The following is a 230,686-nucleotide window of genomic DNA, read 5'->3' as shown; positions in this document are numbered from 1 at the left end:
GTTAAGAATGAAGATACTTATCATTGGTGATATAGTTGGAAGACCAGGTAGAGACATATTAAAAGAGCATTTGCAAGAATTAATATCAGAATATAATATTGACATAGTTTTAGCTAATGGAGAAAATGCTGCTGGAGGTAATGGATTGACTCGCAAAGTTGCTGATGAACTTTTCGAAATAGGAATTTCTGCATTAACAATGGGAAATCACGTGTGGGATCAAAAAGAAATATTAAAATTTATTGATGAAGAAGCGCGAATTATAAGACCTGCTAATTATTTGGAGGGAACACCTGGTAGGGGTTCTGTAATACTTAGCTTTAAAAACACAAAAATCGGTATTATAAATTTACAGGGGACAACTTTTATGCCTTGTAATAGAAATCCTTTTTTTATAGCTTTAGAAGAGGTGGAAAAACTAAAAAAAGAGGCTAATATAATTCTTGTAGATTTTCACGCAGAAGCTACTTCTGAAAAAATAGCAATGGGATATTTTCTAGATGGAAAAGTAAGTTGTGTGTTTGGCACTCATACTCACGTACAAACGGCAGATGAAAAAATATTACAAAATGGTACAGCTTATATAACTGATGTGGGTATGACAGGTCCTAGTGATTCTATATTGGGAATAGATAAAGAATTAATAATTAAAAGATTTACATCTTCTGTACCTGTACGCTTTGAAGTTGCAAAAAAAGGTCCTGCCCAAATAAATGCCATTGTAATTTCTGTTAATGAAATAACAGGAAAATGCTATAGCATAGAACGCATTAATAAAATTTATGCATAAAAAGGAGGATTTTTAAAACAAATGTAGAATATTAACAAGGAGAAAATCATTTGTCTTTAAGGGGGAAAAACAATGGAAGTGTTAAAAGTTTCAGCAAAATCTAATCCAAATGCTGTAGCAGGAGCGTTGGCAGGGGTGTTAAGGGAGCGTGGAGGTGCAGAAGTACAAGCGATAGGTGCAGGTGCAATAAATCAAGCTGTAAAAGCCATTGCAATTGCAAGAGGGTTTGTAGCTCCCAGCGGAATTGACTTAATTTGCATTCCTGCTTTTACAGACATTGAAATAGACGGTGAAGAAAGGACAGCAATAAAGTTAATTGTAGAGCCAAGATAAAAAATAACCTGCATTTTGCAGGTTATTTTAAATTACAAAGGTAAAATTTAGCGGAAAGGTTGGGATATAATGTTTGCAGACCTTCACATGCATTCAAAAGCTTCCGATGGAACTAATTCACCATATGAAGTAGTTCGATTGGCAAAAGAACATGGACTTAGTTGTATTTCTTTGACAGATCACGATACAGTTGATGGGCTAGAAGAAGCCATGGGAGCTTCTGCTAAATATGAGATTGAAGTTATTCCTGGAATTGAGTTTAATTGCTATTATCAAAATCAAGAAGTTCATATTTTGGGTTATTTTATAAATTACAAAGATAAAAATTTTTTTGAAAAGTTGGAAGAAATGAAAAAGTTGAGAAATGATAGAGCCAAAGCGATTTTAAAAAAATTAAATGAATTAGGGATTAATATTTCTATAGAAGACGTATTGGAATTCACAAGTGAAAAATTCATAGGAAGACCTCATATAGCAAGAGCCATGGCGAAAAAGAATTATGTAGAAAGTGTAAAAGAAGCTTTTGAAAAATACATAGGGGTAGGTGCTCCTGCTTATGTAGAAAGATACAGAATCACTCCTTTTGAAGCAATAAACCTTATTTTAGAAAATGGAGGTATTCCTGTTCTAGCTCATCCCGGGTTACTTCAAGATGACAGTATTATTGAGGAATTAGCTCTAAAAGGTTTAATCGGAATAGAAATTTACCATTCAAAACATACTATTGAAGATGTAAAAAAGTATTTAAATAAAGCTAAAAAATACAAGTTAATCATAACTGGAGGCTCAGATTTTCACGGTATAGAAGTAGATGGCAGAGACCTTTTAGGAACCATAAAGTTAGACTATGAATATGTAAAAATATTGAAAAGTAAAGCTAAAAATTTTGTAGAAATATCAAAATAATTAAGTTAAAATAATATTGTGATTCATATAACAAAACCCTCTGGAGGTGTAAAAATTGGATTTATCCCAAAATGCCTTACAAATTACCCCTTCTATGACATTAGAAATAACTGCAAAGGCAAAACAGCTAAAAGCTCAAGGCGTAGACGTTATAGACTTCGGAGTAGGAGAGCCAGATTTTGATACACCCGATTACATAAAAGAAGCTGCAATTGACGCTATAAAAAAAGGCTACACCAAATACACTCCTTCTTCAGGCATTTCCGAATTAAAAAAAGCAGTATGCGACAAGCTTTTAAAAGATAACGGCCTTAAATACCAACCAGAACAGATTGTCATATCAAATGGTGCAAAACACTCTATATATAATGCTCTTTGTGCAATTTTAAATCCTGGTGACGAAGTTATAATTCCTGTACCTTATTGGTTAAGCTATCCTGAGATGGTGAGATTGGCTTATGGAAAACCTGTCTTTGTAAAAACAAAAGCAGAAAATGACTTTAAAATTACAGCCGATGAATTAAAAAATGCTGTTACCTCTAAGACAAAAGCTTTAATTTTAAATACCCCCAACAATCCAACTGGCTCAGTGTATACTAAAGAAGAGTTAGAAGAACTTGTAAAAATTATTGAAGAAACAAATATTTTTGTCATTTCAGATGAAATATACGAAAAATTAATTTACGAAGGCAGTCACATCAGTATCGCCTCTTTAAATGAAAAAATTAAAGAAATGACAATTTTGGTAAACGGTATGTCTAAAGCTTATGCCATGACGGGATGGAGAATTGGATATACTGCTTCTTCTTTAGAAATTGCAAAGGTTATGTCAAACATTCAAAGTCACACCACTTCAAATCCCAATTCAATTGCTCAATATGCCAGTGTAGCCGCTTTATCAGGAGATGAAACTGTTATTAAAAGAATGGCAGAAGAATTCAATAAAAGAAGAATTTATATGGTTGAAAGGATAAATAAAATAAAAGGATTGAAATCAAATAAACCTCAAGGTGCTTTCTATGTAATGGTAAATATAGACGAATACATTGGAAAAGAAATAAAAGGAAAAATTATTAGAGGTTCCATAGATTTTGCAAATGCTTTAATTGAAGGAGCAAATGTAGCAGTTGTTCCTGCTTTGCCCTTCGGAATGGACAATTACATTAGGATTTCTTATGCTACTTCCATTGAAAATATTGAAAAAGGCTTAAATAGAATCGAAGAATTTTTAAATAAAGCATAATGAGGAGGTAAATATGCGAGATACTTATCAGAATCCGTTAATAACAAGATACGCTAGCAAAGAAATGGCCCAAATCTTCTCTGACGACGAAAAATTTAAAACTTGGCGAAAATTATGGGTAGCTTTGGCAAAAAGCCAAAAAGAATTAGGGCTCAATATTACAGATGAGCAGATTAAAGAAATGGAAGAAAATATAGACAACATAAACTATGAAGATGCGGAAAAATTCGAAAGAGAATTTCGACATGATGTTATGGCTCACATACATGCCTATGGTCTTTTGTGCCCCAAAGCAAAACCTATAATCCATTTAGGAGCTACCTCTGCTTTTGTAGATGACAATACAGACATTATTTTGATGGATAAGGCTTTTAAGCTAATTGAAAAGAAGCTTCTTAAAGTAATAAAAGTTCTATCCGAATTTGCTTTAACATATAAAGATTTACCTACTTTAGGTTATACTCACTTTCAACCAGCTCAACTTACTACGGTTGGTAAAAGAGCATGCCTTTGGATACAAGATTTAATTCTCGATTTACAAGATTTAAGATATAGAAGAGAAAACATAATGTTAAGAGGAGTAAAAGGCACCACTGGTACACAAGCAAGTTTTATGGAACTTTTTGGTGGTGATGAAGAAAAAGTAAAAGAGCTAGACAGATTAGTAGTAGAAAAAATGGGATATAAAAAGTCCTTCCCCGTGACAGGGCAAACTTATACGAGAAAATATGACTTTATGCTCTTGTCTGTATTGAGCGGTATTGCTCAAAGTGCTCACAAATTCAGCAATGACCTAAGGCTTTTACAACATTTGAGAGAAATTGAAGAGCCTTTTGAAGAAAAACAAATAGGTTCCTCTGCGATGGCTTATAAAAGAAATCCTATGAGAAGCGAGAGAATGGCAGCTTTAAGTAGGTATGTTATTGTCACACTTTTAAATGCATCTATTACTTCTTCAGCTCAATGGTTTGAAAGAACTTTAGATGATTCAGCTAACAGACGAATTGTAATACCCGAAATGTTCCTTGCCACAGATGCTATATTAAATCTTTATATAAACATTGTGTCTGGTTTAAAAGTAAACAAAAAAGTAATTGAAAAAAATGTGATGAAGGAATTGCCTTTTATGGCTACAGAAAAGATTTTAATGGAAGCTGTACTTAAAGGTGGGGACAGACAAGAGTTACATGAAGCTATAAGAGTATACTCCTTAAAAGCGGCAGAAGAAGTTAAAAATGGAGAAGAAAATAGGTTGCTTGATTATATACAAAATGACCAAAGATTTAAACTTTCCCAAGAAGAAATTAAAGAATTAGTTGACCCTATAAAATTTACCGGAAGAGCTGTAAGCCAGACTGAAGAATACATTAAGGAAATTGTAAACCCTATTTTAGCAGATTTTAAAGAAGATGTAGAAGCAAAAGTAGAAGTGTAAAATTTGTTCACTTTCCACATCCCAATATCATAGAATAACAATAAAAATGGTATTGGGATGTGGTGGTAGATGGGAATATGGCCAGTTTTCTTTGAAGGATATAAAATAGAAAAAAAGTCAGAAGATAAACCTAAAGAAGTCACAACAACTGTAGATGATAAAAAATTACAAGAAGAAGCTTTAAAAGAGCTAAATTCTTTGATAGGCCTTAATAAAGTGAAAGAAATTATACAAGAAATTTACGCTTTCTCGCAACTGCAAATAAAGCGTAAAAAGGAAGGATTAGCCACTGAACCTATAGTATTACATATGATATTTAAAGGTAATCCAGGAACAGGCAAAACTACTGTAGCAAGGATATTAGGAAAACTTTTAAAAAGTATAGGAGTTTTAGAAAAAGGCCATGTAGTTGAAGTAGAGAGAGCTGATCTAGTAGGAGAATACATAGGACATACTGCTCACAGGGTCCGTGAAAATGTAAAAAAAGCTTTGGGAGGAATTTTGTTTGTAGATGAAGCTTATTCTTTGGCAAGGGGTGGAGAAAAAGACTTTGGCAAAGAAGCTATTGATACTCTTGTCAAAGAAATGGAAGACAATAGGAATAAATTTATACTTATATTAGCAGGTTACAAACACGAAATGGAATATTTTTTAAATACCAATCCCGGACTTTGCTCCAGGTTTCCAATCCAGATAGATTTTCCTGATTATACTATAGATGAACTTCTTCAGATTGCGGAAGTCATGGTAAAAAACAGGCAATATAAGCTTACAGAAAGTGCAAAGAAAAAATTAATGAAAATATTGATTCGTGACGACAATTCAAGAGAAATAGGAAACGCGCGCCTTGTAAGGAATATCATAGAAAGAGCAATTAGAAAACAGGCTGTAAGAGTTTTAAACAAAATAAATATAACTAAAGAAGATTTAATAACAATAGACAGTATAGACATTAGAGAGGACTGAGAAAATGGACACAAAAAAATTTTTGCAGAACAATTTCCATATAAACTCAAAAATAATAGAAGTTATAGAAAAAGCAGAAAAAGATTGTTATCCTGCATTTAGAAAGATTGATAAGACTGTAGAGTACAATCAGTATAAGGTCATATATCATTTCCAAAAGAACAAATTAAGCGATATCCATTTTAATGGCACAACTGGCTATGGATATGGTGACATTGGGCGAGAGACAATCGAAAAAATATATGCAGGAATATTTGCCACAGAAGACGCTTTAGTAAGGCCTCAAATCGTATCTGGAACTCATGCTATAGCATTATGCCTATTTGGCAATTTAAAACCAAATGAAGAGCTAATTTCGGCTTGTGGGAGGCCTTATGATACGTTAAAAGAAGTAATAGGGATAAAAGGGGAGGGGAGGGGAAGTTTAAAAGAATACGGAGTTATATATAAAGAAATTCCCCTCCTTAATGATGGAAAAATAGATATAGAAAGTGTAAAAAAAGCAATAACCTCAAAAACTAAAATGGTGATGATTCAACGATCAAAAGGATATGACTATAGAAAGTCTTTGAAGATAGAAGATATAGAAAAGGCAATTAGTGAAATTAAAAAAGTAAAAGAAGATGTAATCATATTTGTAGATAATTGCTATGGAGAATTTACTGAGATAAAAGAACCAACAGAAGTAGGAGCCGACATTATAGCAGGTTCTCTTATAAAAAACATAGGTGGGGGAATTGCCCCTACAGGTGGATACGTAGTAGGAAAAAAGAAATTAGTTGAAAACTCTTCTTATAGGCTATATGCCCCTGGAATAGGAAAAGAGGTAGGTCCTTCTTTAGATTTAAATAGATTGATTTTACAAGGGTTATTTTTTGCACCTCAAGTGGTAGGACAAGCTTTAAAAGGAGCTGTCCTTTTAGCGAAAATTATGTCAGACTTAGGCTATGAAGTTACTCCAAAATATGACGAAGAAAGAACTGACATAGTTCAAGCTATCAAATTTAAAACTACTAAAGAGTTGATATCTTTCATCCAGGGAATACAAATGGGGTCCCCAGTAGACTCTCATGTAATTCCTGAGCCGTGGGACATGCCAGGATATCAGGATAAAGTCATAATGGCAGCAGGAGGATTTATACAAGGATCTTCTATAGAGTTAAGTGCAGATGCACCTATAAGAGAACCTTATATCGCATACGTGCAAGGTGGTCTTACTTATCCTCAAGTAAAATTGGCAATAGCTATTGCTTTAAATAATATTTACAAAGAAGAATAAGCTACAAAATAAAATTCAAGAGGAAAGATTTTCCTCTTGAATTTTATTTTCAATCTTCCTTTTGTGATAAAGGGTTTTTATTTACAGCTTCTTTTAATTGCGAATCATCTACATGGGTATAAATTTGCGTCGTAGACACGTTAGAATGCCCTAGGAGCTTTTGTAAAGTCCTTATATCTACATTACCATATCTGTACATCAAAGTCGCGGCTGTATGGCGCAATTTATGGGCAGAATATTTTTTTCCTTCTAAATTAGCATTTTTTAAATGTTTTTTTACGGTATATTGTACAGTTTTAACACTTATGCGTTTAAGCCTTTTACTCAAAAACAAAGCCTTTTTATCTTTGACTCCTTCTTTAGGTCTTACTTCTAAATATGTATTTATTGCATCAATACACGCATCATTTAAATAAACTGTTCTTTGTTTATTTCCTTTTCCTATAACAGTTAGTTTATCATCTTTTATGTCGTCTAGATTTATATTCACCAGTTCAGAAACTCTGAGCCCACAGTTTAAAAACAAAGTGATAATTGCATAATCTCTTTCTTTAAAAGGCCCATCTATAGAATTTAAAAGCTTCTTGCTTTCATCAAGGGTGAGGTAAATAGGCTGTCTTACAGAAAGTTTTGGCGATTCTAACTCTTGAGTAGGATTTTTGCTTAGCACTTTAGCTTTTTTGTAAAGATAATTATAAAAAGACCTTAAACTTGCTACTTTTCGAGCACGAGCAGGGGGAGTATTAGACCTTTCGTTAGCTACAAAGTTAAGGTAGGCGTATAAGTCGTTTAAATCAACAGATTCTATCAAATCAACATCTACATCAGAAATATCTATTTCATCAAATTCTACATTAGGACTAACTTTTCCGCGTCTTTGCTTTAAAAAGCGCAAAAACAAAACCAAATCATAAGCATAAGCTTTTACAGTATTATAAGAACGGGCTTTTACAGTTGAGAAGTAGTTTAAAAATTCTTCAAGAAGAGGGGGATATTTAATAGAACCATTATTGAAAGTATTATTAGAAATTTTGTTAGTCATTCTCAAAACTCCTTTCTACAATTCTAATTATACGAAATAGTTATTTCGTATAATTACTTGTATATATAATACCATAAATATAATACTTAAATCAAACTATTTAGATACTTCGTTTAAAATTATTAAAAAGCTCAAGGAACCTTTTAGTAAGGTTCCTTGAGCTTAAAAACTCTTATAACTTTTTAGTGTTTCTTTTTATTTGCTCTGTAGCCAGTCTATCACATAAATTGTTGTATTCACTATCTGCATGACCTTTTACTTTAATCCAATTGATTTGATGTCTTTTTGAAACCTCTAAAAGCTCTTTCCATAACTCTTGATTTTCTACTGGAGTTTTATCTGATTTTAGCCAATTGTTTTTCTGCCACTTTTCAAGCCAGCCTTCTTTAAAGGCATTTATTACATAACTACTGTCACTATATAAATTAACTTTACAAGGCCTTTTTAAGGCTTTCAAAGCTTCTATTACTGCTTTTAATTCCATTCTATTGTTTGTAGTATTTTCTTCAAATCCTGATATTTCTTTTCTTGTTCCTTTATACAGTAAAACTGCTGCCCAGCCACCTGGACCAGGATTACCACTACAAGCTCCATCTGTGTATATTTCAACAACATCGATATTATTTGACATTTCTACTTCAATCCTTTTGTTTTTTGATATGCTGCAGCCACTGCTTCAATTACCGCACTTCTCATTGCATTTTTTTCCAAAATCCTTATACCTTCAATAGTTGTACCACCTGGAGATGTTACCATGTCTTTTAATTGACCAGGATGAAAACCTGTTTTTAATACCATGTTACCTGCACCAGATACAGCCTTTGAAGCTAATTTATACGCAACATCTCTTGGTAATCCCAATAGTACACCACCATCTGCTAATGCTTCAATAAACATGTACACAAATGCTGGACTACAACTAGAGACAGCCATTGCAGCATCAATCAACTTTTCTTCTACTTCTACAGTTTCCCCACAGGTTTTAAAAATCTTCTCCACAATCTCTTTATCTTCTCGCTGTATCTCTTGTGAATAACTTATAGCAGTAATACCTTCTCCTATTAAAGCAGGAGTATTAGGTATTGTTCTTATTATTTTTCCTGTTTTTAAAATATCTTTGACATGACTTATAGTTATACCCGGAGCTATAGTAATTATTATTTTTTTATCAGTTACTTTTACTTTTATTTCTTCTAATACAGCATCGTAAATATTAGGTTTTACTGCTAAAATGATAATATCTGACTTTTCAGTTAAGTCAATATTGTCTTTTGCAACAATAACACCAAATTCTTTTTCTAATCCCGCTGTTTTTTCTTTCACTGGATCATAAAGAATTAAATCTTCAGCGTCTATAAAATCTGCCTTTAATATGCCCTTTATAAGAGCAAGTCCCATATTGCCGACTCCTATAAAACCAATCTTCATCTTGAAAAACTCCCCTACTTTGTTATTTCAAAAAAACAGTATTAGTTACCCTAATACTGTTTTTTTGTTTTACTCTTCTTTCTTCTCATCCTTATCAGAACCAGAGAAGATTACAGGCTTTTGGGGTGTAATTGTCGAAATTGCATGCTTATAGATAAGAAGTTGTTGTTTATTCTCTGACTCCAACACCACTGTAAAATTATCAAATCCTTTCACTAAACCCTTTAATTGGAATCCGTTGATTAAGTAAATAGTTACTGGTACATGCTCTTTTCTCACTTGATTTAAAAAGATATCCTGTAAATTAATAGCTGCTTTTGAACTTGCCATCTTTATCCCCCTTCTTTAATATGTATCATTAGTTATATTCTATCAAAAATTTAATTTTCCTGCTAAATATTTAATAATATTTTTCTTGAGTTCTTCATAATTTTCATAGTCATCTACAAAAAACCATTTGATAAAGTCATAACCCTTAAACCATGTGATCTGTCTTTTTGCATACCTCCTTGTCCCTTTTTTAATCTTTTCAACAGCTTCTTCTAAAGAAATCTCTCCTTTTAAATACTCGACAATTTCTTTATATCCTAAAGCCTGCATAGCAGTACTGTCTTTATTATACCCGATTTTTAGCAAGTTTACCACTTCTTCAACCAAATTATTTTTTATCATTTCATCTACTCTTTGATTAATTCTATCGTATAAAATTTGTCTGTCTCTGAAATTAAGCCCTATCATTATAGGCTGATACTCTAGATTTAAACGCATACCACTCATTTTTTGATAGTAAGAAATAGGTTTGCCTGTAAATTCATAAACTTCTAAAGCTCTGATGATTCTTCTAATATCATTTGAATGTATTTTTTTTGCTGCCTCTGGGTCCACACTTTTTAACTTCTCATAAAGATATTGACTGCCATAAGTATTTGCTAATTCTTTCATTTTCTCTCTAAATTCTTTGCTTCCTTCAAAATCAGAAAAGTGCATGATGTAAATTATTGAATTGATATATAAACCAGTTCCCCCTACAATTATAGGAAGTTTCCCTCTTTTGTAAATATCCTTTATAATCTCTTTCGCTCTTTTTTCATATTCTGCTACACTAAACTCTTGATTTGGATCTACAATATCTATCAAATAATGAGGGATGCCTTGCATTTCTTCCTTTGTAATTTTTGCTGTACCAACATTCATGTACTTATAAACTTGCATAGAGTCAGCAGAAATGATTTCTCCATTAAATTCTTTTGCCACGTCTACTGCTAATTTAGACTTGCCAGAGGCTGTGGGCCCAACAATAAGCACAATTTGTATAGCCATCCCATCACCCTTATATTACATAATTCTTTTAAACATCTTTTCTAACTGAGTTTTTGTTATAGCGATTACAACAGGTCTTCCGTGAGGACAAGTATAAGGATTTTCTGTAATTTTTAAGTCATCAAAAAGTTTATGAATTTCTTTTTCAGATAAATTATCCATAGCTTTTACTGCAGCTTTACAAGCCATCATTATAATATTTTCTTCTTTTAAGGATATTTTATTGATAAGTTCCTTATCTTTAAGTTTTTCCACTATATCTATAAATAACTGCCTTGCTTCTGGATGTCCTAAAATTACAGGCACTTCTCTTAATATTATAGAATTGTTCCCAAATTCTTCAAATGCATAACCTAATTTATTTAAAAGCTCTTTTTCTTGATTAACAAGTTCTAAATCTCCTGGTTGTAACTCTACTACAATAGGAAATGTTACTTGCCTTGTTTGAATTTTTTCATATTGGGAAGTAAATTTTTCATATAAAATCCTTTCATGGGCAGCATGTTGGTCAATTATATAGAATACATCTTCCTTTTCTACGATTATATAAGTAGAAAATAATGTGCCCACTATTCTTATATCACTTATTTTTTTAGCAAGGTCATTTTTATTTACTTCTTTTTCATGTTCATATTCCTCATAAATTGCCAAATGGTTATCTAAACTACTATTTTTACTATTTTCTTTTAATACATTATCTTTTAAAAAAACATTCTTACCTTTAAATTCATTGTCAAGTTTCTTTTTTCCCTCTTCTAATTCTTTATCAGAAGAAGTCAAGTATAATTTTGTCTGCTCAGCTAAAATAGTTGGAGTTTCAATTTCAAAGATATTTTTCTTTTCTTCAATTTTTACTTCTGGTATCAAGTTGTATTTATGAAGGCTATCCTTTATAGTTTTATAAACAGCTTCAAAAATTCTTCTTTCATCTGAAAATTTTATCTCTAATTTTGAAGGATGTATATTCACATCAATCTGCCTTGGGTCTATTCCCATGTACAAAAAAACAGCAGGATATCGGTTTACAGGTATATAAGTCTTAAAAGCTTCATCGATAGCAGCTGTAAGGGTCTTATTTTTTACGTATCTTCCATTTACATAGAAAAATTGCATATTCCTATTTGAATAATTTAAAGAATTTTTACCTGCTAAAATCTTTAATTTCAAATCTTCACTTTCAAAAGAAGCTGACATAAGAGAAGAGTAGACTTCATTTCCAAAAAGCCTTAATATTACATCTTCTATATTTCCATTACCTGATGTTATAAACTGCAATTTCCTGTCTTTTACATATTTAAAAGAAACTTCAGGATGGGAAAGGCACAATTTAGTTACAACATCGGTTATGTACATAGCTTCTGTTGAAGGACGTTTCAAAAACTTCCTTCGTGCCGGCGTATTAAAAAACACATCTCTTACTTCAATACTACATCCTTTTGCACAACCACAAGTAGTTTTTTCTATTACCTTCCCACCTTCCACAACAACTTTAGTACCAAATAAAGCTCCTTCTTCTTTAGTCTGTAAAGTTACATGGGAAACTGCCGCAATACTAGCTAAGGCCTCTCCTCTAAAACCTAATGTCCCTATACTATAAAGGTCATTGTCAGATTTTATCTTGCTGGTGGCGTGCCTTTCAAAAGCTAAAATAGCGTCTATTTCATTCATCCCACAACCGTCGTCAGATACCTTTATATAAGGAATGCCACCTTCTAAAATTTCCACTGTAATATTTTTGCTTTCAGCGTCAATAGAATTTTCAATTAATTCTTTCACTATAGAAGCAGGTCTTTCAACAACTTCTCCTGCAGAAATTTTATTTATTGTCTTTTCATCTAAAAGATGAATTTTATTCATAATACTCCGCTCCTCAAGGAGATAGCCTTCTCCTTTAATTCATATAAATAATTTAGGGCTTGAATAGGAGTCATATTGTCCACATCGCAATTGGCTATATCATCAATTAGCGAATCCTTTGCCGTAGAAAAAATATCTATTTGAGTAAAGGCAAGTTGCTGTGATGCATTTTCTAATTCGGACTTTATGACCTTATCACTTTCCAAACCGTTCAATATCTCTTTTGCTCTTTCAACAATGCTATAAGGTAGTCCTGCTAGTTTTGAAACTTGTATTCCATAGCTTTTATCAGCGCCACCAGGTACTATTTTCCGTAAAAATATTATGTCATCTTCTCTCTCTTCTACTGAAACATTATAATTCTTTACTCCCTTCATCTTGCCTTCAAGTTTTGTCAATTCATGATAGTGAGTAGCGAACAAAGTTTTAGCCTTTATCTTTTCATGAATATATTCAATAACTGCATGAGCTATACTCATACCATCATAAGTGCTTGTACCTCTCCCTACCTCATCTAGTATTATCAAACTTTTACTAGTGGCAGATTTTAATATATTTGCCACTTCAGACATTTCCACCATAAAGGTACTCTGTCCTGCAAAGATATCGTCAGATGCTCCTACTCTTGTAAAGATCTTATCTACAATTCCAATTTTAGCGTAAGAAGCAGGGACAAAAGAGCCTATCTGCGCCATCAGTACAATTAAAGCAACCTGTCTCATGTAAGTAGATTTACCAGCCATATTAGGTCCCGTTATTATCATGATAGGATTTTCAGGACCAATATCTATATCATTTGCTACATAAGATTCATCAGAAATAGTCTCTATTACTGGATGTCTTCCTTCCTTGATGACTATTCTGTCACTATAATCTACTATCGGTTTTATATATCTATTTGTTTCCGCAACTTCTGCAAAGGAAATGAGTACATCTATTGTGGCTATATATTTTGCTGTGGTTTGTATTCTTACAATTTGTAGTTCTACTTTTTCTCTTATTTCGTTAAAAAGCTGATATTCAAGCTCAATTAATTTTTCTTCTGCTCCTAATATAGTCTCTTCTATTTCTTTAAGCTCAGGTGTCACATATCTTTCTGCATTTGCCAAAGTTTGTTTTCGTATGAATCTTTCAGGAACCTGTGGTATATTAGATCTTGTAACTTCAATATAATAGCCAAAAACTTTGTTGTAACCTATTCTCAAGTTCTTAATGCCTGTTTTTTCTCTTTCTTCAGCCTCAAGATTTGCAATCCAATTTTTCCCTTCTGTTGAAGCCTTTCTTAGCTTATCGACTGTTTCATTGTATCCATCTTTTATGATGTTTCCTTCTTTTAATTGAGTTGAGGGGTCGTCTTTTATTGACTTATCTATTAATTCGTATATATCTTGTAAAGTATCAAATTTCTCGCATATCTCTTTCAAAAGCCTTGAATTGAACTTTTCTAATATTTTTTTGATGTAAGGCAAATTTTGCAGAGATAGCTTTATGGAAATAAAATCTTTTGGATTAATACTCTGGTAAACAATTTTGCTGGCCAATCTTTCTAAATCGTATATTTTGTTTAAAAGTTGTTTTAAATCTTGACGATTTTTATAATCATTAAAAAGTTCTTCTACTGCTTGCAACCGAGTATCAATATGCTCTTTGTTAAGCAAAGGCTCTTCTAGCCATTTTTTCAAAAGCCTTCCTCCCATAGGAGTTACAGTTTTATCTAAAACTCCTAATAAAGAGCCTTTTTTTGACTTGTTTCTATTAGACTCTAATATTTCTAAATTTTTTATTGCATTGCTGTCTAATCCCATATAGGAGTTATCTTCATATATAAGCAATTTGTTTATATGCTTTAAAGCAGTCTTTTGTAATTCTTGTAAATAGCTAAAAAGAGCCGCTAACGAATTAGCCATATAAGGCTTATCTTTTATACCTAATTCTTCGGATTTTTTATTAAATTGAGTTTCTATTAATTTAATTTTTTCTTCATAGTCAAGCTGCTTTTCATAGATATTTATAGCACAGTTATTATTCTTGAAAATTTTCATGTATTTATTATTTTTTAAAAAATCTTCATTAGCGATTATTTCTGAAGGGGCATACTTTGTTATTTCATCATAAATTTTTTTAATGTCTTTACAATTTTTAAGCTCTGTAGCGTATAATTCTCCCGTTGTTACATCAACAGCACAAATTCCATAATTGTCCCTTTCTTTAAAAACAGACACAAGGTAGTTATTTGTTTTTTCATCCATTGATTCAGGATTTATTATTGTCCCCGGAGTATATATTCTTACTACATCTCTTTTTACTAATCCTTTTGCTTTTGCAGGGTCTTCTAATTGCTCACAAATAGCAACTTTATATCCTTTTTTTATCAACTTGTCTATATAAAAGTCTGCTGCATGATAAGGAACACCAGCCATTGGGGCTCTTTCTTCCGTTCCTGCGTCTCTCCCTGTCAAAGCTATTTCAAGCTCTTTAGCAGCAATTTCCGCATCTTCGTAAAACATCTCATAAAAATCTCCTAGGCGGAAAAAGAGTATTGCATCTTTATATTTTTCTTTTATTTTAAGGTATTGTTCCATCATTGGAGTGACGGCCATTTTTTTGCACCTCCGACTCCTCTTTATTATATCATAAAAATTAGCGCCCATATAGGCGCAGTTTTATCTTATAACTTCTACTAATTCTCCCTGCATTGTCCAAGCCTTTGTTTCAGTTATTTTAACATTAGCAAGTTTGCCGATAAGGCTTTCATCTCCCACAAAGTGGACTACTTTATTGGTTCGAGTTCGAGAGGTCAATTTATTACTGTCTCTTTTACTAATTCCTTCTATCAATACTTCCACAATTTTTCCTCTCAATTCAGCACTTTTTTCTAAGCTGATTTTGTTTTGCAACTCTATAAGTCTTTCTAAACGCTCATGTTTTACAGCATCATCTACTTGGTCTGGCATATTTGCCGCAACAGTGCCCGCTCTTTTAGAGTAAATAAAAGTATAAGCGGCATCAAATCGCACTCTTTCTACTAAATCCAACGTCTCTAAAAAATCCTCTTCTGTTTCACCTGGAAAACCTACAATTATATCTGTTGTTATCGAAATTTCTGGAATGTTACTTCTTACTTTGTCAATAATTTCTAAATAGTGTTCTTTGGTGTATTTTCTATTCATCTTTTTTAAAATCTTGTTACTACCAGCTTGTACAGGTAAATGCAAATGTTCACAAACTTTATCTAGATCTCTCATGGCATATATTAATTCATCGGAAATATCTTTAGGATGAGAAGTCATAAACCTTATTCTCTCAATTCCTTCAATATCATTTAGCCTATAAAGTAGTTTTGCAAATGTTATATCTTCATCAAGGTCTTTTCCGTAAGAATTTACATTTTGTCCCAATAAAGTGATTTCCTTATACCCTTTTTGGGCTAATTCTTTTACTTCTGCTATTATATCTTCTGGCTTTCTGCTTTTTTCTCTGCCTCTTGTATATGGCACTATGCAATAGGTGCAAAAATTATTGCAACCATAAATAATATTAACCCATGCCTTTAAATTGCTGTCCCTTTTGACAGGTAACTCTTCAATTACATTTTTTGTATCTTCTATAATATCTATAACTATATCTTGAGAGTTCAAAGCCTCCCATAAAAGCTGTGGAAATTTATATATATTATGAGTGCCAAAAACAATGTCTATATAGGAATATTTTTCTTTAATAGCTTCTACTACATTTTTTTCTTGCATCATACAACCAGATACACCAATAATTAAATTAGGATTTCTAGCCTTCAATTCTTTCATTTGTGATACTCTTCCCAATACTCTTATTTCAGCATGTTCTCTTACAGCACAAGTGTTAAAAAGTAAAACATCAGCTTGTTCCAGATTTTCAGTATATTTATATCCCATCTCTTCTAACATACCTGCCAGTTTTTCTGAATCATGGACATTCATTTGGCAACCGTAAGTTTCAATGTGATAATAAAGGTTTTTACCCTTATTTTCTTCTGCAATTTCTTTCATTATTTTTTCTTGTTTTTTTAATTCTTCTTCAGTCACATAAACATTGGTAGGCATTATTATTACCACCTCTTTTATCCCTGTGGAATAATTTTTTTATAGAAAAAAGTTTTAATTGGTTCAAAATTGTATCTATATGGCAATATTATTTGCTCTGTGCTACCCACAAAAAATATACCACTATCATTTAAAGACTCATAAAATTTTTTATATATTTGATCTTTAGCTGTATCATTAAAATATATTAACACATTTCTACAAATTAATAAATCTATATTTTTAGGATATTCATCTTTTAGCAAGTCATGTTTTTCAAATTGTACACTTTTTCTAATATCTTCACTTATCTGATAACTTTTATCATCAATTTTTCTAAAGAATTTTTTTAAATATTCTTGAGGTACTTTTTTAACAGTCTCAACCGAATATATACCTTTTTTAGCTTTTTCTAATACTCTTCCATCTATGTCTGTAGCAATAATTGTCACATCTTTTAAATCTATAAACTTCGTTAAAAGCATGGCTACAGAATAAGGTTCTTCCCCAGTAGAACAAGCTGCACTCCACACTCTAAAACCTTTTTTTATAATGTTAGGTAAAAGGTCTTTCTCTAAGATTTCCCACTGTGAAGGGTTCCTAAAAAATTCTGTTACATTAATAGTAATATAATTTAGAAACTCTTCATATAATGTTTTATTGACAGTAAGTTCATTAAAATATTCCTCATAAGAGCTAAATTTGTGACTAGTGATTAAAGATTCTAATCTTCTTTTCATTTGCTTTTCTTTGTATGAAGACAAATCTATTCCAGTTAATTTATGTATTTTTTCAACAAAGTCCTCATAACCTACCATAAATATGTTCACCCCTAATTATAGAAAAAAGTGGCTTTAAAAGCCACAAAGGAATCAAAACCTTCATACTATCTATGGAATTTAATCAGTAGTTAACCACCTTCACTGGTTTTTCAAATACTCCACGTTTCACCTCTGTTGCAGTCATGTTTTGTGCTCTTAACATTTTCGCTATATAGTTACAGGCATCCCACGGATTGACATCATCACCACAAGTAAATACGTCAACCGCGGCATAACCCAGTTCTGGCCAAGTATGGATAGTTATATGAGATTCTGATATGACCACTACTCCGCTTACGCCCTGGGGATTAAATTTATGGAAAGCTACTTCCCGTATCTCTGCGCCTGTCACTATTGCAGACTGAACCATTATGTCTTCGATTAATTCCAAGTTGTCTAAAATATTGCTATCGCACCCATAAATTTCTGCCAAAATATGGCGACCCAAAGCATTCATTTTGTATCGTGCCTCCTTTACTAAAATAATGTATACATTCAATGATTTTAATTTTATCAGATTTTTTTCTTTTGTCAAGGTTTTTTACATGACAGTTTAAAAATTTTTATTAAATATTTCTCCCAAGGTGATTCTAAGCTCTTGATGCTCTATTTCTACAATATCTTCTTCCAGAGGCACTTCTTTAAGATTTATTTTTTTGTCTTGTTGATTTATGTTCAATATTTCTACTCCTATAATATCATTCATTTTATATGTTTTGATACTATTTGCTAAATTATTTTTATGAACCAATCCTTCTATTCCTGCTTCTAGCTGCACAAATACCCCAAAAGGCGTAATGTTAGTGATAGTTCCCTTTAGCAAGTCTCCTTCGTGATATTTTGTTTCTGCATTCTCCCACGGATCTGGCAATACTTTTCTCAGGCTCAAAGTAATTTTTTCATTTTTTTCATCCACATTTAATATATAAACCGAGACTTTATCTCCAATTTCCAATACTTCTCGCGGATTTTTAATTCTTTCCCAGCTAATTTCACTTAGAGGGATAAAACCATCAAAACCTCCTATGTCTACAAAAGCTCCCTTATCTATTATGTTTTTTACTTTTCCTTCTACTATATCTCCTTCTTTCAAATTTGATAAAAGCGCTTTTTTAGCCTTTTCTCTTTCTAGTTTCAGTACTTCTTTTTGCGATCCAACAATCTTCTTGCCGGGAATATACTCAATTATTCGAAACCGCAAAGTTTTACCTAAATATTCATTTAATTTGTCGACATAATGTAATTCCAGTTGAGAAGCAGGAATAAAAACCTTAGCTCCTAATGAGTAGGCAATCACTCCGCCTTTTACAACCTCAATAACTTCTCCTTCAATTATCTCTTTATTTTTATAGGCTTTTTCAATTTTTCCTCTGCTCAGCTTATCATCAGCCATAACTTTAGAGGCTAATACATTTCCTTCATCATTTTCCACACTTATTATATATAAATCTAATTCATCCTCAACATTGAAGGTCTTTTTTACATCAAAATTAGGATTTAAAGAAAGTTCATTTTTAGGCACAAAAGCATCTGATTTATAATCAATATTTGCAATAATCCCCTCATCAGAAACTTTTATCACTTTTCCCTTGACAATGTCTCCAGGTCGCAACGTCTTAAAAGTATAACCTTCTAAAAAATCACTCATTCCCATCTTCCCCTTTTAAGAATCTAATTTTCTCTATCACATCTTCTATCACATAATCGGGGGTTGAAGCTCCTGCTGTTACTCCTATAATCTCATGGTCTTTTACCATCTCAAGAGTCAATTCCTCTGCGTCTTCTATATGAAAAGTGTTTTTACAATTTTTTTCACATATCTTTTTTAGTTTTTGAGTATTAGAGCTATGTTTCCCCCCAATTACAAACATTACATCTACCTTTTTTGAAAGCTCATCAGCAGCATCTTGTCTTTTTTGTGTGGCATCACATATAGTATTAAAAAAAATAAGGTCTTTAGCTTTTAGCTTTATTACTTCTAAAATATCTTTCCAATGCTTTTCAATGAGAGTCGTTTGAGCAACTGCACATGCTTTTTCTAATTGAGGTAATTCATAAGCTTCTTCAATTGAATTTACCACATAAGCAGTGTCATCACACCATCCGTTTACTCCTATTACTTCTGGATGATTTCTATCTCCTACAATGATAATAGAGTAGCCCTTGTGGTAGTACTCATAAACTGTATTTTGTACCTTTTTTACAAATGGGCAGGTAACATCTATAACTTCAATTCCTTTTTTAGCGAGAAAATCGTATAATTTTTTAGACACCCCATGACTTCGGATAATTAATTTATCGCCCTCAGTCAATTTATCCAACTCTTCTTCTTCAATAACATTAACCCCTTTTTTCGATAAGTCCGATATAACTTGTGGATTATGAATAATTTCACCTAAAGTATATATTTTCTTTCCATCACCTTTTTCAATTTCCTGATATGCAGTTTCAATAGCTCTTTTTACTCCAAAGCAAAAACCTGCATACTCAGCAATCAATATTTTCATTCTTTACCTCCTACAGCAATTTTGCAATTTCTTGCATTATTTCCTCTCCAATAGCAGAAAGTCTCTCAGAGGAAAGTTTAGAATTAGCATATTTTTCAAAAGTTATTGGTTTACCGATATTTATAATAATCTTAGAAAAAAGGCGATATTTCCCTTTAATTCCTATAGGTACTACAGGAGCATTCCCTTTAATTGCTAATAAGGCAACCCCTGGTTCAGCCTTTTGAAGTTTTCCGGTTTTACTTCTTGTACCTTCAGGGAAAATTCCAATTGCTCTTCCTTTTTTTAAGTAAGTTAAAGCAGTTTTAATAGCTGATAAATCAGCAGTACCTCTTTTAACGGGAAAAGCTCCTAAGCCTGTCCCTAAGAGAAACTTTAAAAAAGGATTTTTAAAAAGCTCTTCTTTTGCCATAAAGTATATTCGCCTGTTTAAAAGTGCTCCTATGACAGGAGGATCTAGAAGACTTATATGGTTAGGGCATATGATTACTGGGCCTTTTTTAGGAATATTTTCAAGTCCTCTTACTTCTATTCTAAATATCACTTTTATAATTACTAATACTATAACTTTAGCAATATAATAAAACATACTTAAATTTCCCCTTTTAATCCTTCCTTTATGATATTATACAGTTTTTCTAAAACTTCCTCTTCTGAAAGATATGTAGTATCAATGACAATAGAATCTTCAGCAATTTTTAGAGGAGATGTATCTCTCTGTGAATCTATAGTGTCACGATTTTCTATTTCTTTTAACACCTCATAATAACTCACATTTACATTTTTAGTTTTAAACTCGCTATATCGCCGTTTTGCCCTTTCTTCTAAAGAAGCGGTCAAAAAAAATTTAAACTGTGCATCAGGCAGCACAACCGTACCTATATCTCTTCCATCCATTACTACATTTTTGCCTTCAGCAATTTTCCTTTGTTTTTGCACTAAAATTTCTCTCACTTTAGGTATTTTAGATACCAAAGATACTTTTTCAGAAACCTCTGGTTTTCTTATTTCTTCAGAAATATCTTTTCCATCTAAAAAAATTTTTTCTCCTTCTAAGATGATATCAGCACTTTGCACAATATCAGCTATTTTGTTTTCTTCAGTAAGATTTATCCCCTGTTGTATGGCCTTATATGTAATGGCTCTATACATAGCACCTGTATCGATATAGGTATAATTTAAAAGCTTAGCTAATTTTTTTGCAACAGTGCTCTTGCCAGCTCCCGCCGGCCCATCTATTGCTATTTTTACAGTCAATACCATCACCTCAAACTAAGTCTGGACGCAGTTTTTTTGCTTCTTTCAAATAAACGTGTTTAACTTCTTTATCTTCACTTAAATTTGTAAAAACTGCAACTCTTATGCAATGGCTGAGACTGCCTTTTACCTCCATTTCTTGTAGGCACATCATAGGTATTGAGGTCATACCCATATTCCTAACTGCTTCGGCAGGGTAAACCGCATCTAAATCACAAGTTGCACTAAAAAAAATAGAAATTATGTTTTCCTCTTCTAATTCATTTGCTTTAATAATTTCTTCAATGAGAATAGTAGTATCCTTTAAAATATCTTCTTTTGTATTTTTGGAAGTTATAGCACCTCTTATGACTTTTATAGGGCATTCTCCTCTCCTATCATCTTTTGTCTTTTTTTATATTATAGCATAATTACCCTTTACAAATAAATCATTTCAGCCTAATCATACATATTTTTTGTATATTCTTATCTACTTTAACTACAGTGGTATTTTGCGGTTCAATTACATTCTCACTAACTGCTACCACCTTAAAATGAAGAGATTCCTTTTCTCTTGTGCCGTCTATTTCAAGAATTTGATTTGGCCTTACTGAAATAGTAATAGACTTGGCAAAAAAATTTGCAACTGGCTCTCCGTCTAGCAATACAAAGGAATTTAATGCTTTATCCTTTTCTACAACCTCAATTGTCACTTTGCCTTCTTGCGAAAGATTAGAATTTAAATTAATCCCCTCTAATCTTTGTGTAGAACTTAAAAAAACTTTTATATCGTCATTTGTCATCAAAAGTTGAGTTATAGCTATACTTAAAAGCCCTAACATTATCAATATTACAAGAATACTTTCACTGTCAATATATCTGTATTTTTTCCTTTTGACTCTTTTTCCCATATTTATCCTCCTTTTCTTATTATATCTTATGCAAAATAAATAAAAAAATGCGGTTTCCCGCATTTCACATTCACGCATTGATTCCTGCCACATATCCCGTAGAAAAGGCGATTTGTAAGTTAAAACCTCCAGTAAATCCATCCACATCTATAATCTCACCTGCAAAAAATAAGCCTTTTATTATTTTAGACTCCATTGTAGAGGGATTTATTTCTTTTATACTTACTCCACCACCTGTAACAATAGCTTCTCTTATAGGCCTTAGGTCTTTTACCTTAAAAGTAAGATTTTTTAAGCTATTGACCAATATCTTTCTTTCATTTTTGGTTATTTCCCTAACTTTTTTATCAGGATCTATATTCGCTTTTTTTATAACATATAGGATTAATGAATGAGGCAATAAATCTTCCAAGGCATTTTTCAGATTTTTATTTTGGTACTTATTAAAATCTCTTAATACTCTCTCCTCCAGCTTTTCAATATTAAGTCCAGGCTTTAAGTCAATTTTTATTACCACTCCTCCCTTACCTAAGTAGTCATGTAAAAACCTGCTTAAGGTGAGTATTGCAGGGCCTGACAACCCAAAATGGGTAAAAAGCGTTTCTCCAAACTCTTCTCTTATTAATTTCTCTCCAAAAAAAGCAGAAACTTTGACATTTTTAAGAGTAAGTCCCATCAATTCTCTTACATTTTCATATGTAACGATTGGCACTAATGAAGGAAAGGGCTTTATAATTGTGTGCCCCAATTTCTTAGCAATTTCATACCCATCACCAGTAGAGCCAGTCGTAGGATATGACATTCCTCCTGTTGCTAATATTACACTATCGCAGTTTAAAACACTCTCATCAACACTTATGCCCTTTACGTGTTTATTTTCCACTATCACATCACTTACTCTGCAGTTATAATTTATCTTTACTCCATATTTTTTAAGCATATTCACAAAAAAATCTCTCACTTCTATTGATTTATCTGAAACCGGAAAAACCCTTAAACCTCTTTCTATTTTAGTTTTAAGCCCATTTTTATTTAAAAACTCTATTAAATCCTTATTAGAAAACTTGCTAAAAGCGCTATATAAAAATTTACTATTTCCTGGAATATTCTCGAAAAATTCTTCTTTGTCAGCAAAATTAGTAATATTACACCTTCCATTACCTGTAACTAATAATTTTTTACCTAAAATGTTATTCCTCTCAAATATACTTACTTCTTTTCCCATCATAGCTGCTGATAAAGCTGCCATCATTCCTGCTGGGCCGCCGCCTACTACAAATACTTTTTTCATATTATTTTTTCATCTCTCCTTAAATGACAAGTATCGTTAAATAGCACCAGAACAGTTTTACCATCTTCCTTAACATCTACTATATTAAGAGAAGTATTATCAAGTCTAAATCTAGGATAAAAACTTAAGTCAATTCCTAAAAGCCCCAAAATCAGTGCTTTTATAGAAGTCCCATGAGAAACAATCAATATATTTTTACCATCATTTTCTTTAACTATTTCCAATGTCTTTTTTAACATTCTCTTTTGAACTTCTTCTAAAGTTTCTCCTTTTTCTATATTAGCTTTAACAGGATTTGTTTTCCATAGTGTATATATTTCTTTATACAATTCATTAATTTCTTCTGATGTAAGCCCTTCCCATATGCCAAAAGACATTTCTCTCAACTCAGGAATTTTCTGAACTTTTAATCCAAATTCTTTTGCAATTATTTGTGCAGTTATATAAGCTCTTTTTAAATCACTTGAATATATGCAATCTATTTTCTCATTTTTTAATCGACTTGCCAGTAGTTCAGCCTGTTTTAAACCTGTAGGTGTCAAATCAATATCTTGTACCCCTTGCATTTTATTGTGTAAATTCCACTCTGATTGTCCGTGGCGTGCTATATACAGTCGTGTAGTCATACAATTCCTCCTTAAATTTTATGCGAAATTAAGGTAAAAGATTTGATCTGCGTAAGAAAGCTTTGACACCTCCCACTTTCTCTCTCTCATTGCAATTTTCTTAAAAGGCAAGCCTAACTCATTTATAAATTTTTCAAATTTTTCATCCAGCCAAGGAGGTGTCCAAGTGCCCGACCTACAAATGTGTATAAGCCCTATCAAATTCTCTTTTGGTAATTCTTTTAGCGATTTATAATACTCTATGTTGTAAAGATTGTTAAAGTCCTCAAAATCTGAAGGCTTTTCAAAAGTGTAAGGGCTATATACAATTTTGGCTCTTTTTACTATATTTTCTTTTAAAAGCTTACCTAGCCAATTAGCGCAATTTAATTCAAAATCCACTGAAGGTAGTCCCCCATATCCTAAATCAGAATGGGCATCAAAAGAAACTACTTCATAACATCCAAAATTTTTTGCTAAATAATAAGCAACTTTGTGGGATTCAGAGACAAAAATTTTAATATTTTTATCAAACTCAAACTGTGTCTTTATTTTATCCCAGAAGCCTTTTATGACTTTACCTACTTTTATAGTCTTTTCCAAATCTTCTCCTTCTAATTTCCCTTTTATATATCTTTTATACCACAGTTGAATTAAATTTTTATCATTTTCTATATAAGAGAAAAACCACTCTTTTTTAGAAGGTATAAAATAATCCCAATCTACAGTTAGAAGACTCCTTACCATAAAGAAGCCTCCTCTGATAAGCTTTTTATAATATTTTACCATATAAAAAAAAGACCTTCAATTGAAGGCCTTTATAACCAACCTCTAATTTTCATAGCTTCATAGACTCGTTTAATCGATATCATGTAAGCTGCTGTCCTCATATCAACTTTGTACTGTTGTGCTAATTCATATATAGCGTTAAAAGCATTTACCATCATAATTTCCTGTCTTTCTTCTACTTCTTTTTCTGTCCAATAATAATTCATGAGATTTTGTACCCATTCAAAATATGAGACTATTACTCCTCCTGAATTAGCTAAAATATCTGGAACGACAAACACGCCTTTTTCTGCTAAAATTTTATCTGCTTCAGGGGTGGTAGGACCATTTGCTCCCTCGCAAATTATTTTCGCCTTTACATCTGGCGCATTTGCAGAAGTTATCTGGTTTTCTAAAGCTGCTAAAGCTAAAATATCTACATCCATTGTTAAAAGCTCTTCATTTGTTATATTGGTTGTTCCCTCAAAATTGCAAACTGTTCCTGTCTTATTTACATGCTCTACTAATTTTTCGACATCAATTCCATCTTTATTGTATATACCTCCATACACATCACTTACTGCCACAATTTTAGCTCCTAATCTATGAAGATTTAAAGCTGTGTAACTTCCAACATTTCCAAAGCCTTGTACAGCTGATGTACAATTTTTGAAATCCATCTGTAAACGTTTTACAGCTTCTCGAGCCATTAACGCAACTCCATACCCTGTTGCAGCAGTTCTTCCTTTGGATCCACCATATATCAAAGGTTTTCCTGTAATGACAGCAGGACTATTGTAACCTATAATTTTGTTGTACTCATCTACCATCCAAACCATAATTTGACTATTTGTATTTACATCTGGTGCAGGTATATCTTTATTAGGACCTATTATGCTCATTATTGCTCTTATATAGCCCCTGCTTAACCTTTGTAGCTCATCGTTAGATAATTCTTTTGGATTTACCACTACTCCTCCTTTTGCTCCCCCGTAAGGAAGCCCTACTACCCCACATTTAAATGTCATCCACATGGATAAGGCTTTTACTTCATCTAATGTAACGTCAGGATGAAATCTTATTCCACCTTTTGTGGGCCCTAATACGTCATTGTGTTGGGACCTATAACCTTTAAAGACTTTTACTGTACCATCATCCATCTGCACAGGAATGGAAACTTCTAATACTCGCATAGGTTCCTTTAAAAGTTCGTAAACAGATTCTTCTAACCCCAGCAAATCACAAGCATTTTTAATCTGTTTTTGCGCAATAATCAAAGGATTTAATGACTCTTTTGACATTTTATTATCCTCCTAATTTTAAAATTTTGAAGCAAATAAATCGATTTCTAAATTATATATTCTACAAATTTTTTAATAATCCTTCAAAAATTTTATTATTAATTTGGCTTTGAGAAATATACTCCATATTCATCCCAAATACTTTCCAATTTTTCAAAGGTATCGGCTATCTTTTCCTTTTCTTTAAGGCCCACAGCTACAACAAGAGCATTGACAAGACTTAAAGGTGCCACTAATGAATCCACAAAAGAAGCCATGTTGCTTTTCGCAATTAATATCTCATCAGCAACAGAGGTAAGGGGAGAAATCAAACTATCTGTTATTGTAACGATTTTTGCATTCTGAGATTTTGCATATTTCAGCACATCTAATGTTCTTTTTGAATATCTCGGAAAACCAATTCCTATCACTAAATCATTTTCACTAACTCTGAGAATTTGCTCGAAAACATCTGATACGCCGGCTTTAACGACTGATACATTTTCCCGTATTAAATTTAAATAAAATCCCAAATATTCTGCAATGACAATAGAACTTCTGGAACCTATTATATAAATTTTTGTAGCATTGATGATATCTGAAACAACTCTTTTAAAGTCATCCTTATTTATTTCATTTATGGTCTCTTTTATGTTTTCTATGTCGGCTTTTAGTACATTATTCAATATAGCAATTTCATCTGTCTCTTCTGTCATTTCTAACCTTTGGACTGTTGTAAGTTTATTTTTTATAAGCTCTTGCAGTGCATTTTGAAGTTCTGGATATCCATTATAGCCTAAAGTATTAGCAAATCTTACAACAGTTGATTCACTTATATTTATGCTGGCTCCCAATTTTGCAGCTGTCATAAAAGCTGCCTTATCATAATGATTTATAATGTACTCTGCTATTATCTTTTGGCTTTTGCTTAATTTTGTATAATTATCTTGTATCCTTTTTATCAAATCATCTGTTTTTGCCATATTTCACTACCCCTCATTTTTACAAGATTATACCCTTCTAATAGAGCTCTTTTGTTAATCTCTTCTGTGGCTGGAGGTACTCTATTTAAAACAGCTCTTTCTAAAGATTCCTTTGTTACCACATTAGTTAACTCTGCTATTACACCTAAAGATATTATATTCGCTACAAAAGCTCTTCCAATTACCTCTTGCGCAGTTTTTATTATAGGAAGTCGGACAACTTTTTGTGTATCTTCATTATTAGGAATTATTGATTCGTCTATTATAATTATTCCATTTTCTTTCATGTCATTTTTATAGCATAAATAGGCAGAAGGTGCAAGAGTAAGTAATATGTCTGGCTTTAACACCTTAGGATACGTTATATATTCATTACTTATTATTACTTCTGCTTTGCTGGACCCTCCTCTTGCCTCAGGACCATAGGACTGACTTTGAACACTATTTTTACCATCCAATATTGCAGCTTCCGCCAAAATTATTCCTGCAAGGATTAAACCTTGCCCACCTGAACCACTTAATCTAATTTCTATTGAACTCATTTGTAATTCACCTTCAAATTATTTAACATTTTTTGATATTCTTCTGCAAATTCAGGCTCATCAATATTTAAAAGCTCCCCAATAATAAATTTGTTATGAAGTTCTTCAGCGTCTATTTTACTAGCTTGTTTTATATCTACCGCATGGTCTTTTAACCACTTTAGCATATCTGCAGGTGTTCCTTTTTTATTTTTTCTTCCATAGTAAGTAGGACATATACTCAAAGCTTCAATGAAGGAAAAACCCTTATGGGAAATTCCTCTTTCAATTAGTTTTGTCAATTGCTGAACATGGTAAGCAGTACCCCTAGCTACGTAAGTCGCACCTGCTCCAATAGCCAATTTGCAAATATCAAAATACCTATCAATATTTCCGTAAGGTGCAGTAGTAGCTCTGTCAAACCGCGGAGTCGTTGGAGAATATTGTCCTCCTGTCATTCCGTAAATATGGTTGTTGTACATCACTACAGTTAAGTCTATATTTCTTCTGCAAGCATGAATAAAGTGATTACCTCCAATAGCCGCATTATCTCCATCTCCAGTAATAACTATTACTGTAAGCTCAGGATTAGCAAATTTAATACCTGTTGCAAAAGCAATAGCTCTCCCATGGGTAGTGTGCAAAGTATTAAAATCTAAATATCCTGATGCCCTTGAAGAACAACCAATTCCAGATACAATACATACCTTATCTTGGTCAAGTCCTAAGTTGTCAATTGCTCTTACAATAGCTGACGTTACTGTTCCATTGCTACAACCTGGACACCAAATATTTGGTAATGTTTCCTTCCTAAAATACCTTTCTACTAACTCAGAAGCCATTTTAAAAACTCTCCTTTATCTTCTCTACAATATCAAAAGGAGTAAAAAACTCTCCATTGAATTTGTTAATTTTCCCTACATAGGTATTCCCTTTGATAATTCTATCTACTTCATAGTAAAGTTGCCCTGTATTCATTTCAACTACAAACACTTTCTTAAATCTAGGATATATTTCCCTCAATTTTTCATCAGGGAAAGGCCATATGGTTATAGGTCTAAAAAGTCCAACTTTTATTCCTTCTTTTTTTAGTTCTTCAATTGCCGATTCACAAGCTCTAGCAGAAGAACCAAAGGAGATAAGAAGTATATCTCCACCTTCAGTATCTTTTTCTTCAAACATCAGTATGTCTTTTTTATTGTTTTCAATTTTTCCCATCAATCTTTTTATCAATTTTTCTGTTACTTTAGGGTCATTTGTAGGTAATCCTTTTTCATTGTGGGCAAGTCCTGTTACATGAAATCTAAAACCTTTACCAAAGGGTGCTAAAGGTGCAACTCCATTTTCTATATACTGGTAAGGTAAGTAGTTCTCTTTGTCTTCAGGCATGGGTCGTTCAAAAATTTCTACATCTTTATATTCATCCAAATTAACTGCTTCTCTTAGATGACTTATAACTTCATCCATAAGTAAAATTACAGGTGTCCTGTATTTTTCAGAAAGATTAAAAGCTTGAATAGTAATATAGTAAGCTTCCTTTACAGAAGATGGTGATAAAACGATTATAGGATGGTCTCCATGAGTTCCCCATCTGGATTGCATTACATCTCCTTGTGCAGGGGAAGTAGGCATTCCTGTGCTCGGACCCATTCGTTGAACATCTACTATAACACATGGAATTTCTGCCATAGCAGCGAAGCCTATGTTTTCTTGTTTTAAAGAAAACCCAGGACCCGATGTAGCAGTCATTGCTTTTAATCCAGCAAGGGATGCACCTATTACTGCCGCCATACTGGCAATCTCATCTTCCATTTGAATGAATTTGCCTCCCACAAAGGGAAGTTTTTCTGCACAAAGCTCAGCAATCTCTGTAGAAGGAGTTATGGGGTATCCTGCGTAAAATTTTAGTCCAGCATCTATAGCTCCTGCCACTACCGCTTCATTTCCTTGCATCAATACCGTAGGCATTATTCTTTCACCTCTAAATATATGGCAAAATCAGGACACCGGAGCTCGCAAAGGCCGCATTTAGTGCATTTATCCGCATCTATTAGTCTAACTTTACCATTTTTTAGTTCCAATATTTTAACAGGACAAAATTCTACACAAATGCCGCAGCCTTTGCACCATTCTTCTATTATCACGAGTTCTTTATTTTTTACCAATTTATCACCCTCATTAAATTTTGTTTGCAATATATAATATTCTATACAAAAATAAAAAATCCTCCATAAAATGAATAATAAATTTCATGAATATTTTTGATACAATTCTTGCATCACATAGAATATTAGAAATATTTATTCTATTTTTATATCCCAGGAGTTTAAAATATTTATCATATTATACTCTGTTAAATCAAAATGAATTGGAGTAATAGAAATATAACCTTCTTTCACAGAAACAATGTCTGTCCTTTCATCCTTTTCTATTTCCGAAATTTTCCCTGCCATCCAATAGTACTCTTTCCCTCTTGGGTCATAATTTTTTTGAAAAGTCTCAATATAGATTCTCTTGCCGAGTATTGTAGCTTTTACGCCCTTTATTCCCTTCTTAAAATCGGGTATATTTACATTCAATAATGTGTTTTTAGGTAATCCTTTTTCTAAAACTTTTTCTATTAAATTCTCCAAAAATTTATATATACGCCTATCTTCAATATCAGCGGTTTCTGCAAGAGAAACTGCAATAGCAGGAATGCCGTAAATTGCAGCTTCTATAGCCGCAGAAACAGTACCAGAATAAAGTATATCTGTCCCTAAATTTAAACCTTCATTAATCCCAGAAATTATAATATCGGGTTTTTCTTTTAGCACCACTTCAATTCCTAATTTGACACAATCGGAGGGCGTACCATTTACCGCATATATTTTCAAACTATCCTCTTCCTTCACTTTTTTAAGCCTTAAAGGTTTATGTAAAGTTATAGCATGGCTTATAGCACTTCTTTCTTTTTCAGGAGCTACTACCGTTACCTTATACTTATCTTTGAGATATTCTGCTAATTTTAGCATCCCTAATCCTTGTACTCCATCGTCATTAGTAAGAATTATTTTCATTTTCTACCTCCTCTAATTAATAACCGTATAATTACTTTGATTTTATTACAAAATTTATATATAGGCAAGGAGTGATACAGTGATACAAATAGACGACGCGGGAAGTGGAAGTTTAGTAGGTGGAACGTGTATTGGGGCTATGAGAGTAGAAACCGGAGAATTTTTCTGTGATATAATTCCCATAGAATATTATAACGAAGATAACTTTAAAAATAAATTGTATTTACAAAAAGCCTGTGAAATCGGGAAAAAACTTTTAGAAAAGCTTAAAGTAAGCAAAACTGAAAAAATACAAATTTGTAGAGGTTACATGTTTGATTCATTGAGAAAGTGGTTAGAACAAGAAGAATATAATTGGGAAAGTACACAAATATCGAGTCCTCTTCAGGAGATAATAGAAAATTCTTTTGAAAATTACGCTTTATCCTTAGGATTGCCAGAAAAGTTTTTGAGGTACACAAAATATCCTTTTCATTTTCACCGATTACTAAGATGGGTATATGCTGATTATGAAAACAGAATCAAATTATGCAAAACTGGGTGGAATAGCTGGAAAAAATACGGAAAATTAGAGGTGGAAATAAGCTACACTTATTTGCAAGAAAACAAAAATTACCTATGCTTAAAATGTGGGAAAAATATTCAACCAGGGATTGTAAAAGTTATAAAATATACAAGCAATTATCCTAATATTATATATCTTCACATTAATTGTTAAGGCACCTTAAAAGGTGCCTTCAGACTGTAGACAAACTTTCGTAAAGGAGATATTTTGTATAAGGAGTGACTTGTGACAAAGCGGCAACAAAACTTAGCAAGACCGAGGGTGTAGGCAGGGGCCGAAGCCATGTATGGCGGAGGCGGGCACCTTAAGGCAAGGAGGCCGATTGTGCCCGGTACCCTGCCGGAGCGCGAAGGTCGAGCTTTAGTTTTGTCGCTTTGGAACATCGGAGCGACGATGCAAAATATCTCCTTTGAATATTTTCAAACTTTGTCAACAAACTGTAATTGTTAAGGCACCTTAAAAGGTACCTTAACAATTAAATATTTAGGCAGAAGGTATACATATTTGTTGTCCTGGGTATATCAAATTAGGATCTGGTATTTGTGGATTTGCTCTTATTAATGCATCAAGACTTACGCCAAACATATTAGCTATTGACCACATACTGTCTCCCGGTTTTACTGTGTATATTGTTTTACAGGTCTCTGGAGCCGTTGGTGGACAATAGAAAGGTATGCAAATTTGTTGCCCTGGATATATCAAATTAGGATCCGATATCTGAGGATTAGCTCTTATTAAGCAGTCAAGACTTATTCCAAACATATTCGCTATTGACCACATACTGTCTCCCGGTTTTACTGTGTATATTGTTTTGCAGGTTTCTGGAGATACTGGTGGACAATAGAAAGGTATGCAAATTTGTTGCCCTGGATATATCAAATTAGGATCCGATATCTGAGGATTAGCTCTTATTAAGCAGTCAAGACTTATTCCAAACATATTCGCTATAGACCACATAGTATCTCCTGGCTGCACTGTATAAAAAGTCTTACAATGTCCCGGATGAGGATGATGTGGATAATAGGGATGATGGTAAGGATACTTAGGATAGTTTGGATTGTAATAGGATCCATCTATTGTCATCTTATTTCCCTCCTTTTAAACTTAAACTTTCTACTACATGTTATGAAGGATAAGAATATATGTTACAGGAGGGATTTTTAAATATAAAAAACAGGGAAGACTATTTCCCTGTCAGACTGGATATGTCATATATTCCATATTAAGAAGAGTTGCATCTATTTGATATTTTTTTGCTCTTCTGTATTCAAAAAATTTCTTTGCTACTTGTGGGAAAAGAGCATAAGATAAAACATCTTCTTCTTGTTCATAATACTCTTTAATCTCTTCTTTAATCGCTTCAAATTGCGGTTTTAAAAGATCTGCTGGTCTAACGTCTATTGCCTCTTCATCTCCTATTATTTTCTTCTTTATTTCTTCTGAAATTGGTGCTGGTGGTCTACCATACAGTCCTTTCACATAATCTTTTACTTCTTTTGGTACCATTTTATACCTTTCTCCAGTTATTACATTCAAGACGGCTTGAGTCCCTACCATCTGACTCATAGGAGTAACAAGAGGTGGGTATCCTAATTCTTCTCTGACTTTAGGAATTTCTTTTAAAACCTCCGGGTACTTATCTAAAGCATTTTGTTGTTTCAATTGGGAAATCAAATTTGATAGCATTCCTCCTGGAACTTGATAAATTAATACATCTGTATCTACTCCCATAACCATAGATAAATCTATTTCTTTATTGTGATTTTGTTTTACTTCTTTAAAGTATGAAGCAATCTCTGATAATAACTCCATATCCAAACCAGTATCGTATTGAGTGCCTTTTAAAGCTGCCACCATTGTTTCCGTAGCAGGTTGAGAAGTTCCTAATGCCAAAGGTGAAATAGCAGTGTCTATTATATCTACTCCTGCTTCTATTGCTTTTAAATAGGTCATAGAAGCCATTCCACTCGTATAATGGCTGTGCAACTGTATAGGAATATTTACTGTATCTTTAAGGCTTTTTACTAACTCATAAGCAATATAAGGAGTTAATATTCCTGACATATCCTTTATGCATATAGAATCTACTCCTAATTCTGTCAGCTCTTTTGCTACTTTAATATAATGGTCAATGTTGTGAACAGGACTTATAGTATAAACAAGGGTACCTTGAGCGTGAGCTCCTGCTTTTTTAGTAGCTTTTATAGCAACTTCAAGATTTCGCACATCATTTAAAGCATCAAAAATTCTTATTATATCTATTCCATTGTAAACAGCCTTCTCAATAAATCTTTCTACTATATCATCAGGATAATGCCTATATCCTAATAGATTTTGTCCTCTCAAAAGCATTTGAAGAGGCGTATTTTTTATTCTTTTCTTTAATCTTCTTAATCTTTCCCAAGGGTCTTCGTCAAGAAATCTCATACAAGCATCAAAGGTAGCTCCTCCCCACGCTTCAATAGAATAATATCCTACTGCATCCAATTTTTCTGCAATTGGGAGCATTTCTTCCGTCGACATTCGAGTAGCCAAGAGTGACTGATGAGCATCTCTTAATACAGTTTCTGTAATTTTAATTTTATTGCTCATATTAATACCTCCTCATAATATATTATACTATTTTTTCAAAAGAAACAAAATAAAAAAAGAGCCAAAAGGCTCAAAATTTTAGAAGAAGGAAAGGATAGATTCCCTTATAAGTTTAGCTGCTAAAATAGAGGTTATACCAGCTATATCGTGAGAAGGCGAGACTTCCACCAAATCCATCCCAACTACATTTAAATCTTTTAAAATATGAATAGCCTCTAATGCCTCTTTTGTAGTTATTCCCCCTGGTTCTGGTGTACCAGTGCCTGGTGCAAAAGCAGGGTCTACAACATCTATATCCCAGCTAATATAAATTGGATAATCTTTTATATCATCAATTACACCTTTCAAAGGCTCAACTACTTCGTACAAAAACATATGGGTATTTTTTTCTGCAAACTCAAATTCTTCTTTTTCACCTGACCTTATCCCAAAATTATACATTTTAATACCATTAGCAATATCCCATACTTTTCTCATCACTGTAGCGTGAGAATATGCCTCACCAAAAAATTCTTCTCTTAAATCAGTATGGGCATCAAAATGAAGGATTACAAGGTTATCCCCATATTTTTTTAAGTACTCTTTTAAAATTCCATAAGTCACTAAATGTTCTCCACCCAAGAACAATCCTTTTTTTCTACTTTTCAAAATGTCTTCTGTAGCTTTTGAGATTAAATCTAAACTCTTTTCCACATTCCCATAAGGAAGTACTAAATCTCCTAAATCATAAAATTTCTTATCTTCCAGCCTCCTATCTAAATACACACTATAACATTCTAAACCGTAAGAGGCTTGCCTTATGGCAGCAGGTCCAAAGCGGCTTCCTGCTTTGAAACTCACTGTGTAATCCATAGGCAAACCTACTATAACTACCTTTGCCTTTTCATAATCTTCAGTAGCCCCTAAAAACTTTCCCGGATCAACAAAGTATTTTCCTTCTATCATATTACACCTCATCAAAAATATCCTTCACAAATTTGGGCAATACAAAGGCCGCTTTGTGAATTTCAGGTGTATAGTATTTAGTATCTATTCTTGGAATAGAATTTATGTCCACTTCTTCAGGGTCATATTTTTTTGAACCCATGGTAAAAGTCCACAAACTTCCTGGATAAGTCGGTATTGTTGCTATATATGCTTTTGTAATAGGATATATTTCTTTGAACATTTTGCTGAGTTTGTTTATCAATTTTCCATAAATAAAAGGTGATTCTGTCTGAGCCACAATAATACCGTCTTCTTTCAAGCATTCATATACGGCTTTATAAAAATCAGAAGTAAAAAGCCCTACAGCTGGCCCAAGTGGGTCAGTAGAATCCACTATTACCACATCAAATTCATTTTTGTGTTCATTAACATATTTAATTCCATCTCCAATCATTATTTCTACTCTTGGGTCATCTAATGCCTGACTTATTGTAGGAAGATATTTTTTAGAATTTCTCACTACTGCCTCGTCAATTTCTGCCAAAACTACTCTTTCTACAGAAGGGTGCTTTAAAACCTCTCTTACTGAGCCTCCATCTCCCCCTCCAACAACTAATACGCTTTTTGGATTTTTATGAGTAAAAAGAGGTACATGTACTAACATCTCATGATATATAAATTCATCTTTTTCAGTGGTTTGAAGTATGCCATCTAAAGTTAATACTTTTCCAAATTGATATGTATCGAGTATTGCTAAGTGCTGATAAGGAGTTTTTTCTACCACCAATGTTTCCTTAACTTTCAAAGAAAATCTCAAATTTTCATCCTGATTTTCTGTAAACCATAATTCCATTGAAAACACCTCCAAGATTTTTAATAATATATTAAAAAAAATATCTCACTCTCTAAAAAACTCTTTTAATTTAACTATCTGAAAATCGCCTTTTTCTTTAAAACCTAATTTACAAAAAAAATCTCTATAAAAAGGTATATTGACACAAGCATTTTCTAACCCCATATCTAGTGCATGATTAAGTACTACTCTTACCATTAAATTTTCAAACCCTTTATCCCTGTGGGAAGGCAAAATTGCCAGATTAGTTATTATGGCATTATTATTTTCTACTTTCATAGAAATAAAACCAAAAGGTCTGTCTTCTCTTGCAATCATGAAAATTTCTTCTAAAAAATCTAAAGTTTTATTTAAATTACACTTATTAGCAATTCTTTTGATAGTTTCAAAATCCTCCGCTTTGGCAAACTTAACTGAAAACATACTTCACCTCAAACTTTTTAAATAATCTATTTCTTTTTGTATCAAATACCTCCACTCTCCTGGTTTTAACCCTTCTAAAGATAACTCACCAATTTTAGATCTTGTAAGAGAAATAACAGGATGTCCAATAGCCTCACACATTCTTCTAACTTGTCTATTTTTCCCTTCATGAATTTTTATTTCTACAACACTTGTCCCATTTTTAACTGCTAAAATCTCTATTTCTGCTTTGGAAGTCAAATAATCTCCTATCAAAAGTCCATTTCTAAACCTTTCCAACTCTTCTTGTGTTGGAATCCCTTTGATTTTTGCAATATACGTCTTCATAATTTCATGTCGAGGATGCATTAAGATATTGGCTATCTCCCCATCGTTTGTGAGTAATAAAAGCCCTGATGTATCATAATCTAAGCGGCCAACAGGATATATTCTCTCCTTAACTTTAACTAAGTCCATCACTGTAGACCTGCCAAACTGGTCTTTTACAGAAGTAATATATCCTGTTGGCTTATTTAACATAATATAAACTTTTTTCTCTTCTCTTCTCACAATTTTATCATCAAATTCAATTATGTCAACATCAGGATTAATTTTTACTCCCAACTCTTTTACTACTTTTCCATTTACTTTTACACGGCCTTGTAAAATATACTCTTCGCACTTTCTTCGTGAGGCTATTCCACATTCTGCTAAGTATTTTTGCAACCTTTCCATTTGTGTTCACCCATTTTTTGTTTATACAAGTTTTTCGTCATAAATTTTTAATAAATTATTTCTCATGACCCTTTCTTTTATCAAGTTGGTATCAGTAATATAAAGACCTAATTGTTTCATCCTTTCAAAATATTCTGCCCCTGCAAAAGTATACCTCTTTTTCAAACCTTCTTTCGTCTTTATGCTTTCATTTGCATATGCTATCAAATCACCAGAAGCTAAATTCCTTGGTAACTCCAAAAGAGGCATGCCAAGAGCTAATCTTACACTGTTATGTCCAGCAAGACATCCTGTCACCATTGCCTCAGTATGCCCAGTAAACAAGCCAGACTTTTCCCCTGCACATAATAAATTCTCTAAACCTATAACTTTCATTGTATTATCTCGCGGTGCCATTGACAAATATCTTACAGAATTAGCTTTTCCTCCAGAATAGGGGTCATCATAACGTGCTCTTTCTAAGCCAGGAATTTTTCTAAGTTTTTCTAATGGATAAAAAGGAGTCATGAGTTTTACATAACCAGTATCTAATAGTATAACATTTTCTGCGTATTCTGGCAATGCATATTGTTGACACACTTTCAAATTCAATTTTTCCATGTTAATATCTTCTTTAGGCACAGGCAATACTACTACTCCATCTCTTTCCAACTTTTCTCTTATCTCTTTGCTTAAAGATTCTTTATTTAATTTACATGAACCACTAAAGGCACCATAAACTTCATCTGCCCTCATTCCTAAAAGGTCTTCTACACCTGCTCTATAACTTATGCTAATTCGAGGGCCAAAAGAAGGGCACCTTAAAATACACATAGCACATCCGTTTCCATATCTTAGGCAGTTACCCATTGGTCCCGTTGAACCAGTAGTCTCTATAAAAACATCTCCATACTCTATAGTATCATCTGCTAAAACTATTCCTTTTATTCTTTTGCTGTTTTCCATTACCACATCTGTAGCCCTCGCCATCAATTTAATAGTAACACCTTTTTCAAGTAACATCTCTCTAATCATTGGTTCTACCATTGTCACATCATACAGATTTGCATGAGCATGACCAGGGAAGTTTACATTTACATGTCTTGCTGCCGTGTCTGTTATTTCAATAAGTTCATTTCCTCCTAAATATATAAGTTCTTCTGCAGCAGTATATCTGCCGTTATTTCTCATTATACCTCCTACAAGTCCGCATCCCAAAAGCATATCAGTCTTTTCTAAAAGCACTACTTCTGCTCCTGCTTTTCGAGCTGTTAAAGCAGCTGCACAACCGGCCCAACCTCCACCTATTACAACAACCTTAACCATGTAACATCTTCCTTTCTAAAGCTTTTCTAATATCCACTTGAACCTTACAGGTTCTTATTTTTTGGTCTCCTATCTGAACTTCACAACTACCGCAAATTCCTTCACCACAACATATAGTATTATTGTTCGAAACTGCCAAATAAGCTTCTTGATTATATAAGTCCAAATAATTTAAAATATTCACATGCTGTTCATCAGAACCTCCACTGTAGACAACCGTTATTTCTTTGTCTTTAATTAACTCTTTTAAAATTCTTTGTCCTTCCTCACTTAAAAGGTCTGTTTCAATTGTCGTTATATTAAACTCTTTCAAATAGTCATTTATAAAATTCACTCCTACTTTTCCCTTGTCTACAATAGTTATAACTTTGTTTTTGTTGTTTAGTAGTTTTAAAATAACAATTACCCCCGGAGCTTGTGCAATTCCTCTCAAAACAACTAAAGCCTTAGAATTGTGAGTTCCTTTAATATACCTATGGCCTAAAAGTCCATTCCAATAAGGCCCTCTTAAATAGACCTCTTCTCCTTCCTCAGCTTTTTGAATTAATTTTGTCTTTGGACCGCTTACTTGTATAGCTATCTTGATTATTCCCTCAAGCTCATCTGCATACATTACTGACATTGGAGTATCAAAAAAAGGTGGACTTGAAACTCCTCTTAAAAAAACAAAAGAACCTGGTTCATTCAAGTCTCGTGCCATCTTATTTGGTACTTTAAGAGTCAAAATTATAATTTCTTCATTAATTTCTTCCATTTTTAACACCTTAGAAAAAATCGTGCTGCGGGTAGCTTTAGTTTTGTATCCTGCCCAAACAAATTCCTGGAAAATACAAACCCCTCGCCAATTACAATCGCAAAAATTTTTTCCTTGAAGTTGTGAACATACTATACACTCATTTAATTCAGCCAAATAACAAGGGCAATAATCGGTACCTGCATCAATGCATTCTAATCTATTTGCCAATTTATCTCACCTCCGGTTTTACACTAATAAAATATTCTTCAAACTTAAAAACTATTACAAAACAAATAACCCTCTTGAGTCATATTCAAGAGGGATTTAGTACCTTTAACCAATTTTTTATTATCTTTTGAAAATTGTAACCAAAATCTTCTTGTTCTATCTTCTTTAAGGCTACACAATTTACATCACAAACTTTTTCTTCTCCTATTTTTACTGTCACATAGCCTATTTTTTCACCCTTTTCAACAGGAGCTTTGACACTTTCGGGGAAATGAAATTCTAAATTCACATTCTGCTTCTCCTCTTCTAATGCTGGAATAACACATTCTTTCTCACTTACAACTGATACAGTATTTTCTTTTCCACCTTCTACTTTTACCTTCTTAATTAACTTCCCTTTTTCTAAAACTTTATAGAGTTTGTAGTTTGAAAAAGCATAGTCTAATATTTTCATGGAATCTTCCCACATAGGAGGACTATTTAAAACAACTGCAATAAATCTCCTTCCCTCTCTTGTAGCAGAAGATACAAGACACCTACCTGCTTTATTAGTAAATCCAGTTTTTACCCCATCAGCTCCTTCGTATATCCATAAGAGCTTATTTTTGTTCCTCAAATATCTATCCCATTCTTTCCCTTCCCAAGGAATTGTCTTTTCTTTTGTTGATACAATCTCTGCAAACTTAGGATATCTAAAAGCATATCTTGTTATTAAAGCTAAATCATAAGCAGTAGTATAATGGTCATCAATACCAATATCTAAACCAGAAGGTGTTACAAAATGGGTGTTATATGCCCCTATTTCTTTTGCTTTTTGGTTCATAATTTCGACAAAACTTTCTACACTACCAGCTATATGTTCCGCAATAGCTGTGGCAGCATCGTTCCCTGAGTTTAGCATGAGTCCATAAAGCAAGCTTTCCATATCAATTTTTTCTCCTGGCGAAAGCCAAATAGACGACCCCCCAACACTTGCAGCCCTTCTACTGACAGTTACAATATCATTTAAATTACCTTTCTCTAATGCCACCAATAAAGTCATTATTTTTGTAGTACTTGCCATTGGCAGCTTTTCATGAGAATTTTTTTCATATAACACTCTCCCTGTCTCTTGGTCCATTACAATTGCTGCTTTAGCAGAAATAGAAGGATAGCTCTCAGCATACACTTTTACAGAAGACATAAAATACAACAGAATAAATATATAAAGCACAAATTTTTTCATTTTATGCCTCCTTTATATACAAAAAAGTGGGATTCCCCACTTTTTAAATATCAGCATTGTTATTCATTGTTGGATTTTGTACCTTTTTTGTCGACTTACCTTTATTGAACAAGTTTTGTATTTCTTCTATCAATTTAGGCGTCAAATCTATTATTCTCTCTAGCATAGCACTTTGAGTAACTGGCAAGAGTCTGATTTGCCCTTGTCCAACCACCATAAAGGCAACAGGTTGTACAGAAACCCCTGCACCACTGCCACCTGCAAAGGGCATACTTTGAGATGAATCTTGTTCTGTACCTTTTTTATCATTTTTTGGCAAGTTAATTTCACCGCCTCCAGCAGCAAAGCCAAATGTCACACGAGAGATAGGGATTATTATAGTTCCATCAGGAGTTTCTACAGCATCTCCTACTATTGTATTAACATCTATCATGTCTTTTAAGCTTTCCATGGTCGTTTTCATCAATGCATCGATTGGGTGGTCACTCATTTATTTTCACCTCCCCTTTAAATTACCCAAAAACTTTATTCCATTAATAATAATATTACCACAGCTTATTTTAAATATGCAAATTAAATTTCCTTCTAACTTATTTTGACCATAGTAAGGTGTGATATAAACCTCCGGTGCATTAGTAAAAGTAGCATTATTATATATCAGCATAAGAGCTGTATATATTATTCCCCATAAAGAGCCGTTCAAGATAGCGGTCCAAGCTGCATCTTCTAAACCAATTTTTAAATTTAAATAAAATTTATAAACAATAGTATCTTTTAACACATCTTTTAAAAATTCTACAATCCTAAAAAAATCTTTATATCCTACATCTAAAGTCGAAAATTTTTTCTCTTTTTTAGTTCTCTCTAATTTTTTTGTTCCTGTACTTTTAAGTATCTGAATGCCAAAAATTTTAAAATACAATTCCTCTTTTTCAGGCTCTTTCTGTAATTTAAAGGTTAAAAAATTTACAATAAATATATTAGCTGCTATTTCCAGGGAAATATTTTTCTCCTCTTTATTCGCTTTTATTTTAATTTTAAGAGGCAAAAAATACAGTAAAATTAAAAAAATAAGGGTTATAAAAACAACAAACAAATATTTCATCCTTTCACACCTCATATTACGCTGTTTATAAACCTTTTTAGTAAAGATTTAGGTCTTTATTATAGTTTTGGTAAAAAGATTGATACTTATTAAAAACTGCCTATATTGTATTTTTATCCATATAAAGGAAATATAGTATCTTGATATATGATAACCTCTTTTTGAAAAAATAGCAAGTACAATTGTAGAAAACTTCTATGTAAAATTATAGCAGGTTAACTCTTTATAAAAGAGCACCTGCTTTTTTACCTCTTTTAAGGTGTAATTTCGATTTGCGGTAATTCTTTTAAAGATTTAATTCCAAAATACTTTAAAAAGTCTTCTGTAGTAGTGTACAGTATTGGCCTACCAGCAGATAAAGCTCTTCCGCTTTCTTTGATCAAATTATACTCCAGTAAAGTATTCATAGCTTTATCGCTTTTTACACCCCTTATTCTTTCAATTTCTGCCCTTGTAATAGGTTGATTATAAGCTATTATAGCCAAAACCTCTAATGCTGCTTGAGAAAGTCCTTGTTTTATTTCTAATCCCAAAGCTTGTCTAACTATTTCTCCATAATTATCATTTGTACACATTTGAACTTTATCTTCAAAAAATATAATATCTAAACCACGATTTTCCATGTTGTAATATTCTTTTAATTTGTTTACAACATCTACTATTTCCTCTTTAGAAAGTCCTACTACTTCTGATAAGGTTTTTAATTTTACTGGTCCCCCTGCTGCGAACAATATAGCTTCTATTTTTCCTTCATAACTCATTTTTTTCTCCTCTCCTAAAGGATTTAATAAGTATATCCCCATAAGTAGTCTTTTGTTCCGCTATAATTCTATTTAATCTCACTAACTCTAAAACAGCGATAAAAGAAACAATTATTTCTCCTTTTGCTCGACTTTTCTTAATAAGTTCACTAAACCAAAGGAAAGGCTTTTTTACTAATTTCACTAATAACTCTTTAATCTTATTCTCTACAGTATATTCATCTTTTTTTATTTCTATTTCATCTTCTCTGGCATTATTTTTTGAAATAACCTTAAGATACGCTTTATATATATCTTCACTAGAGTAGTTTAAAGCAATTTTTTTATCTATATATTTTACTTCGGGTTCTTCTCTAAAAAAACGAGAACCAATTTTGCACATTTCTTTAAAAGTCTGGGCAATAATTTTATATTTCTTGTACTCAATCAATTTAGTTACCAATTCTTCTCTTGGGTCTACTTCTTCTATTTCCAATTGTTGTCCCTCAAACTGCTGCTTAGGAAGTAACATTTTAGATTTAATTTCTAATAAAGTAGCTGCCATTACAATAAATTCTGATGCTACATTTAAATCCATTTCCTGCAAAGTTTTAATATATTCCATATATTGATCTAAAATAACTGAAATCGGAATATCCATCAAATCAATTTCATTTTTTTCTATAAGGTGAAAAAGTAAATCAAAAGGTCCTTCAAACATTTCTAATTTTACGTTGTACATCTTCACACCCCAAAAGGCTTTAAAATAAGAGTTATAAAAGAGTCCAAAGCATTCATAATAGGCCACATGATTTGTCCTATAACCCCAGTGAAAACAAGAATGATCAAAATAACCTGTCCATACATTTCATATTGGGAAATTATATAAGCTTCTCTTGTGGGTAACAAACTCCACAGTACTTTTGATCCATCCAAAGGCGGTACCGGTATTATATTGAAAACAGCAAAAACTAGATTGTAAATGTACAATAGATATAAAATTGGATACAGTATAGGAACATCTTTAAATACCGCCATCAATATTCGAGAAACGATAGCCAACAAGACGTTGGAAAGAGGGCCTGCTAAGGATACAAGCAATACACCTTTTTTCCTATCTCTAAAATATAAAGGATTAATAGGAACAGGTTTCGCCCACCCAAACCTTAAAAGCCAAAGCATTAAAAGACCAAGGGGGTCAATATGAGCCAATGGATTTAATGTAAGCCTACCACTTTGCCTTGGAGTAGGGTCTCCCAACTTATCTGCCACATAACCATGACTAAATTCGTGGAAACTCATCGCAATAAGAAGCGCAGGTATTCTATACAAAAAATCTATCAAATTTATTCTCCTTTCTGTAATTTTTTTATCAGTTTTTTTAAAAATGCAATTTCTTCATCTTTTGTAGCAATAATTCCATTCATTTTTGCTTCAAACACTTTGTCCATTAATTCTCCATATAAAGGACTTGGAGGAAGCCCTAAATTTTCTATGTCTTTTCCTGTTACAGTCAATTTTCCCTTTATAATTTTTTCGGCTTTTTCTCCTTCCATTACTTCAATAGCTTTTAAAACTTCTTCTTTTGTTTCTTCTATAGTTTCTCTTGTCTTTCTGATATTTTTATTTTGACAATTGAGTTGCTCTCTTAAAAAAACCAGGTCTTTTAAAGCCTTAAGATAAATTTTATTTATTCGTAACCGCTTTTCAATTTCATTAATATCTTTTTCTTTTAAGTAGTAAAAAAGCACTAAAAATTTGTATAATTCAACTTCTAAATTTACATCTACTGTATCGAGATTTTGAGTATTAAGTGTAATTCCATCAAAAATAACTTTATCAATACCGTAAGAAATAAGTTTTTCAACCATTTCTTTGACTTTACTTTCTTTCAAAATTAAAAAGATCTCATTTCTTATTCTATCAGCAGACAAAAGTCTAATATTTTCTATTGATTCCTTCATCAAATTGTGTGTCTTTTCTTCAATCTCAAAAGAATATCTGACAGAATACCTGATGGCTCTAAATATTCGCGTAGGGTCATCAATAAAACTTTTGGGATGAAGAACTCTAATTAAACCCTTTTTTAAGTCCTCTAATCCATTAAAATAATCCAAAATCTTACCTTCTATTACATCATAAGCCAAAGTGTTAATAGTAAAATCTCTTCTTGCCATATCATCGTATATATTTGAAAATTCGATTGTTGGCAGTGCAGCAGGACGTTCATAATACTCTTTCCGAGCAGATATAACATCAATAAAAATACCGTCATAGCTTAAGGTAGCAGTCCTAAAAGCTTCATACACTACAATATCACCTTTTAAATAAGAAAGCAATGTATAGGCAAACTTAATACCGTCTCCTTCCACTACTACATCGATATCAAGGTTTTTAACCCCTAATAAAAAGTCTCTTACAACTCCACCTACAATATAAGATTTAACTTTTGTTTTTAAAGAAATTTCTTTCAGCAGTTTAATTAAATCTATTCCATTAACCTCTATACGCAAAAAATCACCCTTTTACCAACAAAATAATTCCTTGCTTTATATTATACCATAGGATAATATAAAAAAATAAATATAGGTTAAAGTTCATTAACCTATACTTATTTCTTAGTCCTTGGATTAAAGATTAAAGAAAAAATGTATCCAAAAAATATTGCTGCAGAAATTCCTCCAGCAGTAGCTGTCAATCCTCCTGTAAAAATTCCAATTAATCCATCTTTATCAACAGCTTTTATTACACCTTGGGCAAGAGAATTTCCAAAGCCTAAAAGAGGTATTGTAGCTCCTGCACCACCTATATCTATCAATTTTTTATAAACTCCAAGACCCCCAAGTATTGCTCCTAATGTCACATAAGTTACTAATATTCTTGCAGGAGTCAATTTAGTCTTATCAATCAAAATTTGTGCAATAGCACAAATCAAACCTCCCATTAAAAACGCTTTTATATAATCCATATTGACCTCCTTATAATGTCGTCGATATTGTAATAGCATGTGCAATTCCAGGAATAGATTCCCCTTGCTGGCTACTGGTAGGAGATAAAAGAGCTCCCGTCGCCATAAATAAAACTTTTTTATAAACTCCATTTCGGATTTGAGATAAAAGCCATCCATTCAAAACCACTGCAGAACAAGCCGCACCGCTGCCACCAGAGTGAACGTCTTGTGATTCATCAAAAATTTCTATTCCACAATCTTTATATTTACTCTCTATATCATAGCCCTCTTTATATAATAACTCTAAAAGTATGTCTCTCCCTACTCTTCCCATGTCTCCCGTCATAATAAGGTCATAGTCTTCTATTGTAAAACCTGCATCTTTAAAATGAGTGATAATTGTATCTGCTGCAGCAGGTGCCATTGCCGCTCCCATGTTATTGGCATCCTTCATCCCCAAATCTACAACTTTGCCAGTAGTAGCATGGGTAATATAAGGGCCTTCTCCTGTGGAGGCTAAAATTGTAGCTCCTGCACCTGTCACCGTCCACTGTGAAGTAAAAGGCCTTTGAATGCCTTGTTCTAAAGGATATCTAAACTGTCTTTCTGCAGTAGAAAAATGGCTGGAAGTTGCCGCTATTATATAGTCAGCATAGCCTCCATCAATAAGCATAGCCCCTAAAATCAATCCCTCTGTCATAGTAGAACAAGCACCATACAATCCGAAATGTGGCACATTCAGTTGTCGCGCAGCAAAATTTGCACTTATAATTTGATTTAGCAAATCACCACCTAATAGGTAATCAATGTCTGAAATCTTGAGATTGGCCTTTTTTAATGCTAAATTTACAGCATCTTGAAACATTTTTGACTCTGCTTTTTCCCAACTTTTTTCTCCATATGTATCGTCTACTAAAATCATATCAAAATAATCTCTTAAAGGTCCTTCTCCTTCTTTAGGTCCTACAATAGTGCCTCCAGCTATTATAGAAGGAGGATTTTTAAACTTAACTGTTTGTGCGCCTAATTTTTTTTCTGCCATATCTAACTTCCCCTTTTACTTCAAAAAATAATATATTAAGCCTATAATAATTGAAGTACTGACACCATATACAATAACAGGTCCTGCAATTGTAAACATCTTTGCTGCCGCTCCAAAAACAAAACCTTCCCTTTTAAACTCCATTGCCGGTGACACAATAGAATTTGCAAAACCTGTTATTGGCACTATAGAACCTGCCCCTGCAAACTTCCCTATATCGTCATAAACTCCAATTCCAGTTAAAAAAGCTCCAAGAAATACCATAGTAATTGATACAAGAGTATTGGCATCTTGCATAGAATAACCTCTTGATAGGTAAAAATTTAAAAAGAACTGCCCTATGTCGCTTATCAATCCTCCTACTACAAAAGCCATTACTACGTTTTTAAGCAAAGCAGGTTTAGGCTCATATTTCTGTGCTATATTTTTATATTCTTGCTCTTTTTTTACATCTCTTTCCATTAATTTCACCCTTTCGTATGAGAAGAGCACCATAGACGGTGCTCATTTATTTTCAATCTAATTCTTTATCTGCTCTATAAGCTATTTGTATATTAGCTTTATATTCTACTATTTTGCCATTTTTTACATTAGCTGTTTGGTTAACAACTTCAATTCCTGATATATTGTCAATAGACTTAGCTGCTTCTTCTACAGCTTTGTGTATTGCATCTTCCCAGCTCACTGTTGAATCTCCTACTACATTTAAAACTTTAACAACTGCCATACTTTTCCCTCCTCCCTTATATACCAAATCAGCACTGTCAGGTATTTTTTTATTGGTTTTGTGCATATAAAAATAGCTAACAACAAAAATTAGCAATATTGCCACGATTATAATTAACATCTTTTTCATTTTTATTTCACCAGCCATTATTAGTATGTGAAAATAAGCAAAATTAATTCAAAAAAAGTGTAGTATTTACGTTAAAATACTACACTTCTTCCAATTCTTTTCTTAGTTTTTGTAAAACTTTTTTCTCAAGTCTTGATACTTGCACTTGTGAAATTCCTAAAATGTTTGCCACTTCCATTTGGGTCATATCCTTGAAATATCTCAAAAATATTATCTGTTTTTCTCTTGGTTTAAGTTTATTTATAACCATCTGTAAAGCTAATTTATCGTCTATATCAACTTCTTTTTCATCTTCACTCACAATTTCAATTAAAAGTCTGTCATCTTCGTCATGAGTTATATTGTCATATAATGACTCAGCAGTAGCAGCCGATTCAAAAGCCATAGCAATTTCTTCAGGACTTACATTTAATCTTTCAGCAATTTCATTAATAGTTGGTTCTCTATTTAATTCATTGCTTAAAATCTCTTTAACATAAAAAGCTTTTGTAGAAAGCTCCTTTAGAGAACGACTCACTTTTATTAATCCATCATCTCTTATAAATCTCTTAATTTCTCCCATTATTATAGGTACTGCATAGGTTGACAATTTTACATTGTAAGACTCATCAAATTTTTGAATCGCCTTTACAAAACCTATACAACCTATTTGATATAAATCCTCCAATTCATACCCTCTATTAGAAAACTTTTTAACAATACTCCAAATAAGGCCACTATTTCCTAAAATTAATTTTTCCAAGCTTTCTTTATCATTTTTTTGTGCCGCTCTTATCAATTCCAAATTCTCATCACTTTTTTCAAAATTCCCTTCTTTCATAAGGTCACCTCATTTATCAGACCTTATATACTTTATCATTCGGACAAGAGTTCCCTTACCTGGAGTTGATTCAACTTCCAATTCATCCATAAAGGTCTGCATGACAGTAAAACCCATTCCTGCTCGCTCTTCTTCTAAGCGAGTAGTAAAAAGAGGTTGCATAGCCTTTTCAATATCGTCAATCCCTTTTCCCTCATCTATAACTTCAATTGTTATTTTGTTACCTGAAATAAAAGCTTTAATGGTAATGATGCCGATTTTATTCTCATATCCGTGAATTATGCAGTTAGTAACTGCTTCTGAAACAGCAGTTTTTATATCTGCGATTTCTTCAATTGTCGGATCTAGTTGAGCAGCAAAAGCTGCAACAACAGTCCTTGCAAAAGACTCATTTTGCGACTTACTTAAAAATTTTAACTCCATCATGTTTGTGTATTCCATGATAATCCCCCTTCTATATTTCGTTTAAGGCTTCTTCAATGTCATTATAACATTTAATTATACGCAACAATCCAGAAACTTCAATAATTTTATGTAATTGTTTATTGGCATTTACTATAGCTACCTTGCCATTATTCTCTTTAATTTTTTTATATCTTCCTATTATAACGCCAATTCCTGAACTATCCATAAAATTTACATTTTTAAAATCAAAAATTAAATTTTTACACAACTTTTTTTCATACTCTTCATCAATAACACTTTTTATACTCTCCGCCACATGATGATCTAACTCACCTTCAATTTTGGCTATCAAAGCATCCCCTTTTTTTGCAAATTTTACTCTCACACTATCAACCTCCCCCTATTATATTCGATATAAATTTTAAAAATCCTCCTTTTTTGTGATATTTTTCTAAAAAATATCGAGTAGGAGCTGAATAATTATTTTATTCAGCGTCCTTGTCATTTCTCAAATTAATTTAGCCCAAAACCGATAAAATTTTTCAGATTAAATAATCTTGTGATAAAATTAATGCTAAAGGAATTTAAAAAAATTTTTTCAGATTCCTTTAGCATTAATTTTAATTGGAGAGGTTACTTATGCAAATAATTTTCCATGTTGATAACATTGAAGAATATTTACATAAAGGTAAAGATTACAATTTTCCTGACCCACCAGATAGATGTCCTTATCCCGATTGCAAGTGTAGAATAAAACTAAAAAAGCACGGGTTTTATTACCGTTACTATTTAGATGGACCTAACTGTATAAAAATAGCCATAAGAAGATATATATGTCCTGTGTGTAAAAGAACTCTTTCCTACCTTCCTGATTTCTGTCTTCCCCATTTTCAGTATTCTTTCAATATGATTGTAAAGTCTTTAAAAGAGACACTTACAAGAGAAAAAACTCTCAGTTCTTTCATAAGTGGGTTAATGTAAATGATAAAATAAGAATGTACGAAAAGTGGAAAATAAAAATGTACAAATTTGTATATAAATTTGGTATCCTTCTGTTTGTAGGAGGGATACAAAAATGAAAAATCTATTAGGTCAAATTAGTATATTTAAGGCTATGGAAATAAAACCTAATTTTTCAGAATTAGCAAGAGAATATGGAGTAGATAGAAGAACTGTTAAAAGGTATTATGAGGGATATGAAGGCAAGCCAAAAACAAGAAATAAACAAAGTAAATTAGATAAATACTATGATGAAATAAAAGCAAAGCTTGAAATAAAGGGGGTTACGGTAAAGGGAGTATATGAATACTTTGTTTCTAAAAATTATGATATTGGGACATATTCTAATTTCAACAAATATGTAAAGAGAAAGGGACTGAAACCTACTAAAAAAGCAAGTGGTCATCCAAGATTTGATGGGAAAACAGGCCCAGGTAGATTGGAAGGAAGACATAAAATTAGTTTCGAGATATGGAGAAGAATTTGTTGTTAATGTATTTAACTATAAACTTGGATATTCAAGATATTGCTACTTTGAATATAGGAAAGCAAAAACTCAACAAGATGTAATTGAATGCTTGATAAACGCATTTAAAGCTACAGGAGGTGTTCCGGAGGAAATACTTTTTGACAATATGAAAACAGTAGTTGATATAACAAACGAGGGGAGGAAGATAAATAATAAAATAAAAGCATTTGCAAATGATTTTGGCTTTAAGATACGCTTATGTAAACCAAGACACTCATATACAAAAGGAAAGGTGGAATCATCTAACAAATTTATTGACTGGTTACTGCCATACAATGGTGAATTTGAAAATGAAGAAGATTTAATAAAGATAATTGATGAAATAAACAAAAAAGTTAATCAATCTATAAATCAGTCAACAGGGATACAACCTATAATATTATTCCAAAAAGAAAAGGAGTATCTATCTCCGCTACCAAGTAATGATATCATAGAAAGTTATATGAACTTCGAACAAAAAGCAACTGTCCATAAAGATTCTACGATATATTACAAAGGTAGTAGATACTCAGTCCCTCCAAAATATATAAATAAAACTGTAACTCTTAAAACAGTAGAAAATGAGTTACATGTATATTTTAACACAGATTTGATATCTGTCCATATATTAAGTGATAAAAAGATAAATTATCATGAATCTCATTATAGAGAATTAATGGAAAATCTTATCAAAAATAGAGAGGATATTGAACAAATATGCACAAATAATCTTAACGAATTGGATAAATTATTGCATAGGTAGGTGAGGGTGTAAGTAACTATACTAAGCTATTAAACAATTTAGAAGAGCTTGGATTAAATAACATAAAAAATAATATAGATATGTACTTAAAACTGATTAAATCAGGAGAAAAAAGTGTTATAGATGCTCTATATGAACTAAGCAATTTAGAAATAAAATCAAAACAAGAAAAAGCAATACTTGCATGTGTTAAAGTAGCAAACTTCCCTTTTTTAAAAGAACTTGATGATTTTGATTTTGAATTTCAACCAAGCATAAACAAACAAGAAATTCTTGATTTAAAAAGCTTAAGATTTGTAGAAAATAACGAAAATATATTGTTTGTAGGAACTCCCGGGGTAGGCAAGACACATCTTGCCACCTCCATAGGGATAGAATGTGCTAAGCACAGATATTCTACCTATTTCATTCATTTTCAAGAATTAATGTCTCAATTAAAAAAGGCATTAGCAGAAAACCGTTTAGAGATCCGATTAAAACATTTTTCAAAGTATAAAGTGTTAATAATAGACGAAGTAGGGTATTTACCAATAGACACAGATGCTTCAAATATATTTTTTCAGCTAATATCTAAAAGGTATGAAAAGCATAGTACTATTATTACAACTAATATGCCCTTTTCTAATTGGGCAGAAGTATTTGGATCAGCAACATTAGCCAATGCAATATTGGATAGATTACTTCATCATTCGCATGTTATATCAATAAAAGGGCCTTCATATAGATTAAAGTCAAAAGTTGAATATTTTAACAGTTCTTCGAATGCATCTTAGTACATTTTTTGTACAAAATTATATTCCACTTTTTGTACAAAAATATATTGACTTTTACAGTTAAAAAGAAACTTCCCTACCATACTATTTTCAAGACAGCATATATATTTTTACACCAAAAGGATAATGAATAATTTAAGTTTTATCATATACGGATTAAGGCAAATAAACCCTTACATAAAGTTATCTGAGACTGACTCACAAAGAGAGAGGGCCAGAGAGATTTTGGACATTAAAGCTTGTACCACTCTTCTCCCAACGGTTTTATGCTCATTGCCAAAAATCATTTCTGGCCTCTCTCACATAATTTTAGCATTAAACCCGAAAGATTTAAATAAAAATTTTGATTTTTTCTTAGCAACATAACTTTTTCCTTTAATGTCCCCCAGGTATGAGCTAAAATTACGATTAAGAAATCAAAAAAGTGAAGGGGGAACATATAAATGCTTGATGAAAAAGCGAGAGAAGCTATAGCATTAAAGAGATTTTCACTGATAAGTCCGGTGCTAAACGGACAGGTAAAAAATCAGAAAGAATATTTTGATGCTCTTTCCGATAAACCTATTGAGATGCCTTATCTTGGAATGAGAAGATATACTCCCAAGACACTTAGAGGGTGGCTATATCAGTATTTAAGAGGCGGTATAGAAGCGTTAAAGCCGGGTTATCGAAGCGACAGAGGCAAATACAGAAAGATAGACTTTGAACTTTCAGAGAAAATAAAGCAAAAGAAGCTTGAACATCCTGAAATGCCAAACAAACTTCTTTATGAGACATTGATAGGAGAGGGAATAATATCACCGGATAAAGTATCCCTTTCGACATTCTATAGGTTTTTGAAAAACATTCCTGTAAAATCTTTAGATAAAGAAAAAGAGGGTAAAACAAAGAGGTTTTCCCATGAATACATCAATGAACTGTGGCAAACTGATGTCATGTATGGGCCATATATTAAAGAAGGTAAAACAAAAAGGCAAACGTACCTTATTGCATATATAGATGATGCTTCCAGGCTGTGTACCTATGCTCGCTTTTACTATACCCAGAATTTTTTAGCTTTAAGAGACTCATTTAAAGAAGCAGTGCTAAGAAGGGGAATACCCAAAATGCTCTACACTGATAATGGAAAGATATATAGAAGCAGTCAATTTGAATATATATGTGCCTCACTAGGTACATCTCTTATTCATGCTGAGCCCTTTTCACCTCATTCAAAAGGGAAAGTAGAAAGATTCTTTCATACGGTGAGAATGAGATTTTTAAGCACAATAGATCCTACATCCATAAAGAGTATAGATGAGCTTAATATGATGTTTTTTAAATGGTTGGAGGAGGATTACAACCGAAAAGAACACAGCAGTATTGGCATGAGTCCTTTAGATTTTTTCATGTCTCAAATATCAAGGGTAAATATGTGTGGTGACATAGATATGTTGAATGAATGTTTTCTCATAAGAGTAAATCGTAAAGTAAACAAAGATGCTACACTTAAAGTGGAAAATATACTTTATGAAACAGAAGAAAAGTTTAAAGGTATGCGCTTAGAAGTCAGATATGATCCGCAGTGGCTTAAGGATAATACACCCCTTTTACTTTTTCATGAAGGCAAAAAAGTAGGGGAAGCGTATAAGGTAAATTTTCATGATAATGCTAAAATTCCTGTAGAATATATCGAAGACAGAAAGGTTGTAAGCGAAAATGAAGATACTGTGGATTTTGCGGCAAAACCTAATTCCCCAGTAATATCCTTTAATGATATCATTGATTAAAAAAAGAGGTGTTTACAATGTTTACCCAATATTTTGGAATGAAATTTAATCCATTTTCTAAAGAGATAAGTGTAAACGACCTTTACATAAGTGAAGACATTGCTGAATTAAATGCCAGGCTAAAATATTTACAAGAAACAAGGGGTATAGGACTTGTCGTTGGGGAGGCCGGTTCAGGCAAATCTACCGCATTAAGAAGATATGCTGAAAGCCTCAATCGTTGTTAGTGGTAAAATAAAATTACCCGAAAAAGGGAAAGATTTTTCCCCAGTAAGATTGAGAAAATACCCTCTGTAGTTTAAAATAAAAATAAAACTACAGAGGAGGAAATTGCAATGTTGGGGGTAGATATGCATACAACAATTAAAACACTTTTTAAAAGAGGTTATAACAAAACACAAATTGCCCAGATATTAAAAATTGACAGAAAAACTGTAAGAAACATTCTTAAAAAAATTGATGAAGGGGGAACTATAGAAAGAAAACCAACAGCCTCAATATTAGATCCGTATAAAGAATATATAAATATTCAGGCATCAAAAGACTTAAGTGCCATGCGTATATTCCAAGATATGCAAAGAGACTTTGGATATACAGGAAGTTATGACACAGTAAAAAAATATATAAGCAAAATTAAAAAACCAACCCAAACACCATACATGGTACTAAATACTCTTCCAGGAGAAGAAGCACAAGTTGACTTTGGATATATTGGTACCATTAAAGTTAACGGGAAGCATAAAAAAGCATGGGTTTTTGTAATGACACTAAGCTATTCAAGGTATATGTATTGTGATGTCGTATTTAACCAAGCAGTAAAAACATTTATTGACTGCCATAAAAATGCATTCAGATATTTTGGAGGTGTTCCCCAAACAGTAAAAATAGACAACTTAAAAGCAGCAATATTAGAAGCAGACTTTTACGAGCCCACTGTCCAAAAAAATTATGCAGCCTTTGCAGCACACTATGGATTCTGGCCACAGCCATGTAGGGTTAGAACGCCAACAGATAAAGGCAAGGTAGAATCAAATGTCGATTATGTAAAGGATAATTGTTTCAAAAGCAGAGACTTTGAAAATATCGACGAAGCTGTTAACTTTTCGAGGTTATGGCTTGATACCATTGCTAATGTAAGAATACATGGTACAACCAAAAAAGTTCCATTGGAAGTTTTCAAGTCAATTGAAAAAGAAAAACTATTGCCCCTTCCAACAGAGGATTTTATCTTATCAAACTCTGTTAAATGTATAGTTAACACAAACTGCCACATATCCTATAATGGTAATTATTATTCAGTACCATATGCTTACATAGGGCAAGAAGTTGATGCTATAATCGCAAACGGACTAATCAAAATATACTTTAAAGAAAAAGAAATAGCCCTTCATCCAGTATGCACAGAGGATAAAGGGAGATACATAACAAATAATGAACATTATCCTTACAGTAAGAATATATCAAGCAAAGACATTTTGTCAAGGCAAAAAGAAGAAATGAAAGAAATAGGTATACATGCCAATGTGTTCTTTGAAAACTTCATACAGCAGGGCAATCTTAAAAAGTATGACTATAGGGCTATTTCAGGCATATTATCATTAAGAAAGCATTATAGTGACGAAGTAATAAACAATGCATGTTTAAGAGCCATTTCATATAATGCCTACAGCTATAAAATTATAAAGAAAATATGTGAAAAAGGAATAATAGACCTTCCAATAGACACAAATACGAGTTATATAAATCAAGACAAGACCTATGTTTCAAGGGAACTTTATGAATACAACAAACTCATAAATTTAGGAGAATTAAAAAATGAATGATTTATTAACTTCCCGGTTAAAGGATTTAAAGCTATCAGGTATTATTAAAACACTCGAGTCAAGAAATGAAGAAGCACTTAAAAACAGTTTATCATACATGGAATTCTTTGAGATGTTAATCAATGATGAAGTATTAAATAGACAGAATAACAGTAATATCAAAAGAGTTAACAAAGCAAGATTTCCACAGCATAAAACACTTGAAGAATATAATTTTAACTATCAACCATCCATAAATAAAAGATTTATATATAACCTGGCGACCTGTGAATTTGTCCGCAAGAAAGAGAATGTGGCCTTTATAGGCCCGCCGGGAACAGGTAAAAGCCATTTATCAATAGCACTTGGTTTAAAGGCAATATCACAAGGATATAAAGTACTCTTTACCACAGTAAATGAAATGCTAGAAGAATTATATATGTCAAGAGCAGATAACTCCTTTGGGCAGAAATTAAGATATTATACGAGTCCAGACCTTCTCATATTAGACGAATTAGGACTTAAGAAACTTAATCAAAATAGTGTAGATGACTTTTATGAAATAATATCAAAAAGATATGAAAAAGGCTCTGTAATAATAACATCAAATAAAGTTTTCGAAGAATGGGCTAGAATCTTTTACGATCCAGTATTAGCAACTGCTATACTAGATAGATTTGTTCATCACTGTCACTTTGTTGTAATTAAAGGCGAAAGTTACAGAATGAAACAGAGAGAAGGAGTTATTAAATCTATGTCAGAAGAAAACTCTAAAAAAGAATAAACTAAAGTAATGAAGATAATAGCTGATTAATTTTTTACCTTAGGTGGGGAAAAATCTTTCCCATAAGTGGGGAATTTTTATTGACAATAACACAATCGTTCTACATTTAAACCATGTTACTTTGCCCTTTCTACACTCACAGTGAGAGAATTCTATCAAGCATTGGCTATGATTTTAGGCGAAACACCTTCATACAAAAAAGTAACGCTCTTTCACCAGATACAAAGAGCGATAACAGAACTTTATTACAGCCAGAAGATAACTCCTGTCATAATATTAGATGAAATACAACTGGTTTCTAACGATGTTCTTGAAGATTTGAGAATAATATTTAACTTTAATATGGATTCTCAAAACCCGTATATATTGATACTTTCAGGACAACCACACATAAGAAACAAACTAGCCTTGAATGTAAACAGTGCACTAAGGCAAAGAATTTCTATAAAGTATGTAATGCAAGGGCTAAAAAAAGAAGAAATTCAAGATTATATAAAAACAAGAATGAAAATAGCTGGAGTGATGGATGACATATTTACACCATCAGCATATGAGGCAATATATTCTCTAACAAAAGGGCTCCCAAGGATAATAAATAACCTGGTAACAGCTTCTTTACTCTATGCGTATTCTAAAAGGCTAAGAGAAATAGATGAAGAAGTAATATACCAGGCACAAAATGAAATCAGTTTATGAGAGTAGTAGCTTTCGCTACTCTCATTTTTTATTATACCTCAATTAATTCAAATTGCCAATAACAGATATTAACATATTTTGGCGGTTATGCTCTTAAAAAGTGAAAAAAATTTTTAATCAGGCTGTAATAATTTGAGAAAAAATACTTTTATACACTTAAAAAATGCCATTATAATTTGAAAATCTTTGGAGATTTAATTTGAGAATTGACACGTCCTCTCACACCACCGTACGTACCGTTCGGTATACGGCGGTTCATTAGGAATTGTGTACAATTAGATATCTTTGGGATAAACTCTTATAACCTATGCTCTCAAAGTATTTATTTGTAAGAGTCTTATTTAGGATTGGGCTATTGGATATTCTCCAGTAGCCTTTCCTTGTATTGGCGTATTCCCAGGCTTTTTGTTCTTCTACTCCTAGTTTTACTAAGTTATCATGCTTCGTTTTTATCTTCTTCCATTGTTTCCATATACATGCCCTCAGTCTTCGCCTTATCCATTCGTCAAGGGTTTTCATTATGCTTTTCGCGTCTGCTAATCCAAAATAGTTGACCCATCCTGTTGTTATTTGATTTAGTCTTTTTATTCTGTTTTCCATGCTTATTCCCTTGTTCCGATTGGTTATTTCTCTTACTTTTCCCTTAAACCTTTTGATGGATTTTTCATGGATTCTTATTCTTACTTCGTTTTCTTTTGTATAGAATGAAAATCCAAGAAATTTTCTTCTCCATGGTCTATCTACAGCACTTTTTGCTTCGTTGACTTTTAGTTTTAATTTGCTTTCTATGAATTTCTTTATGCTCTTCATTACTCTGTTTCCTGCAGACCTGCTTTTTACATATATGTTGCAGTCATCTGCATATCGGCAGAATTTATGCCCTCGTTTCTCAAGTTCTTTGTCTAGTTCGTCCAACATTATGTTTGCTAATAGGGGACTTAATGGCCCTCCTTGGGGTGTCCCTTCTTCTGTTGATACTTTGATTCCGTTTATCATTACTCCTGATTCTAGGTATCTTCGTATTAACTTTAGTACTCTTTTGTCCCCTATCCGCTTTTCTAGTTTGGACATTATTATGTCGTGGTTTACTCTGTCAAAGAATTTTTCTAAGTCCATATCTACAACCCATGTGTATCCTTCATTTATGTATGCTTCTGCGGCTTTTATTGCGTCTTTTGCACTGCGTCCTGGTCTGAATCCATAACTGCTATCAGAAAATGTATGGTTGTAGACTTTATTTAGTATTTGGGCTATTGCTTGTTGTATTAGTCTGTCTAGTACTGTAGGTATTCCTAGTAGTCTTACTCCTCCATCTGGTTTGGGAATTTCTACTCTTCGCACTGGTTGTGGTTTGTATTTCCCTTCCAGCAGTTGTTGTTTTATGGTTGACCAGTTTTCTTTGAGATACGGTAGAAGTTCATCTACTTCCATCCCATCGACTCCATGGCTTCCTTTATTTGCAACAACGCGCTTGTATGCTGCTTCCATGTTTCCTCGTTCTACTATCATTTCAAGCATCTTGCTGGTATATCTTTGTACTTCGTTTCTTCCATCTTCCGACGCCGATGATATACGTTGTCTTTTGAAATTCCATTTCTCTATTCAACGGATAGCCTCTTTGTTGAGTTGTCTGCAGTCTTCGCATATCTTTCGAGTCCATAAGATTTTCAAAACCTCCTAACGTTCGGTCCTTCCTTATCTATTCATGACTAGATAAGTACTATGACCTCTGCTGACTTCTCAAGGTTCAGCCATACATCACTGCATGGGTTGTCACTTCAGATTTTACTTCCACGACTTATCCTTGAGACCTCCCCGGGTAAGAACGATAACTTTCATCTCATATATCTGCCAGATTTACTGTATGGGATTCGGGTAGTGTTGGACTTCGTTTTGTTACGCAAACTCATCCATCCCAATTCAGCCTCTTATCTGGTTCTTGTTCATCAGACCGAGATTTTGCCTTAAGCTTCCTTCAGATTCCACCTCACGATGGACACCCTTGCTCTTGGCTAGTGGTTCCCACTACCAAGCCCACAGCGGACTTTCACCGCCTAGTTATCGCCCATGCCGGGCGCACATAAAAAAGCACTAAACGACTGTTTAGTGCTTAAAGTAAATTACTGATATTTTAGCCAACCAATAAAAACTTTATTGAGATTTTCAAAAAAGTTCGCTTTTTCTACTGTTTCCTGAGGATATATGTTAAATGTCTTTATAATCTTGCCATCCTGTGTTATTTTTACAGTGCCTATTGGGACCTCTTTGGCCAGAGGAGCTAATACAGCATTCTTTAGCTCCACCTCTGTTTTTATATTTTTACCTTCTCCTTTTTTAATCAGTATATACTCATCATCGCGGCACACAACACTAACAGCCTGCTTTTTCCCTTTAAAAACTTTGACATTGCCAAAGCTTTGCCCTTTTGAAGCTACTTTTACACTTTCATAATTAGCAAATCCATAATCTAATAATTTAGCCGCTTCACTAAACCTCGTCTCAGAATCAGGAGCTCCGAACACCACCGCTACTAGTCTTGTATCTCCCCTTTTAGCTGTTGCTGCCATACAATAAAGTGCTTCCGAAGTAGATCCTGTTTTAATACCATCTGCTCCTTTATATCGCCATAGTAATTTATTAGTATTTATGAGACTAAATTTCCCATTTCTTAAAGAATCTAATTTATTGGTTAAATATTTAAATATGCTCTCGTGCTTTACTAATTCCCTTGAAATCATTGCAATATCATATACGCTTGTCAAGTGCCCTTTCTCAGGTAGTCCAGTTGCATTTTTAAAAGTAGTATTTTTTGCTCCCAATTCCTTAGCCCTTTTATTCATCATTTCAACAAAATTTTCTTCTGTACCTGCAATATACTCAGCTAAAGCAACGGAAGCATCATTTGCCGAATTCATCGCTATAGCCTTCATTAAATCATCTACTGTCATTTCCTCTCCTACTTCTAAATATATTTGTGTACCTCCCATATCAAAGGCATGTTTACTTGTGACAACTTTATCTGTTATTTTAATTTTACCAGAATCTATTGCTTCAATCGCCAGTAAAAGAGTCATTACTTTGGTAACACTGGCAGGCGGCAAGGGCTTATAGCTATCTTTTTCATAAAGAATTTGTCCAGTATTAGCCTCTATCAAAATAGCAGATTTTGACTTTAAATTTAAAATATCAGCATATACTGTGCCATTTAAGACAAAAGAAATAGCTAGTATCACACTCACTAATAATGTTAAAAGTCTTTTAAACATAAAATCACCCTCCTCATCACTATTTATTTTGCGCTGGAGGGTAAATATTATACTTTTTATATTTTTAAGCACGAGGGTGAAATTTATTATAAACTTCTTTTATTTTTGACTTTGAAATTAAAGAAAGTAAATTTGCGTTTAAATCCGTTTGATAACCTAACATTTCTTGAACAGCTCGAATATCTGCACCATTTTGAAGCATATGCTGTGCAAAAGATTGTCTTAGCGTATTTGGAGTAACAGGAAAACCAGGATTAATTTTATCAGTGTATTCTCTTATTATTTTCCAACAGCCTTGTCTTGTGAGTTTTTCCCCTCGCAAATTTAAAAAAAGAGTATTTTCTCCATTTTTTGTTTTTCTTCCTTTTTCAATATAATTTTTTAAGGCCTCAATTGCATGAGAACCTATTGGAATAACTCTCTCTTTATTAGAGCGAATAACTACATAGCCATAAGAGAGATTCACATCTTCTAATTTTAAAGAAATAACTTCGGAGACTTTAAGTCCTGTAGCATACATAAGTTCAATAAGAGCTTTATCTCTAATTCCTTTTTCATCATCCCCAAAATCTAGTGAAAGTAACATATCTACCTGTTCAACTGTTAAAGTAGCAGGCGGTTTTTTTTCTACTTTCGGGGTATTAATCATGTATGTTGGGTCTTCTTCTATTTTCTTTTTCATAAATAGATAATGATAAAAGGCTTTAAGAGAAGAAAGATTTCGCGAAACAGTTGCTTGTGATTTTCCTTTTTTCTTTAAGTAATAAAGATAATTTAATATTGTCGATTTTTTGACATTATAATATTCAAATTCGATTTCTTCAAGATAATTTAAAAATTGGTTTATATCTCTGTTATAAGATTCAAGAGTGTTTTTTGACAGTTTTTTGTTCTTTTTTAAAAAATCCAAAAACTCCCCAACCACATTATTTAACATATTCTTTACCCCTACAATTCTTGAATTTTTATAATAAATCCATTTAATTATAAATATTCAACATAAATCGTCATTTTCCTTCTTTTATGGTGAAAAAATCGGCAAAAGTAATATGTAAGGTGAAAGATAAGATTCTATCAAGCAGCCTATTAATATAACTAAAAACCCTGCATATACCATAAAAGTATAAGAAACAAATTGCGATATTAATTCTTCAAAATGAAATTTGCGATTTTTCAAAAGATATAAAGAAAAATTAATAGCTGTTACAGATATAAACAAGATTCCTGATAAAATAAAAACATTTTGAGGTAAAATTCCCATCAATACGAGTAATATACCTTTTATTTCAAATTCTTTTATCAAAACTCCAATAGAAAATCCTAAAATAAATCCTCTTATCCCCGCAAGCAAAAATATAAAAGGAATCCCTATAATTGTAGCTCCTAAAATCCATAAAACAAAAACAGTAACAAAATTATTTAGAAGGGATTGTTTAAAAATTTGGGCAGAATTCAAGTCTACAGATTTTGCAATTTGATAAAATTTTGAAATATATCCTATTATTTGTTCCATCTGTATGTCAGTGAGGTTATTTACAGTAAAAGATCCTGCTGCTATTCCTATCATTAAACACATTACAGCTAACACATACAATAAAAAATTATTTTTAATATGCAAATAAAGATTTCCTTTTAAAAACTTCAAGAATATTGCCCCCTATTTTTTATAAAGCTAATTTAAATTTATGATTCAAAAGGGGACAATATTCCTTTTAAGTGATAGTAACTTTGCCATATATTCCTCCTCCTCCCGCTGAAATATCCAATTCCCCTTCTCTTCCTCTCAAAATATTTAATGCCTTTGAAGTTCCTATCACTTTCTCTAATTCTTCATAAGGTGCATGATGCAAAGCATACAATTCACTTCCAAAGTAATTCACTAATTTTTCGATAGTCTTACCTCCAATATCAGGAATAAATTCTAAAGGAATTTGATAGATATATAAAGGTCTAAAAGGAGGATGTTTTGTATCATAATCTTTAATTTGCTCTATTCTATCCTTTACACCTAAAACTATATTTGAACTTCCACATTTTAAGCATTTTTTTACAGGAGGTTCTTCCTGCGCAATATAACCACAATCCAAGCAAAAAGTTCTGTGGTATTTCCCTAATTTAGGATTTAGGCCATAATTTCTTACAATTTCTCTTCCTTTTTCTCTTTTTATAGCCAACAAAATCTCTTCAAAATTTGCATCTTTTATATCAAAAACATTAAACTCTCTGCCTATTTTTTCTAAAGAATGGGCATCTGAATTGGAAAGAAAAGTTTTATTTTGCAACTCCTCAATCTGATCAGCCATATCAGAGTCTGCACTAAGGCCCAATTCCACTCCATAAATATATTGATAAAAATCTTTAAAGACATATTTAAGCCTATCAGTAGAACTGCCATAGTAACTTTTAAAGGGAGTAAAAACATGGGCGGGAATCACAATCCCGCTGTATTTTTCTGCGATTTCAACAGCCTGTACACTTGTAAGATTTACTCGCTGAGAACTTAGATTTATATTTTTAATGTATTTAGAAATTTCTTGAGAAAACAACGAAATACTCTCAATATCTCTAAAATAACATGTTAAATGAGGAGAACCCTTTTCCTCTTTGCCAATTTCTATTTCACTGCCTAAAATCAAAGTAACTTTATTTTTATACCTAAACCCTCCTTCTTCAAGGGAGAATAATATTCCTTCTTGTATATATTCTTTTAGCTCCTCCAAAATAAGCGGAGAAGCACCATCTACAATGCCAACTATATCAATTCCCTTTAATATACTTTTTTCTAATATATTTAAAACAGTTAAATTTTTTGAGGCCGCAATTTTTACAGGAGCTCCTTTTATACTCCTTGCAACATGAACATGCAAATCTCCGTAAAATCTCATAAACTACTCCTCATTTTTAAATAATATAAAATTCCAATTATCGTTTTAGAATCTTTTATTTGATTTTGTAAAATCATTTCCCACAATTCCTCTGGAGCATATTCATATACTTCTAAAAATTCGTCCTCATCAGGTTGAGCAGTGTATTTTTTTAAATCTTTTGCAAAATACAAATACATTTTTTCATTAGAAAAACCGGGAGTGGTATAAAAAGTAATCAAATGCTTTATAAAACCTGCTTCATAACCTGTCTCTTCTAATAACTCTCTTTTAGCACAAATCAAAGGGTCTTCACCCTTTTCTAATTTTCCTGCCGGTATTTCTAATAAAGACTCCTCTGCAGGTTTTCTATATTGTTTGACTAATAAAATCTTTCCTTTTTCATTAACTGCTACTATGGATACGCCGCCAAGATGCTCAACTATTTCTCGCGTAGTAACTTTTCCATTAGGCAGTTTTACCTCATCTACTCTTAAATTTATTATTTTCCCTTCAAAAACCTTGTTGGTGTTAACTGTAACTTCTTTTTGTTCCAAAATTCATCTTCCTTTCTATGTATAATTTTAACAATAAATACATACTATAGAAATGAGGTGAGAAAAATGATTATAGTGGGAAACACTCTTTATTATGCTGGAAAATTTTCCACACTATTATTTTTATTAAAGGAACTAAATAAAAAATACAAAACTTTAGGAGAAGTAATCAAATCAGTTTCGCACTAATTTAGACGACACATAAAGGGCTGCAGCTCCACAAGCATTAAAAAAGTCTGGCTCACTCTCATAATTTCTTCCCATTGTTGACAAGTTAAGCCCAGATTCTTCTATGTATTTTCTTATAATTTCAGCTTCAATAAATTCTATTTTATATCGCGAAAATACAGGATTTGAATTTATCTGCTCCTTTATTATTTTTTCTTTTTCTTCTTCCATTGTAGGAAAAGTCAAAACACAGGAACTGTTACACAGCTCTAAAACAGTTATAGTATGGTGACTAATCCCTTGATGTCTCTGCCTTTTATCATTAAACCCAATTCTTGGGATAAGTACAGGCTTACCTCCTAATTTATTTGTAGCATCTATTATATGGGCTTGTTCTACCCCTGAAAACCCATATTTGGTGCCTGTGCCTACTATTCCCGGTCCCATCGTTACTATAACAACATCTGCTTTTAACACTTCCTTTGCACCTATCAAAGCAGTATAAATATTTACACACTCATAATCTCCTCCAAAAGCATGTCCAATTGTAACTGTTTTATCTATTATTCCCCTCTTTTTAAGCTCAAAAACTGTATTGCTGAAACTAATAGGCAGACATCCTCCATCTGTCATCACATACGTAATTTTAAGGTTAGGATTTGTACTTTTTAGCACTAAGGCTACAGGTGCTACCATACTGTGAAGTTCTCCAACTATTACAGGTAAATCTTCTAAACTTTCGAACTCTTCAAAAGCAGTATGATAAGGACTGTTTTGCTCCTCCATCGTCAATACATTTATTTGAAAAGGCGTATATCTTAATTTCATAATATGCCCATTTCCTATAGCATCGTATTTAGGGTATTTGAGATTTACAACTACAAAGTCATAGCCCCCTGTTCCAAGATTTAAAAGGCGAGCAGTTCGGTTTACATAAACTTTATTTCCCACTTCTATTTTCCCAGTTACATCGTCATAATTTAAAGCTAATACTTTTTCTCCCTCTGACTCAACCTCTACAACAGTTATACCCTCTCTTTGTGACACAATTTTACTTACCTTAGCTAAATAAACACTAATCACCTTATCTTTCTCCTTTTCTTCCTAACATATCGAGGTAATTTAAGACTTTATTTTTTTCGATTAAAGCAGTTAAAGAATATTTTTCTGTAAAAATATGTAATAAAATTAGCAACGCTAATATTATCAACCTGCCATATAAATCAAAAATAAGAATACTGCTTATTCCCAAAGACATTCCTAAAACATTTGATCCAGTATCCCCCATCATCACATTTGATTTTAAATCCTCTGGCAAATACACTAAAAGAATCAGAGTAAGCAATATCAAGAAATAGGGATAAGCCTTTCCAATTATTAAAAAAATCAAAGAAATAGCTAAAAAAATTTTTCCACATCTTCCAGGTCGCAAGTCTAGAAGGTTTAAAAAATTTGTAAAAAGTGCGATTATCAAGGTATTTATTATCAATTCCTCTATATTATTTTTCCCAACATTAAAACTTATAAAAAAAGCAATTAAAACTCCTGATAAAGCCTTTAAACTGCCTGTAGTAGGCTTTCCTTTTAAAAGCATAGTTATATGACCCTTTAGCCCTCTTACACTTCTGTCTCCTAATACATCATCTATAAAACCGACAAAAGAAATCAGTGATAAGCTCAATAAAATTACCTCTTGATATTCTATTTTAACTCCAAATAAATTGAGAAGTACAATTGACACAAATAAAGCAGGAACAAATACAATACCACCACAAACAGGTATCATAACTTTTTTATAGTTTTCCTTCAAACACAAAGGCTTGTTAATAATGCTATAAAAAAGCTTTTTTGTTATAACTGTCATTATTAAAGGAATTAATATTTTAGCCCCAAACACTATCTCACCTGCTATTCCTTGCTATTTTTTGAAGACAACTTATACACTAATACTTTTAGTATATCCCAAAACTGCTTACCTCTGTGCAGGAAGCCTTTCAAGTTTCTCCCTGTAACAGAGTGCGTCATATTCACTTCTACTTCCTTTATTTTATACCCTTTCTTTAATATATCTATTGTCATACCAACTTCTATCCCAAAACCTTTATAAAAAGTTTTTAAACTCTCTAAAACCTCTTTTTTAAAAGCCCTTTGACCTGACAAGACAGATTCAATTTCATATCCTGTAAAGTATTTTACTCCTTTTCTGGCTAAAGTTTTAACAAAGCCAAATCCAGCTTTTATATTTGTCTTTGGAAATTTGGCAATTGTAACATCTGCTTCTCCCTCAAGAACAGGCAATATAAGTTTTTTGACTTCTCGTGACGAAAGACCTACATCTGCATCTAAAAAAACTATCACGTCATTTTTTGCATATTTTAAACCTTCTTTTAAAGCTGTTCCTTTGCCAACATTTCTCTTCATATTGACTATTTTAGCCCCTGCTTTTCTTGCCTTTTCAGCAGTACTATCAGTTGAGCCATCATTTATTACGATGACTTCATCAATTTCTTCAACATCTTTTAATCCTTTTATGGTATCAATTATTCTTTCTTCTTCATTGTAAGCAGGTATCAATACACTAACTTTTTTATTCATCTGTCTACCCTCACTTTTTAGAATTAGCAGCGGAATTATGAGTAGAATTGTCAGCCTTTATAAAAGAATCTGGCATTAAACTCATTGCACTTGGCTTAACTCCATAATTGCCTTCTTTGCCCTCCATTACCATTATAAGTGACGTCTGCCCTATTATATCCTCCACATTATCTATTGTGGAAATATGCTGTTTTTTATAAGCATCAATATAGGAATATTTAGCATCACTTTGTTCAACGCCTACAATAGGAACATTAAGTAGTTTCACTTGTTTTATTATAGGAATATCTATAGAAACTACATTATAGTCCTTATTATTACTTCCTCCAGCTATAATTACAAAATCTGTATTACCTGGAATCCCTGTAAAATCTATATAACCATTTGTCTTTAAATAATTAATAAGGTCCACATCCTGACCAGTTACAATTGCATTCGCTAATTTCGAAGCTACGAATTCGTTCAGATGCTTTTCGTCTATTGTAACTCCATATTTATTAGAAAGGAAATTTACTAAATTTTCCACTTCCAACTCATTGCCAGTATTAAAGCTGTCTTTTATAACAGTAATTGACTCAATAGTAGCTCCTGCCTTTAAAAGAGCATTTCTCATGCCAGAATATATAAACTCATTTGTAGTTTCAATAATCGCTACCTTAACTCCACTTAACTTATCAGCTACTAACTCAGGAAAAATAATTTGATGATATTGATTATAATACCCTATCTGTTTATTTAACTCTTGAACAGTGTTTTTTAAATTATTATTTTCTGTTTGTAAATCCTTAAATTTTTGTTCTAACTCGTTTATAATTGCGGTTTGTTGCTCTGAAAAAACTTTTTGACCATCTAACATAAAACCTATAAAAATACCAATTCCTAAAGCAATAAAAATAGAAGCAATTGTTAAAACATAGTATTTAATATTTATATTCATAAAAATCCTCCTCAAAATCCGATTAAAAGGCGAATTCTAAGTTGCAATAGCTTTAATAACTGTTGCATAGGTGGAGAAAAATACGCTATTACTCCAAGAGGAATCAAAGCTGCCAGTATAATGCTAAATATATAAGAAATTTTGAAAGTTTCCCTGTACAGTTTATTTACTCCTTTAGCATCGATTAATTTTTCTCCTACTTTTAATCGCACTAAAAAAGTGCTGGACATTCCTTTTCTTCCTTTTTCCAGAAAATCAATCATGCTGGAATGGGTCCCTACCGCAACAATTAAGTCAGCACCTTTTTCAAAAGCCAAAAGCATAGCTATATCTTCACTTGTACCTGGGGCCTTAAAAATTTCTGCTTTAAGACCTAATGCTGTTACTCTTTCCAAGCCAGGTGCTCTTCCGTCGGGATAAGCATGAACTACGATTTCTCGAGCCTTTTTTAAAGCTTCATCACTTACACTGTCCATATCTCCAATGACTATGTCAGGAATAAGCCCAAACTCTAAAAGAGCATCTGCCCCTCCATCTACCCCTATTAAAATAGGTTTTACATCGTTGATATACTGTTTTATTGTAAATAAATCTTCTTTGTAATCCTTTCCTCTAACGACTACAAGAGCATGTCTATTTTTAAAGCGCGTTTTAATATTGGGTAATTCAACTCCCCCTAGAATAAAATATTTTTCTTTTTTTGCATATTCCAATGTATTTTCAATAAATTTATCTAATTCAATACCTATGTTTTCGCGGCTTTCCTGCAATTTATAGTTTATAACGTCTTTTGTAAGAAGTTTCCCTCTTTTTATAAACACACCGTCTTTATATATTTCATTATCTATTATAGTTATTTTGTCATTTTCTTTCAATAAATCAAAAATGTCTTTTCCTACATCGTCAATAATTGGAATTCCCGCCTCACACAAGATAGAAGGTCCTATGTTAGGATATCTGCCACTTATAGATTTATCAGCATTTATGACTGCCAAAACTTTTTTTTCAACTAAAGATTCTGCAGCCACTTCATCTATATCTCTATGATCAATGATAGCTATTTCTCCAGGATTTAATCTTTTCACTAAATTTTTAGTTCTTTTATCCATTTTAATTGTCCCTGTTATTTGCATACAAGCTTCCTCCATAAAGTAACATTCCATTGTTTATTATTATAGCATAAAAAATTTTTACATGAAATAAAAAGTCATTTTACTCAGTTATATAAAAATCCTTCCACTTGTTGAACTTTCAACAAATGGAAGGATTTATTACTTTGTTTTATGTTTATCATATTTTAAATGGGAGGTTAAAAAAGAGAAAGCAGGTATCTGCCCCTTTTACCCTGCTTTCATCCCCAACCTCAATTTATCAGCAATAAGCGCAATGAATTCAGAATTTGTCGGTTTACCTTTTTCGTCATTTATAGTATATCCAAAAAGTTCATTTAAAACCTCTGTTTTACCCCTGCTCCACGCAACTTCTATTGCATGCCTTATAGCTCTTTCTACTCTGCTAGGAGTAGTATTGTACTTTTCAGCAATTTTAGGATATAACATTTTAGTTACAGAATTTAAATATTCCATATTGCTAATAACAAGAGAAATAGCATCTCTTAGATACATATAGCCTTTTATATGAGCTGGTACTCCTACCTCATGAATAATTTCTGTAATCATTGCTTCAAGGTCATAATTTTTCTTCGCTTTTACCACAGGAAAAACCGTCTTTGATACTACATTTAATTCTGGTTCCATAAGCTCAGAAATCCTTTTTGACAACATAGCTAAATCAAAAGGTTTTAAAATATAATAATCTGCTCCTAATGCAATAGCCCGTTGAGTTATTTTTTCTTGGCCTACTGCAGATAAAACTAAAATTTTGGGCTTTTTTAATTGTTCCTCATTTATCTTTTCCAAAACACCAATGCCATCTAAATAGGGCATTATAATATCTAAAATTAACAAATCTGGCGATTGATTTTTAATGAGTTCAATCGCTTGGTTGCCATCATTGGCAACACCTACCACTTCAATATTTTCTTGAGTAGATAAATACTCAGCTAAAATAGTTGCAAACTCTTTGTTATCATCTGCTATTCCTACTCTAATCTTCTTAACCAATTATTTAACCTCCCATTGCTAATATTAGTATATAATATTTATTCTACATAATATTTGAATTTCCTTCTTTTTCCCAAAAAATTTTAATTATTTGTAAAGACTTGCTTATTATTAAGTAGACTATTCATTTCATCGATCATCCATTCTGCATAAACAGCATATCCTTTTGTAGGGTCATTAACAAAAACGTGAGTAACTGCTCCTACCAGTTTCCCATCTTGTATAATAGGGCTCCCGCTCATACCCTGTATTATACCTCCAGTCTTTTTTAATAAATTCTTGTCAACTATTTTAATTATCATGCTTTTAGAGCTAGGAGTTTCTTGATACACTTTTTTGATAATATCAATATCAAATTGCTGTATGCCTGTATTATCAATGGTAGCCAATATTTTAGCTGGCCCTTCTTTTATTTGGCTTTGATACGCTATAGGAATCTCTCCATACAAATCGTTCTTAAAATCTTTATACATATTTCCGTAAATCCCAAATTCAGTATTTTTTAATATATTACCTATTGTATCAACTTCTTCTAAAAAAATCCCTTTTAATTCCCCGGGTTTACTTCTTCTTCCCTGGTCAATAGAAGTAATTCGAGAATTCATAATTTCTCCATTTTCTATTGATAACATATGACCAGTGTCTATATCAGTTATAGCATGACCTAAAGCTCCATATATCTTGGTAGCAGGATAATAAAAGGTTAAAGTACCTATACCAGCAGTGTGATCTCTCACCCACAGACCTATTCTGTATTGTTTATCCTCTTTCGACTTTATAGGATAAATGGTAGTATAAAAAATATGATTTTTTCTGTTTATTTTTAATTTTAAAGCTTTGCCACGTAATTCATTTGCAATGTTAGTAATATCTTCTGCTTGTTTTATTTCCCTGCCGTTGACTTCTAATATTATATCTCCTATCTGTATTTTACCTTGCTTATAAGGACTATAAATTTTGCCGTCCTCTCCCATTATATCTGAGTAACCTACTACTAATACTCCCTTTGTATTTAACTTAACTCCTATCGCTTGACCGCCGGGTACTACTTTTATGGTCGGAACAATGTCAACACTAATATGCTTTAAAGGAAATATTCCAAATAGCTTAAAATCCAAGTTTACTGTACCGGTGTTTACTGCTTCAATAGTAATAGGTTTTTTCAAATTTAAAACATTTTTATCTTCTGTATCATTAATTTTTAAAAAACCTTTTTTATCAGCTTGAAAACTTACTTTTATTGGTATATTAAAGTTATAATTAACTTTTTCCCCTTGAAAAAATTTAAAACTTGAGGGGGTTTTTGCTATATCCTGTATAGGAGTAAAATAATTTGCAAATACTAAAAAAAAGCTTAAGGATATAAAAAGTAATAATTTTATTGTATTTTTTGTCATTTTCTCACTTCCTTTTTTGCGGCTTATTTAATCTAAAATTAACTTAACCTTTTTTAAAGTTTTATATACTGTCAATATATTATCCGATAGTAAAAGGAAGTGAGATTAAACTAAAATATTAAATTTTGCTTTTAAATTGAGATGCAATATCTAATAATTCTTTTGAATGTTCTAAAATAGTCTGAGTAACACGCGATCCTCCCATAATACGAGCTAATTCATTTATTTTGCCTTGATAGTCAAGTTTTTCCACATTTATATAAGTTCTCTCATTTTTTGTGATTTTGGAAATTCGATAATGTGTATCTGCCATAGAGGCAATTTGAGGTAGGTGAGTAACACAAATCAATTGAAGTTTTTTAGAAAGATATGCCATTTTTTCAGCTACTAATTGGGCAGTTTTCCCACTTATTCCTGTATCAACTTCGTCGAAAATCAAAGTGGAAATTCCATCTGCGGAAGCGAGAATAGTTTTTAACGCCAGCATAATTCTCGAAAGCTCACCACCAGAAGCAATTTTAGATAAAGGTTTCAAAGGCTCTCCTCTATTTGTAGAAATTAAAAATTCAATTTTATCAAATCCTGTTTCAGTAGGTTCTTCCATTTTTTCTATATTCACTTTAAAATAAGCATTTGGCATATTAAGTTCACCCAAAATTTGATTTATATTTTTTTCTATATTGTCTGCTATTTGCTTCCTTTTGAGATGTAATGCTTCACCAACTTCTAAAATTTTTTCCCATAACTTTTGCTGCTTAAGCTTCAATTCTCGTTGCTTTTCTTCAAAATTTAATATATCCTCTAATTCCCTTTTTTTATTTTCTTTAAATTCTAAAACATGCTGTATTGTAGGTCCATATTTTCTTTTCAAGGAATTTATTTGATCTAATCGTATTTCTATTTCCTCTAAACTTTGCTGGTTAAAATCTAAACTATTCAAGTAATCCCGTATCTGTAAGGCACAATCCTCCAATTCATAGAGAATATTCTCCAGCTTATCTTTTAAACTTTTTAGCTTTTCATCTATAGAAAGAGCAGTTTCTAAATTTTTAATTGCAACATGTAAATTATCTAAAACAGAAAAGCTCCCACTACCTTCGTACAAAATTTTGTAACTAGAATTCATAGCAGTAAATAATTTTTCGAAATTCATCAGCAAATTTCTTTTTTCCAGTAACTGACTCTCTTCTTCTACACTTAAATTCGCCTTTTCAATCTCTTCAATTTGATACTTCAAAAGGTCAATTGTTTCATTTTTTTCTTTTTCATCTTTAAAAAAAGCTGAAATCTCTTTTTGTATATTATTATATTCTTCTAACAGCTCCTTAAATCTTTTTTTTAAAGTTTTAAACTCTTGGTCTCCAAAATTATCTAAAATAGAAAGATGTTTAGTATTTTCTAAAAGGAACTGATGCTCATGTTGGCCTAAAATATCTACCAAGAAAGCACCTATTTTACTCAAAAAAGAAAGAGGCACTATTCTGCCATTTATCCTACAATAACTTCTTCCACTGTTTGTAATTTCTCTATTTATTATCAAAGTATCATCTTCTTCTAAACTCAAACCTACTTCTTCCAAAATTTCTACGATTTTATCCTTATTGGAATCCACAAAAAATATTCCCTCAACGATAGCTTTTTCTTCACCAGTACGTATTATATCTCTACTGGCTCGACTACCTAAAAGCAGCAAAACTGAATCAATAACTATAGATTTCCCTGCCCCTGTCTCTCCAGTTAATACATTGAATCCTTCTTTGAACTGTAATTCTACCTTGTCAATGAGTGCAACGTTTTGGATGCTAAGTGCTAAAAGCATAGCAAAACCCCCAAAAATCACTTAACTAACTTTTTGAACTTTTCTAATAATTCTTGAAGAGTTTCTTCATTTCTTACTAAAACAAAAATAGTATTATCTCCCGCTAATGTACCTACTATATTCTTCCAATTTAATGTGTCGATGGCCTCTGCTGCTGCAGGAGCTGTGCCTGATAACGTTTTTATGACTATGATATTTCCGGCATAATCAACGCTTACTATAGACTCAGACAATAAAGTCATTAGTCTATCTGTAATATGGCTGTCTACTTTCCCCATCGGAGCGTATTTATATCTTTTCCCATCCTCTGTTAAAACTTTTATCAGTCTCAATTCTTTTATATCTCTTGACACAGTCGCTTGAGTCACATCAATACCTTGTTTTTGAAGTTCAGCTGCTAACTCTTCCTGTGTTTCAATTTCTTTTTCAGAGATTATTTCAAGAATTTTTGCGTGTCGAGCTATTTTCATCATATTAATTTTCACCTCTTTTACTTTTTATCTTTCTGTAAGTTTGTCCCTCAATAAGTCAAAAAAATTGGTATTTTTTACTTTTATAAGATTGGTATATTCATTGCTCTTTTTAATGTAAATTATATCTCTATAATCAAGTTTATATCCCTGTTGTCCGTCGGTTGTTATCATTAAATCTTGATTCTCTTCGCTTATTTCCAACCTGATGACATCCTCTGGTGAAACTATTATAGATCTTGAATATAAAGTATGTGGACAGATAGGTGTTATTATTATAACTTCTACTGTAGGATATACAATAGGCCCCCCTGCTGAAAGTGAATAAGCAGTTGAACCAGTAGGAGTTGCAATTATTACTCCATCTGCTAAATAAGTATCTACATAGTTATTATTGACATAGGCATTAATACGAGCCATTCTTGAAAAAGCTCCTCTTGTAATGACAATATCATTTAAAGCTCTAAAATTAATAATCTCCATATCATTTTTAACTACATTTGCCTCTAGCATCATCCTTTTTTCTACTGTATATTCTCCTTTATATATTTTATCTAAAGAAACAAACACCTCATTTACATCTACTTCCGTAAGAAATCCAAGATGACCTAAATTCACGGCAAAAATAGGCGTGTCAAAAGGCGCACAGAGCCTTGCAACATTTAAAATAGTACCATCTCCACCCAAGGCAATTATAAAATCGCATTTACTATATATATCTGTAGATTTTCTACCATATTCATCATAACCCATTTTAGACGCAACTATTTCGTTAAGATATGGTTCAGAATTATGCTCCAATAACCATTTTACTACAGATTTTGTCACTTCTAAGTCTTTATCTTTATTAATATTTGGAATTACACCGACTTTTTTCATTATAATATCACCACATTTATCATATTCTACAAAAAAACAAATTTTCCTGCTAAATGTTTTATTTATTCAAATTTTTAAAAGCCTCTTCTACAATTTTCGTAATATCAAAATTGTGTTGCTTTTCAATTACCTTTTTGCCGTAAATTAAATATTCTATATTGCCTTCTGCTCCTTTTATAGGAGAATATGTAATACCTATTATACTGTAGTTAAACTTTTGAAGCAAAATCACAATTTTTTCAATCACTTCCCTATGAACGGCAGGGTCTCTCACGACGCCTTTTTTACCTACTTTTTCTCTCCCTGCTTCAAATTGAGGTTTTATTAAAGCTATCAAATCTCCCTCTGATTTTAAAAATTTATCTGCAGAAGGTATAACAAGTTCAAGGGAGATAAAAGAAACGTCTATTGTGATCATGTCCACTATTTCAGGCAATATCTCTAAAAATCTTATATTAGTCTTTTCCATGTTTATGACACGAGGGTCATTTCTTAAATTCCAATCCAATTGCCCATATCCTACATCTACAGCATATACTTTCAAAGCACCGTGTTTTAAAAGGCAGTCAGTAAAACCTCCTGTGGAAGCTCCAATGTCTAAGGCAATCTTGCCAGTCACATTAATATTAAAAGTTTCTATTGCTTTTTGTAACTTTAGCCCACCTCTACTTACATAAGGTAAAGAATTAATTTTTACTTCAATTGAAGAATCTATGTTAACAAACTCCCCAGCTTTTTCAATTTTCTTGCCATCAACGTATACTTCTCCTGCCATAATAGAAGCTTTTGCCTTTTCTCTTGATGAAAAAAAACCTTTTTGAACAAGCAAAACATCCAATCTTTCTTTTTTTGAAGCCATATTTACCTCATTTCCTTATATTTTTGTAGTATAGTATTTGCGATAGACTCGGCATCTAAATTGTATTTTTTAAACAAGCTTTCTACATCTCCGTGTTCTATAAATTTATCAGGAAACCCCAAACGCAAAACTGGCTTATATATTCCATTAGAATTTAAAAGCTCTAGTATAGCGTTTCCAACACCACCAGCTATTACATTGTCTTCCACTGTAACAATAAATTTAACTTTGTTTGAGATATCCAAGATCAGCTCTTCATCTAAAGGTTTGACAAATCTCAAATTTACAATAAATGGTTGTAAATCAGAAGCTTTTAAAATCTCTTTCGCTTCTAACACCTTTCCTACCATTCTTCCTAATGCAAAAATTGCTATTTCTGTTCCCTCGGATACTAACTCTGCTTTTCCAAACTCTATACTGCATTCTCTTGTAATATCGAATTCTCCTGCTTTTTCCCTTGGATACCTTATAGCAACAGGGAAGTCAAGATTTCTTGATAATTTAACCATTTCAACTAATTCATTTGCATCTTTGGGAGACATAATCGCTATATTAGGAATTGGCCTTAAATAAGATAGGTCAAAAACTCCTTGATGGGTTTCTCCATCCTCTCCTACAATTCCCGCTCTATCAATTGCAAAAACAACAGGTAATTTTTGTATACATACATCGTGTATAAGCTGGTCATAAGCTCTTTGTAAAAAGGTAGAATACACTGCAAAATAAGGTTTATATCCTTGTACTGCCATTCCTGCGGCAAAGGTAGTAGCATGCTGCTCTGCTATTCCTACATCAAAAAATCTTTCAGGAATCAATTTTGCAAAATGAATAAGCCCTGTTCCCTCTGGCATGGCAGCGGTTATTGCAACAATTTTGTCATCTTTTAATGCCATTTCAGTAAGAGTCTTTCCAAATACATCAGAATAAGTCGCCTGCCCCTCATTTACAAACTTACCTGTTTGTATATCAAAAGGAGCTGCAGAATGAAACTTATCAGGAAATTTTTCTGCAAATTTATATCCTTTGCCTTTTTTTGTGATAACATGTACTAGAATAGGTCCTTTTGTTTTCTTCGCTCTTTCTAAAACCTCTATAAGGCTATCAACGTCATGTCCGTCAATAGGTCCTAAATATGTAAAGCCCATCTCTTCAAAAAACATTCCTGGCACTACTAACTGTTTTACAGAATCTTTTATCCTTTCAATGTATTTATGAAGGCTTTTCCCTATTGGGGGTACAATGTTGAGTAAATTGTCAAGCTCTTGTTTTAATTTATTATAGGTAGGGTCAGTTCTAAGTTTACTTAAATACAAAGATAAGCTACCTACGTTTTCCGAAATAGACATCTCATTGTGATTTAGCACGACAATCAAATCCGTTTTAGACCTTCCTGCATTATTTAACGCTTCAAGGGCCATGCCACCTGTCAAAGCTCCATCACCGATCACCGCTACAACAGAATATTTTTCACCCTTTAAATCTCTTGCTGTGGCGATACCCAATGCTGCAGATATAGAGGTGCTACTGTGACCTGCTCCAAATATATCATGCACACTTTCCGCTCTTTTAGTATAACCAGAAAGGCCATTGAATTTCCTTAAAGTATCAAACTGGTCTTTCCTGCCTGTAAGCATTTTATGCACATAGCATTGATGCCCTACATCCCAGATTATTTTGTCAACTGGCGAATTGAAAACATAGTGAAGTGCAACTGTAAGCTCAACGATTCCAAGATTTGAAGCTAAATGTCCACCTGTTTTAGACACCTTTTCTATTAAAAACTGGCGTATTTCTTCGCAAAGCAGTGGAAAGTCCTTTTTATCTAATTTTCTTAAATCATAAGGGCTATCAATTTGCTCAAGCATTTAAAACCCTCACTTTCTTTTTTTCCTTTTATTATTTTTATAATCTGGTAAAATCTTTATACCCATGTTTTTTTCTACCCAAGCAAGAATTACAGCAACTGTATAAACAATAGACTGACTTTTAGCTATACCTATATTTTTACCAATAGCTTTTCCTCCAATTGTAATGGCAGATAATAAACCTCCTAAAATCGCAGTATAAAGAGAACTTTCGGGCCCCTCAAAAGCTAATTTTACAATTATCGCCATCAGAGCAGCGCCAGAAACAATTCCAGAAATATCTCCTACTACGTCATTACAAAAATTAGCCACCATATTAGCATTTCTAAGAAGTTTTATGCCTTCCTTTGCTCCAAATACTTTTTTAGCTGCCATTGCATGAAAAGGTTCTTCTCTACCTGAAATTACTGCTATACCTATTATATCAAAAACCACACCAATTAACACTATAAAACCAAGAATACAAAAGGCTACAAGGAGATTGCTTTCTTTTAATGCAATATCAGAAAAAAAATTTAATATGGTGGCAAGAAAAAAGGTTATAATAGTTATATGTAAAATCCACTTATAATTCGTATTTATATTTTTATTTTTCATAATAAAAAAAAGACCTCCTAATATTATAGAGGCAAAGTGGTAGCATACTGGGTAAACTTTGCGGCTTAGGTCCAGTAGGATTTCCCAAGCGAGCACTGAACGTCGCCGTTCAGCGGTTCCCCTTTAAGCCCGCTTTTACCTTGTCACCAAAGGTAAGACTGGACTACCACTTAGTCCGCACCGTAATCCCCAATATGCCGCCCGACAAGACGCAGCCTAGGAGTTTTCCTCAACAGAGGAACCAACCCCTATCCTCTTTTGCAATTCGGGTTTCATCAGCAATAGCCAGTAATTCAAGAGCTCTTTGAATTATGGCTTACAACTGATATCCACCCGAATCACTCAAGGCAGGCTACACTGTCCGCAGCTTTATGGCCGCGAGACAGGTTCATCCTACCCCGTAGCCCGTAAAAGCCACGCAAGTAGGTCTCCGCGGAGGAAGGGTCAACGCCCACATGCCATTGTGGATCGCCCCCCCTCCTTAACTCCCAGCACCAGCCCCCAACTGGGCGTTGAAAGCCAGCACCAGGAACTTCATCGATGTGCCCTTGACGGATTTTTAGGCCCGTCTTCGGGATTAGCGCCTCTGACTAGGATACTGCACCACTTTGCCTTTCTTTTCAAGGTATTTTAATTATAACATAATAAAAATGACAATATCAAACCTCTACAAAGTCGTTAAAAGGTTGCTACATTCCCTTAAATATCAAAAAACTCATTCCTTTTGAAAAGTATTGTCAATACTCCTTTATTCTTCAGTTTACTCTCTCAATTAAATAATTAGACAATTCTTTAAGAAAGAGCGCTTTTTCTCCAAACCTATCTAAAATCTTTATAGCATTCTGTGTAAGCTCTACAACCATCTCATGAGATTTTTCTAATCCAAAGATATTGACAAAAGTAAACTTGCCTTTTTCTTTATCACTACCTACTTTTTTACCCAATTTTTCCTCTTCTCCTATTACATCCAATATATCATCTTTTATTTGAAAGGCAAAACCTATTAAGCGTGCATATTCCCTTAAGGCATGAATATCTTCTTCTGTAGCACCAGCAATGTAAGCTCCTGCACAAACAGAGGCTTCTATCAAAGCCGCTGTTTTGTGTTCATGAATGAATTTTAATTCTTCATAGGTAAGCTCCGTGTTTTGTGAAAGTATATCTACCACTTGCCCACCAATAATTCCTTTACATCCTGAGGCTGTCGCAATTTCATTAGTAGCTTTCAATATTCTTTCATAATCTTCCGGATGTTCTAAAGCATGTCTTACTAACACTTCATACCCTAAATTTAAAAGTCCATCACCAGCTAAAATTGCTATAGCTTCTCCATAAACTTTGTGATTTGTGAGCTTTCCTCTTCTTAAATCGTCATTATCCATAGCTGGAAGGTCATCATGAATCAGAGAATAAGTATGAATAAATTCAATCGCACAAGCTACAGGAAGAGCTTTTTTTATATCTCCTCCTAAAAGCTCACAAGAAGCAAGGCATAAAACTGGTCTTAACCTTTTCCCTCCCGCAAACACACTATATCTCATTGCCTCATAAATTATCTCTGGTTTTTCTTCTATATCAAGTATTCTATGTAGTTCTTTCTCAACAAGCTGTTGTTTTTCTCTTAACTTTTCTTTAAACATCCTTTTCCTCCTCTTTAAAATCAATTTCTTCATTTTCGTTGATGAGAAGGGTTATTTTTCCTTCAACCTCACTTAACCTTTTTTCTAATCTTTTAGAAATTTCAACACCTTCTTTAAATAAGTTAAAAGACTCTTCCAACATTAAATTTCCTTTTTCTAGTGTATTTACAATTTCTTCTAATCTCATCATTTCTTCTTCAAAAGTCAATTCCTCATTCATTCTCTTTCACCTCTTGTACAATCGCTTTAGCTTTGCCGTCTTTAAATAAGATTTTTATTTCATCATAAGGTTTTGTTTCTCTCACGGAGGAAACAACCTTTTCTTGTTTATCTAAAACAATTGTATAACCTCTTGTAAGCACTTTTAAAGGGCTCAAAGAATTCAACTTTTCTGCTAAAATTAAAAAATCATTTCTTTTATGTTGGTATATAGCAAGCATTTCATTGTATAAAGAGGCTGTTAAATTTTCAACTTTATGCCTCAAAATTTCACTTTTCTTAATGGGGCTATTAAGATACAAAGCCCTTTTAAGCCCCTCAAATTCTTTTTTCTTGCGATTTAACTCACCAGTCATCAATGTTAATAATTTCGTTTTTAATAAAAACAATTCCCTTTGGTAAACTTTTATGTCTGGTACTATAATTTCAGCAGCTGCAGAAGGAGTAGGGGCTCTCAAATCTGCCACAAAATCAGAAATAGTAAAGTCTGTCTCATGCCCTACTGCAGAAACAATTGGTATGCGAGATGCATAAATGCATCTTGCCACTTTTTCTTCATTGAAAGGCCAAATTTCTTCTAATGAACCTCCACCCCTTGCTAAAATAACTACATCAATGTCTTCTCTTTTGTTCAAAATTCGAAGAGCATTACATATTTCATCGGCGGCTGAGCTTCCTTGCACCAGAACAGGAACCACTAAAATGTCTACTGTTGGATTTCTCCTTCTCGAAATTGTTATTATATCTCGTATTACAGCCCCTGTTGGAGAAGTCACCACAGCAATTTTTTTAGGATGTTTAGGGATAGGTTTCTTTTTATCAGAATCAAAAAGTCCTTCTTTTTGCAGTTTCTCTTTAAGTTTATTAAAAGCAAAGTATAGAGCTCCAATTCCATCCGACTGTATACTTTGAGCGTACAGTTGATAAGTTCCATTTCTTTCATATACAGATATCCTACCTGTTACAATCACTGACATACCATCTTGCAAAGTAAAATTTAAAAGCTTTCCATATTCATTAAACATCACACATTTTAAAGAGGCTATTTCATCTTTCAAAGTGAAATATATTCCTGTGCTATGGTATTTTAAATTAGAAATTTCTCCTTTAACCCGCACATTTCTCAAAATTATATCATTATCCATCATTTTTTTGATATAGTCTGTAATTTCTCTGACTTCAAACGCCTTTAATTGCATACTTAAAGGCCTCCAGGGTGTTTTTGAGTATCATAGCTGTAGTAACTGGTCCCACTCCACCTGGTACTGGTGTTATATAAGAACATACCTCTTTTACGCTTTCAAAATTCGCATCTCCATATATATTATCTTGGTAAACGTTTATACCCGCATCTATAAGTATTGCTCCCTCCTTAACCATATCTTCATTGACCAAGTTCATCTTCCCAGCCGCTAACACTAAAATATCCGCTTGTCTAGTATAATAAGCCAAGTCTTTTGTCTTTGAATGGCACACAGTAACTGTACAATTTTTGTCTAATAAAAGCTTAGCTACAGGTTTACCTAAGATATTACTTCTTCCTATTACAACAGCATGTTTTCCCTCAAATTGAGTATTAATACCTTCCAGTATATGTAAAATTGCCTTGGGAGTACAAGGAACAAAAAGAGGTTTTCCAGCAAAAAGCCTTCCCATATTATAATTAGATATACAATCAACATCTTTATAAGGGTTTATAGTATCATAAACTAACTCGGCATTAAAGTTTTTAGGAAGAGGCATTTCTATCATTATGCCGTGGGTATTTTTATCTTCATTTAAAAACTTTAAGGTGTCAAAAAACTTCGACTCTTCACTTTCTGAAAAATAATAGATTTCAGCCTCAATCCCAACATTTTCGCAAGCTTTAACTTTAGAGTTTGCATAAACCTTTGAAGACTCATCATCTCCAGCCATCAATATCGCTAATCTGGGCTTGTAACCAAACTCCTTTATCTCTCTTTTTACCTCTTCTCTTATCTTTTTGGAAATCTCCTTACCATCAATTATCATTTGATTCTCCTTCCTCCAATCCTTTATCTCTTACAAACGCTCCCAACAAACCGTTTATAAACACATGAGAATCTTCAGTACTGTATTTTTTAGCTATTTCTACTGCTTCGTTTATAGAAATATTTACAGGAATATTCCCGTATTGCATCTCATAAATGCTGCACCTTAAAATAGCCAAATCTATTTTGGGCATGCGATTAAGAGCCCAATTTTGAGAGTATTTTTCTATTTCCTTATCAATTTCTTCTAAATGTTCAATAGCCCCTATTACGGTATTTTCTATATACTCTTTTTGTTCGCCTGGGTCGTTTTCCTTATAAAAATTCTCAAATATTTTGCTTATAGGTAACCTTGAAACGTCGTATTGATAAAGCATTTTTACAATCCATTCCCTGGCTTCAGTTCTGTTCATTGTCCCAACTCCTTGAATTTTACTTCTTACATATATTGTACCATAACTCTACTTAAACTAACCCTCTGTCTAGCAGAGGGTTAGTTTAAGTAGATATTTTAATTTTCCTCTTCTTTAACTTGCTGTTGTTTTTTATTTTCCTTATCCATATTTACCCCTTGAACGTGAATATTGACTTCAACAACTTTTAATCCTGTCATATTTTCCACAGCATTTTTAACATTTTCTTGTACATTCCAAGCTACTTCAGGAATTCTAACACCATAATCTACAATTAAGTACAAATCTATTGATACTTCTTTTTCTCCCACCTCTACTTTTACACCTTTGCCTAGATTCTTTCTTCCTAACATTTCAGAAAGTCCGTTTACGACTCCCCCACTCATTCCAGTTACTCCAGGTACTTCCGTTGCCGCCAAGCCTGCAATTACACTAACTACTTCTTCAGAGATTTTAATAGTTCCTAACTCTTGATTTTCATTTACATTTACATTTTCTTCCATAAATTTCACCCCCTTAAAAAGCAAAAATTTTTTAGAGAAAATAAATATTTGTCAAATAAATTATATCATAATTGTAGTTACAAAAACAATTAAGTTTTCTTATTCCAGCCTCGTCATAATTTTTATATTATCTAATGAGACTCCTGTCTGCCTAGAGACAATATCTACAATTTGTGCCACTTCTTCTTCTGACAGTTTATCTGCCTGTACAATTACATTTACTATTCCATTATCTATCATCACAACTGCATCTTGAAACCCCTTAGCTTTTATCAAATTTTCTATTATCATCTCTTGATTTGTTATTTCTGTAAGTTTTATTATTTGCCTTTGAGCTTCGTCTCTTGTCGCTTCACTGGTATTTTTATTTTCTACTATTTCCTTTAAAGCATCAATACTTCTACTTCTATTTATTTCTCTTTCTTCTCTATAAGTAGTAAATATTCCAGTGAAAAGTTTATCTTTTTCTGTACTAGTTTCCTTTGCAGAAGAAGTACTTGTTTGAATAACTTGCGAATTCTGACTGTACCCATTTTTAGCAGCTTCTTCTTTTTTATTGGTATACCCATAGTTTAAAACAAAAGCAATAGCAATTAGCAAGACAAGGGATATAATCGCTATAAGCTTTTTTCTCATATAGACCATAAAAACTCCTCCTCATTCTTATTTTGAAGATATTACCTTTACTTTATAGGCAGGAATCCCTAAAGCAGTTTGAACTGCCGAAGAAAGTTCGTATTTTAATCTTGGATCTTTTGCTCCATCAGCAACCACAATCACTCCCCTTATTTCTGGCATTATTCTTTTTAATACAATAGGAGTATTTTGCCCAGAGGTATCTTGAGAGGTTACTACTTTGTTGTTTGATTCTGTTTGAATGGTTTCTCTTATTCCTCCATTACTATCTTTTTCATTTGTAGTAGTACTGGATTCTACCACATCCATTGCTGCTACTACCTCTTCATCTGAATTTAGTGTTATAAGGACTTCAACATTTCCCACCCCTTCAATTTTTGACAATATATTTTTTAAATCTTTTTCTAATTTTTGAACATAATCTTCAGTATTACTTTCTTTTTGAGCCAAAACCAATTCTTTATTTTCGTTGTTATTTGAAGGGCGAGGTTTTGAAAGAGTACTCGCACCTATTAACAAAATTAAACCTATTAAAAAGATGACCGTCAAATTTTCAACCAACTTTTTATTATCTTTTAAAAGTTTATCTTTAAGTTTATTAAAATCCACTCAAGTACCTCCTTTCAATTTATTCCTCATTTATAGATATATTCTTTAGTGGTACATTATAGAATGCACTCATTGTTTTTTTAATCTCTTCATAGTTAAATTTTTTATCTTCTGTCGGTTTTGCTATTTTCCCTGAACTTTGAGAAACCTTTCTAGCGTTCCTAAAATATAAAGTTATTTCTTTAATTTTTCCAAACTCTTTGTCGTTTATGTTTTCTATAAAAGAAACATCTACTTCCACTCCCTCAATTTCATACAGATTTAAAAGCTTTTCTTTAATCTGTTCAATCAGCCTTTTCTTGTATTCTGCCACAATTAGATTATTCCTCTGTTTTTCCGCTTCTTTTGAGATTTGCTCAATATTTATGTTTTTTAAAAAATAATCATTTTTAAATATGTAGGCTTCTATATTTGCTCCTCCTTTTAAAAAATTTATCAAAGGATTTAAGATAGTAATCATGATTACAAACCCTATCGCAACTTTAGCATATTTTTTTAAACTAGAGGAAGGAACTAAAAGTTCTAAAACTATCGAAAGAATTGCAATATAAATTATCTGTGTTATCCAATCTTTTAAAAACTGCATTGTTTCACCTACCTCAGCATAGTAGTAATATTAGCAGTCCCTATAATAGCTGTTATTGTAAAAAACATCATCACAGTAACAGAAGCCAATACCCCAAAAACATAAGTTAAAGAAGTTGCCACCTCTGAAAGGCAATTTACTATCCTTTTGTCTGAGATTGGTTCAATCACTGCTGCTGCAAAGCGATAAATTATGATAAGGGAAAAAAGCTTTATTAAAGGTACTGCAGAAATCAGCACTATCGTTATAAGTCCATAAGTGCCTACTGCTCCTTTTATCAATAATGATGCCCCTATAACTGCATCGACGCTATCAGATAAAAGGCCTCCTACCACTGGCAAAAAAGCACCAACTGTATACTTCGCCGTTCTCGATATGACACCATCTGCCATTGAAGAAGATAAACCTTGTATAGTTATTACTCCTAAAAAAATACTTAATAAAATTGAAATAGAAGCTGTAGACAAAGTCTTAAAAAAATCCCCCATTTTATTCAAGCTAAACTTTTCAGAAATATTTCCTACAATTTTTACAGCTGTCATGAGCAAAATAACAGGCAATATAAAATCTCTCATTAGATGGGCTATAAACTCAACTGTCACAATGACAACAGGGTGAAAAAATGCAGCAGAGGTAAAAGCACCTACTGAGACGAGTAAAGTTATAAGTACAGGTAGCATTGATTGCATAAAATCAACCATGCTGTCAATTGCTTCTTTGCCAATTCCTAAAGCTTCTGTGAAGCTTTTAACCGCTATTACAATAAAAACTATATAAACCGCTAAAAAAGCAATCTCACTTATATTTTCATTTTCAAAGGAACCGTGTAAATTCATTAATATGCCGCCAATTACAGCCAAAATTAAAAGTTGTGTTAAAAGTCTTACAGAGGAATATAATTCTTTGAAAAACAATTTTAGCAAATTTTCAAGGAGTTCCTTTATATTAAAAGGTTGTTTCCCTGATATCACACCTTGAATATAAGTCTTTATATCAACGTAGGGAAATATATTGCCATTTTTTTGATTAGCTTCTTTTACAAAGCGGTCAATCTGATAAGTGTCAATACCTTTCAATTGGCTTTCTATATCTTGTTGTCCCGTATCCGCTCTAGCAGTTGTTAATAAAATCATAATTATTAAAATTACAAAAAGTACCTTTTTCAATCTTTTACACCTCACGGCATTATTGAAAGAATTGTTTCCATCAATGCAACAATTATAGGTATTGATAAAAAAATTATAATTATCTTTCCTGCTATCTCTATTTTAGAAGCCAAATTTTTCTCATTTGCGTCGAGACATAGCTGAACTCCAAATTCTGTTATGTAAGCTATACCAATAATTTTTAAAGTTGTCATAAAATAAATATTGTCAAGTCCACTTTTTCTAGCAAGAGTATTCAATACTTCTACAATTGCGCTGAGTTTTGGAAGAATCATCATAAAGATGATGACTCCGGCTACCAAACTTAAAATTATTGCCATTTCAGGATTTGTTTCTCTTAGAACTGTCAAAATAACCAAAACCACTATTCCTAAAATAACAATTTGAAATATTTCCATTCTATCACCTAATAAAGTTGAAATATTGTTTTTACTGCATTAAACAAATTGTTTATCATATTTATCACCATCATTAAAACCACTACTATTCCTGCCAGTGTCACCATCATTGCTTGTTCTTCTCGCCCTGAACGGATTAATACTTGATTTAATACTGTTACCAGAATGCCAATTGCCGCAATTTTAAAAATTATATCTATGTTCATTATAATCCTCCTCTATAAAAACAATATGATTACCGCCAATCCTGCCAAAACTCCAATATTTTTGTACAGCTTTTCGTTCTTTTTACTCTCTTCTTCTGCGTTATCAAGTTGCCTTTTTAAAAGCTCAATGGTTAAATCAAAATTTTTTCCTTGATTGTATACGTCAGAATTGCCAAGTCCATACCCAAAAGACCTCAAAATTTCTACCTCTTCTTTTTTAAGATAGTCATTGTCCCATTCATTTAAAGCTATCTCCCAAGCTTCTCCTGCAGTATAACCCTCATTTTGTGATAATATCATTCCTGTCTTAGAAAAAACAAATTTTACAGTTTTATCTGAAGAGCGAGAAATTGCCATGAGTATTTCTCCTAAAGGAGCTTTTGAATATGTGATTTCTATTTTAAAAAGATTTAATGAAGATATCATGCTTTTAAGTATCCAACGTCTCATTTTATATTTTAAAGCAAACAAATACCCCAAACTGCTGGTAGAAAAAATAACCAAAACTATTCCAAGTAATTTCATTTTTCAGTCCTTCCTCTCCTATAGGGCCCTTTAAACAAAGTATCAAAATTCTCATCTAATATTTTTTCTACTGTACCTGCCCCTAAACGATTGCTTAAAATTACATAACGTTCAAAATATCTTAAAGAAATAACGTCTTTTAAAACGGGTTTTTTTATAAGGTCTTCAATCTCATTTGCATGAACTGTAGTTATAATCTTAACACCAGTATTCAGCACTTCATGAACCGCTTCTATATCCTCTTTTTTACCTATCTCATCTGTCACTACTACTTCTGGAGACATAGACCTTATAAGCATTATCATGCCATAAGCCTTAGGACATCCATCTAACACATCAGTCCTAATTCCCACATCCATTTGAGGTATACCATTGTAACAGCCGGCAATTTCTGACCGCTCATCTACTATGCCTACTTTTTTACCTTTAAATCCTAAATAATCTATTCCATTACTTATCCATCTTGTAATGTCTCTTAAGAGAGTTGTTTTGCCACATTGAGGAGGTGAGATTATTAAAATGTTATATATGTCTTTAGAAGGAGTAGTTAAATATTTTAATATTTCCTCAGCCACTCCTATTATCTCTTTTGATATTCGATAATTGTATCCAGAAATATTCTTTAAAGTCTTTATATAACCATTTTCTAACACACATTTTCCAACTATACCTACTCTGTAACCACCTTTTAAAGTAATATATCCATTTCTTATTTCTTCTTCAAAAGCATAAAGAGAAGATTTAGATATTAATTGAAAAGCTTTTTCACAATCTTCAGAAGTAACAATATAGGCCAAAGAAGGTGAAAGAGAAATATTCCCTTCTTTTGACACAAACTTTTCTTCATTTTTTAAATAAACTGTGAGAGGTCTATTTACTCTAAGACGTATTTCTTCTACTTCTTGCAACAGGTCATCAGGAATTTTTATAATTACCTCTCTTACTGACGGAGGAAGAGCATAAAGTACTTCCTCAAAGTTTTTTCTTGTGTTCATATACCTGTCCCTCCCCTTGTAAAATTATATTTATAAGGCTAAATATTTATGAATAAAAAAATGCCCACTAACTTCTAGTTGGGCCATTTACTTTTTATGTATTTTTAATTATCATTAATAAGTTTTAAAAGTACCCGAAAATAAGCTTTTTGTGTTACTTTATTTAATTAGAATTTAACTTATCTTTTTTTATTAAAATACTTGCTACTAATGCAGTTAAAGGCACCGAAATAATAAGCCCACTACTTTCTGCTAAAGAACGAATAATTTCATTAGCTACTATATCCAAATTAATTATCTCATTTAGAGAACTTTGATACATTACAAATAAGAAAAACATGGCTATTGCACTTCCTGCATATGCCAGAATTAATGTGTTTACCATTGTGCCTATTATATCTCTTCCAATATTCATACCTGCTGAAAATAATTCCTTTACCGTTAAGTTTTTATTGACTTGACTAAGCTCATCTACTGCAGAAGCTATAGAAATACTTACATCCATAATTGCACCTAAAGCCCCCAAAACGATTCCTGGAAATAACAAATTTTTAAAGTCAATTTGCTGTGGTATATTCATCATCAATTCTGCTATCTCATCACTACTAAAACCAGTCAATCCCATCTTATTTTCTATAAAATAAGCTATAAAACCTGCTAATAATACTCCTCCAATTGTTCCTATAACAGCAGAAATACTTTTATTATTAATTCCTGCTATAGTAAACATAGAAAAAAGAATAATTATTGTGGAAAGAACTATAGTTACAAATATAGCATTATATCCAAGCAAAATAGCAGGTAAAAGAATTTTTATAACTACAAATATAGTAAAAATCAATGTTAGAATTGCCTTTACTCCTTTTGCTCTACCTACTAAAATTAGTAATACTAAGAAAAATACAGTTAAATATAAAATATAATTTTCACGAATATAATCTAGAATAAACACATCTATATGTCCGTTTTGCTCCCGTATATAAACAGAAACTTTATCCCCCTTCTTTAGGACTATATCATATGCGTAATTCCCTACCGTTTCGTTTTTTATTGTAAAGATTTTTCCTTTGTATTTACCACTTATTACTTTAAGAGTTACTATTTGATAAGTAGGAGAAACTCCTTCTAAAGGACCAGCCTTTAGTACAATTGCTGTATCTGTTTCTTGCATTGCATGAACAGTTATAGGAAAAAATAAAAATACCAATAAAATAAATAAAAAATTTTTGTACAAGAATCGATTTAAATAAGTCATTTAACGATACCTCACTATAAATCAGCTCTTAAGACCGCCTAACCAGTCTATCGGATTAACCGTTTTGCTCATGTTTTCCAACCTATCACACAAAAATTTATCATAAAGATATCACATAATTATCACAAATATATTACGAAAAAGTTAACAGAACATTAAAATTTTTATAAAAAGATATCAGACTGTTGATAAATTATTTTTTATAGCCCTTTTACAATTACTGCATACTCCATAAAAATTCAATTCTACATAATACACATCAAAGTCATATTTTTTATCTATCATTTTTATATACTTTACCAAATCTGGGCTGTAATATTCGTCTATACTACCACAATATTTGCAAATTAAATGAGCGTGAATCTTTTTTTGTTAAACATTTTAAGTTATAGCATTTTTTATTTCCTATGTCAATAACTATTTAGATACATCTTTCTCCACTTATCCCACAACATTTCATCTATTTCATCCACTAATACCGGATCAAACTGTGTACCTTTATTAGAAATAATTTCTTCTCTTATCTCTTGCCAATCCAGAGGGCTTCTATAAGGTCTCTTGGAAGCCATGGCATCTATACTGTCACATATAGCTATTATTCTTGCTCCCAAAGGTATAGTTAAACCTTTTAATCCATCAGGATATCCCTTCCCATCCCATCGTTCATGATGATAAAGAACTATTTTAGCAATTTCTCTAAGTCTACTGGATCTGCTAAGAATATTGTAACCTATTATAGGATGAGTTTTTATAATCTCAAATTCATGATTCAATAACTTACCTTTTTTATTTAATATTTGATCTGAAATGCCAATCTTACCTATGTCATGCAAGTGAGCAGCAATATGGACTTTTTCAAGTTCTTTACCTCTAAGTCCTATTTTTCCTGCTAAATCTTCTGTCATATTAGCAACTCTTGTAGAATGCCCTTTTGTATAGACATCTCTTGCTTCTAATGCTGCTATCAAACATTCAACAATATCATGATAAAATTTATTTGTTTTTCCAAACATCATTTTTCCTCCTTGGTTAAATTCTAAAAGAAGCAATCCCCTCACAAATTGGGATTGCTTCTTGAGAGTGTATACTCCATATTTTTTACAGGACAGTTGCTGCAAGAATTAGAACAATGTGTACATAACTTCAAGCTGAGTTGTTTTTTTAACTCTTTATATATTACAAAACCAGATAAAACACCAATTAAACTTAAAAAAGTTATTTCTAACATACAAATCCATCCTTTCAAAATCAATTAAGCCCTAAAAGTTTTCCTCCTTGATACACAATCACAGCCATAAGCCATCCCAACACAAGAGTGTATCCAACTGCGAAAAATGTCCATTTCCACGAATTTGTTTCTCTTTTAATAGCTCCAATTGTTGCCACACAAGGAATATAAATCAAGGTCATTACCATAAAGGCATACGCAGAAAGTGGAGTAAAATTTTGGCGGATCGCCTCTGTTAGTGTAGTACCTTCAGTTCCATATACAACTCCAAAAGTTCCAACAACTACTTCTTTTGCCAAAATACCGAATATAAGGGCTGCTGCCGCTTCCCACTTTCCAAAACCAGCTGGCTTTAAAATAGGGGCAATCAAAGACCCTATCTGGCCTATTAAGCTGTTTTCACTGGCATATTTTACTCCAATAGGTAAATTCGAAAGTACCCATATAAGTATTACAACACTCACAATTATCGTACCTGCTTTTTTAACAAACTCACTTCCTCTTTTCCACATGTGGATAAAAAGCCCTTTTAAAGTAGGAATTCTGTAAGGAGGCAACTCCATAACAAAAGGAGAAATTTTCCCTTTAAAAAGGTATTTTTTAAGCAATTTTGCTACTATTATTGCAAGAACAATTCCCAATAAATATATTGAAAAGACTACCAATCCTTGATTTGCAGTGAAAAACGCCCCGGCAAATAACACATAAACAGGAAGCCTAGCAGTACAGGACATTAATGGATTTATCAAAATAGTTGTAAGCCTATCTTCTTTGTTTTCTAATGTCCTTGTAGCCATTATAGCTGGCACATTACACCCAAAACCTATAATCATAGGAATAAAAGACTTTCCATGTAGACCAAGTGCATTCATTAACCTGTCCATCACATAAGCTGCACGAGCCATATATCCACTATCTTCTAAAATAGATATGGCAAAAAACAATAGAAATATTGGAGGTATAAATACAAGAACTGAACCTATACCGCCTATAAGCCCGTCAGTTATAAAAGAAGCAACCATCTCTGGTGTTCCAATATTTGCTAATACAGTATTTATAACTTTCCCCAACCACTCAAAAAATATCTCTATCCAACCTACTAAAGGATCTCCAATGGCAAAAGTAAACTGAAAAACTCCCCACATTACCAGTAGAAAAATGGGTATCCCTAAATATCGATTTGTAACAATTTTATCAATTTTATCGGAAATGGTGTACCTGTCTTCTACTGTATAGTGTTTTTTTACGCATTCTTTTATAATACCAGATACAAAACCGTATCTTTTGTCAGCTATAATAATTTCAGTGTCTTCTCCTAATACCTCATCTAAATACTTGCTGCTCTCTTCTAATTGAAACAAAATATCCTTATAATTTTCCACCTCTTTTATGATGTTTTCATCTTTCTCTAATAGTTTTACAGCCAGCCAGCGTGCCAAAAATCTTTTTGTTAAATTTCCTTCTTTCTCAATCAATTTTTTTAACTTATCAATTTCTTCTTCTATCTCTTTCCCATAGTCAATTTTATAAACTTCTTTTCCCTTGCTTTCATAAACTTTTAAAACAGTCTGTAAAAGCTCCTTTGTCCCTACATTCTTTGTCGCAACAGTAGGAATAACGGGTACTTTTAAAAGTTTTGATAGTTTCTCTACATCTATTTGGATGCCTCTAACTTTTGCCTCGTCATATATGTTTAATGCTATTATCACATTAGCATTCATTTCTAAAAGCTGCATCGTCAAATACAAATTCCTCTCTAAATTAGTAGCATCAACTACATTTACCACCACATCTGGCTTATCGTAAATGATAAAATTGCGAGCTACAACCTCATCTTCTGTATAAGCTCCTAAACTATAGGTACCAGGAAGGTCTACAACATTGATATCTACACCTTCAAATTTTAATTTCCCTTCCTTCTTCTCTACTGTAACCCCTGGCCAATTCCCTACATGTTGCCTTGAGCCAGTCAAATCGTTGAATAAAGTTGTCTTACCTGAATTAGGATTTCCAGCTAAAGCTATTACAATCTCCCTTCTTCCCTGCAATGTAGACACTTCTCCCATCCTTATCCTCCTTCTTTTTTATATTTCTTCCACCATAATTTTTTGAGCCATTCCAAAACCTAAAACCATTCTACTTTCACCTAATGCTATAATAAGAGGCCCTATGTCATTTTTTATTACTCGTATAGCAGCTCCTCTACTAAGCCCCAGTTCCGTAAGCCTTCTCCTGATGCCTTCTCCTCCAACAACATTTACAATAATAGCATTCTTTCCTACTGGAAGCATGGCTAATGGCACTATTACTCCTTTTTTCCCTATCAATCTACATCACCTCTACTTCTATCAAAGTTGCTTCACTCTTTCTAAGGCTTAAATGATATCCCAACACGTTAACTTCTATTGGGTCTCCTAAGGGTGCAACTCCTTCTACTCTTAATTCAGTTCCTAGAATGACTCCCATGTCTGTAAGCCTTCTCCTTAAATCTCCTTTAGCCACAATTTTAACAACTTTTGCTTTGGTACCTATTGGCAACTTATCTAATGTAGTCCTACTTTGAGTCTCCACTTTTCTGCCTCCTTTCGTATGATTTATTTGTTTTAATTAATAAATTACTTGAATCCATATCTTTCTAAAAAAACAATTATGTATTTTTGAAATAAATTAAAAATGAATTGCAAATGATATTGATAATATTTCTCATTATCTATATCAAAGTTTATCATACATTTTACTTTAAGTCAATATAAAAAGGCACTAAATCGTGCCTCAGTTTGTCAACAAACTTGTAGATAGAAGCATTCTTTTATCTATTCTCCCACCAGATCAATACTCTATACCCTCTTGAGCTTCAATCCCATTCTGATAGTGGTGTCTTACCTCTTTTACATCACTTATCATATCAGCCTTTTCTAAAATCCTGTCATGCGCATAACGGCCAGTTAAAACCAGTGTAACCCAAGAAGGTTTAATCTCTATTAAATTAAGTACATCTTCTTCTTTTACCAAGCCATAATCTACCGCAACATTTATTTCATCCAGTATCACCAAATCGTATTCTCCACTAGAAATAACTCTCTTTGCAAGCTCTAACCCTTCATTTGCAAGCTTTAAATCCTCCAGAAGAGGTTCATTTTTTTTCACAAAAGCATCTCTTCCCTTTTGTACAATCTCAAAATTTAGAAGATATTTTGCAGCTTTTATCTCCCCGTAATTTTGACTTCCTTTCATAAACTGAATCATATAAACTTTTTGTCCATGACCAATCGCCCTTAAAGCAAGCCCCAAAGCAGCCGTAGTCTTTCCTTTTCCATAACCAGTATATACCATAACAAGCCCTTTTCTATCCTTCACTTTTCTCCCCTTCTTTCCTTTTTACTCACCAGATAATTGTAAAGCTGTGTCAAAGCAACCTCTGCATAGCGCAAATATTTTCTGCTCCTTCCTTTTACAAAAGGCATTAGCCTAGAAGAAAGCCTTCTGCCATATCTCTTTTCGGTGTTCCACAGTAATCCTATTCCCAAACCGTAAGTAATAATTTTCCTAAGAGGTCTCCTGATCACACTCCTATAGCCTGGGCCAAATGTACCAAAAACAAAACCGGCTCTTCTTCTCTTCCCTTTCTCCTCCATTTTTCTTCCTCCTAAAGCGGTTGTACCTTCATTGTAACTCCTAATTTTCCCTTGTGTCAACAAAAAATACTTCCATCATCCGTGTCAAGATTTTGTAGGTAAAAAATTTTTATAACTGTAAAAGTCAATATATTTTTGTACAAAAAGTGGAATATAATTTTGTACAAAAAATGTACTAAGATGCATTCGAAGAACTGTTAAAATATTCAACTTTTGACTTTAATCTATATGAAGGCCCTTTTATTGATATAACATGCGAATGATGAAGTAATCTATCCAATATTGCATTGGCTAATGTTGCTGATCCAAATACTTCTGCCCAATTAGAAAAGGGCATATTAGTTGTAATAATAGTACTATGCTTTTCATACCTTTTAGATATTAGCTGAAAAAATATATTTGAAGCATCTGTGTCTATTGGTAAATACCCTACTTCGTCTATTATTAACACTTTATACTTTGAAAAATGTTTTAATCGGATCTCTAAACGGTTTTCTGCTAATGCCTTTTTTAATTGAGACATTAATTCTTGAAAATGAATAAAATATGTAGAATATCTGTGCTTAGCACATTCTATCCCTATGGCGGCGGCAAGATGTGTCTTGCCTACCCCGGGGGTTCCTACAAACAATATATTTTCGTTATTTTCTACAAATCTTAAACTTTTTAAATCAAGAATTTCTTGTTTGTTTATGCTTGGTTGAAATTCAAAATCAAAATCATCAAGTTCTTTTAAAAAAGGGAAGTTTGCTACTTTAACACATGCAAGTATTGCTTTTTCTTGTTTTGATTTTATTTCTAAATTGCTTAGTTCATATAGAGCATCTATAACACTTTTTTCTCCTGATTTAATCAGTTTTAAGTACATATCTATATTATTTTTTATGTTATTTAATCCAAGCTCTTCTAAATTGTTTAATAGCTTAGTATAGTTACTTACACCCTCACCTACCTATGCAATAATTTATCCAATTCGTTAAGATTATTTGTGCATATTTGTTCAATATCCTCTCTATTTTTGATAAGATTTTCCATTAATTCTCTATAATGAGATTCATGATAATTTATCTTTTTATCACTTAATATATGGACAGATATCAAATCTGTGTTAAAATATACATGTAACTCATTTTCTACTGTTTTAAGAGTTACAGTTTTATTTATATATTTTGGAGGGACTGAGTATCTACTACCTTTGTAATATATCGTAGAATCTTTATGGACAGTTGCTTTTTGTTCGAAGTTCATATAACTTTCTATGATATCATTACTTGGTAGCGGAGATAGATACTCCTTTTCTTTTTGGAATAATATTATAGGTTGTATCCCTGTTGACTGATTTATAGATTGATTAACTTTTTTGTTTATTTCATCAATTATCTTTATTAAATCTTCTTCATTTTCAAATTCACCATTGTATGGCAGTAACCAGTCAATAAATTTGTTAGATGATTCCACCTTTCCTTTTGTATATGAGTGTCTTGGTTTACATAAGCGTATCTTAAAGCCAAAATCATTTGCAAATGCTTTTATTTTATTATTTATCTTCCTCCCCTCGTTTGTTATATCAACTACTGTTTTCATATTGTCAAAAAGTATTTCCTCCGGAACACCTCCTGTAGCTTTAAATGCGTTTATCAAGCATTCAATTACATCTTGTTGAGTTTTTGCTTTCCTATATTCAAAGTAGCAATATCTTGAATATCCAAGTTTATAGTTAAATACATTAACAACAAATTCTTCTCCATATCTCGAAACTAATTTTATGTCTTCCTTCCAATCTACCTGGGCCTGTTTCCCCGCAGGAGTTTCAAATCGTGGATGACCACTTGCTTTTTTAGTAGGTTTCAACCCCTTTCTCTTTACATTATATAGACTTGTGCAAAATTCAAAACTCTTAATTTAAGTCATTCTACAGACATACTTTTTTCCTATCACTCTTGAATTTTTTATCTTTTATGTAGGATTTCCCCTCCCATTTGTCGAATTATTATATATACAGCATGAAAATATTTCTTAAGGAGGAGGAAATCCTACATGTACCAGCTTCAATTACTTTTAAATATACCTGAACTCTTTACTTCTCTGTCTAAAATTGATTTCTATTCTTCTATGTTTGAAAATCTTGACCTGTCTTCAATACCTGAATTCCCTTCCTCTAGTCCTGGCCGTAAGGGTTATTCTCATCATGCAATGTTTAGAGCTTTTATTGTCATGAAAGCTGAAAGATTCGGCACAATTTCTGACCTTTTAGATTATCTCCGCAATAATCTTATCATTGCTCATCTTTGTGGCTTTAACATCCTTAAACCTCTTCCTTCTTATTGGACTTTCCGCCGTTTTATTAATGACTTCTCTCATGATTATTTGACCTCTATCTTTCAAAATCAAGTCAATATCCTCAAAAATATGGGCATTATCTCCGGTGAGTTTATTTCCATGGACTCTACCCCTATTAAAGCTAACACTAAGTTAAATAACCCTAAGTCTTTTTCTAAAAATAAATTTTCTAAAGATAATCAGCCTAAGTCTGATAAGGATTGTAAATTAGGCGTTTATTCTGCTTCTAATGATTCTTCTAATAAACGCTATAAGTTTTATTGGGGCTATAAAAATCATATTATTGTTGATGCTATCTCTGGTTTACCCATCGCTGAAACTACTACTCCCGCTGATGTCCCCGATTTTGAAGTTGCTTTGTCTTTACTTGAAAAGACTAATAAGTGGTTTAACCTTAAGTATGTTAATTTTATTGCCGATAAGGGCTATGATGTTAAGAGAGTTTATAATTTTGTTAGAGATACTCTCCATGGTCATTGTTTTATTCCTCTTAACAAGCGTAATTCTAAAAATCCCCCTCTGACTGATGATGGTTATATGGTTTGTGAAGCGGGTATTAAAATGCTCAAAGACGGCAAGCAATATACGGCAAGCAATATTTTGATGGTTTTATTAAGCAAAAATTTGTTTGCAAGTTCTGTAATTCTAAGGATGATTCTGCCTGCCCTATAAATCATCCTAAATATTTTAATGGCAAAAAGCATAGAGGCTGTACTAAGTATGCTATTATATCTTCTGATTATAGGTCTTCTATTAATAGAGACTCCCTATATTTTAAGGCTGTCTATAGACTAAGAATAGAATCAGAAAGATATAATTCTCGATTTAAAGCTCTGGATTTTGAAAAAGCTTATGTTAGAAATATTAATTCTGTCAGCAACCTTAATACTTTTGGCCATATTACTTTGCTTACTGTTGCTATTGTAGCTATTAAACTGGGTAAATTTGATGAGTTTAAGTCCCTTGTTGGTCTGATGCAATCGGCTTAACTTTTGCTGAATTTGGTTCATGCCACTTTTTAACATTTGACTTCTACAGGATATTTATGCCCTTTTTTAGCTCCTCTTTTTGTCTTTTCTTTTCCTTTGCCACCTTCTTTATGTTCGATTGTCAGTCCTAATTACTATATATTGTATGTCATACATATTTTGGCTTTTGATTATGATTATTTTTATTAATTTTGCACATCCCTATTTACATATTTGTTGAAATTAGAATATGTTCCAATATCATAATTTTTAGAAACAAAGTATTCATATACTCCCTTTACCGTAACCCCCTTTATCTCAAGCTTTGCTTTTATTTCATCATAGTATTTATCTAATTTACTTTGTTTATTTCTTGTTTTTGGCTTGCCTTCATATCCTTCATAATACTTTTTAACAGTTCTCCTATCTATTCCATATTCTCTTGCTAATTCTGAAAAATTAGGTTTTATCTCCATAGCCTTAAATATACTAATTTGACCTAATAGATTTTTCATTTTTGGTATCCCTCCTACAAACAGAAGGATACCAAATTTATGTACAAATTTGTACATTTTCATTTTCCACTTTTCGTACATTCTTATTTTATCATTTACAGTAACCACTTCAAAATAAAGGGTTGTAGGCTTTTTAATTTTGTCTCAAAGTTGTAGTGAAAACTAGCTTTTTTCGTCTCTCCCAAAATATTTTTAATCTCTCCTAATATTCAGTTTTAAGTACATATCTATATTATCTTTTTATGTTATTTTTTAATTTTTTGTTTCTTACCTCCCATGTAGCTAAAACCATATTTTGCAAGGTTGGAATTACTTCATCTTCTTTTCGAGTTTTTAATCCACAGTCAGGGTTTATCCACAATCTACCAACTCCAATTTTTTCAATCATTATTAATATTAGTCTTTCCATTTCCTCTTTCGACACAATCCTTGGTGAATGAACATCAAAAACACCTGGTCCTACCTCAGCTTTTAAAGCGCTTTTCTTTATACTATCAAGTAAGGTAAAATCCGATTTTGCAGCTTCAAATGTGATGACATCCACATCCATCTTAGCAATTTCGTCTAATATGTCGTCAAAGTTGCTGTAGCACATATGAGTATGAATCTGTGTTTGTGGTTTTACTTTCGAACAGGTTAGCTTGAAAGCTCTTATTGCCCATGAAAGATATTCTTGATGATAGCAGCGTTTTAACGGTAACTTTTCAATTAGTGCTGGTTCGTCAATCTGAATAATTTTAATACCTGCTTTTTCAAGGTCCAACACCTCTTCCCTCATCGCCAGTGCTAATTGTAAAGCTACATTTTTTACTGAGATATCCTCTCTAACAAATGACCAATTGAGGATCGTAACAGGTCCCGTTAAAATTCCTTTTACAGGTTTCTTAGTGAGACTCTGGGCGTATTTTATATATTCAACTGTAATTGGCCTTTTTCTTTTGATGTCAGAAAATATAATTGGGGGCTTTACACACCTTGTACCATAGGATTGAACCCAGCCATTTTTTGTGATTATAAATCCTTCTAAGTTTTCACCAAAAAATTCAACCATATCGTTTCTTTCATACTCACCATGTACCAAAACATCTAATCCTATCTCTTCCTGAAGTTTTATAACTCTTTCAATTTTAGCCTTTAGGAAGGTATCATACTCTTCAAATGTTATCTCTTTATTTTTAAACTTGCTTCTTACTTGTCTTACATCTTTAGTTTGGGGGAAGGAGCCTATCGTGGTTGTAGGAAGGTTAGGAAGGTCAAATACTTCTTTTTGTACCTTAATTCTTTCTTCAAAGCTTGGTTTTCTCTCAAAATCATCATCTGTAAGGTTATTCACAACTGTGTTGATGTCTGAAAACTTCTTTGTACTCAATTCCTCAAAAAAGTGGATATTTTGAATATACAAACTATTTTTTGTGTACTCATGTTGATAAAATAAAGTATTTAGTTCAGAAAGTTCCATTAGTTTTTCTTCAGCAAATGCTAAATATTTCTTTTGGCTATCATCAAGCTGTGTTTCAAATTTTAGCGAATATGGAACAAACAATAGCGAACATGACGTCGAAATCACAATATTCTTTTTCTCAACAAAAGTAGATAAGGTATCTAAAATCTCAAGGCTTTCTTTGTAGTTGTTTTTAAATACGTTTCTCCCATTAACCACTCCCGCTATTATGAATTTATCTTTGGGATACCCAAATTTTTTAATAAGTCCTAAGTTGTATTTTCCATCAACAAAGTCAAGTCCGATCGCATCAAAATCAAGAGAAATTAATTTTTCATAGATGTCTCTAACATCCCCAAAGTAGGTTTGAAGGACAATTTTAAGATATCCTTTGTGACAAAGTAAGTTGCGATAAAAACTTAAGAAAAGTTCTATATCATTTTTTTGAAGGTCAGTAACAAGTATTGGCTCATCTATCTGTACAAATTCAACTCCTATACTTTCAAATGTTTCAATAATTTCAATATAAACAGTTAATAACTTCTCCCAAAAATTCTTGTCATAAATATCAACACCTGATTTTTTTGAAAGCATCAAAAATGTCAAAGGGCCAATTATAACAGGCTTTGTTTTTATCCCAATTGATAACGCTTCTGAAAATTCATTAAAAGGTTTTGTTGTAGAAAGCTTAAAAGAGGTTCTATCTGTAATTTCTGGTACAATATAATGATAGTTTGTAAAAAACCATTTTTTCATAGGCAAGGCTTTTAAGTCATATTTTTCATCCTGATACCCTTTTGCCAAAGCAAAGTAGGTATCAAGCTCATCTTTCCCGAGGTTTTTATACTCGTCAGGAATTGCATTTATAAGCATTGCATGATCTAAAAAAGTATCGTAAAACGAAAAATCATTTGAAGGAATTAAATCAATGCCATACTTTTTTTGGATTTTACAATGAGTTTCTTTTAAAACTCTTGAATTTTTAATAAGTTCATCTTTTAAAAGTTTCTTGTCAAGATATCCTTCAACCCACTTTTTAAGTTCTCTATTTTGTCCTATTCTTGGGAAACCAACAATAGAAATCATTTTAAGTTTTTAACCTCCTTGTTAAAATTTTTGATAATTATTATAAAAAATCTCTTCTTTTGTACATCATCATAAAATTCTTTTATTTTAATAATGTACATAAACAAAATGAGTCTTTACTACCAAGAAAAAACTTTGCATATCAAGGTAGTAAAGACTCATTTTTCTACTTAATACAGTTTTTTGCATAAGTATAGTTGTTAAAAAGGGTAACAAAGGATTTCAAAAAGACAACCTACAGGCCCCTCTTAGTCTTTACCACCTTAATTGCACTTCCCACCGAAGCCAATTAAGGCCTCTCAAGCAGGCAGGTCTCCTGGCTAGCAAGTCATCCTTGCCCATTACCTTCCCAGAAAGTGAGCCTTTTAAAAAGTCTTCATCTTTCCAGTGGCACAGAAACTGGGCTTGTCATTGCTCACAGTAGCGGGGGCTGCAGCGGATTTTCACCGCTTTCCCTATTAAGCTGCCATAGCAGCACCTGCTCAATAGTAAAGATAGTTTTTTAACATTGAATTTTTATACACAAAGGCTTTTTTACTTTTTATTTATGGATGTTTGCAAAATGTTTGCAAATTTGAATTAGAAGTTAAATAAAATGGTGTGTTGTTATAAACCCAAGTCCCATACCTATTAAACCACTAATTAGTGGGCATTTTTAAATTAATCTTCATCATCATCTACAATTTTCAAATTTTTTACTTTTAGGGTTTCATTGCAATGAGGACATACCAACTCCGCATCTTCATCTTCTAGAAGCTCTTCTTCCACACTCATCAACATATGGCAATGAGGACATTCTACTTCTACATACTCTTCATAATCCTCCTCTTCATCCTCATATTCCTCATCATCGTCATAATCATAATCATAGTCATGGTCGTCATCCTCATCCTCATAGTCCTCATCGCCATATATGTGGTTTTCAATTTCAGAAAGATCTTCATCTATTTCTCCCACATAATCATCTAATTCGGAATGGGAAGCTTCCAGCTCATTTATAGCATCTGCAAAATCCTCTAAAGTATCTAAAATTGCTAAAATTATTTTACCTTCTTTTGTGCTGTCATCTATCCCTAAGCCGTCTGCTAAACCTCTTAAGTAGGAAACCCTTTCATTTAAGTATTCCATATTCCACATACCTCCTTTACAAAATAGTATTTGACAAATTGCTGCGTTTATACCCTCTCTAAATATTCTCCAGTTCGAGTGTCAATTTTTATTTTGTCTCCAACGTTTATAAACAATGGGACTTGTATGACAGCACCAGTTTCTACAGTTGCCGGTTTGGAGCCACCCGTTGCAGTATCTCCTCTAAATCCAGGCTCCGTTTCTACAACTTCCAGCTCAACAAAAGTAGGGGGCTCAACAGAAAAGGCTTCGCCTTTATAGAACTTTACTGTAACAATCATATTTTCCTTTATGTATTTAATTGCATCCTCAACTTTATCATAATTTAAAGGAATTTGCTCATAAGTTTCTGTGTCCATAAAATAATAAAGTTCTCCATCATTGTACAAATACTGCATCTCTCTTCTTTCTATAACTGCTTCTTCAAACTTTTCTGTTGGGCTGAAAGTTTTCTCTATTACAGCTCCTGTCATAACATTTTTAAGTTTTGTCCTCACGAAAGCTGCACCTTTCCCTGGTTTAACATGCATAAAATCCACAACTGTAAAAACTTGTCCGTCAACCTCAATAGTTACTCCTTTTCTGAAATCACCAGCTGCTATCAAAAAAATCCCTCCATTGCTTTAGTTTAATTCAATTAAATATTTCGGTGATTTAGTTAAATTTATAACACCATCTTGTTTTAATAATACCATATCTTCGATTCTTACGCCACCAAAATCGGGAATATATATACCTGGTTCTACGGTAACAATTGCCCCTTCTTTTAAAATTTCTTCTTTTTTGGAGGATAAGCTAGGAGCTTCATGAACTTCAAGCCCTACTCCATGTCCTAAAGAGTGACTAAAATACTGTCCATAACCTTTTTCTTCAATAACAGACCTTGCTAACAAATCGGCCTCTTTTGACATAAGTCCTGCCTTTAAATTATTTATCGCTCTTTGCTGTGCTTCTAAAACTATGTTATATATCTCTTTTTGCTTCTCATTAGCTTTCCCTATCACTATTGTTCTTGTCATATCAGAACAATAGCCACCTACTTTACATCCAAAATCTATTGTGACAAAATCACCTTTTTCTATCACTTTTTCAGAAGCTTTTCCATGAGGAAGAGAAGACCTTTTTCCAGAAGCTACAATCGTATCAAAAGATAGGTCTTCGGCTCCTTGTTTCTTCATAAAGTACTCTAATTCTAAAGCTACTTCTTTTTCTGTCATTCCTACATTAATGAAATTTAACAGATGCTCAAAAGCCTTGTCAGTAATATTTTGTGCTTTTTTTATGTTTTCTATTTCTTCTTCATCTTTTACCACTCTCAAAGTCTCTACCAAATTAGCCTGTGGTATTAGCTCAATCTCTAAAAACTCTTTTAATTCCTTATACTGTCCATAAGAAATATTTTCTTCAAAAGCTAGTTTCTTTATCTCCAATGTTTTAATATATTCTTTTAAAACTTCTTTTATGCCAGTTTTGTGCTCGACAACTTCAAAATCTTTAACTTCTTTTTCTGCTTGCTCAGTATATCTTCCATCTGTAATAAAAATAGCTTTATCGTGGGTCACAAGAGCTACGCTGTCCTCTCCAGTAAAACCGGTAATATATGTAACATTGACAAATTTGTAAATAACAAACGCTTCTATGTCTTTTTCTTTCATCAATTCTCTCAAATTTTGTAACCTTTTATTCATGATTTTACCCCCCAATTGAATCCTCTAAAAGCTTAACTGCATTGAGGGCAAGGACATAACTATAAGGTCCAAACCCCGTTATCACACCTTTACACTTAGATGCAGTAACAGAGGTTTTTCTAAACTCCTCCCTTCCAAAAATATTTGAAATATGAACTTCTATTACTGGAACTGACACAGCTGCAATAGCATCCATAATAGCTAAACTGTAATGGGTGTAAGCTGCAGGATTTATAATTATAGCATCGAAATTGTTTTCTGCAGAATGAATAAAATTAATTATTTCTCCTTCACTATTAGATTGTTGAATCTTGACAGCTATATCTAATTTTGCAGCCTCTCTTTTTATCAGATTATTTATTTCTTCGTAATTTATATCTCCATATACCTCTTTTTCTCTTTTACCTGTCAGATTTACATTAGGGCCATGAATTATCAAAACTCTTTTCATAATCTCACCTCACTTTACTATAATACACCTTATTTCCTTATTTGTCCACTACCTAAAATTACATATTTATAGGTGGTAAGCTCCTCAAGTCCCATTGGCCCTCTTGCATGCATTTTTTGTGTACTTATTCCTATCTCTGCACCAAAACCAAATTCTCCACCATCTGTAAAGCGAGTAGAAGCATTTACATACACAGCAGCTGAATCTACAGATTTTAAAAACATCATGGCATTTTCATAATTTTCTGTAATAATGCTTTCAGAATGGCCACTCGAATACTTCGAAATATGGTCTAAGGCTTCTTCTATGTCATTTACAACTTTTACAGCCAGTATAAGGTCTAAATATTCCGTTTCCCAATCCTTATCTGTAGCCTCTTTAACTTGAGGACATATTTCTTTTGTAATCTGACACCCTCTTATTTCTACTCCAAAAGAGGTTAATTCTTCTACCATTAAAGGCAAAAATTCCCTTGCAATAGATTTGTGAACCAAAACTGTCTCTACTGCATTACATACCCCTGGTCTTTGAACTTTTGCATTCACAATGATGTCTTTTGCCATATTAAACTTGGCAGTCTCATCTACAAAAATATGGCAATTGCCTACTCCTGTCTCTATTACAGGCACTGTAGAATTTTCAATGACATTTTTTATAAGACTTGCTCCCCCTCGAGGAATAATGAGGTCAATTAGACCATTTAACTTCATCATACGGTTTACTTCTTCTCTATCAGTATTTTCTATAAGCTGTATTGCCCCTTCAGGAATCCCAACCTCATAAGCAGCCTTGGCAAGAATAGAAGAAATTGCTATGTTAGAATTGATTGCATCACTTCCTCCCCTTAAAATCACCGCATTTCCTGATTTCAAACAAAGACCTGCCGCATCAGCTGTTACATTCGGGCGAGATTCATAAATTATACCTATTACTCCTATTGGCACTCTCATTTTGCCAATTTGAAGTCCATTTGGCCTCTTCCACATCTTTTCTATACTTCCTACAGGGTCAGGAAGAGCAGAAATCTCTCTTAATCCTTTTGCCATAGCTTCGACTCTTTTTTCATCAAGTCTTAGTCTATCGATAAGAGAAGCTTTTATATTTCTTTTTTCAGCCTCTAAAACATCCTTTTTATTAGCTTCGAGTATTTTCCCAATATCTTTTATTAAAGAATCTGCCATGTGATTCAAAGCTAAATTTTTTGTATTTTCATCCAACACAGCCATTCTTCTGGCCGCAGCTTTTGCCTGTTTTGCCTTTACTTCAACTTCCATACTTCTCACCTCTTTCAAGTATTACGAGATTATCTCTATGAATCACTTCATCATAATACTTATAACCTAGTATTTTTTCTATATTATGAGTTTTACAACCTTTTATCTTTTCAACTTCTTCTGAAGAATAATTAATAAGTCCTCTGGCAATCTCTTTTTCTTGATGGTCAACTACTGCAACACAGTCTCCTACATCATAATCCCCTTCAGTTTTTACAACTCCACTTGGTAATAGGCTTTTCCCATGCTTTATAATAGCTTTCGCTGCTCCTTCATCAATAAAAAGTCTTCCGCTCACTTTCGCATTAAAAGCAATCCAAACTTTCCTGCTACTTATTGGCTTTTTCATAGGCAAAAATGTAGTGCCAATTTTTTCGCCATTTGCTATCCGATTTAATACATTGTCAATTTTCCCATTAGCTATAATCATCTTAACTCCTGAATTCCAACATATCTTTGCTGCCTGAATTTTTGTATACATTCCCCCAGTTCCTCTTTTTGTCCCCGCACTACCAGCAATTTTAAACAATTCATCCGAAAATTCTTCTACGACTTCTATAATTTTTACCTCTTTATAAATTCGAGGGTCTTTATTATAAAGCCCATCAATGTCAGTCAAAATTATCAAAAGGTCAGCCTCAACTAAACTAGCAAGCAGCGCCGCTAAAGTGTCATTGTCTCCAATTTTAATTTCATCAACAGCTACTGTATCATTTTCATTTATTATTGGCACAACACCCCATTTTAGTAGGTTTGACAAGGCATAACTGACATTTAAATATCTTTTTCTGTCGCTAAAATCTTCCTTAGTCAAAAGAACTTGCGCGGTAATTTTGCCATATTCATTAAAAAACTTTTCATAAATTTCAATTAAAAGCCCTTGTCCTATAGCTGCTAAGGATTGTTTTTCTGGGATAGTTTTAGGTTTTTCCTTTAAATTTAATTTCCCCATTCCTGCTCCAATTGCTCCAGAGGTCACCAATACTATTTCTTCGCCTCTGTTTGATAAATTAGCAATTTGCCTCACTAACTTTTCCATTATTTCTAAGTTTAATTTGCCATTTTCATATGTCAAAGTGCTTGTACCAACTTTTACCACAATTCTCATGCTTCCGACATCCTTTTTGCAATATTAAGATATATCTCTTTTAGTTTCAAAGCATCCTCTGCCATAGTTCCTCTCGATTCACATATGACAATAGGTTCCATCTTTCTTTCATAGAAAAGCTGGGCCAAAGGTTCAAATTCTGGTCCGTATTGAGTGTCTTGCAATGTCCAATGCCTTTTTTCTCCCTGATCTGTGTATTCAATTCTGCTAAAATGGACGTGTATCTTTTTCGCCTTTTCTTTCCCAAGATACTTTTCAATAATATCCAAAACCTCTGCATAATCTTCTATAGACTTAAACCTTCCATTATCTCTTGCATGTAAATGAGCAAAATCTATGGTTGGAATAATCCTTTCATCTGCATCGCAAAGTTCTATCACTTCTTCTAAAGTACCTAATTGATTTTTCTTTCCCATTGTCTCTGGACATATGGTTATATCAGTAAGCTCTTTATCTTCCATTTCTTTTAAAATTTCCTTTAAAAGTTTTTTTGCTCTATCTAAAGCCTCTTTTCTCCCCCCTTCTGTTGCAGAACCAGGATGAAAAGTTACCCTTTTAGCCCCCATCCATTTTCCTGCAATTAAACTATCTATTAAGTATCTCTTGGAATTTTCCATTTTGGTTTTATCCGTAGTAGCTAAGTTTATGTAATAAGGAGCATGAACAGTAATAGTTATGTTAAACTTTTCTGCTCTTTCTTTAAGCTCTTTAGCCATTTTTTCGCTAATTTTTACTCCTCTTGAAAAAGAATATTCATACGCATCAAGCCCCATGTTATGGAGCCATTCAGGCATCTCTAGAGAAGACTTATGCCCTTCTTTATAAAAACTGTCAGAATTCCCAGAAGGTCCAAATTTTATCGTCAATCCCCTCATCCTTTCTTAAGTCTAATATAAGCCTTTATGACTTCCTCTGCTACTTCATCTATTGTCATATCGGACACATCGATAATACCGTCGGCAAACCTATAAAAAGGCTCTCTTTCTCTTAGAAGCTGTCTTATTTTTTTTTCTGGATTATCCACCATAAGAAGAGGCCTGTCTTTATTCTTTTCTATATTCCTCAATATAATTTCTGGCCTGGCTACAAAGCAAATTACTACACCATTTTTTCTTAATTGTACAATATTTGAAGGGTTTAATACAACTCCCCCTCCTGTAGCTATGACAAAATTTTTTAATCGGGCTGCTTTTTTAACTGCTGCTTTTTCCAATCTCCTAAAATAGTCTTCTCCATATTTTTCAAAAATCTCTGAAACAGTCATATTTGCCATTTTTTCAATCATTTTATCCGTATCTATAAAACCGAAGGACATAGTGGTAGCTACTTTTTTGCCAACAGTAGTTTTTCCGGTAGCCATAAAACCCGTTAAAACGATGTTTTTCATGAATATTTCCTCCTTAAGGCAATGAAGGTATTTTCTCTTTCAAAACTTTTTCTATAGTATCATTTATTATTTTATTTACATCTATGTTCTGAAGATTTTGAGGAGATTGAGAAGCAGAAGACTGTTCTACATTATTCGATTGTTCATTTCTGGTATTATCATACAGAGATTTGAAAGGGTCATTTTTGCCTTTTGAAAAATCTGACTGTATTGAAGTACCACCACTGTCTTTCATTGAATAAATAAAGATCTGTAAAGTCAAAAGAAGGTTTTGCTGATTTTGGTCTTTTACAATAGAGAAACTTTGAATATTACAAAGTCTCTTAGAATTTTGTATTTCCTTTAGAAAAGCTATAATCTCATCGTAATTGCCTGAAACAGTAATATTTACGGGTATTGTCACAAAATCTTCTTTTTTCACATTACTAGTTTCTTTTTGACTTTGTCCTTGGTTTTCAAAATTTAAGCTTTTTGCCTTTACACCTGTATCATTGATCATTTGTTGTAAATTAAAAAGAAAAATTTCTATATCCCTTTCTTCTGGTAAAATGATGCTTAATTCCTTTAGTTGAGTTTGTTGTTTGTCTAAACCTTCTTTTAAACTTTTATTGTTTAAAGTAGTTACTTGTTCTAAAATTTGTCTTTTATTTTTTAATTCAATAGATAAATTTCGTATTTCTAAAATTTTAGGAGTTAAATAATATTGATAATAAAGTGCAAAAAATCCGAGTATGACAGCAAAGTAAATTAATGCCCTTTCTCTCCCTGTAAGCTTCATCTACGATACCACCTTGATTTTTACTTGTAAAATATATTTTAAAAGTCCTTTATCAGTCAAATCTATAGATTCTACTTTCACATCTTCTACATAACTTATACTTCTTAGGTTAAGCATAAAAGCTGCTATATCAGATTCTGAAAGTGCTTGTCCATTTATTTCTAAAATATTTTTTTCATACTTCAGAGAATCAATAGATACTTTTTCAGGTGTATTTAAGGCTAAATTTTGCAATATACCTACTGCATCTACTTTTTGCTTTTTCAATTTTTCTATTAAGCTTTTCTTCTTTTCTATATAAGCAGATAAATTTTTTACATTTTGCTGCAACTGCGAAATCTCTTTAAATTTACCTAATTCATTATCTGCATATTTTAAGTCTTGATACAATTTATTTATATATACCAGTGGAAAGGCTATTAAGGCAAAAATAACGGTAACTAAAACAAACACAAAAAAAAGGCGGGATATTTGCTTTTTCCTTCGCATTTTTTGTTCCTTTAGTTCAGCTGGTATGAGGTTTATATCCTTCAACCTATTCCCCCCTTAAAAGGCATCCATAAACAGGTAAAAAGTATAAATAATCTTCTGTTTCTGTCACAAAAGTAGGTATCCTAAAATAATCTTCCACGTATTCTCTCAAACCTAAAAGTTTAGAAGTACCACCTAACATGATAATTTTTTGTATATTTTTATGATATGTGGCATAATAAAAGTCAAATATTCTACTTAGCTGTTGAAACATTTCCGAAAAGGATAAAAGTATAGTATCTTCTATATCCTTATAGTTTTCTTCTCCAATAAATTTTTTTGACCTTTTATATTCTTCTGCTGCTTGAAAATCTATATTAAAGGCATTCGCAATTATTTGTGTAATTTTATTTCCACCAAACTCTATGCTCCTACTAAAAATGTAATTTCCGTTATTAATCACCGTCGCATTGGTAACAACTGCCCCTATATCTACAACTGATACTATTCCTTCAGCTAAATTCATCTTTTTACAAGCTTTATAAATTGAATTGCTATAAATATCAATGGCTTCTAATTTTAATTTTAACATCTCTGCTAATTTAACATATTTTTCTATTATATCCTTAGGAGAAGAGGCAATCAGTACTCTAATCGTTTTATTTTTCTCTGCAATATTAGGTAAATATCTATAATCTATCACATAATTTTCATAGTCAGGAATGTATTGCTCAATCTCATAGTATAAGGCCTTTTCGATTTCTTCTTCTTTCATTAGGGGCAATTCTAAATCCCTTATTATATTATTTGAGCTGGAAATAGTAAAACACACTTGTTTTTCTTTGATATTGTTCCTTTTCAAAGTCTCATTAATTACATCTGCCAATGAATTTATATCAATAATTTTACCATTAGTTATCACATTAGAAGGCGTATTTATAATTAACCTTTTACCAAAAAATTTATTCTTTTTTTCTCCAACTAATAATTTTATATTAAAATTCCCTATTTCAATTCCAAGCATTTTTTACCTCCTAATGGCGCTTATTGTTATTCACTTTAAGAGCAGCCATTGTTATAGCTTTTATTATGTCTACCTCAAATTGCCTGACTAACTCATTTGTCTTTACATATAGTTCTCCTTCTTCTGATACAACATATTTTGGAGGTAAATTGTTAAGTGCTAAAGCTTTTATGTCCATTCTACACCTGTCGCATTTACAAACGTCTAAATCTTTCAAAACCTTATCCATCATTTGGTCAACAGCGTCTTCCATGTAATTTTTAAGATGCATAAAAACCCTCTCCCATTATTTTATTTCCCACTTAGAAACAGTAAGTGGCTCGGACGATTCGAGATTAAGTATAAGCTCTGCATATCCCTCTTTTTTGATGTTTTTGTACTCCCCTGTTGTATTTATGTGTATAATATATGTAAGCCTATTGTAATTGCTATCTAAAGTCATACTTTGTATTGTGTATTTTTGACCAGTATCCCCTAAATACCCTGATTGAGGATATTTATAAAATACGTTTTCCTGAAGATAGTTCTGGACAAAGGAATAGATGCTTTGATATAAAAATTCTCTTGGTATTTTTTCATTGGTGTTGTTTATGATATTTTGTGCCCGCTGAGATAAATCACTAAGTAATTGGTCATTAAACTCATTTTTAGCAATATCCAAAGCTGCTTCTGCAGCGTATGAAGCAGAAATAGAATTTGCGTAGGCATGTGAAATTTTATAATTAGTAATAGTAACTTCTAAAATAGCAACCCCAAGGACTGTGAGAATTAAAATCACCATTAGAGTAAATATTAGGGCAGAACCTCTCTCATTGACCATTTATATCACTCTTTCTTAAAAAAACATCTGTAGAGAGGGAAAATCTGTTTGACCCATTATCATCACTTTGCCCAATTATTTGGATATTTATCATGTTCGTACTTTTTTTAGCCACATTAAAACCATAAATCTTGACAGCTAATTCATGCCCTGCATTGCCATTGGTATAAAGAGCGTGCTTTTTTCTGTCTAGCCTTATGACAAGGCCGTCTATGTTTATGCCATGTCCATTGTCAATTACAGTAACATGAGAAGGCCCCTTTTCTAAGGCAGTTACAATGTAATTTATGGCAAATCTGACATTTTGCTCAACATCAACGTTATTCTGTGTACTTATAAAAGACTTGTATCCTGAATAATATAAAGATGAATAAATCCCTATCACAACCCCTAATATAGCCAATGTCACGATTAGTTCAATGAGGGTAAAACCCGCCTCTTTTTTTACCACCATTTTAACCACCATGGAATGGTAAGTCTTGCACTTTCTGCTGCTTTTGTGGCAATAGCTTTTAAATTAGTCACTCCTGAATTGATTAAATTGATGACTGTACTCACCAGTTTAGGAACTTCTATAATAGACTCTAACCCAAAAGCAGGTATTACTACAAAAAGTATGAATAAAGCAGTCCATATAGCGATAACAATTATTGCTATTAAATTCAATGCATAATTAACTACTCTATCAAAGACGTTTCCTTTAGAACCACCTGAAAAAGGCATATAAACAGGCGTATAAGCTGTAATAGCCGTTTTAGGCGCCACTACATAAAGGGTATAAAAAGTAGTGCTTGAACCAGCTTTGCTGACTCTAATTTCATATTGAGAAAGTCCATTACCTGAATCTGTGACATGCTGCTCTACATAAGGCAAAAAGCCTTCTTCTTCAAAAATCTCTGTTACTTTTGACAGATCAGAATTATCCTTTACAATTCCAGCTTTTATGTTTTCTGCAATTGTCTGTGCAATTGTAGCTTCTTTTGTCTTTATCTTAGAGTTAGCAGAAGTTATAGCAGATTGACTAAAAATACCCAAAAGAGGTATTGCCACTATTGCAAATATAGCTATTGAGACAAGTACCTCTATTAAAGTCATGCCTTTATTATCCTTTAAAATCTTCATAAAATCACTCCTAATAATTCCCCTTTATCATAATACGCCCTGTAGCAGGAAGCACAGTTATATAAATTTCTTTTTTGTTATTTTTTAAAGTTATTGTACAACCTCCAGTAGAAGGAATCCCAATTTGATTAAATCTTATTTCCTTTTGTATATTTTTTTCTATTTTAATTCCTTCAGGCAGATTTTTTGACTTAATATTTTTATCGTCTTCATATCTATTTATATAATAACCAGTCTTATCGGGTTTGATTTCAAAATATAAATTTTCTCCTTCAAAAATACTTTTTTGCTGTATGTACCTTAAGTCATTTACAACCTCACGTGCAATCAGAGTAAGCCTTATATTTGACTTCGTCGTATCAAAAAAGTTAGTCGAAGGAATAACTATAAGAACTATAACTGTAAAAATTGCCAAAACCGTTACAAGCTCTATTAAAGTTAATCCTTTCTCTCTTTTCATAAGCTTAACCTCTTATGAATTTTATATAATAGTTAAGAATCTCATACCCATACAAAATTGAAATAAACCATGCAAAAGAAATATAAGGTGCAAAAGGAATATAATCTTTTCTTCCTTTAATTTTCAAAGCTACTAATATAACTCCTCCTAATGCTCCAATGATTACAGAAAGGAAAAGTACTAAAATTGTAAGCTTCCATCCTATAAAAAATCCAATTAAAGCCATCAATTTTATGTCCCCTCCTCCCATCTCTCCTCCTGAAATTAAAGAGATGAGAAGGAGAATTCCTCCACCTAAGACTAAACCCAACACATAATCCAAAAGTCCATAATTGTACATTAACAATCGAAAGATTATAGCACCTACAAATCCTGCAATAATCATTTTATTTGGCACTATTTTGTGTTCCATATCAATAAAACTTATTGAAATCAATATAGAACCTAAAAACATGTAAGAAAAAGCTTTAAAATCTAAACCAAATTTATAGTAAATTATCAAAAACACAATTCCAGTCAATGCTTCAACAACAGGATACCTTATTGAAATTTTTTCTCCGCAATACCTACATCTTCCTTTAAGTAAAATATAACTCAATATAGGCATTAAATCAATAGTTTTTAATTCATGTCCACATTTAGGGCAATGAGAAGGAGGATAAACTATTGACTCTTTTCTTGGCACTCTGTGTATGACCACATTTAAAAAACTTCCTATAATTGTGCCGAATAAAAATATGAGTATGTAAAGTAATATTTTCATAATGACCTCCTAAAAAAATAATAGGAAGGGCACAAAAGTGCCCAATTTTATTGTTGCGGATACAAAGTTTGGTTCTGTGAATTTTTTACCGTAACAGAACCATTTGTGTCAAAAGTGATTTGAAAATCTCCACCATATTGATCTTTTGGTACATTATTTATATAACCCCCATCTTTTAATTGTTGAGTAGTTACAGAAGTTGGTGGATTGCTCGAACTGTTCGATGTTTGATCAATGTAATATCTCTGTGCAGCTTCCGCTAAAATTGCTGCATTCGCTTTATCAGCTTGTATCTTTGATTTACTCAATACACCTGTTACATTTGGCACTGCAATAGCTGCAAGTACACCTAAAATTGCAATGACAACAATCAATTCAATTAATGTAAAACCTCTTTCATCTTTATTTAATGCCTTTACAAACCATTCCATTCCTTTTCACCCCCTTTCCTCATGTCATTGACCTATAAAATTGTACAATTGGAACAGTGGCATAATGATTGAAACAACTATAAAGCCCACTACTGTCCCCAGCATAACAATTATTAAAGGCTCTAATAGAGTAGTCATTTGTGACACAGCTGTATCCACTTCTCCGTCATAAAAATCCGCAGTTTTATTTAATATGCTGTCCAATGAACCTGAACTTTCACCAATACTTATCATCTGAATTACCATTGGCGGGAAAATGCCAATTCTTTTTAAAGGATCAGAAAGAGGTAAGCCTTTTTTTATATCCTCTTGCGCCACCCTTAATCCTTCTGCAACTACCGTATTTCCCACAACTTTTTCTACTACTTCCATTGCCTTCATAAGCGGTACACCAGCACTTATCAATGTTCCTAAAGTCCTTGTAAACCTGGAAGTTAAAATCTTTTTATTTAGAGGGCCAAAGATTGGCATGTTTAAAAGCATTCTGTCATAAATTCGCCTTCCTTCAGGTGTCTTTAAAAAACTCAAAATCGAATAAAAAATCAGGAAAATTCCTCCTATGTAAAAGTACCAATATTGAGATATAGAGCTGCTTATAGCAATTAATATTCGAGTAGGAAGAGGCAACTGGACTCCAGCATTTTTAAACATACCTACAAAAATAGGTAAAACATTTGTCAAAAGAAAAATAACAACTAATACAGCTACAACAGATACAATAAAAGGATAAGTCAAGGCAGATTTTACCTTCTGATTTAGGTTATTTTCTTTTTCATAGTGGTCTGCCATTTCATTCATAACTTTATCCAAAGTACCGCTTACTTCTCCTACTTCCACCATATTGTACAAAAGCATAGGAAAAACTTCTCCATGTTTTTTCATCGCATCAGATAAAGTCTTTCCCTTCTGAACTTCTTCATAAACTTCGCTTATAGCTTTTTTTAATCTTTTATTCTCCACTTGTTCCTTCATAGTAGCCAAAGAACTCACTATGGTAATACCTGCATTTATCAAGGTAGCAAATTGCCTGCAAAAAACAGCAATGTCTTTTATCTTAACCTTTTTAAAAGATTCAAAATCTAATATATCCTGTTTTACAATTTCTTCCTTGATATCAATTATATAATAATTTTTTTGCTTTAAAACGTCAATGCACTGAGACTTAGAATCAACCTCCAAAGTGCCTACAATAAGATTGCCTGCCATATCCCTCGCCTTGTAAGCATATAACGGCATATAACCACCTCTATATCATGCGTGAAAAATTTTCTTGGTCTACGCAATAGGTCAAGGCATCCTCTAGTGATATAATTCCTGCTTTTAGCAAATGCAAAATAGACATGTCCATTGTCATCATGCCAAACTTGCTGCCTGTTTGAACTGCCGACTGTATTTGGAAAGTTTTACCTTCTCTTATGAGATTTTTTATAGCAGGAGTGGCAATCATAACTTCTGTTGCAACTACTCTCCCGCTGTTATCTTTTTTGGGAATAAGTTGCTGCGAAATAATACCCTCTAAAACATTAGAAAGCTGTATTTTTATCTGCTGCTGTTGATGGGGAGGAAAAACATCAATAATCCTATCGATCGTCTTTACAGCTCCTATTGTGTGAAGAGTGGATAAAACAAGATGACCTGTCTCAGCAGCAGTTATGGCAATTTGAATAGTTTCTAAATCCCTCATCTCTCCAACTAATATAACATCTGGGTCTTCCCTTAAAGCAGCCCTTAAAGCAGAAGCGAAAGATGCCGCATCGTAACCAATTTCTCTTTGATTTACTATGCTTTTGTTGTGTTTATGTAAATATTCTATAGGATCTTCAAGGGTAAGAATATGGCATGTCCTTCTAGAATTTATCCAATCCACCATTGAAGCTAACGTAGTAGATTTACCACTACCTGTAGGTCCTGTCACCAGTATAAGCCCTCTTGTCTTTAAAGCTAAGTCTTTAAGTATTGGAGGAAGCCCCAATTCTTCTATGGAAGGAATCCGCAAAGCTACTGACCTTATTGCAAGACTATAACTTCCCCTCTGTTTATAGACATTTATTCTAAACCTTCCTAATCCTGTAACTGAATAAGACAAGTCAATGTCCCCATTTTGCTCTAATTTTCGCAATTGGTCACTTGTCAATAAATCTTTCACTATTTCTTCTGTCTGCCCAGGAGTGAAAGGTTCACCTTTTACTTTTTCTAAATAACCATTAATTCTAAGAACTGGAGGCACTCCCACCGTTATATGCAAATCAGAAGCTTTTTTTTCAACTACTAATTCTAAAAGTCCTTTTGTATCCATATGCATCAATCCTCGTACGTTAGTCGTAACATTTCATCAATTGTAGTTTTTCCTTCTAATGCAAGTTTTTTGGCACTTTCCCTCAAAGTTTTCATTCCATTTTTCACCGCTTGTTCTTTAATTACATCAGAAGAAGCTTTGGAGTTTATAAGCTCTCTGATATCAGAAGTGATAGTCATTATCTCATATATAGGAATTCTTCCTCTATATCCTGTTTTATTACAAACAGGGCATCCCTTCCCTCTGTATAAAGTAATGTCTTCCTTCTCCTCTAGTCCCAGTATTTTTTTCTCACTCTCTGAAGCTTTATAAGAAATTTTACAATTATCGCATATTTTTCTCGCTAGTCTTTGAGCAATAACGCCAACCACAGCAGAAGAAACAAGATAAGGTTCTATACCCATATCAATAAGCCTTGTCACTGCCCCTGCTGCATCATTTGTGTGCAGAGTAGAAAGAACCAAATGCCCCGTTATAGCAGAGCGGATAGCTATCTCTGCAGTTTCTGTATCCCTAATTTCTCCAATCATGACAACATCCGGATCTTGTCTTAAAATAGACCGAAGAGCAGTAGCAAAAGTAAGACCTGCTTTTTCATTAACTTGCACTTGATTTATTCCTTCTATGGAATATTCAACGGGATCTTCCACAGTTATTATATTGATATTAGGTTTGTTAAGCTCTTTTAACATGGCGTACAAAGTTGTGGTTTTTCCACTGCCTGTAGGACCAGTCAAAAGTACTATACCATGAGGTCTTTTTATCAGCTTATCAAAAAGTGCCACGTCTTTTTCATCAAAGCCCAACTGTTCTTTTGTCATCACGAAATTTTCTTTATCCAAAAGCCTTAAAACTAATTTTTCTCCAAAAACAGTAGGCAAAGAAGAAACCCTCACATCTATATTCTTTTCGTTTGAAACAAACTCAAACCTTCCGTCCTGTGGAAGTCTCCTCTCTGCAATATTCATGTTTGCCATTATTTTTACCCTTGTTACCACTGGAGCATGAGTGCTTTTTATAGTTCTCATAGCCTCTGTTAATTGTCCATCTATCCTAAATCGAATCCGCAAGTCCTTCTCTGTAGGTTCAATGTGAATATCTGAAGCTCTATTTTTTATTGCCTGTTCAATTATAGAATTTACAAAGCGTACAGCAGGCGCATTTTGCACTTCTTCCAGAATTTCATTTGGCAGCTCATTCGCAGGTTCACTTTGGAATTCCTTTTTAAAATCTTGGACTGCTTTCTCTGCCTGTTCTCTTCCGTAAATTCTATCTATAGCTTTTAGGATGCTACTTTCAGAAGCAATCAATGGTTTTACATTTTGCTTTGTTAAAATTTTTACATCGTCAATAGCAAAGATATTGAGAGGGTCTGCCATTGCTACCAATATACCATCTTCATCTTTTTTTATAGGAATAATAGTATATCTTTTAGCAACAGCTTCAGGAATTAATTTTGCCACCTCTGGGTCAATATAGTATTTTTGCAAATCTACATGTGGAATACCTAATTGAAATTCTAAAGCCTCTAGTATTTGGTTTTCTGTAACATACCCCAATTTAATAAGAACTTTTCCTAATTTTTCTCCTGTTTTATTCTGAATTTCTATTGCGTGTTTTAGTTGTTCTTCTGTTATAAGCCCTACCTCAACTAAAAGCTCCCCTAGCTTTTTCTTGGCCATAAAATATACCTCCAAAATAATAAAGCCGACATAAAGCCGGTTGCACCACTGTATCCGTGAGGCGTAAAGTGCCCACATATAGCCTCACTTCATCTACTCTTTATAAAATATTCTACAAATTATTCATAATTCCTTCTTTTAAATGCATGTATACTAAATTTTTGTCGAAAAATCCCCCTGTCCATAATTTAAAAGAATAATTAGCTTGATTTACCAACATAGAAAGTCCATTAGAATATTTTATTCCATTTTTTTTAGCATATTTTAAAAAAACAGTTTCAAAAGGATTATATATAACATCATAGACAAATTTAGCCTTTGAAACTACTTTTTCACTGACAGGTGAATCTTCAACCTTTGGATACATTCCTACGCTTGTAGTATTAACAAGCATGTCTATTTCTGGTATTTCTTCTACTTCATTTATACTGCAGTAATCACATGGAATCTTAAATTCCTTCTTAATGTACTCTGACAAATCTTTTGCTCTCTCAACACTTCTATTAGCAACTATTATCGAATCTATTCCATCTAAAGCAAGTGCGACACAAACAGCCTTAGAAGCTCCACCAGCTCCTAAAACAACTGCTTTTCTTCTTTCAATTTTTTCCCCTGCTTCTGTTAATGAATCTATGAAGCCATAAACATCTGTATTATATCCTTTTAATATTCCTCCTTCATTAACTACAGTATTGACTGCGCCAATTTTTAATGCTTCTTCTGAGACCACATCTAAGTAGTCAATTATTTTCTCCTTATGAGGGACAGTTACATTAACTCCTCTTATTCCTAAAGCTTTAACTCCTTTTACTGCTTCTTCAAGCTTTTCCGGCAAAACATTAAAAACAGTGTAGACACAATTTAAATTTAAAGAATTAAAAGCATAGTTATGTATTAAAGGTGATAAGCTATGTTCTACAGGATGGCCTATAAGACCATACAGTTTAGTATTTGCATTAATTTTCATATTCCTCAATCCTTTTAAGTACGTGTCTTTCTGCCCTTCTCATAAGCTTGGTCCACCCTAATTCCTCTTGAGATAAAGGTTTTACCAAAATAGTGTACAATCCTGCTCTTTTTCCACCAAAAATATCAGTAAATATTTGGTCCCCTATTAAAGCTGTTTCATTAGGCTTAGCATTTAAAATCTTTAAAGCCTTTTTAAAAGCTCCTTTTCTCGGCTTAATGGCCCAAGCTATTCCAGGTACACCAACTTTTTCTTTAAATTCATTCACTCTTCTTTTAGTGTTATTTGAAATAAGGCAAATTTTAAACCCTTCTTTTTTTACTTTTTCAAGCCATTCAATAGTCGTTTTATCGGGAAATTTTGATTTTTGAGGCACTAAAGTGTTGTCAATATCTAAGACAAGACTGGTAATTCCCTTTTCTTTTAAAAAGTTTAAATTGATATCATAGATATTTTCCACTATAATATCAGGAATTAACTTTTTATACATATGTTCACCTCATTTTGTTAAAATTATATAATAAAAAAAAATAAACTGTCAATACAAACAGTTTTACATGGAAAGCTCTTTAAAAAGCTTATTTAAAGCCTTCTTCTCAATCCTTGAAACATATGATCGAGATATGCCAAGCATCTTTGCTATTTCTCTTTGAGTTCTAACTTTCCCATTGTACAGACCATACCTCATTTCTATAATTAACCGTTCTCTATTTTTTAAAACGCTGTTCATTTTACTGTACAACTTTTTAATTTGCAGTTTTTTCTCTACTTGCTCTGATATTTCATCTTCTTCTGTGCCGAGAACATCCATTAAAGATATCTCATTGCCCTCTTTATCAACACCAATAGGATCCTGTAAAAAAATCTCTCCTTTCAACTTTTTTTCCGCTCGTATAGACATAAGTATTTCATTTTCTATACATCTAGCTGCATATGTGGCAAGATGAGTACCTTTTGAAGAATCAAAAGTAGAAATTGCTTTTATAAGCCCTATTGTCCCAATAGATATTAAATCATCTATATCTTTGCCTGTTCCACTATACTTTTTAACAACATGAGCTACTAGTCTCAAGTTTCTTTCTATCAAAATATTTCTAGCTTCCTCGTCTCCGTTTTTATAAGCCTCTAAATATTTCTTTTCATCTTCTGGAGTAAGTGGATTTGGGAAAGAGTTAGTATTCGTCAAGTAACCAAGATTTAAGATTTCTTTTACAACTGTAGCCAAAATTGCAAAAACAACTTCCCACATCACTGCCACCCCTTTTTTTAGCATTACACATCTATTATATGTGTTTTATTTAAAATGGTGCACGTACATCAATATTTCATTATTTTCTCCGCTATTTCTTTGAAAAGAGGGGCAGCTTTAGTTCCTCCAGTATCTCCATTTTTTACAAAAATCGAAATTGCATATTTAGGTTTATCAAAAGGAACAAAACCTGTAAACCAAGCATGATATATATTTAGCTCTTTACTGACTTCAGCAGAACCTGTTTTACCAGCACTACCATAGGTAGTCTCCGCCCTTTTTCCTGTCCCTTCTGGGTCAATAACCACTTCTCTCATCATTCCTTTTAAAATTATGGCTGTTTTTTCGCTTATCACCCTGTAAGACTTTTTCTGAGACAATTTTTCAATTTCTTTCCCTTCTTCATCAACTATTGCAGTCACTAAACGTGGAACATTCCTAACACCGTTATTAGCTATTGTCGCTGCGATATCAGCTGCTTGAAGAGGCGTCATCAGCACATCTCCTTGCCCTATTGACAAATTCCCAATACCTGCTCCATAAGTATCAGACAATTTAGGCAATCTCCCTATTTGCTCAGGTATTGGCAGACCATCATCACTTTCTATTCCAAATTTTCTCGCCATCTCCAAAATATTTTTGGCCCCTGTTATTTGCCCAATCTTTATAAAAGTAGTATTGCAGGAAACTGCAAAACCTTTTACCATGTTTATTACCCCATGACTTTCTCCTTTGTAATCGTGAAATACTATTCCATTTATATCATAACTACCACTGCAATAAAAAGTACCTTGTAAATCCACTTTATTATATTCTAACGCTGCAGCAGCTATTACAATTTTAAAAATAGAGCCAGGGGGATACATTGAGACAGCTTTGTTTATAAATTCTTCGTTAGAGCTATTTAAATAAGCTTGAATATTATTTTGGTCAAAATTAGGTCTACTTGCCATTGCAAGTATATCACCTGTTTTTATATCTAATACCACTGCTGCTCCATCTACCATATTCTTGTCAAGAACATTCTCTACTGCCTTTTGTATGTGATAATCAAGAGTAGTTTTTACCCCCAAAACTTCTTTTCCAGAAGTTTTTAACCTTACTCCTAACCCTTTTATATAATCAATATTATTCCCATCAGTAAACACTGCAATGCTATCTTCCCTTTTGCTATTTAAAATTCCATCAAAAGTATCTTCTAAACCCATCTTTTTCTCTCCTACATACCCTATTACATGTCTTGCTAAAGAATTCTGCGAATACCTTTGAGGCAAAGCTAACTTAAAAATGCCTATAGGTAATTTGGTGTCTAAATTAAATTTAACTTCATATTCCACATAATCTTTTGCACTTCGAAGGGACTTTAATACATCCTCATAGTCTACTGCAGCAATCTCACTTATAACCTTAGCGGCTTTTTCTTTGTCAGTTAACATTTTAGGTATAGCAAATATATATTCTTTGTATTCTCTATCTGTAAAAGGAATCATATTCCTGTCGTATATTTCTCCTCTTCTCTCTGAAATCTTAAAACTTCTAATTTTTTGTTCCACCGCTTTTTGAGAATAAAAATCTCCTTTGATTACCTGAATGTAAAAAAGCCTAAAAATCAATGTTAACATTAAAATTGACAAAACTATCCTCAAAAAAACAATCCTATAATTTCTATTTTCCATAAAACTTTGCTCCTTTCAGGAAAAAGTATTCCCAAAAGGAGCAAGTTTTAACCTAATTTTTAATTTCTCGACGCAGTATAAAAAATTCTTCTACAGGATACTTTATAGGAATTTTTACTATCATTTGAGGATGGGGAGCTACCTCAATCTCATTTCCTTCTTCATCCCACATTTTTTCAATTTGCTGCTCAAACTCTACTTTAGGCCCCACAATCTCAATTTTATCTCCCACAAACATCCTGTTTCTTTGCTCTACAACAGCAATTCCTGTATTTAGGTCATAATCTTTAACAATTCCTACAAAATCATGAGTCCGTATATACTTTGAAGACTCATAATTTTGAGCATCAGGACCTGGTTTGCCAAAATAAAACCCCGTGGTAAATCCTCTGTTACTTGCTTTAGAAACCTCTTCAAGAAGTTTTTTGTTAAAAACATAATCTTTTCCTTTTTCAAGGTAATCGTCAATCGCTTTTCTGTAAGCCCTTGTCACTACAGCAACATAGTAGGCACTTTTGTTTCTTCCCTCAATTTTAAAGCTTGTAACTCCAGCCTCAACAAGTTCCGGAATGTACTCTATCATGCATAGGTCTTTAGAATTCATAATATATGTGCCCCTTTCATCTTCAAAAATGGGCATATACTCTCCTGGCCTTTTTTCTTCTACAAGATAATATTTCCACCGGCAAGGTTGTGCACATTCTCCTTTATTAGAATCTCTTCCTGTAAGGTAATTGCTTAAAAGACACCTTCCTGAGTAAGAAATGCACATAGCTCCGTGGACAAATGCCTCTAATTCTAAAGTTTTTGGTGTCTTCTCTCTTATTCCTTTTATCTCCTTTAAAGATAGTTCCCTTGCCAGAATTATTCTTTTTGCCCCTAAATTATGCCAAAACAGAGCACTTTTATAATTCACATTATTTGCTTGCGTACTTATATGAACATCTACTTCAGGAGCTACTTCTTTTACAATAGAAAAAATCCCTGGATCAGAAAGAATAATAGCATCTATTCCAAGGTCAACGACTGATTTAATGTATTCAGGCAATCCTTTCAAATCCTCATTGTGGGGAAAAATATTTATAGTAATATATGCTTTTTTCCCACTTTTCCTCACATATTTTATTGCTTCTTTTATCTCTTCAAGGGTCAAACCAACAGAAGCTCTTAAACTATAATGTTTTCCTCCAAAGTATACCGCATCTGCTCCGTAATTTATAGCTATTTTTAACCTTTCCAAATCTCCAACTGGTGCCAAAAGCTCTAACATGATTATTCCTGGTTACCCAAACTGTACAAAAATGTACAGTTTAGATAGCTGGAGTATTTGTAGTCCGCCTTTCAGACTTTCCCAGCCCCAGCAGGCGGTATTTGGGAAAGCCATAGTCCCTGCCCCAAGAAGCAGGAACTCACGCCCTTACGGGTCTCTCCACTTGCCCTGGATTAATAATTCCCTCAGGGCAGAGAAGTCTCTTGGTACCTTCCCAGGAGAGAGTGAAGTTACCACCGCTACCTTGAGAACTCGCCAAAAATCATAGATACTAAAACTTGTTCCATCCAGAGGTTTTAGTACTCTTTCTGGCTCACTCTCAAAGCTTTGTAAAAATTTTATTGCTCTATTTATTTCCTTTATGTGCTTTTTCTTTATATGCTTGTTTCTGACTGTTTTCTTTACATGCTCTTTTAATTCTTCTAATTCATTTCCAGTTAATGTATTGAGAAACTTTATATAATTATCTGGTATCTTTTCTTGCAGTCCCAACCCTCTTCTTGCTATTACATAGGCTGCTGCTATGTCTTTTGTTATCATATACTGCGGTGAATATTTTAACATGCCTATTATTGAGGTGTAAGAAGGATTGACTTCTATTACTTCTATCTCTTCTCTTTTTGCTAGTGTTTTTATTTTTGAAAGAAGTGATTTATAGCTAAAGCTATGTCTTATTCTCCTTGATTTTCTCCCTGAAAAGTCTCCTCTTTTGCCTTTGTCTTTTATGTCTAATCTCTCAATTACTATTGCTTTTCCTTTTTCTTTTGCTATTTTTATTATCTCATGAGCATATTGCCATCTGAAATATTCTCTTTTGTCTTTATTTCCACTTGCAAGCTCTGGCATTGGTATATTCCCATAGCTTATTAGATTGCCTTTTTCATCTACTTCTGCCCATGATATGTTGTCTGGATATGCGTTTATATCTATTCCTATGACTCCTTTTTCTTTTGTTATTTTTATTTCTGGATATTCTTCTTCAATAGCAAAATAGGCGTATATATTGCCTTTTTTGAGTTTTAATTCTACAGAGTAGGGTATGTCTGCTTCGGTAATTTCCTGTAGAAGTTCTTCTCTTCTCTTATTCTTTTTATATCCTGCTTGTATTTTCGCATAGACATATTTTCTTTCTCCTACATTTATCCTTAAGAAAGTGCCATTTTCTTTTACTTCTATCCTTGTGTTGAGATTTCCTTTTTTGCTTTTATCTCCTCTTGAATAGAGATTTCCTTTTCTTCTTTCTTGCCACTTTGTTTTTAGCTTTTGATATTCTTTCCCATTTATATGGCGCTTTTGAAGTTTTTCAAACAAGTCTCTTCCTCCAAAGATGACTTTCTTTGGACTCTTATCTAATTCTCTAGCAGATTCTAGTGTGCTTCCTGCTTTCATTATTGCATCATCTACATATCTTGAGTTTAAGTTAAAAATCCCTTGAAGCTCTCTTTTTAGTGTGTTTCTATCATATCCTTCTAGAAACCTCTTATATGCAAATCTCATACAAGAAGACCATCTTCTCATTAAGTCTAATACTATTTGTTTGTCTTCTTGATTTAAAAAAATGAGTTTAGCCTGTATTACTATCATGTTTTTTGCCACCTCTTTGTCCGTAAATTCTTGCTGCAAATGAGGTGACTATTGCTATTAAGTCCTCTGCTAGCTCTTTATTTCATTTACTCCACTTGCTATCTCATGTATGACTTCATACCGCCATCCTTGGAAATTAGCGTATTCTTCAAGCCTTCTAATTTGATTCTTAAGATATTCTTCTTGTTTCTTTGTGGATACTCTTGCATACAAAACTACTTTAGGTTTTGGTTCTTTTTCCAGCATGCCTAATAATTTCTCTATATCTTCTTTTTTGTAGCTTCTTCTTCCTTTTGGTGTTCTAACTGGGGTTATTAATCCTTCTTTTTCCCAGTTTATTAACGTAATTCTGCTTATATCATACAGCTCTTTAACCTTTTTTATAGTTAATAACATTCATTATCACCTAATTAAAATTATGTCATTTTTTACTACTAACTTCAACTGTTTCGACCTCCTTAAAGCTTACCGCTAATCCGTCTCCTAAAGGCAAAATTACCGTGTACAAAGTTTTATCTTGATATAATATTTCTATAAATTCTCTCATTCTGTATACAATAGTTCTTCTCTTATGTTTTACATTTTTCTCATTTACAACATATCCCTTATACAAAATATTGTCCCACAAGATTATACCCTCTCTGTTTAAAAGTCTTTTCAGCTCTTTGTAAAATTCTATATATTGCCCTTTCGCCGCATCTACAAAAATCAAATCGTACATCTTGGTTAAATTTGGAAGAACTTGCTGTGCTTCTCCACAAATAAGCTCGATTCTATTTTCTACTTTTGCCTTTTTAAAATTTTCTTTAGCTATTTCAGCCAAACTTATATCCCTTTCAATAGTGACTACACTAACTTCAGAATAAGCTTTTGCCATTATTATAGTAGAATAGCCAATAGCAGTACCTATCTCTAATATATTGTTAGGCTTTTTTAGCTTCACAATAAAGCTTAAAAAATCAGCGACCTCTGGCTTTGCAATAGGGATATAATTTTCGTAGGCATATTTCTCCATCTCATCTAAAGGATATCCAAATTTATGAGATATCCATCTTATAAATTTTATATCATTTTGAGTTATTTTCATAGCTCAACCCTTTCATTTAGTATTATTATTTTCATTTACTTCAATTTCTTTCTGAGCTTTTAAATGGTCTTCATAAGTTATACTGAAAATATGAGACCCATCTTTCTTTGCAACATAATAGTAAAAGTCATGCTTAGCTGGAAAAAGAGCTGCTTTAATAGATTTAAGTCCAGGATTGCAAATGGGACCTATAGGAAGTCCATAGTGTTGGTAGGTATTGTAAGGGGAATCTACCTCCAAATCTTTGTAAAAAAGCTTATCCTTGTGTTCCCCTAATGCGTATTGTACAGTAGCATCTATTTGTAGTTTCATATGTTTTTTTAAACGGTTGTATATAACACCTGCAATTAAAGGTCTATCTTTATCTACCACAGCTTCTTTTTCTATCATAGAAGCTATTATCACAATTTGATCAGGTGTCATTCCTACATATTTCGCATTATCCTTTATAGTACTATTATAAACTTGCTGAAACCTTTTAAGCATAATATTTATTATTTCTTTTTCGCCAGCCTCTATAGGTATTTGATAAGTATCGGGAAAAAGGTACCCTTCTAATCTAGTCGGTCTATCTTTAGGTATGTCTTTTAAAAAATCATAGTTAAAAGTATCTTTTTGTGCAACTTCTAAAAATTTATCTTTATTTACTAATCCTAATTGCGATAACTTATCGGCTATATCTTTAACAGTATATCCTTCTGGAATCGTCACTTTTATTGTCTCCTCTTGTGCTTTACCTGCAAATATTTTCCTGATTATTTGATCAGTACTCATGTTAGGGCTTAAAAGGTATTTTCCTGCTTGTAATTTTCCATCAGCACCTAAAACTTTTGCTCTCCATATAAAAAACCACTCATTTTTAATTAAATTATTCTCTTTTAATACCTTGGCTATTTGTACGGTAGAATACCCTTTGGGAATATTTACAATCTTTTGAGGTGCATCACTTATAGTAGTTACTGGTTGAAAAAGACTTTGATAGTATACAAAAGCAGAAAAAAAGAAAAAAAGTATAGTTACTACTACCACAGCAAATCTGCTTTTTCTTTTGTATTCGACATTATTCATTACATTTCTCTCCCTTGGGTAGGTATATCTAAATTATATAATTAATTAAAAATAAAAACAAGTAAGCTTTCCGCTTACCTCAGACTGTAGACAAAGTATTATCGTTGTTGGCATTTTGCATCGTTTGCTCCGGTGATATCGCAGACTAAACTATCGCTCGTCCTCGGGCTCAAGCGGGGTTCCGGGCACATTCGTCATCCTTGACTTAATGCCCGCCTCCGCCCTCCTTGGCTTCGACCCCGCTTTCGCCTCTCAGCCTCGCTAAGTTTCCCGGCACTCAACTGAACGGGCTGGTCCTTTCTCTTATTCTCCTTTTTTAACATTTTCGGTTGAGTGCCGGGCTATCAAGTCGCTACACTTATGCAAAAATGCCAACATGTTATATAAAAGGTTTGCCTACAGTCTAAAGTAAACCTTCTGCTTACCTGTTTTTATAAAGAATACTTATCTTTTAATCTTTTATATACTGTAATCACTACATACCCAAATACACCTGTCACAATAGCTTCACTTAAAGCGATATATAAAGCTACAAGATAATAGGGCATTTTCGTGAAATAACTTACCCATATTGAAACAATAATGGCATTTAATATTATAGGAGGCAATATACTTTTGTAAAAGATATTAGTCTTTGATGTAAGGTACGCAGCAAGTAATGTCACTAAACTTCCACCTAAAATATCGAAAAGCCCAAAAGGGCTTCCTATATTGGCCAATAAGCATCCTATAAAAACCCCCCATATTGCTGCCGGCTCTACCATGGGTAATACAACTAAAGATTCAGATATTCTAAATTGAATAGGACCATAAGAAACACTCCCTAAAAGAATAGTAACAACAAAGTAAATGGCTGCAATGACTCCTGCTTTTACAATGTACTTAGTATCTATTCTTTTCATCTACTTCATCTCCATCGGTTCCATGATTATTTTTAGTATATCATCCATTATCTTGCCAAGAGTATACTCTAGAGACAAGTAAGAACTTATCTCAGGATTAAGATTTAATATCTCCCATAGCTTTTCTAACACTTCTTTTTCTTTAGGATCTATTTTTTCCCCTGCTAACTCTTTAGCTTGTATTTCTAATTGCTTTTTTCTAAAATCTTCTAACATTTTCTTATTTTGCTCATTTTCATTTATTTTTTGATATGCCTCTTTAAAAGCTTTGTATTGTGGCAACTGTCTTATAGCATTAGCCAGTTCATAAGCTTTATCGTAGACATTCATATTTAAGAGCCTCCTGGTTAAATTTCCATAATGATTGGCAATATCATAGGGTTTCTCTTAGTTTTTTCATATAAGAAGCTGCTTAAATTGTCTTTTATCATTGATTTTATAGTAGCCCATTCGCTAATTTCCTCTTTCTCACACTTTGATAACACATCTCTGACAATATTTTTGGATTCCTCCATTAAATCCTCCGATTCTCTCACATATACAAATCCTCTCGAAATTATGTCGGGACCCGCTATAATTCCTCCAGTCTCTTTAGAAATAGTAACCACTACTACTAACAAGCCATCTTGAGCCAAATGTTTTCTATCTCTTAAAACAATATTCCCCACATCCCCAACCCCCAAGCCATCTACTAAGACTTTGCCAGCTGTTACTGTCCCTGCAATTCTTCCGGAATTTTTTGTAAACTCTAACACTGTTCCATTATCTACCACAAAGATATTTTGGGGAGGCATTCCCAAAGTCTCTGCAAGCTTAGCATGCTGAACTAAATGTCTGTATTCCCCATGAACAGGAATAAAAAATTTAGGTTTTATTAATGTATGAAGTAACTTAATCTCTTCTTGACAGGCGTGACCCGATACGTGAATATCTGCCAATGCTTCATAAATTACATTGGCACCTTTTTTAAATAATTGGTTGATAACGCGAGAAATAAGTTTTTCATTTCCCGGAATAGCAGAAGCAGAAATTATCACTGTATCTCCCGGTACAATCTCTACCTTTTTATGCTCAGAAGAAGCCATCCTGGTAAGAGCTGACATAGGTTCTCCTTGACTGCCTGTCGTTATAATAACAACTTTATCATGGGGCAATTTATTGGCTTCATCAATATCAATCAAAAGGCCATCAGGAACAATTAAATAGCCTAATTCCATCGCTACATTAGCTACATTTAACATGCTTCTGCCTGAAATAGCAACCTTTCTTCCGTACTTGTGAGCAGAATCTATAATTTGTTGTACTCTGTGGATGTTAGAAGCAAAAGTTGCCACTATAATTCGCTGTTCTGCTTTCCTGAATAGATTGTCAAAAGTTTCTCCTACTGTCCTTTCTGACATGGTATAACCCGGTCTTTCAATATTAGTACTATCGCACAACATCACAAGTACCCCTTTTTCCCCTAACTGGGCAAAGCGGTGTAAGTCTGGTATTTCTCCCCCTATAGGAGTAAAGTCTATTTTGAAATCTCCCGAGTGGAAAACCGTCCCAACAGGAGTATGAATAGCTAAAGCCGCAGAATCTGCAATGCTATGAGAAGTTCTTACAAACTCCACTTTAAACTGACCAATTTCGATAATCTCTCTCGGCTTCACTGTTATCAATTTACTATCTTTTAAAATACCCTGTTCTTTTAACTTATATTCTACTAAACCTATAGTCAGACGAGTCCCATACACAGGAACATTAAGTTGTTTTAAGACATAGGGTAATGCCCCAATATGGTCTTCGTGACCATGAGTTAAAACAATTGCTCTCACTTTTTCCCGATTTTTCAATAAATAAGTAATGTCGGGAATGACAAGGTCTATTCCCAACATTTCATCATCTGGAAAAGCGAGACCGCAATCCACAACTATAATGTCATTTCCGAATTCAAAAACCGTCATGTTTTTGCCGATCTCATTTAACCCGCCCAACGGTATTATTTTGAGTTTTGCCTTGTGTGCCAAATACTTATCTCCTTTCATTAGATATTTTTAGCTTTAATTTTATTTTCCCCTAAAAACCCAAAAACACTTACCCGTACCTTACACCAGTTAATATAAATTATACTTTATTTGAAAAAATACTTCAACCCTGTTAATGTAAATTATTTCTCAAACAAAAGCTAATTTAATTATAATTCTTCCTACATTTGCTACAATAACCAAAGAATTTCACGTTGTGATCTATTATTTCAAAATCTTTAGTTTTTTCTATTGCCTCTTCTAAATTCTCCAAAAGGTCTCCTTCCATTTCTATAACTGCTCCACATTTCAAACAAATAAGATGATGATGCTGATGGTTTTCATTATGATATAGCTCGTATCTATTTCGACCATCGTCAAAATTTAATTTATAGACAATACCTAATTCCTCAAATAACTGAAGGGTCCTGTAAACTGTAGCAAGCCCTATTTCAGGATATTTTAACCTTACAAGGTCATATATTTCCTCAGATGAAAGATGTTTATTCCTATTTTCCATAATAACGTCCAATATCACACGCCTTTGAGTTGTCAACTTATATCCTTTATCTTTTAATTTTTCTTTAAATTTTTCAATTTCATTCATCTAAATCACCGCCAAATAATATCAACTACTATTAGTTTATGATATTCATTTTCAATTGTCAAACACTTTTTTGATTTTTTAGCAAATATCAAATTTTATATTAGAGAAAGATATTTCAATTGAGAATTTTATTTCCCTTTTACATAGAAATCAAATTTTGAGGATATATAAAATTAAGATATACCAAAGCGGTATATCTTAATTAAATTTCACTTTAATTTACTTTTCTTCATCAAAATCATCATCATAATACTCTTCATACTCTTCCATCAGCTCATTGTATGCTTCGACAGCATCATTGAACTCATCTTCGTCTTCAATCCCTACAAAAATATCATTGCCATTTTCATCTTGTTCCACTCTTAAGATGTAAGCATCTTCTCCATCACCATCGACAGGGACCACAACTGCATACCTGGTATCGTCAAGGTCAAATGATGCTACAAGTTCGAAATCTACTTCATGGCCGTGCTCGTCGATTAGCTGAATGATTTCTGGTTCCATACTATTTCACCTCAATTCTACTTCAAGATAATGTAATTGTATAACATACCAAAAAGACTGTCAAGTTTTTAATAAAAATTTATTTATTTTTTTGTGAATCTAAGTAGTTCTGAAGTATAAGAACTGCAGCCAGCTTATCAATTACTTCTTTTCTCTTTGCCTTACTTATATCAGCACTTTCTATTAAAACTCTCTCCGCTTCTACTGTAGTAAGCCTTTCATCCCATAATATTATTGGTATATTAATAGCTTCCTTCAAGCGTTCAACAAATCTCACAACTTTTTGTCCTTGTGGTCCCAAAGTCCCACTCATATTCTTAGGTAATCCTACAATTATCATTCCCACTTCATATTCATTTATTATTTGTTTTATTCTCTCAAAGTCTTTTTTGTTACTACTTCTTTTAATAGTAGTAAGTCCCTGTGCAATTGTGCCTGATAAGTCACTTATAGCGACTCCGATTGTTTTATCCCCAACATCTAAACTCATAATCCTCAAAAAAATCTCTCCATTCTAAAATTGCCTCACACAAAGTGAGGCAATTTCATTTTTCTTATTTTTGGGAAGACAAATACTCTCTCAAAAGTTCTTCTACTAATTCATCTCTTTCAATTTTTCTTATCAAATTTCTCGCATTTTTATGGCTGGTTATATAAGTAGGGTCCCCAGACAATATATAACCTACTATTTGATTAATTGGATTATAACCTTTTTCAGAAAGTGCTTCATACACTGCTATCAATATCTCTTTAACAGTTTTTCTATCAGTTGTAACGTGATACCTTTGAGTTTGTTCGTTTTTATCTACCATAATATATCACCTCTAGATACATTTAACTACCATCAACTTTATAATAACCTATATTTACTTGGCTAGTCAAGCTTTTCTCAATTTTTTAATTGTTCTTTTACAATCTCTATTACTTTGTTTAACGCTTCCTCCACCTTAAATGGATTTTTGCCTGTTCCTTGAGCCATGTCTGGTCTTCCACCGCCATTTCCTTCAGATACTTTGCACACTTCTTTAATAACAGCTCCTATATTTATTCCTTTTTGAACAACATCTTTAGTAGCCATACCGACAAATATAGCTTTTTCTGGGGCAGAAGATGCTAATACTATTACCGCAGTTTTTAATCTATCTTTTAAAATATCTCCCAATGCCTTCAAAGCCTCACTATCATAATCTTCAACCTTTGAAACTACTACTTTTATACCATCTAATGAAATAGCAGAATTGATTAAACTATTTGCCAAAATAGAAGCCATTTTTATTTTTAATTGTTCTATCTCTTTATCTTTTGCCTTTAAAACTTGCTGCAAACTCCCAATTTTTGAAATTATCTCTTTATCTTGGGCTTTTAATAAATCAGAAGCTTCTTTTAATATCTCTTCTTTTTCCTCTAAATATTTTATTGCGGCCAGTCCTGTTAAAGCTTCAATTCTTCTTAAACCTGCACCAACTGCAGTTTCAGATAGAATCTTAAAAATCCCTATTTCGTTAGTATTTTTAACATGAGTTCCACCGCAAAGTTCCATGCTGTAATCATCAATTTTTACAACCCTTACTTTATCCCCATACTTTTCTGTAAATAATGCAACAGCCCCTTCTTTTACTGCTTCATCATAAGTTTTTTCTTCAATATGCACATTTAAACTTTGGTATATCTTTTCATTAACCCTATTTTCTATTTGCTTCAACTCTTCTTTAGTCACCGCTTGATAATGTGAAAAATCAAACCTTAATCGATCATCAGCCACAAGAGAACCAGCCTGATGCACATGGTCTCCTAATATCTCCTTTAGGGCTTTATGAAGAAGATGAGTTGCAGTGTGGTTTCTTGCAGCATTCCTTCGACTTACCACATCAATTTGAGCTTTTACTTCATCTCCTACTGAAATTAAACCTCTTTCAATTGTTCCAATGTGTATAAACTTATCTCCTATTTTTTTACAGTCTTTTACTTTTATCAAAACATTTTCATTCTCTAGAGTTCCCTTGTCTCCTATCTGCCCACCACTTTCAGCATAGAAAGGAGTAACATCTAGTATGATACTCACACCATCTCCAGCTTCTGCTTCCTCAACAAGCTCTTCATCTTTTACAATAGCCAAAACTTTTGAATTGCTTTCATAGGTATCATATCCCACAAATTTTGTCTTAACATCTCCTAAAGTAGAATATATATCTTGTTCCCACAAACTATTATCTTCTTTTCTGCTACTCCTCGCTCTTATCCTTTGTTTCTCCAGCTCCTTTGTATATCCTTCTTCATCAACAGTAATGCCAGCTTCTTGCAAAATTTCTTTTGTTAAATCCAATGGGAACCCATAGGTATCATATAGTTTAAAAGCACTAGAACCTTCTAATACGGTTTTCCCTTGTACTTTTAGTTCGTTTATATAATCTTGTAAAATTGTAAGTCCTTGATCTATTGTCTCCTTAAATCTTTCTTCTTCCAGTTTGATTATTCGCTTTATATAGTCCTTTCTCTCAATTATTTCAGGATATGCCTCTCCATAATTTTCTATGACTGAATCTACCACTTTATACAAGAAGGTATCGTTTATCCCCAGCAATTTACCATGCCTCGCAGCCCTTCTTAAAAGCCTTCTCAAAACATAGCCTCTTCCTTCATTAGAAGGCAGAATTCCATCTGATATCATGAAAGTTATCCCTCTTATATGGTCAGTGATAACTCTCAAAGACACATCTTTTTCTGCATCTTTTCCATACTCTACTTCCGCAATCTTAGATACAAAATTAGTTATGCCCCTTATTACATCTACATCAAATATACTGTCGACTTCCTGCATTATTGTCGCTATTCTCTCAAGTCCCATGCCTGTGTCAATATTTGGATTAGGAAGCCTATGATAATTTCCTTGTTCATCCTTATTGAACTGAGTAAAAACTAAATTCCAAAATTCAATAAACCTATCGCAATCGCATCCAACTCCACAAGTAGGTTTCCCACAGCCTTTTTCTTCACCTCTATCAAAATAAATCTCTGAACAGGGGCCACAAGGTCCTGTACCAATCTCCCAGAAATTATCTTCTTTCCCCATCCTTACAATTCTTTCAGGAGGTAATCCAACTATTTTATTCCAAATCTCAAATGCTTCATCGTCTTCCTCATAAATTGATACCCATAACCTGTCAACTGGCAACTTCAAAATTTCCGTTACAAATTCCCAGGCCCACGGAATAGCTTCTTTTTTGAAATAATCACCAAAAGAAAAGTTACCCAACATTTCAAAAAAAGTGCCGTGACGTGCTGTTTTACCTACTCTTTCAATATCCGGAGTTCTTATACATCTTTGGCAAGTAGTTACTCGTTTGCTGGGGGGAGTTTCTTTTCCTGTAAAATAGGGTTTTAAAGGAGCCATCCCAGAATTAATTAATAATAAACTTTTATCATTTTTAGGAATTAGAGAAAAACTTGGTAGTCTGAGATGCCCTTTACTTTCAAAAAAGCTTAAAAATTTTTCTCTAATTTCGTTCATTCCGAGTTTTTCCATAAAAATCCTCCTTCTTGATACAATAAAAACCGTCCCAAATTTGGGGACGGGCTTTTACCCGCTCTTTTTTGAGTATATTATACAAGATTGAACATAGCAAGTCAATAACTGGTTTATTTCTCAATAAAAATTTCTGTTACAATAACTTTCCCTATTGCCACAACAGGAACAGATAATAAAAGTCCCCAGACGCCAAAAAGTTCTTCCCCTGCAATCAATGAAAAAATCACTGTAATTGGATGAAGTCCTACACTATCACTAATTATTTTAGGTGTTATAAAGACATTTTCTATTTGTTGCACTAAAAGACACACAAATAAAGCCCAAAAGCCTTTAGATAAAGAATCAAGGAGCCCTATTAAAACGGCAGGAACAATTGACAAGATAGGCCCTAGGTATGGAATTATATTTAATATTCCTGCCAATATTCCTATTAAAAAAGCATATTTAACTTTAATTAGAGAAAGGCCTATACTTGTAAAAATAGCAACAAAGATAGAAAGATATATTTGTGCTCTTATGTATTTACTCAAAATTTTGTCTATTTTTTTTAAAAGAGCGGAGAAACTACCATGATATTTGGCAGGAATTACTTTTTCAATTTCTTTTTTAAACAAATTTTTATCCTTTAAAAGATAAAAAGTAATAATCGGTATAATTATCACATCTATAATATCTTTTAATATTGCAACAGTAGATTTAAAAGCCATGTCGACACGGGAGGCAAAAAGATTATTTAGGACATTCAAATTTTTATCTAAAACTTTTTCAAATTGAGGTGGTAAATAAGAAAAATAGTTAAATTTTATTTGAAGCAAAATTTTTTGTAGTTCTTCAGTATAGAAAGGTATCATTTTTACAAAAATAACCATTTCATTTATCAACAAAGGGAGAATGTAAAAAGAAAAAAATAGTATTACCAAAGCAACAATTAAAAACACTAAAAGAATAGACAAAAAATTAGAAAAACCCTTTGAATTAAAAAATTTTACCATTGGATTTAATAAATAGGCTATTAAGGCGGAAACAAAAAAAGGGGAAAGTATATTTTTAATACTCACCCAATTCTTTATAAAAAAATATAATAAACCTATTGCACCAATGATTAAAAAAAGTAGATACACTTTTTTAACTTGCATTTTATCACCTGAAAAATCTATCTAACTTTTATTTTGTTCATTGTACGCCATATTTTTGTCATATTTTTTTCTATCATATCTTTATAACGTCTATACTTTTTCATATCTATTTTGGGAATTATATATGCAGCAGCTACTATTCCTGCCAAAAATCCTTTTATATATTTGTCTCTATTCATAAAAGCCCTCCTTTGAAATCTAAAAAAGTTTCTGCTTTTTATAGATTTCCCTCTTTAAAATAAAAAATGCACACTTTTTGTGTGCACTATCTCACCTTTTTCTCAATTATTCCTCCTCCTACTACTACATCTTTATCGTAAAAGACAGCTGATTGTCCTGGAGTTATAGCTCTTTGAGGTTTTAAAAATTTTACTAATACTTTACCTTCTTCATATGGCTTTATTATAGCCTCTTCTTCTTTAGCTGTATAGCGTATTTTTGCAGTTACCTTCATTTCCCTTTCAAGTTTTTTAATGGAAATAAAATTGTTATTTGAGGATATAAGCTCCTCTCCCCACACATCTTCTTGATGTCCAACAACAACCACATTGTTTTTCACATCTATATCCACGACGTATAAAGGTCTATCAGAAGATAAACCCAATCCTCTTCTCTGACCAATTGTATAGTGTATTATTCCCTTATGATACCCTAAAAATTTACCGTAAACATCTCTAAATTCTCCTGGCTTTATCTCATCTTTAACTTGCCTTTTTATAAATCCGCTGTAATCATTATCTGGGATAAAACAAATTTCTTGACTTTCTGGCTTTTTAGCAACAGGTAGCTTTAACTCCTCTGCCAAAGCTCTTATTTCTTCTTTTTTGTAATTTCCTAAAGGGAAAAGAGCATGTTCTAACTGCTTCTGTGTCAAACGATATAAGACATAGCTTTGATCCTTATAAGAATCTATACCTTTTTTTTAATAAATATCTTTTTGTTTTTTCATCATAGTCTTTTCTGACATAATGGCCTGTAGCAATGTAATAAGCTCCCAACTCAAATGCTTTCTCTAGAAGCTCTCCAAATTTTATTTGCTTATTACACAATACACAAGGATTAGGAGTCCTTCCTTTTAAATATTCATTGACAAAATAATTTACTATTTTATCGTAAAAGACTTCACTAAAATCAACTGTGTAATGAGGTATTAACAACATTTCTGCAACTTTTTTTGCATCTTGTATAGCTCTTAAAGAACAACAGTTCTTATTACTATCAAAAGCTTTGGCTTCATGGTCTACCCATACTTTCATTGTAAGGCCTATAACATCAAATCCTTCTTTTTTTAAAAGATATGCAGCTACAGAGCTATCTACTCCTCCACTCATTCCAATTACTACTCTATCGCTTATCTCCATATTATATATAAAATCCTCCCTTAAAAGTCCTAAAATTATTATTTCCCTAAATGTAATACATAAAAGAACTTTTTTGATTTAATCGCCTGTAATCATCCACCATATCCTGTAAAGTAATAGAGTCTATCACTTTATTTATACTGTCTCTTATTCTTTCCATCACCAACTTCGTCGGACAACCTCCTGCTCTGCTGCACTCAAAAGGAGTATCTTCCAAAACGCAATCTGCAGGAGCCAGTGATCCTTCCAATGTTCTTATCACATCTCCAACGGTTATCTTATCAGGAGGAGCTGCTAGCATATATCCTCCCTGTGCTCCTCTGACACTTTTCACAAGGTCAGCTTTTCTAAGGATTGCTATAAGTTGTTCTAGATAATGCTCAGAAAGTCCTTCATTTTCGGCAATTGTCTTTAAAGAAATGGGGCCTTCCCCGTAGTAAAGGGCTAATTCAAACATAGCTTGTATCCCATATCGTCCTTTTGTAGATAGTTTCACGATTATCCACCCCTGAATTCCTACTATTTTACCCGGATTTCAACAAAAAGAATACCACTTAAAAAAGTGGTTGTCAACACTTAATTTTCTATAATTCTTTTGCTTTATCTTGCAAAGAACCCGGCATTATTTGCATTAGTTCTATTCTATTTCCATCAGGGTCTTCTATCCAATATTGATAATTCCCATCTGCCCCCATCATAGGCTGCCCCTTTATTTCCAAGCCTCTCTTTTTTAGTTCTTCTAATGTAGCAAAAATATCATCTACATGTAGACACAAATGTTTAAACCCTATCCTTTCATCTTCATCTTTTCCCTTGTCTATCCCTCCTGGGAAAAGTTCAATAAATTGTCCTTCCACCACTTTTAAGTACACAAGCATTAATTCTCCATTTTCATGGTTAAGCCTAAAAGCTTCTTTTAGTCCCAATTTGCCACAGTAAAATTCTAAACTTTCATCAAGGTCTTTAACTTTGTAGGCTACATGTCCTAAACCTATTATCACACTAAAACCTCCCAAAAATATTATTCCTTTTTATTTTTATTATAACAGTTAAATTAATGTTTTTCATAATGCAAAAAGAGGCGCATTTTTTACGCCTCTTCAATGACTTTTTCTACATATTCAGATGTAGAACAGGATAAAATCCCTCCATATCTCAGCTTGAACTTTATTATATCTCCTACCTTATACGGAAATTGGGAATTTGTAACATTGACAATTAAATGGTCGCTGCTTGAACCTATTAATTCAATAGAGCTGTCTACAGGAATTAGGTCATTCATATTGACATCCTGTTTTCCTATAGCCAAAATTGCCCTTTTCATTATCCCTCTATCCACATATACTTGTCTTTCCCCAAAAGCATCCATTCCCAATATACCTCGTGGATAAGAAGGTTTTTCTTTTAATTCGACTATCTGTGCTTCTAAAGTAAATACATCGTCATAAGTATGGGGAATTCTGTCTCCAAAAGCCGTTTCCCTACCTAAGACAATAGCTTCTCCTATTCTAAGTTGCGTTATTCCTCTTGGTATAAGACCATTTTGAACTAAGTACAGACTGCTTGAGTTTCCTCCTGAGACTATATCTAAATTCAAGTTGAATTTTTTGTTGATAGAATTTTTTATTTCCACAAGCTCTTCTAGTATATCTGGCGTAGGGATAACTGAACCATAACAAGTTAAATTAGTACCTATTCCTCGAAATTTTATGCCTTCTAGTTTTACTATTTGTTCCACTATTGTAATAACATCCTCTTTCAATACACCCTCTCTCAAATCCCCCAAGTCTACCATTAAGATTATTTCATGAATTTTCCTTTGTTTTTTTGCCTCTTCTGATAGGTTCTTTATTGTGTCTATTTCTGAGTTTAGGCTTATATCTGAATATTTTATAACTTCTTCCACTTCACTTTTCATGGGAATTCGAAGAAACATTTTAGGTACCGGTATGTATTGCAATTTTTTCAAATTTTTAATTCGAGAATCTCCTAAGATTTCCACTCCACCTTTTACCATCGTATGTGCTACTTCTGGAATAGCACAAAAAACTTTTGTAACACCTACTACCTTTATATTTCTCTTTTCACACAAATTAACGATAGTTTGCGTATTTTCTCGAAGTTTTTCTAAGTTTATTCTCAACAAGGGATACACTTAATCTCACCCATTTCTAAATACATAAGCTACTTTTGATTAATTTCAAAGCTTCGTCAGGATATTTCTTAGACAAAACACCACAAGTCGCCATGATATAATCTCTGTCAATTAAAACTTTTGCCGATGAAGGAGGATAAAGCTCTTTTCCACTTCCATCATCATTATTTATATTTCCTAATAATTTTTCTCCTCCTTCAAGTCTTGAAAATATTCCACCGGTACCTATTATCCATTTAACATTTGTCAAATCTCTTCCTTCCGCATAAAAGGTTCTTCCTGTAGGTCCAAAATAACTGCTTAATTTACCTGCGTGACGTTTTACTGCCACTTCTAATGCCTTGTTTGCAAGATATAACACAAACTCTTTTTCTTCTTTTTTTTGTGGTATTGGCTTTATATTGTTTATTAGTTCATCTGCATTGCTGAATTTTTTATATATATCCTCTCCGCACAAATCAAATAAATTTCTTGAATTAACAAAAACCCCTAAATCACCCTCTACTGTGCGTTTAGCCAAAGGCTCTGGATTTACAGTTATTTTTTGTATTTCATCGCTTCCTTCAGTAACAGAATGAACATCTGTAGTAGCTCCACCTATATCGACTGCCATCAAATCACCTATGTCATTGTAAAGAAGTATAGCACATTCCATGACAGCACCTGGCGTTGGGATTATATTTCCTGTCACCAATTCTTTTACTTTACTCATACCTGGCGCTGTTACAATATGCTTTTCAAAAACTTTCTGAATCATTTTTCTTGTCGGTTCTACATTTAAATTGTCAATTGATGGATAAACATTGTCTACAATGTATACTTCCTGACCGGCTTCTTGAAAAATGTAGGAAATTTCCTCTCTATTTTCTATGTTGCCTGCATAAATTACTGGCACATTCAACTTTAATTCTGCCAATTTTTCTCCATTATAAAGAGCAGTTTCTCTATCTCCATAATCCACTCCACCTGCTAAAAGTATTATGTTTGGTTTTATTTGTTTTATTTTTTCTAAATCCGTTCTTCTCAGTTTTCCTGCTGTTATAAGTTTTATATTGGCTCCTGCTCCAAGTGCAGCCTCTTTAGCCGCCCTTACAGTCATGTCGTAGACTAAGCCATGTACAGTCATTTTGAGGCCACCAGCAGCACTGCTACAAGCAAGCATCTCACTATATACAAAATCTCCAATTTTATCTTTTAAATCCTCAATAGCCCCCTCAAGGCCAATATTCACATCCCCATCTAAGACTGTGGTAGGAGCCATCCCCTGACCTATAAAAACAGGATCACTGCCCAGAACAAAAGCATTTACAGTTGTCGTAGTACTTCCAATCTCAGCTACAAGTATGTCAATTGTTTTCTTCATTTTCCTTTTCCCTTCTTTTTTTAACCAAAAAACTTGCCACTTGATTTCCTTTTGTGCCTCTTCCAAATCCTGCATCAAAGCCAACACTTTTAGCAAGGTCGTTTGTAATTTGCGTACCTCCACCTACTAAAATTACTTTATCCCTTATTCCCTTTTCTACACAGAGGTCGTGAATTTTTTTCATATTTTTTATATGGACATCATCATGGGTTATTATAGTACTAACTAAAATAGCATCAGCATTTTCCTCTATAGCTGCATCAACTAACTTTTCTACAGGACAAGAAGTACCAAGGTAAGTAAATTTTATGCCATATTTTTCAATTCCGCCGTGTTTTATATCCAAAATCTCTCTTAAGCCCACAGAATGCTCATCATTTCCTACAGTTGCAGCAACCACCTTCATAGACTTTCTCTTAATATCTTCTTCTATTTCCTCATCTGAAAGTATTTCCTCTTGCGGCGGTATTTCTAATTCATTTTTGCCAATAGAAAATTGAATACGCCCTCTTACTTCCACGTACGTTCCCTCTGCAGGATGCATTGGAAGTTTACCTAAAACGACTACATCAGTAAGCCCTAACTCTTCTGCGTATTTAATAGCAGCATATTCAGCAGTCCTTTCATCTACAGGCAAAAATAGATTCATACTTATTATCCCGTCTCCTGCCCATTCAACTTCTGGTTTTATTTTATCTCCTTTTCTATACTCAACAGTTTCTTTCAATCTATTTTCTACATTGTCATTCTCATCTAATTCGTCTATATATTGGATTTTCTCATGCTTGCAAAGAGTACACCCATCTATTAAATCGCAAGGTTTATTAAGCCCTTCTGGCAAATTGTTATATCCAAAGTGAGAGCATACTGGTGCAATATAGTCTTTATCTCTTTTGTAAACAGTACCGGCGCCAATACCGCCATTTATAGTTCTTACAATGCCATCTCCATTTCTCTCTGGATAATAGCCTGAATCCACAAAGAAATCTTCTTCTACTGCCTTAAAGTATCCTCCAACTTCTAAAATTTCCTCCATAAAGAGAATAGCTCTCATTTTTAGTTCTCTGACTTTTTTCCCTAGCTCCCCATCAAAATTGAGTTTTACCATCTCTTTTAGACCGTCCATACCTATAAGGGCTTGTTTAGCAGTGTTTATCGCGTTGATATTGTTGTAATGCCATGGAACATTTCTTCCTTCATCAGGAGTAATAGTACTTTGTATATCGGCCGAAGTCAATCGAGATATTAAAAGGTTAAGCACATGTGTTACAGTTGCTTCTCTCATATCGTGTTCGATATACTTTGTGTTCATCTGGGCCCTCATTTTATAATCTTTAAAAAGCTGCCTCAAAGCTACTGCATACGGCAAATCCAAACGTATGGAAGGAGTTGGTGGAGCATTTGGTGGCACTGTAGATAAGGCTATGTTTTCTGGTTTCATTCCTACTTTTCTCGAATAAAGTGTATTTATAGCGTGCTGAACTAAAAGTTCAGGCATAACTTTCCATCCATATTTTGCTGTTGCATTGGCATTGTGAGCACCATCAATTTGAAGTATATTAGCATCTGCCATTATTTTTTTAGCAACTGCTGCATCTACAAAAGACCTTACCATGTTTATATTTCTATAAAGGACATTGTACTGAGGGTCTTGATGGGCACCATTTACCCCTTCTTCAGCGAACATAACAGCTACTTCAGGACCGGCTATCCCACTTACATAAGAGTGAAAGTTTATAGGCCTACCGACCTCATCTTCAATTAAATCCAATGCTTTTCTCGTCGCTCTTATTTGTTTTCTCGAAATAGGAACTCCTCCTACACCTTCAGGTGTTCCTTCAATGAGTCCATCAAAATGGCTTTGTCCTAACGTTCTAATAACCATTATGTGGTCTGCTCCATGCCATGCTGCCATTCTCATGCGCCTTATATCATCTTCAAACCTTCCTGAAGCTATTTCTGTGGTTATCACACAATCTGGCTGAGGGTCAATGTTTCCAAAGTGTTTTGCAGCAGGTAAAGGAATACTGTTTTTAAGTGGTTTTGAAACCTGATAATACTCAAAATCGCCAATTTTGTGTTCACCTACATCCTCTCTCCAGTGCCATCCTCTTCTCCTAGGCACATATTTGTCCAAATCCTTCAAAATTTCTTCAATATCTATTTTTTTATCCTTTTCAAGCTTCATTTTTATTAGCCTCCCTTGCTATATCATCAAGCACCTCCAGATACTCTCCATTAGCTATGGATTTTCCGGCAGTGAGGTAATCCTTTTTAACCCTTTCTGCAACTTTCAACACAATATTTCCTGCTCCTTTTGGCAAAAGCCCTCTTTCCTCAATTCTGTTTACAATCTCCTTTGCCTCAATACTAGAAAAACCCATTCGTAAAAGCACAGAACGCTCAATAGATGGAGATGTGTGATAATATGCCAACTCTATCAAAGGATCTACAATTTTTTCTGCCAATTTCCAGAAATATGCGTCTAATTCTTCATCTGTCATGTGCTTTAAGTGTTTGCTTCTTGTTTCAAAATCATCTTCTCGTCTCATACTAACCCTCCCTTCTGTAATTCTGAAATTACTTCTTTCACAAATTCTTCACTGGACTTAGTATCTTCTGCTAAAAACTTGATGTCCTCCTCTTTAGGCATTATTCCAAAATGTTGGACACAGTTTTTAATATAGGATTTTTTCAAATTTGAAAGATTGACTTCTCTTGCCTTTATCATAGAAGGATGTTCAGGCAAAATTATATTTTGTCCTGGTATCTCATCATCAGGATTTCCTACTAGAATTTTTATGCCGTTTTGCATAGCAAAAGTAAGCTGAGCCGTTGGATTTTTACCTGCCCCTGTATACTCTGTCTCCTGTACCACTATTATCTGGTCATTTTCCATTTGCTGTGCCAAACTGAAAGCTGCCGCTAAAGAGGTATTCCCCGCTGGTCCTCTTTCTAAACCTTCTAATTGAGCTAAAAGCTCTGTCATGTAAAAGACTTCCCCTTGCTTGACAAGGTAATACCCATCCATGTACCTTAAAGGCCTTGCAGCATTTCGAGGCACATCTGCTCTATCCGGCCAAGTCACAAAAGGAATTCCAAATCCTGTATGTCCCGTCGTAAAAGACTTTCTATTAAAATCTTTATCTGAGGCCATGTGAAGTCCTGTCAAATCAACACTTGCTCCGCACACCTTTGTATGAGTATCTCCTGCTTTTATAAGTCCTCTCGCAGTACCTGTCAAATTGCCTCCACCGGCATGGGTGGCCACAACAACATCGGGAAATTTGCCAGTCCTCTCTTTTACTTGCTGAGCTATTTCATATCCCAATGTTTCAATACCAGCAACTCCAAAAGGAGTGTACAAAGAAGCATTAAAATATCCCGTCTCTTCTAATAACATCAAGTTTACATAAAATAATTCCGGTCCAATAGTTAATTGTACCACTTCTGCACCAAATGTTTCACATTTTCTTCCTTTTTCCAATATCTCTGGCTGCCCTATGCCTCTGCTATCATACGCTTCTTGAACGACAATGCATTTTAAACCTTTCATGGCAGCTTGTGAAGCCACTGCTGCTCCGTAATTACCACTAGTAGCAGCTATGACTCCCTTATATCCCTTTTGTTTTGCGTGATATATAGAAACACTAGCCCGCCTTTCTTTAAAGCTTCCTGAAGGGTTACAAGCTTCATCTTTTATAAAAATTCTGGCAGCTTTTCCTGTTGGTGAAACTTTTCTCGCTAATTCTGTTAAATTTTTAAGCTCTATAAGTGGAGTATTCCCTACATTTGCTTCTCTTTGTATTTTAATAATCTCTTCTAATGTATAGCCTGTTTCCTTCATCATTCTTTCATAATCAAAAGCAATTCCACCTGATTCAAATCTCTCATAATCTATTCCTAAAGATTTTTTCATTATTTCGTTTTTCCTTGCCATTATTTCCTTATACCTACTCATTCTCTTCACCGCCATACAATATCTCTCTTGCTTTCATCCCTGCTTTTATAAGTTCAGAAATTGGATTACCAAAATCGTGAATATGCCGTGGATTTACTTCTACTAAAACTCCCTCTACCATTCTACCTGTAAAGGTTTTTATTTTAACTGTATCCCCAATCTCTCCATCCTCTAAAAGTAAACCTTTAACCCACATTGTCAAGGGAGTCTGTTTTGTATCTTGAGGTATATTTTCAGCTCTTTCCGCTGGTTCTAAAATTACCTGTTTAATTTTTACCCAATCGCCTTTTTGAGCCATTTTATCTCCTCCTAATCATATCCCTTGCATCACCCATAATAGCTCTAGGTACAGGCAAATCTAACATTGTAACAAGACCCGGCGCTGCGTTTATAACATGAGGTATCATATTGACACAAAGAGCAATAGTACCTAGGCCTCCAGGTATCTCAGGATTTATAGACAACTTTATATTTGGAGTTCCTTTAATCTCAATATAGTCTCCAGTCTCTACTCCTTCTTTGTCAGGTAATATCTGCTGCGGATGTTCCAATTCTATTTTTACCTCTCCATCTACCTTTCCATACCCTATTTGGCGACATCCAGCAACATAACCTGGCTCAACTCTTGCATAAGGGGTCTCTCTATAAGTTTTAGAAACTATAGGCTGTCTTGTCTGCTCAATACTTGAAAGTTTCCAGCCTAAAGCATCGCAAATCATTGAGATGGACTCCGGAAATCCTATGTGCCCTGTAACAGTACCATTTTTCACACCTTCTTCAAATTCCTCTGGAGTGAGGCCTACTCCTTGTTCTTCCATAACAGCTTTTCCAAAGGGAGATAAGTCATTAATTCTTGCTGCTTTAATGGAATCAACATTTACGCAAACTCCAGTCAGTGTAATAATTAAATAGTCTAATACAAATCCCGGATTTATTCCTGTACCTAAAACAGATACGCCATTTTCTCTTGCAAGTCTGTCAATTTTTTTGGCTAATTCCGGATGTTGGGCAGAAGGATATGACATCTCCTCAGCAGTTGTAATAACATTGATGCCATTTTTTACCGCCAATTTAATGAGTGGGAAAACCTTTTCTACATATGAGGATGTAGCAATAACCGCTATATCAGCACTTCCTTTTTTTATAACATCTTGAGGTTCAGAAGTTATGTAAACAGGTTTAGAATTTGTTCCTAAAATTTCATTTAAATCCTTTCCTATTTTATTTGGATCTGTATCAATTGCTCCAACTATTTCCATTCCTTTTTTAGAAAGTATCATGTTAGCAATGCCGCTTCCCATTGCACCAAGTCCCCATACTACCACTTTTATGTTTTCCATTATATCACCTCTAAAAATTTTCTCTACATCTATATTGTATACATTTACTTAAGTTAAATAAAAGCTTTTACATTCCTTAAAAAACGAAGAAAACCCAATTTAATATTGGGTTTTCTTCGTTTTACAAAAGTATGCCTTAATATGGTTCGATTTTCGTAATTTTTTGGAAAATTAAGCAATTATTTTTATATTTATTCAAAGATAAAGTCAAAATCCTGCATAATATGCAGGATTTTTAATTGCCCAGATGTTTTTCTAAAAATTTTACAAAGTCTGCTTTAGGTCTTGCTCCTATTATCTTATCTACCATTTTACCATTTTTGAAAAGTCCTATTGTAGGTATGCTCATTATCCTAAACTGCATTGCCAGTTCATTTTCTTCGTCTACGTTGACTTTTCCTACTTTAATCTTTCCTTTATACTCTTTTGCTAGTTCATCAATTATGGGAGCAACTAATCTACAAGGAGCGCACCATTCAGCCCAAAAATCTATCAATACTGGTACATCAGAATTTACAACTTCTTCTTCAAAATTATCATATGTAATTTCTACTTCAAGGGGCTCTTCTGACTTTGTAGTATCTTCATTTAGATACTTTTCAATGAATCTCACAAAATCTGCTTTAGGTCTTGCTCCTATAAGTTTACCTACCATTTTACCATTCTTGAAAAGCCCTATTGTGGGTATACTCATTATTCTAAATTTCATTGCTAATTCATTTTCTTCATCAACATTAATTTTACCTACTTTGATTTTTCCTTCATATTCTTTCGCTAATTCGTCAATTATTGGAGCCACCATTCTACAAGGCATACACCATTCAGCCCAAAAATCTATCAATACTGGTACGTCCGAATTTACAACTTCTTCTTCAAAATTTTCAAGTGTAATAACTAATTCTGCCATAAAACCACTCCTATACTTTTATTTCATTTTTATTTTTATACAAAGCAATTGCTTTATACATTTTATATTATAAAACAAATTGCTCACAAAACCTAACTTTTAAAGTCATTTCATAAATTTTATAAATGTTTCAACTAATTCCTCTATCATATCATCCTGCTTTTCAGTACAGATCGCTCCCTTTACACAGCTGGTAGTATAGCTTTTAAGAAGAATTTTACCAACGCTATTTATCGCAGACCTAACAGCAGCTACTTGTACCAGTACATCTACACAATGGGCGTCATTTTCAATCATTTTTTGTATGCCTTTTACTTGTCCTTCAATTTTTCTTAATCTTCTCAATAAATCTTCTTTGCTTTCTTGGTACATACTATACCTCCCAACCCCATCGGGGTATCCAAAGAATAGTATAAAAGTTTTTCAGAGATATGTCAATAGCCTTTTGTTATTTTTTTAATAAATCCTTAACTACCTCTGCAGCAAGTATGAGGCCGACAGCAGAAGGCACAAAAGAAATACTGCCAGGTACTGGTTTCGACATTTTTCTCTTTTCATTTTCATAAAAATTTTTTATAGGCTCTTCTTTAGAATACACCACTTTTAAAGATTTAATACCTCTTTTCTTAAGTTCTCTTCTTATTACTTTTGCTAAAGGACATACACTTGTTTGATAAATATCTGCCACTTCAAATTTTGTAGGATCTAATTTATTTCCTGCTCCCATACTGCTAATTATAGGTATACCCAATAAAGTGCATTTCACTATTAAATCCACTTTTGAAGATACTCTGTCAATTGCATCAATTACATAATCGTATTCTTTTGATAATAGTTTATCACTATTGTCGCTGGAGTAAAATTCTTTGAAAGTAAAAACCTGGGCTTGTGGATTTATCTCTAATATCCTGTCTTTCATTACATCAACTTTAGGTTTACCTATCGTACGAGTGGTAGCATGTATTTGCCTGTTTACATTTGTAACACATACATCGTCTCCATCTATTAAAACCAATTTTCCAATTCCTGCTCTTACTAAAGCTTCAACAGCAAAAGAGCCTACTCCTCCTATTCCAAAAACAGCAACGGTACTGTTTTTAAGTTTTAAAAGTCCTTCTTTTCCTATTAAAAGCTCTGTGCGTGAAAAAATGTCCACACTTTTCCCTCCATAAAAAAACCCCCATAGTGCCGTGCTTCCCGGTAGTTCTTGAACCCGTCCTCACAACGTGGGTGCCCTCTTGGCAGCTTCATGTTTCCGTTCGAAGACGGCCTACATTCTACTGCCAAAGCCCAGGCTCCCTTATTATTGGTGTTGGCTCAAACTTTCACCGGACCTCACGCACACCACAGGGCTTTTCAACTTTATTTATATTTCTATATAAATAATAGCACAAAAGCCTCTATTTTTCAACTGGTAAACGTTTATAGGTCTACCTTTATGTGCAATTCCTTTAACTGCTCTTCTGAAACCTCAGAAGGAGCATCTGTCATCAAGCACACTGCATTTTGAGTCTTTGGAAATGCAATTACATCCCTTATGGTGTCGCTACTTGTTATAATCATTGCAAGCCTATCCAATCCATAAGCTATACCCCCATGGGGAGGAGCACCGTATTTGAAAGCCTCCATCAAAAATCCAAATCTTTCCCACGCTTTTTCTTCGCTAAATCCTAAAACTTTAAACATTCTTTTTTGAAGTTCTGTATCGTGTATCCTTATACTGCCTCCACCAATCTCTGTACCATTTAAAACTATGTCATAAGCCTTTGCCCTGACTTTTAAAGGTTCCTTTTCCAGTAGCTCTATATCTTCATCTTTAGGAGCAGTAAAAGGATGGTGCTTTGCTACATACCTTTTTTCTTCTTCGTCGTACTCTAAAAGCGGAAAATCTACTATCCAAACAAACTCATATTTATTCTCATCAATTAAATTAAATCTCTTGCCAATCTCTAGCCTCAAATGAGCTAAAGTATCAAAAACTATTTCATCTTTGTCTGCCACAATTAATAGTAAATCTCCGGCTTCTGCCTCAAGTCTATCGAGTATTTTCTTCATTTCTTCTTTACTTAAAAATTTAGTAGCAGGAGATTTCACTTCATTTTCAAAAACCTGCATCCACAAAAGTCCTTTAGCACCATAAGTCTTTGCAAACTCTACTAATTCGTCCAACTGTCTTCTTGGCATAGAAGCAGCACCTTTTACATTTATACCTCTCACAGAACCGTTATTTTTTAAAGCAGTCTTAAACACATTAAATTCTGATTGTGCCACTATATCAGATAAATCCTTAAGTTCCATTCCAAACCTCAAGTCTGGTTTATCTGTCCCAAATCTCTCCATAGATTCTTGATAAGATAATCTTTTAAAAGGAATTGGTACATCAATGCCTAAAGTCTCTTTAAATATCTCTGCAATCATTTTTTCGTTAATTTTCAAAACATCTTCTACTTCTACAAAAGACATTTCTATATCTATTTGTGTAAACTCTGGTTGCCTATCTGCTCTTAAATCTTCATCTCTTAAACATTTAGCTATTTGGTAATACTTATCAAATCCAGAAATCATAAGAAGTTGTTTGAATATTTGAGGAGATTGAGGCAAAGCATAAAATTTCCCTGGATAAATTCTACTTGGTACAAGGTAATCTCTTGCACCTTCTGGCGTACTTTTAATTAAAAGAGGTGTTTCTATCTCTATAAAACCATTTTTGTTTAAAAAGGCACGAACCACTTTAGTTATTTTAAACCGAGTCATTAAATTTTGTTGCATTGAAGGCCTTCTCAAATCTAAGTATCTGTATTTCAACCTTATAGCCTCTGATACATTGCTCCTATCCTCTATTGGAAAAGGCGGAGTCTCTGATTTGCTTAAAATTTTTAAAGTATTGGCATGTATTTCAATTTCTCCTGTAGAAATTTTGGGATTTACATTTTCCGGAGCCCTTTTTACCACTTTTCCCTCTATTGCCAGTACATATTCACTTCTTACGCTTTGCACTTTTTCAAAGGCTTCAGAAGAAACCTCATTGCTAAAAACCACCTGCACAATGCCTGTTCTATCTCTTAAATCTATAAATACTAATCCTCCATGGTCTCTTCTCCTTTGCACCCATCCCATTACTACAACTGACTTATCTACGTCTTCAACTGTCAATTCTCCACACATGTGAGTTCTTTTAAGGCCATTTAATTGTTCTCCCATTTAACTCCCTCCGTTTATATATTTTTTATCCTTTGTTCTATCTCATCAATGGATATTTCTACTTCGCTTCCAACTCTCATATCCTTTAATTTAACTTTGTTTTCCTTCATCTCTTCTTCTCCTATTACAATAGCAAATTTCGCATTAAGCTTATTTGCGTACTTCATTTGTGCTTTTAAACTTCTCTCCATGTTATCTCTTTCTACTTTTAATCCATTAAATCGCAGTTTATTAGCAAGGGCAAAAGTAAATAATTTTGCGTCTTCCCCAACATAAGCGATAAACAAATCTACGCCTTCAGGTTTTGGAATTTCAATGCTATTTTGCTCTAATGTAATAAGAAGCCTCTCCAATCCCATTCCAAAACCTACTCCTGGCATAGAAGGCCCTCCGCATTCTTCTATAAGACCATCATACCTACCACCACCGCACACAGTTCCTTGAGCTCCAATGTCTTTTGAAATTATTTCAAAAGCAGTTTTGGTATAATAATCAAGTCCTCTTACAATCCTGGGGTCAATTATATAATCATAGCCCATTACATCCAAATATTTTTGTAACTCTTCAAAATGATTTTTGCAGTCATCGCACAAATAATCTGTAATAAGAGGCGCATCTTTGGTTATCATCTGACAACTCTCAACTTTACAATCTAATACTCTCAAAGGATTTATCTCATATCTGACTTTACAGTCATCACACAAATACTCCAAATTGTCCTTTAAAAAATCCTTAAGTACTTTATTATAATTTTTTCTACAAACAGGACATCCTACACTGTTTATTCTAAGCTCCAAATTATTAAGCCCCAATTTTTTTAAAAGTGTCATAGCAACACTTATAACTTCTGCATCTGCAGAAGCACTTTTAGCACCAAATATTTCGACTCCAAATTGGTGATGTTCTCTTAGCCTTCCCGATTGAGGCCTTTCATATCTGTACACAGGAGTAATATAGTACAATTTGGTAGGCTGTGTTTCTGCGTACAAATTGTGCTCTATAAATGCTCTTACAGCTGGAGAAGTACCTTCAGCCTTTAAAGTAATGCTTCTCCCCCCTTTATCAGTAAAAGTGTACATTTCTTTTCTTACAATGTCTGTAGATTCCCCTACTCCTCTTAAAAACAACTCAGTATGTTCAAAGCCAGGCGTTCTTATCTCTTTAAAACCGTAAACATCACATATCTCCCTTATGAGTCCTTCTATATATTGCCATTTATATGATTCTGAAGGGAGAATGTCCTTTGTCCCTCTTGGCGCTTTTGTAAGCATTTCACCAACTCCTTTTAAATTTTGTAAAACTTTATACATTTAAAAACCCCTCGTCTGCAACAATTTGCAGGGACGAGAGGTTAAATCCCGTGGTGCCACCCTGATTTGGACTCATTCCCTTAACGCAGGTTCACGGAGCCAGCCTACATTATCGACTGGTCTGCTCACAGGTGTCATTCACAACAGCATAAGTATGAAGATACTCTCAATCGCGGTATCTTCTCCCTGTATACCTGCTATTGCTACTCTCCTGGTCATCGCATTTATCCTTCATTTTATTTGATATTATACATTATACTATTATTAACTGTCAATCACAATTATCTTTTACATTTTTATTGATAATTGGGCATTGTTAAAGTACATTTTTCACTCCACAAAATCCTTCAAAAACAGATTAAGTTTCTTTTCCTTGCCAATAGTTGAAGAGTCCCCATGACCGGGGTATATTATAACATCATCTTCTAAAACTAAAAGTTTATTTTTTATAGAGTCCATTAAAGTAGGAAAATTTCCTCCTGGAAAATCGTATCTTCCTATAGAGCCTTTAAATAGGATATCGCCAGTAAAACATACATTATCAATTTTAAAACACACTCCTCCTTTTGTGTGCCCTGGGGTGTGTATAACTTTTACGCTGTATTTTCCAAAAGTTAAAGTATCACCGTCACTTAATAAAATATCTGCAGGATTGCATAGTATTTTTTTATAGGCCATTTCAGATAAGTTTAAACTAGGGTCTAAAAGCATAGGAGCGTCTTCTTTTGAAATGGCAACTCTTGCTTGAGTTAGTTTTTTCAGCTCTTCTACTCCTCCTATGTGATCAAAATGCCCGTGTGTAAGCAAAATATATTTTACATTTAAATTGTTAGTAATAATATAATCTTGTATTTCAGATGAATATTCCCCTGGATCTATTGCAATTGCTTCCATGTTTTCTTCGTCAGAAACAATATAGCAATTGGCTCCATAAAGTCCTACCACATACCTTTGTATTTTCATAAACCCACTCCTAAAATATTTTTTTAGAATCAATAAGGATTGTAACAGGTCCGTCATTTTCAATTAATACTTCCATCATGGCCTGAAATTTACCTGTTTTGACATTTACACCTCTATTTTCTATCTCTTTGACTAATAAATTAAAATACTTCAAAGCCTCTTCTGGTTTTTGAGCCATCATGAAATTAGGCCTTCTGCCTTTTCTCACATCCCCCAACAAAGTAAATTGAGAAACGAGTAGTATTTCCCCTTCTACCTCCAAAAGAGATAAATTCATTTTTCCTTCTTCATCTTCAAAAACACGCAAATTTACTATTTTATCCGCCATATAGGCTACGTCTTCTTCTGTATCATCAACAGATATGCCAACCAATACAACAAATCCTTTTCCTATTGAACTTATCAATTCACCATCTACACTGACTTCTCCATGAGTCACCCGTTGAACAACAGCTCTCAAAAAAATCACCTCTATGCACTTAATCTGTAGACATCCATTACTCCTTCCAAAGCTTTTAATTTATTCATAACTTTTTCTAGTTGCTCTTTTGAAGTAATCTCTAAAGTTAAATTTATAATTGCAATACTGTCTTTTGTTGTTCTTGCATTGACAGCTTTTACAGCAATTTTTACATCTGCAAGAACACTTGTAACTTCTGTCAAAAGTCCAAATCTATCACTGGCCATAATCTGTATATCAGCTTGATAAGCGATGTTTTTACCTTGCTCCCACTCTACTTCTACAATCTTGTTCCTATCGAAAAGATATTCTTTTATATTGGGACAATCTTTTCTGTGAATAGAAATACCTCTTCCTTTAGTTACGTAACCTATTATTTCATCCCCCGGAACAGGTGAACAACATTTTGCAAACCTTACCATTACATTGTCTGCCCCTTTTACAATGACCCCCGTTCCACCTGTTTTCTCTTTTTTCTTTCCAACCTTATCAGTTGGAACAGACTTTAAACCTATTTCTTTCTGAGATTTTTTGATTTCTTCCTTAATTCTCGGTATTACCTGATTTAGAGTTAACCCTCCATATCCGATTGTTGCATATAAATCCTCCATTGTGTGAATGTTGAGTTTTTTAAGTACCTCATCCCATATTTCACTCTTTATCATGGCAGGCTGTATGCCATGACGCCTTAACTCTCTTTCTAACATTTCCTCGCCGCGAGCGATGTTTTCTTCTCTTTTTTCTTTTTTAAACCACTGTCTGATTTTGTTTCTCGCTTGAGAGCTTTTGACAATCTGGAGCCAGTCTCTACTTGGACCTCTGTCTTTATTTGGACTTACCAATATTTCTACAATATCACCGTTTTTCAATTGATAATTTATAGGGACTATTTTACCGTTTACTTTAGCACCGTTCAAACGATGACCTATTTCAGTGTGTATGCTGTACGCAAAATCAATAGGAGTAGACCCCGCTGGCAGATTTATTACATCCCCTTTAGGGGTAAAGACAAAAACCTCATCTGTAAAAAGATCAATTTTTAAAGTTTCCATAAATTCTTTTGCATCTTTTAACTCTTTCTGCCACTCTAAAAGCTGCCTAAGCCAAGAAAGCTTTTGGTCAAACTCGTCTTCTGTGGTCTTACCCTCTTTATATTTCCAATGGGCTGCAATACCGTATTCTGCTGTTTTGTGCATCTCCCATGTTCTTATTTGTATTTCAAAAGGTTCTCCTTTAGGACCTATTACTGTAGTGTGAAGGGATTGATACATGTTAGGCTTAGGCATTGCAATGTAATCCTTAAATCTGCCAGGAATTGGCTTCCATAAAGTATGAACAATTCCTAATACACCGTAACAGTCTTTTACAGTATTAACAATTATCCTAACTGCTAACAAATCGTAAATTTGCTCGAAAGTTTTATTTTGCGTTTTCATCTTTTTGTATATACTGTAAAAATGTTTAGGTCGCCCATCTACTTCTGCTTGTATTCCCATTTCTTTTAATTTCTCTTTAATGGTAGTTATAATATTTTGTATAAACTCTTCTCTTTCTTTTCTTTTTGCAGCAACCTTTTCTACGAGGTCATAATACTCCTCCGGATGCAAATATCTCAAACACAAATCTTCTAATTCCCATTTTATCTTAGATATTCCTAAGCGATGAGCAATAGGGGCATAAATCTCTAAAGTCTCTTCCGCTTTTTCTTTTTGTTTGTCAGGAGGTAAATATTTGAGAGTTCTCATGTTGTGAAGCCTGTCTGCCAGTTTTATGAGTATCACTCTTATGTCTTTTGCCATTGCTATAAGCATTTTTCTCATATTTTCAGCTTGCTGCTCTACTTTGCTCTTGTATTCTATTTTACCAAGTTTTGTAACTCCGTCAACCAAATCAGCAATTTCTTTTCCAAAAATTTCCAATAACTGGCCGTAATTCACATCTGTGTCTTCTAATACGTCATGTAAAAGACCTGCTGCAATAGTTGTAATATCTAACTCCAAATCGGCCAAAATATATGCAACCTCTATGGGATGAACAATATATGGCTCTCCCGAGTTTCTCATTTGGCCCTCATGGGCATTTACAGCAAAGTTATAAGCTTTGTATATTAACTCTAAATTTGCATCATCACCCATGTATTTTTTTATCCTATTTATCACTTTGTCCAACATAATTATCACACCTTATAATTAAAGTGGCTTAAAGCCACTTTTGATTAAAACTTTATTAATGAAATTATATCATATCCGTCAAGCTTTTTTCTACCATCTAAAAAAGTTAATTCAGTCAAGAAAATAATAGAGTCTACTATTCCTCCTAATTTTTCCACAAGTTTTGCAGAAGCGTAAATTGTACCACCTGTCGCCAGTAAATCATCAACTATTACAACTCTTTGTCCCTCTAAAACAGCATCTTTGTGTATTTCAAGTGAATCTGTCCCATATTCTAGTTCATACTCATAGCTTAACGTTTCTGCAGGTAGTTTTCCAGGTTTCCTGACAGGAACAAATCCTACTCCCAATCTATAAGCTAGTGGGGCTCCAAACAAAAATCCTCTTGCTTCTGGTGCTGCAATAAGGTCAAATTTTCTACCCTCTAAAGTCTTAGCCAGCATTTCTATGGAATAATTGAAAGCTTTCGCATCTTTTAAAACAGGTGTAATATCTTTAAATTTTATTCCTTTTTTAGGGAAATCAGGTATTTCTCTAATCATTATTTTGATTTCTTCCAGCGTCATTACAAAAACCTCCTTAAATTTTCTGGCTAACAATGAACTTGGCAAATTCAATAAACTCTTTTTTAGCTGAGAGTATCTGTTGCATTATTCGAGCTTGTTCAATATTAACCTTTTGTGACACAGAATTTTTGCTTAACATAAAAATATTATCACGTTCTTTTACATTTATCAATCCTATTTCTTTCATTGCTTTTATGCAAAATGAAAATTTTATTGGATTTAAATTCAGTTGTGGATGCAAATGTTCTTTAAATAAAATGTTGTTTCCTTCTTCTATAAATTTGTAAAGTTTAATAAAGTCCTTCCTTTGAGGAAAAATTTCGTCAAAGGATTTTAAATTATAATATATATCTGCTTCTTTAAAAACTAAATGAATCCTCTTTCCTTGTGAATGAGAAAGAATGTGGTAAAAGATTTCTTTTTTAAAGGGTATATCATAAATAATTATATCATCGTAGTATTTTAATGGTTTTAAAGAATTGGGGAAAAATAGTATACCATTTTCTTTTTTACAATCCACATTGCATAAAGAAAAATCCAAAAACTTTTCCTTTTTAAGATATCTAAGTAATGACCTAAGTTCTACAATTGTATTTACTATGACAACTGTTTTGCTTTCTCCTTTAAAAAGTTTCAGCACATATTCCCACTTATTATTAATTCCTCTTTGGTCAATTATATAATCAACTTTTTTGTCTATCTCTTTTTTCTCAGGCTGATACTCTACCATGATTTTGCTCAAGTTTTTATAGTAGGAAAACAAAGGCAACTTAATTCTTAAATCTTTTACATTTATCATTACTGACTCTATACCATTCCAGCTGTTTATTTCAATGCTTCCCACAACATCTATTACATCTCCTATTTTTACATCGTTTCCCTTGTCTGATACATCAAATAACATAAGCTCATACACAAACTTGTCTTTTTGTACGATAATTTTTTTGTATTTTCCACCATTTAAATCAAATACTTTTGTAACTGTCAAACCCTCAAATAAAAAATTAGGCCGAGGATTATGATTGCCAAAAGGTTTAAACCTTTGAACTTGCTTAGCTATTTCTATATCTATCTTTTCATTTTTAACCTTTGCATCTATTCTTAAACTTGGAATTAAATCAAGTTCACTAAGCACCGTATCAGCATATTCATTTATCTTAGTTTTAAAAATCTCCAAATTGTTCTTTTCAATATTTATTCCAGCAGCCATTTCATGGCCACCATATTTTATCAAATAATCTTTACAGTATTCTAATGCTTTATATAAATTAAAGTCTTCTATGCTTCGCCCTGAACCTTTACCTTCTATTTCTCCTAAACTTATAAGTATAGATGGTCTATGAAACCTTTCTGTTATCCGGGATGCCACAATTCCAATAACGCCTGGATGCCAATTTTCATCCCACAGTACAATTACTTTTTCCTTATTTAAATCAACCGTCTCTTTTACTTTTTTGATTGCTTCCTGAAGTATTTGATTTTCTATTTGTTGTCTATTTAAATTTTCTTGATTTAAATATTCTGCTATTTCTGCTACTTCTTTTTCATCTTGGTTTATCAATAATCTGACAGCCGCTTCTGCACTTCTTAATCGCCCTGCAGCATTGAGGCGAGGAGCTAATATAAATCCCACATGATATTCGTCAATTTCAACATTTTGCAATCCAGAAGCTTTTATGAGGGCTTTTAAACCTATATTTTGTGTTTCATTTAGTCTTTTTAGCCCTTCTTTTACAATTATTCTATTTTCTCCTAATAAAGGAACAATATCTGCAATAGTTCCTATTGAAACGATATCCAAAAGTTCATAAGCTTCTTCCCCAATAAGAGCTTGTGACAGTTTAAAAGCAACTCCCACCCCTGCTAGGTCACAAAAAGGATATTCAATATCAGACAAATGTGGATTTATCACCACATCTGCTTGTGGTATCTCCTTAGGGACACTGTGGTGGTCAGTTATTATTACATCTAACCCTAAAGATTTTGCCTTTTCCACTTCCTTAACAGAGGTTATACCGCAATCTACACTAATTATAAGTTTTGTTCCTCTTTGTGCAATTTTGTCTATTGCTTCTTCATTTATACCATATCCTTCAACTAATCTTTCTGGTATGTAATAATCCACTTTTGCCCCTAACTTTTTTAAGGTTAAATATAGGATAGCAGTAGCGGTAATCCCATCAACATCATAATCGCCATAAACAGTGATTAGGTCCTTCAAGGCGATATGTTGTTGTATCAAATCTTTTGCCTCTTTTATTCCCCTTAAAAGATAAGGAGAGTACAAATCTTTCAAATCAGAATTTAAAAAACTCTTAACTTCTTGGAGATTTAATCTTGATGAAAGTATATCAGCAATTATTTTGGGTAGTCCATAAGTTTTTTGTACTTCCTCAGATAATCGAGAATCTTTATTCTCCTTTAAAACCCACCTGCAAATTCTAGACATCAAATCACCCACAAATTCTCCTATTTTTTTCTCCTCTCAATTATAAAGATTCGGTAGAAAACCCACAAACATAGAAATAAAGCAACTACATAACCAAAAAGCCCCAATGCATTGTAGCCAAAAACTTTATATCCCCCTTGAAATGTCAAAACCAATGAAGAAGCTACAATTAAAGCTGATGCTATGATACTTACAATAACCTTATTTACCATAATATTTAAGTCATAGCGTAAGCTTTCACTTTCATCAAGGTTTATTCTAACTTTTATATCGTCTTTTATAAGCTTTGTCATTATACTTTGGATTTTAGAAGGAAGCTTTCTCAATACTATTATTGCCTTATGTAAATCCTTCGAGTTTTCTTTTAATATTTTAGTTAAACTGATGTTTCTCAAATATACCTCTTTTATAAAATCTTTTGCCACACTAGAAATACTAAAATCGGGATCTAAGCTTCTGCCTACACCTTCTACTGTAGCTAAAGACTTGAGAAGTAAAGTAAACTCTGGAGGTAAAATCAGCTTATGCTTATAAACGGTTGACGTTATTTTTCTCATTGAATCATTAACACTGATATTTTTTAGAGGGGTATTGTAAAAATAATTTATTATATGGTTTAAATCAGATTTAAGGGTTCTAATGTTAGTATCAGGCCTTATGGCACCCATGTCCGACAAAACTTCTATTACTTCCTCAATATCATTTTCAGCAAAAGCTTTAAAAAGGTCAATTATCATTTCCCTTGAGGATTTATCAAGGTAACCTACAATTCCAAAATCTATATATGAAATTTTGCCATCATTTGTAATTAAGATATTACCAGGATGGGGATCTCCATGGAAAAGACCAAATTCATAAACTTGTAAAAATATAGCCCAGGCTCCCTCTCTTGCAATTTTCTTTAAATCAAAGCCTTTTTTAACAAGTAAATCTCTATTTTTTACACTTATACCTTCTACGTACTCCATTGTAAGAACGCGCTTTGTAGTGTATTTCCAATATACTTTAGGTATGTAGATATAACTTTCCTTTTCAAAATTTTCTCTAAAGCGTTCGGCATTATTCCCTTCTTGTGTGTAATCTAATTCATTGAGAAGAGATTCGGCTAATTCGTCAACAATTTCTACAAAATCCAAAGGAGCATCAACTATACGCTCATTTAAAATTTTAGCAATATTCTTTAGAATTATTATATCAGCATTTATCTTTTGTGATACTTCTGGACGCTGTACTTTAACAACGACATCTTTTCCTTCTTTAATTTTTGCCCTATAAACTTGTCCAATAGAAGCTGAAGCAATAGGAGTTTCATCAAAATAAATGAAAAAATCCGATATTTTGCCTCTTAACTCACTCTCTAAAATATTCTTTATCGCTACAAAGTCTTCTGGTTCTACATTATCTTGAAGTTTAGCAAGTTCCAATAAAATATCATGAGGAATAAGGTCCCCTCTTGTACTTAAAAGCTGTCCCATTTTTATAAAAGTAGGACCTAATTCCTCCAATGTTTTTCGAATCCTCTCTCCAACTCCCATGTAATCATGACTTTTCAGTATATTAAAAGGTATATGTCCCCCTTTTAATAAAATATCAGAAATAAAACTAAAACCATTTTTAGTTAAAATTTTTAATATCTCTTTATATCTTCTGGTAATATTTTTATTTCTAAAAATAAAAGGCAAATTCATTTTTTCACCTCAATAAAAATATAGTAGCATTATCTCTCAAAGAGATATTATGCCACTACATTTTTTATAATTATTTAAGACTTAGGCTTTTATAGGTTTATTAGAGATTTTCCTTCTCTTTTCTCTATTCTTAATTAATACCCAAAGAGGAGTAGAGATAAATATTGAAGAATATGCTCCCCAAGTTATACCAATAAGTAAAGGCAATGCAAAATCTTTCAATGCCTTAGGCCCTAAGAAATACATTAAAGCAAGCATAATTAATACTGTTAAAACTACGTTTATCGACCGTGTAAGAGTCTGGTTTATACTCACATTCGCAATTTCTGCATAATCAGATCTTCTCATACTTTTTAAATTATCTCTTATTCTGTCAAAAATTACAATTGTATCGTGAAGAGAATAGCTAAATACTGTTAAAAGAGCCGCTATAAAAGGCGAGTCTACTGTTATTTTGAAAATAGCGTAAATTGAGATTAATATTACCACATTATGCAATAATCCAACAACTGCTGCCAAGCTCATTTCAAAATTAAATCTAAAACCCAAATAAGTAAGCATCACTGCAGAAGCCACTAAAAGCGCTAATATCATTCCAAATTTTATTTCTGCTCCTAAAGAAGGTCCAACTTGCTGTGACATTATTAAGTCATTTTCTGTTAAGTTGTATTTTTTTGTGATATCCTTTATTATTGAAAGTCGCGTTTCATTGGAAATAGGATTTGTTTTTATTGAAACTTCATCACCTTTTGTCCCTATCTTTTGTATTTGGAAGTCTTTAACTTTATGTTCATTTAAGATTTTAATTATATCATTAGTATCAAAAGGTTTACCAATTTTAAACTCCATTATCGTTCCACCAGTAAAATCTATGCCCCAATTAAATCCATTCACAAACATAGCTAGTATACCAATTAGAATCATTGCACCTGATATTACAAACCAAATCTTAGTTCTTTTAATAACATCTATATGAAATCTGTGCTGATTCACTCAATTCCCCTCCTATGCTCCATAGACTTTTATATTCTTTGACAAATCCATATCTAATAGTGCATGCAACAAAAACCTTGTAACAGTTATAGCAGTGAATAGGCTTGAAGTCACACCTATTATAAGAGTTAAGGCAAATCCCTTAACATTTCCAGAGCCTAAGTAAAAAAGTATAATAGCTCCAATTATAGTGGTTATATTAGCATCAAACACTGCCCTAAAAGCTTTCACGAAGCCAGCATCTAAAGCTGGTCTTATGCTTTTACCAGACCACAATTCTTCTTTAAACCTTTCAAAAATTAAAATATTAGTATCAACAGCCATACCGATAGAGAGTAAAAAGCCTGCTATACCAGGCAAATCGAGAGTAATATTAAATAAAGCATAAATAATGAAATTTATCAATATATATATTAATAAAGCTAAGTCCGCTACAAAACCAGGTAATCTATAAAAAGCAATCATAAAAAGCATTACCAGCAATGTCCCATATATTCCAGCTTCTACGCTGGCATTTAAAGCACTTGGTCCTAACGTTGCCCCTACAGAACTGTAGGCTATAGGTTTCAATGTAACAGGTAAAGAACCTGCCCTTATAAGAGTGGCTAATTCAGATGCTTCTTGAAAATCCTTCAAGCCTGTAATGACGGCATTTCCAGTAGTTATTACATCATTTACTCTAGGAGCGGAAATTACCTTATCATCTAAAAGTATCGCAATAGGTTGTCCTAAAAATTTTTGTGTTGCTTCTGCAAATTTCTTTGTACCCTCTGCATCAAGTACTAACGTAACTTCTGGTTGTTGTACACCTGTTTGAGTCTGAGCATATACTGCTTTAGAGTCTTTTACATTAGCGCCTGTCAATATTACTTTGCCGTCAGGACCTACAAATTTTAATTGAGCGGTTTTACCTATCACCTGTATTGCCCTATCAGGGTCATTCATACCAGGTAATTCTACACGAATTCTATTTGACCCCTGTTGAGCTATCACAGGTTGTGTTACACCAAGGGCATCTACTCTATTCCTTATAACTGCAATAGCTTTATTTATCGCATCTTGTGTAACATTACCTTGTGCTTCTTCTAATACATAAACGCCTCCTCTTAAATCTAACCCCAACCTTATGTGCTTTTGTACGGGCCTTATGGAGTAATTACCTGCATTTATTCCAAAAAACGCCACATATGCAACTATTGCTGCAATAACAATTACAGAAAAAAATTTGATAAACCCTCTACTTCTCATTCAAATCCTCCTTTGTAGTTTAACTATTTTCTATTATATTACTTTTATTGTAAACGGTCAATTGCCCAAAGTTAGAAAAATGTAGTTTTGCTAATTCTACATAATGTTCATAGGAACGATGAATATTTTCAATTTCCTCTTGAGTAAGTTTCCTTATAACTTTTGCAGGATTCCCAAAAGCAAGACTACCCTCAGGAATCTTTTTACCTCCTGTTACCAATGAACCAGCTCCAATTATACAATTATCTCCTATATCTGCATCATCTAAGATAATCGCCCCCATTCCTATTAGCACATTATTTCCTATTTTGCAAGCATGGACTATCGCCCCATGTCCTATTGTACAGTAATTTCCTATATAACAGGGATGTCCCTCTGTAACATGTACAACGCAATTATCTTGTATATTAGTTCCTTCTCCAACAACTATTTTATCTATATCTCCTCTCAGCACAGCCCCATACCATATATTTGCATCTTTTTTTATCTCTACATCTCCAATAACCTCCGCTGTTTCCGCTATATACGCCTCATCATCTATTTTGGGTTTCATACCCTTATATTCCTTTATAATCATTTCCCTCACCCTTTAGCATTTGATATGCTTTTATGGCAATCGCATTTTCAAAACGCCTTTTTTGCATTTCACAAGCCAGCTCATAAGGTTTATTAATATCTCCATTTATGTTGTAGTTATTTGCAAAGCAACCTCCACTACAATAGAACCTTGCCCAACATTTTGTACATTCTTCTCTTTTGTAAATATCACTTTCCATAAATTTTTGCTGTAATTCTTTATTAGTTATACCTTCATCAAGATTTCCTAATTTAAATTCCTCAATACCCACAAATTGATGGCAAGGATAAATATCCCCATCGGGAGTCACCGCTATATACTCAAAACCAGCACCACACCCTTGAAGCCTTTTTTTAACGCAAGGACCTCCTTCTAAATCTATTTTAAAATGATAAAAAGAAAAAGGCCTTCCTTCTTCGTATCTCTCTATATATTCTTCTGCTAATCTGTCATATTCATTTAAAATTCTCTCTAAATGCTCTTCCTTTAAGGTATATTCTTTATCTTCTTTTTCAACTACCGGCTCTACAGATATTTCATAAACTCCTAAATCAGCAATGTGCAACACATCATTAACAAAATCCAAATTTTTTGAAGTAAAAGTCCCTCTAACATAATATTCCTTTTTCCCTCTTGACTCAACAAATTTCTTTATTTTTGGAACTATTGTATCATAAGTTCCACTTCCGTCTACACGTATTCTCATGCTGTCATTTACCTCTTTTCTTCCATCCAAACTAAGTACTACATTAGAAAAGTTTTCATTAAAATACTTTATTTTTTTATCATCAAGCAAAACTGTATTCGTCGTTATGGTAAATTTAATTACTTTTTTATTCTCTTTCGCCTTTTCTCTTCCATATTCTACTAACTTCTTGACTACATCAAAATTTAAAAGGGGTTCACCTCCAAAAAAGTCAATTTCAATGTTTCTCCTTTTCCCCGAACTTTCTATTAAAAAATCAATTGCTTTTTTGCCCGTCTCAAAATCCATTAATTTGCGTCCACCTTTAAAATTCCCAGTAGAGGCAAAACAGTACTTACACCTTAGGTTGCAATCATGGGCCACATTTAAGCACATTGCTTTTATAACAGAATCGCTTCTCGACACTGCAATATCTTTATATATATCTTCTGAAAATAATAAACCTTTTTCTTTTAATTCATCAATTTCTGCAATAGCTTCTAGTATATCTTTTTTTTCATATTTATGTTGAAGTAAATTTACAATTTCTTCTTTTGAATGATTTTCATAAAAATCCAAAATATCATAAATAATATCGTCTACCACATGGATAGAACCACTTACCGGATCTACTACAATATTCATTCCCAGTCTTTTAAATTTATGCATTAGCTCTGACATTTTTTAACCTCCATTGCAAGTTTAAATGGCAGTAACTATTTTACTGCCATTTTGAGTATTATGTATTAATATTGACACTCTTGGTTTGCTACAGTGCAAGAGGTTTTACAAGCAGACTGACAGGATGCCTGGCATTCGCCGCAACCTGGTTTTTTTAAGCTATTTTTTAACGTTGGTCTGTTAATTGTTATAACATGCTTCATTTTTCTTCCCTCCTCTTCCTGATTTATTATAACACATAAAGAGAAGGAATTAAAGTTATAAATTGATACCTATCATACCACCTAAAGCCCCTAAAATAGCTCCCCAAGTATATTTTACCGCCCAAGAAGAGGTAGGCCCTAATTCTTTTACAAAAAATGCTCCCACAATCAGCATAATAGTTACATACAGAATACCAGCAATTCCTCCATTCAACCACCCTTTACTGGTAGTATGTCGTGCAGATAAAGCACCTGATAAAACTATGCCTATTATGGTTATCAACAAAGCAAGGGTAGGTAAAGTTAATTCAGATACGGCTGTAAAGGTCAAAAGCAAAGCATAAATTATGAAAAAGCTAAGAGTGATAATGTAGGCTATTAAAACCCCTGTAAAAATTCCAGTAATATTTATACCAGTTCCCTTTTCCACACCAAACCTTCCTTTCAAAGTCTCACCCCCACAGTTTTCTTACTAATATGTATGCTTTTTATTTTAAACATAGTACATAAAAAAAGACGCGGCAAACCGCATCTTATCACTTTTCTTCTTTTTCGTTTTTATCACTAGCTGAGCTTATAACTCCTCCAACTGCCCATTTTGCAATCTTTAGCCTCACCTTATCTGCTCCCATTTCTAAAGTTATCACATCGTCTTTTATGTTTAGAATTTTACCATAAAATCCACTTTTTGTAATAATCTCATCGCCAGGTTTTAAAGAATCAAGCATTTCTCTTTCTTTCTTTTGGCGTCTTTGTTGAGGCAAAATCAGCAAAAAGTAAAAGATTGCAATAAAAATAAGCATTTCGACAATTACATAAGTCGTTTGTGGATTCATTAATACTCCTCCTTATTCCCATAATATTTTTTAAAAAACTCTTTTTTAAATTCAAGCAGCTGGTCTTGCCTTATAGCTTCCCTTATTTTTTTCATTAACTTAATTAGAAAATAAAGATTATGTAAAGTAGCAAGCCTTGCTGCTAAAATTTCGTTAGCCTTAAATAAATGTCTTATATAGGCTCTTGAATAATTTCTACAAGTATAACAATCACATTCTTCATCTAAAGGAGAAAAGTCCTCCGCATAAGGAGCATCTCTTACTATTAATTTGCCCTTGCTGGTAAAAACCGTCCCATTTCTAGCAATTCTCGTCGGAAGTACGCAGTCAAACATATCAACTCCTCGTATTACTCCCTCTATAAGGTCATCAGGACTTCCCACCCCCATAAGATATCTCGGTTTGTCTTCAGGTAAATATTCTGTAGTTAAATCTAAAATGTCGTACATTACATTCTTTGGTTCTCCTACGCTTAATCCACCTATAGAATATCCAGGAAAATCTATGTCTACTAATCTTTGAACACATTCTTTTCTTAAATCTTCATAAGTTCCTCCTTGGACAATTCCAAAAAGAGCTTGTTTTTCAGTATTTTTGTGGGCTCTTTTTCCCCTTTCAGCCCATTTGATAGTAAGCTCCATAGATTTTTTTACATAATCGTAATCTGCAGGATAAGGTGCACATTCATCAAAAGACATCATTATATCCGAGCCTAAAGCATTTTGTATTTCTATTACTTTTTCGGGAGTAAAAAAATGTCTAGAGCCATCTATATGAGACCTAAACTCTACACCGTCTTCTGTAATTTTTCTTAAAGAACTCAAGCTAAAAACTTGAAATCCTCCACTGTCTGTTAAAATCGCTCTATCCCAATTCATAAATTTATGAAGGCCACCAGCTTTTTCTATAATCTTATGCCCCGGCCTTAGATAAAGATGATAAGTGTTGCTTAAAATAATCGTCGCTCCAATTTCCTTTAATTCTTCAGGAGTCATAGATTTTACAGTTGCTTGTGTTCCTACTGGCATAAACACAGGCGTTTCTATAATTCCATGGGGAGTCTCTATTATTCCTAATCTCGCCTTAGTCTTACTGTCTTTTTTTATGAGATGATACTTAATTGCTGCCATTATATCCTCCTATTCTACCTTTTGATTCGTAATCAACTGCTCAAATTATAAGCATTGCATCTCCAAAGCTAAAAAATCTATATCTCTCTTCAATGGCTATCTTATAAGCCCTCATTATGTTTTCTTTACCTGTAAAAGCTGACACCATCATAATTAAAGTGGACTCAGGTAAGTGAAAATTTGTTATCATACCGTCAATCGCTTTAAATTTGTAACCGGGATATATAAAAATATTAGTCCAACCACTTTTTTCTCTTATATAACCATTTTCATCAGCAACTGTTTCAAGAGTACGAGTAGAAGTAGTTCCAACAGCTATTACTCTACCACCTTTTTCTCTTGTAGCATTTATTTCTTCAGCTGCTTCTTTTGTAACAATGTAAAACTCTTCATGCATTTTATGATTTTCTATTATTTCTTCCTTTACTGGTCTGAAGGTACCTAATCCTACGTGAAGAGTAATAAAAACAGTTTTTACTCCCATTTGCCTTATTTTTTCTAATAACTCTTGTGTGAAATGAAGCCCTGCAGTAGGAGCAGCTGCAGAACCTTCATATTTTGCGTAAACAGTTTGGTATCTGTCTTTATTTTTTAATTTTTTCTTGATATAAGGAGGGACAGGCATTTCGCCTAATTTATCTAATACCTCTTCAAATACTCCTTCATAATAAAATCTTACTACTCTTCCTCCAACTTCTGTATTGTCCAAAATTTCTGCAACCAATTCTCCATTTCCAAAAACAACTCTTGTCCCTACTTTAGCTCTTCTACCAGGTTTTACTAATGTTTCCCACTCATTTACTGATAATCTTTTCAAAAGAACAAATTCTATCTTTCCTCCTGAGTCTTCTCTTCGTCCTATAAGGCGTGCAGGAATAACTTTTGTATCATTTAAAACAAGGCAATCTCCTGCTTTTAAATATTTTATTATATTTTTAAAAATATCGTGTTGAATCTCACCGGTTTTTTTATTTAAAACCATTAAACGAGAACTAGACCTATCTTCTAAAGGTTCTTGTGCAATTAATTCTTCTGGTAATTCAAAGTAAAATTCGCTGCGTTTCATTTTTTTTGCGCCATCCTTTTACAGAGTTTTGTTGTTTATAGTATCGTATACATCAATACCTTTGTAATAGTATTTTAAAATATAAATGTAATTATACCCATGGTCCGCCAGTCCTCTTGCCCCATACTGGCTTAACCCTACCCCGTGTCCATAACCACTGCCTTTTATAGTATAAACTTCACTGGGTTTGTCTGTCTTTTTTAATTCTTTAATACCATTTTCTCCTACTACATAAAGGATATCTTTAGAAACTCTCGTTATACCTTCATTATTTTGAATATTTATCTCATTTAAAGAAACTTTTTGCGAATCACTGTAAGAAAAAGTCACGAAAACTTCAAATTCACTGCTGCCATCGCCTTTTATGTCAATCATGGTACTTTTCAATCCAAAGAAAGACCGTATATCTCCTTTCCGTAGAGAAAAAGTTCCTTTTGTACCGTAAATGGTGACAGTAATCGCTCTTCCAGTCCAGCTTTTCTCAGTGACCTTTACATCTACTATATCTCCTATATCCTGTCCTTTACTTAACAGCAGGTTTTTTATCTGGTCTTTTGTGTAAGTGACTGTCCAACTGTCATTAGCACTGTTATAGCCAAAAACGTATTTATCTTCAACACCTTTTAAGTAAGGAACATCAGCAGAAAAATAATTATTATTGTCTTCGGTATATCCCCCACTGTGAGAATGATAAAGGGCATCTATAAGACTTCCTTGATATATAGCTACCACACCTTTTGTTTCATCTACCGCTTTGTTTGTAGAAGAAGATTCTCCATCATACCCTTTGTAAACTTGTGTTTTATCATCATCAGTCAAATCAAATCCATATTTTCCATATCTCCCTATATTTTTCGCTGCATAAGTTCGCGCTGCAACTGCCTGGGCTTTTAGAGCTTCTATATTCCACCATGCCGGCATCTCAGCCGGCACAACACCATATAAATATTCTTCCAATGGCACAACATTTATAGCAGTCATGTCACTATCTTGTTGCCTTCTAAATTCAAACATGCCTCTGTAACGTTTTGATTCTATCGCAAGGGGCATGCCATCAGGATTAAGTTTACTTACATATAAATCATCCTTCATATTAAATAAAAACAGGTTTTTTGTCCCATTGCTTATTAAAATATTTTTATCCGGCAATACTGTGGATATATTGGTATAATTTTTGGAAAAAATTTCATAGGCAGATTGCAAATCCGGAAGCGCCAAATAAGGTCCTATGTATACATGATATTTGCCATCAAATCCTATAAAAGCATTCGGAATTTGGTTTGCTATTTTAGCATAATCAGCATTTACCATGTCCAGATTATCATAGCTTCCCACCATTAAATAGAAATTATCATCTTTTGCAACTTGTATGTTTTGCATGCTGGTGCTAAAAATATTAATTAAATTTCCTGTATTATCTTGATAAGCAAAATTAAAACCTCCGGGAGAAGAAAGCTGGTAAGAAGATTTCGCCCCCTGTCCGTAAAAAAGTCCTACTTTTATAATTTTCGGAATGCTGATATCAGCATTCACGGTAGGATAAGGTGAGAGAGTTAAAATCATGACACTAATTATACTCCCTATTATAAATTTTTTCAACCTCACAAAATACAACTCCTTTTTCATATGTTATCTTCTAAAAAGCCATAAAATTAATGTTAAAAACAGGCTCAATAAAAGGCTTGTCATAATAGGAAAATAAAAAGTGAAATTTCCTTTTTGATAAACTATATCTCCCGGCAAACGTCCTAAACCAATTTTTGAACCTACAGAAAAAAGCACCCCTATTAAAATTAATATAGCTCCCATAAATATCAACATTTTACCAAAACTATCAAACACCTTCTATCCTCCCCTGTTCTATATAAGGATATTTAAGGTAATCATAAGCCAATTTTGTAACAATTCTCCCTCGCGGAGTCCTGTTTAAAAAACCTATTTGCAAAAGATAAGGTTCATAAACATCCTCTATTGTATCCCCATCTTCTCCTATTGATGCAGCAATAGCATCGATTCCTACAGGACCACCGCCAAACTTTTCTATAATAGAAACCAAAATCTTTCTATCAATGTATTCTAATCCCATCTCATCTACACCTAATACGTCCAGCGCTTCTTTGGAAGTTTTAAAATCAATGTATCCATTTCCTCTTACTTGTGCGAAATCTCTCACCCGTTTTAGAAGTCTATTGGCAATTCTCGGAGTCCCCCGTGACCTTTTAGCAATCTCCAAAGCTGCATCTTCATCAATTCCAATGTTTAAAATATTCGCTGACCTTTTAATTATTTCTTTTAATTCCTCCACTGAATAGTAATCCAAGCGGTTTATAACCCCAAATCTGTCTCTCAAAGGAGAAGTCATAAGAGCAGCCCTTGTCGTAGCCCCAATTAAAGTAAAGCGCGGAAGACTAAGCCTTATAGACCTGGCACTTGGGCCTTTTCCTATTACTATATCCAATTCAAAGTCTTCCATTGCAGGATATAGAATCTCTTCTACACTTCTATTAAGCCTGTGAATCTCATCTATAAAAAGTATGTCATTTTCCTGTAAATTAGTCAAAATTGCTGCCAAATCTCCCGACTTTTCTATAGCAGGACCTGAGGTTATTTTTATTCCTACTCCCATTTCATTAGAAATTACTGTGGCTAAAGTCGTTTTTCCAAGGCCAGGAGGACCATATAGTAGTACATGGTCAAGGGGCTCTTTTCTCATCTTAGCGGCTTCTATGTAAATTTTTAATTCCTCTTTTATCTTTTGCTGACCTATATACTCAGAAAGCCACTTAGGACGCAAACTGTATTCAGAGGCATCTTCCTGTGTAAAACTTTGAGTTAGTATTCTCTCCTCCATTCACTTCACCCTATTTCATTAATTTTTTCAAAGCTTGCTTTACAGCATCTTCTACGCTATCACAGGTGATATCTGCCAAAGCATAAATAGCTTCACTTTTGGTGTAACCCAACGCTAATAAAGCTTCTAAAGCCTCATTTGAAAAATTATTATCACCTTCAAAAACTATTTCTCTTGGAAGCTTATCTTTTAATTCCAAAATAATTCTCTCAGCAGTCTTCTTGCCTATTCCCGGAGCTATCGTAAGAGCTTTATAATCGCCTGCGTTAACTGCTTTTACAAAATTATCAATAGAAACCACGGACAAAATAGATAAAGCTCCTTTAGGCCCTACACCACTAACAGACAATAATTTCTCAAATAAATCTAACTCTTCTTTTGTTTTAAAGCCAAAAATTTGGAAACCATCTTCTCTCATATGTAAATATGTATAAAGCTTGGTTATATTTCCTTTAGAAGGTAAAACTTTAAAAGTAGAAAATGGGACAAAAACCTTTATACCTATACCCATAAAGTCAATCACTACATAATCTTGTCCAATATCTTCAATCATCCCTCTAATATACTCAATCATCTTGAATACCTCAGCTTTTCAATCATATTGTTACTGTGACAATGGCATATAGCAACTGCCAATGCATCAGCTACATCGTCAGGTTTAGGAATTTCCTCAAGATTTAATAAAACCTTCACCATTTGTTGGACTTGATATTTATCTGCTCTTCCGTACCCTACCACTGCTTGTTTAACTTGCAAAGGAGTATATTCAAAAACTTTTATTCCCGAATTGACAGCAGCTAAAATAGAAACTCCTCTAGACTCCCCAATAGTTATGACAGTCTTTGCGTTTTTATTATAAAAAAGCTCTTCTATAGCTACTACCTCAGGACTGTAAGATTTTATAAGTGATATAATTCCATTATATATATCGTATAGGCGCAAAGCCTTATCAATACCAGCTTTTGTAGTAACTGCACCGTAGTCTATAATAGTAAACTTATTGGATTTGTAATCTATTATACCATAGCCCATTATGGCAATTCCAGGATCTATCCCTAATACCCTCATTATATCCCCTCTCCTTTTATTTATTTTAACATCAATGGACTTTATAAACAAGAAAAAGTTCTCCTAAAAGCATAGGAGAACTTAAGAGCTCAAATTTGCTAATATTTGGTATGCTTCATCTTTGTCTTTTGTAATTATATTTTCCCTCACCCTTTCTCTGTCAAAAGGTGTTAAACTATCCAGTGGTATGTCGGTTTTCTCTACAATTTTCTTATTGCCATTTCCATCACTTTTTAATAAAACTACATATCCATTCATACTGGAAATTATATAATAATCTGGAGGTAATCCTTCTTTTTCCCTATAGAGAACTATTTCGTTTTCATCAAAACTTTTAACTTCCCACTCACTATATATCCTCGCAATTTCTTCCTTGCTTTTCCCATAAAGAGAAGGGGTTAAATTTTGAACCTCCCGGACTATCTCACCATTTTCAAGATATTTAGTTTCAAATATGAGTCTACTCTGAGAAATTAATTTTTTAGCAAGAGCTTCTTGTTGAGAAGAAATCTTTTGTTCATAAGTTATATTTTTTTCTGTTCTTTGCTTTTCATTATCTTTAACATTAATTAAATATCCAAACATTACTCCTATAAATATAGCTAACAAATATATAGTAACCAGTTTATAGGAAATTAGCTTTTTCATAACATCTCCTCCTGTTTTATGTAATTATAACCAATTTTAAAAAATTTATTCTCTTTGCAGGATTTTGTCAAAAAATATCGAATAATATCTATAAAGGAGGAGATGGTAAAGTGGCAAATCAAATTGTAGTTTTTAAACTAAATAATGAAGACTTTTGCGTAGACATTAATCAGGTAATAGAGATTATACGGCTTCAGACGATTATTAAAGTACCTGATGCTCCCTCTTTTGTAGAAGGCATAACTAACCTAAGAGGAACAGTTATTCCTATTGTAGATTTAAAAAAGCGCTTCAATTTGCCTTTATCAGAAAAAAATGACAATAATCGGATTATTGTAGTAAATGTCACCAACAAACCGGTAGGTTTCATCGTAGACTCAGTAACAGAAGTTTTACATGTAGACGATAGTTCCATACAAGAAGCTCCAGACATAATAAAAGGAATTGGGAAAGAGTACATAACCTCTATTATCAATTTAAACGACAGATTAATCATCAACTTAGACTTACATAAAGTTTTAACAGAAAAAGAAAAGAAAGAGATAGAAGAAATGTAACCTCTTCTATCTCTTTCTTTTATTCCTCATCTTCGTCTTCTATTTCCACATTGTGATAAACGTTTTGTACATCGTCATTTTCTTCTAATTTGTCAATTAACTTTTCAAATTTTTCGTAGTCTTCAGGACTTAGTTGTATAGTATTTTTAGGAAGCATAGTAACTTCTGCTTCAGAAATTTTATAGCCTGCTTTTTCAATTGCTTCTTTTACTTCTTGAAAATTTGAAGGCTCAGTGATTATTTCGAATTCTTCATCTTCTGCAGAAAAGTCTTGCGCGCCTGCATCTATTGCAACCATCGCTAATTCGTCTTCATCAATAGAATCATTTTTTTCAACAATTATAATTCCGACTTTGTCAAACATCCATGTAACAGAACCAGCTGCTCCTAAACTACCACCATGCCTATCAAAAATATGCCTTATTTCACCAGCAGTTCTGTTTTTATTGTCAGTCAAGGCTTCAACAATTATAGCAGTACCGGAAGGACCATATCCTTCATATATTACTTCTTCTAAATTAGCTCCTCCTAATTCACCGGTACCTTTTTTAATAGCCCTTTGTATATTTTCATTTGGCAAATTATTAGCTTTTGCCTTTTCTATAGCATCTCTTAATTTACTATTGGCATTAGGGTCTCCACCGCCTTCTTTAGCCGCCTTTATAATGTCTTTAGTAAGTTTTGTAAAAATTCTTCCCTTTTTAGCATCCATTTTCTCTTTTTTGTGTTTTATATTAGCCCATTTTGAATGCCCTGACATAAAAAAACCTCCTTTACTGTGTCTAAAATATTTTAACACAATAATCTAGGGCTTGTAAATCTAATCTTCTCTAAAAAGTTGTGTACTTAAATACCTCTCTCCACTGTCAGGAGCTATTGCTAAAACCTTTTTACCTTTGCCTAACTTCTTAGCAACTTCAATTGCTGCCCATAAGGAAGCACCTGTAGAAATTCCTCCGAGTATGCCTTCTTTTTTTGCCAAAAGGCGAGTCACCTCAAAGGCATCTTCATCTTTTACAGCAATTACTTCATCTATGACATTTTGATCTAATACCTTAGGAATGAAACCTGCCCCAATTCCTTGAATCTTATGAGGACCAGGTTCTTTCCCTGATAAAACTGCTGCTGAAAAAGGTTCCACTGCAATTATCTTTATATTAGAAAATTTACTTTTTAATTTCTTCCCTACTCCTGTAATAGTTCCTCCTGTACCTACACCTGCAACAAAAGCATCAAGTCCTTTATTAAAATCTTCAATTATCTCTTTAGCAGTAGTCTCTTCATGGATTAAAGGATTTGCAAAATTTTCAAACTGTTGTGGCATAAAATAGTTTTTATTCTGTCTTACCAATTCTTCTGCTTTTTTTATAGCACCTTCCATTCCCAATTTGCCAGGAGTAAGAACTACTTCTGCCCCATATGCCGTTAAAAGCATTCTTCTTTCCATGCTCATAGTATCAGGCATAACTATTATTACTTTATACCCTTTTGCTGCCCCTACCATCGCCAACCCTATTCCCGTATTTCCGCTGGTAGGTTCAATAATTACACTTCCTTTTTTTAATTTTCCTTCTTTTTCTGCCTTTTCTATCATGGAAAAAGCTACCCTATCTTTAACGCTGCCTCCGGGATTAAAAAATTCTAATTTTAAATAAATTTCCGCCCATTCTTTCTCCACAATTTTATTTAACTTAACTACTGGCGTTTTCCCAATCAGCTCAAAAACATTGTTGGCAATCATAAAATTTACCTCCATTTGTACATTACTATAAAAATTTTAAACTCTCTACGCTAGACATGTCAAATGGAAATTAGAATATCAAAAAATTTTAGAGAAAAAATAATAATATCAAGCTGCAAAAGGTGATAAAAATGACTGATAAACTAAAACTTTTATCTATAGGCTTTATAACTGGTATGGTAAACGGTCTTTTAGGGGCAGGAGGAGGCATTTTAATAGTCCCGGCATTGGTATTTTTACTTGGTATAGAAGACCATAAGGCTCATGCTACGGCAATTTCAATTATACTTCCTATCACTCTAGTCAGTAGTTTAGTGTATTTACAAAATAAAATAATCGACATTCCTTTAACTATTAACATAGCTATTGGAAGTACAACAGGAGGGATAATTGGCGCATACTTTCTTAATAAACTTTCCATACCTTTATTACGAAAAATTTTTGGAATAATAATGCTAATCGCTTCCGTCAGGATGTGGATATCATGAAACTATTTCTAATAGGACTTTTTTCAGGAATTGTAGGAGGAATGGGAATTGGAGGAGGGACAATTCTCATTCCTGCCTTGACAATCTTTATTGGAACCGAACAACACATTGCTCAAAGCGTTAATCTTTTTTCTTTTATTCCTACAGCAATTATCGCATTAATATACCATTTTAAAAGTAAAAACATAAAGTATAAAATCATATTGCTTATAATAATAGGTGGAATGATAGGAAGTTTTGTTGGAGCTATTATAGCAGTAATTACAAAAGCCTTTATATTAAAAAAAATATTCGCTGTTTTTTTATTCTGTATGGGAATATACGAATTTTTCTCAAAACCTCGCAAATAATCGAGTAGGAGCTGAATAATTATTTTATTCAGCGTCCTCTCACACCACCGTACGTACCGTTCGGTATACGGCGGTTCATTAGGAATTGTGTACAATTAGATATCTTTGGGATAAACTCTTATAACCTATGCTTTCAAAGTATTTATTTGTAAGAGTCTTATTTAGGATTGGGCTATTGGATATTCTCCAGTAGCCTTTCCTTGTATTGGCGTATTCCCAGGCTTTTTGTTCTTCTACTCCTAGTTTTACTAAGTTATCATGCTTCGTTTTTATCTTCTTCCATTGTTTCCATATACATGCCCTTAGTCTTCGCCTTATCCATTCGTCAAGGGTTTTCATTATGCTTTTCGCGTCTGCTAATCCAAAATAGTTGACCCATCCTGTTGTTATTTGATTTAGTCTTTTTATTCTGTTTTCCATGCTTATTCCCTTGTTCCGATTGGTTATTTCTCTTACTTTTCCCTTAAACCTTTTGATGGATTTTTCATGGATTCTTATTCTTACTTCGTTTTCTTTTGTATAGAATGAAAATCCAAGAAATTTTCTTCTCCATGGTCTATCTACAGCACTTTTTGCTTCGTTGACTTTTAGTTTTAATTTGCTTTCTATGAATTTCTTTATGCTCTTCATTACTCTGTTTCCTGCAGACCTGCTTTTTACATATATGTTGCAGTCATCTGCATATCGGCAGAATTTATGCCCTCGTTTCTCAAGTTCTTTGTCTAGTTCGTCCAACATTATGTTTGCTAATAGGGGACTTAATGGCCCTCCTTGGGGTGTCCCTTCTTCTGTTGATACTTTGATTCCGTTTATCATTACTCCTGATTCTAGGTATCTTCGTATTAACTTTAGTACTCTTTTGTCCCCTATCCGCTTTTCTAGTTTGGACATTATTATGTCGTGGTTTACTCTGTCAAAGAATTTTTCTAAGTCCATATCTACAACCCATGTGTATCCTTCATTTATGTATGCTTCTGCGGCTTTTATTGCGTCTTTTGCACTGCGTCCTGGTCTGAATCCATAACTGCTATCTGAAAATGTATGGTTGTAGACTTTATTTAGTATTTGGGCTATTGCTTGTTGTATTAGTCTGTCTAGTACTGTAGGTATTCCTAGTAGTCTTACTCCTCCATCTGGTTTGGGAATTTCTACTCTTCGCACTGGTTGTGGTTTGTATTTCCCTTCCAGCAGTTGTTGTTTTATGGTTGACCAGTTTTCTTTGAGATACGGTAGAAGTTCATCTACTTCCATCCCATCGACTCCATGGCTTCCTTTATTTGCAACAACGCGCTTGTATGCTGCTTCCATGTTTCCTCGTTCTACTATCATTTCAAGCATCTTGCTGGTATATCTTTGTACTTCGTTTCTTCCATCTTCCGACGCCGATGATATACTATGCACTTCCGTTGTCTTTTGAAATTCCATTTCTCTATTCAACGGATAGCCTCTTTGTTGAGTTGTCTGCAATCTTCGCATATCTTTCGAGTCCATAAGATTTTCAAAACCTCCTAACGTTCGGCCCTTCCTTATCTATTCATGTCTAGATAAGTACTATGACCTCTGCTGACTTCTCAAGGTTCAGCCATACATCACTGCATGGGTTGTCACTTCAGATTTTACTTCCACGACTTATCCTTGAGACCTCCCCAGGTAAGAACGATAACTTTCATCTCATATATCTGCCAGATTTACTGTATGGGATTCGGGTAGTGTTGGACTTCGTTTTGTTACGCAAACTCATCCATCCCAATTCAGCCTCTTATCTGGTTCTTGTTCATCAGACCGAGATTTTGCCTTAAGCTTCCTTCAGATTCCACCTCACGATGGACACCCTTGCTCTTGGCTAGTGGTTCCCACTACCAAGCCCACAGCGGACTTTCACCGCCTAGTTATCGCCCATGCCGGGCGCACGTCAAATAAGAGGAGACTTCCCTCCTCTTATTTCCTTTTATCTGTTTCCAACATTACACATGTATTATAGATAACTTTTAAGCCAAGATTCTTAGCTTTTTCCACCAGTTCCTCACTTTCTGCCCCTGGTTGAAACCAAATAAATTCTATGCCTAATTTTGCTGCTTCTTCTACGTACTGTTCACCCCTATTAGGGGGAACTACCATATCTACAACTTCTGGTATTACAGGTAAGCTGGATAAAGAGTCATAGCAAGGATCTCCATCTACTTCTCGAAATTTGGGATTAACAGGATAAGCTGTATAGCCGTTCAATTTAAGAGTTCGGTAAATTTGATAACCATATTTACTCTCTCGAGGGAGTGCTCCTACTACAGCCCATATCTTTCTTTTCATAGCTTCTTCCACGTAATCTATGTAGGAATAATCCCACTCCATTCTTTTTTACCTCCTAATTCAATAGGGTTTTAATTAATGCACTCCTATTACTTTTCTCTCACCCTTTTATAAAAGATAAAGTTTATGTCCCATAATATTCATCGCCTTTTTTAAAAAGGTATACATCTTCCCCAATCTTTATATCACACTTTTTACCTGTTAAATCATTTATAAAAGTTTGAAATTCTAATAACTGGTCTTCTTCAATATGTAATACTATAGAAACTTTATCTGAATATATAGTATCCTTAATGTAATAACCTTTTTTTAAAAGCTCATTTTGAATTTTTCCCAGGAAAGTATAATCAAAAGTGAGTATAACACTTTTCGCAGGTATTTTTTCTATTATTCCAGCAGCATCAATACCCACTTTTGCCCCTTTTGTATAAGCTCTTACTAATCCTCCTGCTCCTAACAATATTCCGCCAAAATACCTTGTAACTACAACAGCAACGTTTTTTAATCCTTCTTTTTTAATTACATTTAATACTGGTATGCCTGCTGTTCCAGAAGGCTCTCCATCATCACTAAAACGCTGAATTTCGTCATTTTCTCCAATAACATAAGCATAAACGTTATGGGTTGCCATTCTGTGACTTGCCCTAATTTCCTCTATAAATTTTATCGCCTCTTCCTCTGAAGAAACTGGTTTAGCATGTCCGATAAATCTGGAACGCTTTATTTCGATTTCAGCAACTCCGTAAGAATATAGTGTTTTATAACTTTTAGCCAAAATAGCACCCCTTTTGTCATTATACCAAATTATAATCAAAAAATAAAGCCGTTGCCGGCTTTATGAGGCTTTATTAAAGCTTTTTCGCTTTACGCCAGAGCCTTCGTCAACGTCTTATATTTAAAATAAGAAACGTTTACAAGTGATTTGTCTTGACTATAGGTAATCATCTCCAAAGCCTTGTCTATAGGATAAAATCCTCCATCAACAAAACCATCTTCTTTACTAATATTAAATTCCTCATCGGCAGTAATCATGAGATACCAAGTGATTTTATTAAAGACAGGACGTTGACGGGTGACAGAATAGAATTCGTAGCTGGTTTCACCAGCAGTAGAAAGGACCTCAACAGATTTAAGACCTGTTTCAGCACAGACTCTCCTTATAGCCACATCAATAGGTAATTCATTATTTCTAATAACCCCTTTGGGTAACACCCACTCCCCCTTATCATTCTTGAGGATAAATACACTGTCTCCTTTGAATACAACTCCTCCAGCGCAATCTCTTATTAACATTTCCAAGCCCCCTAAAATTTTTATTTTTTCTCATAATATAATATTCTTTAAAAACTCTTAAATTCCTTCTTAAATTTTTAATTTTATTTTTATTTTTTCGCACATCTCCACAATTATACATCAAAACTTAATTTTTCTACCAAAAAATTAATTTACCAGTATAAAAATCTTTAAATTATAAAAAATATCTAATGTACAAAGCAAGGAAGGAGAGTTTTAAATGCATATAATTTATCACTGTTATGGCGGGACCCATACTTCTGTAATAGCAGCTTATATACATACTGGAAAACTGTCAATGGACAGAATTCCCTCTCGAGAAGAAATAGAAAGTATACCTTTGTTTGATAAACTAAATGGCCAAAATGACCCGGGACACATCGTTCCTATTGGCACTGATGAATATGGCAACAACGTGTATTCTATGGGAGTAAAAAATGCTAAAAAGTTAATTGAGCCAGCTCTTAAAGATTTATACTATCATATATTCAATACAAATGAAGGACTGCTTTTGATTGACACGACTGGTGCTACAAACTGGATTATGAAAATTGGAGGATTTACTTCTATTGCTTTAAAATTTCCTGTTATAGGAAGGCCTTTAGTAATTTATGGTACGCAAAAAGCTTATAAAAAAATTGTTCAAATAGTTAAAAACGTAAAGGCTCAAGAAAAAGCAGAATACAACGCTATTAAACGATGATAAAATCTTTAAGTCTTTCCTTTATTTCTTTTTGAACTTCGGCTTTTATGATTATCCCTTTCTCACTATAATTTTCTCCAATTATTTTTGTTTTTTCTTTTAAATAATTATATTCTTTAGTCTTATCATAAGGCAATAGAAAATTCACCACTTCCACATCTTTAAAAATTTCTCTTTCTATTGCTTGCAATAACTTATCAAATCCAATTTTATTTTTTGCAGAAATATAAACTTCTCTTTCATTTCCTTTAGGTACAACTTCCAAAAGGTCAATTTTATTAAAAACATTTATCTTAGGGGTATTAGTAGCTCCTAAATCTGAAAGAACCTTTTCTACAACCTTTATCTTTTCCTCCATATCTGGTGAAGTCACATCAATTATATGAAGCAATAAATCTGCATATTTAACCTCTTCTAACGTAGATTTAAAAGCTTCCACGAGGTCATGAGGCAACTTTCTAATAAAACCTACAGTATCAATCAAAATTACTTCTCTCCCTGCAGGCAAAACAAGTCTCCGCGCAGTAGGATCAAGTGTTGCAAATAATTTATCTTCAACGTATACTTCTGCATTAGTTAAAGCATTAAGCAGCGTGGATTTTCCTGCATTTGTATACCCTACTATAGCTATCACAGGAATACGGTTTTTCTTACGCCTTCCCCTTTGTAAACTTCTGTGCCTTTCTATTTCTTCTAACTTCTTTTCTATCGCTTTTATTCTATTCTTTATATGCCTTCTCTCTGTCTCTAATTTTGTTTCACCAGGACCCCTTGTACCTATTCCTCCACCTAATCTTGAAAGTTGTCCACCAAGACCTACGAGACGTGGCAGTCGATACTTCAATTGGGCTAATTCTACTTGTAACATTCCTTCTTTTGACTTTGCTCTTTTTGCAAATATATCAAGAATAAGATTTGTTCTATCAATAACTTTTACATTTAAAAAGTCTTCCATATTTTTAATTTGTGTACCAGTAAGTTCATCATTCACAATGACAAGGTCAACTTCTTGATTTTCAACAAAGAATTTTAATTCTTCCAGCTTGCCTTTACCAATATAGTGAGCTTTGTCAATTGTATTGCGCTTTTGTGTCATTAGTCCTACTACTTCAGCTCCAGCTGTTAAAGCAAGTTCTTTTAATTCTTCCATGCTTTCTTCATCTTCAGGTGTAGAAACAATTCCTACTAAAATAGCTCGTTCTATTTTTTTATCTCTGTTTAACTCTTCCATAACATCACCAACCTTGAAAAATGTGCTGTAAATATAAATATATCACAAATAAAGGAATTTATAAATAGTGAAATAGGTAAATTAACAGCACTTTTTATAAAAAGGGTATTGAAATTTTCATTAACCTGTGATAATATATCAAATGTAGCAACTCGCCGAAGTGGTGGAATTGGCAGACGCGCTGGACTCAAAATCCAGTGGGGCTCACACCCCGTGTGGGTTCGACTCCCACCTTCGGCACCAATTGAAAATGAAGGATTAACCTCCTCGAGCAAATCCGGTGTGGCTGAGGAGGTTATTTTTATTTTACAGTAAAGCTTCGCAATCTATTTAATGCAGCAGCTACTTCCTGAAGTCTTGGCAATGCCAAATTGCCTGGATGCTTACCATAAAAAGAAGATACCACGTCCAGCCCTTTTTCGTATATATCTTTATATACCTTTTCTAATATTTCCTTTATACTGCTTTTTTCATCTACATATTTACTAGCAATATAGCGTATTATCTCCCCTATTGCATTTGTTTGACTTTTATCCACTAATTGTTCCACATAATCCAATTCGATTTCTTGGTATCCAAATCTAATAGTATCCTCATCTTTTGACTTTATCTTTTTGCCTTTTATTTCAAGCCCTTTTTTAAGAGGAATTCTTGGTTTTATAACTATAGGTTCATTATTTTCCTCAACTTCCCTATTTGTTTTAAATTCTTTTGCAATTTTCTTTGCCTCTTGTGTGACATCGTAGGGTCTGTAGTTGTGCATTTTAATTACGCAATTTGCAACATCAAAATAATCCCCACTGCCACCCATAACTAAAATCGTAGAAATGCCATTATCTTTATATAACTGTTTTACTCTATCAATAAAAGGAGTTATAGGTTCTTCATTTTTTGCAATCAGTTTTTGCATCCTCGCATCCCTTATCATAAAATTAGAAGCTGAAGTATCTTCGTCCAAAAGCAGTAAGCTAGTGCCTATTTCTATCGCCTCAATAATATTTGCTGCTTGAGAAGTACTGCCACTGGCATTTTCGGTAGTAAACCTTGTGGTATCTACGTTATTTGGCAAATTATTTATAAAAGGACTTATGTCTACTTTTTCTATCCTTCTGCCATCCTCTGCTCTTATTTTTGCTGCATCAGCTACAGTTATAACAAACTCTCTGCCATCACCTGGTATGTGATTGTATACCCCTTTTTGAACAGCTTGTAACAAGGTAGACTTGCCGTGATAACCGCCACCCACAATAAGCGTAACTCCTTCGGGTATTCCCATCCCCGTTATCTCTCCTCGATTTGGAAGTTGAAACTTAACCCTCAAGCTATTCGGCGACTCAAAAGGTACTACATTACCGCCTTTTAAAGGTCTATCACTTATGCCGCTTTCTCTAGGAAGAATCGCACCATCAGCCACAAAAGCCACAAGCCCTCTCTCTTTTAGTTGACTTCTAAGGTAATCTTGGTCTTCCACTGTCTCAACCCATAGCCATATCTCTTGTACGTTGAGGCTCTTTTTTAAAAGACTTTTCTCTACAATTTGAGGTAAAAATTCAAGAAATATTCTTTGGGCACCACTGCCATTTATTCGTCTACCAAAAGCAGGAAGTCCTATGCTCAATCTTGCTTCTACATAATCTTTGTTAACTACCATTGCACTTCTTTTAATTATTTGTTGACCACCTTTGTCTATGTAAATATCACCACTATGTCCTGTACCTTTTAAAGAAGGCAAACTTTTTATAACTTCAAAAACTGACCTTGTCAAAAAATCTTCTAAAGCAACTTGCCTTGAAGGATTGTTATACATGGAAAACTCAAAATCAGCCATATTTTGGGGCACTTTAACCCTTATCCTTGAAGGAGGTGCAAAAGGGTCTCCCTGAACATGGTCAATATACAGTATAAATTTTTCAAACTCATATTCTCCTTCAAGGTCTTTGTAAGCTTTATACCCCTTTCCATCTATTTTATCAAGCTTTTTCTTAAGGTATTCTTTTGTCATCTACAAACACTCCTTTGTTATAATTTCCATACACTTTTTATATTCTAATTTCAATTTTTATTAAAAATACATTCCTTTTACAAATTCATTTTGAAAATCTTCATGAGTTGATAGTTCTATATAGCTTATTTTACTTTGTAGATGTATAGCTCTTTCCAATTCTTTATCAGAAAGCAATGCCATTATCGCACCAACTCCAGCACTATTGCCTACTTGAAGGATTTTGCCTTGAAGTTCCTTTGGTAAAAGCCCAATTGCTATTGCACTCGCAGGAAGAATATAATTTCCAAATCCTCCTGCCAAAAAAACTTTTTTTATTTCATTTACATAAATGCCCATTTTTTTTATCATGATGTTAATGCCAGCAAGTATGGCACCTTTTGCCAGCTGTATTTGCCTTATATCTTTTTGCGTCACATATATTCCATTTTCTATTAAAAATGCCGGTTCATCTTTGTAAAGAGTTATCCTTTCTGCAATATCAACAGGTACATTTTTAACTTCTTCTTTAGACAAAAATCTGCCAGTAATATCAACAATGCCGTACTTCAAAAGTTCAGAAATAATATCTACAATACCGGAGCCACATATTCCTTTAGCTTTTTTATTCCCTATTGTAGTATAAAAAGGTCTTTTACTAAAATCTACATGGTCTATAGCTCCTTCTACGCCATTTATTCCAAAAGTTATTCCTGCTCCTTCAAAAGCAGGGCCTGCTGCTGCCGAAGAAGCAATAAGGTTATCTTTATTCCCCAATACCATTTCGCCGTTGGTTCCTATGTCTACAAGCAAACATAGTTCGTCAGATTGGTCAATTTTGTTTGCCAAAACCGCTGCTACAGTATCTGCTCCTACATAAGAAGATATAAGCGGTAATGTTATTACGTATCCTTCCTTGTTTATGTTTATGCCAATTTCTTTTGCTTTTACTTCTATCTTTGACGTAAAAGTCGGCACATACGGAGATACTGCTATATTCTTGGAAGATACATTTAAAAGAAAATGTATCATTGTAGGATTACCTACTGCCACAATTTCATATATATCGCTTTTGTCTATAGAATTTTTTACACAAAACTCTTCTACAATCTCATTTATTTTATTTATTAGAGCTGAATGCAACTGATATAATCCTTGAGAATTAGAAATACTATAAGTTATTCTCGTTATAACATCAGCTCCAAAAGTTCTCTGCGGATTTAAACATGAATACACATCTACTTCCTTACCTTCATCTAAGTCATACAAATAAGCAGCAATAGTAGTAGTTCCTATATCTAATGCTATACCATAGTTGTATTGTTTTGAAGCAGCTTTTTTAATAGAAATTATTTCATTTTTTCTAATAGTAATATTTACCTTATAATCATTTTCTTCTAAAACTTCAGGAAGATTACTTAAAAGCCCTAAAGGAATTTCTATTTCTCCACCCACAGCTTCTTTAATTCTTTTAACATAGTCTCCTTGGTCGTTTAAAGTTGGTCTTCTAATATCTACTGTAGAAGTTTTTATGCGAGGGTGTGACTCAATACTTAACAAATCATTTTCTTTCGTCAATATCTTTGCTTTTTGCTCTTCAGAAAGTACTTTGACCTCTAAATCCCTATCTATCTCAACAAAACACGCAAGCCGAACATTGTTTTTTATTTCTTTATCTGTCAAAAAGTATTTTTCATCATCAGAGATATCAAGTTTCTCATTTAATATAACTTTACATTGACCACAAATCCGACTACCACCACAAAAATTGTTAAGTTTTATTCCATTTCTTACAAGAATATGAAACAAATTTTCTCCTTCATTTGCTTCAATAACTTTTGTATTACTACTAAAACGTACAGTCACTTTATATTTAGATTCACCAGGAACGTTTCTATAAATACAATCTTTGGCTTCACAATCGTCACAGACTGATTCTTTTACAGGTCTTTTGACATTTTCCCCTACTCCACATACAAAAGACACTGTTTTTTGGGGTGTTATGATAAAACTCTGATTAATATTTACACCGATTTTTGAACTGTCCACAAGTTTACAAATCACAGCCTGATTTTTTATGTCCCACTTATTTCCTGGATAAAAAATATCTGTAACTTCTTTACCATACTTTTTCGCGTTTTCTCTTACCTCTTCCCAAAAATTATTCGTCAATATTTCAAGGAACACGCCTGCAATAACATCTAAAATCATTCCTTTTGTGTAATTACTTTCTGAAAAATAATCATTTACCTTTTTATCTATTCTATCTCCCAGTGTAATGATTGCTAAAATTATATATTCCGCTTCTTTCAAATTTTTTACTATATAATCCCCAAACAAATAATCTCCAGTTTTAAAGATTATTTTATTTTCTCTCTCATCAATATGAAAATTATCACATACTTGGTGAATCATTTTGTAATCTATTAAGCTCTGTACTTCGCCAGTTGCTTCCTTAATTAAATATTGATCCACATCAAAATTCATGTTTTTTAATTTTTCTAATGACAAGTCTTTTACTTTCTGCACAACATCTTTACTAAACATTTCCACACCTCATTAAATCCCATATTGTCATATCGTTTTGTTTATTATTATAAATTTCTATAGTAAAAATCGCAAATAAAAATTTATATAGAAAACCCTTACTTATCACAAAATGCAATTGACATTTAAGGGCTTTTCTCATACTATATAGTATAGTGTAATTAAAAATAGATTAGCAGTTTAAAATTTCTCTCAAAAATTTTTTTAAATTAAAGCAAACTTATTATTGAAATTTACAACAATATGTCTTATAATGAATTGAAATTATTTTTAAGGAGCAGCGATGCTCTGCAAAGCCTATACCTTTGAATTACTTATTATCAAGGTTTTAGGCTTTTATTCTGAGCCAAAACTTATGAAAGAAGGTGTTAGATGCGTTGAAAAAGTTAGATCAAACCCAAACTCCTTTATTTGATGCCTTAATGGAATATGTAAATAACAATACTATCCCTTTTCACGTGCCAGGCCATAAAAAAGGTGTGGGAATGGCAAAAAAGTTCTTAGACTTTGTTGGCAAAAATGTATTGTCAATGGATGTAACAGTGTTTCAGCAAGTAGACAGCTTGCACAAACCTACTGGACCAATTAAGTATGCCCAAGAATTAGCAGCAGAAGCTTTTGGTGCCGACGCTACCTTTTTCTCTATACACGGAACATCTGGTGCAATTCAAGCAATGATTTTAAGTGTAATGGGAGAAGAAGAAAAAATTATCGTTCCTCGAAATATTCATAAATCTGTAACGTCAGGAATTATATTAAGTGGTGCTATACCTGTTTATATGCAACCAGAAATTGATAAAAATATCGGTGTTGCATTAAATGTCACCCCAGAAACAGTGGAAAGAGCGTTAAGAGATCATCCCGATGCGAAAGCTGTTTTAATAATAAACCCGACTTATTACGGAGTTTCTACGGATATAGTAAAAATTGCTGAAATTGTTCATGATTATGGCGCTATACTCATGGTGGATGAAGCTCACGGACCACACCTTAAATTTAACGAAAAATTGCCTATTTCAGCGATGGAAGCAGGAGCCGATATCTGTGCACAGAGCACCCATAAGATTATTGGCTCAATGACGCAGAGCTCGATGCTTCACGTTAAAGGCGATAGAATTGATATTAATAGAGTAAAACAAGTAATGAGTTTACTCCAGACAACAAGTCCTTCATATATATTGTTGGCTTCCTTAGATGTTGCAAGAATGCAAATTGCTACAGAAGGAAGAGAATTATTAGATAAAACAATAGAATTAGCAGAGTACGCTCGAAGAGAGATAAACAATATAAAAGGACTCTACTGTTTTGGTGAAGAAATTGTTGGCCGAGATGGTGCCTATGACTTTGACCCCACAAAAGTTACAATAACAGCTAAAGGCCTTGGAATAAGCGGCCATCAGTTAGAGAGAATATTGGCAGAAAGATATTATATACAACCTGAACTATCAGATATGTATAATGTTTTATGTGTATTTTCTATTGGTGATACAAAGGAAAAAGTCGATTATCTCTTAAGGGCTTTAAGAGAAATAAGCGATGAATTATACAATGAAAATATTGAAATAGCGAAACCTATAGATATACCAGAAATACCAGAACAAGTAGTATCACCAAGATATGCTTTTGGCTCCTCCACTGTTGCACTACCTCTAAGAGAAAGTGTAGGGCAAATAAGTGCCGAGTTTTTGATGGCTTATCCTCCAGGTATTCCAGTGCTTTGCCCAGGGGAAAGAATAACATTAGAAATTATAGAATATGTAGATAAAATGAAAGAAGCTAACTTAAGCATACAAGGCACCGAAGACCCGGAAGTAAATTATATAAAAGTAGTAAATGACCGGCAAGTTTTAAACGTGATAGCATAATGTTTTACTAAAAAAGGAGTATCTCTAACAAAAGATACTCCTTTTTAATACCTATTTCAAATATTTTAACAATTTTTCAACTAAATGCTCTTTTGGCATAAAGCCAATCACCTTATCTACCATTTTGCCTTCTACAAAAACTCCCATCGTAGGAATGCTCATAATTCGATACTTAGAAGCAATTACAGGATTTTCATCCACATCCAGTTTTGCCACTTTCATCTTATCAGCGTATTCTTCCGCAAACTCCTCTAACACTGGTGCCATCATTAAACAGGGTCTACACCATTTAGCCCAAAAATCTACTAAAACAGGTTTATCAGAATTGTATACTTCCTCTGCAAAAGTCTCATCTGTGACATTTACTGGTTTCATTTGTGTATATCCTCCTTCTACTTGCTTTTGTACATTTTCATTTATTGAGAAATTGATTTATAATACTCTTCAATTTCGTCATATGTCATAGCCCCATTGCTAATTGCCCTTATGACCCCGTTTTTATCTATAAAATAAGACATAGGTATAAATTGAACCTGATAATCGTAAATAGTACTTAAGTCAGTATCCAGTAGCACAGTAAATTCATATCCTTTCCCTTCTAAATACTGCTTTACTTTTGATGGGCCTTCACCCAAGTCTATCGCAAGTAAAACCGTATCATCTTTATGGCCTTTTATAAACTGATTTAAAGCTGGCATTTCAATTTTGCAATAAGGACAAGTTGTTGCCCAAAAGTTTAGTATAACTTTTTTTCCTCTTAAGCTCGACAAGGTCACAGTATTGCCATCTAAATCTTTTAGCGTAAAATCTGGTGCTACATCTCCTACTTGATTCCCTATCTTAGGCTCACTTTGCTCAGTTTTATTTGCATTTGCATTTGAACTTGTACTTTGATCTTCATTATTGCTAGGAATATTATTTTCTGCCACTTGAGAAGGGGAAGGTTGAGCACTTTTTGTGTAATTATTTAAAACGAAAATAAGTGCCCCTATAACTATCACAGCAATTATAGTAAAAATTAGACTTTTATTTTTCACACTAACCACCTCTTAATAAAAATATCCACTTATCTTGATTAGCATGTTAAAATATAAAAGAACTCCAAATATTATGAGAATAACCCCACTTATTACCTCAATATAAGGCAATATTTTGTTAATCCTTTTATACATACTTTTAAACTTGTCAATCAATAAGGCTGTAACTATAAAAGGTATGCCAAGCCCCATAGAATATGCAAAAAGCAATATCACGCCTACACTTAAAGTACTGACCGACCCAGCATACAACAATATCGAAGCGAGAATTGGACCTACACAAGGTGTCCATCCTGCTGCAAAAGTTATACCCAATACTAATGACCCTATATAACCGGTCTGTACCTTTTCCATATTTATTAATTTGACTTCTTTATTTAAAAATAGTGGTCTAAAAATCCCAGTCATTTGAAGTCCAAAAAGCACAATTATTATCCCACTTACTTTTCTAAAAATGTCTTTATAGGCTAAAAAAAACTTCCCTAGTTGGCTTGCAGTCGCCCCCATTAAAACAAACACTATGCTAAATCCCAAAACAAAAAGAAGCAAATTTATTAAATTATTCTTTTTATTTCCAAAAATATATGACACATAAGCGGGAATTAAAGGCAAAACACAGGGTGATAAAAAAGAAACAATTCCTGCTAAAAATGCAGTATAAATTGGCACATCTACACCTCCCTCCCCTATAGGGTATAACTATTAAATATTATATTACAATTTCACCCACAGTACAACAAGGTACAAATATAATTACTTTTAGCTTTGTTTTCTAGCATCTATAACCATTTTCACCTTTCCAGTTATCTTATCAATCTGAAGCGTGCCTGTAAAATGTACCTCGTATTTTACATTTCTAAGCTTCTTTTTACTCAAAAACTGGTCAAGTTGTCTCTTGATTTCTTCTTCAACATCTTCACCGGCATTAGGTAGTTTGATACAGTTCAATATAAGGCTTTCATCACTTGTCTGAACAAACTGGTATTCTTTTATTCCTTCAACATCAAGGTCATCAATAAAAAGAGGATGAAGAAAGTCCTTATCACCATTTTCATTTTTAAACCACATTATCTCTTCTTCTCTTCCTATTACTCTTTTAATATGAGTATAAGGTAAAGGACCTTTATATTCTCTATCAAATCCTTCTACCACATCATTCAGTCGATAACGGATAAGAGGGAAAATTCTGTTATACAATGGAGTTATGATTAACCTGCCAAACTCATCAACTTCCACATAATTCATATCATCCATGAGATACATACCTTCATACCAGTTAGTTCCCATACCTAAAAATATTGATTCTGTACAACCATAATAATCTATTACGTCAGCATCAAAAACAGAGCTTAAATAACTGGAGACTTCTTTACTTAAAGGCTCTCCTCCTGTAATTATTTTCTTAGGCTTTATATTTACCTCGCCTCTTTGTTGCATATCAGCCAATATTTTTATGCAGGAAGGATAACCAGCCAAATAATTAGGATTGAAATTTTTAATTTTATCTTTCCAAGTATCAATAGGGTCTGCAGCATTTAATACCATACTTTTAGCTCGATATTTTTTAATTCCATTCATAGCAAGTACAGTAGAAGCATAACCGCTGCCTACAGAAGCTACGTACAATACCTTTATAGGGAAATCACTCCATCCAATTTCCTTTTTCCCGCCTATGCTTATCCGAACCATATTGGCTTCTATCATATCCAAAGCATCTATATCATACAGAAAATTACAAGGCTTACCTGTGCTGCCGGAAGTATGAACAAGGATATATTTTCCTATCCTCACCATTAATTCACTATTTTCCATTGCCTTTTCTATCTCTTTGGGAGAGATAGAATCAGTAACTATATCAATAAAATTATTTCTAACCATTTCTTTATCTATCATAGGCAATTCTTCAATAGGAACAGCGTCCAAATCTTTATATTCTATTCCTGCGCTTTTATAGAGAGTTTTATAAAAATTGCTGGAAGTATAGGCGTGTTTTATCATTTCTCTCATACGCTTACTGCTATATTCCATTATTTTTTCACGAGGCCATTCATTATGGTTATATAATTTAAATCCCTTCATCATCACCTTTATCATAGCTTACCTCTCCTTTAAAGTAGCACTTTTTATAATCTATTTTTCCCTGACAATTATATTATATCTCAATTGCAAAATCTTGCTAAATAAAAAAATAGGCTTCCGCCTATTAAACAATTATTTCTATTTCTTTTAAATCTTCATCGGGTATAAGTGAAGCAGCCTCTTTATCAATTATTATAGTTACATCAGGATGTAAAGCTAAAACAGTAGCAGGCACTTTAGTAGTCAATTGTCCTTTTATAGTTTCTTTTATTGCCTCTGCTTTATTTTTTCCAGAAGCCAAAAGGACAATTTTCTTTGCTTTCATGATACTTCCAAGTCCCATAGTAATCGCCTTTCTTGGTACTTCCTCTGCGCTTTTAAAAAATCTCTTATTAGCATTTATTGTATCTTCTGTCAAAGTAACTACATGAGTTTTAGTCTCTATGCTCTCCTCCGGCTCATTAAATCCTATATGTCCATTGACACCAATACCTAATATTTGCAAGTCAATCCCACCTGCTTTTTCTATTTCTTCATCATATTTTCTACACTCTTCTTCTAAATCCTCCGCTATGCCATTTGGAATATGAACATTTTCTTTTTTAATGTTAATGTGATTGAAAAAATTGTGGAACATAAAATAATGATAGCTTTGAGGATGGTCTGGAGATAAACCAATGTATTCGTCTAAATTAAAAGTAATGACATTAGAAAAATCTATTTCACCTTTTTTATACATCTCAATTAAATGTTTATACATCCCCAGAGGCGTAGAACCTGTAGCAAGCCCTAAAACCGTATTAGGTTTTTCTTTGATTTGCTTTTTCACAATTTCTGCTGCCTTTTTACTCATTTCGTCATAATTTACAGTTATAATTACTTTCATCTTATGGCCTCCTTATAGTAAAATTAAATTATTTGTATTTAAAAGCACATCGGCTACCGCTCCAATAGCAGAAGCATCTTCACCAAGTTGAGCTACTTTAATGTCAAAATCAAAAGGCACAATCCTTTTCACTTTCTCCTTTAACTCCTGGCGTATATCAATTTCATAGTTTAGGATGTCTCCTCCAATTATTATTGCTTCTGGGTTTAAAATACTTACAATATTGGCAATACCCATGCTTAAATTTTTAATAAATTGAGATACAGCTTGTACACAAGCAGGATTTTGTTTTTTATATTCTTTTACTACACCCTCCATAGTTTTTACATAAGACAAACTTTTAGAAACTGATTCAACTAAAGAAGACAAAGAAGCCTTTCTTTCAAAAGAACCATAATCCTCGTAAGAATAAACTCTTTCAAAAGCATCCTCTCCTATGGCCATGTACCCTACTTCCCCTGCAGCGTAACTATTGCCTCGTAATAAAGTACCATTTACATATATTCCCGAGCCTATACCATTTCCTATGTTTATAAGCACAAAATTCTCTATTTCACGGCAACAACCAATCCATCTCTCTCCTAATGCAGCATAATTTACACTATTGTCTAGGTAGATATTATAATTAAAAATTTCACTCAACCTTTTCTTTAAATCAAAATTACTCCATCTCAATCCTGGTGCATCAACAATTCCTTTTTGTATATCTGTGATTCCTGGAAGACCAATACCAATTCCTATTATATTTTTATCTTCCTCAGTAAGTTCTTTTATCCCTTTCACAATTCCATTAAAAGCCTGTTCTTTAATGCCAGTTTCCCATTTTATCTTTTTTAAAATTTTCCCCTCTAAATTAGTCAAAATTCCTATCGAATTTGTAGATTCAACGCTTATCCCTATAACAAATCTAGCATCAGGATTAAAAGAAAGCTGTATAGGCTTTCTCCCTACTGTACCTTTTTCTCCGTAACCATTTTCTATTACCAAACCTTCTTCAATCAACTCATCTACAATGGCAGAAATAGTAGATTTGCTCATTTTTAAAACTTTAGAAACCTCTATTCTCGATATGGGTTGCATCTTTTTAATAACATCTAAAACATTGGCTTTATTGATATTTTTAATTAACCCTGAAGTGCCTTTAGTATAGTCTTTCAATATCTCGCCTCCATTAGTTCATTATCTGAACTAATTATCTAAAAAAATTAGTTCGATATCCGAACATTTCCTTGTAATTATTATACCATAATAATTTGAAAAATGTAAATAATAAATTTTGAGACTACAAATATACAAGGAAGGTGCCTTATAATGAATAAAAAAATGAAATGCATTGCAATAATTATTTTAATACTTTTTGTAGCCTTTGCTGGATTAGAATTAAAAACTTATAATTATGAAAGCAAAACTCCTGTTAAAAAACTTTATCCAGCTCTTCAAATTTATCAAAAAGTATTAGTTTTTGCACCTCACCCTGACGATGAAACATTGGCTTCAGCTGGCCTTATTCAAGACACTATAAGATATGGTGGTGAGGTAAAAGTTGTAATAATGACTAATGGAGATTCCTTTAAAAGGGCAATTATTGAAAATTATGACCTTCCTTTCCCCACACCTCATGATTTTTTGCATCTTGGATACGATAGACAAAAAGAGACTCTTTCCGCTTTAAAATACTTAGGAGTAAAAGAGAAAAATATTATTTTTTTAGGATATCCTGATAAAGGTTTAGCTCCTCTTTGGTGGAAATATTGGAATGTACCTTATAAAAGCTTTGGTACTAAGACAACAATAAGCCCCTATGATAATTCATACACTCTGAAAGTAGAATACAAAGGAGAAAACATAATAAAAGATTTAACAAAAATTATAAAAGAATATGACCCTACGCTTATTGTATATCCTCATCCAAATGAGCTTCATCCCGACCATTGGGCAACAAATAGTTTTGTAAAATATGCTCTATATTTGCTGGAAAAAGAAAATATACCGCAATTTTTATACATAGTTCATCGCACAGACTGGCCACTCCCTTTTGGAAAACACCCTCAATTAAATCTAAATCCTCCTCAAAATCTTTTGAAGACAGGAACAGAGTGGCATCTATACCCTCTTGCAAAAACCGATATTGACAAAAAGGGAGAAGCAATAATGATGTATAAAACTCAGATAAAAGTGATGAAAGACTTTTTATTGGCTTTTGACAGAAAAACAGAGCTGTATGGATTTTATGAAGACGGTATATTGAAAAAATACAATAAAAGCCGTAAATTTGATGATTATAAAGTGATAATAGATCCAGAATATGATAATTTTAGAGATTATGAAAATGGAAGTGTTGATATAACAGGAGTATATGCATACATGCAAAACAATAATTTACACGTAGCTATAAAATGTAGACAACCTGCAAAGCCACTTTATGAATACAACTTATATGGTATACTATTTAAAGGTCATAAAGAAATTACAAGAATAAATGTAAAAGTTACAAATGGAAAATTAGTCAATAGAAAAGGAGATGTCAATATAAAAAATAGAATAGTTCATATCACTATTCCTATAAATATAGACTTTGATGCAATATATTTATCTGCTACCACTACTTCTAATGAATATCTTATTGACAAAACAGCGTGGAGACTTTTGAAAAAAGAAAAATAATCAATATCCTATTAACTTGTAGCCATTTACTAAAATTTTATTTGCAGAACTCATTTTGTAAATTACATCAATTTTTTCTTTTGAAATTGGTTTCACCAATAAAGCTACATTGCCTTCATTTAAAATATTTCCAGACTCCACCATCATATTGTCTTTTATTTTTACATTCTCCAATATAGCGTTTATTCCAATGTAACAATTATCACCAATGTAAGAGTTAAATATTATAGTTTTTATATTGATATTACAGCAATTCCCAATATAGCATTCTCCCTTTATTATTGCTCCATTGGAAATAATAGCATTTTTCCCTATTTCAATTTTTGAAGCCCCTATTGTATTTATATTGACTCCATCATAAATACTTGCACCATCATTAATAACAATTTTACCCACTTTGTAATTTTCATCAACTTCATCTGCTCTAATGACAACATTAGGTCCTATGTAGACATTTTCTCCTACTACAATATTGCCAATTAAAATCGCTGTGTTATCTATGTAAGCTGTATGAGCAATTTGAGGAAAATTCCCAAATATATCTTCCCTAATCATAATTTCCACCTCATATAACCTAACATTTATAGCAGGTTATAATACTTGTTTACATTATATCACAAAAAAAGTAAATATACAACGAAAAAATGAAATTAAAAGTTTAGAAAATTTTATAAAATAAAAATGCCCTAAAAGCTTCATTTAAAAGCTTTTAAGGCTTGTTGTAAAAGATACAATCATGTCTTTTCCCCTTATTCTTCTACAAAATACCTTCCTTCACGGATAGCGAGAATTATCTTTATAATTTTGTCTGTCAATAATTCGAAAATTTTTTCACCTTTTTCTTTTGTTGCAAGAGTAGCATCTCCAGACATGGCATTTTCATAAAGTACTTTTCCTCTGTCTTTAAAGTAAACCCTATAAAGAGGTTTTTTTAAATTTTTTGTTGCTTTATCCATTTGAACAAGTCTTTCATCGTAATATAAAATGGCAGATGTTTCATCTTCTCCTGCATGGCCTTGACCTTGTGTAATAGTAAGTATTTCCTTTGTAAAGTCCAGCCACCAATTTATTGTTAAAACTACCATTCCAAGCTGGACTAGCTTTTCACTAGCAAGATTGAGAGCATTTATATTCCCTCCATGTCCGTTTAAAAATATAAGCTTTTTAAGTCCATTTTCATATAAGCTTTTGCCAACTGCGTATACGTATTCTGCCAGTATTTGTGAGGGCACATGAATTGTGCCAGGGTAGACAGATAAGTCGTAACTTTGCCCATATGGTATTTCAGGTGCAATCCACACATAATCGCCAATTTTTCTTTCAATCATTTCACAAAAAAGTCTAGGCGAAAAAATATCAGTTCCCAAAGGAAGGTGATGTCCATGAGCCTCAACAGAACCTACAGGAATTATAACTATATCTGATTTTTGCAAGTTTTTTTGAAAGTCATCAGAAGCATAGTTTATTAAATACATGTAACTTCTCTCCCTATTTTGATTATTACAAATTAAGGATATCATAATTCAAATCAAATTTAAATATACCTACATACTACAATTATTTTTCTTCAAGTCGTTTTTTTCTTTCAAGATATTCCTCTTCGCTTATTTCCCCTCTTGCATATCTTTCTTTTAAAATTTCTATCGCATCCTTCTCTTTGTTTCTATTTTTTGTGCCTCGAAATAATGATATAATAAAGTATATTGCAGCAACTATTAAACCTATCTCTATTGCCATCCAGACAATGCTCCAAATAAATCCACCTATACCATATCCCCAACCCCAGCCATACATCATTCTCATCATAATATTTTCCCTCCTTTCTTCCTTTCAAAAATAATTATACACCGCCATTATGAAAAACTTATGAACCAGTTTTTATAGGGGAATTTTAACAGTAAACTTACTCCCTTTATTTATCTCGCTTTCCACGTTTATTTTGCCTCCATGGGCTAGTACTATGGCTTTTGCAATCGAAAGCCCTATTCCACTTCCACCTGTTTCACGATTTCTTGATTTTTCTCCTCTGTAAAACCTTTCAAAAATAAAAGGAATATCATCTTTTGATATACCCATTCCATTATCTTCTACAATAAATACTGCATAATCGCCATCTTTATAAAAGTCTATTTTTATTTTGCCACCTACAGGAGTATATTTATTTGAATTTGATATTAGGTTAACGAAGACCTGTGCTATTCTGTCCTTATCACCAAACAACATAATGTTATCTTCTATGTTCTTTACAACTTCTTGTTCTTTTTCAGCAAAAGATGCTTCAAAATTTGTTAAAATGTTCTTTACTAATTCGCTTACGTCAAATTTGATTTTATTAAGCTTTAACATGTCAGATTCAAATTTATTCAATGTTTCAAGGTCTTTTACAATGTTTATAAGTCTTAAGACTTCTTCATTTAAACTTTTCAGTCTTTCATGCGTCGGCTCCCAAACCCCATCAAGCATTGCTTCAATATGACTCTGCAATGTTGTCAATGGTGTTCTAAGCTCATGTGCAATGTCAGAGGTCATTTGTTTTCTTAGTATTTCTTGATTTTTTAAAGATTCTCCAAGGTGGTTTATTGCCGCTGTGAGCTTAAATAGCTCTTCTTCTTTAGGTATATCATATACCTTTGCAGTAAAATCACCTTTTTCAAGCTTTTTAGCAACTTCCGTAATATTAACTAACGGTCTTGTAATATAATTTGACACATAAATACTTATAATCAATGCTATAAAAATAGCTATCACCGTTGCTATAACATTATATCTGCTAATGTCATATAAAAACTTAAAATCCAAGTCACTCATCATCATCGGCCCATAATAAATTATATCCACATATCCCACTGTTTTTTCATCCACAATGATGGGAAGAGTTTTTTCAGAAATATTTTTCTTATTCCATTTTCCCATCATATTCATCATATATGACATTGGAGAAAAATCCCATATAATCTTACCATCTTTATCTCTAAGTCTTAATCCATATCCTTCCATCATAGCTGCATGACCAATTTCCCGCCCTGTCGTACTTTTCCAGCCTCCCTCAGATTTATACACTGCAGCAAGAGTGTTAGCTATATTGCTAAATTCTTTATCTGTTGACTTTGTAACATAATTTCCAAAGCTATTTATTATTAAGATGTTTGTTGTAATACTTACAATAACAATCGATATAAGAGCTATTGAGATAAATACAATAGCCGTCCTTGTTCTTAAATTATTTCTAAACATTTCCATCACCAAATTTATATCCAACACCATACACCGTTTTAATATACACTGGATTTTTCGTATCGTCTTCAATTTTTTGTCTTAAATTTTTAATATGTGCATCAATCGTCCTGTCATAGCCTTCATAGTCAAATCCCATAACTTTTTCAATTAATTCTTCTCTTGTAAAGACCCTATTTGGATTTCGAATTAAAAACTTTAAAATTTTAAATTCGTTTGGAGTGAGATTTACAACTACTCCTTTTTTCTTCACCGTGTGTGCTTTAAAATCGACCACAAGGTCATCATTATTAAAAGACATTACTTCAGCAAGAGGCACATCATCAGTTGTTCTTCTTAATATTGCTTTTACTCTCATAACCAATTCACGTGGGCTGAATGGTTTTGTAATATAGTCATCAGCACCTATAGAAAATCCATTAATTTTATCACTTTCTTGAACTTTTGCTGTAAGCATCAATATCGGAACATTGGAAAACTGCCGTAACCTTTTACACAGTTCCTCTCCTGAAATACCTGGCAACATGAGATCCAATATAACAAGGTCTGGTTTTTCTTTTTTGAATGTATCTAAAACGTTATTGCCATTAGTTTCAGTAATAACACTAAATCCCTCATGCTCAAGGTATGACTTTACAACTTCAAGTATTTTTATTTCGTCATCAACTACAAATATTTTCTTATTCATCTTCCATCCACCCTTTATTATTTTGCAACAAAATTATGAATAACTTATGAAAATAGCTTGATAAACTTCTTTTAATATATTATACATCACAGTTCGCAAAAATCTAATCGCCTACTTTTGGAAATTATTTTAATTAAACTGTATTTATTTTCTCTTCATATTTTCTTCAAAAGTAAGTTTTAAAATAAAGTTGAAAGCAAGTTAACAATTTTTCGATAAATAGAAAGGAGTTGAAAAGTATGGGTCTTATATTAATCTTGGCAATTGGCTTTTATTTGTACAAAACAGGTGACCTGCAAAGAATGATTAATAATTTAAATGCAAACAAAGATTGCCAAGTGGATGAAGCAAAGAAAATACTTGATATACGCTTAGCCAAGGGAGAAATTACAGTAGAAGAATATAATAAATTAAGAAGTATTTTGTAAAATTTAAATATTTAGAGAGGAGGAGTAAATAATGTTTGGAGGATATATGATGGGTGGTTTAGGTCGTTGGTTTGGAGGATATTATCCTTGTGGTTATGGAACTTGGTTCGGTGGTGGACTTACCAATATATTGTTCTTAATTTTAATAGGCGTAGTAATTTACTTGCTAGTAAAACAGATTAGAAATGTTAACTTTTTTAAAAAACACGATACAGATCCTAATAATGAAGCATTAGAAATTGCCAAGTTAAGGTACGCTCGCGGTGAAATCACCTTAGATGAGTATACAGAAATAGTTAAAATGTTGAAAAAATAAGATAAATTGACATTATTGCTGTTTACATTGCTCCTATTGACATTTTATGATAAATTTTTTACAATATATTGAGTAGAGGGGAGTAGTTCGCATAGCTTATATGTGGTAAAGTCAACATATCGGGAAGCCCTGGCTTTACCTTAAAGAACGAGACCTTTACATAATATGTTTTACATATTATGTAAAGGTCTTAATTTATTTATAGAGGAAATATAATAGTTGGGGAGGCAATATAAAATGGAGGCACTTGTCACATCATTTGTCCTTATCTTTACTTCTGAGATGGGAGATAAGTCACAGCTCATGTCAATGGCCTTTGCTACTCTTTTTAAAGTAAGGACTGTTCTTATAAGTATATTTATCGCAGCCTTAATAAACAATGGTATTGCTGTGATATTTGGTTCGTATATCACCGAATACATTCCCATTTTTTATATAAAATTTTCAGCTGTTTTATTATTTTTGTTTTTTGGAATTTCAACTTTAATAGAGGGAGAAACAAAACAGGAAAAAATAAAAAATTCAAAATACGGTCCTGTTGCAACTATTATAAGTACATATGTACTATCAGAATTTGGAGACAAAACGCAATTGGCTGCTATAGCTTTGACTGCATCATATAACAGTCCTCTGTACATATTAATAGGTACTACGCTTGGGATATTTTTAGCAGATATATTAGGAATAATTGTAGGTATCTATTTCAATAAAAAAATTCCCTCTCAATACTTAAAATATCTATCTTCTTTCATATTCATCGCCTTTGGCCTTTCTACTTTGTATAAATTGTTTTTCTAAGCCAAAAACGGGTACTTAAATTGTACCCGTTTTTGACCCTCTCATCGGAAGTTTTACCTGCCGTAACAGAAAACCATATTACCTATTCTTGCCGCTATAGGAAGTGACCACAACCACGCATTAGTAGAACTTTGGTCAAAATAATACAAGGCTCCGTCTGTTGGGTCAACACCGCTTAACGCATCTTTTGCTGCACTTATAGCATCAGCTGAAGCAGGTCTATTTATCCATCCATTCAACACAGGAGTAAATTGGTAATTTCCGTATGCATCGACTTGATATATCACGTCTTTTATAGTATTAGGGAAAATACCACTTTTAACTCTGTTTATTACTACGGCCGCAACTGCTACTTTAGCCTGGTATGGTTCTCCATCTGCTTCTGCGGTAACAAGTCGCGCAAGGAGGTCAAATTCCTCTTTTGTGTAGGGTATTACACCCCTTTCAATAGAACCTCTGCTGACATCCTGATATGCCCTATTAGAAGAAGTAGCACTGGGTATAATAAAGACTTGTCCAGGATATATTATATCGCTTTTGTATCCATTTGCAGATTTGAGCATATCAACAGTAATGCCGTATTTTAAAGCAATTAAGTACAAACTGTCACCTTTTTGGACAACATATGTGTTATCACTACCCGGCACTTGTAAAACTTGCCCTGGATATATTATTGTACTTTGAAGTCCGTTTAAAGATATCAGCTTAGTATAGGTAGTTCCGTATTTTTGACTTATACCCCATAAGGTATCGCCGGGTTTAACTGTGTAAGTTGCGGCAAATACTGATTGGGAAATAAACAATCCGGCTATAATTGATGCGATGAGAGGTTTGACCTTGATGCGAATATTAAACATGTTGTTCCCCCTTTTGCCTCCGAGGTTAGTTGACGGGTTCGGGTTAGGGACACCCTACCACAAAAGTGGATTCACCCCAATTTAGTTCCCCCGTACCCCTCATCGGGGATTCGGCATATTTTTAACTAAATTATAGCCGGATATTTAACTTGTGTCCATATTAAACTGGTGGAAAGATAGGTAATGTTATGGTAAATTCACTACCTTTCCCTAATTCACTTTTTACAATGACACTTCCTCTGTGTTCTTCGATAATCCATTTAGCAATAGCTAATCCCAACCCTGCACCACCTGTCTCTTTAGCTCTCGCTTTATCTACCCTGTAAAACCTATCAAAAATATGTGGAATATCTTCTTGTGGTATGCCTATGCCATCATCTTTAATTTTTATATAGGCTTTTGAATTATCTTTCCCCATTTCAATTTCTATATTGCCATCTGAAGAAGTGTATTTTGCTGCATTGTCTAAAAATATCCTTATAAGCTCTTTAATGAGTTTTTTGTCAGCCGTTATATTTATGTCATTTTGCCCTTTCACAACTATATTTTTGTTTTCATTTAACATTTTTATTTCCTCTGCAACTTCTTTTATTACATCCTTTAAATTAAACTCTTCCTTATTTAACTTTATCGATTTATTGTCTCCTTTTGCCAACAGAAGGAGTCTTTCGATGAGATGTTCCATGTCTAATGTCTCTTTTTTAATCGCCTCTATAGCCTCTTGCAATACAGCCTTGTCATCTTTTCCCCATCTATCCAACATGTCAATATACCCTTTTATTACAGAAATTGGGGTTCTAAGTTCGTGAGAAGCATCAGAAACAAACATGTTCTGCCTTTTAAAAGAATCTTCTAATCTATCCAGCATGTCATTAAAGGTTTTTGCTAATCTTGTAAGTTCATCGTCTTCTCCATATATTTTAAGTCTTTTATTTAAGCCATAGGCATCTATCTCTCTTACTTCTTTTGTCATATAATCCACAGGTCTTAAAGCCTTCTTTGTAACGAAATATCCTGCAATAAAGGACACAAAAATCCCCGCCGCATCCGCAAAAAACATCAAAATAAAAAGTAGTTTTAAAAACAAATATTCATTTTCCATGTCCTTTATCACTTGGATGTAGAAGACTTTATCGTCGCTTTTAAAAATGGTATTGATGTAAGTCAAATCCTTATCATATTTGTCAATTTTAATAGGAATATCTATATTTACATCGTGAGGAATATTAATTTTTTCTAATCTTTTAGAAGAATAAATGACATTTCCTTTTTCATCAAATATTTTTGTATAAATATTTTCATGTGGTATACTTGAAAAAATCAAATCTCTTTCAGATAATTTGACGTCTCCTTTTATTTCCCCCAGTTTACTTTTTATAGCCTCTGCCTGGCTTGTTACTTGGTCCATTGCTTGGTATATCAGATAATATTTTAAGCCATAAAGCACAGAAGCATTAAGCACAACCAGTATTACTGAAAAAACTACAGAATAAAGAAGAGCTATCCTTAAAGTTATACGGCGGGGCCACAACTTAATCTTCATCTTTATCCTCCTTCAAAGTGTACCCCACTCCTCTTATGGTGTGGATTAACTTCCGGTCAAAAGGGTCGTCAATTTTGCTCCTCAAATACCTTATATATACATCCACTATGTTAGTATCTCCATAATAATCATAGCCCCACACGCACTCAAGGATTTTTTCCCTTGTCAAAGCTATATTCGCATTTTTAATTAAAAACTCTAAAAGGTCAAATTCTTTCTTTGTAAGTTCAATTTTTATACCCGCTCTTCTTACTTCATGAGTTGTCAAATCCATAGTGATGTCGCTATATCTTAACACATCTTTTTTAAGATGCGGCTTTTTCTTTCTCAAAGCAGCCCTCACTCTTGCAAAAAGCTCTTCTATAGAAAAGGGTTTTGTCACATAGTCATCAGCTCCAATGTCAAGTCCTTCCACTTTGTCTTTTACTTCGTACTTGGCAGTAAGCATTATAACAGGTATGTCAGAATGTTCTCTTATTTTTTTTAAAACTTCAAATCCATCAATTTCCGGAAGCATTATGTCCAAAAGCACAAGGTCATAATCTCCTTCTAATGCCTCCTTTAAGCCAGAAGGTCCATCGTAAGTTACAGTGACAATATATCCTTCATGTTCAAACTCCAGTTGTAAAAAACGGGCTATGTGCTTTTCATCCTCTATGATAAGTATCTTTTCTTTCATCATTCATCACCAATGATATTATAGCATATCAAAGGTCTTATAAAAATCTGGATATGAAATATTTACACATTCAGCATCTTTTATCTTAGTTTCTCCTTCTGCTATAAGTCCAGCAACCCATAAAGACATAGCAATCCTGTGGTCGTTGTAACTTTCCACTGTATTTCCTCTTAAAAAACCCGTCCCTTCTATAATCATCCCATCTTCTGTTTCAAAAATTTTTGCTCCCATTTTCTTTAATTCTGAAGTGATTGTATTTATTCTATTGCTTTCTTTTACTTTTAACTCCTCGGCATCTTTTATCACTGTTTTCCCTTCTGCGAAGACTGCTGCAACTGCTATTACTGGAATTTCATCAATAAGCCTTGGAATAAGACTTCCTCCAATTTCAATTCCTTTTAGCCTTGAAGTCTTAACTGTTATATCCGCTACTTTTTCATTGTTTATAGTTCTTTCATTTGTTAAGACAATGTCTCCTCCCATCTCTTTTATCACATCGATAATACCAGTTCTTGTAAGATTTACATTAACATTTTTTATAGTAACCTCCGAATTTGGAACGAGAGTTGCAGCAACAATAAAATATGCTGCTGACGATATATCTCCTGGTACAATAACTCTCTGCCCATGTAATTTGTAACCAGGGTAACAAGTTATTTTTGTGCCATTTACATCCACTTTAGCACCAAAAGAACTAAACATGAGTTCCGTGTGATTCCTTGAAGGGTAGGGCTCTTCAATAGTCGTTTTATCATCAGCGTAAAGGCTTGCCAGCATTATGCTGGACTTAACCTGTGCACTGGCAATTGGCATTTTGTAATATATGCCTTTAAGTTTGTTTCCAAAAACCGTAAGAGGTGCAAAATTTCCTTCTTTCGCGACTATCTTCGCTCCCATCATACTAAGAGGAGTTATCACTCTTCCCATAGGGCGTCTCTTTATAGAATCATCACCTGTAAGCGTTGTCTCAAACTTTTGACCAGCGAGAATACCCATCAAAAGCCGAATGGTAGTACCCGAATTCCCTACATCAAGGATTTTTTCGCTTTTATTTAAATAAAGCCCTTTTCCATGAACTTTAACATTTGTCTCTTTTAATTCAATGTCAACTCCTAAATTCTTCATACAATTAATAGTAGATATACAATCTTCTCCTAAAAGAAAATTTTCAATTTCTGTAATCCCTTCTGCAATTGACCCAATCATTACAGCTCTATGGGATATTGACTTGTCTCCAGGGACTGGGATAATACCTTTTAAAAATCTTTTCTTTTTAACTTCAATATCCATAACAACACCTCAAGTTATAGTGTTTCGATATTTTCTTGCATCTTCAAGAAACTTTTGTATGGTGTCAATATCGTCATTTTCTAAGTAACAAATAAAGTCACTTAGGACTTCCCTGTAATTTTTTAGTAACTCCAAAATAACTTCTTTGTTTGTACAAATTATGTCTTTCCATATTTCAGTCTGAGACAAGGCAATTCGCGTAGTATCTTTAAATCCACCAGCTGCGTATTTAAATGCTTCACTGCATTTGTCATGAGCAAAATTCGTAAGGGTAGCAGAAAGAATATGAGGTACATGACTTATTATTCCAACAATGGCATCATGTTTATTATAATCCATTATTACCGGTTTTGCACCTATTTTTATTATTACTTCATTTATAAATAAATCTAAAACATCTTCCTTTACATTATCAAAAGGTGTCAATAAATAATTAGAGTTGACAAATAAATCTGCATCAGCGTTATCATAACCTGCCTTCTCTGTGCCAGCCATAGGATGGCCCCCGATGAAAAAAATTTCATCGGGCAAAAATTTTTGCACTTCTTCCATTATAACTTTTTTTGTACTTCCAACATCAGTTACAATGCAACCTTTTTTTAAATAAGGAAGTATATTTTTAGTCTTTTCAATAACTTTTCCAACAGGCGTGCATATAAAAACCACATCAGCATCTACTTGAAAATCAAGGTGTGTCACGCCATAAGAAATTACTCCCTCTTCAAACGCTTTGTGTAAACTGTCTCTATTTATATCAACACCAATAATGTCTATATCTGTGTATTTTTTTAATGCTTTTGCCATTGATCCACCTATAAGACCTAATCCTACAATAACCGCATTTTTTATCATACAAAATCACGCCCTACTGCTTTAGCGATAACCTTTATGTCCTCACACAAAGTCTCAAAATTTTCAGGAGTAAGGGATTGAGCCCCATCGGATAATGCATTTTTAGGGTCTGGATGTACCTCAATAATGAGGCCATCGGCTCCTGCTGCTATAGCAGCTTTAGCCATAGGAGCTACAAGGTGCCATTTCCCAGTCCCATGACTGGGGTCAACAACTATAGGCAAATGGCTCAACTTTTTTATGGCTGGGACTGCACTTAAATCCAAAGTATTTCGCGTATAAGTTTCAAACGTCCTTATCCCTCTTTCACAAAGGATGACGTCTTTATTACCCTCGCTTAGGATATACTCCGCAGCACTTAACCACTCTTCTAATGTTGCCGCAAGTCCTCTCTTTAATAAAACAGGCTTGTTGATTCTACCTACTGCTTTAAGTAATGGAAAATTTTGCATATTTCTTGTACCTATTTGTATAACATCAGCGTATTCCGCCACTAGTTCAACTGAATGGACATCCATAACTTCTGTAACAATCTTAAGTCCAGTAAGTTCTTTGGCTTCTTTTAGCATCTTTAAGCCTTCTTCTTCAAGGCCTTGGAAGGAGTAAGGTGATGTTCTCGGTTTAAATGCCCCTCCTCTTAAAAATTGAGCTCCCGCTTTTTTAACAGCCATAGCACTTTCAAAGAGTTGTTCTCTACTTTCTACCGCGCAAGGGCCCGCCATTATAACTATGTTGCTTCCACCAATTTCAATGTCTTCTACTTTTACCACGGTTGGCTCTGGTTTAAATATCTTGCTAGCAAGTTTGTAAGGCTCCACAATAGGAATGATTTTTTCTACTCCCTCCATCATTTCTACAGCCTTACCTTCTAATTTTTTCTTATCACCTATAACACCTATGACTATTTTTTCTTCACCTTTTGAAATGTGGTAACCTAAACCAAGAGATGTTAAAAGATTTGTAATATCAGAGATTTGCTTATCAGTGGCATCAATATTCATAACAATTACCAATTTCAATTCCTCCATTCTACCGTTCTACTTAAATTTAGGATATGAACCTAATACTTTTAAAAAATCCGTTCTACCTTTTAACTCCTCTAAGGCACTCTTCACTATTTCATCTTCTCTATGCCCCTCAATGTCCACCCAAAAAACATATTCCCCAAGTTTTTTCCTTGAAGGTCGAGATTCTATTTTTGTCATATTGATTTTTTTGTTGGCCAAAACCCCTAAAGCGTTATATAAACTGCCTGGAACATTGGGGACAGAAAAAACTATTGATGTCTTGTCTTTCCCTGTGACAACCCCGTCCTTTTGAGAAAGGACCAAAAACCTTGTATAATTTTCTTTTACATCTTGTATGTCCCTATCAATTATTCTCATACCGTAAATAACAGCTGCTCTTTCAGGACCTATCGCCACTACTCCAGGTTTAGATTTGACACCCAAGACTGCTTGAGCAGTACTGTCTGTAGCTTTTATTTCCGCATTGGGAAATTTTTTAGATATATATTCCCTGCACTGAGCAATTGCCTGCTGATGAGAAAGTATACAATGTACATCTTTAAATTCAACTGGAGCATCCGAAATCAAGCAATGGGAAATAGGTATTATCACCTCTCCTTTTATCATTATCCCATTTGCGTCGTTTATCAGCATATCTACGGCAATATTTACAGAACCTTCAATAGAGTTTTCAATAGGAATTACTGCCTCTTCGCATAAGCTATTGCTTATACAATTTATGACTTCCGGAATGGTGTTAAACTCTACAACTTCACAATTTTCAACACCTTGTGTGTATTTTATAACAGCTTCTTCAGAAAATGTTCCTTTAGGCCCTAAATAACCAATTTTCATCCAACACCCCCTTGCAATTTATAATATTGGTGATATTTTAATACTTTGCATAAGTAAAGTCAAGTAAATTTTTCATAAAGTCTAAAAAAGATAAAGAAAAAAGCGGTTACCCGCTTATTTTAAAACTTTTAAAATTTCTTCCTCTTTAACAGTCATAACTTCAACTTTTCCTAAACCACGAGGAAGAACAAAATTTATTTTCGCTTCTCTACTCTTTTTATCAAGTTTTATAGCCTCTACGATGTCTTCTTTGCGCAAATCCTCATAATCTGTAGGTAATCCTGTTCTTTGTATTAAAGAGAAAATTCTTTCAAAATATTTTTCATCAATATACCCTAAATTTAATGCAAGTTTACAAGCGTATACCATACCTATCGCAACAGCTTCACCGTGAATATACTTCTCATAGCCTGTTAAAGCTTCAATGGCATGTCCTATTGTGTGGCCAAAATTCAATATTGAACGCAGGTTTTCTTCTTTTTCATCAAGAGATACGATTTTCCCTTTTATTTCGCAAGATTTTTTGATTATATGCCTTAATTTATCTTCTTTTAAATCTAAAATTTCATAAATGTTGCTTTCAATATACTCAAATAAACTAAAATCCCATATAATACCATACTTGATTATTTCAGCTAACCCACCAAGTATTCCTCTTTTATTTAACGTATTTAAAACGGCAGTGTCTATGTATACCATTTTAGGTTGATAAAAAGCTCCTATTATGTTTTTGCCTTTTTTTAGATTAACTGCTACTTTGCCCCCTACACTGCTATCAACCTGCGCCAACAAAGTCGTAGGAATTTGCACAAAGTCTATTCCCCTCATGTAAGTTGCTGCCACAAAACCCGCTATGTCTCCTACAACGCCTCCTCCAAGAGCTACAACTGAACTGTCTCTTAAAAGTCCATAGTCATAAGCTTTTTCAAGAAGCCTTTGTGCCATTTCCATTGTTTTACTTGTTTCCCCTGCAGGAATAACTTCATATGACACATCAAAACGACTTTTTTTAAGACTTTCATTGAGTTTTTCAAAATACAAAGGATAAACATTAGAATCAGTTATTATAAATGTTTTACTACTTCTTACATGTTTCTTTACTATTTCTCCTAATTTATCAAAAGAATCATAGGCAAAATATATAGGATAAGACCTTTCTTTCAAATCAACTGTTATAAAATCCAAAGTTCACACCTCACACTTTTTTATTTTAATATTATACATCATTAAAAAGAAAAAGTTAAGCAAAATGAGTAAAACAATATTTCAGCTTAAACTTCTTCTGGCTCTTTATCAAAATAATAGAGGTACATGTCTTCAAATTCTGGTTCTACTGATTATTAAAAAACAAAAAAGGACAGTCTCTTTTACTGCCCTCTTGATTCATTATAGCATTTTTTCAAACTCATCAAGCAATTTTTCAAAAACATCCAAAGCTTCGTTTACTGGTTTTGGAGTAGTTAAATCTACTCCTGCCTTCTTTAAAAGGTTTAAGGGATAATCAGAGCTTCCGCTCTTTAAAAACTCCTTATACCTTTCTACAGCTTTTTCCCCCTTATTTAATATCATCTGAGAAATAGCTATTGCCGCAGAAAATCCAGTAGCATATTTATAGACGTAGAAATTTCTATAAAAATGTGGGATTCTCGCCCACTCATAGCTTATTCCTTCATCTACTACTATGTCATCTCCATAGTAGAGCTTATTTAATTCATAATATTTTTTGTTTAACACTTCCGCTGTAAGAGGTTCTCCTCTCTCTGCCATTTCGTGTATGAGTTTTTCAAACTCAGCAAACATAACTTGCCGATAGACTGTCCCTCTAAATTCCTCAAAGAAGTGGTTCAAAAGATAAAGTTTTTCTTTTTCATCTTTAGAATTTTTTAAAAGATAATTCATAAGTATAGCTTCATTGCAAGTAGAAGCTACTTCTGCCACAAAAATCTTATAACCTGCATACACATAGGGCTGTGTCGCATTTGAATAATACGTATGCAAAGAATGTCCCATTTCATGGGCAATTGTAAATACATCATTTAATTTGCCCTGATAGTTTAAAAGTACATAAGGGTGAGTGCCATAAGTTCCCCATGAATAAGCTCCAGAAGTTTTTCCTCGATTTTCATATACGTCCACCCAACGAGAATTAAATCCTTTCCTTAGTAAATTTATGTATTCATCTCCTAACGGTTGTAGTCCTTCTAGCACGAGGTTAATTGCTTCTTCATATGTAAATTTCTTATCATATTCCTGTATCAAGGGCACATACAAGTCATACATGTGAAGCTCATCTAAACCTAAAAGTTTCTTTTTAAGCCTCACATATCTATGTAATACATCAAGTCTACTATGTACTGTCTCTATAAGATTGTTGTAAACTTCTACACTTACATTATCTTCAAATAGTGAGGCTTCCAATGAAGAATTATATTTCCGTGTTTTAGCGTAGAAAATGTCTTTCTTTACATTCCCCGCCATTGTAGAAGCAAAAGTATTTATAAATTTTTTGTATGTGTCGTATAAAGCATCAAAAGCAGCTTTTCTAACGTTTCTATCTTTACTCTGCATGAAGCGTACAAAATTGCCATGAGTTAATTCTACTTCTTTGCCTTCTTCATCTTTAACAGTGGGGAATCTCATGTCAGCATTATTCAACATAGTATATATATTTGAAACAGATTCTGCTAGTGTTTCTGCTTCTGCTAATATTTTTTCTTCTTCCGATGAAAGTACATGAGGTTTAAATCTAATTAAATCTTCAAGATATTGCTTATAAATCTTTAATTCTTCTAATTCTTCTATCATTTTCATTAATTTTTGTGTATCAATGGATAAAATCTCTGGAGCTATAAAAGAAGTAGCACTCATAACTTCAATATTGAGTCTCATAGCCTTGTCAGTCAAAGCTTGATATTTGGGATTAGTATTATCTTCGTCTCTTCTCATACGGGCATAGGCAAAAATTTTGCTGGCTGTCATCCCAATTTGGTCATTAAGTTTTAGTACCTCTAATAAATTTTTTGAAGTATTAATTTTGCCTTTAAACTTTACAATCTCTTTTAAAAGCTCTTTTGCCTTGTTATAGTCTTCTTCCCACAAATTCTCATTTCCATATATATCCTCAAGTCGCCATTTATACTTATCTTCAATTTCGCTTCTATCTTTCAAAGCCTCCACTTTAATCCCCCCATTCAACTTTTTCAAATATCTCTTTCTTAAGCCTTATCCCTGTAGGAGTCTTTGCAAGCCCTCCTTCTGCAGTTTCTCTAAGAGCACAGGGAATGGATCTACCTATCTTGTACATAGTTTCTACCACTTCATCAAAAGGTATAATGCTGTCCATTCCTGCTATTGCAAAATCAGCGCATATCATAGCATTAAGCGCCCCAAGAGCATTTCTCTTTTCACAAGGGATTTCTACCAACCCTGCAACTGGGTCGCATACAAGCCCTAGCAAATTCATTATAGCAAAAGAAGCTGCCGTCAAACACTGTTCTGGTGTTCCCCCTATAAGTTCTACTAAAGCTGCTGCAGCCATCGCCGAAGCAGAACCTACTTCTGCTTGACATCCACCCTCAGCTCCAGATAAAGTAGCATTTTTAGCTATTATAATACCTATGCCGGAAGCAGTGAAAAGAGCTCTTGTCATATCATCATCACTTTTGCCAAATTTTCTCGCTACCGTAATAAGAGCTCCCGGAATAACTCCACTGGAACCTGCAGTAGGAGCAGCAACAATTTTACCCATAGAAGCATTTACTTCTGTCACTGCAAGAGCAGAAGCAGCAGCTTTTGCCATTGTCTCACAAGAAAGAGTATTGCCAATGATTATTCTTTCATATAGTTTTTTTGCATCTCCACCTGATAAACCACTTACTGATTTTAAATCTTCATTTAACCCTTTATTAATAGATTCCTTCATTACCATCAGATTATTCTTCATCTTTTGAAAAATTACATCTAACTCTTCTCCAGTTTTCTCTTGTTCTCCCAACATTACAACTTGAGATATAGATAAATTAAATTTTTTTGTAAGTTCCAATAATTCATAACCATAATTATATTGATACATTTTGCCCCTCCATTACATAGGATTTATTATTATGGCAGTTAAAATTCCATCAATGTTTTTTATGGTTTCTTTTGCAGCATCAGGTATTTTTTGGTCTGATTCTATGACCATAATAGCTTTGTCCCCTTTTGAATGCCTGTACACTCTCATAAAAGCAATATTTATTTTGTAATCTGCAAAAATTTTAGTGACATTTGCCACTATCCCTGGTCTATCTATGTGATTTGTAATCAACGTTTCATATTCACCAGTAAACTCTACCTCTATGCCATTTATTTCTTTTAAAAGTACATTTCCTCCACCAATAGAACATCCTAAAATGCTGTTTTTCTGTCCACTTTTACCTGTTACTATCATTCTTACAGTATTGGGATGCGGTGATTCTTCATCACTTTCAGTAAATTTAAACTTTATCCCTTGCTGTCTTGCTATTTCAAAAGAATGAGGCAGTTTCTCATCATCTGGGTCAAAACCTAATATCCCTGCCACAAGAGCCTTATCCGTACCATGTCCCCTATATGTACGGGCAAAAGATTCATACAATACAAATTCCACATCTGATATATCCTCTTCCACAATTTCTCGAGCAATTTTCGCAAGCCTTGCGGCCCCTGCTGTATGAGAACTGCTGGGTCCAATCATCACAGGCCCCATAATATCAAATACACTGTATTCTCTCATACAAAATCCCCTTACGTAAAAGTTTTCTTAACTATATTGTACATTTAGCCCTATAAAAATGCAATAGAACAACAAGCCAGTAAATCTGACTTATTGTTTTTTTATTTTCAATTTTTTTATATTTAAGGATTTTAGCTTATTATGCTTGATTAGCACCTCTTTAAAAGCTATGTCAATAGTCGTACCTTTTTGATACTCTAAATATACTTCTTCAAAAAATTCTTTGCCGAATTTTTCAAATAAAAGCTCTATATATTCATCTGTATTTTCTTCATCATATGAGATTTTTCCAAAAACAAAATTTTTGCCTTTAGACCATTTTAACTTCATGATTTTTTACTCTTCCTTTATCAAAACAGCTCTTGTAGGGGATGCCTCGGCACCTCTAATTTTTAAAGGCGCAGCATATAAGAAATATTCTCCTTCTTCTACATCTTTTAACCGTACTCCCTCAAGAATAACTATACCTGCTCCTAAAAGAATCTTGTGAGTTTCATGCTCTGGCTGATTTCTCTCAATTCCTAATGCATCAATACCTACACCAATTACACCTTTTTCTTTTAAAAACTGGGCACCGCTTTTATCTAAATAGACAAATTCAAAATCGAAATCCTCTCTAAAAGAATTTCTTGTTTTAAATATTATAAAATCTCCTTTTTGAATGTCTTTACTTGAAAGGTCTTCCGATGTTATTTTATCAGATATATTTGTAAAGTCAAATACTTTACATTTAGTTATAACCTTATTGAGGTCTATATTTTCTACTGTATCTCCTCCCCTAATCATGTGTAGAGGAGCATCAATATGCGCTCCTGTATGCATGTCCATGCTAATACGGGATTCCCTCACATCGCCACTATCAACAGTAATAGTACGTTTAGGCCTTTTTTCTTCTTTATTTTTGTAAACAGTCATATTTTCGTGAATTTCCATCGAAATATCGTATATTTTCATTTAATTTACCCCCTTCTTTTATACATTCCACCACATTCTATTGTCCCTTAGTAACAGCTCATTTGCTTCTTTAGGTCCCCAGGTCCCTGGCTGATAATTAGGAAAGTCAGGCGTTTTATTTTTCCATGCTTCAGCAATAGCATCTACAAACTTCCAAGAATATTCTACCTCATCCCATCGCGTAAATAAAGTAGAATCTCCTCTCATGACATCGTAAAGAAGTCTTTCATACGCTTCTGGAGAATTATTTGAAATCTGGCAATTTTGACAAAAATCCATATCTACAGGTTGTATAAAGATATCTCCCGCCCCAGGAACTTTTGCATTAAATTGGAGCTTTACACCTTCCTCAGGTTGAATTTTTATAACTAATAAATTTGGCAATAAATTTTTATATTCTTTAAAATACAAGATTCCTGGCAACGGTTTGAACTGTATTACAATTTGTGTAGACTTTTCCGGCATTCTTTTACCTGTGCGAATGTAGAAAGGTACTCCTGCCCAGCGAAAATTTTCTACATGCACTTTCAAAGCTACAAATGTTTCTGTATTAGAAGTTGGGGAAACTTTGTCTTCTTGTCTATATCCTACATACTGACCTCTTACAACATTTTTCTCCACAGCCTCTGGAGTAAATATCTCCAAAGACTTTAGAACTTTTACCTTTTCATCTCTTATAGATTCTGTATCGAGATTTACAGGTGGTTCCATTGCCGTTAAAGTTAGAAGTTGAAGCATGTGATTTTGTACCATATCCCGTAACGCCCCGGCTTTTTCATAATACCCACCGCGATTTTCTATTCCGACTATTTCATTTGAAGAAATCTGAACATTATCAATATACCTTCTGTTCCACACAGGTTCAAAAAATACATTAGCAAATCTAATTACCATTATGTTCTGAAGCATCTCTTTTCCCAGATAATGGTCTATCCTGTAGGTATTCCCTTCCGTGAAAACATCAGTTATCATTTTATTTAATTTCCGTGCCGATTCCAAATCTTCTCCAAAAGGTTTTTCTATGACCACCCTTTGCCAGGAAGTCTCATTATTTACCATATCATGCCTATAGAGTTTTTCAACAATTATACCGAAATACTCTGGAGCTACTGCAAGATAGTATACCCTATTGCCCTTTGTATTGTATTTTTCATCAAGTTCTTTTAAAAAAGAACTTAATTCCATATAGCCATTATCATATACAAAGTCAAATCTCTTATAATATATCCTTTCACTTAAATCTTGCCAAACTTTTTCATCAATGTCAAATCTCGAATAATTTTTAACATACTCTAATACTTCCTTCCTATATTGTTCCTCTGTTTTATCTCTTCTTCCTATGGATACAACAGCAAAATTTTCAGGAAGAATTTTTTGGTATTTCAAATTGTACAAAGCAGGCATAAGTTTTCTGTGAGTCAAATCCCCTGTCCCGCCAAATATAACCATTATATTAGATATATTATTTTTAACCATAAAACCACCTCTATTAATTCTTTTCCACCGCATGTCCTCCAAACTCATTTCTCAAGGCAGCTACAACCTTTCCTGCAAATGTATCTTCTTGCTCTGAACGATATCTCATAAATAAAGACTGTGCAATTACAGGCACTGGCACTTTGAGATTTAAAGCTTCTTCTACCGTCCAGAGTCCTTCTCCAGAAGAGTGCATTACTCCTTTTATCCCAGACAATTTAGGGTCTTTTTCAAAAGATTTTTCCATAAGCTCCATAAGCCATCCGCGAATCACTGACCCGTGACTCCAAACTCTGGCCACTTCTTTTAAATCAAAATCAAACTGACTTTTCTCTAAAACCTCAAACCCTTCTCCTATAGCCTGCATCATTCCGTATTCTATGCCGTTGTGAACCATTTTTGCAAAATGTCCTGAGCCGTTTTTGCCTGTATGTAAATAACCGTTTTCCGTACTTATATCCCTAATTAGAGGTTCAATATATTTAAAGACATCATCTTCTGCTCCTATCATGGTGCAAGCCCCATGTCTTGCTCCTTCAATTCCTCCACTTGTGCCTACATCTACAAAATCAACTCCTTTTTCTTTAAGCATCTCATACCTTCTTAAAGTATCTTTATAGTAGGAATTGCCGCCGTCTATTATGATGTCATGTTCTTCAAGCAAGGGAACTAATTTTTCTATCATTTCGTCAACAGGGTCTCCTGCAGGTAACATAAGCCATATCATTCTTCTCCTTTCAAGGTTTTTTACTAAATCTTCAATTGTATAAGCTCCTTTTATTCCTTCCTTTTCAGCCTCCTTTATTTTCTCAGGTGACCTGTTATATGCCACTACCTCATGCCCATGGTCTCTCATATTTAAAGCAAGATTAAATCCCATTCGTCCTAATCCAATTAAACCTACCTTCATATAAATCCTCCTTAATGATAATTATTGTTGTATAATATTTTTTACTTTAGGGTGTTATATAATTATATCACACATTTTAAAAATTTAAATGACAAAAATCACATGCTTTCATTTAAAAAGCAGGGAAAAACCCTGCTTAATATGCTTTTAATATTATTTTGTCCTTATTTTGATAAACTATATAATTTTTATTTATATCAATTATTTTCCCATATCCTTTTACAACTATTCCATTTTTTAGATTTTTAAGTTCATTATTTTGTATAACCCCTAAATTCCCATCTTTAGGAATAATGATTATATTTTGTGGATTTTCTGCCTTTTTTAAAGTAATTTTACTCCATAAACTTAAAGGCTTGTCCACAGTACCATAGTATAAATTTATGACTTGTTTTTTATTATTAAGACTTCCAATATACACATTGTCATTACCATCAATTCCAATTAAAACGTACTTCTTCGTGCTTAAATACGTGTCTTCCTTTCCGTCTCTAATGACGTGAATTATGTTATTTGAAGATTGATAAATGAGATTGTCCTTTTTTTGGATCTCAGCCATTTTTAAAATTTTTTTAACTGGTAAATACATTCTTCTTATTTCACTCATTATATTGACTTGATACAATCTATCCTCTAAAGGTGTATCTACTTTGATGTAAATCATATTTGTAAAAGGAGATAAAGTCATATATGACACAAAGCTTTTATCTGGCAAATAAATCGCTTTATTGACGGTATTGTTTAAACTATTGTCTACATCATAAGCCTCTAAATTTATTCTTATTCCATTCCCATGCCTTTCCCTCAGAAAATACAGTATTCTATTTCTATCGGGTAACCAAGTATAATAATCTGTATTTTTTTCTTCCATTTTAATTTGCTTTACAACTTTATAAGTCTTAGTACTTACTATGTAGAGTTTGCCATTTTCTATATAGGAGATATATTCACCATCATAGGAAATTTTTATCTCCTTTGCCCCATAGGGCACTGTTATTTCTATAGTATGGGGTAACTTAGTATCTCCAAATACTTTTTCAGTTTTAATAAAAGTAGAATCTACAAGAAAATAGTTGTTAATATAGTATAAAAATCCCAGTTCAAAAATCAAAGATATAATACTCCATTTTAAAATTTTCTTTAGTTTCAATTGTTATAACCCTCCCACTTATTTTGCAAAAAATATGGTAGGAACGCATCTTTCTCCCAAAGCATCTGAGGGATTGTTTATTACTTTACCCTTAAAATACATAGTAGTAGAAGAACCTCCATCGAGATTAGCTGCATTATAAGCACCATATTTTAACATTATATCTTCAACATCTTTGAGAGTAGCTCCAATACTTTTTAATGACCTTCCATCTATTACTAAAAAAATCACCGTACCATCTCTTCTCTGCCCAATAGCCGTACGAGGAGCTATCCCCCAACCTCCATCTCCTCTTTTTATCATAGGCTGTCCATTTATGACTAGTGCTGGTCCAAAACTCACCGCTTCTTTTATCGACATTTCTAATATATCTTTATACCTATAATTTCCAACCAGCAATTTACCGTCTTGTGTAAATCCTATCAAATCAACTTTTTCGTTTGGATTCTTAATCTCTGTGTATAAAACTTTTCCATTATGAATCACAAACCCCTGAGGAGCACCACCAATACCTTTCATACTGCTATCTCCAAAGCCTCCAGCATTTATAGCTGCTATGGCATCGTAATTTTTAGCTATTACGCTTGTAGTCTCTCCTTCTTTAGGAAATTTACTGGATATCCCTACTTGTACCCTCGTAGGATCATGTATTAATATTACTTTACCTTCAAAGTGTTTTCCATAGATGTTATACGCTTCTATAGATTTATCATGTTTATTCGTAAAGTTTATCAAATTTTTATCAGTTCTACCAGTTTGTATCTTGTTCATACTCATTATCTTATTTATTATATTTTTGGGCAAAAATAATGTTGCAAGATACTGATGAGTAAAAGTTGTCATCGCTGTTGTGACAAAAGTATTTCGTATATTAGTAAAAGGCCCGTAAAAAACTAAAGCAGGCATCGTAATGGACACAAAAAACACTTCAAATATCAAAAAAGCCAAAATACGCTTTATACTTCCCATATGCCACCTCAACAAAAACTATTAAATTTAACATTGATTATTATACAAGCAATATATTAAAATTCAATTAACAATTTGTAAAATTTTAAAAAGGGACCTATTTTAGTCCCTTTTACCTTATTCTTAAATACACTTTTAAGTAATTTATCATATTTTTAGCATTTTCTTCATAGGTGTCTATATAAATATTTTTTCCATCAATTGTATAACTAAAATCCGTAAAACCTTGATTCATAAGGTACTCTTTTACAGAGTTTTCCCCTAAATCTCCTTGTGCAATAAGGATTTTTTCTCCCACATATTTCCCATTTACATATATACTAAATGTATCTGTAGGTACTTTTAAATTTGCATTTCCATTGTCTGGTGTAACAATTATACCGGGCGCTATGGAATTTTGCCCGTATGGATAATTCAACATTAAACATCACCTCTACTTTATTTTACTCAAAAGAATTTAACATATTCTTAACAAAAAGCGGATTGTTTTATAATCTACAATCATTTATAATAATTTGTGAATAAACAAAAAGGGGGATGTTACGTGTCAAAAAATAAAAAAATTTTGTATTTTATATGCACTGGCAATTCCTGTAGAAGTCAAATGGCAGAAGGTTTTGGCAAATATTATGGAAAAGATGATTTTGAAGTATATAGTGGTGGTGTAGAAGCTCACGGCTTAAACCCAAAAGCTATACAAGTTATGAAGGAAATAGGAATTGACATAAGCAATCAAACTTCCGATTTATTGGATGAAAATATCCTTTTTAAAGCAGATTATGTGATAACTTTATGTGGTGATGCAAGAGATAAATGTCCTGCTTTGCCTCCTTCAATAAAAAGCCTCCATTGGGACTTAGAAGACCCTGCAAGAGCAACAGGCACAGAAGAAGAAGTTTTAAATAAATTTCGTGAAATAAGAGATATAATCAAAGAAAATGTAAAAAATTTGATAGAAGATATAAAAAAGCACTCGCACTAATCACGAGTGCTTTTAAATTATAAAATCCCAACCTCTTCATGTTTTTTCACTATTTCTTCAGCTAACTCATCAAGAGCCTTAAAGTCTTCTTCTTTTGGGAATCCTTTTATGAAAACTGGTGAAATAACCTTTACTTTTAAATTAGTAATCATTTGAGAAAGCTGGTCTTGTGCCCTGCTACCCCAATTATAAGAGCCTATAATTGAAACAAACTTTGTCTTCGGCTTTAAAGCATTGGCCAAATAAGTAGCATAAACCACCATTGGATGAGCACCTGTAAGTACTGTTGGAGTACCTATAACTATTGTAGCAGCATCCACCAATGCCATGGCAAATTCCCCTATATCTGTAACAGACAAATCAAAAGGCTTTACGATGACGCCCTTTGCCACAAGAGCAGTCTGTAGGTATTCCACCATTTTTTTCACACTGCCGTGCATGGTAGCATAAGGTATTACGACTATATTTTTAGGTTTTGCATAAACCCATTGATTATAAGCATCTAAGATAAATTTAGGGTTATTGTACACAGGACCATGACTGGGAGCAATTATATCTATATCCAAATCTTTTATTTTTTCTAAGTCCTTTTCTATAAAGTTTCTAAAAGGCATCATTATTTCTGCATAGTATCTTTTTGCTGCATCATAAACTTTGCACTCATCTGTTGCATAAAGTTCAGAAGTTGCAAGATGGGAACCTAAAAAGTCACAGGTAAAAAGAATTTTATCTTGTACAAGGTAAGTAAACATTGTTTCTGGCCAATGTACCCACGGGGCATGTATGAATTTTAACGTCTTTCCTCCTAAATCTAAAGTTTCACCGTCTTCTACAGTAATAAATTTGTCTTCAGGTATTAAAAGCAAATCCATCAAATAAGTTTTTGCTTTAGGGGTACATATCACTTTAGCCTCTTTATATTTCTCAAGGACTAAAGGAATACATCCCGAATGGTCTTGCTCGGCATGATGTGCTATTATATAATCAATTTTTTCTACATCCTTTAACTGTTCCATCAAAATCTCTGAAGTCATCGGATCTACAGTATCTAAAAGGGCTAATTTATCCTTTCCTTCTACCAAATAGGCATTATAACTCGTACCATCTGGCAGGGGTATTAAAGAGTCGAATAATCTTCTTTCCCAATGTACTGCGCCAATTTTACTTACTCCTGGTTTTATAGTCATTGCTTTCATCGATGTCCCCTCCTATTTGTTAATTTCTCAACTATATTATAGCAAATAATCTTTTATAAAAAAATAGTTTTTCTTGCAAATTTTTATTATATTCATTGTCCTACCAAACTTTTACACAAAAAAACAATAAAATTTGACAAAAAATAATCAAAGGTATTCCTATCATAAATAATTTATGTCTTGTCTTATGTCTAAAAAAATACATGCCGAGCCATACACCTATTGAACCGCCAAATAGTGCTAAAAAGAAAAAGGTTTTTTCACTTATTCTCCAAAGTTTATGTAACGCTTTATATTTATCAATACCCATTAAAACAAAAGAAAATACATTTAAAGTTAATAAAGCAATCATTGCGATCTTGTTCATTATAACACCTCATAATAATTATACCACTTTATAAAAGGTATAAAAACTCAAAATATAGCTATCATAAAACTATGAAAAATATTGAGAGGTGTTGAAATGGTTACCTTGACTGCATCCCACATAGCATATCTAATAATGATTTTAATTATATTGATTTTATTTTTAATGAGAAAAGATATAATTTTACCCATAATATTAGCAATATTTTTAATTGGATTTCTATCAACTGGAAATATCTTGAAGGCAGTTCAAATACTTTACACTGCAATTTTTGTGTCAGGAAAAAGGCTGTGGCAAATCATAGTAATAATATCTCTTATAATATCTATGTCAAAAGCTTTAGATGACATAGGCGCAGATATAATCATAACGAAACCTTTTATAAAATATTTAAAAACTCCTATTTTTTCATTTTGGATAATAGGTTTTTTAATGATGTTTTTATCATTTTTTATATGGCCTGCTCCTGCAGTCGGCTTAATAGGTACGGTTCTCATCAATCCCGCTTTAAAATCGGGTATTGACAAAGTAAGCCTTGCCTCTATTGTTTCAATTTTTGGCTTTGGAGCAGCATTATCAGGAGACTTTTTCATACAAGGAGCTCCCTCTATAACAGCTAGGGCAACAGGTATACCAATTCACACATTAATATTGGCAAGTTTACCTATTTGGGCTACAGCTTCAGCTGTAAGCATTCTTATACTTTATTTTATTACATTGCAACAAAGTAAAAGACAACAGCAAAACAATCATTTAGACGTTAATAGCATTGACAAACCTTCTCCTCCTTTTAGTAGTGTGGTGGTTTCAATAATTGCAGTAGGCCTTTTTATTTTAGATATAATTTTGATGCTTTTATTTAAAATTCACTCTAACGCGGCCACTGCTTTGATAGGTGGAACATCTATAATAGTTTTAATTGCCTCTACTTTAGTACAAAAAATTTTCTAGATAAAACCCGTGAATATTTAAGAGAAGGTTTCATAACTGGAATGAGAACTTTTGCCCCAATTATAGTAATCAGCGCTTTTTTTCTCCTTGGAGAAACAAGTATGGTAAAAGAGGTTATAAGTCCTCATGCAAAAGGATATCTTGTAGATTTAGGAATGTATTTATCTCAGCACATTCCATTAAATAAGTACACTGTTTCTTTATTAGAATTTTCATTAGGAGTTCTGACTGGTTTATCCGGCTCTGGATTCTCAGGACTTCCTTTAATAGGTGCTATTGCTAAAACTTTTTCTTCAACTTTAAATCTAAACCCAGCAATTTTAGCTTCTATAGGGCAGATAGCCGCAATATGGACAGGAGGTGGTACAATAATACCTTGGAGTACCGTAGCTGTTTCTACAGTAATAGACGTAGAAGCCGAAAAAATCGCTAAAAAAAACATGGTACCTGCAATAGCAGGTCTTATAGCAGCATATCTTGTTACAATATTTTTAGTATAATTACAAAGCCGAGGACTAAACCTCAGCTTTTAAGATATTCCCCTCATTATCAAATTCATCATACTGTCTTTTTCTTCATCAGTCATTTTTTCCCATGTCGCCTCAAAAATCACCCCCAATCCTGGTATTGCATTTTCCTCTTTGCTGTCAACAACCTCCTGTATAAACCCTTTGATTTCCTCTTTTGTTCTTCCTTTTAAGTTGTTGAGCACTGCTTTCTTTATGTCCATAATATACCTCCAGTTGTAGGATTCACTAATATAATTCCCAAAATAAAAAATAATAAACAAAAAAGTTCCTAAAAAGGAACTTATATGACATGGAATAAATATTTAAGAATCAGCAAAATTGCTATACCTGCTATTCCAAAAACTCCTGTAATGAATGAAGTAATTATATTGACAGGCAAGTAAACCCCAAATAGAACACCAAAAAAATTAAAAAACAAAAGCATTACAAAACCCACTAAAGCATTTAATGCAAACTTTACCATCAACCTGAGAGATTTACCTAAAAGCCATAAAATAAAAACTAATATTAAAATAGCAACAATAAACGAAAAAGTTCCTTCCATCACCCTGTAATCACCTCTCATATCTTGATTACATTATATCATATTTTGCAAATTAAAAATAAATTAAATTTACATTTTTTTGATTGATTAGTCCTTATTAATCATATAAAATAATAGAGGTTACAAAATTTAAAACAAAGGGGTATGGTAATGGAACTATTAATCAAAGCTTTTATAATGGGAATCGTGGAAGGGTTAACTGAATTTCTCCCCATCTCCTCTACAGGACATTTAATCATTGTAGGAAGCTTTATTAATTTTACTGGAAAATTTGCTACAATGTTTGAAATCGTCATTCAGTTGGGAGCTATTTTAGCAGTTGTATATTATTACAGGGGAAAAATATTAGCTTCTCTTAAAAATTTAAAACCTGGAGATTGGGGATTTAATTTGTGGTTCAAAATCTTTATAGCTTTTATACCAGCAGCAGTGATAGGATTATTTACTCACAAATATATTGAAGAGTATTTATTTTCGCCCTTCACTGTAGCAATTGCCCTCATTGTAGGTGCAATAATGATGATAGTCATAGAAGATACTTTCGGAAAAAGATATAAAATTGATAACATGGACAAAGTAGACACAAAAAAATCTTTCTGGATAGGTATAGCACAAGTTATGTCGCTTTTCCCTGGAATGTCACGGTCTGCTTCTACTATAATGGGAGGTATGCTTGTAGGTTTATCTGTTAAAGCAGCTGCAGAATTTTCTTTCTTTTTAGCTATACCTACAATGTTGGCAGCAACAGGCTTTGAGCTTGTCAAAAGTTTTACTGCCATGTCCTTATTGGAATGGGAAGCTCTTGCAGTAGGATTCATAATGTCCTTCATAACGGCTTTATTTGTAGTAGATAAATTTTTGTCATACCTCACAAAACATCCTTTAAAACCATTTGCTTATTATAGACTAATTGTAGGACTACTTATGTTACTTCTAATATCTGAAAAGATAGTTAAATAATAAAAGCAAAAAAGGGTAGACCCATTTATGGCCTATCCTTTTTATTTATTCCAATTCCTCATAAGCTTTTGAATATACTTCATAATCTTTATCACTGAAAAGTATAAATCTCACTTCTTTTATATTGCTACCTTCAAGATAATCAGATACTACTCTTAAAGCTATTTTTGCAGCTCTTTCCACAGGGAAACCATATGCTCCTGTACTTATAGAGGGAAAAGCTATAGTTTTTACATTGTATTCATCCGCCAATTTAAGGCTTTCTATGTAAGCACTTGCTAATAAATTATCTTCATTATGATTGCCATCTCTCCAAATAGGTCCAACAGCATGAATCACATATTTAGCCTTTAAATTACCTGCTCCAGTTATAACTGCATGACCTGTAGGACATCCTCCCTGCTTCTCCCTTATAATTCTGCACTCCTCAGCAATAGAAGGACCACCTGCTCTATGAATCGCTCCGTCTACCCCACCACCTCCAGATAAAGAAGAATTTGCAGCATTCACAATAGCATCTACTTCTTGATCTACAATATTCCCCTTTATTAATTTTATTCTCTCTTTCATTTCATCACCCTAATTTTAATTTTTATTTACGCTTAAAATTATATCACAAAAAACTGATATTTTCACGACATTGTGTTTTCATATTTTTCACCAATTATCCATAGAAAAGCAAAAGATATAAATAAACATATAGATGCTGCTAAAAATAACTTGTTAAATCCTATAAAATCCATAATAGCTCCAAAAGAGGAAGGAGTAACTATTGCGGCCAGAGATGAAAAGAAATAATAAAGTCCTGTATATGTCCCTATTTTTTCAGCTGAAGTATAGCTCACTACAAGAGGATAAGAATTTATTGTAAATAAAGCATTAAACATTCCAGCAAAAGGCATCAAAATTTGGATTGTCCTAAAATCACGTACTATCATAAATATTAAAAATAAAATTCCTTGTCCAAAAGCTCCAATCATCATAGTTTTCCTTTTCCCTATTTTTGTAGCTATAAATCCAGCAGGTAAAGCAAAAACTAAAAATGCCAAAGCGTAAAAACCCATTGCAAAAGAAGAAACACTTTCGTCTATCCCTAAAGCTATTTTGCAATACCTTGTGAAAAAAGTTTCAACTGCAGCAAAACCCGCAATTGTCATAAAAATTGACAGGAGAGTATAAAAGGGTGCTTTATTTTGATCTTTTACCACAGTTGCAAGGGCCTTTAAAATACTCTGTTTCTCTTTTTTCCCCTCATTAATAACTATTTTAGGTTCTTTAATTGTTAAAAATAAAACTATAGGTATAATTAATGATAAAATCCCTGACAAAAAGAAGGGATATGCTTTGTTTATTTTATAAAGTTGGGATCCAATAAAAAATATTATTAATGAACCTAATCCTCCCATAAAATTTATGACTCCATTAGCTTTGCTTCTGTGCTCTTCTTCTACAATATCTGGCATTAAAGCTACCATAGGAGTCCTATACGTAGCTACAACAATGTTAAACAGCAAATCTATAATAAGAAGCGATAAAAGTTTTGTCTGAAGTGGAAGCAAAGCATATAAAATTCCAGCAAGAGGCATACTAATCAGTATATATGGCATACGCCTTCCTATTGGCGTTCTTGTGTTATCACTCAAAGCTCCAAAAATAGGCAGTATAAAAAGGTTAGCAATATTGTCCCAACTCATTACAAACCCAATTAAAGTATTGCTTTTTGTAAAATTACCAAGAAAAATGGGCATATAAGCGTTATAAGCTGCCCAAATCATAGAAATTACCATAAAACCAAGGCCCAAGTTAAATATTTTAAAATAATTCAGACGCAACGACATATTATTCTCCCTTCTTTAAAAGATTTATTAAAGTCTCAGGGTCATTTGTGATAATTCCATCCACTCCCGCCTTTATCATCATTTCCATGTCTTCTTTTCTATCAACAGTCCAAGGAAACAACTTTATATTATTTTTCTTACAGCCCTCTACCAGCTCAGGTATTATGTTAAAGTAAAAAGGATGAAGTGAATAAGCTTCCATACGAATTGCCATATGCCATGGTTCTACAAGCCCACATTGATAAAGAAGGCCTATTTTAAACTCCGGTGCCATTCTCTTTACATCTCTTAAACTATAATGGTTAAAAGAAGAAATAACTATTCTATCCTCAAAGTCATAATCCTCTATCGCTTTGATAAGCTTTTCTTCAATTCCTGGATAAAGTACAATTCCACTTTTTATCTCTATATTTACAATAAAATTTTTATGTCCAATAAGTTCAAAAACCTCATAAAGAGTTGGTATTCTCTCCCCTGCAAACTTCTTGTCAAATTTTATGCCAGCATCTAGCCTCTTAAGCTCTTTTAAAGTAAAATCTTTAACAAAGCCAATTCCGTCTGTAGTCCTGTCTACCCTTTCATCGTGAATCACTACTAGTTGTCCATCTTTAGTAAGCTGCACGTCCAATTCAATACCGTCAGCTCCCATTTCTAAAGCCCTTTTAAAAGATGCTAATGTGTTTTCTGGAGCATTTCTTGAATCTCCTCTATGGGCAATTACTAAAGGTTTCATAAATATACCTCCTCACTTTTCAATTACTATACAAATTTTATCACACTTACCTTTAAAAACAAATTCACAAAATTAATTTTGTATAATAAGTTTGTTCTTCTTCATGAAGGAAAATTATTATTAAATTTTCTTTTTTAAAATCTGCTGTCACATCGTGTTTAAAAAATTCATAAGTCATTCTCTTTGACAATTCAAGACTTGAAAGTCCAACAGCTTGTGGAAGATTTTTCATTAACCAATTTTCATCTTTAAGATACTTTCTAAAAATCTCTTGATCTTTAGTATAATTTTCTTTTACACAATCAGGTAAATCTTTGGCAGCATTAAAATACAAAAAATCAAATTTTATAATATCTTTTATTAAATCCTCATCGAGATCGAGCGTTTCAATAGAAAATTTACATAAAATATCGTATAAAGCTTTTAATGAATGATTATGATATAATAGCTCGTTTCCTTTCCAGTACTTATAAAATTCAAGATAAAAGTCAAATGGCCTTTCAAACTTATTCTCCAAATATTCAAGAGTTTTTTTAAATTTTCCAGAATTATAGTATTTATTCAAAAGTAATGCTATACCTTTTAAAATGACTAACTCTTGATAACTAATATCCTTTGTATACAAGACCTCATAGGGGGGCTTACTATCATAAACTATTTTAAACTCTCCCACTTTTCTTATTAAAGGAGTACCTTTTAATACTTTTAAAAATCCCAGCTGTATTTCATCAGGTTTTAAATTATACACATCATCAAAAGCTTTACTAAAAGTCCCAAAGCTATCTTCAGGAAGCCCCGCTATCAAATCTACATGCAGTTTTATTCCCGCTTCTCTAAGTAGTTTTATCCCTCTCAAAGTTTTTTCAACTGCAGTAGTGCGAGATATTTTTTCTAAGCTATTCTTATTTGTAGTTTGAACCCCTACTTCAAACTGTATCCTTTTTTCCAACCCTTTTAATTCTTCTATAAACTCTTCGTCCACAAGCTCAGGGTTAACTTCGCAGTGAAATACAGTATCTCCACCTATTTTTTTCATAATATTTAAAATCTCTCTTGCTCTCTTTCTATTTGAATTAAAAGACCTATCAATAAGTTTTAATATTTTCACATTTTTATCTGCAAACCACTTCAAATCCCTTTCAACTTTTTCAAGGCTTTCATATCTCAATTTATTGTCAATAGAAGAAAGACAATAGGCACATTTAAAAGGACAACCTCTTGAAGTCTCATAATACACAAGTTTATTGCTCAAATCTTCCTCTTCCTCATAAGATATGGGAACTTCATTTAAGTTGACATAATCTTTTTGTGGTTGAATTACTATTTGCCCATCAACCTTATAGCTAATTCCTGCAACTTCTTTTATATCCCTTTTTCCTTCTAACGCTTCCAATAATTCTTTAAAAGCAATTTCCCCTTCCCCTAAAACTATGTAATCTACAAAGCCTTTTGACAAAAGATTATCTACATCATAAGAAGCCTCAGGTCCCCCCAAAACCAATATTACTTTCGGAAGTATTTTTTTTTATATTTTCAGCCAAATTTAATGCTATTTCTATATTCCATATGTAACAAGATATACCTATTACGTCTGGTTCTTTTTCTACAATGCTTTCTAGCATAAAATCTGTATTGTCATTTATAGTAGTCTCAAAAATTTCTATATCATAAGGATGACAAAACTTTCTTATATTTCTTATAGCAAGATTGGTATGATAATATTTTGCATTGATTCCCACAAGAAGTGTTTTCATTTTTATCCCTCTCACTTACTGCATTTTACAAATATATAATATAAGTATTTATGCAAAAAAGCAAATAATTTTATTTGCACAACTATTTTTCCCTCTAATGAGATATAATATTGTTAGGTAAAACTTTGTGAAAGGATTGAAGACTATGGCTTTTATAAAATTCAATAAATTGTGGCTGATATTTATATTGATGGCCGCAATCTTTTCTGCACTATACCTTTATTATACATTATTTCCAGGAAATATACATCATGAAGTCTACAAATATTTTTCCCCTGCAGAAATATCACAAGCGCAAAAGTATCACAAAATAAATCGATTGATTTACATAACTTCTTTTTTGACAAAAGCAACTTTTTTGTTATGGTTTGTATTTGGGAATAATGCTATCAAGCTTTCATACTATACCGAAAAATTAGCTTTAGGTAAATACTATGTGAATGTCTTTTTATATTTCATTGCCTTATGGGTAATTTTAAGGTTAATATCTCTACCCTTTAGCCTCTTAAGCCATTCTGTTCAAGTTGAATGGGGTTTTTCTGTACAGACAATGGTTTCTTGGTGGAGTGATTATTTTAAAAGTGCGGCTTTAGATTTTGTTTTTTCGTCAATGGGAGTATTGCTCTTATTTGTGGCTCTAAATAAATGGCCTAATAACTGGTGGGTAAGTGCTGCAGTCTTTTTGACGATAATTATGTTTGTGCAAATTTACGTCTATCCTACTTTTATAGCACCTTTATTTAATAAATTTACCCCAATCAAAGACCAAAAAATAATAAACATGGTAAAGGAAATATCAAAAAATGCGGGAATAAAAATAGATAAGATTCAAGAAATGGATGCAAGTAAAAGGACTACTCTTGCCAATGCCTACTTTTATGGATTTGGAAAGACAAGTAGGATTGTATTGTATGATACATTATTAAAAAATTATCCAGAGGATGAAATAAAGGCAGTTATAGCTCATGAAGCAGGTCATTGGAAAGAAAATCACGTATTAAAAAGTATGTTAATAGGCATAGTAGGACTTGTAATAGGCCTTTATTTTCTTAATATTTTAATTCACTCAAGCCTATTTCTCCCTTATGGTAAAAGAATGACTCCTGCAGTTTTAGCGATGATATATTTGTTTATACTACTTATAAATTTTGACACAACTCCAATACAAAATTACATATCAAGGCAGATGGAAAAACAAGCAGATTTACTATCTGTAGAGTACCTTCACGACAAAAAACCTGTAATAAAACTTCAGATTGACCTTGCTAAAAAAAGTTTATTGGATGTAGCTCCGCCGCCTTTTATAGAATGGTTTTCTTATTCTCATCCTTCTACAATGCATAGGATTAAATTAGTAGAAAAGGCAAATGTAAAATAAGGCACTTGTTTGTATCTTATTTCAGACTGGAGACAAACTTTTGTAAAGGAGATATTTTGCATAAGGAGTGACTTGTTACAAAGAGGCCCGGCACTCAAGTAAGAAAGTTTATAAAACAAAAATAGAAAAAACAAGCATGCTTACTTGAGTGCCGGGAAACTTAGCAAGACCGAGGGTGGAGGCAGGGCCGAAGCCATGGATGGCAAAGGCGGGCACCTTAAGGCATGGATGCCGATTGTGCCCGGTACCCTGCCGGAACCTGAAGGTCGAGCTTTAGTTTTGTCGCTTTGGAACACCGGAGCGACGATGCAAAATATCTCCTTTAAATATTTTTAACTTTGTCAACAAACTGAAATAAGGCACTTGTTTGTGCCTTATTTTTATGAAGCTTTTTCTCTATCTATAAGTTCAATTGCTCCATGAGGACAATATCTCGTACAAACACCACACCCTGTGCACTTTTCTTCATCGATGCTTATGTTTATCCTAAATGACCCTCCAAACGTAACTTTAAAAGCCTTAAATCTGCAACTCATGGCTGCTGGACAAAAAGGTGACCTGTCGCATATATTTTCATCGATTCTTGCTACTCTCATGATTCTACCTCCATTAAAAATACTCCCCCTCTGTTTAGGGGTATCATGTATACATTATACACGAAATTTTGTATTTGTCAACATAAAAAAAAAGGCCATCCTAAAGACAGCCCCTTTAATTTATGCTCTTATAAAATTTATAAACACCTCAGAGAACTTTTTTGCATCATCAAAATAGCAGGTATGTCCCAAATTTTCAAACACAAACAATGTACTGTTTTTAATATTATTTTTCAATATTTCCGCAAATTCATAGGGTGCAATTTCATCTTTCTTCCCCCATACAATCAATGTTTTTACATATATTTCATTTAATTTTTCTTTGTATTTATCTACATTTATGCTATCTACAATTGTCAAACTTTTAAGCATATCGCCATATTTGAGAGCAAATTTTATCGATATCTCACCGCTAAAAGAGGGAGCTACAAGGTGAAAAGAAGATATATTTAAGTTTTTTGCAAATTCTAATAAAACCTCTTCCTTTTCTAAATCACACTCTTCGGAAGAACCATATCCGGGAAATTCGAGACATATCACCTTAAATCCTTCATTAGACAAACTTTCAGCTATCCCTGAATTTATCCAATCATAAGCATTGTATCTTTTGCCATGCAATAATATCACTGTATCTTTGCTACTCTCTTTATCTATTTCTAAATAATGAATTTTACTGCCTTTTATATTTAAATATTCATCTTTTATAACCATTTAAATCACCTCTATATAATGAGTGAAAGCTCTGCTCCATCCCTTATCGCTTCTACTGCAGAAGCAACAGTTTTGCAGTCGCCAATGAAATGATATCTGTTCTCATTTTTTAGTTCCTCAAATTCAGTATCAGGTAAATTTCCAACTGCTAAAACTACATCCTCAACTTTGACTATTTTATATGTGTCCTTGGAAGTATACATGAGTTTTCCACCAGATATTTCTTTTATTAAAGCATTTGTGATTATATCAACTTTAAGTTCTTTTAATCTATTTAAAAGCAGTTTTTTAACCATTGGGTATATCCCTTCGCCAGCTTCTTCTTTCAATTCTAAAACTGTCACATTTTTCCCTTTTTCAGCAAGGTATTCGGCTGTTTCAAGTCCAGTAAGGCCTCCACCAATTATTGCAATATCTCTTCCTTTTGGAATATTTCCCTCCAATACTTCAATAGCCGTGTAGGAATTTATATCCGCATCCAAATTGATTTTAGCTGGCTTTGAGCCTGTAGCAATGACAATTTTATCATAAGGCATTTCTTTTATTTCCTGTAAACTTATTTTTTTATTTAAATGTACTTTGACATTGTATTTCTTTAAATCATTTTCTAGATATTCAATAACTTTTCCTATCTCTTCTTTGTGGGGAGGTACTTTCGCTACATTTAACTGCCCACCAAGTTTATCCTCTTTTTCAAACAAAGTAACATTATGACCTTTTTTAGCAAGATATTTAGCTGCAGACATGCCTGCTGGCCCGCCGCCAATTACAGCTATATTTAATGGTTTATCAGTTTTTACTTCAAATTCTTTTTCTCTCCCTACCTCTGGATTAATCATGCAAGAAACAGAAAGTCCTTTTTGAATGTATGCAATACACGCCTGATTGCAGTGAATGCAATACCTTATATCTTCTTCTTGTCCTTTTATCAACTTTTCTGCCAAATCCGGATCTCCTATGAGACCACGAGCTATCCCTATAAAATCAGCTATGCCATCCTCTAAAATTTTTTCCCAATCATAAACACTGCCGAGCTTATCAACCGCTATAACAGGTATAGTTACATTTTCTTTTATCCTCTTTACAATTCCAATCAAAGGCTTATCTCCAATTCCCATAGGAGAGATATGGTATTCCGAGGTAGAAGACACACCTCCCGATATATCTAAAGCATCAGCACCATGGTATTCTAACATTTTTGCGAATCTTACACTCTCTTCGATTGAAAAGCCTCCATCTGTAAAATCACTACCATTAATCCTGCAAATTACTGTCATATCTGGAAGGGCTTTTTTAACTTCTCGCAATATATCAAGTGCAAACTTTGTCCTTCCTTCAAAATTTCCTCCGTATTCGTCAGTTCTTTTGTTTGTATCAGGAGATAAAAATTGATTTACAAACCAACCATGGGCAAAGTGCAACTCCACAACATCAAAGCCTGCCTTTTTTGCCCTTATTGCTCCACTTACAAAATCTTGTACAAAACCTTGTATTTGCTGTTTTGTAAAATCTGATGGCTTGTATTTTGGATTGTGCATTGCAAGTTGAATAGCAGCTTGTGCCCCATTTTGGTGAATTACCTCCGATAATTTTCTAAGTCCCTGTATTTTGTCGTCATCATTTATCCCTATTTGATTTATAAAAAATTTCCCCAGCTTATTTACGTAACTTGCACCCACAATGACCAATGAGACACCTTTTGATCTTCTTTTATAATATTCTACTTCTCTTTCGCTTACAAAACCCTCATTTGATAAATTTGTAACAGTAGGCAACATAATTATCCTATTTTTTAACTTAATATTCCCTATTTTCCCTTCTTTTAATAACACATTGACCACCTCTTCCATAGTTATATTTTAAAACTTACATTAACATAAGTAAAATAATATAATTTTATACAACATATAAGTGAAAACTTATGAGGTGGTTAATGTGAAATTTTAATTTCTTGACATAAGTTGCCATAAATGTTACAATAATATTAACCATAAAAATCCTAAGAGGTGAATTCTTATGAAAAAAATTGCTATATTAATTGAGAATATGTATGAAGAGCCAGAACTACTATATCCATACTATAGACTTAAAGAAGAGGGATATGAAGTACATTTAATAGGTCCAGAAAAAGACAAAGTATATACAGGAAAACATGGATATCCAATGAAAAGCACCCATGCTACAAAAGATGTAAAAGCCAAAGATTATGATGCAGTAATTATCCCTGGAGGTTATTCACCTGATTACATGAGGAGATGTAATGACACTATTAATTTTGTCAAAGAAATGGACAAACTGCAAAAGCCTATAGCGGCTATTTGCCACGGCCCCTGGATTATGGCTTCCGCTTGCAATTTAAAAGGAAAAAGAGTAACAAGCTTTTTTTCAATAAAAGATGACTTAATAAATGCAGGAGCCCAGTATGTAGATGAAGAAGTAGTTGTAGATGGAAATTTAATAACCTCCAGAAATCCAAATGATTTGGTAGCTTTTGTAAAAGCCATAATTAAAAAGGTTAAGTAAACTAAAAAGGATTCTGATCTTTTAGACTTCAGAATCCTTTTCCTTTTCAAAATTTTCGATTTTGGTGGAGCCAAGGGGACTTGAACCCCCGACCTTGTGAATGCCATTCACACGCTCTCCCAACTGAGCTATGGCCCCAGACTTTTATAGCTTTTGTATTAATATAAATTATATCATAAAATCTTGATGTTTGTCGATATGGATTTTTAACCCCATTTGTTGTGATATGCATATTATAAAGTAAATAACTAAATAATTGAGGTGATAGAATGTATTTTTTATACAAAGAAGAAAATAACGCTAATAAAAAAAATGGAAAAACTGAACAAATTGTAGGTTTACAATCTTTTTCTATATTTATGCTTTTGATGATATCAGGCATTTTAAGTCCTTACCTTAGAAAAGTCATACCTCTCGCTATAAATTTGGTCTCGGGAATAAGAGGAACAATTTTACTAATCCAAGAATATACACAATCAGAAAATAATGAATCCAGCATCCTTAGTGTTCTAATGGCATATTACATTTCCCTGATACTTTTATACTCTTCCTTCTCATGCTATAGAGGAGGTTTTGATGTAGCATCAGATATTTTACCATTACCTACTGATATTAAGTCTATGCTTTACCCCTTTAAATATCCTCAACCATAAAAATATAACTTCAATTCGTATGTGGGTTACATCACCATATAATGAATTGAAGCTGCATTTTTATTATATTTTGGTGGAGGTGCGGGGAGTCGAACCCCGGTCCGAAGGCGTCACAGTAAAAGCTTCTCCGAGCGCAGTCGCTGTTTTAACTTTCCCTTAGCGGTTCTCCCAGCGACAGGATAACTGCCTCGGTAGCTTCATAAGTTCCGGTTTTGCCCCGAAGCCTGAGCAAAACCAGTTCCCCACTGTTTTGACGCCCAATCCTGAAACGTGGGCATTTCAGGTTGGACGGCTACCTTAAATTAGGCAGCGTAAGCTAATTCTCTGTCTGCGTTTATTTTTACTCCACCATTTTTACGAGCTGGCGGACAACTCGGCTCGCTACTTTTACCTCGACTGCCCCCGTCGAAACCAGTACACCCCCATGTTATATGCCTAATTGTTTTTCTTTAAAGTGCTTTTCTAATTCTCTTTTTGCATCTCTTCTCGCAATATCTTCTCTCTTATCGTAGAGTTTTTTACCTCTTGCTACCGCTAATTCGACTTTGACAAGGCCTCGCTTTAAATAAAGCTTTGTAGGAATTAAAGTGTAACCCTTCCTTGTCACATAACCAATTAATTTATTAATCTCATGTCTATTAAGAAGTAATTTTCTAGTTCTTAAAGGGTCTTTATTAAATATATTGCCTTTTTCATAAGGACTTATATGCATATTATAAAGATAAACTTCGTTGTTTTCAACTCTTGCAAAGCTATCTTTTAAATTGACTTTCCCCATCCTAATAGATTTAACTTCAGTTCCACTAAGCACTATTCCTGCTTCATAGGTTTCTTCAATGAAGTAATCATGGTAAGCTTTTTTATTTTGAGCGATTATTTTAATTTCTTCCTTTGCCAAACTTTTAACACCCTCTTTAGGAGAAAATTGCCCTACTTGTGTGTCACAAATAGGGCACCATCATCGCTCTTATATTATAACACATTTTTAAATAGTGTCAATATATGTTTCTGCGCTTTTATGCTCCGCTAAGCCAATTTCTAAGTTATCTTTTTCCTCTTCTGCTAAAACAAAGTCTATTTCTCTCCTATCCACATCTACATCAACAACTTTTACATAAACCTCTTTACCTATAGAGTAAACT

General features: G+C 33.1%; 239 protein-coding genes, 2 tRNA genes, 2 other RNA genes, 16 pseudogenes and 3 riboswitches (1 of these 262 cut by a window edge). Of the genes and pseudogenes, 35 read left to right on the top strand and 224 right to left on the bottom strand.

The genetic code is table 11. The features are described 5' to 3' along the window. The first annotated feature begins 7 nt into the window (after positions 1-7). The 7 genes from THYS13_RS02675 (at position 8) to THYS13_RS02645 (ending at position 6,952) form a co-directional block, all read left to right on the top strand. Positions 8-790, top strand: coding sequence for a TIGR00282 family metallophosphoesterase (locus THYS13_RS02675; protein WP_042833039.1), 783 nt, complete (start codon positions 8-10; stop codon positions 788-790). A gap of 72 nt (positions 791-862) precedes the next feature. After that, positions 863-1,123, top strand: coding sequence for a stage V sporulation protein S (locus THYS13_RS02670; protein ID WP_042833038.1), 261 nt, complete (start codon positions 863-865; stop codon positions 1,121-1,123). Positions 1,124-1,192: 69 nt separating this feature from the next. Then, complete coding sequence (locus THYS13_RS02665) at positions 1,193-2,029, top strand: PHP domain-containing protein (protein ID WP_042833037.1); 837 nt, start codon at positions 1,193-1,195, stop codon at positions 2,027-2,029. A gap of 55 nt (positions 2,030-2,084) precedes the next feature. Continuing rightward, positions 2,085-3,272 (top strand): pyridoxal phosphate-dependent aminotransferase, encoded by a 1,188-nt coding sequence (locus tag THYS13_RS02660; RefSeq protein WP_042833036.1) that lies wholly within the window; start codon positions 2,085-2,087, stop codon positions 3,270-3,272. A 13-nt stretch (positions 3,273-3,285) separates the two neighbouring features. Then, complete coding sequence (purB, locus tag THYS13_RS02655) at positions 3,286-4,707, top strand: adenylosuccinate lyase (RefSeq protein ID WP_042833035.1); 1,422 nt, start codon at positions 3,286-3,288, stop codon at positions 4,705-4,707. A 69-nt stretch (positions 4,708-4,776) separates the two neighbouring features. After that, positions 4,777-5,673, top strand: coding sequence for a stage V sporulation protein K (spoVK, locus tag THYS13_RS02650; RefSeq protein WP_042833034.1), 897 nt, complete (start codon positions 4,777-4,779; stop codon positions 5,671-5,673). 4 nt (positions 5,674-5,677) lie between these two features. Then, entirely contained in the window at positions 5,678-6,952 is a 1,275-nt protein-coding gene (locus tag THYS13_RS02645; RefSeq protein WP_042833033.1) for a methionine gamma-lyase family protein, read from the top strand. A 49-nt stretch (positions 6,953-7,001) separates the two neighbouring features. On the opposite strand, the gene THYS13_RS02640 is transcribed toward THYS13_RS02645, so the two are convergent. From THYS13_RS02640 to surE, 26 genes are all read right to left on the bottom strand, one after another. After that, positions 7,002-7,994, bottom strand: a complete 993-nt coding sequence (locus THYS13_RS02640) for a tyrosine recombinase XerC (protein WP_042833031.1) — start codon at positions 7,992-7,994, stop codon at positions 7,002-7,004. A gap of 172 nt (positions 7,995-8,166) precedes the next feature. Then, entirely contained in the window at positions 8,167-8,625 is a 459-nt protein-coding gene (rnhA, locus tag THYS13_RS02635) for a ribonuclease HI (RefSeq protein WP_042833030.1), read from the bottom strand. Positions 8,626-8,627: 2 nt separating this feature from the next. Further along, a complete protein-coding gene (gene proC, locus THYS13_RS02630; protein WP_042833029.1) occupies positions 8,628-9,422 on the bottom strand; it encodes a pyrroline-5-carboxylate reductase in 795 nt (264 codons plus the stop codon). A gap of 69 nt (positions 9,423-9,491) precedes the next feature. Beyond that, positions 9,492-9,752, bottom strand: a complete 261-nt coding sequence (hfq, locus tag THYS13_RS02625; RefSeq protein ID WP_042833028.1) for an RNA chaperone Hfq — start codon at positions 9,750-9,752, stop codon at positions 9,492-9,494. A 42-nt stretch (positions 9,753-9,794) separates the two neighbouring features. Beyond that, complete coding sequence (gene miaA / locus THYS13_RS02620) at positions 9,795-10,742, bottom strand: tRNA (adenosine(37)-N6)-dimethylallyltransferase MiaA (RefSeq protein WP_042833027.1); 948 nt, start codon at positions 10,740-10,742, stop codon at positions 9,795-9,797. A 15-nt stretch (positions 10,743-10,757) separates the two neighbouring features. Further along, positions 10,758-12,599 carry a DNA mismatch repair endonuclease MutL gene (gene mutL, locus THYS13_RS02615; protein ID WP_042833026.1) on the bottom strand — a complete coding sequence of 614 codons (1,842 nt, stop codon included), beginning with the start codon at positions 12,597-12,599 and terminating at the stop codon, positions 10,758-10,760. Continuing rightward, entirely contained in the window at positions 12,596-15,199 is a 2,604-nt protein-coding gene (mutS, locus tag THYS13_RS02610; RefSeq protein WP_042833025.1) for a DNA mismatch repair protein MutS, read from the bottom strand. The genes mutL and mutS overlap by 4 nt, the downstream gene beginning before the upstream one ends. Positions 15,200-15,262: 63 nt before the next feature. Continuing rightward, a complete protein-coding gene (gene miaB / locus THYS13_RS02605) occupies positions 15,263-16,678 on the bottom strand; it encodes a tRNA (N6-isopentenyl adenosine(37)-C2)-methylthiotransferase MiaB (protein WP_042833024.1) in 1,416 nt (471 codons plus the stop codon). A 17-nt stretch (positions 16,679-16,695) separates the two neighbouring features. Beyond that, positions 16,696-17,475 (bottom strand): protein-glutamate O-methyltransferase CheR, encoded by a 780-nt coding sequence (locus THYS13_RS02600; protein WP_042833023.1) that lies wholly within the window; start codon positions 17,473-17,475, stop codon positions 16,696-16,698. 85 nt (positions 17,476-17,560) lie between these two features. Next, the gene (gene speD / locus THYS13_RS02595; RefSeq protein ID WP_003866794.1) at positions 17,561-17,935 is read right to left on the bottom strand and encodes an adenosylmethionine decarboxylase; all 375 of its coding nucleotides are present in this window, start codon (positions 17,933-17,935) and stop codon (positions 17,561-17,563) included. A 96-nt stretch (positions 17,936-18,031) separates the two neighbouring features. Then, entirely contained in the window at positions 18,032-19,132 is a 1,101-nt protein-coding gene (locus THYS13_RS02590; protein WP_082990360.1) for a 30S ribosomal protein S1, read from the bottom strand. After that, a complete protein-coding gene (locus THYS13_RS02585) occupies positions 19,119-19,985 on the bottom strand; it encodes a 4-hydroxy-3-methylbut-2-enyl diphosphate reductase (RefSeq protein WP_042833021.1) in 867 nt (288 codons plus the stop codon). The genes THYS13_RS02590 and THYS13_RS02585 overlap by 14 nt, the downstream gene beginning before the upstream one ends. A 10-nt stretch (positions 19,986-19,995) precedes the next feature. Beyond that, a complete protein-coding gene (locus THYS13_RS02580; RefSeq protein WP_042833020.1) occupies positions 19,996-20,574 on the bottom strand; it encodes a 1-acyl-sn-glycerol-3-phosphate acyltransferase in 579 nt (192 codons plus the stop codon). 2 nt (positions 20,575-20,576) lie between these two features. After that, positions 20,577-21,242, bottom strand: coding sequence for a (d)CMP kinase (gene cmk / locus THYS13_RS02575; protein WP_042833019.1), 666 nt, complete (start codon positions 21,240-21,242; stop codon positions 20,577-20,579). A 10-nt stretch (positions 21,243-21,252) separates the two neighbouring features. Then, complete coding sequence (aroH, locus tag THYS13_RS02570; protein WP_235603294.1) at positions 21,253-21,552, bottom strand: chorismate mutase; 300 nt, start codon at positions 21,550-21,552, stop codon at positions 21,253-21,255. Between the two features lie 118 nt (positions 21,553-21,670). Continuing rightward, positions 21,671-22,132, bottom strand: coding sequence for a hypothetical protein (locus tag THYS13_RS02565; RefSeq protein ID WP_042833017.1), 462 nt, complete (start codon positions 22,130-22,132; stop codon positions 21,671-21,673). 70 nt (positions 22,133-22,202) lie between these two features. Continuing rightward, positions 22,203-23,423, bottom strand: coding sequence for an NAD(P)/FAD-dependent oxidoreductase (locus tag THYS13_RS02560; protein ID WP_042833016.1), 1,221 nt, complete (start codon positions 23,421-23,423; stop codon positions 22,203-22,205). Next, positions 23,420-24,049 (bottom strand): histidine phosphatase family protein, encoded by a 630-nt coding sequence (locus THYS13_RS02555; RefSeq protein ID WP_042833015.1) that lies wholly within the window; start codon positions 24,047-24,049, stop codon positions 23,420-23,422. The genes THYS13_RS02560 and THYS13_RS02555 overlap by 4 nt, the downstream gene beginning before the upstream one ends. Positions 24,050-24,067: 18 nt before the next feature. Next, positions 24,068-24,775, bottom strand: coding sequence for a hypothetical protein (locus THYS13_RS02550; protein ID WP_042833014.1), 708 nt, complete (start codon positions 24,773-24,775; stop codon positions 24,068-24,070). Between the two features lie 71 nt (positions 24,776-24,846). Beyond that, positions 24,847-26,097, bottom strand: a complete 1,251-nt coding sequence (locus tag THYS13_RS02545) for a Glu/Leu/Phe/Val dehydrogenase (RefSeq protein ID WP_042833013.1) — start codon at positions 26,095-26,097, stop codon at positions 24,847-24,849. A 98-nt stretch (positions 26,098-26,195) separates the two neighbouring features. Then, the gene (locus THYS13_RS02540; protein WP_042833012.1) at positions 26,196-27,059 is read right to left on the bottom strand and encodes a MurR/RpiR family transcriptional regulator; all 864 of its coding nucleotides are present in this window, start codon (positions 27,057-27,059) and stop codon (positions 26,196-26,198) included. Next, a complete protein-coding gene (locus THYS13_RS02535) occupies positions 27,038-27,601 on the bottom strand; it encodes a 2-oxoacid:acceptor oxidoreductase family protein (protein ID WP_042833011.1) in 564 nt (187 codons plus the stop codon). The genes THYS13_RS02540 and THYS13_RS02535 overlap by 22 nt, the downstream gene beginning before the upstream one ends. Beyond that, a complete protein-coding gene (locus THYS13_RS02530) occupies positions 27,598-28,422 on the bottom strand; it encodes a 2-oxoacid:ferredoxin oxidoreductase subunit beta (RefSeq protein WP_042833010.1) in 825 nt (274 codons plus the stop codon). The genes THYS13_RS02535 and THYS13_RS02530 overlap by 4 nt, the downstream gene beginning before the upstream one ends. 1 nt (position 28,423) lies before the next feature. After that, positions 28,424-29,551, bottom strand: coding sequence for a 2-oxoacid:acceptor oxidoreductase subunit alpha (locus THYS13_RS02525; protein WP_042833009.1), 1,128 nt, complete (start codon positions 29,549-29,551; stop codon positions 28,424-28,426). Beyond that, positions 29,548-29,745 (bottom strand): ATP-binding protein, encoded by a 198-nt coding sequence (locus THYS13_RS02520; RefSeq protein ID WP_042833925.1) that lies wholly within the window; start codon positions 29,743-29,745, stop codon positions 29,548-29,550. The genes THYS13_RS02525 and THYS13_RS02520 overlap by 4 nt, the downstream gene beginning before the upstream one ends. A 135-nt stretch (positions 29,746-29,880) precedes the next feature. Beyond that, complete coding sequence (surE, locus tag THYS13_RS02515; protein ID WP_042833007.1) at positions 29,881-30,639, bottom strand: 5'/3'-nucleotidase SurE; 759 nt, start codon at positions 30,637-30,639, stop codon at positions 29,881-29,883. Positions 30,640-30,718: 79 nt separating this feature from the next. Here surE and THYS13_RS02510 point away from each other — a divergent pair, with 79 nt between their 5' ends. Next, the gene (locus THYS13_RS02510) at positions 30,719-31,357 is read left to right on the top strand and encodes a hypothetical protein (RefSeq protein WP_042833006.1); all 639 of its coding nucleotides are present in this window, start codon (positions 30,719-30,721) and stop codon (positions 31,355-31,357) included. A gap of 330 nt (positions 31,358-31,687) precedes the next feature. Here THYS13_RS02510 and safA read toward each other — a convergent pair whose 3' ends face one another. The 22 genes from safA to spoIIAA all read right to left on the bottom strand — a co-directional run bounded on the left by safA (position 31,688) and on the right by spoIIAA (position 48,510). After that, entirely contained in the window at positions 31,688-32,287 is a 600-nt protein-coding gene (gene safA / locus THYS13_RS02505; RefSeq protein WP_042833005.1) for a SafA/ExsA family spore coat assembly protein, read from the bottom strand. A gap of 111 nt (positions 32,288-32,398) precedes the next feature. Continuing rightward, complete coding sequence (locus THYS13_RS02500) at positions 32,399-33,796, bottom strand: oxaloacetate decarboxylase subunit alpha (protein WP_042833004.1); 1,398 nt, start codon at positions 33,794-33,796, stop codon at positions 32,399-32,401. A gap of 78 nt (positions 33,797-33,874) precedes the next feature. Continuing rightward, entirely contained in the window at positions 33,875-34,741 is an 867-nt protein-coding gene (gene speB / locus THYS13_RS02495) for an agmatinase (protein WP_042833003.1), read from the bottom strand. A gap of 1 nt (position 34,742) precedes the next feature. Beyond that, complete coding sequence (gene speE, locus THYS13_RS02490) at positions 34,743-35,576, bottom strand: polyamine aminopropyltransferase (RefSeq protein ID WP_042833002.1); 834 nt, start codon at positions 35,574-35,576, stop codon at positions 34,743-34,745. A 45-nt stretch (positions 35,577-35,621) separates the two neighbouring features. Next, positions 35,622-35,999, bottom strand: coding sequence for a GNAT family N-acetyltransferase (locus THYS13_RS02485; protein WP_042833001.1), 378 nt, complete (start codon positions 35,997-35,999; stop codon positions 35,622-35,624). Between the two features lie 3 nt (positions 36,000-36,002). Then, positions 36,003-36,713, bottom strand: coding sequence for a pseudouridine synthase (locus tag THYS13_RS02480; RefSeq protein WP_042833000.1), 711 nt, complete (start codon positions 36,711-36,713; stop codon positions 36,003-36,005). A 21-nt stretch (positions 36,714-36,734) separates the two neighbouring features. Continuing rightward, on the bottom strand, positions 36,735-38,018 hold the full coding sequence (locus tag THYS13_RS02475) for an FAD-dependent oxidoreductase (RefSeq protein ID WP_042832998.1): 1,284 nt from the start codon (positions 38,016-38,018) through the stop codon (positions 36,735-36,737). Continuing rightward, the gene (locus tag THYS13_RS02470; RefSeq protein ID WP_042832997.1) at positions 38,011-38,982 is read right to left on the bottom strand and encodes a sulfide/dihydroorotate dehydrogenase-like FAD/NAD-binding protein; all 972 of its coding nucleotides are present in this window, start codon (positions 38,980-38,982) and stop codon (positions 38,011-38,013) included. The genes THYS13_RS02475 and THYS13_RS02470 overlap by 8 nt, the downstream gene beginning before the upstream one ends. 85 nt (positions 38,983-39,067) lie before the next feature. Then, positions 39,068-40,207 (bottom strand): D-alanyl-D-alanine carboxypeptidase family protein, encoded by a 1,140-nt coding sequence (locus THYS13_RS02465; protein WP_042832996.1) that lies wholly within the window; start codon positions 40,205-40,207, stop codon positions 39,068-39,070. Between the two features lie 43 nt (positions 40,208-40,250). Continuing rightward, on the bottom strand, positions 40,251-40,697 hold the full coding sequence (gene ytfJ, locus THYS13_RS02460) for a GerW family sporulation protein (protein ID WP_042832995.1): 447 nt from the start codon (positions 40,695-40,697) through the stop codon (positions 40,251-40,253). 6 nt (positions 40,698-40,703) lie between these two features. Then, positions 40,704-41,312, bottom strand: a complete 609-nt coding sequence (locus tag THYS13_RS02455) for a DUF2953 domain-containing protein (RefSeq protein WP_042832994.1) — start codon at positions 41,310-41,312, stop codon at positions 40,704-40,706. Between the two features lie 254 nt (positions 41,313-41,566). Next, the gene (gene scpB / locus THYS13_RS02450; RefSeq protein WP_042832993.1) at positions 41,567-42,073 is read right to left on the bottom strand and encodes an SMC-Scp complex subunit ScpB; all 507 of its coding nucleotides are present in this window, start codon (positions 42,071-42,073) and stop codon (positions 41,567-41,569) included. Then, positions 42,063-42,794 (bottom strand): ScpA family protein, encoded by a 732-nt coding sequence (locus THYS13_RS02445; RefSeq protein ID WP_042832992.1) that lies wholly within the window; start codon positions 42,792-42,794, stop codon positions 42,063-42,065. Before THYS13_RS02445 ends, scpB begins: the two co-directional genes overlap by 11 nt. A gap of 2 nt (positions 42,795-42,796) precedes the next feature. Further along, entirely contained in the window at positions 42,797-43,354 is a 558-nt protein-coding gene (locus tag THYS13_RS02440; protein WP_052210500.1) for a site-2 protease family protein, read from the bottom strand. Positions 43,355-43,398: 44 nt separating this feature from the next. Next, positions 43,399-44,565, bottom strand: a complete 1,167-nt coding sequence (locus tag THYS13_RS02435; RefSeq protein WP_042832990.1) for a CCA tRNA nucleotidyltransferase — start codon at positions 44,563-44,565, stop codon at positions 43,399-43,401. Between the two features lie 98 nt (positions 44,566-44,663). Beyond that, positions 44,664-45,020, bottom strand: coding sequence for a stage V sporulation protein AE (spoVAE, locus tag THYS13_RS02430; protein ID WP_042832989.1), 357 nt, complete (start codon positions 45,018-45,020; stop codon positions 44,664-44,666). Positions 45,021-45,030: 10 nt separating this feature from the next. Beyond that, positions 45,031-46,044, bottom strand: a complete 1,014-nt coding sequence (spoVAD, locus tag THYS13_RS02425; RefSeq protein WP_042832988.1) for a stage V sporulation protein AD — start codon at positions 46,042-46,044, stop codon at positions 45,031-45,033. A 15-nt stretch (positions 46,045-46,059) separates the two neighbouring features. Beyond that, a complete protein-coding gene (spoVAC, locus tag THYS13_RS02420) occupies positions 46,060-46,506 on the bottom strand; it encodes a stage V sporulation protein AC (protein ID WP_003867999.1) in 447 nt (148 codons plus the stop codon). Between the two features lie 52 nt (positions 46,507-46,558). Then, a complete protein-coding gene (locus THYS13_RS14365; protein WP_201035645.1) occupies positions 46,559-46,918 on the bottom strand; it encodes a dodecin family protein in 360 nt (119 codons plus the stop codon). A gap of 61 nt (positions 46,919-46,979) precedes the next feature. Continuing rightward, on the bottom strand, positions 46,980-47,720 hold the full coding sequence (gene sigF / locus THYS13_RS02410; protein ID WP_042832987.1) for an RNA polymerase sporulation sigma factor SigF: 741 nt from the start codon (positions 47,718-47,720) through the stop codon (positions 46,980-46,982). A gap of 9 nt (positions 47,721-47,729) precedes the next feature. Then, positions 47,730-48,161, bottom strand: a complete 432-nt coding sequence (spoIIAB, locus tag THYS13_RS02405) for an anti-sigma F factor (protein ID WP_042832986.1) — start codon at positions 48,159-48,161, stop codon at positions 47,730-47,732. A gap of 13 nt (positions 48,162-48,174) precedes the next feature. After that, entirely contained in the window at positions 48,175-48,510 is a 336-nt protein-coding gene (gene spoIIAA / locus THYS13_RS02400; RefSeq protein ID WP_042832985.1) for an anti-sigma F factor antagonist, read from the bottom strand. 254 nt (positions 48,511-48,764) lie between these two features. Here spoIIAA and THYS13_RS02395 point away from each other — a divergent pair. The 9 genes and pseudogenes from THYS13_RS02395 to THYS13_RS02360 all read left to right on the top strand — a co-directional run. Beyond that, positions 48,765-49,100 (top strand): annotated as a pseudogene (locus THYS13_RS02395) (DUF6431 domain-containing protein); the annotation flags it as partial. A 100-nt stretch (positions 49,101-49,200) separates the two neighbouring features. Continuing rightward, positions 49,201-50,395 (top strand): annotated as a pseudogene (gene istA / locus THYS13_RS02390) (IS21 family transposase). An 8-nt stretch (positions 50,396-50,403) separates the two neighbouring features. Then, positions 50,404-51,168, top strand: a pseudogene (gene istB / locus THYS13_RS02385) (IS21-like element helper ATPase IstB); the annotation flags it as partial. Between the two features lie 60 nt (positions 51,169-51,228). After that, a pseudogene (locus tag THYS13_RS14540) lies at positions 51,229-51,475 on the top strand (hypothetical protein); the annotation flags it as partial. A gap of 136 nt (positions 51,476-51,611) precedes the next feature. Beyond that, entirely contained in the window at positions 51,612-52,937 is a 1,326-nt protein-coding gene (locus THYS13_RS02380) for an IS481 family transposase (RefSeq protein WP_042832984.1), read from the top strand. 17 nt (positions 52,938-52,954) lie between these two features. Further along, positions 52,955-53,158 (top strand): annotated as a pseudogene (locus THYS13_RS14880) (AAA family ATPase); the annotation flags it as partial. A gap of 129 nt (positions 53,159-53,287) precedes the next feature. Then, entirely contained in the window at positions 53,288-54,760 is a 1,473-nt protein-coding gene (istA, locus tag THYS13_RS02370) for an IS21 family transposase (protein ID WP_082990393.1), read from the top strand. After that, positions 54,753-55,523, top strand: coding sequence for an IS21-like element helper ATPase IstB (gene istB, locus THYS13_RS02365; RefSeq protein WP_042832981.1), 771 nt, complete (start codon positions 54,753-54,755; stop codon positions 55,521-55,523). Before istA (THYS13_RS02370) ends, istB (THYS13_RS02365) begins: the two co-directional genes overlap by 8 nt. A gap of 93 nt (positions 55,524-55,616) precedes the next feature. Further along, a pseudogene (locus THYS13_RS02360) lies at positions 55,617-56,219 on the top strand (ExeA family protein); the annotation flags it as partial. A 258-nt stretch (positions 56,220-56,477) separates the two neighbouring features. Here THYS13_RS02360 and ltrA (THYS13_RS14360) read toward each other — a convergent pair. The 43 genes and pseudogenes from ltrA (THYS13_RS14360) to istA (THYS13_RS02150) form a co-directional block, all read right to left on the bottom strand. Continuing rightward, positions 56,478-57,879: pseudogene (gene ltrA, locus THYS13_RS14360) on the bottom strand (group II intron reverse transcriptase/maturase). A 460-nt stretch (positions 57,880-58,339) separates the two neighbouring features. After that, positions 58,340-59,485, bottom strand: a complete 1,146-nt coding sequence (locus THYS13_RS02350; protein WP_042832980.1) for a D-alanyl-D-alanine carboxypeptidase family protein — start codon at positions 59,483-59,485, stop codon at positions 58,340-58,342. Positions 59,486-59,549: 64 nt separating this feature from the next. After that, the gene (locus THYS13_RS02345; RefSeq protein ID WP_042832979.1) at positions 59,550-60,422 is read right to left on the bottom strand and encodes a site-specific tyrosine recombinase; all 873 of its coding nucleotides are present in this window, start codon (positions 60,420-60,422) and stop codon (positions 59,550-59,552) included. A gap of 84 nt (positions 60,423-60,506) precedes the next feature. After that, a complete protein-coding gene (spoIIM, locus tag THYS13_RS02340) occupies positions 60,507-61,130 on the bottom strand; it encodes a stage II sporulation protein M (protein ID WP_042832978.1) in 624 nt (207 codons plus the stop codon). A gap of 67 nt (positions 61,131-61,197) precedes the next feature. Continuing rightward, a complete protein-coding gene (locus tag THYS13_RS02335; protein WP_042832977.1) occupies positions 61,198-62,370 on the bottom strand; it encodes an endonuclease Q family protein in 1,173 nt (390 codons plus the stop codon). Beyond that, on the bottom strand, positions 62,367-62,906 hold the full coding sequence (locus THYS13_RS02330) for an NUDIX hydrolase (protein ID WP_042832976.1): 540 nt from the start codon (positions 62,904-62,906) through the stop codon (positions 62,367-62,369). The genes THYS13_RS02335 and THYS13_RS02330 overlap by 4 nt, the downstream gene beginning before the upstream one ends. 174 nt (positions 62,907-63,080) lie before the next feature. Then, on the bottom strand, positions 63,081-64,157 hold the full coding sequence (locus THYS13_RS02325) for a DUF3866 family protein (protein ID WP_042832975.1): 1,077 nt from the start codon (positions 64,155-64,157) through the stop codon (positions 63,081-63,083). Position 64,158: 1 nt separating this feature from the next. Beyond that, positions 64,159-64,971, bottom strand: a complete 813-nt coding sequence (locus tag THYS13_RS02320) for a UDP-N-acetylmuramyl pentapeptide phosphotransferase (RefSeq protein WP_042832974.1) — start codon at positions 64,969-64,971, stop codon at positions 64,159-64,161. 11 nt (positions 64,972-64,982) lie between these two features. Continuing rightward, on the bottom strand, positions 64,983-65,669 hold the full coding sequence (locus THYS13_RS02315) for a glycosyltransferase family 2 protein (RefSeq protein ID WP_042832973.1): 687 nt from the start codon (positions 65,667-65,669) through the stop codon (positions 64,983-64,985). Positions 65,670-65,679: 10 nt separating this feature from the next. After that, positions 65,680-66,606: a copper transporter gene (locus THYS13_RS02310; RefSeq protein ID WP_042832972.1), complete on the bottom strand. Its 927-nt coding sequence runs from the start codon at positions 66,604-66,606 to the stop codon at positions 65,680-65,682. Between the two features lie 11 nt (positions 66,607-66,617). After that, entirely contained in the window at positions 66,618-67,739 is a 1,122-nt protein-coding gene (steA, locus tag THYS13_RS02305) for a putative cytokinetic ring protein SteA (RefSeq protein ID WP_042832971.1), read from the bottom strand. Between the two features lie 207 nt (positions 67,740-67,946). Next, positions 67,947-68,729, bottom strand: coding sequence for a sporulation transcription factor Spo0A (spo0A, locus tag THYS13_RS02300; RefSeq protein ID WP_003868016.1), 783 nt, complete (start codon positions 68,727-68,729; stop codon positions 67,947-67,949). 83 nt (positions 68,730-68,812) lie between these two features. Next, complete coding sequence (gene spoIVB / locus THYS13_RS02295; protein WP_042832970.1) at positions 68,813-70,126, bottom strand: SpoIVB peptidase; 1,314 nt, start codon at positions 70,124-70,126, stop codon at positions 68,813-68,815. 118 nt (positions 70,127-70,244) lie between these two features. Further along, on the bottom strand, positions 70,245-71,945 hold the full coding sequence (recN, locus tag THYS13_RS02290; protein ID WP_042832969.1) for a DNA repair protein RecN: 1,701 nt from the start codon (positions 71,943-71,945) through the stop codon (positions 70,245-70,247). 17 nt (positions 71,946-71,962) lie between these two features. Next, positions 71,963-72,415 (bottom strand): arginine repressor, encoded by a 453-nt coding sequence (locus THYS13_RS02285; protein WP_369819211.1) that lies wholly within the window; start codon positions 72,413-72,415, stop codon positions 71,963-71,965. Positions 72,416-72,442: 27 nt separating this feature from the next. Then, on the bottom strand, positions 72,443-73,294 hold the full coding sequence (locus THYS13_RS02280) for an NAD(+)/NADH kinase (RefSeq protein ID WP_042832967.1): 852 nt from the start codon (positions 73,292-73,294) through the stop codon (positions 72,443-72,445). Positions 73,295-73,352: 58 nt separating this feature from the next. Next, the gene (locus tag THYS13_RS02275) at positions 73,353-74,153 is read right to left on the bottom strand and encodes a TlyA family RNA methyltransferase (RefSeq protein ID WP_042832966.1); all 801 of its coding nucleotides are present in this window, start codon (positions 74,151-74,153) and stop codon (positions 73,353-73,355) included. 2 nt (positions 74,154-74,155) lie between these two features. After that, a complete protein-coding gene (gene dxs, locus THYS13_RS02270; RefSeq protein WP_042832965.1) occupies positions 74,156-76,018 on the bottom strand; it encodes a 1-deoxy-D-xylulose-5-phosphate synthase in 1,863 nt (620 codons plus the stop codon). A gap of 9 nt (positions 76,019-76,027) precedes the next feature. Beyond that, positions 76,028-76,615: a hypothetical protein gene (locus tag THYS13_RS02265; RefSeq protein ID WP_042832964.1), complete on the bottom strand. Its 588-nt coding sequence runs from the start codon at positions 76,613-76,615 to the stop codon at positions 76,028-76,030. A gap of 755 nt (positions 76,616-77,370) precedes the next feature. Beyond that, positions 77,371-78,255, bottom strand: coding sequence for a polyprenyl synthetase family protein (locus THYS13_RS02260; protein ID WP_042832963.1), 885 nt, complete (start codon positions 78,253-78,255; stop codon positions 77,371-77,373). Then, entirely contained in the window at positions 78,248-78,475 is a 228-nt protein-coding gene (gene xseB, locus THYS13_RS02255; protein WP_003868778.1) for an exodeoxyribonuclease VII small subunit, read from the bottom strand. Before xseB ends, THYS13_RS02260 begins: the two co-directional genes overlap by 8 nt. Then, positions 78,468-79,673 (bottom strand): exodeoxyribonuclease VII large subunit, encoded by a 1,206-nt coding sequence (gene xseA / locus THYS13_RS02250; RefSeq protein ID WP_042832962.1) that lies wholly within the window; start codon positions 79,671-79,673, stop codon positions 78,468-78,470. Before xseA ends, xseB begins: the two co-directional genes overlap by 8 nt. Continuing rightward, entirely contained in the window at positions 79,654-80,487 is an 834-nt protein-coding gene (locus THYS13_RS02245) for a bifunctional 5,10-methylenetetrahydrofolate dehydrogenase/5,10-methenyltetrahydrofolate cyclohydrolase (protein WP_042832961.1), read from the bottom strand. Before THYS13_RS02245 ends, xseA begins: the two co-directional genes overlap by 20 nt. Further along, entirely contained in the window at positions 80,477-80,899 is a 423-nt protein-coding gene (gene nusB / locus THYS13_RS02240) for a transcription antitermination factor NusB (protein ID WP_042832960.1), read from the bottom strand. Before nusB ends, THYS13_RS02245 begins: the two co-directional genes overlap by 11 nt. Positions 80,900-80,997: 98 nt before the next feature. Then, positions 80,998-81,402, bottom strand: coding sequence for an Asp23/Gls24 family envelope stress response protein (locus THYS13_RS02235; RefSeq protein ID WP_042832959.1), 405 nt, complete (start codon positions 81,400-81,402; stop codon positions 80,998-81,000). A gap of 99 nt (positions 81,403-81,501) precedes the next feature. Continuing rightward, a complete protein-coding gene (locus THYS13_RS02230) occupies positions 81,502-82,047 on the bottom strand; it encodes a SpoIIIAH-like family protein (RefSeq protein ID WP_042832958.1) in 546 nt (181 codons plus the stop codon). Positions 82,048-82,065: 18 nt separating this feature from the next. Then, the gene (gene spoIIIAG, locus THYS13_RS02225; RefSeq protein ID WP_042832957.1) at positions 82,066-82,647 is read right to left on the bottom strand and encodes a stage III sporulation protein AG; all 582 of its coding nucleotides are present in this window, start codon (positions 82,645-82,647) and stop codon (positions 82,066-82,068) included. Between the two features lie 19 nt (positions 82,648-82,666). Beyond that, on the bottom strand, positions 82,667-83,233 hold the full coding sequence (gene spoIIIAF / locus THYS13_RS02220; protein WP_042832956.1) for a stage III sporulation protein AF: 567 nt from the start codon (positions 83,231-83,233) through the stop codon (positions 82,667-82,669). Between the two features lie 8 nt (positions 83,234-83,241). Beyond that, complete coding sequence (gene spoIIIAE / locus THYS13_RS02215; RefSeq protein ID WP_042832955.1) at positions 83,242-84,399, bottom strand: stage III sporulation protein AE; 1,158 nt, start codon at positions 84,397-84,399, stop codon at positions 83,242-83,244. A gap of 11 nt (positions 84,400-84,410) precedes the next feature. Continuing rightward, the gene (spoIIIAD, locus tag THYS13_RS02210) at positions 84,411-84,797 is read right to left on the bottom strand and encodes a stage III sporulation protein AD (RefSeq protein ID WP_042832954.1); all 387 of its coding nucleotides are present in this window, start codon (positions 84,795-84,797) and stop codon (positions 84,411-84,413) included. 8 nt (positions 84,798-84,805) lie between these two features. After that, a complete protein-coding gene (gene spoIIIAC, locus THYS13_RS02205) occupies positions 84,806-85,003 on the bottom strand; it encodes a stage III sporulation protein AC (RefSeq protein ID WP_003868788.1) in 198 nt (65 codons plus the stop codon). 12 nt (positions 85,004-85,015) lie between these two features. Beyond that, positions 85,016-85,528, bottom strand: coding sequence for a stage III sporulation protein SpoIIIAB (spoIIIAB, locus tag THYS13_RS02200; RefSeq protein WP_042832953.1), 513 nt, complete (start codon positions 85,526-85,528; stop codon positions 85,016-85,018). Then, entirely contained in the window at positions 85,525-86,523 is a 999-nt protein-coding gene (gene spoIIIAA / locus THYS13_RS02195; RefSeq protein WP_042832952.1) for a stage III sporulation protein AA, read from the bottom strand. Before spoIIIAA ends, spoIIIAB begins: the two co-directional genes overlap by 4 nt. A gap of 163 nt (positions 86,524-86,686) precedes the next feature. After that, positions 86,687-87,778, bottom strand: coding sequence for a YibE/F family protein (locus THYS13_RS02190; RefSeq protein ID WP_052210443.1), 1,092 nt, complete (start codon positions 87,776-87,778; stop codon positions 86,687-86,689). A gap of 177 nt (positions 87,779-87,955) precedes the next feature. Then, positions 87,956-88,105, bottom strand: a complete 150-nt coding sequence (locus THYS13_RS13760; RefSeq protein ID WP_235603291.1) for a hypothetical protein — start codon at positions 88,103-88,105, stop codon at positions 87,956-87,958. Positions 88,106-88,188: 83 nt separating this feature from the next. Further along, a complete protein-coding gene (locus tag THYS13_RS02185) occupies positions 88,189-88,791 on the bottom strand; it encodes an HD-GYP domain-containing protein (protein ID WP_042832951.1) in 603 nt (200 codons plus the stop codon). Positions 88,792-89,026: 235 nt separating this feature from the next. After that, positions 89,027-91,072, bottom strand: coding sequence for a ferrous iron transport protein B (gene feoB / locus THYS13_RS02180; protein WP_042832950.1), 2,046 nt, complete (start codon positions 91,070-91,072; stop codon positions 89,027-89,029). Positions 91,073-91,090: 18 nt separating this feature from the next. Further along, a complete protein-coding gene (locus THYS13_RS02175; protein WP_042832949.1) occupies positions 91,091-91,333 on the bottom strand; it encodes a FeoA family protein in 243 nt (80 codons plus the stop codon). Position 91,334: 1 nt separating this feature from the next. Then, entirely contained in the window at positions 91,335-91,577 is a 243-nt protein-coding gene (locus tag THYS13_RS02170) for a ferrous iron transport protein A (RefSeq protein WP_042832948.1), read from the bottom strand. A gap of 258 nt (positions 91,578-91,835) precedes the next feature. Continuing rightward, the gene (gene cobO, locus THYS13_RS02165; protein ID WP_042832947.1) at positions 91,836-92,363 is read right to left on the bottom strand and encodes a cob(I)yrinic acid a,c-diamide adenosyltransferase; all 528 of its coding nucleotides are present in this window, start codon (positions 92,361-92,363) and stop codon (positions 91,836-91,838) included. Beyond that, complete coding sequence (locus THYS13_RS02160) at positions 92,360-92,641, bottom strand: hypothetical protein (RefSeq protein WP_042832946.1); 282 nt, start codon at positions 92,639-92,641, stop codon at positions 92,360-92,362. Before THYS13_RS02160 ends, cobO begins: the two co-directional genes overlap by 4 nt. Positions 92,642-92,816: 175 nt before the next feature. After that, positions 92,817-93,581: pseudogene (gene istB, locus THYS13_RS02155) on the bottom strand (IS21-like element helper ATPase IstB); the annotation flags it as partial. A gap of 8 nt (positions 93,582-93,589) precedes the next feature. After that, positions 93,590-94,507: pseudogene (gene istA, locus THYS13_RS02150) on the bottom strand (IS21 family transposase); the annotation flags it as partial. Between the two features lie 171 nt (positions 94,508-94,678). Here istA (THYS13_RS02150) and THYS13_RS02145 point away from each other — a divergent pair. Continuing rightward, a pseudogene (locus tag THYS13_RS02145) lies at positions 94,679-95,970 on the top strand (transposase). A 200-nt stretch (positions 95,971-96,170) separates the two neighbouring features. On the opposite strand, the pseudogene THYS13_RS02140 reads toward THYS13_RS02145, so the two are convergent. The 80 genes and pseudogenes from THYS13_RS02140 to THYS13_RS01750 form a co-directional block, all read right to left on the bottom strand. After that, positions 96,171-96,464, bottom strand: a pseudogene (locus THYS13_RS02140) (IS21 family transposase); the annotation flags it as partial. Positions 96,465-96,696: 232 nt separating this feature from the next. Then, entirely contained in the window at positions 96,697-98,991 is a 2,295-nt protein-coding gene (gene metE / locus THYS13_RS02135; protein ID WP_042832945.1) for a 5-methyltetrahydropteroyltriglutamate--homocysteine S-methyltransferase, read from the bottom strand. Positions 98,992-99,279: 288 nt separating this feature from the next. Then, a riboswitch (cobalamin riboswitch) is annotated at positions 99,280-99,488 on the bottom strand. Positions 99,489-99,651: 163 nt separating this feature from the next. Beyond that, positions 99,652-100,119, bottom strand: coding sequence for a CD1247 N-terminal domain-containing protein (locus THYS13_RS02130; RefSeq protein ID WP_042832944.1), 468 nt, complete (start codon positions 100,117-100,119; stop codon positions 99,652-99,654). Positions 100,120-100,166: 47 nt separating this feature from the next. After that, positions 100,167-100,724 (bottom strand): elongation factor P, encoded by a 558-nt coding sequence (gene efp / locus THYS13_RS02125; RefSeq protein ID WP_042832943.1) that lies wholly within the window; start codon positions 100,722-100,724, stop codon positions 100,167-100,169. Positions 100,725-100,742: 18 nt separating this feature from the next. Next, entirely contained in the window at positions 100,743-101,807 is a 1,065-nt protein-coding gene (locus tag THYS13_RS02120; protein ID WP_042832942.1) for a Xaa-Pro peptidase family protein, read from the bottom strand. 4 nt (positions 101,808-101,811) lie between these two features. Then, complete coding sequence (aroQ, locus tag THYS13_RS02115; RefSeq protein WP_042832941.1) at positions 101,812-102,258, bottom strand: type II 3-dehydroquinate dehydratase; 447 nt, start codon at positions 102,256-102,258, stop codon at positions 101,812-101,814. Between the two features lie 29 nt (positions 102,259-102,287). Next, positions 102,288-103,532, bottom strand: a complete 1,245-nt coding sequence (locus THYS13_RS02110) for a glutamate-5-semialdehyde dehydrogenase (RefSeq protein WP_042832940.1) — start codon at positions 103,530-103,532, stop codon at positions 102,288-102,290. Further along, on the bottom strand, positions 103,522-104,640 hold the full coding sequence (gene proB / locus THYS13_RS02105; protein WP_042832939.1) for a glutamate 5-kinase: 1,119 nt from the start codon (positions 104,638-104,640) through the stop codon (positions 103,522-103,524). The genes THYS13_RS02110 and proB overlap by 11 nt, the downstream gene beginning before the upstream one ends. Next, positions 104,637-105,515, bottom strand: a complete 879-nt coding sequence (locus THYS13_RS02100) for a TIM barrel protein (protein ID WP_042832938.1) — start codon at positions 105,513-105,515, stop codon at positions 104,637-104,639. Before THYS13_RS02100 ends, proB begins: the two co-directional genes overlap by 4 nt. Next, positions 105,512-106,027 carry a shikimate kinase gene (locus tag THYS13_RS02095; protein WP_042832937.1) on the bottom strand — a complete coding sequence of 172 codons (516 nt, stop codon included), beginning with the start codon at positions 106,025-106,027 and terminating at the stop codon, positions 105,512-105,514. Before THYS13_RS02095 ends, THYS13_RS02100 begins: the two co-directional genes overlap by 4 nt. A 13-nt stretch (positions 106,028-106,040) precedes the next feature. Beyond that, a complete protein-coding gene (locus THYS13_RS02090) occupies positions 106,041-106,805 on the bottom strand; it encodes a type 4a pilus biogenesis protein PilO (protein ID WP_042832936.1) in 765 nt (254 codons plus the stop codon). Continuing rightward, positions 106,806-107,339 carry a PilN domain-containing protein gene (locus tag THYS13_RS02085; protein WP_042832935.1) on the bottom strand — a complete coding sequence of 178 codons (534 nt, stop codon included), beginning with the start codon at positions 107,337-107,339 and terminating at the stop codon, positions 106,806-106,808. Between the two features lies 1 nt (position 107,340). After that, the gene (pilM, locus tag THYS13_RS02080; protein ID WP_042832934.1) at positions 107,341-108,300 is read right to left on the bottom strand and encodes a type IV pilus assembly protein PilM; all 960 of its coding nucleotides are present in this window, start codon (positions 108,298-108,300) and stop codon (positions 107,341-107,343) included. A 10-nt stretch (positions 108,301-108,310) separates the two neighbouring features. Beyond that, positions 108,311-108,571, bottom strand: a complete 261-nt coding sequence (locus THYS13_RS02075) for a late competence development ComFB family protein (RefSeq protein ID WP_042832933.1) — start codon at positions 108,569-108,571, stop codon at positions 108,311-108,313. A 15-nt stretch (positions 108,572-108,586) separates the two neighbouring features. Beyond that, positions 108,587-109,120, bottom strand: a complete 534-nt coding sequence (locus THYS13_RS02070; RefSeq protein WP_042832932.1) for a PilX N-terminal domain-containing pilus assembly protein — start codon at positions 109,118-109,120, stop codon at positions 108,587-108,589. Next, positions 109,110-109,574: a PilW family protein gene (locus THYS13_RS02065; protein WP_042832931.1), complete on the bottom strand. Its 465-nt coding sequence runs from the start codon at positions 109,572-109,574 to the stop codon at positions 109,110-109,112. The genes THYS13_RS02070 and THYS13_RS02065 overlap by 11 nt, the downstream gene beginning before the upstream one ends. After that, positions 109,565-110,242, bottom strand: a complete 678-nt coding sequence (locus THYS13_RS02060; protein ID WP_042832930.1) for a prepilin-type N-terminal cleavage/methylation domain-containing protein — start codon at positions 110,240-110,242, stop codon at positions 109,565-109,567. The genes THYS13_RS02065 and THYS13_RS02060 overlap by 10 nt, the downstream gene beginning before the upstream one ends. Positions 110,243-110,252: 10 nt before the next feature. Next, positions 110,253-110,702: a prepilin-type N-terminal cleavage/methylation domain-containing protein gene (locus THYS13_RS02055; protein ID WP_042832929.1), complete on the bottom strand. Its 450-nt coding sequence runs from the start codon at positions 110,700-110,702 to the stop codon at positions 110,253-110,255. A gap of 4 nt (positions 110,703-110,706) precedes the next feature. Then, the gene (locus THYS13_RS02050; RefSeq protein ID WP_042832928.1) at positions 110,707-111,465 is read right to left on the bottom strand and encodes an A24 family peptidase; all 759 of its coding nucleotides are present in this window, start codon (positions 111,463-111,465) and stop codon (positions 110,707-110,709) included. 47 nt (positions 111,466-111,512) lie between these two features. Next, on the bottom strand, positions 111,513-111,896 hold the full coding sequence (locus THYS13_RS02045; RefSeq protein ID WP_042832927.1) for a competence type IV pilus major pilin ComGC: 384 nt from the start codon (positions 111,894-111,896) through the stop codon (positions 111,513-111,515). 24 nt (positions 111,897-111,920) lie between these two features. Then, a complete protein-coding gene (locus tag THYS13_RS02040) occupies positions 111,921-113,132 on the bottom strand; it encodes a type II secretion system F family protein (RefSeq protein WP_042832926.1) in 1,212 nt (403 codons plus the stop codon). Between the two features lie 10 nt (positions 113,133-113,142). Continuing rightward, complete coding sequence (locus THYS13_RS02035) at positions 113,143-114,192, bottom strand: type IV pilus twitching motility protein PilT (RefSeq protein WP_042833917.1); 1,050 nt, start codon at positions 114,190-114,192, stop codon at positions 113,143-113,145. Positions 114,193-114,197: 5 nt separating this feature from the next. Beyond that, the gene (gspE, locus tag THYS13_RS02030) at positions 114,198-115,874 is read right to left on the bottom strand and encodes a type II secretion system ATPase GspE (protein WP_042832925.1); all 1,677 of its coding nucleotides are present in this window, start codon (positions 115,872-115,874) and stop codon (positions 114,198-114,200) included. Positions 115,875-115,899: 25 nt separating this feature from the next. Beyond that, positions 115,900-115,983: riboswitch (cyclic di-GMP riboswitch) on the bottom strand. Positions 115,984-115,986: 3 nt separating this feature from the next. Next, positions 115,987-116,841 (bottom strand): shikimate dehydrogenase, encoded by an 855-nt coding sequence (gene aroE, locus THYS13_RS02025; RefSeq protein ID WP_042832924.1) that lies wholly within the window; start codon positions 116,839-116,841, stop codon positions 115,987-115,989. Then, the gene (locus THYS13_RS02020) at positions 116,831-117,331 is read right to left on the bottom strand and encodes a YqeG family HAD IIIA-type phosphatase (protein ID WP_042832923.1); all 501 of its coding nucleotides are present in this window, start codon (positions 117,329-117,331) and stop codon (positions 116,831-116,833) included. Before THYS13_RS02020 ends, aroE begins: the two co-directional genes overlap by 11 nt. Before the next feature lie 63 nt (positions 117,332-117,394). Beyond that, entirely contained in the window at positions 117,395-118,090 is a 696-nt protein-coding gene (gene sigK, locus THYS13_RS02015; protein WP_042832922.1) for an RNA polymerase sporulation sigma factor SigK, read from the bottom strand. Between the two features lie 68 nt (positions 118,091-118,158). Further along, the gene (locus tag THYS13_RS02010) at positions 118,159-119,766 is read right to left on the bottom strand and encodes a penicillin-binding protein 2 (protein ID WP_042832921.1); all 1,608 of its coding nucleotides are present in this window, start codon (positions 119,764-119,766) and stop codon (positions 118,159-118,161) included. A 52-nt stretch (positions 119,767-119,818) separates the two neighbouring features. Next, the gene (locus THYS13_RS02005) at positions 119,819-121,036 is read right to left on the bottom strand and encodes a U32 family peptidase (protein ID WP_042832920.1); all 1,218 of its coding nucleotides are present in this window, start codon (positions 121,034-121,036) and stop codon (positions 119,819-119,821) included. 147 nt (positions 121,037-121,183) lie between these two features. Continuing rightward, complete coding sequence (locus THYS13_RS02000; protein ID WP_042832919.1) at positions 121,184-122,620, bottom strand: IS200/IS605 family accessory protein TnpB-related protein; 1,437 nt, start codon at positions 122,618-122,620, stop codon at positions 121,184-121,186. Continuing rightward, a pseudogene (locus THYS13_RS01995) lies at positions 122,601-123,016 on the bottom strand (MerR family DNA-binding transcriptional regulator). The gene THYS13_RS02000 and the pseudogene THYS13_RS01995 overlap by 20 nt, the downstream one beginning before the upstream one ends. Positions 123,017-123,041: 25 nt before the next feature. After that, positions 123,042-123,707 carry an O-methyltransferase gene (locus THYS13_RS01990; protein ID WP_042832918.1) on the bottom strand — a complete coding sequence of 222 codons (666 nt, stop codon included), beginning with the start codon at positions 123,705-123,707 and terminating at the stop codon, positions 123,042-123,044. 12 nt (positions 123,708-123,719) lie between these two features. Then, positions 123,720-124,775 (bottom strand): endolytic transglycosylase MltG, encoded by a 1,056-nt coding sequence (gene mltG, locus THYS13_RS01985; RefSeq protein WP_042832917.1) that lies wholly within the window; start codon positions 124,773-124,775, stop codon positions 123,720-123,722. 431 nt (positions 124,776-125,206) lie between these two features. Continuing rightward, a complete protein-coding gene (locus THYS13_RS01980; RefSeq protein WP_042832916.1) occupies positions 125,207-125,677 on the bottom strand; it encodes a QueT transporter family protein in 471 nt (156 codons plus the stop codon). Further along, complete coding sequence (locus THYS13_RS01975; RefSeq protein ID WP_042832915.1) at positions 125,678-126,007, bottom strand: YlbF family regulator; 330 nt, start codon at positions 126,005-126,007, stop codon at positions 125,678-125,680. It lies immediately after the preceding gene. 17 nt (positions 126,008-126,024) lie between these two features. After that, positions 126,025-127,707 carry a ribonuclease J gene (locus tag THYS13_RS01970; RefSeq protein ID WP_042832914.1) on the bottom strand — a complete coding sequence of 561 codons (1,683 nt, stop codon included), beginning with the start codon at positions 127,705-127,707 and terminating at the stop codon, positions 126,025-126,027. A 145-nt stretch (positions 127,708-127,852) separates the two neighbouring features. Continuing rightward, entirely contained in the window at positions 127,853-128,293 is a 441-nt protein-coding gene (locus tag THYS13_RS01965) for a Fur family transcriptional regulator (protein ID WP_042832913.1), read from the bottom strand. A gap of 219 nt (positions 128,294-128,512) precedes the next feature. Next, a complete protein-coding gene (locus THYS13_RS01960) occupies positions 128,513-128,797 on the bottom strand; it encodes a DUF1292 domain-containing protein (protein WP_014062789.1) in 285 nt (94 codons plus the stop codon). 79 nt (positions 128,798-128,876) lie between these two features. Then, a complete protein-coding gene (ruvX, locus tag THYS13_RS01955; RefSeq protein WP_042832912.1) occupies positions 128,877-129,296 on the bottom strand; it encodes a Holliday junction resolvase RuvX in 420 nt (139 codons plus the stop codon). A 55-nt stretch (positions 129,297-129,351) separates the two neighbouring features. Continuing rightward, a complete protein-coding gene (locus THYS13_RS01950) occupies positions 129,352-129,609 on the bottom strand; it encodes an IreB family regulatory phosphoprotein (RefSeq protein WP_042832911.1) in 258 nt (85 codons plus the stop codon). A 77-nt stretch (positions 129,610-129,686) separates the two neighbouring features. Beyond that, positions 129,687-132,320: an alanine--tRNA ligase gene (alaS, locus tag THYS13_RS01945; protein WP_042832910.1), complete on the bottom strand. Its 2,634-nt coding sequence runs from the start codon at positions 132,318-132,320 to the stop codon at positions 129,687-129,689. 113 nt (positions 132,321-132,433) lie between these two features. Continuing rightward, positions 132,434-133,459, bottom strand: coding sequence for an AI-2E family transporter (locus THYS13_RS01940; RefSeq protein ID WP_042832909.1), 1,026 nt, complete (start codon positions 133,457-133,459; stop codon positions 132,434-132,436). Positions 133,460-133,476: 17 nt separating this feature from the next. Further along, positions 133,477-133,638 (bottom strand): hypothetical protein, encoded by a 162-nt coding sequence (locus THYS13_RS14355; RefSeq protein WP_201035644.1) that lies wholly within the window; start codon positions 133,636-133,638, stop codon positions 133,477-133,479. A gap of 86 nt (positions 133,639-133,724) precedes the next feature. Then, positions 133,725-134,820, bottom strand: a pseudogene (gene mnmA, locus THYS13_RS01935) (tRNA 2-thiouridine(34) synthase MnmA). 46 nt (positions 134,821-134,866) lie between these two features. Then, entirely contained in the window at positions 134,867-135,316 is a 450-nt protein-coding gene (locus tag THYS13_RS01930; protein ID WP_042832908.1) for an Rrf2 family transcriptional regulator, read from the bottom strand. A gap of 88 nt (positions 135,317-135,404) precedes the next feature. Beyond that, complete coding sequence (locus THYS13_RS01925) at positions 135,405-135,821, bottom strand: VOC family protein (protein ID WP_042832907.1); 417 nt, start codon at positions 135,819-135,821, stop codon at positions 135,405-135,407. A gap of 89 nt (positions 135,822-135,910) precedes the next feature. Continuing rightward, the gene (gene orr / locus THYS13_RS01920; protein WP_042832906.1) at positions 135,911-136,975 is read right to left on the bottom strand and encodes an ornithine racemase Orr; all 1,065 of its coding nucleotides are present in this window, start codon (positions 136,973-136,975) and stop codon (positions 135,911-135,913) included. Between the two features lie 16 nt (positions 136,976-136,991). After that, positions 136,992-138,338 (bottom strand): GlmL-related ornithine degradation protein, encoded by a 1,347-nt coding sequence (locus THYS13_RS01915; protein ID WP_042833916.1) that lies wholly within the window; start codon positions 138,336-138,338, stop codon positions 136,992-136,994. Next, on the bottom strand, positions 138,322-140,526 hold the full coding sequence (oraE, locus tag THYS13_RS01910; RefSeq protein WP_042832905.1) for a D-ornithine 4,5-aminomutase subunit OraE: 2,205 nt from the start codon (positions 140,524-140,526) through the stop codon (positions 138,322-138,324). Before oraE ends, THYS13_RS01915 begins: the two co-directional genes overlap by 17 nt. Next, on the bottom strand, positions 140,516-140,890 hold the full coding sequence (locus THYS13_RS01905) for an ornithine aminomutase subunit alpha (protein ID WP_042832904.1): 375 nt from the start codon (positions 140,888-140,890) through the stop codon (positions 140,516-140,518). The genes oraE and THYS13_RS01905 overlap by 11 nt, the downstream gene beginning before the upstream one ends. Next, complete coding sequence (gene ortB / locus THYS13_RS01900; RefSeq protein ID WP_042832903.1) at positions 140,887-142,299, bottom strand: 2-amino-4-oxopentanoate thiolase subunit OrtB; 1,413 nt, start codon at positions 142,297-142,299, stop codon at positions 140,887-140,889. The genes THYS13_RS01905 and ortB overlap by 4 nt, the downstream gene beginning before the upstream one ends. Next, positions 142,292-142,597 carry a 2-amino-4-oxopentanoate thiolase subunit OrtA gene (gene ortA, locus THYS13_RS01895; RefSeq protein WP_042832902.1) on the bottom strand — a complete coding sequence of 102 codons (306 nt, stop codon included), beginning with the start codon at positions 142,595-142,597 and terminating at the stop codon, positions 142,292-142,294. The genes ortB and ortA overlap by 8 nt, the downstream gene beginning before the upstream one ends. A gap of 1 nt (position 142,598) precedes the next feature. Then, positions 142,599-143,639: a 2,4-diaminopentanoate dehydrogenase gene (gene ord, locus THYS13_RS01890; RefSeq protein WP_042832901.1), complete on the bottom strand. Its 1,041-nt coding sequence runs from the start codon at positions 143,637-143,639 to the stop codon at positions 142,599-142,601. A 235-nt stretch (positions 143,640-143,874) separates the two neighbouring features. Continuing rightward, a complete protein-coding gene (gene trxA, locus THYS13_RS14530) occupies positions 143,875-144,243 on the bottom strand; it encodes a thioredoxin (protein ID WP_052210499.1) in 369 nt (122 codons plus the stop codon). Further along, positions 144,229-144,546, bottom strand: a pseudogene (trxA, locus tag THYS13_RS14525) (thioredoxin); the annotation flags it as partial. The pseudogene trxA (THYS13_RS14525) and the gene trxA (THYS13_RS14530), both read right to left, overlap by 15 nt. A gap of 105 nt (positions 144,547-144,651) precedes the next feature. Next, entirely contained in the window at positions 144,652-144,918 is a 267-nt protein-coding gene (locus THYS13_RS01875; RefSeq protein ID WP_042832900.1) for a metal-sensitive transcriptional regulator, read from the bottom strand. Between the two features lie 76 nt (positions 144,919-144,994). Next, complete coding sequence (locus THYS13_RS01870) at positions 144,995-145,702, bottom strand: ThiF family adenylyltransferase (protein ID WP_042832899.1); 708 nt, start codon at positions 145,700-145,702, stop codon at positions 144,995-144,997. A 17-nt stretch (positions 145,703-145,719) separates the two neighbouring features. Next, positions 145,720-145,902: non-coding RNA, 6S RNA (gene ssrS / locus THYS13_RS01865), on the bottom strand. A 66-nt stretch (positions 145,903-145,968) separates the two neighbouring features. Beyond that, positions 145,969-147,747, bottom strand: a complete 1,779-nt coding sequence (gene aspS, locus THYS13_RS01860) for an aspartate--tRNA ligase (RefSeq protein WP_042832898.1) — start codon at positions 147,745-147,747, stop codon at positions 145,969-145,971. 14 nt (positions 147,748-147,761) lie between these two features. After that, complete coding sequence (gene hisS, locus THYS13_RS01855; protein WP_042833913.1) at positions 147,762-149,018, bottom strand: histidine--tRNA ligase; 1,257 nt, start codon at positions 149,016-149,018, stop codon at positions 147,762-147,764. Positions 149,019-149,387: 369 nt separating this feature from the next. Continuing rightward, positions 149,388-150,020 carry an MBL fold metallo-hydrolase gene (locus tag THYS13_RS01850; protein ID WP_042832897.1) on the bottom strand — a complete coding sequence of 211 codons (633 nt, stop codon included), beginning with the start codon at positions 150,018-150,020 and terminating at the stop codon, positions 149,388-149,390. 10 nt (positions 150,021-150,030) lie between these two features. Beyond that, a complete protein-coding gene (dtd, locus tag THYS13_RS01845) occupies positions 150,031-150,480 on the bottom strand; it encodes a D-aminoacyl-tRNA deacylase (protein WP_042833912.1) in 450 nt (149 codons plus the stop codon). An 11-nt stretch (positions 150,481-150,491) separates the two neighbouring features. Next, entirely contained in the window at positions 150,492-152,651 is a 2,160-nt protein-coding gene (locus tag THYS13_RS01840; RefSeq protein ID WP_042832896.1) for a bifunctional (p)ppGpp synthetase/guanosine-3',5'-bis(diphosphate) 3'-pyrophosphohydrolase, read from the bottom strand. Positions 152,652-152,695: 44 nt separating this feature from the next. After that, positions 152,696-153,217 carry an adenine phosphoribosyltransferase gene (locus THYS13_RS01835; protein WP_042832895.1) on the bottom strand — a complete coding sequence of 174 codons (522 nt, stop codon included), beginning with the start codon at positions 153,215-153,217 and terminating at the stop codon, positions 152,696-152,698. Positions 153,218-153,230: 13 nt separating this feature from the next. After that, positions 153,231-155,678 (bottom strand): single-stranded-DNA-specific exonuclease RecJ, encoded by a 2,448-nt coding sequence (gene recJ / locus THYS13_RS01830; RefSeq protein WP_042832894.1) that lies wholly within the window; start codon positions 155,676-155,678, stop codon positions 153,231-153,233. An 8-nt stretch (positions 155,679-155,686) separates the two neighbouring features. Then, positions 155,687-157,354 carry a 2-polyprenylphenol 6-hydroxylase gene (gene ubiB / locus THYS13_RS01825; protein ID WP_042832893.1) on the bottom strand — a complete coding sequence of 556 codons (1,668 nt, stop codon included), beginning with the start codon at positions 157,352-157,354 and terminating at the stop codon, positions 155,687-155,689. An 81-nt stretch (positions 157,355-157,435) separates the two neighbouring features. Then, positions 157,436-158,347, bottom strand: coding sequence for a protein translocase subunit SecF (gene secF, locus THYS13_RS01820; protein WP_042832892.1), 912 nt, complete (start codon positions 158,345-158,347; stop codon positions 157,436-157,438). Between the two features lie 12 nt (positions 158,348-158,359). Continuing rightward, complete coding sequence (gene secD / locus THYS13_RS01815; protein WP_042832891.1) at positions 158,360-159,595, bottom strand: protein translocase subunit SecD; 1,236 nt, start codon at positions 159,593-159,595, stop codon at positions 158,360-158,362. A 19-nt stretch (positions 159,596-159,614) separates the two neighbouring features. Then, the gene (locus THYS13_RS01810; RefSeq protein ID WP_042832890.1) at positions 159,615-160,172 is read right to left on the bottom strand and encodes a gamma carbonic anhydrase family protein; all 558 of its coding nucleotides are present in this window, start codon (positions 160,170-160,172) and stop codon (positions 159,615-159,617) included. Then, on the bottom strand, positions 160,153-161,538 hold the full coding sequence (scfB, locus tag THYS13_RS01805; protein WP_042832889.1) for a thioether cross-link-forming SCIFF peptide maturase: 1,386 nt from the start codon (positions 161,536-161,538) through the stop codon (positions 160,153-160,155). Before scfB ends, THYS13_RS01810 begins: the two co-directional genes overlap by 20 nt. Before the next feature lie 65 nt (positions 161,539-161,603). After that, entirely contained in the window at positions 161,604-161,741 is a 138-nt protein-coding gene (gene scfA / locus THYS13_RS01800) for a six-cysteine ranthipeptide SCIFF (protein WP_003869763.1), read from the bottom strand. A gap of 55 nt (positions 161,742-161,796) precedes the next feature. After that, positions 161,797-162,189, bottom strand: coding sequence for a TIGR04086 family membrane protein (locus tag THYS13_RS01795; RefSeq protein ID WP_042832888.1), 393 nt, complete (start codon positions 162,187-162,189; stop codon positions 161,797-161,799). Positions 162,190-162,277: 88 nt separating this feature from the next. Beyond that, on the bottom strand, positions 162,278-162,577 hold the full coding sequence (gene yajC / locus THYS13_RS01790; protein WP_014062764.1) for a preprotein translocase subunit YajC: 300 nt from the start codon (positions 162,575-162,577) through the stop codon (positions 162,278-162,280). Continuing rightward, positions 162,577-163,707, bottom strand: a complete 1,131-nt coding sequence (gene tgt / locus THYS13_RS01785) for a tRNA guanosine(34) transglycosylase Tgt (protein ID WP_042832887.1) — start codon at positions 163,705-163,707, stop codon at positions 162,577-162,579. The genes yajC and tgt overlap by 1 nt, the downstream gene beginning before the upstream one ends. Before the next feature lie 40 nt (positions 163,708-163,747). Then, on the bottom strand, positions 163,748-164,773 hold the full coding sequence (queA, locus tag THYS13_RS01780) for a tRNA preQ1(34) S-adenosylmethionine ribosyltransferase-isomerase QueA (protein ID WP_042832886.1): 1,026 nt from the start codon (positions 164,771-164,773) through the stop codon (positions 163,748-163,750). Positions 164,774-164,791: 18 nt separating this feature from the next. After that, positions 164,792-166,378: a SpoIID/LytB domain-containing protein gene (locus THYS13_RS01775; RefSeq protein ID WP_042832885.1), complete on the bottom strand. Its 1,587-nt coding sequence runs from the start codon at positions 166,376-166,378 to the stop codon at positions 164,792-164,794. Positions 166,379-166,402: 24 nt separating this feature from the next. Next, positions 166,403-166,615: a DUF2905 domain-containing protein gene (locus THYS13_RS01770; RefSeq protein ID WP_042832884.1), complete on the bottom strand. Its 213-nt coding sequence runs from the start codon at positions 166,613-166,615 to the stop codon at positions 166,403-166,405. After that, positions 166,608-167,624, bottom strand: coding sequence for a Holliday junction branch migration DNA helicase RuvB (gene ruvB, locus THYS13_RS01765; protein WP_042832883.1), 1,017 nt, complete (start codon positions 167,622-167,624; stop codon positions 166,608-166,610). Before ruvB ends, THYS13_RS01770 begins: the two co-directional genes overlap by 8 nt. A 10-nt stretch (positions 167,625-167,634) precedes the next feature. Further along, the gene (ruvA, locus tag THYS13_RS01760) at positions 167,635-168,198 is read right to left on the bottom strand and encodes a Holliday junction branch migration protein RuvA (protein ID WP_042832882.1); all 564 of its coding nucleotides are present in this window, start codon (positions 168,196-168,198) and stop codon (positions 167,635-167,637) included. Further along, positions 168,195-168,692, bottom strand: a complete 498-nt coding sequence (gene ruvC, locus THYS13_RS01755) for a crossover junction endodeoxyribonuclease RuvC (RefSeq protein WP_042833911.1) — start codon at positions 168,690-168,692, stop codon at positions 168,195-168,197. The genes ruvA and ruvC overlap by 4 nt, the downstream gene beginning before the upstream one ends. Before the next feature lie 81 nt (positions 168,693-168,773). Beyond that, a complete protein-coding gene (locus THYS13_RS01750; protein ID WP_042832881.1) occupies positions 168,774-169,340 on the bottom strand; it encodes a hypothetical protein in 567 nt (188 codons plus the stop codon). A 110-nt stretch (positions 169,341-169,450) separates the two neighbouring features. On the opposite strand from THYS13_RS01750, the gene THYS13_RS01745 reads away from it, so the two are divergent. Next, the gene (locus THYS13_RS01745; protein ID WP_042832880.1) at positions 169,451-169,897 is read left to right on the top strand and encodes a chemotaxis protein CheW; all 447 of its coding nucleotides are present in this window, start codon (positions 169,451-169,453) and stop codon (positions 169,895-169,897) included. 19 nt (positions 169,898-169,916) lie between these two features. Here the strand turns inward: THYS13_RS01745 and THYS13_RS01740 are convergent, their stop codons facing one another. Together THYS13_RS01740 and cysK are read right to left on the bottom strand one after the other, a co-directional pair. After that, the gene (locus THYS13_RS01740) at positions 169,917-170,657 is read right to left on the bottom strand and encodes a YebC/PmpR family DNA-binding transcriptional regulator (protein ID WP_029688331.1); all 741 of its coding nucleotides are present in this window, start codon (positions 170,655-170,657) and stop codon (positions 169,917-169,919) included. Between the two features lie 60 nt (positions 170,658-170,717). After that, the gene (gene cysK / locus THYS13_RS01735) at positions 170,718-171,638 is read right to left on the bottom strand and encodes a cysteine synthase A (protein ID WP_042832879.1); all 921 of its coding nucleotides are present in this window, start codon (positions 171,636-171,638) and stop codon (positions 170,718-170,720) included. Positions 171,639-171,769: 131 nt separating this feature from the next. Here cysK and THYS13_RS01730 point away from each other — a divergent pair, with 131 nt between their 5' ends. Both THYS13_RS01730 and THYS13_RS01725 read left to right on the top strand, forming a co-directional pair. Beyond that, positions 171,770-172,126 carry a sulfite exporter TauE/SafE family protein gene (locus tag THYS13_RS01730; RefSeq protein ID WP_042832878.1) on the top strand — a complete coding sequence of 119 codons (357 nt, stop codon included), beginning with the start codon at positions 171,770-171,772 and terminating at the stop codon, positions 172,124-172,126. After that, positions 172,123-172,476 carry a sulfite exporter TauE/SafE family protein gene (locus THYS13_RS01725; RefSeq protein WP_042832877.1) on the top strand — a complete coding sequence of 118 codons (354 nt, stop codon included), beginning with the start codon at positions 172,123-172,125 and terminating at the stop codon, positions 172,474-172,476. The genes THYS13_RS01730 and THYS13_RS01725 overlap by 4 nt, the downstream gene beginning before the upstream one ends. A gap of 78 nt (positions 172,477-172,554) precedes the next feature. Here the strand turns inward: THYS13_RS01725 and ltrA (THYS13_RS01720) are convergent, their stop codons facing one another. The 4 genes from ltrA (THYS13_RS01720) to THYS13_RS01705 all read right to left on the bottom strand — a co-directional run bounded on the left by ltrA (THYS13_RS01720) (position 172,555) and on the right by THYS13_RS01705 (position 176,076). Beyond that, positions 172,555-173,967: a group II intron reverse transcriptase/maturase gene (ltrA, locus tag THYS13_RS01720; RefSeq protein ID WP_042832609.1), complete on the bottom strand. Its 1,413-nt coding sequence runs from the start codon at positions 173,965-173,967 to the stop codon at positions 172,555-172,557. A 447-nt stretch (positions 173,968-174,414) separates the two neighbouring features. Next, on the bottom strand, positions 174,415-174,825 hold the full coding sequence (locus THYS13_RS01715) for a CoA-binding protein (RefSeq protein WP_042832876.1): 411 nt from the start codon (positions 174,823-174,825) through the stop codon (positions 174,415-174,417). 82 nt (positions 174,826-174,907) lie between these two features. Next, on the bottom strand, positions 174,908-175,558 hold the full coding sequence (locus THYS13_RS01710) for a YigZ family protein (RefSeq protein ID WP_042832875.1): 651 nt from the start codon (positions 175,556-175,558) through the stop codon (positions 174,908-174,910). A gap of 89 nt (positions 175,559-175,647) precedes the next feature. Then, positions 175,648-176,076 (bottom strand): NUDIX hydrolase, encoded by a 429-nt coding sequence (locus THYS13_RS01705; protein WP_003869745.1) that lies wholly within the window; start codon positions 176,074-176,076, stop codon positions 175,648-175,650. A gap of 220 nt (positions 176,077-176,296) precedes the next feature. Here THYS13_RS01705 and THYS13_RS01700 point away from each other — a divergent pair, with 220 nt between their 5' ends. Beyond that, positions 176,297-176,779: a DUF3189 family protein gene (locus tag THYS13_RS01700; RefSeq protein WP_042832874.1), complete on the top strand. Its 483-nt coding sequence runs from the start codon at positions 176,297-176,299 to the stop codon at positions 176,777-176,779. On the opposite strand, the gene hflX is transcribed toward THYS13_RS01700, so the two are convergent. Further along, positions 176,769-178,010: a GTPase HflX gene (gene hflX, locus THYS13_RS01695; RefSeq protein ID WP_042832873.1), complete on the bottom strand. Its 1,242-nt coding sequence runs from the start codon at positions 178,008-178,010 to the stop codon at positions 176,769-176,771. The genes THYS13_RS01700 and hflX overlap by 11 nt on opposite strands. A gap of 154 nt (positions 178,011-178,164) precedes the next feature. Between hflX and THYS13_RS01690 the strand changes: the two genes are divergently transcribed. Next, positions 178,165-178,253: transfer RNA gene (locus THYS13_RS01690), tRNA-Leu, on the top strand. Between the two features lie 58 nt (positions 178,254-178,311). On the opposite strand, the gene THYS13_RS01685 is transcribed toward THYS13_RS01690, so the two are convergent. Both THYS13_RS01685 and THYS13_RS01680 read right to left on the bottom strand, forming a co-directional pair. Then, positions 178,312-180,012 carry an ABC-ATPase domain-containing protein gene (locus THYS13_RS01685; protein ID WP_042832872.1) on the bottom strand — a complete coding sequence of 567 codons (1,701 nt, stop codon included), beginning with the start codon at positions 180,010-180,012 and terminating at the stop codon, positions 178,312-178,314. Positions 180,013-180,072: 60 nt separating this feature from the next. Beyond that, positions 180,073-182,538: an ASKHA domain-containing protein gene (locus tag THYS13_RS01680; protein WP_042832871.1), complete on the bottom strand. Its 2,466-nt coding sequence runs from the start codon at positions 182,536-182,538 to the stop codon at positions 180,073-180,075. A 377-nt stretch (positions 182,539-182,915) separates the two neighbouring features. On the opposite strand from THYS13_RS01680, the gene THYS13_RS01675 reads away from it, so the two are divergent. Beyond that, positions 182,916-184,403 (top strand): aminotransferase class I/II-fold pyridoxal phosphate-dependent enzyme, encoded by a 1,488-nt coding sequence (locus tag THYS13_RS01675; protein WP_042832870.1) that lies wholly within the window; start codon positions 182,916-182,918, stop codon positions 184,401-184,403. A 51-nt stretch (positions 184,404-184,454) separates the two neighbouring features. Here the strand turns inward: THYS13_RS01675 and trxA (THYS13_RS01670) are convergent, their stop codons facing one another. The 6 genes from trxA (THYS13_RS01670) to THYS13_RS01645 form a co-directional block, all read right to left on the bottom strand. After that, complete coding sequence (trxA, locus tag THYS13_RS01670; protein WP_042832869.1) at positions 184,455-184,778, bottom strand: thioredoxin; 324 nt, start codon at positions 184,776-184,778, stop codon at positions 184,455-184,457. Positions 184,779-184,819: 41 nt separating this feature from the next. Continuing rightward, on the bottom strand, positions 184,820-185,440 hold the full coding sequence (locus THYS13_RS01665; RefSeq protein WP_042832868.1) for a TlpA disulfide reductase family protein: 621 nt from the start codon (positions 185,438-185,440) through the stop codon (positions 184,820-184,822). A 12-nt stretch (positions 185,441-185,452) separates the two neighbouring features. After that, positions 185,453-186,109, bottom strand: a complete 657-nt coding sequence (locus THYS13_RS01660) for a cytochrome c biogenesis CcdA family protein (RefSeq protein WP_042832867.1) — start codon at positions 186,107-186,109, stop codon at positions 185,453-185,455. 90 nt (positions 186,110-186,199) lie between these two features. Then, positions 186,200-187,534 (bottom strand): phenylacetate--CoA ligase family protein, encoded by a 1,335-nt coding sequence (locus THYS13_RS01655; protein WP_042832866.1) that lies wholly within the window; start codon positions 187,532-187,534, stop codon positions 186,200-186,202. 109 nt (positions 187,535-187,643) lie between these two features. Beyond that, a complete protein-coding gene (gene nagB / locus THYS13_RS01650; RefSeq protein WP_042832865.1) occupies positions 187,644-188,405 on the bottom strand; it encodes a glucosamine-6-phosphate deaminase in 762 nt (253 codons plus the stop codon). 12 nt (positions 188,406-188,417) lie between these two features. Continuing rightward, entirely contained in the window at positions 188,418-189,563 is a 1,146-nt protein-coding gene (locus THYS13_RS01645; RefSeq protein ID WP_042832864.1) for an ROK family transcriptional regulator, read from the bottom strand. A 153-nt stretch (positions 189,564-189,716) separates the two neighbouring features. Between THYS13_RS01645 and THYS13_RS01640 the strand changes: the two genes are divergently transcribed. Beyond that, positions 189,717-191,069, top strand: a complete 1,353-nt coding sequence (locus tag THYS13_RS01640; RefSeq protein WP_042832863.1) for a PIG-L deacetylase family protein — start codon at positions 189,717-189,719, stop codon at positions 191,067-191,069. Here THYS13_RS01640 and THYS13_RS01635 read toward each other — a convergent pair whose 3' ends face one another. The 5 genes from THYS13_RS01635 to THYS13_RS01615 form a co-directional block, all read right to left on the bottom strand. Beyond that, entirely contained in the window at positions 191,070-191,624 is a 555-nt protein-coding gene (locus tag THYS13_RS01635) for a carbonic anhydrase (protein ID WP_042832862.1), read from the bottom strand. Between the two features lie 194 nt (positions 191,625-191,818). Continuing rightward, positions 191,819-192,544, bottom strand: coding sequence for a creatininase family protein (locus THYS13_RS01630; protein WP_042832861.1), 726 nt, complete (start codon positions 192,542-192,544; stop codon positions 191,819-191,821). Positions 192,545-192,626: 82 nt separating this feature from the next. After that, on the bottom strand, positions 192,627-192,875 hold the full coding sequence (locus THYS13_RS01625) for an SHOCT domain-containing protein (RefSeq protein ID WP_042832860.1): 249 nt from the start codon (positions 192,873-192,875) through the stop codon (positions 192,627-192,629). Positions 192,876-192,947: 72 nt separating this feature from the next. Then, positions 192,948-194,333, bottom strand: a complete 1,386-nt coding sequence (locus THYS13_RS01620) for an ATP-binding protein (RefSeq protein WP_201035643.1) — start codon at positions 194,331-194,333, stop codon at positions 192,948-192,950. Then, on the bottom strand, positions 194,296-194,991 hold the full coding sequence (locus THYS13_RS01615; protein ID WP_042832859.1) for a response regulator transcription factor: 696 nt from the start codon (positions 194,989-194,991) through the stop codon (positions 194,296-194,298). Before THYS13_RS01615 ends, THYS13_RS01620 begins: the two co-directional genes overlap by 38 nt. A 239-nt stretch (positions 194,992-195,230) precedes the next feature. Between THYS13_RS01615 and THYS13_RS01610 the strand changes: the two genes are divergently transcribed. From THYS13_RS01610 to THYS13_RS01600, 3 genes are all read left to right on the top strand, one after another. Continuing rightward, a complete protein-coding gene (locus THYS13_RS01610; RefSeq protein ID WP_042832858.1) occupies positions 195,231-195,419 on the top strand; it encodes a hypothetical protein in 189 nt (62 codons plus the stop codon). Between the two features lie 31 nt (positions 195,420-195,450). Then, positions 195,451-195,735: an SHOCT domain-containing protein gene (locus THYS13_RS01605; RefSeq protein ID WP_042832857.1), complete on the top strand. Its 285-nt coding sequence runs from the start codon at positions 195,451-195,453 to the stop codon at positions 195,733-195,735. Positions 195,736-195,972: 237 nt separating this feature from the next. Continuing rightward, positions 195,973-196,533: a TMEM165/GDT1 family protein gene (locus THYS13_RS01600; protein WP_042832856.1), complete on the top strand. Its 561-nt coding sequence runs from the start codon at positions 195,973-195,975 to the stop codon at positions 196,531-196,533. A gap of 53 nt (positions 196,534-196,586) precedes the next feature. On the opposite strand, the gene THYS13_RS01595 is transcribed toward THYS13_RS01600, so the two are convergent. From THYS13_RS01595 to THYS13_RS01510, 18 genes are all read right to left on the bottom strand, one after another. Further along, positions 196,587-197,390, bottom strand: a complete 804-nt coding sequence (locus THYS13_RS01595) for a cell wall hydrolase (RefSeq protein WP_042832855.1) — start codon at positions 197,388-197,390, stop codon at positions 196,587-196,589. After that, a riboswitch (cyclic di-AMP (ydaO/yuaA leader) is annotated at positions 197,390-197,516 on the bottom strand. (Overlaps the previous gene by 1 nt.) A gap of 34 nt (positions 197,517-197,550) precedes the next feature. Next, complete coding sequence (locus tag THYS13_RS01590) at positions 197,551-198,933, bottom strand: ATP-binding protein (protein ID WP_042832854.1); 1,383 nt, start codon at positions 198,931-198,933, stop codon at positions 197,551-197,553. After that, on the bottom strand, positions 198,923-199,615 hold the full coding sequence (locus THYS13_RS01585; RefSeq protein WP_201035642.1) for a response regulator transcription factor: 693 nt from the start codon (positions 199,613-199,615) through the stop codon (positions 198,923-198,925). Before THYS13_RS01585 ends, THYS13_RS01590 begins: the two co-directional genes overlap by 11 nt. A gap of 15 nt (positions 199,616-199,630) precedes the next feature. Then, a complete protein-coding gene (gene aroA / locus THYS13_RS01580; RefSeq protein ID WP_042832852.1) occupies positions 199,631-200,902 on the bottom strand; it encodes a 3-phosphoshikimate 1-carboxyvinyltransferase in 1,272 nt (423 codons plus the stop codon). A gap of 9 nt (positions 200,903-200,911) precedes the next feature. Further along, on the bottom strand, positions 200,912-201,754 hold the full coding sequence (locus tag THYS13_RS01575) for a prephenate dehydrogenase/arogenate dehydrogenase family protein (RefSeq protein ID WP_042832851.1): 843 nt from the start codon (positions 201,752-201,754) through the stop codon (positions 200,912-200,914). Further along, positions 201,751-202,767 carry a 3-deoxy-7-phosphoheptulonate synthase gene (gene aroF, locus THYS13_RS01570; RefSeq protein WP_042832850.1) on the bottom strand — a complete coding sequence of 339 codons (1,017 nt, stop codon included), beginning with the start codon at positions 202,765-202,767 and terminating at the stop codon, positions 201,751-201,753. Before aroF ends, THYS13_RS01575 begins: the two co-directional genes overlap by 4 nt. A 24-nt stretch (positions 202,768-202,791) precedes the next feature. Beyond that, complete coding sequence (gene pheA, locus THYS13_RS01565; RefSeq protein WP_003869460.1) at positions 202,792-203,616, bottom strand: prephenate dehydratase; 825 nt, start codon at positions 203,614-203,616, stop codon at positions 202,792-202,794. A 114-nt stretch (positions 203,617-203,730) separates the two neighbouring features. Further along, positions 203,731-204,801, bottom strand: coding sequence for a 3-dehydroquinate synthase (aroB, locus tag THYS13_RS01560; protein WP_042832849.1), 1,071 nt, complete (start codon positions 204,799-204,801; stop codon positions 203,731-203,733). Positions 204,802-205,002: 201 nt separating this feature from the next. Beyond that, entirely contained in the window at positions 205,003-206,793 is a 1,791-nt protein-coding gene (gene pepF / locus THYS13_RS01555) for an oligoendopeptidase F (RefSeq protein WP_042832848.1), read from the bottom strand. A gap of 1 nt (position 206,794) precedes the next feature. Next, positions 206,795-207,688, bottom strand: a complete 894-nt coding sequence (gene sdaAA, locus THYS13_RS01550; RefSeq protein WP_042832847.1) for an L-serine ammonia-lyase, iron-sulfur-dependent, subunit alpha — start codon at positions 207,686-207,688, stop codon at positions 206,795-206,797. A gap of 12 nt (positions 207,689-207,700) precedes the next feature. Further along, a complete protein-coding gene (sdaAB, locus tag THYS13_RS01545; RefSeq protein ID WP_042832846.1) occupies positions 207,701-208,369 on the bottom strand; it encodes an L-serine ammonia-lyase, iron-sulfur-dependent subunit beta in 669 nt (222 codons plus the stop codon). Positions 208,370-208,459: 90 nt separating this feature from the next. After that, entirely contained in the window at positions 208,460-208,699 is a 240-nt protein-coding gene (locus THYS13_RS01540) for a hypothetical protein (protein ID WP_042832845.1), read from the bottom strand. Between the two features lie 6 nt (positions 208,700-208,705). Then, positions 208,706-209,323, bottom strand: a complete 618-nt coding sequence (locus THYS13_RS01535) for a cyclase family protein (RefSeq protein ID WP_042832844.1) — start codon at positions 209,321-209,323, stop codon at positions 208,706-208,708. A gap of 18 nt (positions 209,324-209,341) precedes the next feature. After that, positions 209,342-210,799, bottom strand: a complete 1,458-nt coding sequence (gene zwf / locus THYS13_RS01530; protein WP_042832843.1) for a glucose-6-phosphate dehydrogenase — start codon at positions 210,797-210,799, stop codon at positions 209,342-209,344. Positions 210,800-210,812: 13 nt separating this feature from the next. Continuing rightward, positions 210,813-211,709, bottom strand: coding sequence for a phosphogluconate dehydrogenase (NAD(+)-dependent, decarboxylating) (gene gnd, locus THYS13_RS01525; RefSeq protein WP_042832842.1), 897 nt, complete (start codon positions 211,707-211,709; stop codon positions 210,813-210,815). A 136-nt stretch (positions 211,710-211,845) separates the two neighbouring features. After that, positions 211,846-212,859: a hypothetical protein gene (locus THYS13_RS01520; RefSeq protein WP_042832841.1), complete on the bottom strand. Its 1,014-nt coding sequence runs from the start codon at positions 212,857-212,859 to the stop codon at positions 211,846-211,848. A gap of 18 nt (positions 212,860-212,877) precedes the next feature. Further along, a complete protein-coding gene (locus THYS13_RS01515) occupies positions 212,878-213,828 on the bottom strand; it encodes a phosphodiester glycosidase family protein (RefSeq protein ID WP_153039593.1) in 951 nt (316 codons plus the stop codon). A 112-nt stretch (positions 213,829-213,940) separates the two neighbouring features. After that, positions 213,941-214,249 carry a hypothetical protein gene (locus tag THYS13_RS01510; protein WP_003869468.1) on the bottom strand — a complete coding sequence of 103 codons (309 nt, stop codon included), beginning with the start codon at positions 214,247-214,249 and terminating at the stop codon, positions 213,941-213,943. 123 nt (positions 214,250-214,372) lie between these two features. Here THYS13_RS01510 and arsC point away from each other — a divergent pair, with 123 nt between their 5' ends. Further along, entirely contained in the window at positions 214,373-214,810 is a 438-nt protein-coding gene (gene arsC / locus THYS13_RS01505) for an arsenate reductase (thioredoxin) (RefSeq protein WP_042832840.1), read from the top strand. A gap of 17 nt (positions 214,811-214,827) precedes the next feature. Here arsC and THYS13_RS01500 read toward each other — a convergent pair whose 3' ends face one another. Then, positions 214,828-216,006: an FprA family A-type flavoprotein gene (locus tag THYS13_RS01500; protein ID WP_042832839.1), complete on the bottom strand. Its 1,179-nt coding sequence runs from the start codon at positions 216,004-216,006 to the stop codon at positions 214,828-214,830. Positions 216,007-216,106: 100 nt separating this feature from the next. After that, complete coding sequence (locus THYS13_RS01495; protein WP_042832838.1) at positions 216,107-216,373, bottom strand: DUF1294 domain-containing protein; 267 nt, start codon at positions 216,371-216,373, stop codon at positions 216,107-216,109. 96 nt (positions 216,374-216,469) lie between these two features. Here THYS13_RS01495 and THYS13_RS14875 point away from each other — a divergent pair. Beyond that, positions 216,470-217,824 (top strand): annotated as a pseudogene (locus tag THYS13_RS14875) (hypothetical protein). A gap of 29 nt (positions 217,825-217,853) precedes the next feature. Here THYS13_RS14875 and sspI read toward each other — a convergent pair. Together sspI and THYS13_RS01480 are read right to left on the bottom strand one after the other, a co-directional pair. Then, positions 217,854-218,054 (bottom strand): small acid-soluble spore protein SspI, encoded by a 201-nt coding sequence (gene sspI / locus THYS13_RS01485; protein ID WP_042832837.1) that lies wholly within the window; start codon positions 218,052-218,054, stop codon positions 217,854-217,856. A gap of 80 nt (positions 218,055-218,134) precedes the next feature. Beyond that, positions 218,135-218,398: a pro-sigmaK processing inhibitor BofA family protein gene (locus THYS13_RS01480; protein ID WP_235603289.1), complete on the bottom strand. Its 264-nt coding sequence runs from the start codon at positions 218,396-218,398 to the stop codon at positions 218,135-218,137. A gap of 150 nt (positions 218,399-218,548) precedes the next feature. On the opposite strand from THYS13_RS01480, the gene THYS13_RS01475 reads away from it, so the two are divergent. Then, positions 218,549-219,358 carry an undecaprenyl-diphosphate phosphatase gene (locus tag THYS13_RS01475; protein ID WP_042832834.1) on the top strand — a complete coding sequence of 270 codons (810 nt, stop codon included), beginning with the start codon at positions 218,549-218,551 and terminating at the stop codon, positions 219,356-219,358. A 45-nt stretch (positions 219,359-219,403) separates the two neighbouring features. Here the strand turns inward: THYS13_RS01475 and THYS13_RS01470 are convergent, their stop codons facing one another. The 4 genes and pseudogenes from THYS13_RS01470 to THYS13_RS01455 form a co-directional block, all read right to left on the bottom strand. After that, positions 219,404-219,928, bottom strand: a complete 525-nt coding sequence (locus THYS13_RS01470; RefSeq protein WP_042832833.1) for an O-acetyl-ADP-ribose deacetylase — start codon at positions 219,926-219,928, stop codon at positions 219,404-219,406. 62 nt (positions 219,929-219,990) lie between these two features. Continuing rightward, a complete protein-coding gene (locus THYS13_RS01465) occupies positions 219,991-221,196 on the bottom strand; it encodes an MFS transporter (protein WP_042832832.1) in 1,206 nt (401 codons plus the stop codon). 1 nt (position 221,197) lies between these two features. Beyond that, on the bottom strand, positions 221,198-221,929 hold the full coding sequence (locus tag THYS13_RS01460; RefSeq protein ID WP_042832831.1) for a glycerophosphodiester phosphodiesterase: 732 nt from the start codon (positions 221,927-221,929) through the stop codon (positions 221,198-221,200). A gap of 64 nt (positions 221,930-221,993) precedes the next feature. Next, positions 221,994-223,683: pseudogene (locus THYS13_RS01455) on the bottom strand (B12-binding domain-containing radical SAM protein). A gap of 145 nt (positions 223,684-223,828) precedes the next feature. Between THYS13_RS01455 and THYS13_RS01450 the strand changes: the two are divergent. Both THYS13_RS01450 and THYS13_RS14350 read left to right on the top strand, forming a co-directional pair. After that, positions 223,829-225,061, top strand: coding sequence for a M48 family metallopeptidase (locus THYS13_RS01450; RefSeq protein ID WP_042832830.1), 1,233 nt, complete (start codon positions 223,829-223,831; stop codon positions 225,059-225,061). Between the two features lie 195 nt (positions 225,062-225,256). Continuing rightward, positions 225,257-225,397, top strand: a complete 141-nt coding sequence (locus THYS13_RS14350; protein WP_201035641.1) for a hypothetical protein — start codon at positions 225,257-225,259, stop codon at positions 225,395-225,397. 44 nt (positions 225,398-225,441) lie between these two features. Here THYS13_RS14350 and THYS13_RS01445 read toward each other — a convergent pair whose 3' ends face one another. The 3 genes from THYS13_RS01445 to THYS13_RS01435 form a co-directional block, all read right to left on the bottom strand. Next, the gene (locus THYS13_RS01445) at positions 225,442-225,657 is read right to left on the bottom strand and encodes an ATP-binding protein (RefSeq protein ID WP_004406807.1); all 216 of its coding nucleotides are present in this window, start codon (positions 225,655-225,657) and stop codon (positions 225,442-225,444) included. Positions 225,658-225,777: 120 nt separating this feature from the next. Continuing rightward, positions 225,778-226,368, bottom strand: a complete 591-nt coding sequence (locus THYS13_RS01440; protein ID WP_042832829.1) for an alpha/beta fold hydrolase — start codon at positions 226,366-226,368, stop codon at positions 225,778-225,780. Positions 226,369-226,379: 11 nt separating this feature from the next. Further along, positions 226,380-228,200, bottom strand: coding sequence for an NAD(P)/FAD-dependent oxidoreductase (locus THYS13_RS01435; protein WP_042832828.1), 1,821 nt, complete (start codon positions 228,198-228,200; stop codon positions 226,380-226,382). 184 nt (positions 228,201-228,384) lie between these two features. On the opposite strand from THYS13_RS01435, the gene THYS13_RS01430 reads away from it, so the two are divergent. Continuing rightward, positions 228,385-228,891: a type 1 glutamine amidotransferase domain-containing protein gene (locus THYS13_RS01430; RefSeq protein WP_042832827.1), complete on the top strand. Its 507-nt coding sequence runs from the start codon at positions 228,385-228,387 to the stop codon at positions 228,889-228,891. Between the two features lie 62 nt (positions 228,892-228,953). On the opposite strand, the gene THYS13_RS01425 is transcribed toward THYS13_RS01430, so the two are convergent. Beyond that, positions 228,954-229,029 (bottom strand) — tRNA-Ala (locus tag THYS13_RS01425). Positions 229,030-229,160: 131 nt separating this feature from the next. On the opposite strand from THYS13_RS01425, the gene THYS13_RS01420 reads away from it, so the two are divergent. Continuing rightward, the gene (locus THYS13_RS01420; RefSeq protein WP_042832826.1) at positions 229,161-229,544 is read left to right on the top strand and encodes a hypothetical protein; all 384 of its coding nucleotides are present in this window, start codon (positions 229,161-229,163) and stop codon (positions 229,542-229,544) included. A gap of 71 nt (positions 229,545-229,615) precedes the next feature. On the opposite strand, the gene ssrA is transcribed toward THYS13_RS01420, so the two are convergent. From ssrA to rnr, 3 genes are all read right to left on the bottom strand, one after another. After that, positions 229,616-229,968, bottom strand: a transfer-messenger RNA (tmRNA) gene (ssrA, locus tag THYS13_RS01415). A gap of 3 nt (positions 229,969-229,971) precedes the next feature. Then, positions 229,972-230,442 (bottom strand): SsrA-binding protein SmpB, encoded by a 471-nt coding sequence (smpB, locus tag THYS13_RS01410; protein ID WP_003867905.1) that lies wholly within the window; start codon positions 230,440-230,442, stop codon positions 229,972-229,974. 87 nt (positions 230,443-230,529) lie between these two features. Next, a protein-coding gene (gene rnr, locus THYS13_RS01405; RefSeq protein ID WP_042833908.1) for a ribonuclease R crosses the window boundary here: on the bottom strand, positions 230,530-230,686 show its final stretch. Its footprint extends 2,030 nt past the window's final position; the window shows 157 of its 2,187 coding nt (coding positions 2,031-2,187); its start codon lies beyond the right edge, outside the window; the stop codon is at positions 230,530-230,532.

Origin of the sequence: Thermoanaerobacter sp. YS13 (assembly GCF_000806225.2) — a bacterium.
In the GTDB taxonomy this organism is placed as follows: Bacteria; Bacillota; Thermoanaerobacteria; order Thermoanaerobacterales; family Thermoanaerobacteraceae; genus Thermoanaerobacter; species Thermoanaerobacter uzonensis.
Note: the sequence above shows the minus strand (reverse complement) of the source record. Positions and strands in the feature narration are given on the sequence as shown.

What these genes read in the sequence shown, in the direction of transcription:
- THYS13_RS02675 (WP_042833039.1), top strand. Translation starts at nt 8, where the DNA reads ATGAAGATACTTATCATTGGTGATATAGTTGGAAGACCAGGTAGAGAC.
- THYS13_RS02670 (WP_042833038.1), top strand. Translation starts at nt 863, where the DNA reads ATGGAAGTGTTAAAAGTTTCAGCAAAATCTAATCCAAATGCTGTAGCA.
- THYS13_RS02665 (WP_042833037.1), top strand. Translation starts at nt 1,193, where the DNA reads ATGTTTGCAGACCTTCACATGCATTCAAAAGCTTCCGATGGAACTAAT.
- purB (WP_042833035.1), top strand. Translation starts at nt 3,286, where the DNA reads ATGCGAGATACTTATCAGAATCCGTTAATAACAAGATACGCTAGCAAA.
- spoVK (WP_042833034.1), top strand. Translation starts at nt 4,777, where the DNA reads ATGGGAATATGGCCAGTTTTCTTTGAAGGATATAAAATAGAAAAAAAG.
- THYS13_RS02645 (WP_042833033.1), top strand. Translation starts at nt 5,678, where the DNA reads ATGGACACAAAAAAATTTTTGCAGAACAATTTCCATATAAACTCAAAA.
- THYS13_RS02640 (WP_042833031.1), bottom strand. Translation starts at nt 7,994, where the DNA reads ATGACTAACAAAATTTCTAATAATACTTTCAATAATGGTTCTATTAAA.
- rnhA (WP_042833030.1), bottom strand. Translation starts at nt 8,625, where the DNA reads ATGTCAAATAATATCGATGTTGTTGAAATATACACAGATGGAGCTTGT.
- proC (WP_042833029.1), bottom strand. Translation starts at nt 9,422, where the DNA reads ATGAAGATTGGTTTTATAGGAGTCGGCAATATGGGACTTGCTCTTATA.
- hfq (WP_042833028.1), bottom strand. Translation starts at nt 9,752, where the DNA reads ATGGCAAGTTCAAAAGCAGCTATTAATTTACAGGATATCTTTTTAAAT.
- miaA (WP_042833027.1), bottom strand. Translation starts at nt 10,742, where the DNA reads ATGGCTATACAAATTGTGCTTATTGTTGGGCCCACAGCCTCTGGCAAG.
- mutL (WP_042833026.1), bottom strand. Translation starts at nt 12,599, where the DNA reads ATGAATAAAATTCATCTTTTAGATGAAAAGACAATAAATAAAATTTCT.
- mutS (WP_042833025.1), bottom strand. Translation starts at nt 15,199, where the DNA reads ATGGCCGTCACTCCAATGATGGAACAATACCTTAAAATAAAAGAAAAA.
- miaB (WP_042833024.1), bottom strand. Translation starts at nt 16,678, where the DNA reads ATGCCTACCAATGTTTATGTGACTGAAGAAGAATTAAAAAAACAAGAA.
- THYS13_RS02600 (WP_042833023.1), bottom strand. Translation starts at nt 17,475, where the DNA reads ATGGTAGGTTATGAGGACTTTGTTGAAAAAATACATAAATTAACTGGA.
- speD (WP_003866794.1), bottom strand. Translation starts at nt 17,935, where the DNA reads ATGAATGCTTTGGGTCGCCATATTTTGGCAGAAATTTATGGGTGCGAT.
- THYS13_RS02590 (WP_082990360.1), bottom strand. Translation starts at nt 19,132, where the DNA reads ATGGGAATGAGTGATTTTTTAGAAGGTTATACTTTTAAGACGTTGCGA.
- THYS13_RS02585 (WP_042833021.1), bottom strand. Translation starts at nt 19,985, where the DNA reads ATGAAAATATTGATTGCTGAGTATGCAGGTTTTTGCTTTGGAGTAAAA.
- THYS13_RS02580 (WP_042833020.1), bottom strand. Translation starts at nt 20,574, where the DNA reads ATGTTTTATTATATTGCTAAAGTTATAGTATTAGTAATTATAAAAGTG.
- THYS13_RS02565 (WP_042833017.1), bottom strand. Translation starts at nt 22,132, where the DNA reads ATGGGAAAAAGAGTCAAAAGGAAAAAATACAGATATATTGACAGTGAA.
- THYS13_RS02560 (WP_042833016.1), bottom strand. Translation starts at nt 23,423, where the DNA reads ATGAAAAAAGTATTTGTAGTAGGCGGCGGCCCAGCAGGAATGATGGCA.
- THYS13_RS02555 (WP_042833015.1), bottom strand. Translation starts at nt 24,049, where the DNA reads ATGACTACACGACTGTATATAGCACGCCACGGACAATCAGAGTGGAAT.
- THYS13_RS02550 (WP_042833014.1), bottom strand. Translation starts at nt 24,775, where the DNA reads ATGGTAAGGAGTCTTCTAACTGTAGATTGGGATTATTTTATACCTTCT.
- THYS13_RS02545 (WP_042833013.1), bottom strand. Translation starts at nt 26,097, where the DNA reads ATGTCAAAAGAGTCATTAAATCCTTTGATTATTGCGCAAAAACAGATT.
- THYS13_RS02540 (WP_042833012.1), bottom strand. Translation starts at nt 27,059, where the DNA reads ATGGCAAAAACAGATGATTTGATAAAAAGGATACAAGATAATTATACA.
- THYS13_RS02535 (WP_042833011.1), bottom strand. Translation starts at nt 27,601, where the DNA reads ATGAGTTCAATAGAAATTAGATTAAGTGGTTCAGGTGGGCAAGGTTTA.
- THYS13_RS02530 (WP_042833010.1), bottom strand. Translation starts at nt 28,422, where the DNA reads ATGGCTTCTGAGTTAGTAGAAAGGTATTTTAGGAAGGAAACATTACCA.
- surE (WP_042833007.1), bottom strand. Translation starts at nt 30,639, where the DNA reads ATGAAAATAATTCTTACTAATGACGATGGAGTACAAGGATTAGGGATG.
- safA (WP_042833005.1), bottom strand. Translation starts at nt 32,287, where the DNA reads ATGACAATAGATGGATCCTATTACAATCCAAACTATCCTAAGTATCCT.
- THYS13_RS02500 (WP_042833004.1), bottom strand. Translation starts at nt 33,796, where the DNA reads ATGAGCAATAAAATTAAAATTACAGAAACTGTATTAAGAGATGCTCAT.
- speB (WP_042833003.1), bottom strand. Translation starts at nt 34,741, where the DNA reads ATGATAGAAGGAAAATACTTTGTTGATCCGGGAAAGTTTTTAGGGGCT.
- speE (WP_042833002.1), bottom strand. Translation starts at nt 35,576, where the DNA reads ATGGAATTATGGTTTACAGAAAATCAGGATGAAAATTTGAGATTTTCT.
- THYS13_RS02485 (WP_042833001.1), bottom strand. Translation starts at nt 35,999, where the DNA reads ATGTTTTCAGTTAAGTTTGCCAAAGCGGAGGATTTTGAAACTATCAAA.
- THYS13_RS02480 (WP_042833000.1), bottom strand. Translation starts at nt 36,713, where the DNA reads ATGGAAAGGTTGCAAAAATACTTAGCAGAATGTGGAATAGCCTCACGA.
- THYS13_RS02475 (WP_042832998.1), bottom strand. Translation starts at nt 38,018, where the DNA reads ATGGTTAAGGTTGTTGTAATAGGTGGAGGTTGGGCCGGTTGTGCAGCT.
- THYS13_RS02465 (WP_042832996.1), bottom strand. Translation starts at nt 40,207, where the DNA reads ATGAAAAAATTTGTGCTTTATATATTTATTCTGTTGTATTTTATGTCT.
- ytfJ (WP_042832995.1), bottom strand. Translation starts at nt 40,697, where the DNA reads ATGAGTGACCACCCAATCGATGCATTGATGAAAACGACCATGGAAAGC.
- THYS13_RS02455 (WP_042832994.1), bottom strand. Translation starts at nt 41,312, where the DNA reads ATGAAATATTTGTTTGTTGTTTTTATAACCCTTATTTTTTTAATTTTA.
- scpB (WP_042832993.1), bottom strand. Translation starts at nt 42,073, where the DNA reads ATGAGTTATGAAGGAAAAATAGAAGCTATATTGTTCGCAGCAGGGGGA.
- THYS13_RS02445 (WP_042832992.1), bottom strand. Translation starts at nt 42,794, where the DNA reads ATGTACAACGTAAAATTAGAAATGTTTGAAGGACCTTTTGATTTACTT.
- THYS13_RS02440 (WP_052210500.1), bottom strand. Translation starts at nt 43,354, where the DNA reads ATGAGTTTCCACGAATTTAGTCATGGTTATGTGGCAGATAAGTTGGGA.
- spoVAE (WP_042832989.1), bottom strand. Translation starts at nt 45,020, where the DNA reads ATGGATTATATAAAAGCGTTTTTAATGGGAGGTTTGATTTGTGCTATT.
- spoVAD (WP_042832988.1), bottom strand. Translation starts at nt 46,044, where the DNA reads ATGGCAGAAAAAAAATTAGGCGCACAAACAGTTAAGTTTAAAAATCCT.
- spoVAC (WP_003867999.1), bottom strand. Translation starts at nt 46,506, where the DNA reads ATGGAAAGAGATGTAAAAAAAGAGCAAGAATATAAAAATATAGCACAG.
- THYS13_RS14365 (WP_201035645.1), bottom strand. Translation starts at nt 46,918, where the DNA reads ATGGCTGGTGAAATAAAAATGAAAAAGATGTTAATTATAATCGTGGCA.
- sigF (WP_042832987.1), bottom strand. Translation starts at nt 47,720, where the DNA reads ATGAAAGAAGGGAATTTTGAAAAAAGTGATGAGAATTTGGAATTGATA.
- spoIIAB (WP_042832986.1), bottom strand. Translation starts at nt 48,161, where the DNA reads ATGGAATACACAAACATGATGGAGTTAAAATTTTTAAGTAAGTCGCAA.
- THYS13_RS02380 (WP_042832984.1), top strand. Translation starts at nt 51,612, where the DNA reads ATGCTTGATGAAAAAGCGAGAGAAGCTATAGCATTAAAGAGATTTTCA.
- istA (WP_082990393.1), top strand. Translation starts at nt 53,288, where the DNA reads ATGCATACAACAATTAAAACACTTTTTAAAAGAGGTTATAACAAAACA.
- istB (WP_042832981.1), top strand. Translation starts at nt 54,753, where the DNA reads ATGAATGATTTATTAACTTCCCGGTTAAAGGATTTAAAGCTATCAGGT.
- THYS13_RS02350 (WP_042832980.1), bottom strand. Translation starts at nt 59,485, where the DNA reads ATGTTTAAAAGACTTTTAACATTATTAGTGAGTGTGATACTAGCTATT.
- THYS13_RS02345 (WP_042832979.1), bottom strand. Translation starts at nt 60,422, where the DNA reads ATGTTAAATAATGTGGTTGGGGAGTTTTTGGATTTTTTAAAAAAGAAC.
- THYS13_RS02335 (WP_042832977.1), bottom strand. Translation starts at nt 62,370, where the DNA reads ATGAGATTTTACGGAGATTTGCATGTTCATGTTGCAAGGAGTATAAAA.
- THYS13_RS02315 (WP_042832973.1), bottom strand. Translation starts at nt 65,669, where the DNA reads ATGAATAAAAAAGTTAGTGTATTGATACCTGCTTACAATGAAGAAGAA.
- THYS13_RS02310 (WP_042832972.1), bottom strand. Translation starts at nt 66,606, where the DNA reads ATGAATATAAATATTAAATACTATGTTTTAACAATTGCTTCTATTTTT.
- steA (WP_042832971.1), bottom strand. Translation starts at nt 67,739, where the DNA reads ATGCAAATAACAGGGACAATTAAAATGGATAAAAGAACTAAAAATTTA.
- spoIVB (WP_042832970.1), bottom strand. Translation starts at nt 70,126, where the DNA reads ATGACAAAAAATACAATAAAATTATTACTTTTTATATCCTTAAGCTTT.
- recN (WP_042832969.1), bottom strand. Translation starts at nt 71,945, where the DNA reads ATGCTTTTAGCACTTAGCATCCAAAACGTTGCACTCATTGACAAGGTA.
- THYS13_RS02285 (WP_369819211.1), bottom strand. Translation starts at nt 72,415, where the DNA reads ATGAAAATAGCTCGACACGCAAAAATTCTTGAAATAATCTCTGAAAAA.
- THYS13_RS02280 (WP_042832967.1), bottom strand. Translation starts at nt 73,294, where the DNA reads ATGAAAAAAGTCGGTGTAATTCCAAATATTAATAAAGATAAAGACTTA.
- THYS13_RS02275 (WP_042832966.1), bottom strand. Translation starts at nt 74,153, where the DNA reads ATGGCTTCAAAAAAAGAAAGATTGGATGTTTTGCTTGTTCAAAAAGGT.
- dxs (WP_042832965.1), bottom strand. Translation starts at nt 76,018, where the DNA reads ATGCTTGAGCAAATTGATAGCCCTTATGATTTAAGAAAATTAGATAAA.
- THYS13_RS02265 (WP_042832964.1), bottom strand. Translation starts at nt 76,615, where the DNA reads ATGAAAAATAAAAATATAAATACGAATTATAAGTGGATTTTACATATA.
- THYS13_RS02260 (WP_042832963.1), bottom strand. Translation starts at nt 78,255, where the DNA reads ATGTTTAAAGAAAAGTTAAGAGAAAAACAACAGCTTGTTGAGAAAGAA.
- xseB (WP_003868778.1), bottom strand. Translation starts at nt 78,475, where the DNA reads ATGAATGAGGAATTGACTTTTGAAGAAGAAATGATGAGATTAGAAGAA.
- xseA (WP_042832962.1), bottom strand. Translation starts at nt 79,673, where the DNA reads ATGCAATTAAAGGCGTTTGAAGTCAGAGAAATTACAGACTATATCAAA.
- THYS13_RS02245 (WP_042832961.1), bottom strand. Translation starts at nt 80,487, where the DNA reads ATGATAATTGATGGTAAGGAGATTTCCAAAAAGATAAGAGAAGAGGTA.
- nusB (WP_042832960.1), bottom strand. Translation starts at nt 80,899, where the DNA reads ATGAACAGAACTGAAGCCAGGGAATGGATTGTAAAAATGCTTTATCAA.
- THYS13_RS02235 (WP_042832959.1), bottom strand. Translation starts at nt 81,402, where the DNA reads ATGGAAGAAAATGTAAATGTAAATGAAAATCAAGAGTTAGGAACTATT.
- THYS13_RS02230 (WP_042832958.1), bottom strand. Translation starts at nt 82,047, where the DNA reads ATGGTCTATATGAGAAAAAAGCTTATAGCGATTATATCCCTTGTCTTG.
- spoIIIAF (WP_042832956.1), bottom strand. Translation starts at nt 83,233, where the DNA reads ATGCAGTTTTTAAAAGATTGGATAACACAGATAATTTATATTGCAATT.
- spoIIIAD (WP_042832954.1), bottom strand. Translation starts at nt 84,797, where the DNA reads ATGGAAATATTTCAAATTGTTATTTTAGGAATAGTGGTTTTGGTTATT.
- spoIIIAC (WP_003868788.1), bottom strand. Translation starts at nt 85,003, where the DNA reads ATGAACATAGATATAATTTTTAAAATTGCGGCAATTGGCATTCTGGTA.
- spoIIIAB (WP_042832953.1), bottom strand. Translation starts at nt 85,528, where the DNA reads ATGAAATTACTTGGAATAGTTTTGGTTATTTTTTCTACCAGCAGTTTG.
- spoIIIAA (WP_042832952.1), bottom strand. Translation starts at nt 86,523, where the DNA reads ATGAACACAAGAAAAAACTTTGAGGAAGTACTTTATGCTCTTCCTCCG.
- THYS13_RS02190 (WP_052210443.1), bottom strand. Translation starts at nt 87,778, where the DNA reads ATGACTTATTTAAATCGATTCTTGTACAAAAATTTTTTATTTATTTTA.
- THYS13_RS02185 (WP_042832951.1), bottom strand. Translation starts at nt 88,791, where the DNA reads ATGTTTGGAAAAACAAATAAATTTTATCATGATATTGTTGAATGTTTG.
- feoB (WP_042832950.1), bottom strand. Translation starts at nt 91,072, where the DNA reads ATGGGAGAAGTGTCTACATTGCAGGGAAGAAGGGAGATTGTAATAGCT.
- THYS13_RS02160 (WP_042832946.1), bottom strand. Translation starts at nt 92,641, where the DNA reads ATGGAGGAGAAAGGGAAGAGAAGAAGAGCCGGTTTTGTTTTTGGTACA.
- metE (WP_042832945.1), bottom strand. Translation starts at nt 98,991, where the DNA reads ATGATTTCTATTGTTGGTTTCCCAAGAATAGGACAAAATAGAGAACTT.
- THYS13_RS02130 (WP_042832944.1), bottom strand. Translation starts at nt 100,119, where the DNA reads ATGGAATACTTAAATGAAAGGGTTTCCTACTTAAGAGGTTTAGCAGAC.
- THYS13_RS02120 (WP_042832942.1), bottom strand. Translation starts at nt 101,807, where the DNA reads ATGAATAAAAGGTTACAAAATTTGAGAGAATTGATGAAAGAAAAAGAC.
- aroQ (WP_042832941.1), bottom strand. Translation starts at nt 102,258, where the DNA reads ATGAAAAGAGTTTTGATAATTCATGGCCCTAATGTAAATCTGACAGGT.
- THYS13_RS02110 (WP_042832940.1), bottom strand. Translation starts at nt 103,532, where the DNA reads ATGGAAGTTGAAGTAAAGGCAAAACAGGCAAAAGCTGCGGCCAGAAGA.
- proB (WP_042832939.1), bottom strand. Translation starts at nt 104,640, where the DNA reads ATGAGAATTGTGGTAAAAGTTGGTACAAGCACTTTGACATATGAAAAT.
- THYS13_RS02100 (WP_042832938.1), bottom strand. Translation starts at nt 105,515, where the DNA reads ATGAGGGGATTGACGATAAAATTTGGACCTTCTGGGAATTCTGACAGT.
- THYS13_RS02095 (WP_042832937.1), bottom strand. Translation starts at nt 106,027, where the DNA reads ATGAAAAACATCGTTTTAACGGGTTTTATGGCTACCGGAAAAACTACT.
- THYS13_RS02090 (WP_042832936.1), bottom strand. Translation starts at nt 106,805, where the DNA reads ATGAAGCTTACAGGGAGAGAAAGGGCATTAATTTACTTTGCTGTCATA.
- pilM (WP_042832934.1), bottom strand. Translation starts at nt 108,300, where the DNA reads ATGCTTGGAATTGAAATAGGGAATTTTAATATAAAATTATTAGTTGGA.
- THYS13_RS02075 (WP_042832933.1), bottom strand. Translation starts at nt 108,571, where the DNA reads ATGCATCTTAAAAATTACATGGAAGACGCTGTTGACCAAATGATGGAT.
- THYS13_RS02070 (WP_042832932.1), bottom strand. Translation starts at nt 109,120, where the DNA reads ATGGTCAATGAGAGAGGTTCTGCCCTAATATTTACTCTAATGGTGATT.
- THYS13_RS02065 (WP_042832931.1), bottom strand. Translation starts at nt 109,574, where the DNA reads ATGGTGGTAAAAAAAGAGGCGGGTTTTACCCTCATTGAACTAATCGTG.
- THYS13_RS02060 (WP_042832930.1), bottom strand. Translation starts at nt 110,242, where the DNA reads ATGAAGATTTTAAAGGATAATAAAGGCATGACTTTAATAGAGGTACTT.
- THYS13_RS02055 (WP_042832929.1), bottom strand. Translation starts at nt 110,702, where the DNA reads ATGAAAAGAGAGAAAGGATTAACTTTAATAGAGCTTGTAACGGTTTTG.
- THYS13_RS02050 (WP_042832928.1), bottom strand. Translation starts at nt 111,465, where the DNA reads ATGAAAATATTACTTTACATACTCATATTTTTATTCGGCACAATTATA.
- THYS13_RS02045 (WP_042832927.1), bottom strand. Translation starts at nt 111,896, where the DNA reads ATGGAATGGTTTGTAAAGGCATTAAATAAAGATGAAAGAGGTTTTACA.
- THYS13_RS02040 (WP_042832926.1), bottom strand. Translation starts at nt 113,132, where the DNA reads ATGCCGTTATATGCTTACAAGGCGAGGGATATGGCAGGCAATCTTATT.
- THYS13_RS02035 (WP_042833917.1), bottom strand. Translation starts at nt 114,192, where the DNA reads ATGGATACAAAAGGACTTTTAGAATTAGTAGTTGAAAAAAAAGCTTCT.
- gspE (WP_042832925.1), bottom strand. Translation starts at nt 115,874, where the DNA reads ATGGCCAAGAAAAAGCTAGGGGAGCTTTTAGTTGAGGTAGGGCTTATA.
- aroE (WP_042832924.1), bottom strand. Translation starts at nt 116,841, where the DNA reads ATGAAAATTAATGCAAATACTAAACTGTATGGTCTTATAGGCCATCCT.
- THYS13_RS02020 (WP_042832923.1), bottom strand. Translation starts at nt 117,331, where the DNA reads ATGTATAAAAAGTTAATTCCTGATATTATAGTGGAAAATATCTATGAT.
- sigK (WP_042832922.1), bottom strand. Translation starts at nt 118,090, where the DNA reads ATGTGGGAAGTTGTTTTTGCAATTTTGGCTACAGTTGTAAAAGAAATC.
- THYS13_RS02010 (WP_042832921.1), bottom strand. Translation starts at nt 119,766, where the DNA reads ATGGAAAATAGAAATTATAGGATTGTTTTTTTGAGGATAGTTTTGTCA.
- THYS13_RS02005 (WP_042832920.1), bottom strand. Translation starts at nt 121,036, where the DNA reads ATGTTAGAGCTTTTGGCACCAGTTGGAGATTTGGAAAGGTTAAAAATA.
- THYS13_RS02000 (WP_042832919.1), bottom strand. Translation starts at nt 122,620, where the DNA reads ATGATAGTAATACAGGCTAAACTCATTTTTTTAAATCAAGAAGACAAA.
- THYS13_RS01990 (WP_042832918.1), bottom strand. Translation starts at nt 123,707, where the DNA reads ATGAAAATAACTCAAAATGATATAAAATTTATAAGATGGATATCTCAT.
- mltG (WP_042832917.1), bottom strand. Translation starts at nt 124,775, where the DNA reads ATGAATAATGTCGAATACAAAAGAAAAAGCAGATTTGCTGTGGTAGTA.
- THYS13_RS01980 (WP_042832916.1), bottom strand. Translation starts at nt 125,677, where the DNA reads ATGAAAAGAATAGATACTAAGTACATTGTAAAAGCAGGAGTCATTGCA.
- THYS13_RS01975 (WP_042832915.1), bottom strand. Translation starts at nt 126,007, where the DNA reads ATGAATGTCTACGATAAAGCTTATGAACTGGCTAATGCTATAAGACAG.
- THYS13_RS01970 (WP_042832914.1), bottom strand. Translation starts at nt 127,707, where the DNA reads ATGAAAGGAGATAAGTATTTGGCACACAAGGCAAAACTCAAAATAATA.
- THYS13_RS01965 (WP_042832913.1), bottom strand. Translation starts at nt 128,293, where the DNA reads ATGAATGAAATTGAAAAATTTAAAGAAAAATTAAAAGATAAAGGATAT.
- THYS13_RS01960 (WP_014062789.1), bottom strand. Translation starts at nt 128,797, where the DNA reads ATGGAACCAGAAATCATTCAGCTAATCGACGAGCACGGCCATGAAGTA.
- THYS13_RS01950 (WP_042832911.1), bottom strand. Translation starts at nt 129,609, where the DNA reads ATGGTAGATAAAAACGAACAAACTCAAAGGTATCACGTTACAACTGAT.
- alaS (WP_042832910.1), bottom strand. Translation starts at nt 132,320, where the DNA reads ATGGAAAAACTCGGAATGAACGAAATTAGAGAAAAATTTTTAAGCTTT.
- THYS13_RS01940 (WP_042832909.1), bottom strand. Translation starts at nt 133,459, where the DNA reads ATGCAAGTTAAAAAAGTGTATCTACTTTTTTTAATCATTGGTGCAATA.
- THYS13_RS14355 (WP_201035644.1), bottom strand. Translation starts at nt 133,638, where the DNA reads ATGAATAGAGACAAATATATAAAAGGATTTTTGGCAGGAATAGTAGCT.
- THYS13_RS01915 (WP_042833916.1), bottom strand. Translation starts at nt 138,338, where the DNA reads ATGAAGAAAACAATTGACATACTTGTAGCTGAGATTGGAAGTACTACG.
- oraE (WP_042832905.1), bottom strand. Translation starts at nt 140,526, where the DNA reads ATGAAGCTTGAAAAGGATAAAAAAATAGATATTGAAGAAATTTTGAAG.
- THYS13_RS01905 (WP_042832904.1), bottom strand. Translation starts at nt 140,890, where the DNA reads ATGAGACGAGAAGATGATTTTGAAACAAGAAGCAAACACTTAAAGCAC.
- ortB (WP_042832903.1), bottom strand. Translation starts at nt 142,299, where the DNA reads ATGAGTAGGTATAAGGAAATAATGGCAAGGAAAAACGAAATAATGAAA.
- ortA (WP_042832902.1), bottom strand. Translation starts at nt 142,597, where the DNA reads ATGGCTCAAAAAGGCGATTGGGTAAAAATTAAACAGGTAATTTTAGAA.
- ord (WP_042832901.1), bottom strand. Translation starts at nt 143,639, where the DNA reads ATGGAAAACATAAAAGTGGTAGTATGGGGACTTGGTGCAATGGGAAGC.
- THYS13_RS01875 (WP_042832900.1), bottom strand. Translation starts at nt 144,918, where the DNA reads ATGTACCAAGAAAGCAAAGAAGATTTATTGAGAAGATTAAGAAAAATT.
- aspS (WP_042832898.1), bottom strand. Translation starts at nt 147,747, where the DNA reads ATGGGAGAACAATTAAATGGCCTTAAAAGAACTCACATGTGTGGAGAA.
- hisS (WP_042833913.1), bottom strand. Translation starts at nt 149,018, where the DNA reads ATGCTTACAAAAGCGCCAAGAGGGACAAAGGACATTCTCCCTTCAGAA.
- THYS13_RS01850 (WP_042832897.1), bottom strand. Translation starts at nt 150,020, where the DNA reads ATGAAAATACAAAGGTATGTGGTAGGACTTTATGGAGCCAATTGCTAT.
- THYS13_RS01840 (WP_042832896.1), bottom strand. Translation starts at nt 152,651, where the DNA reads ATGTTGGACAAAGTGATAAATAGGATAAAAAAATACATGGGTGATGAT.
- THYS13_RS01835 (WP_042832895.1), bottom strand. Translation starts at nt 153,217, where the DNA reads ATGACGCTGGAAGAAATCAAAATAATGATTAGAGAAATACCTGATTTC.
- ubiB (WP_042832893.1), bottom strand. Translation starts at nt 157,354, where the DNA reads ATGAATTTGCCTTTTATTTTTAGAAATAAAAATATTACCAGAAGATAT.
- secD (WP_042832891.1), bottom strand. Translation starts at nt 159,595, where the DNA reads ATGAGAAGTAGAGGGTTTATCAAATTTTTTTCTGTAATTGTTATTGCA.
- THYS13_RS01810 (WP_042832890.1), bottom strand. Translation starts at nt 160,172, where the DNA reads ATGATTATAAAGGAATATAAGGGTATGAAACCCAAAATAGATGATGAG.
- scfB (WP_042832889.1), bottom strand. Translation starts at nt 161,538, where the DNA reads ATGTCAGAGCTAATGCATAAATTTAAAAGACTGGGAATGAATATTGTA.
- scfA (WP_003869763.1), bottom strand. Translation starts at nt 161,741, where the DNA reads ATGAAGCATGTTATAACAATTAACAGACCAACGTTAAAAAATAGCTTA.
- yajC (WP_014062764.1), bottom strand. Translation starts at nt 162,577, where the DNA reads ATGAATCCACAAACGACTTATGTAATTGTCGAAATGCTTATTTTTATT.
- tgt (WP_042832887.1), bottom strand. Translation starts at nt 163,707, where the DNA reads ATGGCAGCAATTAAGTATCATCTCATAAAAAAAGACAGTAAGACTAAG.
- queA (WP_042832886.1), bottom strand. Translation starts at nt 164,773, where the DNA reads ATGAAACGCAGCGAATTTTACTTTGAATTACCAGAAGAATTAATTGCA.
- ruvB (WP_042832883.1), bottom strand. Translation starts at nt 167,624, where the DNA reads ATGGAGGAGAGAATACTAACTCAAAGTTTTACACAGGAAGATGCCTCT.
- ruvA (WP_042832882.1), bottom strand. Translation starts at nt 168,198, where the DNA reads ATGATTGAGTATATTAGAGGGATGATTGAAGATATTGGACAAGATTAT.
- ruvC (WP_042833911.1), bottom strand. Translation starts at nt 168,692, where the DNA reads ATGAGGGTATTAGGGATAGATCCTGGAATTGCCATAATGGGCTATGGT.
- THYS13_RS01750 (WP_042832881.1), bottom strand. Translation starts at nt 169,340, where the DNA reads ATGAAAAAGCTAATTTCCTATAAACTGGTTACTATATATTTGTTAGCT.
- THYS13_RS01740 (WP_029688331.1), bottom strand. Translation starts at nt 170,657, where the DNA reads ATGTCAGGGCATTCAAAATGGGCTAATATAAAACACAAAAAAGAGAAA.
- cysK (WP_042832879.1), bottom strand. Translation starts at nt 171,638, where the DNA reads ATGATTGCCAACAATGTTTTTGAGCTGATTGGGAAAACGCCAGTAGTT.
- THYS13_RS01730 (WP_042832878.1), top strand. Translation starts at nt 171,770, where the DNA reads ATGACTGATAAACTAAAACTTTTATCTATAGGCTTTATAACTGGTATG.
- THYS13_RS01725 (WP_042832877.1), top strand. Translation starts at nt 172,123, where the DNA reads ATGAAACTATTTCTAATAGGACTTTTTTCAGGAATTGTAGGAGGAATG.
- ltrA (WP_042832609.1), bottom strand. Translation starts at nt 173,967, where the DNA reads ATGGACTCGAAAGATATGCGAAGATTGCAGACAACTCAACAAAGAGGC.
- THYS13_RS01715 (WP_042832876.1), bottom strand. Translation starts at nt 174,825, where the DNA reads ATGGAGTGGGATTATTCCTACATAGATTACGTGGAAGAAGCTATGAAA.
- THYS13_RS01705 (WP_003869745.1), bottom strand. Translation starts at nt 176,076, where the DNA reads ATGTTAATAAGAGATTGCGCTGGAGGAGTTGTATTCAAAGGAGACAGT.
- THYS13_RS01700 (WP_042832874.1), top strand. Translation starts at nt 176,297, where the DNA reads ATGCATATAATTTATCACTGTTATGGCGGGACCCATACTTCTGTAATA.
- hflX (WP_042832873.1), bottom strand. Translation starts at nt 178,010, where the DNA reads ATGGAAGAGTTAAACAGAGATAAAAAAATAGAACGAGCTATTTTAGTA.
- THYS13_RS01685 (WP_042832872.1), bottom strand. Translation starts at nt 180,012, where the DNA reads ATGACAAAAGAATACCTTAAGAAAAAGCTTGATAAAATAGATGGAAAG.
- THYS13_RS01680 (WP_042832871.1), bottom strand. Translation starts at nt 182,538, where the DNA reads ATGTTTAGTAAAGATGTTGTGCAGAAAGTAAAAGACTTGTCATTAGAA.
- trxA (WP_042832869.1), bottom strand. Translation starts at nt 184,778, where the DNA reads ATGAAACCAGTAAATGTCACAGATGAGACTTTTGCAGAGGAAGTATAC.
- THYS13_RS01655 (WP_042832866.1), bottom strand. Translation starts at nt 187,534, where the DNA reads ATGATAAAGGTGATGATGAAGGGATTTAAATTATATAACCATAATGAA.
- nagB (WP_042832865.1), bottom strand. Translation starts at nt 188,405, where the DNA reads ATGAAAGTAATTATAACTGTAAATTATGACGAAATGAGTAAAAAGGCA.
- THYS13_RS01640 (WP_042832863.1), top strand. Translation starts at nt 189,717, where the DNA reads ATGAATAAAAAAATGAAATGCATTGCAATAATTATTTTAATACTTTTT.
- THYS13_RS01635 (WP_042832862.1), bottom strand. Translation starts at nt 191,624, where the DNA reads ATGATTAGGGAAGATATATTTGGGAATTTTCCTCAAATTGCTCATACA.
- THYS13_RS01630 (WP_042832861.1), bottom strand. Translation starts at nt 192,544, where the DNA reads ATGTATTTAATAAACTATGCTTCTGATGACTTTCAAAAAAACTTGCAA.
- THYS13_RS01625 (WP_042832860.1), bottom strand. Translation starts at nt 192,875, where the DNA reads ATGATGAGAATGATGTATGGCTGGGGTTGGGGATATGGTATAGGTGGA.
- THYS13_RS01620 (WP_201035643.1), bottom strand. Translation starts at nt 194,333, where the DNA reads ATGGTGTTGGATATAAATTTGGTGATGGAAATGTTTAGAAATAATTTA.
- THYS13_RS01615 (WP_042832859.1), bottom strand. Translation starts at nt 194,991, where the DNA reads ATGAATAAGAAAATATTTGTAGTTGATGACGAAATAAAAATACTTGAA.
- THYS13_RS01610 (WP_042832858.1), top strand. Translation starts at nt 195,231, where the DNA reads ATGGGTCTTATATTAATCTTGGCAATTGGCTTTTATTTGTACAAAACA.
- THYS13_RS01605 (WP_042832857.1), top strand. Translation starts at nt 195,451, where the DNA reads ATGTTTGGAGGATATATGATGGGTGGTTTAGGTCGTTGGTTTGGAGGA.
- THYS13_RS01600 (WP_042832856.1), top strand. Translation starts at nt 195,973, where the DNA reads ATGGAGGCACTTGTCACATCATTTGTCCTTATCTTTACTTCTGAGATG.
- THYS13_RS01595 (WP_042832855.1), bottom strand. Translation starts at nt 197,390, where the DNA reads ATGTTTAATATTCGCATCAAGGTCAAACCTCTCATCGCATCAATTATA.
- THYS13_RS01590 (WP_042832854.1), bottom strand. Translation starts at nt 198,933, where the DNA reads ATGAAGATTAAGTTGTGGCCCCGCCGTATAACTTTAAGGATAGCTCTT.
- THYS13_RS01585 (WP_201035642.1), bottom strand. Translation starts at nt 199,615, where the DNA reads ATGATGAAAGAAAAGATACTTATCATAGAGGATGAAAAGCACATAGCC.
- aroA (WP_042832852.1), bottom strand. Translation starts at nt 200,902, where the DNA reads ATGGATATTGAAGTTAAAAAGAAAAGATTTTTAAAAGGTATTATCCCA.
- THYS13_RS01575 (WP_042832851.1), bottom strand. Translation starts at nt 201,754, where the DNA reads ATGATAAAAAATGCGGTTATTGTAGGATTAGGTCTTATAGGTGGATCA.
- pheA (WP_003869460.1), bottom strand. Translation starts at nt 203,616, where the DNA reads ATGAAAATTGGTTATTTAGGGCCTAAAGGAACATTTTCTGAAGAAGCT.
- sdaAA (WP_042832847.1), bottom strand. Translation starts at nt 207,688, where the DNA reads ATGTATCAATATAATTATGGTTATGAATTATTGGAACTTACAAAAAAA.
- sdaAB (WP_042832846.1), bottom strand. Translation starts at nt 208,369, where the DNA reads ATGAGAGAATACAGTGTATTTGATATTATGGGGCCTGTGATGATTGGA.
- THYS13_RS01540 (WP_042832845.1), bottom strand. Translation starts at nt 208,699, where the DNA reads ATGAAGTTAAAATGGTCTAAAGGCAAAAATTTTGTTTTTGGAAAAATC.
- THYS13_RS01535 (WP_042832844.1), bottom strand. Translation starts at nt 209,323, where the DNA reads ATGAAAATATACGATATTTCGATGGAAATTCACGAAAATATGACTGTT.
- zwf (WP_042832843.1), bottom strand. Translation starts at nt 210,799, where the DNA reads ATGGTTAAAAATAATATATCTAATATAATGGTTATATTTGGCGGGACA.
- gnd (WP_042832842.1), bottom strand. Translation starts at nt 211,709, where the DNA reads ATGAAGGTAGGTTTAATTGGATTAGGACGAATGGGATTTAATCTTGCT.
- THYS13_RS01515 (WP_153039593.1), bottom strand. Translation starts at nt 213,828, where the DNA reads ATGGGAAGTATAAAGCGTATTTTGGCTTTTTTGATATTTGAAGTGTTT.
- THYS13_RS01510 (WP_003869468.1), bottom strand. Translation starts at nt 214,249, where the DNA reads ATGTTGAATTATCCATACGGGCAAAATTCCATAGCGCCCGGTATAATT.
- THYS13_RS01500 (WP_042832839.1), bottom strand. Translation starts at nt 216,006, where the DNA reads ATGAAAGCAATGACTATAAAACCAGGAGTAAGTAAAATTGGCGCAGTA.
- THYS13_RS01495 (WP_042832838.1), bottom strand. Translation starts at nt 216,373, where the DNA reads ATGAACAAGATCGCAATGATTGCTTTATTAACTTTAAATGTATTTTCT.
- sspI (WP_042832837.1), bottom strand. Translation starts at nt 218,054, where the DNA reads ATGGACATAAAGAAAGCAGTGCTCAACAACTTAAAAGGAAGAACAAAA.
- THYS13_RS01480 (WP_235603289.1), bottom strand. Translation starts at nt 218,398, where the DNA reads ATGGAAGGAACTTTTTCGTTTATTGTTGCTATTTTAATATTAGTTTTT.
- THYS13_RS01475 (WP_042832834.1), top strand. Translation starts at nt 218,549, where the DNA reads ATGGAACTATTAATCAAAGCTTTTATAATGGGAATCGTGGAAGGGTTA.
- THYS13_RS01470 (WP_042832833.1), bottom strand. Translation starts at nt 219,928, where the DNA reads ATGAAAGAGAGAATAAAATTAATAAAGGGGAATATTGTAGATCAAGAA.
- THYS13_RS01465 (WP_042832832.1), bottom strand. Translation starts at nt 221,196, where the DNA reads ATGTCGTTGCGTCTGAATTATTTTAAAATATTTAACTTGGGCCTTGGT.
- THYS13_RS01460 (WP_042832831.1), bottom strand. Translation starts at nt 221,929, where the DNA reads ATGAAACCTTTAGTAATTGCCCATAGAGGAGATTCAAGAAATGCTCCA.
- THYS13_RS01450 (WP_042832830.1), top strand. Translation starts at nt 223,829, where the DNA reads ATGGCTTTTATAAAATTCAATAAATTGTGGCTGATATTTATATTGATG.
- THYS13_RS14350 (WP_201035641.1), top strand. Translation starts at nt 225,257, where the DNA reads ATGGATGGCAAAGGCGGGCACCTTAAGGCATGGATGCCGATTGTGCCC.
- THYS13_RS01445 (WP_004406807.1), bottom strand. Translation starts at nt 225,657, where the DNA reads ATGAGAGTAGCAAGAATCGATGAAAATATATGCGACAGGTCACCTTTT.
- THYS13_RS01440 (WP_042832829.1), bottom strand. Translation starts at nt 226,368, where the DNA reads ATGGTTATAAAAGATGAATATTTAAATATAAAAGGCAGTAAAATTCAT.
- THYS13_RS01430 (WP_042832827.1), top strand. Translation starts at nt 228,385, where the DNA reads ATGAAAAAAATTGCTATATTAATTGAGAATATGTATGAAGAGCCAGAA.
- THYS13_RS01420 (WP_042832826.1), top strand. Translation starts at nt 229,161, where the DNA reads ATGTATTTTTTATACAAAGAAGAAAATAACGCTAATAAAAAAAATGGA.